General features: G+C 70.0%; 204 protein-coding genes, 5 tRNA genes, 1 other RNA gene and 2 riboswitches (2 of these 212 running past the window's edge). Of the genes, 108 read left to right on the forward strand and 102 right to left on the reverse strand.

Translation table 11 applies throughout. From position 1 onward, the window contains the following. Nucleotides 1-145: the 5' end (the start) of a chitinase gene (locus ACX80L_RS08465; RefSeq protein ID WP_459289003.1), read on the reverse strand. The gene continues 1,418 nt to the left of window position 1, outside the view; the window shows 145 of its 1,563 coding nt (coding positions 1-145); its start codon is at nt 143-145; its stop codon lies beyond the left edge, outside the window. A gap of 200 nt (nt 146-345) precedes the next feature. On the opposite strand from ACX80L_RS08465, the gene ACX80L_RS08470 reads away from it, so the two are divergent. Then, nucleotides 346-2,802: a glycosyltransferase family 2 protein gene (locus tag ACX80L_RS08470; protein ID WP_459289005.1), complete on the forward strand. Its 2,457-nt coding sequence runs from the start codon at nt 346-348 to the stop codon at nt 2,800-2,802. A gap of 119 nt (nt 2,803-2,921) precedes the next feature. Here the strand turns inward: ACX80L_RS08470 and ACX80L_RS08475 are convergent, their stop codons facing one another. From ACX80L_RS08475 to ACX80L_RS08495, 5 genes are all read right to left on the reverse strand, one after another. Then, complete coding sequence (locus ACX80L_RS08475; RefSeq protein ID WP_208741655.1) at nt 2,922-4,190, reverse strand: enolase C-terminal domain-like protein; 1,269 nt, start codon at nt 4,188-4,190, stop codon at nt 2,922-2,924. A 66-nt stretch (nt 4,191-4,256) separates the two neighbouring features. Then, complete coding sequence (locus ACX80L_RS08480; protein WP_459289007.1) at nt 4,257-5,858, reverse strand: aldehyde dehydrogenase (NADP(+)); 1,602 nt, start codon at nt 5,856-5,858, stop codon at nt 4,257-4,259. Between the two features lie 10 nt (nt 5,859-5,868). Continuing rightward, a complete protein-coding gene (gene kdgD, locus ACX80L_RS08485; RefSeq protein WP_133080191.1) occupies nt 5,869-6,783 on the reverse strand; it encodes a 5-dehydro-4-deoxyglucarate dehydratase in 915 nt (304 codons plus the stop codon). 156 nt (nt 6,784-6,939) lie between these two features. Continuing rightward, on the reverse strand, nt 6,940-7,338 hold the full coding sequence (locus ACX80L_RS08490) for a universal stress protein (RefSeq protein WP_133080192.1): 399 nt from the start codon (nt 7,336-7,338) through the stop codon (nt 6,940-6,942). A gap of 27 nt (nt 7,339-7,365) precedes the next feature. After that, on the reverse strand, nt 7,366-8,313 hold the full coding sequence (locus ACX80L_RS08495) for a 2-hydroxyacid dehydrogenase (RefSeq protein WP_459289009.1): 948 nt from the start codon (nt 8,311-8,313) through the stop codon (nt 7,366-7,368). A 292-nt stretch (nt 8,314-8,605) separates the two neighbouring features. On the opposite strand from ACX80L_RS08495, the gene ACX80L_RS08500 reads away from it, so the two are divergent. The 6 genes from ACX80L_RS08500 to ACX80L_RS08525 are packed head-to-tail and all read left to right on the forward strand — an operon-like array spanning nt 8,606 to nt 14,994. Beyond that, nucleotides 8,606-10,180 carry an ABC transporter substrate-binding protein gene (locus tag ACX80L_RS08500; RefSeq protein ID WP_459289011.1) on the forward strand — a complete coding sequence of 525 codons (1,575 nt, stop codon included), beginning with the start codon at nt 8,606-8,608 and terminating at the stop codon, nt 10,178-10,180. Between the two features lie 31 nt (nt 10,181-10,211). Then, nucleotides 10,212-11,138: an ABC transporter permease gene (locus ACX80L_RS08505; protein ID WP_133080195.1), complete on the forward strand. Its 927-nt coding sequence runs from the start codon at nt 10,212-10,214 to the stop codon at nt 11,136-11,138. Between the two features lie 8 nt (nt 11,139-11,146). Then, nucleotides 11,147-12,187, forward strand: a complete 1,041-nt coding sequence (locus ACX80L_RS08510; protein ID WP_459289013.1) for an ABC transporter permease — start codon at nt 11,147-11,149, stop codon at nt 12,185-12,187. Continuing rightward, entirely contained in the window at nt 12,184-13,233 is a 1,050-nt protein-coding gene (locus tag ACX80L_RS08515; RefSeq protein ID WP_459289015.1) for an ABC transporter ATP-binding protein, read from the forward strand. Before ACX80L_RS08510 ends, ACX80L_RS08515 begins: the two co-directional genes overlap by 4 nt. Next, nucleotides 13,226-14,278: an ABC transporter ATP-binding protein gene (locus ACX80L_RS08520; protein ID WP_459289017.1), complete on the forward strand. Its 1,053-nt coding sequence runs from the start codon at nt 13,226-13,228 to the stop codon at nt 14,276-14,278. Before ACX80L_RS08515 ends, ACX80L_RS08520 begins: the two co-directional genes overlap by 8 nt. Next, on the forward strand, nt 14,275-14,994 hold the full coding sequence (locus tag ACX80L_RS08525) for a sulfite exporter TauE/SafE family protein (protein WP_459268761.1): 720 nt from the start codon (nt 14,275-14,277) through the stop codon (nt 14,992-14,994). Before ACX80L_RS08520 ends, ACX80L_RS08525 begins: the two co-directional genes overlap by 4 nt. 1 nt (nt 14,995) lies before the next feature. On the opposite strand, the gene ACX80L_RS08530 is transcribed toward ACX80L_RS08525, so the two are convergent. Continuing rightward, nucleotides 14,996-15,961: a 2-hydroxyacid dehydrogenase gene (locus ACX80L_RS08530; RefSeq protein ID WP_459289019.1), complete on the reverse strand. Its 966-nt coding sequence runs from the start codon at nt 15,959-15,961 to the stop codon at nt 14,996-14,998. A 29-nt stretch (nt 15,962-15,990) separates the two neighbouring features. Beyond that, complete coding sequence (locus ACX80L_RS08535; protein ID WP_459289021.1) at nt 15,991-17,292, reverse strand: glucarate dehydratase family protein; 1,302 nt, start codon at nt 17,290-17,292, stop codon at nt 15,991-15,993. A 113-nt stretch (nt 17,293-17,405) separates the two neighbouring features. Between ACX80L_RS08535 and ACX80L_RS08540 the strand changes: the two genes are divergently transcribed. Next, nucleotides 17,406-18,296, forward strand: coding sequence for a LysR substrate-binding domain-containing protein (locus ACX80L_RS08540; protein ID WP_133080200.1), 891 nt, complete (start codon nt 17,406-17,408; stop codon nt 18,294-18,296). 23 nt (nt 18,297-18,319) lie between these two features. Here ACX80L_RS08540 and ACX80L_RS08545 read toward each other — a convergent pair whose 3' ends face one another. Further along, the gene (locus ACX80L_RS08545) at nt 18,320-19,783 is read right to left on the reverse strand and encodes a protein adenylyltransferase SelO (protein ID WP_459289023.1); all 1,464 of its coding nucleotides are present in this window, start codon (nt 19,781-19,783) and stop codon (nt 18,320-18,322) included. A gap of 106 nt (nt 19,784-19,889) precedes the next feature. Between ACX80L_RS08545 and ACX80L_RS08550 the strand changes: the two genes are divergently transcribed. Next, the gene (locus ACX80L_RS08550; protein WP_133080202.1) at nt 19,890-20,594 is read left to right on the forward strand and encodes an HAD family phosphatase; all 705 of its coding nucleotides are present in this window, start codon (nt 19,890-19,892) and stop codon (nt 20,592-20,594) included. Between the two features lie 17 nt (nt 20,595-20,611). Here ACX80L_RS08550 and ACX80L_RS08555 read toward each other — a convergent pair whose 3' ends face one another. Continuing rightward, nucleotides 20,612-21,526: a LysR family transcriptional regulator gene (locus ACX80L_RS08555; protein WP_133080203.1), complete on the reverse strand. Its 915-nt coding sequence runs from the start codon at nt 21,524-21,526 to the stop codon at nt 20,612-20,614. A 71-nt stretch (nt 21,527-21,597) separates the two neighbouring features. Here ACX80L_RS08555 and hisD point away from each other — a divergent pair, with 71 nt between their 5' ends. From hisD to ACX80L_RS08585, 6 genes are all read left to right on the forward strand, one after another. Next, entirely contained in the window at nt 21,598-22,944 is a 1,347-nt protein-coding gene (gene hisD / locus ACX80L_RS08560; RefSeq protein WP_459289025.1) for a histidinol dehydrogenase, read from the forward strand. Next, nucleotides 22,941-23,750: an ABC transporter substrate-binding protein gene (locus tag ACX80L_RS08565; RefSeq protein ID WP_459289027.1), complete on the forward strand. Its 810-nt coding sequence runs from the start codon at nt 22,941-22,943 to the stop codon at nt 23,748-23,750. The genes hisD and ACX80L_RS08565 overlap by 4 nt, the downstream gene beginning before the upstream one ends. 85 nt (nt 23,751-23,835) lie before the next feature. Beyond that, a complete protein-coding gene (locus ACX80L_RS08570) occupies nt 23,836-24,447 on the forward strand; it encodes an amino acid ABC transporter permease (RefSeq protein WP_459268803.1) in 612 nt (203 codons plus the stop codon). Beyond that, entirely contained in the window at nt 24,440-25,291 is an 852-nt protein-coding gene (locus ACX80L_RS08575; protein ID WP_133080207.1) for an amino acid ABC transporter ATP-binding protein, read from the forward strand. The genes ACX80L_RS08570 and ACX80L_RS08575 overlap by 8 nt, the downstream gene beginning before the upstream one ends. A 111-nt stretch (nt 25,292-25,402) precedes the next feature. Further along, nucleotides 25,403-25,582: a hypothetical protein gene (locus ACX80L_RS08580; protein WP_133080208.1), complete on the forward strand. Its 180-nt coding sequence runs from the start codon at nt 25,403-25,405 to the stop codon at nt 25,580-25,582. Between the two features lie 61 nt (nt 25,583-25,643). Further along, on the forward strand, nt 25,644-26,339 hold the full coding sequence (locus tag ACX80L_RS08585) for a DsbA family oxidoreductase (RefSeq protein ID WP_459268767.1): 696 nt from the start codon (nt 25,644-25,646) through the stop codon (nt 26,337-26,339). A 47-nt stretch (nt 26,340-26,386) separates the two neighbouring features. Here ACX80L_RS08585 and ACX80L_RS08590 read toward each other — a convergent pair whose 3' ends face one another. The 3 genes from ACX80L_RS08590 to ACX80L_RS08600 form a co-directional block, all read right to left on the reverse strand. Beyond that, nucleotides 26,387-26,572, reverse strand: coding sequence for a hypothetical protein (locus ACX80L_RS08590; RefSeq protein ID WP_459268768.1), 186 nt, complete (start codon nt 26,570-26,572; stop codon nt 26,387-26,389). A 79-nt stretch (nt 26,573-26,651) separates the two neighbouring features. Continuing rightward, a complete protein-coding gene (locus ACX80L_RS08595) occupies nt 26,652-27,497 on the reverse strand; it encodes a metal-dependent hydrolase (RefSeq protein WP_133080211.1) in 846 nt (281 codons plus the stop codon). 108 nt (nt 27,498-27,605) lie between these two features. Further along, nucleotides 27,606-27,971 (reverse strand): hypothetical protein, encoded by a 366-nt coding sequence (locus tag ACX80L_RS08600; protein ID WP_208739674.1) that lies wholly within the window; start codon nt 27,969-27,971, stop codon nt 27,606-27,608. Nucleotides 27,972-28,061: 90 nt separating this feature from the next. Between ACX80L_RS08600 and ACX80L_RS08605 the strand changes: the two genes are divergently transcribed. The 4 genes from ACX80L_RS08605 (at nt 28,062) to ACX80L_RS08620 (ending at nt 33,616) form a co-directional block, all read left to right on the forward strand. Beyond that, entirely contained in the window at nt 28,062-29,039 is a 978-nt protein-coding gene (locus tag ACX80L_RS08605; RefSeq protein ID WP_459289029.1) for an MsnO8 family LLM class oxidoreductase, read from the forward strand. A gap of 201 nt (nt 29,040-29,240) precedes the next feature. Further along, a complete protein-coding gene (locus tag ACX80L_RS08610; protein WP_459289031.1) occupies nt 29,241-30,350 on the forward strand; it encodes a PRC and DUF2382 domain-containing protein in 1,110 nt (369 codons plus the stop codon). A 40-nt stretch (nt 30,351-30,390) separates the two neighbouring features. Beyond that, the gene (locus tag ACX80L_RS08615) at nt 30,391-31,524 is read left to right on the forward strand and encodes an aminotransferase class V-fold PLP-dependent enzyme (RefSeq protein ID WP_459289033.1); all 1,134 of its coding nucleotides are present in this window, start codon (nt 30,391-30,393) and stop codon (nt 31,522-31,524) included. Between the two features lie 262 nt (nt 31,525-31,786). Next, nucleotides 31,787-33,616, forward strand: coding sequence for an immune inhibitor A domain-containing protein (locus ACX80L_RS08620; protein ID WP_459289035.1), 1,830 nt, complete (start codon nt 31,787-31,789; stop codon nt 33,614-33,616). Between the two features lie 58 nt (nt 33,617-33,674). On the opposite strand, the gene ACX80L_RS08625 is transcribed toward ACX80L_RS08620, so the two are convergent. Then, nucleotides 33,675-34,319, reverse strand: coding sequence for a hypothetical protein (locus ACX80L_RS08625; protein WP_459289037.1), 645 nt, complete (start codon nt 34,317-34,319; stop codon nt 33,675-33,677). Nucleotides 34,320-34,567: 248 nt separating this feature from the next. Further along, nucleotides 34,568-35,011, reverse strand: a complete 444-nt coding sequence (locus tag ACX80L_RS08630; protein WP_133080217.1) for a GtrA family protein — start codon at nt 35,009-35,011, stop codon at nt 34,568-34,570. Between the two features lie 173 nt (nt 35,012-35,184). On the opposite strand from ACX80L_RS08630, the gene ACX80L_RS08635 reads away from it, so the two are divergent. After that, nucleotides 35,185-36,198 carry a zinc-binding dehydrogenase gene (locus ACX80L_RS08635; RefSeq protein ID WP_244185955.1) on the forward strand — a complete coding sequence of 338 codons (1,014 nt, stop codon included), beginning with the start codon at nt 35,185-35,187 and terminating at the stop codon, nt 36,196-36,198. A gap of 35 nt (nt 36,199-36,233) precedes the next feature. Here the strand turns inward: ACX80L_RS08635 and ACX80L_RS08640 are convergent, their stop codons facing one another. From ACX80L_RS08640 to ACX80L_RS08650, 3 genes are all read right to left on the reverse strand, one after another. Further along, nucleotides 36,234-36,755, reverse strand: a complete 522-nt coding sequence (locus tag ACX80L_RS08640; RefSeq protein ID WP_459289040.1) for a flavin reductase family protein — start codon at nt 36,753-36,755, stop codon at nt 36,234-36,236. A 47-nt stretch (nt 36,756-36,802) separates the two neighbouring features. Continuing rightward, nucleotides 36,803-37,240, reverse strand: a complete 438-nt coding sequence (gene soxR, locus ACX80L_RS08645) for a redox-sensitive transcriptional activator SoxR (RefSeq protein ID WP_208739516.1) — start codon at nt 37,238-37,240, stop codon at nt 36,803-36,805. A 202-nt stretch (nt 37,241-37,442) separates the two neighbouring features. After that, a complete protein-coding gene (locus ACX80L_RS08650) occupies nt 37,443-38,300 on the reverse strand; it encodes an SDR family oxidoreductase (RefSeq protein WP_459289042.1) in 858 nt (285 codons plus the stop codon). 222 nt (nt 38,301-38,522) lie between these two features. Between ACX80L_RS08650 and ACX80L_RS08655 the strand changes: the two genes are divergently transcribed. Next, nucleotides 38,523-39,641, forward strand: coding sequence for a Gfo/Idh/MocA family protein (locus tag ACX80L_RS08655; RefSeq protein ID WP_459289044.1), 1,119 nt, complete (start codon nt 38,523-38,525; stop codon nt 39,639-39,641). Between the two features lie 35 nt (nt 39,642-39,676). After that, nucleotides 39,677-40,441 carry a ThuA domain-containing protein gene (locus ACX80L_RS08660; RefSeq protein WP_459289345.1) on the forward strand — a complete coding sequence of 255 codons (765 nt, stop codon included), beginning with the start codon at nt 39,677-39,679 and terminating at the stop codon, nt 40,439-40,441. A 40-nt stretch (nt 40,442-40,481) separates the two neighbouring features. Here the strand turns inward: ACX80L_RS08660 and ACX80L_RS08665 are convergent, their stop codons facing one another. Further along, nucleotides 40,482-41,129, reverse strand: coding sequence for a nucleoside/nucleotide kinase family protein (locus tag ACX80L_RS08665; RefSeq protein ID WP_459289046.1), 648 nt, complete (start codon nt 41,127-41,129; stop codon nt 40,482-40,484). A gap of 124 nt (nt 41,130-41,253) precedes the next feature. Between ACX80L_RS08665 and ACX80L_RS08670 the strand changes: the two genes are divergently transcribed. After that, nucleotides 41,254-41,916 (forward strand): SGNH/GDSL hydrolase family protein, encoded by a 663-nt coding sequence (locus tag ACX80L_RS08670; protein ID WP_459289048.1) that lies wholly within the window; start codon nt 41,254-41,256, stop codon nt 41,914-41,916. On the opposite strand, the gene ACX80L_RS08675 is transcribed toward ACX80L_RS08670, so the two are convergent. After that, entirely contained in the window at nt 41,891-42,655 is a 765-nt protein-coding gene (locus tag ACX80L_RS08675; RefSeq protein ID WP_459289050.1) for a hypothetical protein, read from the reverse strand. The two genes, ACX80L_RS08670 and ACX80L_RS08675, sit on opposite strands and share 26 nt — an antisense overlap. A 380-nt stretch (nt 42,656-43,035) precedes the next feature. On the opposite strand from ACX80L_RS08675, the gene ACX80L_RS08680 reads away from it, so the two are divergent. From ACX80L_RS08680 to ACX80L_RS08705, 6 genes are all read left to right on the forward strand, one after another. Further along, entirely contained in the window at nt 43,036-44,097 is a 1,062-nt protein-coding gene (locus tag ACX80L_RS08680; RefSeq protein WP_459289052.1) for an amidohydrolase, read from the forward strand. A 49-nt stretch (nt 44,098-44,146) separates the two neighbouring features. After that, the gene (locus ACX80L_RS08685) at nt 44,147-44,485 is read left to right on the forward strand and encodes an MmcQ/YjbR family DNA-binding protein (protein WP_133080229.1); all 339 of its coding nucleotides are present in this window, start codon (nt 44,147-44,149) and stop codon (nt 44,483-44,485) included. Nucleotides 44,486-44,847: 362 nt separating this feature from the next. Continuing rightward, the gene (locus tag ACX80L_RS08690) at nt 44,848-46,311 is read left to right on the forward strand and encodes a hypothetical protein (RefSeq protein WP_459289054.1); all 1,464 of its coding nucleotides are present in this window, start codon (nt 44,848-44,850) and stop codon (nt 46,309-46,311) included. Between the two features lie 49 nt (nt 46,312-46,360). Next, nucleotides 46,361-48,055, forward strand: a complete 1,695-nt coding sequence (gene pelF / locus ACX80L_RS08695) for a GT4 family glycosyltransferase PelF (protein ID WP_459289056.1) — start codon at nt 46,361-46,363, stop codon at nt 48,053-48,055. Beyond that, nucleotides 48,052-49,128: a putative glycoside hydrolase gene (locus ACX80L_RS08700; RefSeq protein WP_459289058.1), complete on the forward strand. Its 1,077-nt coding sequence runs from the start codon at nt 48,052-48,054 to the stop codon at nt 49,126-49,128. The genes pelF and ACX80L_RS08700 overlap by 4 nt, the downstream gene beginning before the upstream one ends. 111 nt (nt 49,129-49,239) lie before the next feature. Further along, on the forward strand, nt 49,240-50,694 hold the full coding sequence (locus ACX80L_RS08705; RefSeq protein WP_459289060.1) for a hypothetical protein: 1,455 nt from the start codon (nt 49,240-49,242) through the stop codon (nt 50,692-50,694). On the opposite strand, the gene ACX80L_RS08710 is transcribed toward ACX80L_RS08705, so the two are convergent. Next, complete coding sequence (locus tag ACX80L_RS08710) at nt 50,660-51,673, reverse strand: acyl-CoA thioesterase (RefSeq protein ID WP_459289062.1); 1,014 nt, start codon at nt 51,671-51,673, stop codon at nt 50,660-50,662. The two genes, ACX80L_RS08705 and ACX80L_RS08710, sit on opposite strands and share 35 nt — an antisense overlap. A 167-nt stretch (nt 51,674-51,840) precedes the next feature. Further along, the gene (locus tag ACX80L_RS08715) at nt 51,841-52,416 is read right to left on the reverse strand and encodes a TetR family transcriptional regulator (RefSeq protein ID WP_208739384.1); all 576 of its coding nucleotides are present in this window, start codon (nt 52,414-52,416) and stop codon (nt 51,841-51,843) included. Nucleotides 52,417-52,514: 98 nt separating this feature from the next. On the opposite strand from ACX80L_RS08715, the gene ACX80L_RS08720 reads away from it, so the two are divergent. After that, entirely contained in the window at nt 52,515-53,558 is a 1,044-nt protein-coding gene (locus ACX80L_RS08720) for an NAD(P)-dependent alcohol dehydrogenase (RefSeq protein WP_459289064.1), read from the forward strand. Here ACX80L_RS08720 and ACX80L_RS08725 read toward each other — a convergent pair. The 5 genes from ACX80L_RS08725 to ACX80L_RS08745 form a co-directional block, all read right to left on the reverse strand. Then, nucleotides 53,553-54,599 (reverse strand): alcohol dehydrogenase catalytic domain-containing protein, encoded by a 1,047-nt coding sequence (locus ACX80L_RS08725; RefSeq protein ID WP_459289066.1) that lies wholly within the window; start codon nt 54,597-54,599, stop codon nt 53,553-53,555. The two genes, ACX80L_RS08720 and ACX80L_RS08725, sit on opposite strands and share 6 nt — an antisense overlap. Before the next feature lie 53 nt (nt 54,600-54,652). Continuing rightward, nucleotides 54,653-56,278: a BCCT family transporter gene (locus tag ACX80L_RS08730; RefSeq protein WP_459289068.1), complete on the reverse strand. Its 1,626-nt coding sequence runs from the start codon at nt 56,276-56,278 to the stop codon at nt 54,653-54,655. 321 nt (nt 56,279-56,599) lie between these two features. Continuing rightward, nucleotides 56,600-57,802, reverse strand: coding sequence for an MFS transporter (locus ACX80L_RS08735; protein WP_459289070.1), 1,203 nt, complete (start codon nt 57,800-57,802; stop codon nt 56,600-56,602). Nucleotides 57,803-57,960: 158 nt separating this feature from the next. Beyond that, a complete protein-coding gene (locus ACX80L_RS08740) occupies nt 57,961-58,308 on the reverse strand; it encodes a hypothetical protein (RefSeq protein ID WP_459289072.1) in 348 nt (115 codons plus the stop codon). 120 nt (nt 58,309-58,428) lie between these two features. Next, on the reverse strand, nt 58,429-59,349 hold the full coding sequence (locus ACX80L_RS08745; RefSeq protein ID WP_459289074.1) for an AEC family transporter: 921 nt from the start codon (nt 59,347-59,349) through the stop codon (nt 58,429-58,431). A gap of 278 nt (nt 59,350-59,627) precedes the next feature. On the opposite strand from ACX80L_RS08745, the gene ACX80L_RS08750 reads away from it, so the two are divergent. The 4 genes from ACX80L_RS08750 to ACX80L_RS08765 all read left to right on the forward strand — a co-directional run bounded on the left by ACX80L_RS08750 (nt 59,628) and on the right by ACX80L_RS08765 (nt 64,903). Further along, entirely contained in the window at nt 59,628-60,902 is a 1,275-nt protein-coding gene (locus tag ACX80L_RS08750) for an Nramp family divalent metal transporter (protein WP_244185959.1), read from the forward strand. A 32-nt stretch (nt 60,903-60,934) separates the two neighbouring features. Continuing rightward, on the forward strand, nt 60,935-61,276 hold the full coding sequence (locus ACX80L_RS08755) for a thiamine-binding protein (protein WP_208739535.1): 342 nt from the start codon (nt 60,935-60,937) through the stop codon (nt 61,274-61,276). A gap of 301 nt (nt 61,277-61,577) precedes the next feature. Then, on the forward strand, nt 61,578-63,866 hold the full coding sequence (locus tag ACX80L_RS08760) for a C1 family peptidase (RefSeq protein ID WP_459289076.1): 2,289 nt from the start codon (nt 61,578-61,580) through the stop codon (nt 63,864-63,866). Continuing rightward, a complete protein-coding gene (locus ACX80L_RS08765; RefSeq protein WP_459289078.1) occupies nt 63,863-64,903 on the forward strand; it encodes a hypothetical protein in 1,041 nt (346 codons plus the stop codon). Before ACX80L_RS08760 ends, ACX80L_RS08765 begins: the two co-directional genes overlap by 4 nt. Nucleotides 64,904-64,909: 6 nt before the next feature. Here the strand turns inward: ACX80L_RS08765 and ACX80L_RS08770 are convergent, their stop codons facing one another. From ACX80L_RS08770 to ACX80L_RS08780, 3 genes are all read right to left on the reverse strand, one after another. After that, the gene (locus ACX80L_RS08770) at nt 64,910-65,140 is read right to left on the reverse strand and encodes a hypothetical protein (RefSeq protein WP_459268798.1); all 231 of its coding nucleotides are present in this window, start codon (nt 65,138-65,140) and stop codon (nt 64,910-64,912) included. Nucleotides 65,141-65,144: 4 nt separating this feature from the next. Next, the gene (locus ACX80L_RS08775) at nt 65,145-66,368 is read right to left on the reverse strand and encodes a S8 family serine peptidase (protein WP_459289080.1); all 1,224 of its coding nucleotides are present in this window, start codon (nt 66,366-66,368) and stop codon (nt 65,145-65,147) included. A 120-nt stretch (nt 66,369-66,488) separates the two neighbouring features. Then, nucleotides 66,489-67,592 carry a trypsin-like serine peptidase gene (locus ACX80L_RS08780; protein WP_459289082.1) on the reverse strand — a complete coding sequence of 368 codons (1,104 nt, stop codon included), beginning with the start codon at nt 67,590-67,592 and terminating at the stop codon, nt 66,489-66,491. A 252-nt stretch (nt 67,593-67,844) separates the two neighbouring features. Here ACX80L_RS08780 and ACX80L_RS08785 point away from each other — a divergent pair, with 252 nt between their 5' ends. The 3 genes from ACX80L_RS08785 (at nt 67,845) to ACX80L_RS08795 (ending at nt 71,159) form a co-directional block, all read left to right on the forward strand. Next, complete coding sequence (locus ACX80L_RS08785) at nt 67,845-68,381, forward strand: GNAT family N-acetyltransferase (RefSeq protein ID WP_244186064.1); 537 nt, start codon at nt 67,845-67,847, stop codon at nt 68,379-68,381. Nucleotides 68,382-68,394: 13 nt separating this feature from the next. After that, entirely contained in the window at nt 68,395-69,207 is an 813-nt protein-coding gene (locus ACX80L_RS08790; protein ID WP_133080246.1) for a fused MFS/spermidine synthase, read from the forward strand. A 221-nt stretch (nt 69,208-69,428) separates the two neighbouring features. Beyond that, nucleotides 69,429-71,159, forward strand: a complete 1,731-nt coding sequence (locus ACX80L_RS08795; protein WP_459289083.1) for a cation:proton antiporter — start codon at nt 69,429-69,431, stop codon at nt 71,157-71,159. Between the two features lie 73 nt (nt 71,160-71,232). On the opposite strand, the gene ACX80L_RS08800 is transcribed toward ACX80L_RS08795, so the two are convergent. Next, nucleotides 71,233-72,135 (reverse strand): LysR family transcriptional regulator, encoded by a 903-nt coding sequence (locus ACX80L_RS08800; RefSeq protein WP_133080248.1) that lies wholly within the window; start codon nt 72,133-72,135, stop codon nt 71,233-71,235. Between the two features lie 141 nt (nt 72,136-72,276). Between ACX80L_RS08800 and ACX80L_RS08805 the strand changes: the two genes are divergently transcribed. Beyond that, nucleotides 72,277-73,077 (forward strand): 3-hydroxybutyrate dehydrogenase, encoded by an 801-nt coding sequence (locus ACX80L_RS08805; RefSeq protein WP_459289347.1) that lies wholly within the window; start codon nt 72,277-72,279, stop codon nt 73,075-73,077. 204 nt (nt 73,078-73,281) lie between these two features. Here ACX80L_RS08805 and ACX80L_RS08810 read toward each other — a convergent pair whose 3' ends face one another. Beyond that, nucleotides 73,282-74,733 (reverse strand): NCS2 family permease, encoded by a 1,452-nt coding sequence (locus ACX80L_RS08810; RefSeq protein ID WP_133080250.1) that lies wholly within the window; start codon nt 74,731-74,733, stop codon nt 73,282-73,284. 148 nt (nt 74,734-74,881) lie between these two features. Between ACX80L_RS08810 and ACX80L_RS08815 the strand changes: the two genes are divergently transcribed. Continuing rightward, nucleotides 74,882-75,505 carry a copper resistance CopC family protein gene (locus ACX80L_RS08815; RefSeq protein WP_459289085.1) on the forward strand — a complete coding sequence of 208 codons (624 nt, stop codon included), beginning with the start codon at nt 74,882-74,884 and terminating at the stop codon, nt 75,503-75,505. A gap of 30 nt (nt 75,506-75,535) precedes the next feature. Here the strand turns inward: ACX80L_RS08815 and ACX80L_RS08820 are convergent, their stop codons facing one another. Beyond that, nucleotides 75,536-76,189, reverse strand: coding sequence for an FAD-dependent monooxygenase (locus ACX80L_RS08820; RefSeq protein WP_244186150.1), 654 nt, complete (start codon nt 76,187-76,189; stop codon nt 75,536-75,538). Between the two features lie 256 nt (nt 76,190-76,445). Between ACX80L_RS08820 and ACX80L_RS08825 the strand changes: the two genes are divergently transcribed. Beyond that, nucleotides 76,446-77,459 (forward strand): universal stress protein, encoded by a 1,014-nt coding sequence (locus ACX80L_RS08825; RefSeq protein ID WP_208740465.1) that lies wholly within the window; start codon nt 76,446-76,448, stop codon nt 77,457-77,459. A 39-nt stretch (nt 77,460-77,498) separates the two neighbouring features. Here the strand turns inward: ACX80L_RS08825 and ACX80L_RS08830 are convergent, their stop codons facing one another. After that, nucleotides 77,499-77,870 (reverse strand): metallopeptidase family protein, encoded by a 372-nt coding sequence (locus ACX80L_RS08830; protein WP_244186151.1) that lies wholly within the window; start codon nt 77,868-77,870, stop codon nt 77,499-77,501. 186 nt (nt 77,871-78,056) lie between these two features. Here ACX80L_RS08830 and ACX80L_RS08835 point away from each other — a divergent pair. The 13 genes from ACX80L_RS08835 to ACX80L_RS08895 all read left to right on the forward strand — a co-directional run bounded on the left by ACX80L_RS08835 (nt 78,057) and on the right by ACX80L_RS08895 (nt 86,213). Then, nucleotides 78,057-78,129: transfer RNA gene (locus ACX80L_RS08835), tRNA-Glu, on the forward strand. A gap of 87 nt (nt 78,130-78,216) precedes the next feature. Further along, nucleotides 78,217-78,290: transfer RNA gene (locus ACX80L_RS08840), tRNA-Asp, on the forward strand. 71 nt (nt 78,291-78,361) lie between these two features. Next, nucleotides 78,362-78,434: transfer RNA gene (locus ACX80L_RS08845), tRNA-Phe, on the forward strand. 256 nt (nt 78,435-78,690) lie between these two features. Next, complete coding sequence (locus tag ACX80L_RS08850) at nt 78,691-79,191, forward strand: hypothetical protein (protein WP_459289088.1); 501 nt, start codon at nt 78,691-78,693, stop codon at nt 79,189-79,191. Nucleotides 79,192-79,290: 99 nt separating this feature from the next. Beyond that, complete coding sequence (locus ACX80L_RS08855) at nt 79,291-79,746, forward strand: Asp23/Gls24 family envelope stress response protein (protein ID WP_133080255.1); 456 nt, start codon at nt 79,291-79,293, stop codon at nt 79,744-79,746. Between the two features lie 7 nt (nt 79,747-79,753). Next, a complete protein-coding gene (locus ACX80L_RS08860) occupies nt 79,754-79,945 on the forward strand; it encodes a DUF2273 domain-containing protein (protein ID WP_133080256.1) in 192 nt (63 codons plus the stop codon). Further along, entirely contained in the window at nt 79,942-80,361 is a 420-nt protein-coding gene (locus ACX80L_RS08865) for a hypothetical protein (protein WP_459289090.1), read from the forward strand. Before ACX80L_RS08860 ends, ACX80L_RS08865 begins: the two co-directional genes overlap by 4 nt. Next, the gene (locus tag ACX80L_RS08870) at nt 80,358-80,960 is read left to right on the forward strand and encodes a DUF6286 domain-containing protein (RefSeq protein WP_459289092.1); all 603 of its coding nucleotides are present in this window, start codon (nt 80,358-80,360) and stop codon (nt 80,958-80,960) included. Before ACX80L_RS08865 ends, ACX80L_RS08870 begins: the two co-directional genes overlap by 4 nt. Further along, nucleotides 80,957-81,595 carry a hypothetical protein gene (locus tag ACX80L_RS08875; RefSeq protein ID WP_208740320.1) on the forward strand — a complete coding sequence of 213 codons (639 nt, stop codon included), beginning with the start codon at nt 80,957-80,959 and terminating at the stop codon, nt 81,593-81,595. Before ACX80L_RS08870 ends, ACX80L_RS08875 begins: the two co-directional genes overlap by 4 nt. Before the next feature lie 182 nt (nt 81,596-81,777). Next, complete coding sequence (locus ACX80L_RS08880) at nt 81,778-83,124, forward strand: ABC transporter substrate-binding protein (protein WP_208740321.1); 1,347 nt, start codon at nt 81,778-81,780, stop codon at nt 83,122-83,124. A gap of 146 nt (nt 83,125-83,270) precedes the next feature. Then, nucleotides 83,271-84,236: a carbohydrate ABC transporter permease gene (locus ACX80L_RS08885; protein WP_133080259.1), complete on the forward strand. Its 966-nt coding sequence runs from the start codon at nt 83,271-83,273 to the stop codon at nt 84,234-84,236. A 74-nt stretch (nt 84,237-84,310) separates the two neighbouring features. Beyond that, on the forward strand, nt 84,311-85,198 hold the full coding sequence (locus ACX80L_RS08890) for a carbohydrate ABC transporter permease (RefSeq protein ID WP_244186274.1): 888 nt from the start codon (nt 84,311-84,313) through the stop codon (nt 85,196-85,198). Between the two features lie 4 nt (nt 85,199-85,202). Next, nucleotides 85,203-86,213, forward strand: a complete 1,011-nt coding sequence (locus ACX80L_RS08895; protein ID WP_133080261.1) for a substrate-binding domain-containing protein — start codon at nt 85,203-85,205, stop codon at nt 86,211-86,213. Between the two features lie 13 nt (nt 86,214-86,226). Here the strand turns inward: ACX80L_RS08895 and ACX80L_RS08900 are convergent, their stop codons facing one another. The 16 genes from ACX80L_RS08900 to ACX80L_RS08975 form a co-directional block, all read right to left on the reverse strand. Continuing rightward, a complete protein-coding gene (locus ACX80L_RS08900; protein WP_133080262.1) occupies nt 86,227-87,063 on the reverse strand; it encodes a hypothetical protein in 837 nt (278 codons plus the stop codon). A gap of 5 nt (nt 87,064-87,068) precedes the next feature. Further along, complete coding sequence (locus ACX80L_RS08905) at nt 87,069-87,878, reverse strand: exodeoxyribonuclease III (protein ID WP_133080263.1); 810 nt, start codon at nt 87,876-87,878, stop codon at nt 87,069-87,071. A 26-nt stretch (nt 87,879-87,904) separates the two neighbouring features. After that, nucleotides 87,905-88,729 carry an ammonia-dependent NAD(+) synthetase gene (gene nadE / locus ACX80L_RS08910; RefSeq protein ID WP_459289095.1) on the reverse strand — a complete coding sequence of 275 codons (825 nt, stop codon included), beginning with the start codon at nt 88,727-88,729 and terminating at the stop codon, nt 87,905-87,907. A 94-nt stretch (nt 88,730-88,823) separates the two neighbouring features. Further along, nucleotides 88,824-89,894 (reverse strand): Gfo/Idh/MocA family protein, encoded by a 1,071-nt coding sequence (locus ACX80L_RS08915; protein ID WP_459289097.1) that lies wholly within the window; start codon nt 89,892-89,894, stop codon nt 88,824-88,826. A 121-nt stretch (nt 89,895-90,015) separates the two neighbouring features. Beyond that, complete coding sequence (locus ACX80L_RS08920; RefSeq protein WP_208740326.1) at nt 90,016-91,035, reverse strand: LacI family DNA-binding transcriptional regulator; 1,020 nt, start codon at nt 91,033-91,035, stop codon at nt 90,016-90,018. Nucleotides 91,036-91,075: 40 nt separating this feature from the next. Then, nucleotides 91,076-92,542, reverse strand: coding sequence for a GH1 family beta-glucosidase (locus ACX80L_RS08925; RefSeq protein WP_459289099.1), 1,467 nt, complete (start codon nt 92,540-92,542; stop codon nt 91,076-91,078). Continuing rightward, nucleotides 92,542-93,441, reverse strand: coding sequence for a carbohydrate ABC transporter permease (locus ACX80L_RS08930; RefSeq protein ID WP_133080268.1), 900 nt, complete (start codon nt 93,439-93,441; stop codon nt 92,542-92,544). The genes ACX80L_RS08925 and ACX80L_RS08930 overlap by 1 nt, the downstream gene beginning before the upstream one ends. Continuing rightward, the gene (locus tag ACX80L_RS08935) at nt 93,438-94,568 is read right to left on the reverse strand and encodes a carbohydrate ABC transporter permease (RefSeq protein WP_459289101.1); all 1,131 of its coding nucleotides are present in this window, start codon (nt 94,566-94,568) and stop codon (nt 93,438-93,440) included. The genes ACX80L_RS08930 and ACX80L_RS08935 overlap by 4 nt, the downstream gene beginning before the upstream one ends. Nucleotides 94,569-94,626: 58 nt before the next feature. Beyond that, nucleotides 94,627-95,946, reverse strand: coding sequence for an ABC transporter substrate-binding protein (locus ACX80L_RS08940; RefSeq protein ID WP_459289103.1), 1,320 nt, complete (start codon nt 95,944-95,946; stop codon nt 94,627-94,629). Nucleotides 95,947-96,193: 247 nt separating this feature from the next. After that, nucleotides 96,194-97,192 (reverse strand): TIM barrel protein, encoded by a 999-nt coding sequence (locus tag ACX80L_RS08945; protein WP_133080271.1) that lies wholly within the window; start codon nt 97,190-97,192, stop codon nt 96,194-96,196. 118 nt (nt 97,193-97,310) lie between these two features. Further along, on the reverse strand, nt 97,311-98,480 hold the full coding sequence (locus ACX80L_RS08950) for a Gfo/Idh/MocA family protein (protein WP_459289105.1): 1,170 nt from the start codon (nt 98,478-98,480) through the stop codon (nt 97,311-97,313). After that, the gene (locus ACX80L_RS08955) at nt 98,477-99,385 is read right to left on the reverse strand and encodes a sugar phosphate isomerase/epimerase family protein (protein WP_459289107.1); all 909 of its coding nucleotides are present in this window, start codon (nt 99,383-99,385) and stop codon (nt 98,477-98,479) included. Before ACX80L_RS08955 ends, ACX80L_RS08950 begins: the two co-directional genes overlap by 4 nt. Before the next feature lie 44 nt (nt 99,386-99,429). Then, entirely contained in the window at nt 99,430-100,668 is a 1,239-nt protein-coding gene (locus tag ACX80L_RS08960; protein ID WP_133080488.1) for a substrate-binding domain-containing protein, read from the reverse strand. Next, nucleotides 100,668-101,762, reverse strand: coding sequence for an ABC transporter permease subunit (locus ACX80L_RS08965; RefSeq protein ID WP_133080273.1), 1,095 nt, complete (start codon nt 101,760-101,762; stop codon nt 100,668-100,670). Before ACX80L_RS08965 ends, ACX80L_RS08960 begins: the two co-directional genes overlap by 1 nt. Beyond that, nucleotides 101,759-102,847, reverse strand: coding sequence for an ABC transporter permease subunit (locus ACX80L_RS08970; RefSeq protein WP_133080274.1), 1,089 nt, complete (start codon nt 102,845-102,847; stop codon nt 101,759-101,761). Before ACX80L_RS08970 ends, ACX80L_RS08965 begins: the two co-directional genes overlap by 4 nt. After that, nucleotides 102,844-104,361: a sugar ABC transporter ATP-binding protein gene (locus ACX80L_RS08975; protein WP_459289110.1), complete on the reverse strand. Its 1,518-nt coding sequence runs from the start codon at nt 104,359-104,361 to the stop codon at nt 102,844-102,846. Before ACX80L_RS08975 ends, ACX80L_RS08970 begins: the two co-directional genes overlap by 4 nt. Nucleotides 104,362-104,544: 183 nt before the next feature. Here ACX80L_RS08975 and ACX80L_RS08980 point away from each other — a divergent pair, with 183 nt between their 5' ends. From ACX80L_RS08980 to ACX80L_RS08990, 3 genes are all read left to right on the forward strand, one after another. After that, nucleotides 104,545-105,693 carry an ROK family transcriptional regulator gene (locus tag ACX80L_RS08980; RefSeq protein ID WP_459289349.1) on the forward strand — a complete coding sequence of 383 codons (1,149 nt, stop codon included), beginning with the start codon at nt 104,545-104,547 and terminating at the stop codon, nt 105,691-105,693. Between the two features lie 150 nt (nt 105,694-105,843). Further along, nucleotides 105,844-106,419 carry an orotate phosphoribosyltransferase gene (pyrE, locus tag ACX80L_RS08985; protein ID WP_133080276.1) on the forward strand — a complete coding sequence of 192 codons (576 nt, stop codon included), beginning with the start codon at nt 105,844-105,846 and terminating at the stop codon, nt 106,417-106,419. 31 nt (nt 106,420-106,450) lie between these two features. After that, nucleotides 106,451-107,455, forward strand: coding sequence for a thioesterase domain-containing protein (locus ACX80L_RS08990; protein WP_459289113.1), 1,005 nt, complete (start codon nt 106,451-106,453; stop codon nt 107,453-107,455). Between the two features lie 7 nt (nt 107,456-107,462). Here the strand turns inward: ACX80L_RS08990 and ACX80L_RS08995 are convergent, their stop codons facing one another. Then, a complete protein-coding gene (locus ACX80L_RS08995) occupies nt 107,463-108,242 on the reverse strand; it encodes an HAD-IIA family hydrolase (protein ID WP_133080278.1) in 780 nt (259 codons plus the stop codon). Between the two features lie 161 nt (nt 108,243-108,403). On the opposite strand from ACX80L_RS08995, the gene ACX80L_RS09000 reads away from it, so the two are divergent. The 7 genes from ACX80L_RS09000 (at nt 108,404) to ACX80L_RS09030 (ending at nt 112,873) form a co-directional block, all read left to right on the forward strand. Next, the gene (locus ACX80L_RS09000; RefSeq protein ID WP_459289351.1) at nt 108,404-108,988 is read left to right on the forward strand and encodes a TrmH family RNA methyltransferase; all 585 of its coding nucleotides are present in this window, start codon (nt 108,404-108,406) and stop codon (nt 108,986-108,988) included. A 211-nt stretch (nt 108,989-109,199) separates the two neighbouring features. Beyond that, entirely contained in the window at nt 109,200-110,219 is a 1,020-nt protein-coding gene (gene fbaA, locus ACX80L_RS09005) for a class II fructose-bisphosphate aldolase (RefSeq protein ID WP_133080280.1), read from the forward strand. Continuing rightward, the gene (locus tag ACX80L_RS09010; protein WP_133080281.1) at nt 110,219-110,638 is read left to right on the forward strand and encodes a DUF3151 domain-containing protein; all 420 of its coding nucleotides are present in this window, start codon (nt 110,219-110,221) and stop codon (nt 110,636-110,638) included. Before fbaA ends, ACX80L_RS09010 begins: the two co-directional genes overlap by 1 nt. A gap of 217 nt (nt 110,639-110,855) precedes the next feature. Next, on the forward strand, nt 110,856-111,059 hold the full coding sequence (locus tag ACX80L_RS09015) for a helix-turn-helix domain-containing protein (RefSeq protein ID WP_133080282.1): 204 nt from the start codon (nt 110,856-110,858) through the stop codon (nt 111,057-111,059). Nucleotides 111,060-111,213: 154 nt separating this feature from the next. Next, nucleotides 111,214-111,711 carry a DUF2975 domain-containing protein gene (locus tag ACX80L_RS09020; RefSeq protein ID WP_208740474.1) on the forward strand — a complete coding sequence of 166 codons (498 nt, stop codon included), beginning with the start codon at nt 111,214-111,216 and terminating at the stop codon, nt 111,709-111,711. After that, the gene (locus tag ACX80L_RS09025; RefSeq protein ID WP_133080284.1) at nt 111,711-111,971 is read left to right on the forward strand and encodes a helix-turn-helix domain-containing protein; all 261 of its coding nucleotides are present in this window, start codon (nt 111,711-111,713) and stop codon (nt 111,969-111,971) included. Before ACX80L_RS09020 ends, ACX80L_RS09025 begins: the two co-directional genes overlap by 1 nt. Continuing rightward, a complete protein-coding gene (locus tag ACX80L_RS09030) occupies nt 111,968-112,873 on the forward strand; it encodes an oxygenase MpaB family protein (protein WP_459289115.1) in 906 nt (301 codons plus the stop codon). The genes ACX80L_RS09025 and ACX80L_RS09030 overlap by 4 nt, the downstream gene beginning before the upstream one ends. Nucleotides 112,874-112,934: 61 nt before the next feature. On the opposite strand, the gene ACX80L_RS09035 is transcribed toward ACX80L_RS09030, so the two are convergent. Then, the gene (locus ACX80L_RS09035) at nt 112,935-113,537 is read right to left on the reverse strand and encodes a hypothetical protein (protein WP_459289117.1); all 603 of its coding nucleotides are present in this window, start codon (nt 113,535-113,537) and stop codon (nt 112,935-112,937) included. Nucleotides 113,538-113,759: 222 nt separating this feature from the next. Between ACX80L_RS09035 and ACX80L_RS09040 the strand changes: the two genes are divergently transcribed. Then, complete coding sequence (locus tag ACX80L_RS09040; RefSeq protein ID WP_208740477.1) at nt 113,760-115,049, forward strand: adenylosuccinate synthase; 1,290 nt, start codon at nt 113,760-113,762, stop codon at nt 115,047-115,049. Between the two features lie 35 nt (nt 115,050-115,084). Here ACX80L_RS09040 and ACX80L_RS09045 read toward each other — a convergent pair whose 3' ends face one another. Both ACX80L_RS09045 and ACX80L_RS09050 read right to left on the reverse strand, forming a co-directional pair. Next, nucleotides 115,085-115,882 carry a SurA N-terminal domain-containing protein gene (locus tag ACX80L_RS09045; protein WP_459289119.1) on the reverse strand — a complete coding sequence of 266 codons (798 nt, stop codon included), beginning with the start codon at nt 115,880-115,882 and terminating at the stop codon, nt 115,085-115,087. 106 nt (nt 115,883-115,988) lie between these two features. Continuing rightward, nucleotides 115,989-116,495: a DUF427 domain-containing protein gene (locus ACX80L_RS09050; protein WP_459268824.1), complete on the reverse strand. Its 507-nt coding sequence runs from the start codon at nt 116,493-116,495 to the stop codon at nt 115,989-115,991. A gap of 78 nt (nt 116,496-116,573) precedes the next feature. On the opposite strand from ACX80L_RS09050, the gene ACX80L_RS09055 reads away from it, so the two are divergent. From ACX80L_RS09055 to ACX80L_RS09100, 10 genes are all read left to right on the forward strand, one after another. After that, on the forward strand, nt 116,574-117,380 hold the full coding sequence (locus tag ACX80L_RS09055) for a carbon-nitrogen hydrolase family protein (protein ID WP_208740378.1): 807 nt from the start codon (nt 116,574-116,576) through the stop codon (nt 117,378-117,380). Between the two features lie 67 nt (nt 117,381-117,447). Then, the gene (locus ACX80L_RS09060) at nt 117,448-118,449 is read left to right on the forward strand and encodes a LacI family DNA-binding transcriptional regulator (protein WP_244186277.1); all 1,002 of its coding nucleotides are present in this window, start codon (nt 117,448-117,450) and stop codon (nt 118,447-118,449) included. A 151-nt stretch (nt 118,450-118,600) separates the two neighbouring features. Continuing rightward, nucleotides 118,601-120,319, forward strand: a complete 1,719-nt coding sequence (araB, locus tag ACX80L_RS09065) for a ribulokinase (protein WP_459289121.1) — start codon at nt 118,601-118,603, stop codon at nt 120,317-120,319. Then, a complete protein-coding gene (locus tag ACX80L_RS09070) occupies nt 120,316-121,044 on the forward strand; it encodes an L-ribulose-5-phosphate 4-epimerase (RefSeq protein ID WP_459289123.1) in 729 nt (242 codons plus the stop codon). Before araB ends, ACX80L_RS09070 begins: the two co-directional genes overlap by 4 nt. Beyond that, nucleotides 121,041-122,555: an L-arabinose isomerase gene (gene araA / locus ACX80L_RS09075; RefSeq protein ID WP_459289124.1), complete on the forward strand. Its 1,515-nt coding sequence runs from the start codon at nt 121,041-121,043 to the stop codon at nt 122,553-122,555. The genes ACX80L_RS09070 and araA overlap by 4 nt, the downstream gene beginning before the upstream one ends. Nucleotides 122,556-122,613: 58 nt before the next feature. After that, nucleotides 122,614-123,732 (forward strand): multiple monosaccharide ABC transporter substrate-binding protein, encoded by a 1,119-nt coding sequence (chvE, locus tag ACX80L_RS09080; protein WP_459289126.1) that lies wholly within the window; start codon nt 122,614-122,616, stop codon nt 123,730-123,732. Between the two features lie 124 nt (nt 123,733-123,856). Then, the gene (mmsA, locus tag ACX80L_RS09085) at nt 123,857-125,386 is read left to right on the forward strand and encodes a multiple monosaccharide ABC transporter ATP-binding protein (protein WP_459268827.1); all 1,530 of its coding nucleotides are present in this window, start codon (nt 123,857-123,859) and stop codon (nt 125,384-125,386) included. Nucleotides 125,387-125,390: 4 nt separating this feature from the next. Beyond that, the gene (gene mmsB, locus ACX80L_RS09090; RefSeq protein ID WP_133080297.1) at nt 125,391-126,626 is read left to right on the forward strand and encodes a multiple monosaccharide ABC transporter permease; all 1,236 of its coding nucleotides are present in this window, start codon (nt 125,391-125,393) and stop codon (nt 126,624-126,626) included. Nucleotides 126,627-126,828: 202 nt separating this feature from the next. Continuing rightward, nucleotides 126,829-127,383: an RNA polymerase sigma factor gene (locus ACX80L_RS09095; protein ID WP_459289128.1), complete on the forward strand. Its 555-nt coding sequence runs from the start codon at nt 126,829-126,831 to the stop codon at nt 127,381-127,383. Next, entirely contained in the window at nt 127,380-128,681 is a 1,302-nt protein-coding gene (locus ACX80L_RS09100; RefSeq protein WP_459289130.1) for a hypothetical protein, read from the forward strand. Before ACX80L_RS09095 ends, ACX80L_RS09100 begins: the two co-directional genes overlap by 4 nt. A 31-nt stretch (nt 128,682-128,712) precedes the next feature. Here ACX80L_RS09100 and ACX80L_RS09105 read toward each other — a convergent pair whose 3' ends face one another. The 3 genes from ACX80L_RS09105 to sfnG all read right to left on the reverse strand — a co-directional run bounded on the left by ACX80L_RS09105 (nt 128,713) and on the right by sfnG (nt 131,764). Continuing rightward, nucleotides 128,713-129,216 carry a CoA-binding protein gene (locus ACX80L_RS09105; protein ID WP_459289132.1) on the reverse strand — a complete coding sequence of 168 codons (504 nt, stop codon included), beginning with the start codon at nt 129,214-129,216 and terminating at the stop codon, nt 128,713-128,715. Beyond that, nucleotides 129,213-130,592, reverse strand: coding sequence for an O-acetylhomoserine aminocarboxypropyltransferase/cysteine synthase family protein (locus ACX80L_RS09110; protein ID WP_459289134.1), 1,380 nt, complete (start codon nt 130,590-130,592; stop codon nt 129,213-129,215). Before ACX80L_RS09110 ends, ACX80L_RS09105 begins: the two co-directional genes overlap by 4 nt. Then, a complete protein-coding gene (gene sfnG / locus ACX80L_RS09115) occupies nt 130,592-131,764 on the reverse strand; it encodes a dimethylsulfone monooxygenase SfnG (RefSeq protein ID WP_459289136.1) in 1,173 nt (390 codons plus the stop codon). Before sfnG ends, ACX80L_RS09110 begins: the two co-directional genes overlap by 1 nt. Then, a riboswitch (SAM riboswitch) is annotated at nt 131,758-131,862 on the reverse strand. It overlaps the preceding gene by 7 nt. A gap of 230 nt (nt 131,863-132,092) precedes the next feature. Here sfnG and ACX80L_RS09120 point away from each other — a divergent pair. From ACX80L_RS09120 to ACX80L_RS09130, 3 genes are all read left to right on the forward strand, one after another. Continuing rightward, entirely contained in the window at nt 132,093-133,352 is a 1,260-nt protein-coding gene (locus tag ACX80L_RS09120; RefSeq protein ID WP_459289138.1) for a glycoside hydrolase family 6 protein, read from the forward strand. Nucleotides 133,353-133,415: 63 nt separating this feature from the next. Beyond that, a complete protein-coding gene (locus tag ACX80L_RS09125; protein WP_459289140.1) occupies nt 133,416-133,652 on the forward strand; it encodes a hypothetical protein in 237 nt (78 codons plus the stop codon). 113 nt (nt 133,653-133,765) lie between these two features. Next, nucleotides 133,766-133,947, forward strand: a riboswitch (cyclic di-AMP (ydaO/yuaA leader). A 3-nt stretch (nt 133,948-133,950) separates the two neighbouring features. Beyond that, the gene (locus ACX80L_RS09130; protein ID WP_459289142.1) at nt 133,951-134,889 is read left to right on the forward strand and encodes a LysM peptidoglycan-binding domain-containing protein; all 939 of its coding nucleotides are present in this window, start codon (nt 133,951-133,953) and stop codon (nt 134,887-134,889) included. Nucleotides 134,890-134,989: 100 nt separating this feature from the next. Here ACX80L_RS09130 and acs read toward each other — a convergent pair whose 3' ends face one another. The 4 genes from acs to ACX80L_RS09150 all read right to left on the reverse strand — a co-directional run bounded on the left by acs (nt 134,990) and on the right by ACX80L_RS09150 (nt 139,726). Continuing rightward, a complete protein-coding gene (acs, locus tag ACX80L_RS09135) occupies nt 134,990-136,927 on the reverse strand; it encodes an acetate--CoA ligase (protein WP_459289144.1) in 1,938 nt (645 codons plus the stop codon). Further along, nucleotides 136,918-137,793 carry an ABC transporter permease gene (locus tag ACX80L_RS09140; RefSeq protein ID WP_459289146.1) on the reverse strand — a complete coding sequence of 292 codons (876 nt, stop codon included), beginning with the start codon at nt 137,791-137,793 and terminating at the stop codon, nt 136,918-136,920. Before ACX80L_RS09140 ends, acs begins: the two co-directional genes overlap by 10 nt. Then, complete coding sequence (locus tag ACX80L_RS09145) at nt 137,790-138,830, reverse strand: aliphatic sulfonate ABC transporter substrate-binding protein (RefSeq protein WP_459289148.1); 1,041 nt, start codon at nt 138,828-138,830, stop codon at nt 137,790-137,792. Before ACX80L_RS09145 ends, ACX80L_RS09140 begins: the two co-directional genes overlap by 4 nt. An 83-nt stretch (nt 138,831-138,913) precedes the next feature. Then, entirely contained in the window at nt 138,914-139,726 is an 813-nt protein-coding gene (locus tag ACX80L_RS09150; protein WP_133080306.1) for an ATP-binding cassette domain-containing protein, read from the reverse strand. Between the two features lie 255 nt (nt 139,727-139,981). Between ACX80L_RS09150 and ACX80L_RS09155 the strand changes: the two genes are divergently transcribed. Beyond that, the gene (locus ACX80L_RS09155; RefSeq protein WP_208740213.1) at nt 139,982-140,398 is read left to right on the forward strand and encodes a CoA-binding protein; all 417 of its coding nucleotides are present in this window, start codon (nt 139,982-139,984) and stop codon (nt 140,396-140,398) included. A gap of 3 nt (nt 140,399-140,401) precedes the next feature. Here the strand turns inward: ACX80L_RS09155 and ACX80L_RS09160 are convergent, their stop codons facing one another. Then, nucleotides 140,402-141,271, reverse strand: coding sequence for a DUF1206 domain-containing protein (locus ACX80L_RS09160; protein WP_133080308.1), 870 nt, complete (start codon nt 141,269-141,271; stop codon nt 140,402-140,404). 184 nt (nt 141,272-141,455) lie between these two features. Between ACX80L_RS09160 and ACX80L_RS09165 the strand changes: the two genes are divergently transcribed. The 4 genes from ACX80L_RS09165 to ACX80L_RS09180 all read left to right on the forward strand — a co-directional run bounded on the left by ACX80L_RS09165 (nt 141,456) and on the right by ACX80L_RS09180 (nt 145,577). Further along, nucleotides 141,456-142,022, forward strand: a complete 567-nt coding sequence (locus ACX80L_RS09165) for a DUF1990 family protein (protein WP_459289150.1) — start codon at nt 141,456-141,458, stop codon at nt 142,020-142,022. A 129-nt stretch (nt 142,023-142,151) separates the two neighbouring features. Next, complete coding sequence (locus ACX80L_RS09170) at nt 142,152-143,558, forward strand: acetamidase/formamidase family protein (protein WP_459289152.1); 1,407 nt, start codon at nt 142,152-142,154, stop codon at nt 143,556-143,558. 263 nt (nt 143,559-143,821) lie between these two features. Continuing rightward, the gene (locus ACX80L_RS09175; RefSeq protein ID WP_459289154.1) at nt 143,822-144,760 is read left to right on the forward strand and encodes a hypothetical protein; all 939 of its coding nucleotides are present in this window, start codon (nt 143,822-143,824) and stop codon (nt 144,758-144,760) included. Between the two features lie 97 nt (nt 144,761-144,857). Beyond that, nucleotides 144,858-145,577, forward strand: a complete 720-nt coding sequence (locus tag ACX80L_RS09180) for a class F sortase (RefSeq protein WP_459289156.1) — start codon at nt 144,858-144,860, stop codon at nt 145,575-145,577. 118 nt (nt 145,578-145,695) lie between these two features. Here the strand turns inward: ACX80L_RS09180 and purL are convergent, their stop codons facing one another. From purL to ACX80L_RS09200, 4 genes are all read right to left on the reverse strand, one after another. Further along, complete coding sequence (purL, locus tag ACX80L_RS09185) at nt 145,696-147,969, reverse strand: phosphoribosylformylglycinamidine synthase subunit PurL (protein ID WP_459289353.1); 2,274 nt, start codon at nt 147,967-147,969, stop codon at nt 145,696-145,698. A gap of 14 nt (nt 147,970-147,983) precedes the next feature. After that, nucleotides 147,984-148,766: a phosphoribosylformylglycinamidine synthase subunit PurQ gene (gene purQ / locus ACX80L_RS09190; RefSeq protein ID WP_459289355.1), complete on the reverse strand. Its 783-nt coding sequence runs from the start codon at nt 148,764-148,766 to the stop codon at nt 147,984-147,986. A gap of 11 nt (nt 148,767-148,777) precedes the next feature. Continuing rightward, entirely contained in the window at nt 148,778-149,038 is a 261-nt protein-coding gene (purS, locus tag ACX80L_RS09195; RefSeq protein WP_133080315.1) for a phosphoribosylformylglycinamidine synthase subunit PurS, read from the reverse strand. Between the two features lie 277 nt (nt 149,039-149,315). Further along, complete coding sequence (locus ACX80L_RS09200; protein WP_459289158.1) at nt 149,316-149,906, reverse strand: SSI family serine proteinase inhibitor; 591 nt, start codon at nt 149,904-149,906, stop codon at nt 149,316-149,318. 168 nt (nt 149,907-150,074) lie between these two features. On the opposite strand from ACX80L_RS09200, the gene ACX80L_RS09205 reads away from it, so the two are divergent. Then, nucleotides 150,075-150,827 carry a DUF7793 family protein gene (locus ACX80L_RS09205; protein ID WP_459289357.1) on the forward strand — a complete coding sequence of 251 codons (753 nt, stop codon included), beginning with the start codon at nt 150,075-150,077 and terminating at the stop codon, nt 150,825-150,827. Nucleotides 150,828-150,872: 45 nt separating this feature from the next. On the opposite strand, the gene ACX80L_RS09210 is transcribed toward ACX80L_RS09205, so the two are convergent. After that, the gene (locus tag ACX80L_RS09210; protein WP_459268842.1) at nt 150,873-151,760 is read right to left on the reverse strand and encodes a 3-methyladenine DNA glycosylase; all 888 of its coding nucleotides are present in this window, start codon (nt 151,758-151,760) and stop codon (nt 150,873-150,875) included. A 220-nt stretch (nt 151,761-151,980) separates the two neighbouring features. Here ACX80L_RS09210 and ACX80L_RS09215 point away from each other — a divergent pair, with 220 nt between their 5' ends. After that, a complete protein-coding gene (locus tag ACX80L_RS09215) occupies nt 151,981-155,118 on the forward strand; it encodes a S8 family serine peptidase (RefSeq protein ID WP_459268843.1) in 3,138 nt (1,045 codons plus the stop codon). A gap of 139 nt (nt 155,119-155,257) precedes the next feature. On the opposite strand, the gene ACX80L_RS09220 is transcribed toward ACX80L_RS09215, so the two are convergent. After that, the gene (locus ACX80L_RS09220) at nt 155,258-156,547 is read right to left on the reverse strand and encodes an aspartate kinase (protein WP_133080319.1); all 1,290 of its coding nucleotides are present in this window, start codon (nt 156,545-156,547) and stop codon (nt 155,258-155,260) included. Between the two features lie 229 nt (nt 156,548-156,776). On the opposite strand from ACX80L_RS09220, the gene ACX80L_RS09225 reads away from it, so the two are divergent. Both ACX80L_RS09225 and ACX80L_RS09230 read left to right on the forward strand, forming a co-directional pair. Beyond that, entirely contained in the window at nt 156,777-157,709 is a 933-nt protein-coding gene (locus tag ACX80L_RS09225; RefSeq protein ID WP_133080320.1) for an ABC transporter ATP-binding protein, read from the forward strand. Then, nucleotides 157,706-158,851 (forward strand): ABC transporter permease, encoded by a 1,146-nt coding sequence (locus ACX80L_RS09230; protein WP_459289161.1) that lies wholly within the window; start codon nt 157,706-157,708, stop codon nt 158,849-158,851. Before ACX80L_RS09225 ends, ACX80L_RS09230 begins: the two co-directional genes overlap by 4 nt. Here the strand turns inward: ACX80L_RS09230 and recR are convergent. The 4 genes from recR to ffs form a co-directional block, all read right to left on the reverse strand. Beyond that, nucleotides 158,848-159,444, reverse strand: coding sequence for a recombination mediator RecR (recR, locus tag ACX80L_RS09235; RefSeq protein WP_133080322.1), 597 nt, complete (start codon nt 159,442-159,444; stop codon nt 158,848-158,850). The two genes, ACX80L_RS09230 and recR, sit on opposite strands and share 4 nt — an antisense overlap. Before the next feature lie 187 nt (nt 159,445-159,631). After that, nucleotides 159,632-163,366 (reverse strand): DNA polymerase III subunit gamma and tau, encoded by a 3,735-nt coding sequence (locus tag ACX80L_RS09240; protein WP_459289163.1) that lies wholly within the window; start codon nt 163,364-163,366, stop codon nt 159,632-159,634. Beyond that, on the reverse strand, nt 163,363-164,316 hold the full coding sequence (gene gluQRS, locus ACX80L_RS09245) for a tRNA glutamyl-Q(34) synthetase GluQRS (RefSeq protein ID WP_459289165.1): 954 nt from the start codon (nt 164,314-164,316) through the stop codon (nt 163,363-163,365). Before gluQRS ends, ACX80L_RS09240 begins: the two co-directional genes overlap by 4 nt. A 31-nt stretch (nt 164,317-164,347) precedes the next feature. After that, nucleotides 164,348-164,443: signal recognition particle sRNA small type (gene ffs / locus ACX80L_RS09250), an RNA gene on the reverse strand. Between the two features lie 112 nt (nt 164,444-164,555). On the opposite strand from ffs, the gene ACX80L_RS09255 reads away from it, so the two are divergent. After that, nucleotides 164,556-164,640: transfer RNA gene (locus ACX80L_RS09255), tRNA-Ser, on the forward strand. A gap of 49 nt (nt 164,641-164,689) precedes the next feature. Here the strand turns inward: ACX80L_RS09255 and ACX80L_RS09260 are convergent. Further along, entirely contained in the window at nt 164,690-165,607 is a 918-nt protein-coding gene (locus tag ACX80L_RS09260) for an oxygenase MpaB family protein (RefSeq protein ID WP_459289167.1), read from the reverse strand. A gap of 185 nt (nt 165,608-165,792) precedes the next feature. On the opposite strand from ACX80L_RS09260, the gene ACX80L_RS09265 reads away from it, so the two are divergent. Beyond that, nucleotides 165,793-166,296: a glutathione peroxidase gene (locus ACX80L_RS09265; protein ID WP_459289169.1), complete on the forward strand. Its 504-nt coding sequence runs from the start codon at nt 165,793-165,795 to the stop codon at nt 166,294-166,296. Nucleotides 166,297-166,320: 24 nt separating this feature from the next. Here the strand turns inward: ACX80L_RS09265 and ACX80L_RS09270 are convergent, their stop codons facing one another. Then, on the reverse strand, nt 166,321-167,241 hold the full coding sequence (locus ACX80L_RS09270) for a Cof-type HAD-IIB family hydrolase (protein WP_459268849.1): 921 nt from the start codon (nt 167,239-167,241) through the stop codon (nt 166,321-166,323). 86 nt (nt 167,242-167,327) lie between these two features. On the opposite strand from ACX80L_RS09270, the gene ACX80L_RS09275 reads away from it, so the two are divergent. The 3 genes from ACX80L_RS09275 (at nt 167,328) to ACX80L_RS09285 (ending at nt 169,321) form a co-directional block, all read left to right on the forward strand. After that, nucleotides 167,328-168,257, forward strand: coding sequence for a ribokinase (locus tag ACX80L_RS09275; RefSeq protein WP_459289171.1), 930 nt, complete (start codon nt 167,328-167,330; stop codon nt 168,255-168,257). Nucleotides 168,258-168,330: 73 nt separating this feature from the next. Next, entirely contained in the window at nt 168,331-168,630 is a 300-nt protein-coding gene (locus tag ACX80L_RS09280) for a type II toxin-antitoxin system VapB family antitoxin (protein ID WP_133080328.1), read from the forward strand. After that, entirely contained in the window at nt 168,623-169,321 is a 699-nt protein-coding gene (locus ACX80L_RS09285) for a LytR C-terminal domain-containing protein (RefSeq protein WP_459289173.1), read from the forward strand. Before ACX80L_RS09280 ends, ACX80L_RS09285 begins: the two co-directional genes overlap by 8 nt. An 18-nt stretch (nt 169,322-169,339) precedes the next feature. On the opposite strand, the gene ACX80L_RS09290 is transcribed toward ACX80L_RS09285, so the two are convergent. The 11 genes from ACX80L_RS09290 to ACX80L_RS09340 all read right to left on the reverse strand — a co-directional run bounded on the left by ACX80L_RS09290 (nt 169,340) and on the right by ACX80L_RS09340 (nt 179,534). After that, entirely contained in the window at nt 169,340-169,930 is a 591-nt protein-coding gene (locus ACX80L_RS09290; RefSeq protein WP_459289175.1) for a DUF6328 family protein, read from the reverse strand. 16 nt (nt 169,931-169,946) lie between these two features. Continuing rightward, a complete protein-coding gene (gene thiD, locus ACX80L_RS09295) occupies nt 169,947-170,774 on the reverse strand; it encodes a bifunctional hydroxymethylpyrimidine kinase/phosphomethylpyrimidine kinase (protein WP_459289177.1) in 828 nt (275 codons plus the stop codon). A gap of 4 nt (nt 170,775-170,778) precedes the next feature. Next, on the reverse strand, nt 170,779-171,714 hold the full coding sequence (locus tag ACX80L_RS09300) for a TIGR01777 family oxidoreductase (protein WP_459289179.1): 936 nt from the start codon (nt 171,712-171,714) through the stop codon (nt 170,779-170,781). Continuing rightward, a complete protein-coding gene (locus tag ACX80L_RS09305) occupies nt 171,711-172,220 on the reverse strand; it encodes a hypothetical protein (RefSeq protein WP_459289181.1) in 510 nt (169 codons plus the stop codon). Before ACX80L_RS09305 ends, ACX80L_RS09300 begins: the two co-directional genes overlap by 4 nt. Next, complete coding sequence (locus tag ACX80L_RS09310) at nt 172,217-172,882, reverse strand: TetR/AcrR family transcriptional regulator (protein ID WP_133080333.1); 666 nt, start codon at nt 172,880-172,882, stop codon at nt 172,217-172,219. The genes ACX80L_RS09305 and ACX80L_RS09310 overlap by 4 nt, the downstream gene beginning before the upstream one ends. A 103-nt stretch (nt 172,883-172,985) precedes the next feature. Then, nucleotides 172,986-175,274, reverse strand: a complete 2,289-nt coding sequence (locus ACX80L_RS09315) for a L,D-transpeptidase family protein (protein ID WP_459289183.1) — start codon at nt 175,272-175,274, stop codon at nt 172,986-172,988. Then, a complete protein-coding gene (locus ACX80L_RS09320) occupies nt 175,219-175,668 on the reverse strand; it encodes a hypothetical protein (RefSeq protein ID WP_459289185.1) in 450 nt (149 codons plus the stop codon). The genes ACX80L_RS09315 and ACX80L_RS09320 overlap by 56 nt, the downstream gene beginning before the upstream one ends. A gap of 236 nt (nt 175,669-175,904) precedes the next feature. Next, nucleotides 175,905-177,167 carry a tRNA guanosine(34) transglycosylase Tgt gene (gene tgt / locus ACX80L_RS09325; RefSeq protein WP_459268857.1) on the reverse strand — a complete coding sequence of 421 codons (1,263 nt, stop codon included), beginning with the start codon at nt 177,165-177,167 and terminating at the stop codon, nt 175,905-175,907. A 55-nt stretch (nt 177,168-177,222) separates the two neighbouring features. Beyond that, on the reverse strand, nt 177,223-178,092 hold the full coding sequence (locus ACX80L_RS09330) for a DUF6707 family protein (RefSeq protein WP_459289187.1): 870 nt from the start codon (nt 178,090-178,092) through the stop codon (nt 177,223-177,225). A 105-nt stretch (nt 178,093-178,197) separates the two neighbouring features. Beyond that, a complete protein-coding gene (locus ACX80L_RS09335; protein WP_133080337.1) occupies nt 178,198-178,737 on the reverse strand; it encodes an NUDIX hydrolase family protein in 540 nt (179 codons plus the stop codon). Nucleotides 178,738-178,832: 95 nt separating this feature from the next. Then, the gene (locus ACX80L_RS09340; RefSeq protein ID WP_459289189.1) at nt 178,833-179,534 is read right to left on the reverse strand and encodes a VOC family protein; all 702 of its coding nucleotides are present in this window, start codon (nt 179,532-179,534) and stop codon (nt 178,833-178,835) included. A 77-nt stretch (nt 179,535-179,611) separates the two neighbouring features. On the opposite strand from ACX80L_RS09340, the gene ACX80L_RS09345 reads away from it, so the two are divergent. Then, nucleotides 179,612-180,208: a YdeI/OmpD-associated family protein gene (locus tag ACX80L_RS09345; protein WP_133080339.1), complete on the forward strand. Its 597-nt coding sequence runs from the start codon at nt 179,612-179,614 to the stop codon at nt 180,206-180,208. Here ACX80L_RS09345 and ACX80L_RS09350 read toward each other — a convergent pair. Next, nucleotides 180,205-181,200: a glycoside hydrolase family 76 protein gene (locus tag ACX80L_RS09350; protein WP_459289192.1), complete on the reverse strand. Its 996-nt coding sequence runs from the start codon at nt 181,198-181,200 to the stop codon at nt 180,205-180,207. The two genes, ACX80L_RS09345 and ACX80L_RS09350, sit on opposite strands and share 4 nt — an antisense overlap. A 141-nt stretch (nt 181,201-181,341) precedes the next feature. Here ACX80L_RS09350 and ACX80L_RS09355 point away from each other — a divergent pair, with 141 nt between their 5' ends. The 4 genes from ACX80L_RS09355 (at nt 181,342) to ACX80L_RS09370 (ending at nt 187,551) form a co-directional block, all read left to right on the forward strand. Continuing rightward, nucleotides 181,342-182,127, forward strand: coding sequence for an SDR family NAD(P)-dependent oxidoreductase (locus tag ACX80L_RS09355; RefSeq protein ID WP_208740498.1), 786 nt, complete (start codon nt 181,342-181,344; stop codon nt 182,125-182,127). A gap of 47 nt (nt 182,128-182,174) precedes the next feature. Next, entirely contained in the window at nt 182,175-183,338 is a 1,164-nt protein-coding gene (locus tag ACX80L_RS09360; RefSeq protein ID WP_459289194.1) for an acyl-CoA dehydrogenase family protein, read from the forward strand. A gap of 298 nt (nt 183,339-183,636) precedes the next feature. Then, entirely contained in the window at nt 183,637-186,468 is a 2,832-nt protein-coding gene (gene ppc / locus ACX80L_RS09365; protein WP_459289359.1) for a phosphoenolpyruvate carboxylase, read from the forward strand. A 129-nt stretch (nt 186,469-186,597) separates the two neighbouring features. Further along, nucleotides 186,598-187,551: an NADP-dependent oxidoreductase gene (locus ACX80L_RS09370; RefSeq protein WP_208740500.1), complete on the forward strand. Its 954-nt coding sequence runs from the start codon at nt 186,598-186,600 to the stop codon at nt 187,549-187,551. Here ACX80L_RS09370 and ACX80L_RS09375 read toward each other — a convergent pair. The 7 genes from ACX80L_RS09375 to ACX80L_RS09405 form a co-directional block, all read right to left on the reverse strand. Continuing rightward, complete coding sequence (locus tag ACX80L_RS09375; protein WP_459289196.1) at nt 187,548-188,912, reverse strand: tryptophan-rich sensory protein; 1,365 nt, start codon at nt 188,910-188,912, stop codon at nt 187,548-187,550. The two genes, ACX80L_RS09370 and ACX80L_RS09375, sit on opposite strands and share 4 nt — an antisense overlap. Nucleotides 188,913-188,931: 19 nt before the next feature. Beyond that, the gene (locus ACX80L_RS09380) at nt 188,932-189,567 is read right to left on the reverse strand and encodes a DedA family protein (protein ID WP_459289198.1); all 636 of its coding nucleotides are present in this window, start codon (nt 189,565-189,567) and stop codon (nt 188,932-188,934) included. 62 nt (nt 189,568-189,629) lie between these two features. Then, nucleotides 189,630-190,538 (reverse strand): RluA family pseudouridine synthase, encoded by a 909-nt coding sequence (locus tag ACX80L_RS09385; RefSeq protein WP_459289200.1) that lies wholly within the window; start codon nt 190,536-190,538, stop codon nt 189,630-189,632. A gap of 39 nt (nt 190,539-190,577) precedes the next feature. Further along, nucleotides 190,578-191,396, reverse strand: coding sequence for an Fpg/Nei family DNA glycosylase (locus tag ACX80L_RS09390; protein WP_133080345.1), 819 nt, complete (start codon nt 191,394-191,396; stop codon nt 190,578-190,580). After that, a complete protein-coding gene (locus ACX80L_RS09395) occupies nt 191,389-196,416 on the reverse strand; it encodes an Lhr family ATP-dependent helicase (protein WP_459289202.1) in 5,028 nt (1,675 codons plus the stop codon). Before ACX80L_RS09395 ends, ACX80L_RS09390 begins: the two co-directional genes overlap by 8 nt. 712 nt (nt 196,417-197,128) lie before the next feature. Next, nucleotides 197,129-197,845 (reverse strand): DUF4232 domain-containing protein, encoded by a 717-nt coding sequence (locus tag ACX80L_RS09400; RefSeq protein ID WP_459289204.1) that lies wholly within the window; start codon nt 197,843-197,845, stop codon nt 197,129-197,131. A 70-nt stretch (nt 197,846-197,915) separates the two neighbouring features. Continuing rightward, nucleotides 197,916-198,371: a 23S rRNA (pseudouridine(1915)-N(3))-methyltransferase RlmH gene (locus ACX80L_RS09405; protein WP_459268875.1), complete on the reverse strand. Its 456-nt coding sequence runs from the start codon at nt 198,369-198,371 to the stop codon at nt 197,916-197,918. Nucleotides 198,372-198,564: 193 nt separating this feature from the next. Between ACX80L_RS09405 and ACX80L_RS09410 the strand changes: the two genes are divergently transcribed. The 6 genes from ACX80L_RS09410 to ACX80L_RS09435 are packed head-to-tail and all read left to right on the forward strand — an operon-like array spanning nt 198,565 to nt 205,146. Then, nucleotides 198,565-200,028 (forward strand): SDR family NAD(P)-dependent oxidoreductase, encoded by a 1,464-nt coding sequence (locus ACX80L_RS09410; protein WP_459289206.1) that lies wholly within the window; start codon nt 198,565-198,567, stop codon nt 200,026-200,028. A gap of 35 nt (nt 200,029-200,063) precedes the next feature. Then, nucleotides 200,064-201,557, forward strand: a complete 1,494-nt coding sequence (locus ACX80L_RS09415) for a class I SAM-dependent methyltransferase (RefSeq protein WP_459289208.1) — start codon at nt 200,064-200,066, stop codon at nt 201,555-201,557. Further along, nucleotides 201,554-201,784: a hypothetical protein gene (locus tag ACX80L_RS09420; protein WP_459289210.1), complete on the forward strand. Its 231-nt coding sequence runs from the start codon at nt 201,554-201,556 to the stop codon at nt 201,782-201,784. The genes ACX80L_RS09415 and ACX80L_RS09420 overlap by 4 nt, the downstream gene beginning before the upstream one ends. Then, nucleotides 201,781-203,112, forward strand: coding sequence for a family 1 glycosylhydrolase (locus ACX80L_RS09425; protein WP_459289212.1), 1,332 nt, complete (start codon nt 201,781-201,783; stop codon nt 203,110-203,112). The genes ACX80L_RS09420 and ACX80L_RS09425 overlap by 4 nt, the downstream gene beginning before the upstream one ends. Then, nucleotides 203,102-204,235, forward strand: a complete 1,134-nt coding sequence (locus ACX80L_RS09430) for a glycosyltransferase (protein WP_459289214.1) — start codon at nt 203,102-203,104, stop codon at nt 204,233-204,235. Before ACX80L_RS09425 ends, ACX80L_RS09430 begins: the two co-directional genes overlap by 11 nt. A gap of 5 nt (nt 204,236-204,240) precedes the next feature. Continuing rightward, nucleotides 204,241-205,146: a phosphodiesterase gene (locus ACX80L_RS09435; RefSeq protein ID WP_459289216.1), complete on the forward strand. Its 906-nt coding sequence runs from the start codon at nt 204,241-204,243 to the stop codon at nt 205,144-205,146. 25 nt (nt 205,147-205,171) lie between these two features. On the opposite strand, the gene ACX80L_RS09440 is transcribed toward ACX80L_RS09435, so the two are convergent. From ACX80L_RS09440 to ACX80L_RS09455, 4 genes are all read right to left on the reverse strand, one after another. After that, nucleotides 205,172-207,154: a serine/threonine-protein kinase gene (locus tag ACX80L_RS09440; RefSeq protein ID WP_459289218.1), complete on the reverse strand. Its 1,983-nt coding sequence runs from the start codon at nt 207,152-207,154 to the stop codon at nt 205,172-205,174. Nucleotides 207,155-207,239: 85 nt separating this feature from the next. Then, nucleotides 207,240-211,538, reverse strand: coding sequence for an FtsK/SpoIIIE domain-containing protein (locus ACX80L_RS09445; RefSeq protein WP_459289219.1), 4,299 nt, complete (start codon nt 211,536-211,538; stop codon nt 207,240-207,242). Between the two features lie 61 nt (nt 211,539-211,599). Then, nucleotides 211,600-212,946 carry a type 1 periplasmic-binding domain-containing protein gene (locus ACX80L_RS09450; protein WP_459289220.1) on the reverse strand — a complete coding sequence of 449 codons (1,347 nt, stop codon included), beginning with the start codon at nt 212,944-212,946 and terminating at the stop codon, nt 211,600-211,602. After that, on the reverse strand, nt 212,943-216,029 hold the full coding sequence (locus ACX80L_RS09455) for a hypothetical protein (RefSeq protein ID WP_459289221.1): 3,087 nt from the start codon (nt 216,027-216,029) through the stop codon (nt 212,943-212,945). Before ACX80L_RS09455 ends, ACX80L_RS09450 begins: the two co-directional genes overlap by 4 nt. A gap of 212 nt (nt 216,030-216,241) precedes the next feature. Here ACX80L_RS09455 and ACX80L_RS09460 point away from each other — a divergent pair, with 212 nt between their 5' ends. The 4 genes from ACX80L_RS09460 (at nt 216,242) to ACX80L_RS09475 (ending at nt 225,222) form a co-directional block, all read left to right on the forward strand. After that, complete coding sequence (locus ACX80L_RS09460; protein WP_133080355.1) at nt 216,242-216,523, forward strand: pyrophosphorylase; 282 nt, start codon at nt 216,242-216,244, stop codon at nt 216,521-216,523. A 257-nt stretch (nt 216,524-216,780) separates the two neighbouring features. Beyond that, complete coding sequence (locus ACX80L_RS09465; protein WP_459289222.1) at nt 216,781-222,681, forward strand: DUF6531 domain-containing protein; 5,901 nt, start codon at nt 216,781-216,783, stop codon at nt 222,679-222,681. Nucleotides 222,682-223,566: 885 nt separating this feature from the next. Continuing rightward, nucleotides 223,567-224,343 (forward strand): hypothetical protein, encoded by a 777-nt coding sequence (locus ACX80L_RS09470; RefSeq protein WP_459289224.1) that lies wholly within the window; start codon nt 223,567-223,569, stop codon nt 224,341-224,343. 111 nt (nt 224,344-224,454) lie between these two features. Beyond that, a complete protein-coding gene (locus ACX80L_RS09475) occupies nt 224,455-225,222 on the forward strand; it encodes a type 1 glutamine amidotransferase domain-containing protein (protein WP_459289226.1) in 768 nt (255 codons plus the stop codon). Between the two features lie 98 nt (nt 225,223-225,320). Here ACX80L_RS09475 and ACX80L_RS09480 read toward each other — a convergent pair whose 3' ends face one another. From ACX80L_RS09480 to tadA, 5 genes are all read right to left on the reverse strand, one after another. Continuing rightward, entirely contained in the window at nt 225,321-226,076 is a 756-nt protein-coding gene (locus ACX80L_RS09480; protein ID WP_459289228.1) for a MerR family transcriptional regulator, read from the reverse strand. 111 nt (nt 226,077-226,187) lie between these two features. After that, nucleotides 226,188-226,712: a small multidrug efflux protein gene (locus ACX80L_RS09485; RefSeq protein ID WP_133080360.1), complete on the reverse strand. Its 525-nt coding sequence runs from the start codon at nt 226,710-226,712 to the stop codon at nt 226,188-226,190. Nucleotides 226,713-227,098: 386 nt separating this feature from the next. Then, a tRNA-Ser gene (locus ACX80L_RS09490) sits at nt 227,099-227,185 on the reverse strand. Nucleotides 227,186-227,255: 70 nt separating this feature from the next. Then, nucleotides 227,256-227,744 (reverse strand): pyridoxamine 5'-phosphate oxidase family protein, encoded by a 489-nt coding sequence (locus tag ACX80L_RS09495; RefSeq protein ID WP_459289230.1) that lies wholly within the window; start codon nt 227,742-227,744, stop codon nt 227,256-227,258. Nucleotides 227,745-227,783: 39 nt separating this feature from the next. After that, nucleotides 227,784-228,281, reverse strand: coding sequence for a tRNA adenosine(34) deaminase TadA (gene tadA, locus ACX80L_RS09500; RefSeq protein WP_459289232.1), 498 nt, complete (start codon nt 228,279-228,281; stop codon nt 227,784-227,786). 23 nt (nt 228,282-228,304) lie between these two features. On the opposite strand from tadA, the gene upp reads away from it, so the two are divergent. Continuing rightward, nucleotides 228,305-228,940 (forward strand): uracil phosphoribosyltransferase, encoded by a 636-nt coding sequence (gene upp, locus ACX80L_RS09505; protein WP_133080363.1) that lies wholly within the window; start codon nt 228,305-228,307, stop codon nt 228,938-228,940. Nucleotides 228,941-229,051: 111 nt separating this feature from the next. Beyond that, nucleotides 229,052-229,299: the 5' portion of an APC family permease gene (locus ACX80L_RS09510; protein ID WP_208740511.1), read on the forward strand. It continues 1,090 nt past the right edge of the window; only the first 248 of its 1,338 coding nucleotides appear in the window; it begins with the start codon at nt 229,052-229,054; its stop codon lies off the right edge, out of view.

A 229,299-nucleotide genomic window follows, 5' to 3' on the forward strand; every position in this document is an offset into this window, starting at 1 on the left:
AGAAGGCGCCGGTGCTCTCGGCGGACTTGGCGTCCTCCCAGCGGTTGAAGCCGGTGAGGCCGCCGACGGCGACACCGCCGAGCACGACGGACAGGACAGCGAGGCGGACGACGGACAGCTTCCGGCCAGGAAAACGAGCAGACACAGGAACCCCAGATGACAGCCTCGAAAGAGGCGGGAGAGCGCACTTCGGATGCGCGAGACGCTTGAAGCGTAGGGGAAAAAAGGGCCGCCGTCACCCCTGTCGCTAACGCCGAACCGATGCGGTCCGATGGTGGAGAGTGACGCTGTCTGCCGCCGGGGCGATGGAAGGCGTTCACCCGTCCCACGACCGCCGAGGAAGCAATGTCCAGATCCCGCGATGCCGCCGAGTACCGAGCCTCCAGACGACAGGCACGTGCGCAGTCCGACGCAGCGCCGGCCGATGCGGCCGGCGCGTCCGCGATGCCGTCGTCGCCCGCCGCCCAGACCGCCATCCTCGAGCTGGCGGCCGCGGCCGCCCCCGATACGGCACCGCCGCGCCGACGCCAGTGGGGTGCCGAGCGGCGTTCGGAGCCGCTGTCGATCGTGCACCCGACGCCGTCCTCGCGGAAGATCGCCCTGGGCCGGCTCGGCATCGTCATCACGGTGCTCGCCTGGCTCACCTACATCGTCACGACGATCCTGCGCCAGTTCGCCAACAACCCGAACGCGGGCTTCCGGTTCCAGGTGGAGGCGACGTCGTACCTGATCGTGGTCACGTTCCTTACGTTCTCCGCGCTCATGTACCTGCTGGCGCGCCAGGGTGCGCTGTACCGGTTCCGGGACCACAAGCGCGTGCCACGCGGTGAGCTGGACCGCCACTTCGCCGACCACCACGAGGGCATCACCGTGCTGGTCCCCTCGTACGCGGAGGAGCCCGCGGTGGTGCGCGCGACGCTGTGGTCCGCCGCGCTGCAGGAGTTCCCCAACATCCGCGTGGTGCTGCTCCTCGACGATCCGCCGCATCCCACCGACCCCGCGGTCCGCCAGCGCCTGGACGCCACCCGGGCGCTGAGCTTCGAGATCGAATCGAGCCTGCTCGAGCCCTCCACCCGCGCGACCGCGGCACTGGCCGCGTTCGAGGCGCGACTGGCCGCCCACGACGGCGACGACGCGTCGTGCTCCGAACTGCCGGCGGTCATCGCCGCCTACGAGGACGCCGCGGCGTGGCTCGAGGACATGGCCGACGCCGAGCGCGTGGAGGACCACGTGGACGAGTTCTTCGTGGACCTCGTGATCATGGGTCTGGCGCGCGAGCTGCGGCTCACCATCTACGCGCTCAACGCCGCCCACGCGCAGTCCCAGGCGCCCGAGCCGGCACGCGTCCGCGAGCTGTACGTGCGGCTGGTGCGGATCTTCAACACGCGGCTCGAGACGTTCGAGCGGAAGGCGTACGCGTCCCTGTCCCACGAGGCGAACAAGGCCATGAACCTCAATGCCTACATCTCCCTCATGGGGCAGCGGTGGCAGAAGGAGCACACCGCCGCGGGGACGGTGCTGCGGCCGATGGGCGCGGCGGACGGCGGTGACGTGGCCGACGACGTCCTCGACGTGCCCGACTCGACCTACCTCCTGACCCTCGACGCCGACTCGCTGCTGCTGCGCGACTACTGCCTGCGGCTCGTGCACCTGCTCGAATCCCCTGGCAACGAGCGCATCGCCGTCACGCAGACGCCGTACTCGTCCTTCCGCGGAGCGCCCACGCGCATCGAGCGGGTAGCCGGCGCGACGACGGACATCCAGCACATCCTGCACCAGGGCATGTCCTACTACGGGGCCACCTTCTGGGTGGGTGCGAATGCCGTGATCCGTAAGCGCGCGGTGGAGGACATCGTCGAGGTCGACAATGTGGGCGGCTTCGAGATCAAGACGTACATCCAGGACCGCACGGTCATCGAGGACACCGAGTCCAGCGTGGACCTCGGCACGCACGGCTGGACGCTCATGAACTACCCCGAGCGCCTCAGCTACAGCGCCACGCCGCCGGACTTCGGCTCCCTCGTGGTGCAGCGGCGGCGCTGGGCCAACGGTGGCCTGCTGATCCTGCCGAAGCTGTGGAACCAGCTACGACGGCGCCGCCACCTCCGCGAGCAGGTCCTCGCCCGCGAGGTGCTGCTGCGCGTCAACTACATGGCGTCGATCGCCTGGGCGAGCTTCGGGCTGCTGTTCCTGCTCGCGTACCCCTACGACAGCAGGCTCCTGAGCCCGGTCGTCTTCCTGGCCGCTGCCCCGTACTTCCTGGCCATGGGCAGCGACCTCCGCGACTGCGGGCACCGCTTCTCGGACATCTTCCGGATCTACGGCTTCAACCTCGTGCTGCTGCCCGTCAACCTCGCGGGCGTGCTGAAGTCCATCCAGCAGGCGTTCACGGGGGAGAAGATCCCGTTCGTCCGCACGCCCAAGGTCAAGGACCGCACCGCGGCGCCGGGCCTCTACGTGGTGATCCCCTACGCGATCGTGGCGTTCTCGCTGCTCACCCTGGCCCGCGACGTGATGGAGCAGAACTGGGGCAACGCCGTCTTCGCGGGGCTCAATGCGCTGCTCGCGGCCGGCGCCATCCGCGCGTACATCGGCATCAAGAACTCGATGGTCGACATGGGGCTCGGCGTCCTGAACTGGCTGTACGTGTCGCCGCGGAAGAAGAAGGTCGAGGAGTCGAAGGTCATCGCGAAGACGGCCGAGGAAGCCGACTGGGAGTCGATCCTGTACCACGGCGACCGCCGCCTCAACCGGGACCTGCGGTCCGGCAACGACCGCCGTCGTCGTGCGGGGGTGCGGTAGGGCACCTGTCGGCCCCGCGGCTCCACCTCGGGAGCCGCGAGATCGTATCGTCCGCGCATGAAGACGCCCCGGGAGTCCATCCCGGGGCGTCTTCGTTCTCCTGCCGGTGGACCGGCCGCTCAGCGCTGCAGTGCCGGCCGCTTCGGGTTGAAGGCCCAGCCCGGGAGGAGGAACTGCATGCCCACCGAATCGTCCCGGGCGTCGAGCCCGTGCTGCAGATACAGTTCGTGGGCGGACTGCAGCGCATCCCGGTCGAGCTCCACGCCCAGGCCGGAGCGGGCCGGCACCTCGATGTAGCCGCCTTGGATCTGCAGCGGCTGCTTCGTGAGGGGCTGGCCGTCCTGCCAGATCCAGTGCGTGTCCAGAGCCGTCACCCGCCCCGGTGCTGCCGCACCGACCTGGGTGAACATGGCCAGGGAGATGTCGAAGTGGTTGTTCGAGTGGGAGCCCCAGGTCAGCCCGAAGTCGTCGCACAGTTGCGCCACCCGCACGGACCCCTGCATCGTCCAGAAGTGGGGATCGGCCAGGGGGATGTCCACGGCGTTCGAGCGGATGGCGTGGGCCATCTGCCGCCAGTCGGTGGCCACCATGTTCGTTGCCGTCTGCAGTCCCGTGGCCCGCTTGAACTCCGCCATGACCTCACGACCGGAGAATCCGTTCTCCGCGCCGCACGGGTCCTCCGCGTAGGCGAGGACGTCCTCCAGGCCCGAGCACAGCCGCACGGCTTCGGCCAGCGACCACGCACCGTTGGGATCGAGGGTGATGCGAGCGTCGGGGAAGCGGGCGGCGAGCGCCGTGACCGCAGCGATCTCCTCGTCGCCGGCGAGGACGCCGCCCTTGAGCTTGAAGTCCTGGAACCCGTACCGCTCCTGTGCGGCTTCCGCCAGTGCCACGACGGCGTCGGGCGTCATCGCTTCGCTGCGCCGGAGCCGACCCCACCGGTCCGACGGGTCGTCGCCGTCGAGATAGGGCAGGTCCGTCGCTCCCGCATCACCGATGAAGAAGAGGTAGCCGAGCATCTGGACGCGGTCGCGCTGCTGGCCGTCGCCGAGGAGTTCAGCGACGGGAACGTCCAGATGCTGTCCGAGCAGATCGAGCAGGCAGGACTCCAGGGCGGTCACGGCATGGATGGTGGTGCGGAGGTCGAAGGTCTGGAGTCCCCGCCCTCCGGCGTCCCGATCGGCGAAGGTCCGGGCGACGGTCCGCAGCAGGCTGCGGTACGCCGCGACCGGTCGGCCCGCGAGGAGTGCCGCAGAATCCTCGATCGTGGCGCGGATCGCTTCACCGCCCGGCACCTCGCCGAGGCCCGTGCGTCCGTTGCTGTCCGTCATGATCGCGATGTTGCGGGTGAAGAACGGGCCGTGCGCGCCACTGAGGTTCAGCAGCATGCTGTCGTAGCCGGCGACCGGCACGACCTCGACCGATGTGATGACGGGTGCCTGATCGGACACGGTTCAGCCCTCTGCCCGGACCGTGCCGTCGATCCGACGGTTCAGCGACCACGGGTTCGCATCCTGCAGCGCTGCCGGAAGGACGGCGTCGGGAAGATTCTGGTAGCTCACCGGACGCTGGAAGCGGGCGATGGCGAGCGTCCCCACCGAGGTGGAGCGTGAATCCGAGGTCGCAGGGAAGGGGCCGCCATGCACCATGGCGTGGCCCACCTCCACCCCGGTGGGCCAGCCGTTGAAGAGGATGCGCCCGACCTTGCGCTCGAGCACGGGCAGGAGGTCCGCTGCGGTCGGATGGTCGCTGTCCGCCGCATGGACCGTCGCCGTCAGCTGGCCCTGCAATGCTTCCAGGCCCATGCGCAGCTCCTGCTCGCTCGCGTAGCGGACGAGGACTCCCGCTGATCCGAAGACCTCCTCCTGGAGCGTCGGGTCGGCGATGAAGGTGCTGGCCGAGGTACTGAACAGGGCAGGTGCGGGGGCGTTCTCGGTATCGCCCGGCCGACCTTCCGTGACCAGGTCCACGCCGTTCCTCGTCCGGAGACCGTCGATCCCGGCCTGGCAGGACGCGGCGATCCCAGCGGTGAGCATGGTGGCACCCTGTGCGTCGCCGAGCAGGGAAGCGGCCGCGGAGACGAAGGCGTCCCCGTCGGCCCCGACAGGCACGAAGACCAGTCCGGGATTCGTGCAGAACTGGCCGGCCCCCATGGTGAGGGAGGCGACGAAACCGGCAGCGAGCCCCTGCGGGTCGGCGAGGAGTGCTCCCGGCAGGGCGATCACGGGATTGATGGAGGACATCTCGGCGTAGACCGGAATGGGCTCGGGCCGCGCTGCCGCTGTCGTCATCAGGGCGATGCCTGCGGCGCGCGAACCCGTGAAGCCGATGGCCTTGATGCGCGGATCGGCGGCCAGCGCCTGCCCGACCGAGGCCCCGGCGCCGAAGACGAGGGAGAAGACGCCTGCCGGCAGGCCGCTCTCGGCAACCGCCTGGCTGATGGCCTGACCGACGAGCTCGGCGGTCCCGGGGTGAGCGTTGTGGGCTTTCACGACGACGGGGCACCCGGCGGCGAGAGCCGAGGCGGTGTCGCCGCCTCCTGTGGAGAAGGCCAGGGGGAAGTTGCTGGCTCCGAAGACGGCCACCGGACCGAGCGCGATGTGCCGCTGGCGGATGTCGACCCGCGGCACGGGCGAGCGGTCCGGTTGTGCGGGATCGATCCGGGCCTGCAGGTGGTCGCCGTTGCGGACGACGCCCGCGAAGAGGCGCAGCTGGCCCACGGTGCGGCCGCGCTCACCGGACAGGCGGGCGGCAGGGAGTCCCGTTTCCAGGACGCCGCGTTCGGTCAGTTCGTCCCCCAGCGCGTCGATGGTGTCCGCGATGCGCTCGAGGAGGGCGGCCCGCACCTCCGGGCTGGTGGCGCGATACACGTCGAAGGCCTCGGCTGCCGCCGTCGTCGCTGCCTCGAGCTCGCTTCCGGTCACCAGGCCGAAGGCCGGCTCGAGGTCCTGCCCGGTGGCCGGATCGACGGCACGGATGGTGCCGGCGGATCCGGTGACGGGGGTTCCCGCGATGATGGATCGGCCGGTGACGGCGGGGCGGGTCGTGGTGTCCATGGTCGTGCTCCTAGCTGATTCGCTTGATCAGGCCGGCGAGTTCCGCGCGGTCGGCCTCGGTGAGATTTTGCAGGGGCGGCCGGACGGGCCCGCCGTCGCGCCCTGCGCAATCGAGGCCGGCCTTGATGATCGACACCCCGTAACCCTTCACCCGATCGCGGATGTCGAGATAGGGGATGACGAAGTCGTTCAGCTTCTCGTAGACCGCGGTGCGATCCTGGGCGATGACCGCCTTGTAGAAGGACAGCGCGAATTCGGGGACGAAGTTGAACATGGCGGAGGAGTAGGTGCTGACGCCGAGCTGGAGCAGCGGGAGCGCGAAGGTCTCCGCCGTCGGCAGGCCCCCGATGTAGATGAGACGATCCCCGACGCGGGCGTAGATACGGGACATCTGTTCGATGTTGCCGATTCCGTCCTTGAAGCCGATGAGGTTCGGATTGCGGCTCGCCAGGATGTCGACGGACACGTCGGTGAGCACCGCGTTGGCCCGGCTGTAGACGATGACGCCGAGGGACGTCGAGGCACAGACGGCGCTGACGTGTTCGATCAGGCCGGCCTGGTCCGCTTCGGTGAGGTAGGGCGGCATGAGCAGGATGCCGTCGGCTCCAGCTGCTTCGGCAGCCCGGGCGTGCTCGATGGCCGAGAACGTGCCGCCCGTCGCGGGAGCGATGACGGGGACCTTGCCGGCGACCTCGTCCACCGCGACCCGGACGACGGTGTCGAGTTCCTGTGTGGTGAGCGAGAACCCTTCGCCGGTGCCGCCCGCAGCGAAGAGCCCGGCGACGTCGAAGCCGGACTGCCAGGCCAGGTGCTCCCGGTAGCGCGTCTCGTCGAATTCGAGGGTCGGCGTGAAGTGCGTGACCGGGAAGGAGAGCAGACCGGACTTCACGGTCGTCGCGAGTTCAGCCGGATTCAGTGGAGCCACGGGGATGTCCTTTGGGATGCGGCGCTGCAGTGCGCCGGGAGTGGGGGGTGGAATGGGTTCAGCGTAGGGATGGCCGGACGAGGGTGTCCAAGACCGGCTTCGCATCCGCGGATACCTGACGGGTATCGATGGAGGGCAGGGACCTGTTTCGGTGCATCACTGTTTGTCGTCGCGCAGCCGCGGTTTGACCGAATGCACGGCGCACCCGGCCTCGAGGATGACGCGCTGCGCGGTACTCCCCAGGAACAGCTTTCCCACCCGGGAGCGCCGCCGCACCCCGATGACGACCAGCTCGACGTCGTCCTCGTAGGACAGATCGATCAGGGCGTCCGCGGGATCCTCGTCGGCCCGGAGCGGATGCAGGCGGGCTGTCGGGCCGGCGGCAGAGGCCTGGGCCAGCAACTGGCGGATCTCCGCGTCGGCCTCCGGCGTCTGCTGATCGGCTGCCGGTCCCACGACGAGCAGGTCGCAGCTGCGCAGGAGCGCTTCGCTGATGGCGGCGAGGGCGGCGGTTCTGCCCTCGTCCGTTGGTACATAGCCGACAAGAATGCGCATGCGGTGCTCCTGGGATAGCGGATCGGTCTAGGTCACGGGTGTCAGCAGGGTGCCGTCCGCGAGGTATTGCCGCAGGTTCTTCAGGGTCAGGTCGGCCATGGCGGCACGGGTCTCGTGCGTGCCGCTGCCCAGGTGCGGAAGGAGGACGACGGACTCGAGGGCCATGAGTTCCGGCGGCACCGCGGGTTCGTCCTCGAAGACGTCGAGTCCCGCTCCTGCCAGGGCGCCGGTGGTGAGGGCCTTGACGAGCGCACTCTGGTCGACCACGCTTCCGCGCGCGACGTTGATCAGGTAGCCACGTGACCCGAGGGCGCTGAGTTCGGGAGCCCCGATCAGATGGTGCGTCGAGGCGCCCCCTGCGGCGGCGACGATCAGGACGTCGGAGGTGTGGGCGAGCTGCAGCAGGGACGGTACGTATTCGTAGGGACTGCCGGTCACCTCCGACCGATTGTGGTACCTGATCGTGCAGTCGAAGCCTTCGAGGCGTCGGGCGATGACCGACCCGATTCTTCCGAGGCCCACGATGCCGACCTGGCGGTGGCTTGCCTGGGTCGCGAGGGGGAAGTTGCCCTTCGTCTGCCAGTCGCCCCGGCGGACGAAGCGGTCAGCGGCGCTGATTCCCCTCAGCACGTCGAGGTAGAGTGCCAGCGCCGTGTCGGCCACGCAGTCGTTGAGGACCTCCGGTGTGTTGCTGACGGCGATACCCCGTTCGACGGCCTGCTGGACGTCGGTGGTGTCGTAGCCGACGCCGAAGTTGATCACTGCGCGGAGGTTCGGCAGGGCCTGCATCAGGTCCGTGCCCACGCCGGTGCGGCCTGACGTGACAGCGACGGTGATGCTGCTCGCGTGGTCGGCCAGGAAGGCGCTCCTGCCCGCGCCGGCGGGCAACTCCAGGGCGTCGTGGTCGCGGGTGATCGCGGTCTGCACCATCGGCATGAGTGGACCCACTTGCAGCACTGCATTCTGGACTGTCATGAAACGAGACTAGATTTTGTATCGATGCACTAACAACACGAAAGTAGCATCATCTGATACCTCGGAGGCATGGATGGTGAGATCGATGGCGGAATCCGCGGAATGGCGGCGATGAGTGGCGCCGATCACAGCCCGAGGGGGCATTTCCGGCTGGAATCGGCGCATTTCGGGCGTCTTGACGGGTCTGGGGCCTCTCGCCATGCTTCTAGGACCAGCACGGCCGTCGTCCATTCGGGCGGATCCCGCAGCACAGGCACCCAGACACCAGCCTGCTACACACCCGAGGAAACCAATGAAGTCTTCTTCTGCATCGCACGCCCTGCGATCGAATCCCGTCATCCTTTCGACCGTCGCGGTGGGTAGCGCGCTCCTCCTGAGCAGCTGCTCCGTCGCGAACTCGGAACAAGCCGAAGGTGACGGTGCAGCAGCATCGGACACCATCCGCGTCGTCCTCTCCCAGGAGCCACCGACCCTGGAGGCCTGCGAGGCGAACCTCACCTCCACGGGGGTCGTCGTCCGGTCCAACGTGACCCAGCCACTGGTCGAACGGAATCCGACGACCGGCGACCTCGAGCCCCTGCTCGCCACGGAGTGGGAGGCGACCTCGGACACCGAGTGGACCTTCAAGCTCCGCGACGACGTCACCTTCCATGACGGCACGCCCTTCACCGCGGAAGCCGCCGCCTTCACGATCGACCGGGCGGTGAACTCGGATCTCGGGTGCAACGTGGAGGGTTACGTCTTCGGTGACGACGACCTCGTCGTCGAAGCCGTCGACGACACCACGCTCACCGTGACGACGGCCACGCCGGACCCCATCCTCCCCCTGCGCCTGTCCTTCGTGGAGATCGTCCCGACATCGACCAGCACCTCGGAGAAGGTCCGCGAGCCGATCGGGACGGGCCCGTACGCGATCGAGCAGTGGGATGCCGGCCAGCGCATCACGCTCGCCGCGTACGAGGACTTCTGGGGAGACGCCCCGGCCTACTCGAAGGCCGAGTACCAGTGGCGCTCGGAAGGAACCGTTCGCGCCGCGATGATCACCAGCGGCGAGGCGGACGTCGCCATGGGCATCGGGCCCGACGACGGTGTCGGCGATCTCGGGGTCAGCTACCCCAACAACGAGACGATCGCACTGCGCCTGACCGGCGACATCGCCCCGCTCGACGACATCCGCGTCCGGGAGGCCATCAACTACGCCATCGACAAGGAGACCATCGTCGGCAGCCTGTACGAAGGCACCGACAAGGTCGCCGCACAGCTCGTCCCCGCGGGCATCGTGGGTCACGACGAGGACCTCGAACCCTGGCCGTTCGACCTCGACCGCGCCAAGGAGCTGGTGGCGGAGGCCAAGGCCGACGGTGTCCCCGTGGACACGAAGATCACCCTCGTCGTGCGGAGCGCGCAGTTCCCCAAGGTCACGGAGCTCTCCCAGGTCCTCCAGGAACAGCTCAGCCAGGCCGGCCTCAACGTCGAGCTCAAGACGGTCGAGACCTCCCAGCACCTCCAGTACCAGCTGCGGCCCTTCGTCACGAACGAAGGCCCGATCGCACTCCTGGTCCAGCACGGCAACCAGGCAGGAGACGCGGCGTTCACCGTCGAGCAGTACATGCTCAGCACCGGAGCCCAGAGCACGTTCGGGACCCCGGAATTCGACGCTCTCATCGCGGACGCCGGGCTGACCGAGGGAGAGGACCGCCAGGCGGCCTACGAGGAGGTCTTCGGCTACCAGAACGAGAACGTCGTGCAGTTCGCCACGATCGCCCACCAGACCGGCATCATCGGGAAATCCGCGAACGTGGACTACGAGCCGAACTCCTCATCCGGGGACGAGCTGCGCCTGTCCGAGATGACCCCGGCCAACTGATCACACCCTTCACCGGACCGAGGACGGAATCATGCTCGTCTACCTGAGAAAACGCATCATCTCCAGCCTGTTGCCGCTCGTCGTCGTCGTTGTCGGGGTCTTCGCGCTCGCAAGGCTCACCGGCAATCCCGCGAGCCTCTACCTGCCGCTGAATGCGACCGACCAGATGCGAGCGGACTTCACGGCCCGGCAGGGCCTGGACCAGCCATTGCTGGTCCAGATGGCGGACTACTTCGGGGGCGTCCTCCGGCTCGATTTCGGTGAATCGCTGCGCACGGGGGAGCCCGCCGCCGCGATGGCGCTCCGGGCGTTCCCCGCGACCCTGCAGCTCGCCGCGACCACGATGGTGATCGCCATCGTGGCCGCGGTGCTGGTGGGATGCTGGGCTGCGCTCAAGCCCAACGGGATCGCCGACCGCATCTCCAGTTTCGTGTCCATGGCTGCCGCGTCCATCCCGGACTTCTGGCTGGCCATCGTCGGGATCTGGATCTTCGCGATCACCCTCGGGTGGCTCCCGACATCGGGGGTCAGCGGTGGGGAGGCGTGGATACTGCCGATCGCAACGCTCATGCTGCGGCCCTTCGGCGTGCTCGTCCAGATCGTCCGCGGCGCCATGGTGTCGGCCCTCTCCGAGCCCTACATCAAGCTCGCCCGCAGCAAGGGGGCCAGTGACGCGCGGGTCGTGAGCCACCACGCCCTCCGCAACGCCGCAGCCCCCGCCCTGACGGTGGCCGGCGACCTGACCGTGGGCCTGGTCAACGGCGCCGTCGTCGTGGAGACCATCTTCGGGTGGCCCGGCATCGGCAAGCTCATGATCGACTCCATCCTCCAGCGGGACTTCGCCGTCCTGCAGGCAGCGGTCCTCATCACGGCGATTGCCATCTTCGTCCTGAACATCCTCATCGATCTCGGCTACGCCCTGCTCGACGCGCGCGTCCGACCCACCGTCAAGGCCTAGGAGGAACCATGGCTACGCCTCTGCTGCAACCCGAAGGCCACCAGCATCCCGAGACCGACCCGCCCGCGCCGGCCACCGCTCCGGCCGCGGACATCCGCCCGGTCCCCGCGCCTCCGGCACAGGACCTGGGGGACAAGAAGCTGTCCCTCTTCCGGCTGCTGCTGCGCGACAAGTTCGCGACCGTCGCCGCGCTGGTCCTGGTGTTCGTGGGACTCGTTGCGGTCTTCGGGCCGATGCTCGTCGGGGATCTCGCCACCCGGCAGGACCTGCTGGCCGCCAACAAGCCGCCGTTCTCCCTCGAGAACGGCTGGGGGTATGTCCTGGGCAGCGACTCGCTCGGCCGGAGCATGCTCGGCCGCCTGGTCATCGCGACGCGGACCACCATCTCCGTCGCGCTTCCCGCCGTCGGGATCGCCCTGGTCATCGGTTCACTGTGGGGAGTCTGGGCCGGCTACCACCGCGGCCTGCGGGAGACCATCTCGATGCGGATCGCCGACGTCATCATGAGCTTCCCGTCGCTGCTGCTCGCCGTCGTGGTGCTGTACGTCTTCAACCCCAGCCTCGGCAACATCATCCTCATCCTGGCGATCACCCGGATCCCGATCTACCTCCGGACGGCGCGCGCCGAATCGGCGGAGCTGCAGAGCCGCACCTTCGTCGATGCGGCCCGGACCTTCGGTTCCAGACCGACCGCCATCATCGGCCGGCACGTGATCCCGATCGTGCTGCCCACCCTGCTGACCCTGGCGACGCTCGAGTTCTGCTACGTCATGCTCGCCGAATCGTCCCTGAGCTTCCTGGGCATCGGTATCCAGTCGCCCGACGTCAGCTGGGGCCTGATGGTGTCCCAGGGCCGCCAGTACCTCCAGACGGCGTGGTGGCTCTCGATCTTCCCCGGTCTGGCGATCGTCATCACCACGATCGCTGCGAACATCCTCGCGGCCTGGCTGCGCATCGCCACGGACCCCGCCCAGCGCTGGCGCCTGTCGCTACCCCGCACACGTGGAGGCCGCCGCTTCGGTACGGCCCTGAAGGGAGCTACCAAGTGAGCACCATCGATACGGCATCCACCCCGAGCCCCGTCCTGGACGTGAAGGGGCTGTCCGTCACGCTCCGCACACCGCGCGGAACCGTCCGGGCGGTCAACAATGTCAGCTTCCAGGCCCAGGCGGGGAAGACCCTGGCGCTGCTGGGCGAGTCCGGATGCGGGAAGTCCATGACCGCGAAGGCCATCGCCGGTCTCCTCGACCCGGTGGCCGAGGTCGAGGAGGGCCAGATGATCCTCGACGGCCAGGACCTCGCCACCATGACGGCGCGGCAGCGCCGGAAAGTCGCCGGCCCCCAGCTCGGCATCGTCTTCCAGGACGCCCTCACGGCCCTGAACCCCGTCTACAAGGTGGGGACCCAGCTGGGTGAGGCTTTCCGCATCCACCAGAAACTCTCCGCCCGGCAGGCACGCAGCAAGGCCGTCGAGCTGATGCAGAGAGTCGGCATCCCGGAACCGGAGTCCCGGGTCGACGCGTACCCGCACCAGTTCTCGGGCGGCATGCGCCAGCGCATCCTCATCGCCATGGCAGTGGCCCTGAACCCGAGCCTGCTGATCGCGGACGAACCCACGACAGCCCTGGATGTCACCATCCAGGCCCAGATCATGGCGTTGCTCAGGAGCCTGCGGGAGGAGAACAACCTCGCGGTCGTCCTCATCACCCACGATCTCGCCGTCGTTGCCGAGGAAGCGGACACGGTCGCCGTGATGTACGCCGGGAACGTCGTCGAGACGGGGACCGTGGCCGAGGTCTTCGCGAATCCCCGCCATCCCTACACCAGGGGCCTGCTCGAGTCCGTGCCGGTGGACGCCGTCCGCGGGTCGACCCTGTCCTCCATTCCCGGGAACCCCCCGGAACTGCACAACGTCCCCTCGGGGTGCGTCTACCAGTCCCGTTGCCCGCTGGTGCAGGAGGTCTGCAGGATCACCCGGCCCGAATTGCTGCCGGTCCGTCCGGCGTCCGCCACTGCCGCACCGGGCGTGCACCTTCCCGGCACCGTCGCGCAGGCGGCAGCCTGCCATTTCAGCGAGGAGCTCGCGCATGTCTGAAACACTCGTCGGAGCCGTCCGCGACCAGCAGCCGCCGTTGCTGGACGTCAGGGACGTGACGAAGACCTTCCACGTCGCCAAGAGTCCCTCGGGCAACAACCGCCTCCGTGCCCTGGACGGCATCAGTCTCACGCTCGGCCGTGGCGAGACCCTCGGACTCGTGGGGGAGTCCGGGTGCGGCAAGTCGACGCTGGCGCGGACGCTGATGATGCTCGAACGACCCGATGCCGGCACGGTCCTGTTCGACGGCACCGATCCTTTCGTGATGCATGGCAAGGAACTGCTGGCCTGGCGGCGCCGCGTCCAGATGGTGTTCCAGGATCCCTTCGCGTCACTGAATGCACGCATGACCGCCGGTGAGATCATCTCCGAGCCGTGGCGGGCGCACCGGGACATGTACCGTTCGTCGAAGGATCGTGAGGCCCGGGTCCACGAACTGCTCCACCTGGTGGGCATGCGCCCCTCGGACGCGCGGAAATCCCCGCAGGAATTCTCCGGTGGCCAGCGCCAGCGCATCGGCATCGCCCGCGCACTGGCGCTCGACCCGGACGTCATCATCCTCGACGAGCCCGTCTCCGCCCTGGACCTCTCCGTCCAGGCGCAGGTCCTGAACCTGCTCAACGAACTCCAGGAACGACTGGGCGTGTCCTACATCTTCATCTCGCACGACCTCTCGGTGGTCCGCTTCGTCGCCGACCGCGTGGCGGTGATGTACCTCGGCCGCATCATCGAGACCGGAACCGCCGAGGAGGTGTTCGACAGCCCCCGCCACCCCTATGCCGCGGCCCTCACCTCCGCCTCGCCCCGGCTGGACCGCTCGACCGCGGGACGGGAGAAGATCATCCTCCGCGGTGAGATACCCTCCCCGCTCGATCCGCCATCGGGCTGCCGCTTCCGCACGCGGTGCTGGCAGGCACAGGACATCTGCGCCGAACAGGCACCCCCTGCGGCCCAGTCACCGGGCAGCCCCCTACACCTGTCGGAATGCCATTTCCCGCTCGACACCATCCGGGTGCGGAGTGGGGAGCTCACCCCGACCCCTTGAGCCCCGCCGACTACGCCCTCATCGGCGCGGTGATCTTCGCGGCGACCGCGCTCCAGGCCTCCATCGGGTTCGGCATGGGCATGCTGGCCGCCCCGGTGATCGCCCTCGTCGATCCGCACCTGCTGCCCGGCACGGTGATCCTGCTCGCGCTCATCGTCACCGTGCTGGTCACCATCCGGGAGCGCGTGGACCTCGATCTCCACGGGGCGGGGTGGGCGCTGGTGGGACGCATCCCGGGCAGCGTCGCCGGGGTCCTCCTCGTCGTCGCGCTCCCCGGCCCGGGTCTGTCGCTGCTGGTGGCCCTGGCTGTCCTGTCAGGGGTCGCGTTCGCCGTGCTGGGGTGGACACCGGCGCCCAGGCGGAGGAACCTCATCGCGGCGGGAGCGGCGTCCGGGGTGATGGGAACCGCCACGTCCATCGGTGGTGCCCCCATGGCACTGATCTGGCAGAAGCTCGACGGCGCCCGGCTCCGCGGCACCATGAGCGCCTTCTTCATGGTCGGCAGCGCCGTGTCGCTGGGCGGCCTCGCGATCGCCGGCGCGATCACCCGGGAGATCCTGCTCCTCGCCCTGTGGATGGTCCCGGTCGTCCTGGCCGGGTATGTGGCCTCGCGCTACCTCAACCGGTTCCTGGACCAGGCCCGGCTCCGACTCCTCGCGCTGACCGTGTCGGCCCTGGGAGCCGTCCTCCTGCTGGGCCAACTCGTGCTCGGCTGAATCAGCGGCCCGCGCGGACCACATTCACCAGGGGCACCCCGTCGGCCAGGCGGGCGACATTCGCTGCGATGTCCGCCGCCCGCCGCTCGAACGTCACCGACGCGTGTCCGGAGTAGTGCGGCGTGAGGACGACGTTGTCCAGGGAGGTGAACGGATGCCGGGCGGGTGGCATGCCGCCTCCTGGAGGCGCCTCCCACCACACGTCGATCCCCGCGCCCGCGATGGATCGGTCGCGCAGGGCGGCGAAGAGGGCGCCTTCGTCCACGATCGAGCCCCGTGCCACGTTGATCAGCAGCGCCGAGTCCTTCATGGCGGAGAGCTCGGGGCTGCCGATCAGGCCTCGCGTGGCCTCGTTCAGGGGTGCCGAGATGACGACGACGTCGGATGTCGCCAGCAGCCGGGTCAACTCCGCCGTCGATCCCACCCAGTCGAGGACCAGGTCGGCAGGCGTCGGTCCCTCGGGATGACTCCGCACCGCGTGTACCCGCATGCCCAGCGCGGACGCGAGACGCCCCACCTCGGTGCCGATGGAGCCGAGTCCCACGAGGCCCAGCACCCTTCCCTCCAGCGTGGGATGGAACGGCACGTCCGGGGACGTCGCGATCGTCCTCCACACGCCCGAGCGCATCTCCCGGTCCACCGGTAGTACCCGACGTGTCAGCATGAGTGTCACCATGAGCACGTGCTCCGCGATCGGACGCGCATGGTGGAAGGTGTTCACCACCGATGCCTCCGGCCGGAGAGCGTCGAGCGCGATCTTCTCGAAGCCGGCACCGGTGACGTGCACCATCCTGACGCTGTGGGCGGCGGACGCCAGCTCCTCCGGGAGGCGGGAGCAGACGACGACGTCGGCGTCGCCCAGTGCCTCGAGCTGCTGCGTCGGATCCGAGTCGGCGGCCATGACCCACTCGTGGTCCCCGGTGGACCGCAGGACGGATTCGAACCGGCTGATGATCGGATCGGTCACGACCACCTTCAACGGGGAGCGGTCGCGGTTCACCACCGGGGGCTCGCCGGCTCGAACTCCGGGTGGAGGCTCTGCATGTACCCGGTGTCGTCGCGGCTCCGCAACCCGCACTCGAGGTACTGCTGGTGCAGGGACTGCAACGCGTCCTCGTCGAGTTCGACGCCGAGTCCCGGCAGGGTGGGCACGGCGATGGAGCCGTCGACGATCTCGAGCGCGCCGGGACGGATCACGTCCTCGCCCGGTTCCTTCCACGGCCAGTGCGTATCGCACGCGTAGTCGAGGTTGGGTGTCGCGGCGGCGAGGTGGACCATCGCCGCGAGACTGATGCCCAGGTGCGAGTTCGAGTGCATCGACAGGCCGAGACCGAAGGTGTCGGTGATCGAGGACAGCCCCTGGGAGCGCCGCAGGCCTCCCCAGAAATGATGGTCGGACAGGATCACGTCCACCGATCCTGCCGCCACGGCCGGTGCCACATCGGCGAAACTCACGACGCACATGTTCGTCGCCAGCGGCATGGGGACACGCTGTCGGACCTCGGCCATGCCCGGGATCCCCGGCGTCGGATCCTCCAGGTACTCGAGGATCCCGGCGAGTTCCGTCCCCACTTCCACCGAGGTCTCCACGGACCATGCGGCGTTGGGATCGAGCCGGAGCGGTAGCTCGGGGAACTCGGCGCGCAGGGCCCTGATCGCCGCAATCTCCTGGTCGGGAGCGAACACGCCACCCTTGAGCTTCAGGGCCCTGAACCCGTAGGTGTCGACCATGGTGCGTGCCTGCCGGACGATGCCCTCAGGATCCAGCGCCTCCCCCCAGGAATCCGGGGCGGCGCCGGGGTGGTTGGCCCATTTGTAGAACAGGTAGCCGCTGAAATCGACGGCGGTCCGGATGGCTCCGCCCAGCAGGTCGCTGACGGGACGGCCGAGGAGTTTGCCCTGGATGTCGAGGGTTGCGACGTCGAAGGGGGACAGGACGCGGTCGGCGGTGCTCGACCCCGTGACCATCCCGCTCATGCCGTGGCCGCCCTGGGTCGTGTCGGCGGCCAGGGCCGCTGCGACGCGGGCCCTCAGCTCGTTGATGTTGAAGACGTCGCAGCCGAGGACGGCATCCGCAGCACGGTGGAGCCGGGCAAGATGCGCCTGATCGCCGTACGTCTCGCCGAGACCGGAGACCCCTGCATCGGTGGTGACCTGCAGGATGGCACGCAGGGCGAAGGGCTCGTGGACTCCTACCGTGTTGAGCAGGGGTGGGTCCCTGAACGCCACGGGCGTGATCTCCACGCGGGTGATGGACACGAGTCCGAGCGAGGTTTCCCGGGCGATGTGCTGACTCACTGTGTCTCCTACGGATGGAAGCGTCGACGCTGCTGCTCTGAGTCGACGGTAGGCCAGGATATTGATACGCGTCCAAGCTAATGTGGACACCACCCGATGCAGGAAGGGTATCGATGTTCACTCTCATTCAGCTCCAGTCCTTCGTCGCGGTCGCCGAGGAGCTGCACTTCGGAGCAGCCGCCGAGCGCCTCAACATGACGCAACCTCCGCTGAGCCGCCAGATCCAGATCCTCGAGAGGGAGGTGGGGTCGCAGCTCTTCGACCGCAGCAGCCGGCGGGTGGAGCTGACCGCTGCCGGCACCGTGCTGCTCCCGAGTGCGCGTCAGATCCTCGATCTCGCCGCCAAGACCGAACTGGACGTCCGCCGGGTCGCCAACGGCAGCGCCGGATCGGTGACCATCTCGTACACGGCGATCGCGGGCCAGACCGCACTGCCGCAACTCCTGCGCCGGACCGCCGAGGAGCAGGCCGGAGTGTCCCTGGTGCTCCGCGAACTGGTGTCGACCGACCAGATGGACGGGCTGGTGAACGGCAGCGTGGACATCGGACTCCTGCGCCCCATCGTCGTCCGGCCCGGCGTCCTGACCCGCCCGATCATGCAGGACCGCCTGGTCATCGCGACACCCGCGGACAGCGACATCGCGGTGGACGGCGACTCCCTGCCGTTGAGCGCCCTCAGGGACAGCCCGCTCATGATGTACTCGACGGCCGAGGCGCGCTACTTCCACGACCTCGTGCTGCGGCTGTTCTCCAGCGCCGACGTCCACCCCCGGATCACCCAGTACGCGAGCCAGGTGCCCGCCCTGCTCGCCTTCGTGCAGGCGGGCCTGGGGGTGAGCCTCGTTCCGGCGTCGGCCCGATCCTTCGCCCCGGCGGACGTCCGGTTCTACGAGATCGAGGACTCACGCACCGTCCGGAAGCTCAACCGCGTCGAACTGGACGTCGCGTGGAACGAGAACACCACGAACCCGGCCGTCCTCAAGCTCCTGGACCTCCTGCCCTGAGCTGCGGGGTGCGGGTGACGGCCTCAGGTCCCGCAATAGGTCGTGTATCGCCCGAAGTCCCCCGGTGCCCCGGCGGCGTAGCGCTCCAGGCCGGGGCGCTCGTCGAAGGGTGCACGGACGACGTCGACGAGCCGGTCGAGCGGCTCGAGGTTCCCCGCGGTCGCGGCCTCGAGGGCCTCCTCGACGAGGTGGTTCCGCGGGATGTACACGGGGTTCGCGCGGTCCATCGCGTCCGCGTCGGGGCCGAGCGCGAGCCAGCGCGCGGCCCACGCGTCGAAGGCCGCGACGTCGAGCACGGTGTCCCGTGCAGGCCGGGCGTCGCCGCGGACCACGGAACCGAGCCCCCGGAAGAAGGACGTGTAGTCCACGTGGTTGTCCTGCAGGAGGGTCAGCACGTCATTGGCCAGCGGGGAGGCGACCTCGTCGGCGATGTCGTCGGGCAGTCCCAGCTTGGTCCTCATGCCGGCGAGCCATGCGCCGCTGTAGCGGGGGCGGAAGGTCTCGAGCGCACCGATGGCGAGCTTCACCGCCTGCTCCTGGTCGTCGTCGAGCAGCGGCACCAGCGCCTCGGCGAGCCGGGCGAGGTTCCACTCGGCGACGATCGGCTGGTTGGCGTAGGCGTACCGGCCGCCGTGGTCGATGGAACTGTAGACCGTGGAGTAGTCGAAGACGTCCATGAACGCGCAGGGCCCGTAGTCGATGGTCTCGCCCGAGATGGTCATGTTGTCCGTGTTCATCACACCGTGGATGAAGCCGGCGAGCATCCACTGCGCCACGAGGGACGCCTGCACGGCCACGACCGACTCGAACAGGGCCAGGTACGGGCGGTCCGCGGACGCGGCCCCCGGGTGGTGCCGGCTGATGGCGTGGTCGGCGAGGCGCTGCAGGAGGTCCTGGTTACCGGTCGCCGCCGCGTACTGGAAGCTGCCCACGCGGAGGTGGCTGCTCGCGATGCGCGCCAGGACGGCGCCGGGGAGCATGGTCTCGCGGCGCACCGCCCGCCCGGTGGCGACGACGGCGAGCGAGCGGGTCGTCGGGATGCCGAGCGCCTGCATCGCCTCGCTGACGATGTACTCGCGCAGCATGGGGCCGACGGCGGCGAGGCCGTCACCGCCACGGGCGAACGGGGTGCGCCCGGACCCCTTGAGGTGGAGGTCGCGCAGGCGGCCCTCGGTGTCGGTGAGCTCGCCCAGCAGCAGCGCCCGCCCATCACCGAGGCGCGGGTTGAAACTGCCGAACTGGTGCCCGGAGTAGGCCTGGGCCACCGGCGTGGCGCCCTCCGGCACCGAGGTGCCGAGCAGCAGGGCCAGGCCCTCGCGGGTGCGGAGGAACCCCGGGTCGACGCCGAGTTCCACGGCGAGCTGGTCGTTGAGGGCAAGCAGCTGCGGCTCGGGGGCCTCCTCCGCCTGCCAGGCCACTGCCATCTCGGGCAGTTCCCGCGCGAAGCGACCGTCGAAGGTGACCCTGGAATCTGTAGGCACGCTCATCTCTCCACCGTACGCCCGGCTCCTCGGGGTCTGTCACGCCCCGCAGCCGGTGCAGCACGTACTTGTGTCCGACCCGGGTGGCCCTCCCGCTACCGGGAACCCTACGATGGCCGACATCAGGCGCGGCCCCTCGACGGCCGGCACCGACAGTTCCAGGGAGGGTTCGCGGATGCCGAACGGCGACGACGCAGCACGGCGGCTTGCGGAGCGGATCCTGCGGGAAGCCGTGGGCGCACGCGTCATCTGGGACTTCGACGGCGTCGTCGGGCACACCGAACCGCTGCACGAGGCGAGCTACCGGGACCTGGCGGAACGGCGCCATTACGAGTTCGCCGACGGTTTCTTCGGGGATCTCGTCGGGCACACCGAGCAGTGGATCTGGGAGCGTGTGATCTCCGAGGGTTTCCCGGCGTCCGAGCAGGAGATTCCCACGCTGCACAGCGAACGCGGCGAGGTGGTCGCCGCGTCCGCGCTGCATGGGCTGGACCCGTCCTGGCTCGCTGCCTCCCTCATGCCGGCCCTCGACGGCACGGCCTCCGAGCAGGTGGTGATCTCCAACGGGGACCCGGACCTGATCGCGGCGCTGCTCGGGCAGTGGGGGCTCGCCCGGTTCGTCCGGATCGCCCGCCGCGAGCACGGGCGCGACAAGGAGGCGATCTTCCGCGACCTGTGCGTTCCACCCTGCGTCGTGCTGGAGGACAGCGACACCTACCTGGCGCTCGCGCGGACCGCGGGGGCCGTCACCGTCGGTGTCCGGCACTCCCACAATCCGCGCGCGGTCCTCGATGCGGACCTCGTCACCCACCTCTGAGGACCGGGGCGGGCTGGTCACACGAGGCTGGTCAGCCCGACCTGGGCGGCGACGGCCCGCTCTGCGAACTCGGAGAACCGGCGCGTCGCCGGCGAGAGGTAGCCGTGCTTCCGCTGGACGAGGGCGATCGTGTCGTAGAGGGGATCGGCGAAGGGGAAACTCCTCACAGTGTCCTCGCGCCGCAGGGACTCGAGGATGCCGCGGGCCATGAACGAGTCCCCTGCCCCGGCGGCCACGAGGCTGTAGGCCGTCTCCGCGTGCTCGACCTCCATGTCCGCCTCGATCGAGAGGCCCGCCAGGTTCGCCCGGTCCTGCAGTTGCCGCCGGGTGGGATCCTTCCACCCGGCATGCGCGTCGTAGAGGACGAGTTTCGCGGACGCCAGTTCGTGGATGCTCACCGGCCCGGCCTCGGCGGGCCGGGTGGAGGAGATGAAGCGCACCTCGTCCTGCGCCAGCTGGCGCACCTCGAGATGCTCGGTGTCCACGGGCAGCACGACGAGACCGCACTCGATCTCCCCGCTGGCCACCGAGGCCGCGACGACGTGCGAGTTCAGCCCGATCATCCGGACCCGGACGCCCGGGTACTTCTGGTGGAACTGCACGACGAGGTCCGCGAGGTCGTAGTTGGCGGCGTATCGCAGCACCCCGAACGTCGAGACCCCACCGTTGAGTGTCCTCAGTGCCTGCACGGCCTCGGACCCGCGTCGCGCCGAATTGACGCAGTCCAGTGCATGGGGATGCAGTTCCTCGGCCGCAGGAGCGGGGGAGAGGCCCTTGGAGTTGCGGGTGAACAGCGGCACACCCAGCTCCTGCTCGAGACGTGAGATCAACTCGGAGGCCGATGCCTGGCTGATCCCCAGCTCCCGGGCGGCAGCGCTCAGCGAGCGGCAGCTGTAGGCGGCGAGGAATGCGCGGAGCTGGTTCAGCGTCATAGGGGAAGGCTATATCCTGCATCGGCGAAGGGTGGGTTCCCCTATGCATCTTCCCGCCCTAGGCTCTGCGCATGGAACTAGACGCACACCACGCCTCCTTCATCGGAGGTTCCTACGAGTGCCTGAAGACCGCCGCGATCGGTGGAGTGCCGGCGCAGCGGCTGCCGAAGGTCGTCGAGACGGTATCGGAGATGCTGTCGGTCATCGAGAAGGGCGGGCGCGACGCCGTCACGGAGTACTCGCGGGTCCTCGACGGGTGGGGCGGAGGCGACGTCGAGATGGACGCGGACTCGCTGCGCCGGACCGGCGACGCCCTGACGCCGGAACTGCGCGCAGCCCTCGAGGCCGGTGCCGAGCGGACGCGGACGTTCGCCGGCCTGCAGCGCCGGCACCTGCAGGACTTCGAGGCGGACATGATGCCCGGGGTGGTGGTCGGGCACAGGTACATCCCGGTCCAGCGCGTCGGCGCCTACCTGCCGGCCGGGCGGTTCCCCATCCTCGCCAGCGCCTTCATGACCGTCGGCGTCGCGAAGACGGCGGGCGTGCCCACGGTGATCGCCTGCTCCCCGCCCACCTCCCCGACGGCCGGCAATCCCGCGGTGTTCTACTCCGCCTATCTCTCGGGCGTCGACCGCGCCTTCGTGGTCGGGGGTGTCCAGGCCCTGGCGGCCATGGCCTTCGGGCTGCTGGGCGAGCAGCCGATGGACATGCTCGTGGGCGCCGGCAACGCCTACGTGACCGAGGCGAAGCGGCAGCTCTTCGGGCGGGTCGGCATGGACCTGCTGGCGGGTCCCTCCGAGGTGGCCGTCATCGCCGACGACACGGCCGACCCCGTGATCGTGGCGGCGGACCTCCTCGGCCAGGCGGAGCACGGCCCCCAGTCACCGGCAGCCCTCGTCACGACGTCACGGGACCTCGCCCTGGCCGTGATCGCCGAGGTGGACCGCCAGCTCGTGGACCTCAGCACGCGTGACATCGCCGGGGCCGCCTGGCGGGACTACGGGACCGTCTACGTCGCCGAGGACAACGCGACCGCCGTCGAACTCATGGACGTGCTCGCCCCCGAGCACCTGGAGGTCATCACCGCTGACGACGACTACTTCCAGCAGAACCTGACGAACTACGGCTCGCTCTTCCTGGGGCCCTGGTCCACCGTCGCCTACTCCGACAAGGGCATCACCGGGACCAACCACGTCCTGCCCACCGGTGGTGGCGCGCGATCCTCGGCGGGACTGTCCGTGTCGAGGTTCCTGAAGCCCCTCACCTTCCAGCGCATCGATCGTTCCGCGACGATGCAGCTGGCCCCCCTGGTGTCCGAGATCTCCGCCTACGAGGAGATGGAAGCGCATCAGCGCACGGCCGACCTCCGCATCACCCGATTCGGGAACGACTCAGCATCGACCAAGGAGCAACCATGAACAGCAGGCGCGCCTTCACGTCCTTCGCAGCCGGTGCACTGGGGATCGCACTCACCCTGACCGCATGCGGCGGTGGGGACTCCGGCGGCAGCGAGGGTGGCGGAGGCGACGGCGAAGCCATCGAGTCGATCACCATCGCCACCTCCAACGACGCTCCCTTCTCCTTCACGGACGACGCCGGCGACCTGCAGGGCATCGACGGCGAGATGATCAACTGGATCGCGGACAAGAAGGGCTGGGAGGTCGAGGTCTTCGTGTCCGAGTTCGCCACCCTGATCCCGGCCATCAAGGCGGGGAAGGCCGACGCCGTCGTCGACGCCATGTACATCACCGATGTCCGCAAGGAAGAGGTGAACTTCACGGACACCTGGTACCAGCAGGGCGAAGGCATGATCGTCCCGGGAGACTCCACCATGACCAATCGCGACGACGCCAAGGGCACCGTGATCGGTGTCCAGACCGGCACCACCTTCATCGAGCTGGCGGAGTCGCTGGAGCCGGAGGAGATCAAGTACTTCGACTCCCAGGCCGCCCTGCTGACGGCGGTCGAGAACAAGCAGGTCGACGTCGTCTTCACCGATGCCGCCGTCGTCGCCTACAGCCTGGTGCAGAACCCCAACGACGCCATCAAGATCGTCGACCCCTACGAGCCCTACTTCCCCGGCCTGATCGGTGCCGCGGTGCCGAAGGAGAACACGCAGCTGCTGGAGGAACTCAACTCCGGCCTCGCCGAGCTGAAGGCGTCCCCGGACTACATGGAGATCCTGACGAAGTACGGTCTGACCGAGAGCAACGCCGTCGACTGACCGTCCCGTCCCGTTCCACCGAGGTTGAGAGGAAGGTCCGGTCATCGAGTTCATCCAGAGCACGCTCAGCTACTTCCCGCGCCTGCTGGCAGCCGCACCGATCGTCATCCAGCTCGCCCTGGGGGCGATGGCCCTGGCGCTCGTCCTCGGGCTGCTGCTGGCACTCGCGCGGATCTCGAAGTCGAAGATCCTGCGCGGCATCGGCCTGGTGTACATCGAGGTTATGAGGGGCACGCCCCTCCTGGTCCAGCTCGTCTACATCTTCTTCGTCCTGCCCGCCATCGGGGTGAACATCGATCCGGTCCCGGCGGGGATCCTCGGCCTGGGCCTGAACTATGCGGCCTACCTGTCGGAGGTCTTCCGTTCGGCGATCCTCTCCGTCGAGGCCGGCCAGACGGAAGCCGCCCTGTCCCTCGGCTACACGCCCGGCCAGGCGCTGTGGAAGGTCGTCCTGCCGCAGTCCTTCATCGTGTCGCTGGGGCCGATCGGCAACTACTTCATCGCGATGGTGAAGGACACGGCCCTGACGTCGGTCATCGCCGTGACCGAGATCCTGAAGACCGCGAACGTCATCAACGCGCAGACGTTCGAGACGACGCAGGTCTACACGGCGGCCGCCTTGCTGTACCTGCTGATCAGCCTCCCGCTGTCCCGCATCGTGAGTGCCCTGGAGAAGAGAGCGAGGGTCCATGTCTGACGAAGTGATCGTGAGTGCGCGGGACGTCCACAAGACGTTCGTGGTGACCAAGACCCCGAGCCTGCTGCAGCGCCTCCGGGGGCAGCGGCGGGAGGTCAATCGGATCGAGGTCCTGAAGGGCGTGGACCTGGACGTCCACAAGGGCGAGACCGTCGTCATCCTCGGCTCCAGCGGGTCCGGCAAGAGCACCCTGCTCCGCTGCATGAACAAGCTCGAGACGATCGACGACGGCCGGATCCTGGTCAACGGCCACCTCGTGGGATACGAGGAGCGGGACGGGAAGCTCGTCGACGAGAAGGCGTCCATCACCGCGCGGAAGCGGACCGACCTCGGCATGGTCTTCCAGCAGTTCAACCTGTTCCTGAACAAGACCGCCCTCGGCAACGTGATGGCACCCCTGCAGGACGTCAAGAAGATGTCCCGGGACGAGGCGCAGCAGCACGCGCTCGAGAACCTGAAGAGGGTGGGGCTGCTGGACCGGAAGGACAACTACCCCTCGAGGCTGTCCGGAGGGCAGAAGCAGCGCGTCGCGATCGCCCGCGCCCTCGCCATGGATCCGAGCGTCATGCTGTTCGACGAGCCGACGTCGGCCCTGGACCCGGAACTCGTGGAGGAGGTGCTGGCGGTGATCAAGGCGATCGCCGCCCAGGGCACCACGATGGTGATCGTGACCCACGAGATGCAGTTCGCGCGGGACATCGCGGACATCATCGTGGTCATGGACCAGGGTGTCATCGTCGAGAAGGGGACGCCCGACGAGGTCTTCTTCCGGCCGAAGCATCCGAAGACCTACGCGCTGCTCCGGCGGTCGGGGCTGACCGTGGAACCTCCCGGGACGGCCTAGTACCCGGGTTCCGGAGTTCCCTCCCGCTGTCTGGCCGCGATCGGGCGGGCGGCGTAAACTCGTAAGCCACCTGATGTTTCGGGTGCAGAGGCGGAATCGAAGGAGATCGGCATGGGCATCAGCAACATGGTCAAGAACGCAGCGGGCCGCTACCTGGGCAGGTCGGGAACCGGCACCACACCCACCACCGGTCGGACGCGAGGCGGCGGGATGAACGCCGGACGGCGCGGCACGCCGATGCCGTCGGGCAAGGTGGGCGGCATCCTCCGCAACCTGCTGAACCGGAGGTAGTAGCCGGGCCCGGGGGCTTCCCCAGGGAATAGCGCCCGGGCCCGCCGCCGTTCTACCGGACATGCAGATAGAGATCTGGTCCGATGTGAAGTGCCCGTGGTGCTACGTGGGCAAGCGCCGTTTCGAGAAGGCCCTCGCGACTTTCCCGCACAGGGACAGCGTCGAGGTGACCTGGAAGAGCTACCAGCTCGACCCGGACCTGCCCGACCACTACGAGGGCACCGAGCAGCAGTACCTCGCCGAGCGCAAGGGCATCGCCCCCGAGCAGGTCACGCAGATGTGGCAGCACCTGGCGCAGCAGGCGTCGGGTGAGGGCCTGGACTTCGACTTCGACCGCATCGTGGTGGGCAACAGTTTCACCGCGCACCGCTTCCTGCACCTCGCCACGTCCCGGAGTCGGGGTGACGCCGCCAAGGAAGCCGTGATGTCCGCCCACTTCGAGAAGGGGCTGGACACGTCCGACGTCGATGTCCTCGTCTCCCTCGGCACGGGCATTGGCCTCGACGAGGCCGAGATCCGCGACACCGTCGCCGGTGACCACTTCGCCGACGACGTGCGCCGGGACATCGAGGAGGCCCGCACCCTCGGCGTGCAGGGCGTGCCGTTCTTCGTCGTCGACCGCAAGTACGGGATCTCCGGCGCCCAGCCGACCGCACTGTTCCGCCAGGCTCTCGACCAGGCCTGGCAGGAGTCGCACCCGCTGGTGTCCCTCACGCCGTCGGCCGACGGACCGGCGTGCGGTCCCGACGGCTGCTAGCGGTCCACCGGACGGCGGCGGCCCCGCGGCCACCGTCGCAGCGGCCGTCAGCGCCGCGAGGAGCCCCGGGCCATCCTCTTCAGGTCGTCCTGCACGCGCGCTAGTTCCCGCTGACGCTGGAGTTGCAGTTCGTCGGCGCTCGGCTGATGGGGCCGAGCCGGCTCGGGCTCGGGCAGGGTCGGCGCATCCGCCTCGTCCTGCAGGGGGTCGAAGAACAAACCGTCGCGGTGCATGAAACCTCTTCCAGCTGTCGGTAGCTGTCCCCGACACTAGCGTGGCCGTGTTTCCGGCTTTTTTCGTACCGCTCGGAGGTCAACCGGCTCCGGAGAGGCGCGCGACCACCGCTCCGCCGTCGTCGAACCGGGTGATGGCCCATCCGATGCCGCCCACCGCGTAGAGCGAGACGGGCACCAGCAGGCACCACTCCCGGACCGACCCCGCATTGCCGAGGAGCGGTACCGCGATATTGCCGTTCGGCCGCCACACCTGCGCGATGACCGGCAGGCCCGCCAGGCTGCGCGGCCGCCGGATGCGGAACGGGTACACGGGATTGCAGCCGCCGGTGGTCAGCATGTCGCCGAGGATATGGACCACGACGCCGATGCCGACCGCGAGCGGGAACCAGAACTGCTCCTCGGGGGCGAACGCGGTGACGAACGCACCCGCGGTCAGCCCGACGGCCCACGGCGAGCGACGCATGCTGTCGGGGATGATCTTCAGGGCCTTCGCCGCGAAGGACACGAGCAGGACCGTGAGCAGCCCCGCACCGGGATAGATGGTGCCGAAGTCGGTGGTCCCGACCGTCCAGAGTCCGGCGACGAACGCCACGGCGACGAACGCGGCCACGCCGAGCAGGGAGTGGGTGCCGCGGCGATGGCCGCCGGAGATCGCGCCGACACCGGCGCAGAACAGGTTCGACAGCGGCGGCAGGGAATGGGCGATCGTGGCGCTGTGGTGATCGGCGTCGGGCAGCAGTGCCGCGCCCGCGGTGACCAGTGCGCCGGTGACGACGCCGACCGGGCTGACATCGAGCAGGCCGAACCCGAGGGTGACCGACTCGGGCAGCGCCGACAGCAGGAGGCCCGGATGCACGTCGATCCGGGTGGTGGCGGCAACCCAGGCGGCGGCGCCGCAGGCAGCATGGTGGGCGCCCATCATGGCGGGGAGTCCTTTCGGTGAGACCACGCCGGGCCGCGGGGAGCGGCCGGCGGTGAAATCCCATCCTGACGCGTGCCACCGTCATTCCTGGAACCACTGCGGGAAGCGCTAGTGCGGGCGGTCCTGCCGCGTCCGCGCGCCGCGCGTTGTGCCGGCCGACCGCAACCAGGCCTCGGCGTCGTCGCCCGTGCCGGTGGGTAGGTCGATCTTCTCGAGGCGCTTCTGGTAGCTCGCCGTGATGTCCCGTTGGATCCGCAGGCGGGCCTCGTCGCCCGGGAGGGCACGGCCTCCCGCGATCCGGTCGGTGATCTCGATCCGCCGCGCATAGGAATCGGCGATGCGCGCCGCGAGATCGTCGAGCTGCGCCGACTGCGGCTGGTGCGTGGTGGGCGCGGGTGAGCCGAGCACCCGACGGCGGATCCTGGTGACGATCTTCATGGTGCTGACCCCGCTGCTGATCCGGGTCTGCCGCACCCCGTTGTCCGGCGGACCCAGGCGCCGTCGCCGACGCCTGTCCGGCAACACTATCGGAATGACGCCGGACCGTCATCGGTTCCACGAAGTATGTCCCTTCCCTTCACCGGCCTGTCCGTCCTCGACCGCGCACAATCCCGGCTCGGTACTCCCGAGCCGGAGACCCTCCAGCGGGTCGTCGAGCGCGCGCGGCAGGCCGAACGGCTCGGCTACCGTCGGTTCTGGGTGGCGGAGCACCACGGTGTGCCCGGCATCGCCGGCTCGGTGCCCGCGGTGCTGGCGGCGGCCGTCGCGTCCCGCACGACGGCGATCCGCATCGGTACGGGCGGCATCATGCTCCCGAACCACCAGCCCCTGGTCGTCGCCGAACAGGCCGCAACGCTGAACGCGTTGTCCGGCGGCCGCTTCGACCTCGGCATCGGGCGCTCGCTCGGCTTCACCCAGGCCGTGCGGACGGCGCTGCGGGCAGGCAGGGAGGATGCGGACCGGTTCGAGCAGGACATCGCCGAACTGCTCGCCTTCCTCGGCGGCGCGGCGCCGGTCACCGCGCGCCCACAGGATGGCGGGCGTACGCCCGTGTTCGTCCTGGCCACCGGCCAGGGCCTGGACATCGCGGCACGGGCCGGCCTCGCCGTGGTGCTCGGCGGGCCCGCCCTGTTCCGGAACGGCGATTCGGCGCTCGAGCGGTACCGGACCGCCTTCCGCCCGTCACCGTGGTGGGAGGAACCCCACGTGACGGTGTCCGTCAACGTCGCGGTGGCGGCCACGACGGCGCAGGCGCGGCAGTTGCTCCTGCCCGAGGCCCGTGCGCTCGCCGTCTCGCGGACCCGGGGCTACTTCCCGCCGCTCGAGGCCGCCGGCGACGAGCCCCTCTCCGCGCGGGAGGAGGGGTACGTCGCCGAATCGCTCGCGACCGCCGTGTACGGGACGCCCGGCGAGGTGTCGCGGCAGCTCATCGACCTGCAGGCGCGGACGGGCGCCGCCGAGCTGCTCGTCGCCGGTGGCGCGTTCGACCTCGAGGGGCAGGCGGCGTCGGACGAGCTGCTGGTGGAGCTGGCAGCGGCCTAGGCCGTGCCGGATCCCGCGACAATGGCGCTGTCCGGGAGTCGAGCTGATGCGCTGCTCCGCTCCAGCGACGCCCTTGCCCGTCCCCCGGAGGGGATGTCCGCCGCCACGCCGATTAGTAAGCATGCTTGCTATAACGTGGGCGCCGCTCCTACCCTGAGGTTCACCCGCTCCTCGCGGCCGATACCGACGACAGGACTCCGCATGCTCACGATGAACGACCTCGACCCGCTGCTCAGACACCGCAGCACGGTGGTCACCGGCGAGGGGGACAAGGTGGGCACGGTGGGCGTGGTGTACCTCGACGATGCCGATGACCGGCCGTCATGGGTGACCGTCCACACGGGCCTCTTCGGGACCCGGGAGTCATTCGTGCCCCTCGAGGGTGCATCCGTGCACGGGCGCGACCTCGTGGTGGCCTACCCGCGCGACCTCATCAGGCACGCGCCGTCCGTCGACCGCGACGGCCACCTCAGCCCCGAGGACGAGGCTGCGCTGTACCGGCACTACGGGCTGCGCGGAGCGGCTCCGGTCCCTCGGTTCGCCGCCGCTGAGCCGGTAACCGAACACGCTGCCGTGCGTACGACGACGCCGGTAACCGAATCCGCCGTCGCCGGGCCGGCAACTGAACATGCCGCCGCCGAGCCGGCGATCGAACCCGCCGCTGCGCGCACGACGACGCCGTCGGCCGCTGCCCCGGACGCGGCGACGGGGGAGACCGCAGCACGCGCGATGCACACGGCAGGAACGTCCGACGCGACACCGGCGCCCACGACCGCGCGGACGCAGGGTGGGACGCACACGCGTGACGAGGGCGGCACCCCCTGGGTGGTCCGCTCGGAGGAACGACTGCGCGTCGGGACCGAGCAGTACGAGGCCGCACGCGTGCGTCTCCGGAAGTACGTCGTGACCGAGGAGGCCACGATGACCGTCCCGCTGAAGCGGGAGGAGATCCGGATCGAGGTGGAACCCATCTCGTCGCCCGTGCGCCTGGAGGCCGAGGGCGTACCGTTCCAGGAGCAGTCCGTGGAACTCGTGGCACACGAGGAACTCGCCGTCCTGAGCAAGGAGACGGTGCCCGTCGAGCGCGTGAGCATGAAGACGGTCGAAGTGGCCGGCAGGACCACCGTGCGGGAGGAGGTGCGCAAGGAGCGCATCGCCAGCAGCGCGGACGGGGCTGCGTCGGTCGGCAGGGGCCGGGGGCTCGGTTCCTCCAACCGTGGAACCACCGCCGGTGCGGATGCCGACGCGTCGACGAGGATCGCGACGAACAGCACGAACGCGCTCCTGAAGGGAAGGAAGAAGCGGCGCTGACGCGGGTCTTCCGGTCGTCCCGGACCGTAGGGTGGACTGCATGGGAGCCACGCAGGACGACGCCGCACTCTTCGCCGCCTATCAGGGCACCTTCTCGGAGGCTCCCGGGTATCTGAACTTCGCGAGCTTCGGCCCGCCGTCGACCGCCGTCCGCGACCACGTGGCGCACCTCGTGCAGACGGCCGGAGAGGCAGCCGTCGGCGCGAGCAGCACGCTCGAGGGCGAGGACAAGCGGGCGCGGGAAGCCTTCTCACGGCTCAGCGGATTCCCGCTAGAACAGGTGGGGCTGACCGGCAGTACCTCGCTCGGCCTGTTCCAGGTGGCCTTCGGCCTGGCCTCCGGCACGGTGCTCGTCGGCGCCGGTGAGTTCCCGTCCAACACCTATCCCTGGCTGCGCACCTGGGCAGCGGGCCGTGCACGCGTCGACCTGATGGGGGAGCCCGGCACCCGGGTGACCCCCGACGTCGTCGCCCACCGGCTGACGGGCGACACCGTTGCCGTGAGCGTCAGCGCCGTCGACTTCCGCACCGGCTACCGGGCCGATCTCGCCGGGATCCGCGACGCGATCGGCCCCGACCGCCTCCTCGTGGTCGACGGCATCCAGGGGTTCGGTATCGCCGATCTGGAATGGACACTCGCCGACGTGCTGATCGCCGGCGCGCAGAAGTGGGTGCGGGCCGGCTGGGGCGTGGCCGGGATCGCGATGTCGCCACAGGGCCTCGAGCGCATCGAGCCCCTGCTCACCGGCTGGACGGGGGTCGCCCACGCTCGACGGTACGACGGCGAGGAGCACGCGCCGCTGCCGGGGGCCGGGCGCTTCTCCATCTCGAACCTGTCCCCGTACGCGACCGGGGCGTTCGCGGAGGCCCTCGAACTGATCGAGCCGGTGGGCGTGCCGGCCATCGAGGGCATCATCGCGACGCACGCGGGTGCCCTGATCGACCAGCTCGACGCCGCAGGGGTGCCGGTCCTCTCGCCCCGGGAGCGGGAGGACCGGGCGGGGATCGTGGTCGCGGGCCTTCCGGGGCGGGCGGCCGAAGCGCACGCGGCGCTCGCCGCCGCCGACATCTCGGTGACGCTGCACGGGCCGGACCGCATCCGCCTCTCCGTGCACGCGACGACCCGCTCCGAGGTCCTCGGCGCGGCGGCGGGGGTACTCGCGGATTTCGTCTGAGGGCGGGGGCGCTGCGGGTGCCCGGGCTCGTCCGCGGGTGCGCGCTCACGGTCCGCCCGGCCCTGCACTATAGGGCGTGCCGTCCCGGTACGCCAGAGCACACCAGAGAGATGGTTCATAGAACGCAACCGACCTCCGAAGTGTCCCCGGGCGGTGCTAGCGTCCCTGCCAGAACATGTGACCTAGGCAACATGTTCGTAACCTCGGGCACCTAACCTGAGGGTGTTCTGCATCAGCTGGGATATTTCACTAAGGAGAACCCTTGAATCTCACACCTCGTACCCGGGGGCTGCGGTGCGCGATGGCGCTCGCCGTGACCAGCGCCGTCGTGCTCGCTCCCGTGAGCGCACAGGCCACCACCGGCACCGCGGCGGACGCACCGACCGCGACGTCGTCCTTCACCTCCTCGCCCAGCGCCGACGGCGCGGCCGCGAAGCTCGACGACCGTTCCGACCCTGCAGCGGAGGAGCGCCGCGACCTCAACCAGCAGGGCCTGGCGAAGGTCCTCTCCGGAGAGGCCAAGGTCGAGGACCGCGGCGGCTCGAAGGCCGTCAAGGTCGCTCCCGGCCAGTGGGCACAGTACGGCCTGCAGGACAGCGACCAGATCCTGTCCTTCCTCGTCGATTTCGGCGACAAGATCGACCCGCGCTTCCCGACCTCGACGGCAGGCCCGACGCACAACGCCATCAAGGAGCCGAACCGGGCGGTGGACAACTCCACCTACTGGTCCGACACCTTCGACCGCGAGCACTACCTCGACATGTTCTTCAGCGAGGAGGGCGAGTCGCTGAAGGGCGTCTACGAGGAGATGTCCAGCGGCCGGTACACGGTCGACGGCGACGTCAGCGACTGGGTGACCGTGCCCTACAACTCGGCGAGCTACGGCGAGACCGAGAGCCAGGCGGACATGACCCGCTTCGTGCAGGACACCGCGAACGCCTGGTACGACTCGCAGGTCGCGGCCGGCAAGACCGCAGCCGAAATCGACGCCTACCTCGCGACGTTCGACCAGTGGGACCGCTACGACTTCGACAAGGACGGCGACTTCGACGAGGCCGACGGCTACATCGACCACTTCCAGGCCATCCACGCGGGCGAGGGCGAGGAGGCAGGCGCGGCGTCGTCCGCCATCTGGTCCCACCGCTGGGCCGTCGGCCAGGCGGGCCGCGGCACCTCCGGCCCCGCGGCCAACCCCTTCGGCGGCATCAAGATCGGCGATTCCGACATCTGGATCCGCGACTACACCACGGAGCCCGAAAACGGCGGCCTCGGCGTCTTCGCGCACGAGTACGGTCACGACCTCGGCCTGCCCGACCTGTACGACACGAGCGGCGGCGAGAACGGCACCGGCTTCTGGACGCTCATGAGCTCCGGTTCGTGGCTCGGCCACGGGGACGGCTCCATCGGCACCACCCCGAACCACATGGGTGCCTGGGAGAAGCTGCAGCTCGGCTGGCTGGACTACGACGTCGCCACGGCGGGCGTGAAGTCCACCCACAAGATCGGCCCCTCGTTCCACGCCACGAAGGCCCCGCAGGCCGTCGTCGTGAACCTGCCCAAGGACGCGGCCGGCAAGAACCGCTTCTACATCGCCGAGAACCGCGTGTACGCGGGCTACGACGCGACGCTCGCCACCGGCCCGTACAACTTCGGCTGGGGCGTCACCGCGCCGGACACCGTGGAGCACTACGCGTACCAGGACGGCCTGAGCGTGACCTACTGGAACACCGCGCAGACCAACAACAACACGCGCCAGCACCCGGGCGCCGGCCTGGCCCTGCCGGTCGACGCCCACCCCAAGGCGCTCACCTGGTCGGACGGCACCGTCGTGCGCAACCGCATCCAGAGCTTCGATGCCACCTTCGGCAAGCAGGCGACGGATGCGCTGAACCTGCACCGCGAGACGGCGGCGGGCATGACCACGCTCACGGCGCCCTCGCAGCCGGGCGTCGCTGTCTTCGATGACACCAACCCCAACGCCTACTACGACGCCGCGAACCCGCAGGGCTCCGTCGTCGTCGCCGGCACCGGGACGAAGATCGAGGTCGTCCAGTCCAACTCGACGGGCATGCTGACCCTCCAGGTCCGCTAGCCCCGCGAGCCGCACACAGAAGGAGCCGGGAGATCCTCCCGGCTCCTTCTGCGTGTTCCTAGTGCGTGTGCCGCTTCCGGCGCGGCTGCGAGACGACGGCGATCCCCAGGGCCAGGGCGACCGCCACCAGGCTCAGGATGCCTGCTGCCACATAACGTGCAGACAGTGCGTCCCCGGTCCGGGCCTCGGCTTCGGCCACCGCGTCCTCGGTCTGCGGCTGGCCCGAGGAGACGTCCGGTCCCGTCACGACCGGGCCGGTGACCGGATCGATCCGTGTCGGCGACAGTGCGGGCGCTTCCATCCCGCCGACTCCGCCGGCGTTGTCGCCGGGGACCACGACCGGTGCGGGCGACGACTCCGTGGACGATTCCGGCGGTGCCGTACTGCTGCCCGACGCCGACGCGCGCGGGGACGGCGAAGCAGGGGTCGCACCCGGCTCGGGCTCGGTGCTCGCCACCGTCGGCTCCGGCTCGGGCGGGGCGACGGGAGACTCGGACGGCGCGGGTTCTGCGGCCGGAGGATCGACCGTCGGCGTGGGCTCCCCCGCGGGTTCCGTTCCGGGGAGTGTGCCCGGATCGGCCGGCGGCGGAGCCGGGTCCGTCACCACCGGTTGTCCGGGTACGACCGTCGGCGGTGCGATGGCCTCCTCCGGACCCGGAGTGGCCGGGACCAGCGGGTCCACCTGCGCTGCGAACAGGGTCATCGGCATCGCGGACTGCGCGGGAGCCGGTCCGGCCGCGGCGAGCAGGAGTCCGCCGCCGAGGGCCAGGGCTGTGAGTGCGGTGGGGGCGCGGATGGCGGAGTCTTTCAGGAGGTGGGGGAACGACGGCGGGAAGGGCAGGGGCCTTCCGAAGCATGCTGACTGTCAGTTTCTACCCTACGCCGGGGCGCGAGTCGTGCCCATCCCGGTCGGCGTTCCGTTCATCGCTTGCCAGGGTTCGACGGGATCGTTCAGGAACCCGCGGCGCAGAGCGTCGCGGTCGCGGCCGGCAGCGCGGGGCGGAAGACGAAGAACCGGTAGGCCACGTAGCGGAAGACGTTGCCGAGGAGGACCCCGACGACGTTCGCCGAGATGTTGTTCGCCAGGGGGCTCGTCAGCCCGAGGAGGTAGTGGGATACGACGAGGCAGGCGGCGGCGATGCCGAGCCCGACGAGGTTGGTGAGGGCGAAGAGGATCGCCTCCTCGCGCTTCGGCCGTCCCGCGAACGCGCGGAAGGTCACGTAGTGGCTCCCGAGCCACGAGACGCCGGTGGCCAGCGCCACCGAGACGACCTTGGAGGTGATGGGCCCGACGCCGAAGCCGAGGGCGAGGATGTTGAACACCGAGATGTCGACGAGGAAGGCCACCGTTCCCACGGCGGCGAAGGATCCGAGCCTCTGCAGGGCTTCGCGCACGGTCTGTGTCCTTTCCTCGACAGCACTCCATTCTACTCTTAGGTTGCCTAAGTAACTGACGATCGGTGGAGAGACATGGCGCACAGCGGCGGGTCAAGGCGTTCCTCCACCCCGGGGCCCCTCGCCCACGCTGGCTAGCATGAAAGCGCCCCATCACCCATCACGGAGGACCCATGAACGAGACCATGCTCGCCGGAAGGCTCAACGTCAGCACCGGGACCTTCGAGGTCAGGGAGGTGCCGGTACCCGTCCCCGGGCCGGGGTTCGTCCGGGTCCGGGTGCAGGCCGCCGGCGTGTGCCTGTCCGACGTCCACCTCATCGAGGGACTGCTCAAACCGCTGCACCTGCGGGGCGACGAGGTCACCCTGGGGCACGAGGTCGCCGGCAGCGTCGACCTGCCGGGCGACGGGGTCGAGGGCTGGGCCGAGGGTGACCGCGTGGTGCTGCAGGCGGGGTACGAGTACAAGGGCGTCACCCTCACCATGGGCGTCGACTACGACGGCGGCTGGGCCGAATACGTGGTGGTGCCCGCCGGAGTGCTGGTGCCGTTGAGCGCGGACTTCTCCTACGAGCAGGCCTCGATCATCCCCGATGCCGTCTCGACGCCCTGGGCCTCGATCGTGTCCACCGGCAAGGTCCGTGCCGCGGAGGCCGTGGGGGTGTGGGGTGTCGGCGGGCTCGGTGCCCACGGCGTGCAGTTGCTGCGCATGGTGGGTGCCGCCCCGATCATCGCCGTCGACCCGCTGCCCGAGGCACGCGAGCGGGCGCTCGCCTTCGGCGCCGATGTGGCGCTCGATCCGCGCGCCGACGACTTCTCGGCGGCCATGGCCGCCGCGACCGCCGGGCGCGGTCTCGACGTCGCCTTCGACTTCGCAGGCGTGGACGCCGTGCGCGCCCAGGCCCTCGCCAGCCTGGGACTGCAGGGCCGGCTCGTGCTGGTGGGACTGAGCGGCAACCCGATCACCGTCTCCGACAGCACCGCCTTCTCCTACACGCGCAAGCAGGTCCGCGGCCACTACGGGTCGGAGGCCCACCACGTACCGCAGCTCGTGGCGCTCACCGAGCTCGGGCGCCTCGACTTCGCCCGGTCCATCAGTGACACCCTTCCGCTGCGTGATGCCGCAGCCGCCGTTGCGCGCCTCGAGCGCAAGGAGGGGAACCCGATCCGCCTGGTGCTGGTGCCCTGAGCCGACCGCATCTGCGGTCGCTGCCGGTCGTGGCCTCAGCCCAGCAGCGACCGGTCGTCCAGGCGATGGTAGGACCGGTTGTGGTAGACGAGCGGCGCGATGTCGTCGTCCGCGCCCTGTTCGATGGACAGGACCTCGGCGGCCAGGATCATGGAGCCGCCCACCGGTAGCCGATGCAGGATGCGGCAGCGCAGGGCCCACGGCGCGTCGGTCAGGAGCGGCTCGCCCGAGGGGAGGGGATGCCAGTCCACGGCTCCGCCGAAGCGGTCGGCGCCCCGGGCCGCGAAGAGGCGGGCGATACCGAGTTGGTCGGCGCCGAGCAGGTGCACCACGAGGGTGTCCGCCTGGACCAGGGCTGCGGCCGACGACGACGCCGTCGAGACCGAGAAGGCGAGCACGGGCGGTTCCGCCGAGACGGACGACACCGAGGATGCCGTCAGGCCGACCGGGCCCTCGGGGCCCTGCGCGGTGAGGACGGCGATGCCCGCAGGGTGGGCCCGGAACGCGTCCTTGAAGAGCTCGGCGGTGGGGTGGGCGTGACCGGTGGGGGCTGTCATGCCTTTCACGCTAGGACCTCAACAATGGTTGAGGTCAAATCCGCGGTTCAGGGGTCGAGGAGGGTCGAGCGGATGCCCTTCGAGCCGGCCGCGTCGTCCGGATTGACGAATCCGCAGGTCGCGAGCGAGAGGCAACCGCAGCCGATGCAGCCTCCGAGCCTGTCCCGGAGGTGCTCGAGCTGGGCGATGCGCTTGTCGATCTCCTGCTGCCATGCGGCGGATAGCCGCTGCCAGTCCGCCTGGTCCGGCACCCCGTCCCTGGGCAGTTCCGCGAACGCCGTGGCCACGGTGGAGAGCGGGATCCCGGCACGGTGGGCTGCCGCGATGACGGCGACCCGGCGGAGGACGGAGCGGTCATACCGGCGCTGGTTGCCCGAGGTCCGGCGGCTGTGGATGAGGCCCTGGCGTTCGTAGAAGTGCAGAGCGGAGACGCTCATGCCGCTGCGCGCAGCCAGTTGTCCTACGGAGAGGTCCTGGTCGGGCACGGAACCTTCCTTCCTGCTCGGGCGGAGACGTTACTGCGCGGCGTCGTGCACGGCGTTCGGACCGCGATGAGTGGATCCGGCGGCGTGTCGCCCCGCGACACGCACTTCGTTCTCAAAACCCGTGCACGACGCCGCGGCGACAGTCCGGCACGACGCCGCAGCGACAGTCCGGCACGACGCCGCGGCGGCGGCGGTCGACGCGCTACGCGCTCAGCAGCTCCCCGACGTACTGCTTCAGCGGCGTGGTCGGGCGGCCGATGATGCGCGACAGGGTGCCGTCGCTCTCGGCGAGCAGCCCGGCGGCGATGTTCGCGTCGAGTGCCGCGGCGAAGCCGGCCGAGCCCTCGTCGACCCCCAGGCCCGTGAGGGCGGCGACGTGCTCGTCGGTGGACACGTTGTTCACGGTGACGGGAGTGCCGGCGAGCTCCGAGACGGTGGCGGCGAGTTCGTCGGCGTTCCAGGGCTCGTCACCGCCGAGTTCGAGGATCTCACCGGTGTACTGATCGGACAGCAGCACGACGGCGGCCGCCTCCGCGTAGTCCCCCCGCGTCGCGCTGGCGATCCTGCCGCTCCCGGCGCTCGTGAGGATGGTCCCGGTCGAGGCGGCCTGGCGGATCGTGTCGTCGTAGTTCTCGGTGTACCAGTTGTTGCGCAGCACGGTGTAGGTCAGCCCGGAGCCTTCGAGCAGCCCCTCGGTGGCCTTGTGTTCGGGCGCCAGGACGAGGTCCGACGTCGAGGCCTTCGGTGCGCTCGTGTAGACCAGTTCGGCATTTACCTTGCGGGCGGCGTCGATCACGGCCTTGTGCTGCACGGAGCGCCGGCCCACCTCGTTGCCGGAGATGAGGAGGATCTTCTCCGCGCCCGCGAAGGCGGCGTCGAGCGTCGACGGGTCGGCGTAGTCCACGCGCGCCGTGCGGACGCCGTGCGTGGCGAGCTCGGCCAGGGCTGCCTCGTTGCGGCCGCCCGCGACGACGGTGGACGGGTCCACCCCGCGTGCCAGCAGCTGCTCGACGACTCGGCGGCCCAGGTGTCCCGTGGCTCCGGTGATGACGATGGTCATGTGTCCTCCTGTTCGTGCACCTTTTCGGTGCGTCTACAGGCGGTAACGAGGCGGATGGGCAAAGACTTCCCGGGCGCGCTGCGCCGGGTTACCCCACTGCAGCCTTCGTGCTCCTGGCGGACCGGATCCGGAAGCACGTGGACAGGAGCCTCGGCGAGGCGGTAGGACTGCTGGAGGGGCTCGTACCGCAGCCGCCGGACCCGACAGCGAAGGATCGCATCCTTGGACGAGCACGCGAGCCACGAGAAGGCGGGCGACGCGCCCACGACGACCGGCCGGCCCCGCCTGAGGGTCGGCGTGGTGGGCATCGGCTGGGCCGGACGCCAGCACCTCCGGGCCTACGCGAACAGCGAGGACGTCGAGATCCTCGGCCTGGCCGGCATGGAGCCGGATCTCCTCGCCGAACTGGCGGACGAGTACGGGATCCCGCACGCCGTCGCCCGGTGGGAGGACCTGCTCGCCCTCGACGGGCTCGACGCCGTGAGCGTCGCCGTGCCCACGTTCCTCCACGCGCCGATCACCGTCGCCGCCCTGGACCGCGGACTCCACGTCCTGAGCGAGAAGCCGATCGCCCGCAACGGCGACGAGGGCCAGCTGATGGTCGACGCCGCGCGGAAGGCCGGGCGCGTGCTCGACGTCGCCTTCAACCACCGCCGCCGCGGTGACATCACGGCGCTCAAGCGCATCATCGACGACGGCGAGCTCGGCCGGCCCTACTACGCCAATGCGTCGTGGCTGCGCCGCTCCGGCATCCCCTCGCTCGGCAGCTGGTTCACCAACCGGGAGATGGCGGGCGGGGGGCCGCTCGCGGACATCGGCGTCCATGTGCTCGACTACGCACTGCACCTGCTGGGCGAACCGGCGGTCCTCTCCGTCTCGGCCTCGACCTACTCGGAGCTCGGGCCGCAGGGCCGGGGCGGCGGGGCCTACGGCGCGCAGGGAGCGGGATCGGCCTTCGAGGTGGAGGACTTCGCCTCGGCCTTCCTCCGGCTCGACGGCGGTGCGACGCTCCTCGTCGAGGCCGGCTGGGCGGCCTACCGCCACGCGGACGACCTCCTGGACTTCCGGCTCTACGGGACCGACGGAGGCGCCGAGCTGAGCCGGGTCGGGGGACCGGAGGACGCCGTCGAGTCCCTCCACGTCTATTCCGAGCGCGGCGACTACGAGCCCGACGTCGGACCGTCGCTGGGCCACCAGGGCGTGATCGACGATTTCCTCGCCGCAATCCGCGCGGGCGAGTCCGAGTGGGGCCGGCACGACGGCTCCCTGGCCCTCAGCCGCGCCCGGGTCATCGACGCCTGCTACGTCTCCGCAACCCAGCACCGGGAGGTTCAGCTCTGATGGCGAACGACACGGCGAACGGTATGGCGCCCGATATGGCGCCCGACGTGACCTTCGACGGCAAACCCACGATCGTCGTCTGGAACGAGGGCGTCCACGAGGCTCGGAACGAACCCGCGACCATCGGCGAGATGTATCCCCGGGGCATCCACGGAGCGATTGCAGACTCCCTCGCCCGCTACTTCCCGGGTTCGGACATCACGACGGCGACCCTCGCCGAGCCCGACCACGGCCTCACCGAGGAGCGCCTCGCGGGCACCGACGTGCTGCTGTGGTGGGGGCACATCGCCCACGGCGACGTGTCCGACGACGTCGTCGAGCGGGTGCACCACCACGTGCTGGGCGGCATGGGACTGGTGGTGCTGCACTCGGGACACTTCTCGAAGATCCTCACGCGCCTGCTCGGCACCACCTGCTCGCTCAAGTGGCGCAACGACGGCGAACGCGAGCTGGTGTGGACGGTCAAGCCATCGCATCCCATCGCCGCGGGCGTCGACAGCCCCATCGTCATCCCGGAGCAGGAGATGTACGGCGAGCTCTTCGACATCCCCGAACCCGACGACCTGATCTTCATCAGCTCCTTCGAGGGCGGTGAGGTGTTCCGCTCGGGCGTCACGTTCTCGCGGGGCAAGGGCCGGATCTTCTATTTCAGCCCCGGCGACCAGGAGTACCCCGTCTACCACCATCCGCAGATCCAGCGGGTGCTCGCCAACGGCGTCGACTGGGTGGCGCAGCAGGGCGTGCACCGCACCCCTCCGGACGTGGAGAACCCGGCGCGCGACTGGTTCCTGGCGGACTAGGGGCGGACTAGGGGCGGACGAGGGGCGGACGAGGGGCGGACTAGGGGCGCCGCCAGTCCGAGCAGTCGAGGACCCGGTCCGCACGCGGTCCGGAGGCGTCGACGAGGACCGCGTTCGGCTCGTCCACGTGCCGCACCCACTCCTCGGCGGCACGGGGTGATTTGCCGAACCGGACGTGGCGTTCGACGAGCCGGCGACGGCGGACGTCCGGATCGACGCCGACGAACCAGACCGCGTCCAGGAGGTCCCGTGCCTCGCGCCAGCCGGGCTCGTCGAGCAGCAGGTAGTTGCCCTCCGTGATCACGAGCGACGCGGAGGGTGCGACGGGCAGGGCGTTGGCCAGTGGCTGCTCGAGATCGCGTTCGAAGGACGGTGCGTAGACCGCATGACCCGGGTGGGCACGCAGCCTCGCCAGCAGCGCCGCGTAGCCGTGGGCGTCGAAGGTCTCCGGAGCACCTTTCCGGTCCAGCAGCCCGAGGCGCGACAGTTCCTGATCGGCGAGATGGAACCCGTCCATGGGCACCTGTGCCGAGCGTGCCGGATCGAGGGCCGCGAGCGCCGTCGCGACCGTCGATTTGCCCGCTCCGGGCGGGCCGGCGATCCCCAGCAGCACGCGCCCGCCGTCCTGCCGGCGGGGCAGGAGCGGCACGAGGTCCTGCGGTCCGGTGACGACGACCGTCGATCCCATGCCTGCCCTGCCTTCCTGACGAACCTGCCTACTCCATCTTGCCCTTCGATGCCACCGACGCGCGCAGTGGTGGCACCGGAGGCCCGAGGGCGACGATGAAGCAACCGATCTATCAGGAGGCCGCATGGCACACGTGGTGCTGCTCGGGGATTCGATCTTCGACAACGGGCGGTACGTCGATGGTGGCCCCGACGTCGTCGAGCAGGTGCGGGCCGTCCTGCCGGAGGACTGGAGGGCCACCCTGCTGGCGGTCGACGGCGAAGTCACCTCCGGCGTCCCGCGCCAGCTGCGTTCGCTACCGCCGGACGCCACCCATCTGGTGGTCAGCGTGGGTGGCAACGACGCCCTCGGCTACCAGCATCTGCTGCAGCGGCCCGTGCGCGGTGTCGCCGATGCGCTGCTCGCCTTCTCCGGGGCGCAGGATGACTTCGCACGGGACTACGAGGCGATGATCGACGCCGTCGCATCGGTGGGCCTGCCCCTGGCCGTGTGCACGATCTACGACACGCCGTCCTCCGAACCCGGCCACGCGGTGATCCGCACCGCCCTGGCGTTCTTCAACGACTGCATCACGAGGTCGGCCTTCGCCCGGGGTGTGTCCGTCGTGGACCTCCGGCTGGTGTGCGACGACGACGGCGACTACGCCAACCCGATCGAGCCCTCCGTCCAGGGCGGCGGGAAGATCGCGGCGGCCATCTCCGCGTTCCTCCTGCCCGACCCCGGCGTGCGGCGTTCGGCGGTCATCGCCCGGGGTGGCCTGGCTACCCGGCAGGGCGCAGCGATGTGATCATGGCCCGGATGTCCTGGTACTCCTCCGTCTCCATGTAGGCGTGCGGGGTGTCGACGTGCTGGGGCTGCCCGGGGTGCACCTCGAAGGGGTCGTAGACACCGCCGAACGCTGCTCCCGACGGAGGCCACGTGAAGAAGTGCGAGATCGGGCACGCCGTCGGACCGGTCGGCTCCGGCGCTGCTGTGATGCCGTAGGCCAGCACGGAGGCGGCCATCGGGTCGGGAACGGCGGGATCGGTGCGCCCCTCGAACACGAACCGCGGCGCCCCCGAGCCCGCGTCGAGGGCAGGGAGCACCTCCGCATCGAGCAGCGCGTAGGGCAGTTCCGCCGGGCACACGGCACCCGTGAGGAGGTTCGTCTGCAGGGTCGCGAGATGCCGCCCGCCGGCATCGCCGACGACGACCGCCACGCCCTCGGGCGGGGCTTCCGGAACGGCGGCAACGGTCCAGTCCGCCGGGTGGTCGAAGGACAGGCTCCCGTCCGTCGTCGTGTACGTGGTCCAGTCCCCGTCGAGGGCGGGCTCGGTCGGTTCGACGGAGGGGGAGGCGGACGGTTCGGCGGACGGTTCGGCGGACGGTGTGGGATCGGGGGACCCGGTGTCGGACGCCGGCTGCGCCTCCTGGGTGTCCGGGGCTGCGGCGTCGGAGCCGGCCTCGGGGGTGCCGCAGGAGGAGAGGACGAACGCGAGGCACAGCGCCCCTGCGGACAGTAGTGCCGGAGTTGCTGAGCGACCCATGATTACTCCTTCGTAGGTGGGTGGATCGCTCTATCCTGAGCCCGGCGCCCGTACCGGAACAGGGGTGCAACCGAACCGTGGCCGGGGACGGGCGATCGTGTCCGAACCGTGTGCGCGTCGTGATGCCGCAGTGACCGTCGGGCCCGGTGCCGGGTCGTCGACGCCGCGGACAGTGCGTAGGGTCGGACCATGCAGCCCGAGAAGATCACAGCGCTCCGCCGCCGGTTCCATGCCCACGCCGAGCCCGGTTTCCTCGAGTACCGGACGGCGTCCGTGATCCTGGCGGAGCTCGCGGCGAGGGGCGTGCCGGCCACCACGGGGGCCGGGGCGATCGACGTCGGGCGCATCGCCGTGCCACCCACCCCGACCGAGAAGGACGAGTGGGGACGGCGCGCGGTCGCTGCCGGGGCTCCGGCCGCCGACGTCGCGTACTCCAGGAACATGGCACGGCGATCATCGCGGAGCTCGAGGGGAACCGCGACGGCCCCACCTGGGGTCTGCGGGTGGACATCGATGCCCTGCCGGTGGACGAGGAGACGGCCGCCGACCACGCGCCCGTCGCCGGCGGCTACCGCTCCACGACCCCCTTCATGCACGCGTGCGGCCACGACGGCCATGCCGCCATCGGGATCGCACTCGCCGACCGCCTGCGCGACGGGAACTTCCCCGGACGGGTCCGGATCCTCTTCCAGCCCGCCGAGGAGGGCGTCCGCGGCGCCCAGCCGATGATCGACGCCGGCGTCACCCGCGGGGTGGACCGCATGCTCGCCGTGCACCTCGGTGGAGATCTGCCCACGGGGACGGTGGTCGGCGGCGTCACGGACGCGATGGCGACCACCAAGTGGCGGGCCACGTTCGAGGGTGAGGCGGCACATGCGGCAGCCTCGCCGGAGAAGGGGCGGCACGCGCTCGCCGCCGCGGCGCAGGCCACCCTCGCGATCCTCGGTCTTCCTCGCTTCGCGGAAGCCGACACGCGCGTCAACGTCGGCACCTTCCACGCGGACGGGAGCGCCAACATCATCCCCGCCCTCGCGACGATCACCTACGAGACCCGCTCGACGTCGAACGCCGTCCTCGACGACCTCGACCGCCGCGCCGAAGCCGCCGTGCAGGGCGCGGCCGGCATGTACGGCGTGACCGCGACCACGAAGGCCTACGGCAGGGCAGCGGTGTCGCTGCCGGACGACGCACTGCTCGACGACGTCGGGCGTGCGGCCCGGGGTGTTCCCGCCATCCCGGCCTACACGCCCAGCGGCGCCTCCGGAGGCGGCAGCGACGACGCCCACCTGCTCATCCGCGAGGTGCAGGAGTCCGGCGGACTCGGCACCTACATCTTCGTCGGCGCGTCCAATCCCGCCCCGCACCACCACCGCCGGTTCGACATCGACGAGGACGCCCTCGTGATCGCCGTCGACCTGCTCGAGGCCCTCTTCCGGGGCTGACGCCGCCGAGACTCTGGACCGCATGGGCCGGCAGTGCCAAGGTGGGTCCATGGTCAGCGAAGACGATGTGCGGTCCGTGTGCCTCGCCCTGCCCGGGACCTCGGAGAGGCTGAGCTGGAGCCGGCCGGCCTGGTTCGCCCGCGCCCTCTTCGCCCGCATGTGGGACGACACGGTGCTGACGGTGAAGACGGAGGAACGCCCGGCGCTGCTCGCCACCGCGCCGGAGATCTTCTTCCTCCATCCGCACCACGAACGGTACGAGGGACTCGTCCTCGTCCGCCTCGATCCCCTCGATCCCGGCGAACTGTCGGAGCTGCTCGCCGAGTCGTACCGGATCGCGAACGGACGCCGAGCCGGCCAGAACGAGCCCGATCCGGTGCGGAAGTGAAATAAGTCACCTTCCGGTAGAGGTGTTCCTTCGCAGCCCCCGCGCCATCACGGGCGAGCAGGTGTTTTCCGTCGTGATCTGCGAGTACTTCGGACCCTTTTCCACGTAGCCGGGTGCCCGAACGGCCACGGCCTGCGTAGGGAGTCACGTGGGTCGTACTCGTGAAGCAGTCGCGGTCCGGCCGATAGCTTGACAACGGTGCTCGCTGGTGATGCCGGCGACGACGCATCCATCCCGTCCGGATGGGCGTACGACCGGGACTGCTCCACGCAGGCGCCCCGCATCCGTCTCACACCTGTCTCACTCACGTCTCACACGAGGCCGTCATCCCGTCCTGCGCGGCGGGCGGCCCAGGGGAAACCATGACCTCTCTGCAGTCCCTCCTTCAGGACTCCTTTGCCCGACGCCGCACGATGGTCATCATCGTCGCGCTCCTCCTGACGGCCCTCGTGCCGATGGCCGACACCATCCTCCCTGCGGGCTGGTCCTACGCCCTGCTGGCCGCCGGCGTCCTGCTGGTCATGGTCACCCTGCTCCTGCTCGCGCGACCCGGCGCCGCCGGCTCCGGCAGCGACCGGGTGGCGGCCGACAGCGGGGCACGGCCGGGCGCCGGCCTCCTGCTGTACCTGGCTCCGGTCATCCTCCTGAACCTGGTGTACCCGCTCGTCAGCCCGGCGATGGCCGCGGTCGAGGTGGGCGGCGTGCAGCTCACCCTCGTGGTGCTGGCCTCCTCCATCACCGTCCCGTGGCTCGCGCAGGCCGCCTGCCTTCCCGCCTACCGCGCGATCGGCGACCTGATGGCGGAACGCGACATGGCGGCCATCACCCGCCGCTTCTGCACCACCTGGCCGGCGATGTTCGTCCAGGCCGTGCCGCTCGTGGTGGTCTTCGCCGTCCCGCTCTGGCTCGCGACGCGCTGGTCCTTCTCGGCCCTGGCCACCTACGCGGCCCTCTGCGCCCTCCACCTCCTCTTCGTCCAGTCCCTCATCCTCGCCAACGTCGGCGACCGGCGCGGACTCTGGGCCATCGCCTGGCTCGCCTACGCCGCGGCACTCTTCGCGGCGCCCACCGTCTGGTGGCTGCCGCCGCTGCTCGGAGCGCTCACGCAGATCGCCGCCATGGGACGGGGACTCGCGTCCATCAGCCTCACCCAGCGCCTCGGTGCCCGCGACTTCTCGACGGACCTCGTCCGCGGACTCCTGCTCGGCGCCGTCCTGTGGGCCGACAAGTTCGTCCTGTTCCTCGTCACGGGCGGGGATTTCCAGGTGGTGATCGTCTTCCTCGCGATGCTGCCCGCCGTCATCGCCTACAACTACTACTTCGTGAACCTCGCTCCACGTGTGGACGAGGCCGTCGCGACCCTCCACCGGACCATCGCCGAGGAACCGCTCACCGTCCTCGCCCTGAGGTCCAAGCGGCTGAGCCGCACGGTGGACCGCGCCATCCTGAGCACGGGCGCCGTCGGCATGGTGCTCACACTCGTCATCTCGCTGCTCCTCGAGGGCATCCAGCCCGTGAGCGTGCTCCTGGCCGTCACCGTCGGAGTCGCATCCTGGGCGTTCATGATCCTGACGCTCCTCAGCTACGAACTGGACTACATCGGCGAGAAGGCCCTTCCGCAGGTCCTGGGCGGCATCCACCTGGCACTCTGCGTGGGAGCCTTCCTGCTGGTCGGGGCGACGCAGAGCTCCGCCGGCGCGGCCCTCGCATACGGTGCGCTCGTGGTGGCGGACCTCGCGCTCGTCGCCGTCGCCTGGGTGCTGTACAAGCGGCACTGGGCCCAGCCCGAGTACACGCTGTTCTGGCGCCACGCCACGTCCTGGTAACCGTCCCCGCCACGCCTCCCTCCACCAGCCCAGCCCACAAGGAAGAGCCATGTACGTGTTCAAGACCCCGAAGGCCCGTCGCGCAGCACTCGAGCAGTCCCCGGCCGTGATCCCTCCGGCCCTGGCTGCAGGGCAGGTCCACTACGAGGACGTGGACGTGGCGATCGTCATGGAGTCCACCTACCCCTACCTCAAGGGTGGTGTCTCGGCCGTGGTCCACGACATCGTCACGCACAACCCGGACCTCACGTACGGCATCATCCACATCACGTGGGACTCGGCTTCGCCCCAGGACGATCTCTACGGAATGCCGGACAACGTGGCCTGGGTGCGCCCCGTCTACCTGAGCATGCAGGAGCACCGGCACGACTTCATGGCGGTGTCCTCCAAGGATCTCGGGATGGGGCCGGCTGAGCGCGCGGAGCTCGCGGACCGCCTGTTCGACGCCCTGTACGCGCTGTCCGAGGGGCGCGAGGTGGAGCCGCTCTGGCAGCTGATCGACGAGGGCTTCAACCCTCGCACCCGCACCTATCCGCTGTGGGCCCTGCTGGGGACGAGGGAGTTCATGGAGGCGCTCTCCGTGCGGATGCCGCAGCTGGACCTGTCCCTCGCCGACTCGTTCTGGACCCTGCGGAACTTCCTCTCGCTCGCCTTCGCCATCCTCGGCGAGACCATGCCGAAGGCGCGCGTCTACCACGCACACACCACGGGCTACGCCTCCCTCCTGGGGGCGGCGGCCGCCCGGGACCACGGGACGTCGTTCCTGCTGACGGAACACAACCTCTACGTGCGCGACACCGTGAACACCCTGCTGGACCGCAACATGGCGCTGTCCATCACCTCGGAGGACTACCGGACCTTCGACGTCACCCCGGAGCAGCGCGCATGGATGGCGTGGTGGACCGAGATGGGGCACTTCTGCTACCCGAGTGCCAGCCTCATCACCTACCTCTACCCCACGGCCATCACGGAGGCGGCACGTCTCGGGACCGACATCGACAAGTCCGTCGTGGTGCCCAACGCCATGGTCATCGAGGAGTTCGAGCAGAAGTACCGGGCACGGCTCGCCGCCCAGCAGCACCTGGTCCAGAATGCAGCCACCCACACCTGGAAGCTCGTCTACATCGCCCGCGTGGTGCCGATCAAGGGCCTCCTCGACCTCCTCTCGAGCATGGACATCCTGCGCCGCGGCGGCTTCCCGAACCTCCACCTGGACGTCCTGGGCCCCACGGAACACGTGCCCGAGTACTATGAGGCCTGCCTCGCGAAGATCAAGAGCCTCGGCCTCGAGGACCACGTCACCGTCCACGGGACCGTCAACGTGCGGGACATGCTCGACCAGTTCGACCTCCTCGTGCTGCCGAGCTACAACGAGGGCCAGCCCATCGTGGTGCTCGAGGCCATGGCCGCGGGGATCCCCACGGTGGGCACGGACGTCGGCGGGATGCGGCAGCTCATCGGCGAGCAGCTCCGGACCGGGGACGGCCGGTCCGTCGGTGCCTGCGGTGAACTGGTGAACGCCGGTGACGTGCAGCAGATGGCGGACAGCATCCGGACGGTGATCGGCGACACCGCGCTCTACGGCGAGTACGCGGACAACGCGCGCATCCGCGTCCAGGAGTTCTTTCAGATGCACGAGATCATGTCCTCCTACAACGAGATCTACCGGACCGTCGGGGACATCACGGACATGCGCAACCTGACGCCGGCGGATCTCGCGGACCTCAGCAGGGCAGGCTCATGACCGGGGTCGGTGCGTGGATCCGGTACGGCGAGCCGATCCTGCCCGGGCAACTCGAGTTCGCGGCGGAGCACTACAGGGTGGCGATCCTCCAGCCGTGGGAGAGGACGGCGGCCGAGGAGCTCAAACGGCTCCGCCCCGACATGACGGTGCTCTGCTACAAGTGCCTGTCCTCGGTGCGCAGTTACGAGCCCGGCCCGGTCTACACCTCGGGCGTCTCCTTCGCCGAGGCGGAGGAGGACGGCGGCTGGTTCGCCACGCGGCTCGACGGCTCCCGCATCGAGTGGGAGCGGTATCCGGGCCACTGGCAGATGCGTGTGTGGGACTCCGCGTACCAGCGCCGATGGGTGGACAACGTGGTCGAGGAGCTCCGCGATTCACCGTTCGACGGCGTGATGGCGGACAACGACGTGTTCGAGGACTACTACGGCCTCCAGCTGCCGATCGAGGGCGCTGCGGACATGCTCGCGATCCGGTCCGCGCTGGGTGAGCTCGTGAGCGCCGCGGGGACGGCGTTGAACGGGGTGGGGAAGATCCTCGTGCCGAACATCGCCGAGTCGCGCCGCGAGGCCGGGCGCTGGGCCTCCCATGCCGCGTACGGCGGAGGCTTCGAGGAGGTCTGGCTCGGCTACAGTCCCGTGCACCTGTTCGATCCGGTCACCGCCGAGGCGCAGCTTCCACAGGCGGCCGGACCGGGGCTGTCCATCCTCCGGGTCCCCACCGACGGCGACGACCGCCACCCCAATTTCACCTACGGCCTCTCCGCGTTCTGGATCTTCGGGGAGGGCCGCGGAGCCTACTCCGCCACGGCCCACGACGACTACAGCCGCACCCAGCACGCTCCCGAACTCGACTGGCAGCTCGGCGCCCCACGGACCGGACCGCAGGGCAGGAACCACGCCTGGTGGCGTGAGTTCGAGGGGGGCTTCGCAGCGGTGAACTTCAACCGGGACGGCAGGCGGCGCCGCAAGGTGCGGATACCGGCGGGTCTCGTCGACTCCGAGGGCCGACCCGCGCCACGTTCGGTCGTGCTCCAGCCGCACCGAGGGGTCCTCTTCCGGCGTCCCGCACGATGACGGGCAGCCCCGCGCACTGAGGGGCGGTCCTTTCGGCAGGTTCTCCTCAGGATTGCGTCCAGTAGGGCTTTCCGCCTGTCCGGCGGTCGCCGGCTCGCCCATCATGTGGGTATGAAACTGAATGCCGCTGGGGCAACCTTCGTTTCCGCGGCACTCGCTGCCGTCTTCGCCGTCTGCTCGCTCGCCACGCCCGCGAGTGCCGGCAGCCTGACCACGAGTTCCGGGCAGCAGCTGCCCGCGTACCTGCAGGGCTACCGGCAGGGCCAGCTGCTCTGCCCCGGGGCCGCACTCACGGGCAAGGTCTCCGTGGCGATCGTCGATCCCATGATGGCCACGACGGACGCCCCCGGGGATTGCACCCTCTCCGACATGAAGGCCGCCAACCCGGGAACCACCTTCCTCGCCTACCTGAACATCGGCGCCATGAGGGACTTCGAGTCCTGGAACGGTGTCTTCCAGAACTCGTGCGCGGACACCGCGACGGCGGCGGGCCGCCAGTTCGCCGTCACCACCTCCAACACGAAGGTGGCACGGAGCGAGGACGGCTTCGCCGGCTACCCGGACTTCCCGTACCTGACGGTGGCGAACCTGTCGCCGACCTACGCCGACGCCTGCGCGGCCACGGCGCGCAGGATCCTGAACACCGACGCCCAGCGCGGGACGACGAATGCCGCTCCCGCCCGGTTCGACGGCTTCTTCCTCGACGACGCCTCGATGTCCCCCTCCCACGGCCAGGACATGGTCGATGTCGGGCAATGGGGCCCCTGGGCCGACGACGACGCCTACGGCCGCGCGCTGATCGCCGCGGTCAAACGGTTCGACGCCACCCTGACCCGCACGATGGGCCGCGACATCCCCGTCGCCGTGAACCTCGGCGTCTACCCGGCATGGAGCAACCAGGTGAACCTCGCCAAGGAACTGGCCGCCACGCGCACCGTCGACTTCGCGCTCCGGGAGCATGTGGTGGCCAACGGCACGGGCCGTCCGCTGCCGCTGGTCGACCTCGAGCAGGCGAGCACGGCGTACCAGGCCATCACCGCGGCCGGCATGCCGGTGGTGGAGCACGACTACTCGGTGCCGCTGCGCGAACTGCCCACGACCGCGTACGGCCAGGGCAAGGACATCGGCAGCTCGGCCCCGTGCCTGCGCGACGGTTTCGGGACGAGGGCGGCCGTGGTCTCGGCAGGGAAGACCCGGCGGACGCTCGACCACCGCATGACGCTCGGGCACCTGCTCCAGACCCGCACCGCGGCCGCCCGCCCGATGACCGTGACCCTCTCGCAGGCAGAGTCCACCTGCCAGGACAACGCCTGGGACGACGACGCGAACTTCGAGACGGTCACCACGGCGTCGGTCACCGCGGGCGACACACAGGTCACGGCCCTCACGAAGGCCGTCACATCGGGCGCCTACGCCACCGCCGCACCGCTGAAGTACTCCGGCGTCACCGTGGTACGGCTGTCCAGCGGCAGCGTCGTCGCAGTGAACACCACGACCGTCACGCGCTCCGTGACGGCCTACGGCAAGACGCTCAGCGTCCCGGCGCGGTCCGCGACGATCGGCTGACACCGGGCTCGGCGCCCGGATCCTGCCGCAGGTGCGTGGGCAGGATGCTCCCGGGCGCCCGGCTGCGGATCAGCAGCAGGTTCCGGGCGTGCTCGTGCAGCCGGCGGTCCTCGTCCGAACGCGGCACCCAGACAGGCACGGGCACGGCCGTGCCCTCGTCGTCGCGCGCCACCATGACCGTGAGGCAGGTGGTGGTGAGCGCCATCTCCCGCGACCTCGGGCTGCCGGACCGCACGTGGACCGCGACGTGCATGCCCTTGTGCCCGGTGTAGACCAGGCGCGCCTCCACCTCGACGACGTCGCCGATCCGCAGGGGCTTGAGGAACCGCACACCGCCGGAGAAGACGGCCACCGTGTCCAGTCCGCAGTACCGCGTGGAGCAGACGTAGGCGGCCTCGTCGATCCAGTCCATGACGGTGCCGCCGTGGACCTTCCCGCCCCAGTTGACGTCGGTGGGTGCTGCGAGGAACCGGAGGACCGTACGTTCCGCGGTGCCGGCATCCGTGTACTCCTGGCGGCGCATCTCCTCGACGATCGCCTTCCGTACCTCGATGCGCGCGACGGCATGGTCGCTGTCCAGCCGCTCGGCGTCCGTGCGGGGCTCGAAAGCGGGGACGGGCACGGGCTTGCCGTCGGGCCCGACCGCGACGAAGATCACGAGGCACTCGCTGCGCTGCCCGCCGTCGTCGCCCGACACGGAACCGGACGAGACCACCGTGCGGATGTGCATCGAGGACGTCCCGGTGTGCACGATCGTGGCCTCGACCTCCACCAGGTCGCCGACCGCCACCGGGTCGGCGAAGTGGATGTTCCCCACGTACGCGGTGACGCAGTAGGTCTTCGCCCAGCCGACGGCGGCGGCGTAGGCGGCTTTGTCCACCCATTCGAGGACGGTGCCGGCGTCCACCGAGCCGCTGTGTCCGAGGTCGGTGGGGGAGGCGAGGAACCGGAGGGTGACGGAATTCGCCGCGGTCTCCATGCCGGCCACCTACGCCCGCTGCCAGGCGGGTACGAGCTCCTCGAAGCGGCCCCGCTTCCGGTGGGCGGGCGGGTGGTCGGGCTGCCCGAGGACGGCGTCCACGGCGGGGGAGGGAGCATTCATGACCCAGTATCACCACGCGCGACCTCCAACCGGAAGCCCGGGCGCTATGCGTCGGGCGTGATGAGGCGTCGGACGGCGAGCGAGATCAGGTGCCGGCGGCGCTCGTGCTGTTCCTCGTCGTCGTCGGGAGAGGCGGCGACCGTGGTGCTCACCGGCGACCACGCCATGGACAGCGCGATCACCAGGGAGAACAGCTCGGCGGGTGGGATCCCCGGGTCCACGAGACCCTTCGCCTGGGCCGCGGCGATCGATGCGAACTTCGCCTGGTCGAGCGTGCCGATCTCGGGTCCGAGCCCGCCGAAGGGGGCGCGCTCGAGCCGGGTCCAGACGGCGAGCTTCACGACGAGGGGATGCGCCAGGTAGTCGTCGTACAGGCGCACCGCATAGCCGGGCAGGTCCTCGCCGTCGATGGGGACGGCGTCCACGATCGCACGGAGGCGCTCGCTCAGCACCGCGCTGAACAGCTGCTCCTTGTTGCCGAAGTAGGCGTACAGCTGCGCCTTGTTGGCCTGTGCCAGGCGGGCGATGCGGTCGATGCGCGCTCCGGCTATGCCGTAGTGCGCGAATTCCTCGGTGGCCGCTTCGAGGATCCGCTTCTTGGTCGCGTCGCTGTTTCCCATCCCTCCAGCATATTCCAACCAGTTGGTTTCTTTTTCTTCCGCACGGGAGTAGTCTGGGCCGAAAGTAACCAGGCAGTTGGAAAAGTGGAGGAGCACCCATGCGGCAGGTCAGTGGTTTCGCATCGCACCAGGGGTCGGACGGCGTCACTCCGTGGGACTTCGAGCGGAGGGACCTGCGTCCGGACGACATCCGCGTGGCGATCGACTACTGCGGTGTCTGCCACAGCGACCTCGACGCGATCGCGTCGGCGGCGCAGGGTGAGGACCGGCTCGTCCCCGGCCACGAGTTCACCGGCAGGGTGGCGGCCGTGGGCTCCGCCGCCACGCGCTTCGCCGTCGGTGACCGCGTCGCCGTCGGCAACATCGTCGATTCCTGCGGTCACTGTGCAGCCTGCCGGGCGCACCAGGAGAACTACTGCCACGACTTCCCGACCCTCACCTACGGTGGTCGCGACCGGCACGACGGCAGCCGGACGCAGGGCGGGTGGTCAGGGGAGTACGTGGTCCGCGAGGACTTCGCCTATTCCGTGCCACCGGGGCTCGATGCCGCGGCCGTCGCCCCGCTCATGTGCGCGGGGATCACGGTGTGGGAACCACTGCGGCGCTGGCAGGTGGGCCCGGGCAGCACCGTGGGCGTCGTGGGCGTCGGCGGCCTCGGGCACCTCGCGGTCAAGCTCGCCAAGGCGCTCGGCGCGCACGTCGCCGTCTTCACCACGTCCCCCGCCAAGGCCGACGCCGCCTACGCGCTCGGAGCCGATGACGTCGTGCTCTCCACCGACGCCGCTGCGATGGCTGCGCGGACCGACTCCTACGACCTCGTGCTGGACACGGCGTCGGCGCCCCACGACCTGACGCCCTACCTCCGTGTGCTGTCCATGGACGGCACGCTGTGCGTCCTGGGGATCGCCGAGCGCCTGGACTTCGATCCGATGGCCCTGCTGATCGGGCGGAAGAGCCTTGCATCGGCGGGCAGCGGCGGCACCGCGGCCACGCAGGACCTGCTCGACTTCTGCGGCGAGCACGGCATCACCGCCGACGTCGAGGTGCTTCCGGTGGGCAGGATCGACGAGGCGCTGGACCGGCTGCGCCGCAACGACGTGCGCTACCGCTTCGTGCTCGATCTCGGCGCCGCGGCATCATGAGCCCGTGTCGATGACGGTGATCCCGCCCGCCGAGCGGTCACCGGCCATGGCCACGAGGGCGTCCGGCACCTCCGCGAGGGAGATGGTCCGCTCGATGAGGTCCTGCGGACGGAGGCGCCCGGTGGTCACGAGGTCCAGCAGCCCGGGGTAGTCCCGGGCCGGCATGCCGTGACTGCCCAGGACGGAGAGCTCCCCGCCGATGACCGCGGCCATGGGCACCACCGGGTCCGAGGGGAACAGGCCGATCTGCACATGCCGTCCGCGGGGCCGCAGGGAGAGGATCCCCAGGGCGGCGGTCTCCTCGCGTCCCAGCGCATCCACGGACACGTCGATGCCCGAGGACGGTGCGGCCTCGCGGACGGCCGCGAGGGCCTCCGTCCGTGACAGCGCGCTCGAGTCGAGCGTCCGGGCCGCACCGAACCGCGCTGCGCGCGCCAGCGCCGCGTCGTCGACGTCCACGGCGATCACCTGCGCGCCGAGTGCCGCGCCGATCATCACGGCGCTCAGTCCCACGCCGCCGCAGCCCACCACGAGGAGCGTCTCCCCGGCCTGGAGGTGCGCCTGGTGCACGAGTCCGCGGTAGGACGTCGCGAACCGGCAGCCGAGCAGGGCTGCCGCCCCTGCGTCGAGGGACGCCGGCACGGCGATGAGGTTGGTGTCGGCGTCGTGCAGGGCCACGAGGTCCGCGAACGACCCCCAGTGCGTGAAGCCCGGCTGCGTCTGGTTGCGGCACACCTGGCCGTCGCCGGACAGGCACTCGGGGCAGGCGCCGCACGCGCACACGAAGGGCGTCGTCACGCGGTCCCCGACGGAGAACCGGCGCACATCCCCGCCCACTGCCGTGATGGTGCCCACCAGTTCGTGGCCGGGGACGTGCGGGAGGGTGATACCGGCGTCGTGCCCGAGCCAGCCGTGCACGTCGCTGCGGCACAGGCCGGTCGCCTCGACGCGGACGACGACGCCGCGTGGGGACGGAGCGGGTTCGGGGACGTCCCGGAGGACGGGACGGGCGGAGAACCCGTCGAAGCAGACAGCGCGCATCGCACCATTCTGCCCCGGGAGTTCCCCGCCCGGCACATCACCCTGAGGGCGCGTCAGGAGTTCGGCTGGACCGCCCTGCGCGCGGCGCGCGATCCGGTGCGCCGCGCGCCGGTCACGAGCGGGTCCTTCGACAGGTCCATCATGAGCGCCACGCAGAGCCCGATCATCACGAGGAGGAACGGGGCGGCGGCGATGATGGTCAGCGTCTGCAGGGCCTCGAGGCTGCCCACGGACAGCAGGACGGCGGCCACTCCTCCGGTCAGTGCGCCCCACAGGATGGTGAGCCATTTGCGCGGGACGGCTGCGCCGAACGAGGACAGCGAGCCGAGCACGATCGAGGAGGCGTCGGCACCCGAGATGAAGAACACGGCCACGAGGACCACCACGAGGATGGACGTCACCGACGCCAGCGGATACTCCGCGAGGAGCGCGAACATCGCCGATTCCTGGCTCTCCGCGTTCGCCGCGGCGATGTCCACGCCGTTGTCCTGCAGGTTGAGGGCCGATCCGCCCCACACGCCGAACCAGAGGACGCTGATGACGCTGGGGACGGCGACGACGCCGATGATGAACTCTCGGATGGTGCGACCCCTCGAGATCTTCGCGAGGAACGAACCGACGAAGGGCGTCCAGGACACCCACCACGCCCAGTAGAAGATGGTCCATGCCGCCAGCCATGCGTGGCCGCCGAAAGCGCCGGTACGGGACGCCATCTGCGGCAGGCCGATGAGGTAGTTGCCGCCCGACGCCGGGATGAGTTCGAGGATGAAGACCGTGGGGCCGACGACGAACAGGAAGAACAGCAGCGCCAGCGCCAGGACCATGTTGCCGTTCGAGAGCCACTTGATGCCGCGGCTGACGCCGCTGACCGCGGAGATGATGAAGCAGACGGTGAGAACCGCGATGAGGGTGATCTGCAGGGGCAGGCTGCTGCCCACACCGAAGACCTCCGTGAGGCCGCCGTTGATCTGCAGCACGCCGAGCCCGAGGGACGTGGCCGAGCCGAAGAGGGTCGCGAAGATCGCGAAGACGTCGATGGCGCGCAGGGCCTTGGGCGTGGGACGGCCGCGGAAGAGGGCCGTGAAGGCGCCGCTGAAACCGGTTCCCCGGCCCTTGCGGAAGGCCGAGTAGGCGAGCGCCAGACCGACCACGGCGTAGATGGCCCACGGGTGGATGGCCCAGTGGAACAGGGTGTAGTTCATGGCCTGCCGGGCCGCTTCCGGCGTTCCCGGCGCGATGCCGTCGACAGGAGGGGTGAGGTAGTGGGAGATGGGCTCGGTGACGCCGTAGAACATGAGGCCGATGCCCATGCCGGCGCTGAACATCATCGCGATCCAGGACGCCCTGGAGTACTCCGGCTTCTCGCCGTCCTTGCCGAGGGGGATGCGCCCGTACTTGCTGAAGGCGAGGAAGAGCGCGAAGACCACGAAGCCGGTGGCCGTGAGCACGAAGGCCCAGCCGAAGTTCGCCACGAGTCCGTTCAGCACGGAGGTGGTGATGTCCGAGAACGCCGTGGGGAAGAGCACGGCCACGAGCATCAGCAGGATGACGATCGAGAGCGAGACGAAGAGGACCGGCCTGTCCAGCGCAGCCTTCGCGGGGGCCTCTCCGGGAGGAGCCTCGAAGGGCGTGTCCTCACTGGGCGGTGATCCGTGGATGGGCTCGGTGGAATTAGACATACGGCTTAGGGTACGCGGGTGGCGGCGGCGGGGTCCGGTGGGGAGCGGGCCCGAATGGTCCTTGCACAGACGCCTCGCGGAGGGCCGGGCCGTCGGCGGTGCGCGCCGGGGGAGGAGCGCGGCCGGCCACCCCGGGTGCCGCTGCTTCGCCGTCATTCCGCCGATCGAAGCCCGGCGGGCGGACGGCCGGGGCATCGGCCGCGGCTCACCCCCGGGGCGCGGAGCCACGGCCCGCGGCGAGTCCCGAGGAGGCCCTGCCGGAGCCGCCCGGATGTGACGAAGCACCCATCGACGGGAGCCGTCCGATGCCGTAGGACGGGCTCAGGCGGCGCGCAGGCGGTGCCGTTCCCTGCGGTCCTTCACGGTGTCCGTCGCGAGGCTGAGTCCCAGCCCCACGGCGACCAGGGCGATCAGCACGAACGGGAGGACCTCCAGGCCCGCTCCGTCGAGCAGGAGTCCGCCGAGGAGCGCACCGCCGCCGATGCCCACGTTGAACGCCGTCGTCTGCAGGGCGGCCGCGAGGTCGCGTGTCCGGAAGGATGCCGTACGCAGCATACGGGTCTGCAGCATGGCAGGGATGGCGCCGAAGGCCGCGCCCCAGACGATCACGGCCACCAGCACCACCACGGTGTTGGTGGTGGCGAGGGCCAGCGCGAGGACGGCGGCCATGACCACCAGGACGACGCCGACGAAGGCCTTCCGGGGGAAACGGTCGGCGGCGTAGCCGGCGCCGACGAGTCCGATGATGCCCGCTCCGCCGTACAGGAAGAGGACGAGCGCGACCGAGCCGGGCTCGAAGGACGAGACATCGGTCAGCCAGGGCGCGATGTACGTGTAGAACGTGTTCTGCCCGGTCAGCAGGATCAGGATGACGGTGCACAGCAGGATCACCGCGCGGAAACTGGGGTCCCGGCGCAGCGGCACTCGCTCCTCGCCGGGTGTGCGCTCGCCGTGGTGGTCCACCGGTGGCAGGAATTTCACGATCACGAGGGCCAGGACGGCGACGACCACCCCGATGATCGTGAAGGCGGTGCGCCAGCCGAGGGCGTTGCCGATCGCCGTTCCCACCGGAACACCGAGCACGAAGGCCGCGGTTCCGCCGCCCGCGGTGATGGCCACGGCCTTGCCGAGCTGGTGGGCCGGGACGAGGTGCGCGGAGTACGCGGCGACCACGGCCCAGAAGAGCCCGTGGGCCAGGCCGCCGAGGATGCGCGCCGCGACCAGGACACCGTAGGTCGGCGCGACCGCGGCGAGGACGTTCGCGAGGGCGATTACGAGGAGGACGACGACGATCAGCGACTTGCGCGAGTACCGCTGGGTGATGGCGGCGAGGGGGGTGGTGGCGACCACGACGGTCCCCGCGAAGATCGTGACGAGGAATCCGGCGGTGGAGAGGCTGACATCGAGGTCCCGCGCCATGGCGGGCAGCAGGCCCGTGGGCAGGAATTCACTGGTCACGGACACGAAGATCGCGCCCGCGAGGGAGAGCAGTCCGACATAGGGGAACGGCGCGGTGGTCTTCACCGGCGGGGAGGAAACAGACAAGGGGAACCAATCATGGGAGATCCGGAGGTCGGGCCCCGGCTGCTCCGTTGAAAACCGAAGGGCTTACTTCAGTCAAGACGAGAATGATCCTTGACCCCTGTCGCAACGCCGATGGCGCGCGCGGCATTCCTTCGGCGTCACTGCCGTTCGGCGTCGTACCAGGACCGGCCGGGGGCGGCGCCGGCGGAGATACCGCCTTCCTGCCGGGCGGCGGTATCCGATCCGGTGTGCCCGTCGCCCGACGGTGCCTCGTCCCCCTCGGCCTGGTGCGGCACGAGCGTCAGGCGGGGACCGGCCTCGCGGTCGTCGAGTTCCTCGGTGAGCTCGTCCTTGCGGGACGCCGTCTCGGCGTCGATCTCGCCGTCCGCGGCGAACTCGTGCTCGATCTCCCGGTGGACCTTGCTGTTCAGGATCTCGACGTCCTCGGTCCGGAGCCGGCCGAGGTCGGGCGGAAAGGGCTCGTCCGGTGAGATCCTGCTGTCCATGCCCATCCCGTCCGTCGGCCGGAGGGGGAACGGCGACCTTTGAATGGTAGGGCCGGGACGTGCGCCGGACAAGCTCCGGTACCGGGTTCCCGCTCCGCACCCGACCCCGGAGCCCGTCGTTCAGGCGAGGAGGGCGGCGACGACGACGAGGGCCGGGATCGCGAGCACCGAGGACAGCAGCACGGAATCGCGGGCCAGTGTCATGCCGCGGTCGTAGCGGCTCGCGAACATGAACACGTTCTGTGCCGTGGGCAGTGCGGCCACGACGACGGCGCCGAGCAGCCTCTCGCCGTCGAGCCCGAAGAGGAAGTGGGCGATCAGGTAGGTGGCGGCCGGCATGACGGCGCTCTTCAACGCCGTGGCCGTGAGGACCTGCAGTCGGTCCGGGCTGGGCCGGAGCGGTCGGCTGCCGGGCAGTGACATGCCGAACGAGATCAGCACCATCGGGACGGCCGCCCCGCCGATCAGGGCGAGGGAGTCCCAGACGGGAGCGGGCGGCCCCCAGCCGGTCGCGGACACCGCGACGCCCAGCAGCGACGCGATGATCATGGGATTCCGGAACGGCTGAGTCAGCACCGCGCGCACCGAGGGCTTCCGGCTCGAGGTGAGGTCGAGGATCGTCAGGTAGAGGGGAGCCAGCACCAGGAGCTGGACGAGGAGCACCGGGGCGATCAGCGTCGCGTCGCCGAGGGCGTAGACGGTGATGGGGATGCCGATGTTGTTCGCGTTCACGTACGAGCTCGCCATGGCGCCGATCGCCGTCTCGGCAGCGGGCCGGCGGAAGAGGAACCTGCTGATCAGGACGTAGAGGACGGCGATCGCGAGCGAGGAGACGAGCGCGATCGGCATGTACTCGGAGAACACCGATCCGAGATCCGCGTCGGCCAGGACGGTGAAGAGCAGGGCCGGGTTGGTCACGAAGAACGCCACCTGGTTCAGGGCGAAACCGGCCTGGGGCCCGCCGAGGACCAGCCGTGCGGCGATGTAGCCGACGAGGATCACGGCACCCACGACGGCGAATCCGCCCAGCACTCCCAGCATGCGTCCTCCTCCCGCGCCGTCGGCATTCCCGCACGGCGCCCCTTAAGAACCTAGTGCGTCCACCGTCGGACAGCGGACGCACGAGGCCCTGCGAGCCGCAGGTTACGGCGTCCGGCGGGGTTCCGGGTCGGGAGCGAACCCGGTCAGGGCCGGCTCCTGGAGCAGCCGTCGACGCTCGACGCCGTCCGGCCGTCGCGCTGTCCGGCACCGGGCCCGGAACTGCTCAGGGCCCTTGCTAAGCTTCCGACGGGATCATTCCGACTTCGAGGGAGCAGGCAGTGGCTGAGAGTGCACGGGCGGACGTCGACGGTCTCGAGAAACCGAAATGGCGGATCGTCGGGCCCGGACTGCTGGCAGCGGCGACCGGCGTCGGCGCGGGCGACCTCGTCGCCACGCTGATCGCGGGCAGCCAGTACGGGTACGCGCTCCTGTGGGCGGCGGTGATCGGCTGCGTTCTCAAGATCATCCTCGTCGAGGGCGTCGGCCGCTGGTACCTCGCCACGGGCAAGACCATCTTCCAGGGGTGGCGGACCCTCGGCGTCTGGACCAGCTGGTACTTCGGCCCGTACATCGTCATTTGGGGCTTCGTGTACGGCGCGACGGCGATGAGCTCCACCGCGTTGCCCCTGCAGGCACTCTTCCCTGCGGTCCCGCTGAACGTCTTCGCGGTGGCGTCGGGCCTGATCGGCCTGGCCCTGGTGTGGTTCGGCCGGTACGGGCTCTTCGAGAAGATCATGACGGTGATGATCGCCATCATGTTCATCTCGGTGGTCGGTTCCGCCGTCCTCGCCCTGCCGAACATCCCGGCGATGCTCACCGGACTGGTGCCCACCCTGCCCGCGGGCTCCGTCTTCTACGTCCTGGGGCTGGCCGGCGGCGTCGGAGGCACCATCACCCTTGCCGCCTACGGCTACTGGCTGCGGGAGAAAGGGTGGAACCGGCCCAGGTGGATGAACGTCATGCGGGTGGACAACACCGTGGCCTACACGGTGACCGGGATCTTCGTGGTCTGCATGCTCATCCTGGGCGCCGAGCTCCTCTACACCGCCAACATCTCGCTCCAGACCGGCGACCGCGGCCTGCTCGACATGGGCGAGGTACTCGAGGACCGCTACGGCGTCGTCTGGGCGAAGGTCTTCCTCATCGGTTTCTGGGCGTCGTCGTTCTCCTCGCTGCTGGGCGTCTGGCACGGCGTCAGCCTCATGTTCGCCGACTTCTGGGCCAACTTCCGCAAGAAGGCCGACGACCTCTCCGACGACGACGCTCCCGGCGCCACCAGCAAGCCGGCCCGTGCCTACATGCTGTGGCTGACGGTCCCGCCGATGCTGCTGCTGCTCATCGGACGCCCCTTCTTCCTGATCCTGCTCTACGGGGTCCTCGGCTCCCTCTTCATGCCGTTCCTCGCCATCACGCTGCTCGTCCTGCTGAACAGCACCCGTCTCGCCAAGCAGTGGCGGAACAAGTGGCTGTCGAACGTGTTCCTCGCCATCACGACCGTCGTGTTCCTCGTCCTCGGCGCGAACGAACTCGTCAAGGCGGTCGCCGGAGGCTGACCTCCGGCGGGGGCGCGTGCCAGACTGGGACCATGCTCGTAGCCTTCAGCGTCGCCCCGTCCGGTTCCTCCGACCTCTCCCGCGAGAACCCCGACGGGTCGGTGCACGACGCCGTGGCCGCCGCTGTCGCCGTCGTCCGCGAATCGGGTCTGCCGAACTCCACCGACTCCATGTTCACCACCATCGAGGGCGAGTGGGACGAGGTGATGGCCGTGGTGAAGAACGCCACCGAGGCCGTGGGCCGCTACGGCAGCCGCGTATCGCTCGTCCTGAAGGCGGACATCCGGCCGGGGTGGACGGGCGAGCTGACGGGGAAGGTCGAGCGCCTCGAGGCGGCACTCGCCGAGCAGGAGCAGTTCGAGGGCCATTCCTGACGCCTGGCGGGTCCCGCCACCGATCCCCGCGCAGAACCGAACCGGGACCCCGGCGTCCTCACCTCCGGGACCTTCGTCGCGACTCACCCGCGTGAAGTCGCGGCTCACCCGCGTGTAGGGGGCTCGTCCAGGCCGTGCTGCAGAGTCCGCTGGACTGGCATCCCCGGTCCACCGCGTGCACCGACCCCGCAGGCACCGCCTCCGGTCGGACGGCCGGTAACGGGGTAGTAACAGAGGTGGTGATACTCCTTCGTCATGCGGTGGCCCGCAGGCAGGCCGCCCGAGGAGATGGAGGCCCGCGGTGCTGAAAACGCTGCCAGCCGGAGTGGTCGAGTTCAACGGGGCCACCTTCCGGGCGAACGTCATGCCCGATGTCTTCGATGCGAGGGACCTCGAGTACCGGCCACGGCTTGCTCCGTTGCCCGCCGTGCTCGACCGGCGACCCCCGGGCACGCTCGTCCTGAAGCAGGAGGGTAATTCCTGCACGGGGCACGCCCTCGCAGCGATGATCAACACGGTGGTGACGGCGAAGGACGCCCCCGACGGGGTGAGCCCCTACATGCTCTACCGGATGGCGCGGCGCTATGACGAGTTCGACGGCGAATCAGACGAGGGATCCTCACTCAGGGGAGCCTTGAAGGGCTGGTTCTACCACGGGGTGCTGCCCGCCGCGGACTGGCCGGGGCTCCTGGACGACCCCGATCTGGACGGCGATCCCGTCCTCAGCGACAAGGCGTTCGCCCGTCCGCTCGGCGCCTTCTACCGCGTCCACGCCCACCGGCTCGACGACATGCAGTCCGCGATCAACGAACTGAACGTCATCGTCGCCTCGGCGCTGATCCATACCGGCTGGATCCAGCCGACCGGGGTGGCGAAGCCGGGGAGGTCGGACGTGCACCTGATCGAGCGGACACCGGGGGCCGGCCAGCTCGGCGGCCACGCCTTCGTGATCGTCGGTTACAACGACATCGGGTTCCTCGTGCAGAACAGCTGGGGGACCGAGTGGGGCTCCGGTGGCTTCGCGACGCTGCCCTACGACGACTGGCTGGACTCCGCCTACGATGCCTGGGTCGCCCGGCCCGGGGTACCCGCCGTCATCCGGACCAGGGACCGCACGAAGACGGTCGAGGGGACCTCCGGCGCACTCGTCCGCGGAGCCGGACCGGACCTCGTGCGGCTCTCCCGCCACGTGGTGAACCTCGGGAACGACGGGAAGCTCTCTGATACGGGTCGTTTCACCAGCAGCCCCCGGCAGCTCGACCGGATCATGCAGCGCATGGACGAGTACCACCGCTTCTGGCAGGAGAGCGATCCGGCGGGAGGACGGCCCGTGCGGCGCGTGGTCCTGTACGCACACGGCGGTCTCGTCGACGAGCGCTCGGGACTGGCGGGTGCGCAGGCCCAGCTGAACTGGTGGCTGAACAACCAGGTGTACCCCATCAGCTTCGCGTGGCAGAGCGGCCCCGTGGAGACCATGATCAACCGGCTGGACGACCTCATCCGCGGCAAACTCCCGTTCGGCAGTATCGGGTTCGACCTCATCGAGCAGGCCGATCGTTTCGTCGAGAAGTTCACCCGCGCGAACCTGCGGTGGATGTGGGCCAAGATGAAGGAGAACGCGGCAGCCGCGTCGCGCCCCCTGCCACCGGAGGGGGCCGAACGCGGAGCGGCCGGCGACGAACAGGCAGGGCTCCCCGGTGCCTCCCTCCTGGTCCGGCGCCTCGCCGACTACGCCAGGGCGACCGGTGGCGACGACCTCGAGGTCCACCTCGTGGGGCACAGTGCGGGTTCCATCTTCACCGCGAACCTGCTGCCCAGGCTCCAGGACGAGGGCGTGCCCGTCGCGTCCCTGACCTGGCTCGCTCCGGCGATCCGCCTCGACGAGTTCGACCGGGCGGTACTGCCGCACCTGGTGTCGGGACACGTCCGCAGACTCGCCTCCTTCGGCCTGGGCGACCACCAGGAGATGAACGACGTCGTCGGCACGGGGAGTGTCAGCATCTACCAGAAGTCGCTGCTCGTGCTCGTCTCGCACGCCCTGGAGAGCGGCGCAGACAGCCGGAGCGGTGGGGAGGTGCCGCTGTTCGGCATGGAGCGTTTCCTGACCAGCCCCCTCCAGGGCTCCACCCTGGCCGACATCCTGCCGACGCTGCCCGCGGAGCTGGTGTTCTCTCCCAGCGAGGGACCGGCGGCCGCCCATTGCGCGGCGACGACCCACGGAGGATTCGACAACGACGCCGCGACGATGACGTCGGTCCTGCTCCGGATCCTCGGTCGTCAGGACGTGGCCGAGCGCACCCGGTTCGAACCGCACACGCCGTTGCTCGATCCCGCCCCCGCGATGGGCCGGCGGCCGGAAGCATCCCTCTCCGCACCTGCTCGCGTTGTCGTCGTCGAGCACGCGGGAACGGTCCCGGTCACGCGAATGGCCGCACCCCAGCCCGACCACGTGAGCGTACCTGCCTCGAACGGTGTACTGCCCGAGGAGCACTTGGCGCCGATGACCAGCAGCCCCGTCATGGATGCCCTCACCCGCGACGGGTGGGCTGCAGCACCCGCTCACCCGCGAAACGATGCGCCACCACGATGAGCTCGCGCCAGGCACCTGCACAGCTTCCGTTCGGCCGGCCGACCAACTCCACGTGGCGTGAGCACACGGTCGCCAGTGCGGCCCAGGTCCGCACCCTCGCTGCCTGGCTGACGAAGATCGACCCGCCGACTGCAGGCAATCCCGCATCGGGCGCCGGGAACGCCGTCCTGGATGCTGCGATCGCCGGTCACCTCGACGAGGCGATCAGGATCGCCGCGAACCGATCACCGATACTTCAGGTCTCCTACAACGGCGCCAGGGTCGAGCGCGCGCTGAGCCACCTCGAAGCCGCGCAGGTCGCCCTCCTGCGACGGGCACCCGTCTGGTTCGTGCAGTCCGAACTGCCGAACCTCCAGGCGCACGCACGCCAGCACCTGCCGCCCACCGATCCCCAACGGGCGGTCATCGAGCGGGCCGCCAGGACATCACCCCAGGCGGCGGCCCTGGACGAGGCCACCCGCATGGCGGTGGTGTCCGCCTACCGGGCGGCGTGCTTCGAGGCGCGCCAGGAGTTCTCCCGTGTACGGAGCTTCCGGAACATCCTCCTGATGAGTGCCCTCGTCCTCACCGTCCTGGCTGTGGTGCTCGCGGCTGCGGGCTGGTTCCGCCCGGAGGAATTGCGCCTGTGTTTCGGGGCGCCCGACCAGGTGGCCTGCCCCACCGGATCCGAGGCGCGTCCCTGGGACATGCTGTTCATCGAGTCCTTCGGCCTCATCGCTGCGGCGGTATCAAGCTCCGCGGCACTACGCCACGTACGGGGGACCTCGACGCCCTACGGGCTGCCCCTCGCGCTCGCGGTCCTGAAGCTGCCGGCCGGAGCACTGACAGCGGTGCTCGGCCTGCAGCTGATGCGCGGCGGGTTCGTGCCGGGCCTGAGCGCGCTCGACACCCCCGCTCAGATCGTCGCCTGGGCGATCGTGTTCGGAGCTGCTCAGCAACTCTTCACGGGCCTGGTGGATCGCCAGGCCCAGACCGTCCTCGACGACGTCGGTGGGAAGGACGGCGCGAAGGACGGTGGGAAGGCGGCGGGTGCGTGAGGTGGGCTACTGGACGGCGTCGCCCGGGGAGGGCAGCCGATAGGTCAGCTCCTCGTCCACCGCGGCCACCCCGTCGATCGTGCCGAGCCCGGCCAGGAGAGCGGCCGTCACCGAACCGGTGATCATGCCGAGTCCGGGCAGCACCCGGTCGACCACCATGCCGCGGAGGCCGAGCTGCTCTGCGACATGGTGGATCGATGGGCGGTGCTCGTCGTCGACCGTCACGGTGACCTTCATGCGGCTATTCCTGCGGCGCCATCGCAAGCCCCGAACCGACGTCCACCGACGGTGCCTGCAGTCGGGAACTCTCCTGCACCAGCACGGACCACAGCTCCCGCCCCCGGTATCCGGTGGCTTCGGCCCACAGTGCCGCGATACCCGCGACGTGCGGCGTCGCCATGCTGGTCCCGCTGATCGTGTTGTAGCGGTCGGGCATCAGCCAGGAGGAGTGCACCCGGTAGCCGGGACCGGCGATGTCTACCTGCCCGCCGCGCACGGGTAGTGTCCGCGCCGAGAAGTACGCCAGATCCAGTTGCTCGTCGAGTGCGCCCACCGCGAGGATGAACGGACTGTTGGCGGGTGCGCCGACGAAACCGAAGTCGTTCTGGCGCCGGTCCGCGTTGTTCCCGGCCGCCGCGATGATCAGCGAACCCTGGTCGAGCACCCGCCGCCCGATGGCGGTGTACGGCGGATGAACCTGCGCGATATCGGCTCCGAGGGACATCGAGATCACGGCGCAGCCGTTCACCAGCGCCCACTCGATGCCGGCGATGATTCCACCGTCACTGCCGGACCCGGAGTTGCTGAGCACCTTTCCGGCGTAGATGTCGGCTTCGGAGGCCACGCCGTAGCCCGGTCCTTCGCGGGAGGAGCGCGGCCCGCAGGAGGTGCCGATGCAGTGCGTTCCGTGCCCGTGCCCGTCCTGCGGGTCCTCGCCGGGGATGAAGGACTCGACCGTGACCTGACGGCCCGCGAAGTCCGGATGCGACGAATCGAAGCCGGTGTCGAGCACCGCCAGCCTGATGCCCTTGCCGGTGCGGGGGGACGTTGCGGCGCCGGTCGCCTGGAGGCCCCACGTGAAGTGCTCGGTGTCCTGGAACAGTGCCGAGGGTGGGCTCAGGGTCCCCTGCGACAGCGCGTGGTGCACGAGTTCCGGCGAGATGGACTCGATGTTCGACTGGTCCGACGACATGCGCAGCGCCCCGGCTTGCTGGGGATCCGCGGTGACGACGGCGACGCCGAGGGAGGCGAACACCGTGGCATCGGCATCGGCATCGCCGGCCGTCGCCGGGTCGACCGGCCCATGGCCGAAGTCGCGGGAGTCCGCCACGTTGGACAGGCCGGCAGCCGACCTCAGGAAGGCAGGCGGATCGGCTTCGGTCTCGGCGAAGACCACGATGAAGCGTCCGGTGGTTTCCGGTGCCGAGCCGGAGGGCCGGTCGCCGGAGGAATCTGGTTCGATCATGTCACTCAACCTCAGGGGTGTCGGGGTGGATCCTTCAGGGGCAGGAGGAAGTCCTGCGGTTCGGGGCGAGCCCGGAGTCGGCCCGGCTCCCCGATGGCGGGAAACAGGGCTCGCGCGTGCCTACGGCCAGGTGTTGCGCGCCCAGTGCAGCAGGTTCGTCAGCGCATTGCCCCCGGCGGCGACGTTCTGTCGTGGTTCACCGAAGTTGTCCTCGCCGCCCGAGTGGGTGCCGACGATATCGGGAGACCCCCCGAACCACCCGAAGACGGGTGCGCCGCTCTGGCCGCCCTCGGTGTCGGCGCGGTATTCGAGCTCCACGCCGGCGCCGTCGTTGTCGTCGTCGATGATCGGGAAATTGAGGAAGAGCCACGGCCGGTTGCCGCCGTCCTTGTCCCAGGGGTAACCGGGCAGAGTCCACACACTCTGGTCCTCCCAGCCCGGGTTGTAGGTCCGGAAACCGAACCACCCGAGGCTGCTGCCCAGCGCGACATCGAGCCGCATGACGGCCATGTCGTCGCCCTGTGCGTGGCTGCTGTACCCGTGGGCGCCGGTCACCCAGGACGCGGCCCACGCGCCGTGGATGGATGCGCCGTCGTAGAAGGCCGGCACGAAGAGCGCCTTCCAGTTCGCGGAGCCCCAGGGGACCACGTGGCTCGCGGTCAGGATGCTGCGGGCTCCGATCAAGGACGCCGTACCCCACCATGTCCAGTTCGGGGCAGCGGCATCGGTCCAGACGAAGATACGGCCGACGACGGAGAAGGGGTAGGCGTTGGGGTAGTACGCCGACCTGCCGTCGCCCTCGATGACCCATTCCGGGCGCACTTTCGCCCCGTTCCTGCGGACGAGGCGGGTCGGTTCGACCACGGGGGCGAGGACCGGCGTCGGCGCGACGGCGACCCAGTCCGGGATGTAGGAGGAGCCGGCGCTGCCCGCCGGATCCTCCTGGCCCTGCAGATCCGTGACGGCGGCCTCGACATCCGACAGGGTCGACGGTTCCACCGCCTTCACCACGATGCCGAGGACCGTCCCGGGATCGCTGACCGTCATACGCCCTTCCGCGTCGGTGCGGAAAGCGCTGGACGCATCGCCGAGCACAGCCGCGGAGGGCAGGCGGTCGAAGACGAGGTAGTTCCGGGGGTCGTGCAGTTCGGAGGGCGAGTCGCCCTGTTGCGGGCGGGTGCGGGACATGATGCGGTCCAGCGGTTCCGGCGAATCGTTCGTCATGGTCTCTCCTCGAGCGGCGGTGCGTGGGTGCCGGCCATCAGCCGGTCCGTCGTCGCCTGGCGCGACCCGTGGCCTGCACGGGACAGTGAACCAGCCGGAGTTCACCCGGCTCCTCAGCCGGTCGGCGCCGGAGCGTGCGATCACCCTAGGCCCGACGGCGTTACCGCCGCGTTATGGTCGCGTTACCGGCCGGGCGGGCGCCATGAGGAGCACCACCGCACCTCGGTGGCCTGGGGCCACTAAACTGGGGCAGTGACACAGCCCCTGCTGACGCTTCCCTACCTGATCCGGCCGGCCACGGTGGACGACGCCGAGGCGTACGCGCGTACCCACGTGGCAGGGCTGCACGAGACGTACGAGCAGATCATGCCGCGGGAGTACCACGAGTTCTACGACGCCGAGCTGCCCGCGATGATCGAGCGGCAGCGCGAGGCGTTCCAGCACGCGGAACGCACCCGCGGCAGCGCGCGGAGCTGGCTGGCGTTCGACGACGACGGCGCGCCGGTCGCGATCGCGACCTCCGGTCCTGGACGCGACGAGGACCGCCCCGACTTCGAACTGCACCACATCTACACCCTCCGCTCCACGCACGGGACGGGGCTCGGGCAGCGCCTGATGGACATCGCGATCGGCACACGGGCGGCCTACCTGTGGATCCTGAACGGCAACCCGCGGGCCGAGCGCTTCTACCGCCGCAACGGCTTCGAACCCGACGGCACCTCGATGCTGTGCGGGCCCACCTGGCACCATCGGCCCATGTTCCGCATGCACCGTCCGGACCAGCGATGAGAGGGTGCACCTGATGGCGAAGCCCTCGGGGGCACGACCCGAGATCGGCGAGTTCCCCATCGACACCGGGACCTGCGAGCTCGAACCCGATCCGTACAACCCGAACGGCTGGGTGCTGCGCATCAACGGCGTACCCAGCTCCCACATCGACCTGGCCGATCCGCTGCAGCTCGACTTCGAGTACATGCGTTGGATCGCATCGCTCGTCGATTCGCGCTGGGCGTCCACGGACAGGCTCCGCGTGCTCCACCTCGGCGGGGGAGCGTGCTCGCTCGCACGCCGTTTCGCCGCCTCCCACCCGCAGGCGCGCCAGGTCGTCGTCGAACTCGACGGGCGGCTGGCCGAACTGGTGCGCCAGTGGTTCGACCTGCCCCGGGCACCGCTCGTGCGCATCCGCGTCGGTGAGGCCCGCGCCGTGACGGAGTCGCTCAGCGAGGACAGCCGCGACCTCGTCATCCGGGATGTCTTCGCGGGCGCCGTGACCCCGGTGCCCCTGACGACCCAGGAATTCACGCGGGCCGCCAAGCGCGTCCTCGCAGCCGACGGGGTCTATGTGGTGAACTGCGGCGACAGCCCGAACCTCGCGATGGCCAAGCGGGAGGCCGCGACGATCGGCGCCGAGTTCGCGCACACCGTGATCATCGCCGATCCGGCCATGCTGAAGGGCAGGCGCTACGGCAACGTGATCATCGCGGGGAGCGATGCGCCCCTCGGCGAGGATCCGGGGCTGGCCCGGGAACTGCTGGGCGGGGGAGTGCCCGCCCACCTCTGGCAGGACGCGCGGGTGCGGACGTTCTCGGCCGGCGCGCAGCTCCTCGCGGACTGACCGCCCGCGGAGGCGTGCGCGGCCGGCTGCGCGGACCGCGACCGCCATATCGCAGCGATGCCGACCTCACGGGCGGTCCGTCGGGCGCGCTGTCCGGCCCGCCGCTCGACCGGCCGCGCTGCCGGATCGAGCGCCGTAACGCCCCCGGCCCCTCCCGTGAAGGGGCGCCCCCGTCGCGCGTACGGCCGCCGGACGCGGTCCGTCCACACTAGGCTGGCAGCGTGGAACTGGGTCTGCTGGGCATCATCGGGATCGCCGTCCTCGTGGCGGTCGCGGTGCTCTCCAGGCGCGTGGGCGTCGCGGCTCCCCTCATCCTCGTCGTCGTCGGCATCGCGCTCTCCTTCGTGCCCGGTGTCCCGAGCTTCAGCATCCCCGACGAGTGGATCCTGGCGGGCATCCTGCCGCCCCTGCTCTATGCCGCGGCGATCAAGACGCCCGTCACGGACTTCCGCCGGAACGTCACGCCGATCGCCAGCCTGTCCGTCGCGCTCGTCGTGATCTCCGCCTTCGCCACCGGACTCCTCCTCCACACGCTGCTGCCCGGCCTGGGTCTCGCCGCCGCGGTCGCGCTCGGCGCGGTGATCAGCCCGCCCGACGCCGTCGCCGCAACCTCGATCGGCCGCCGGCTGGGCCTCCCGCCCCGGCTGCTCACGGTGCTGGAGGGCGAGGGCCTCGTCAACGACGCGACCGCGCTGGTGCTCCTCCGCAGCGCCATCGCGGCGTCCGCCGGGGCACTGAGCGGCTTCGGTGCGGCCGTCGGTGACTTCGTGTACGCCGTCGTCGTCGCCGTCGTGGTCGGCTACGCCGTGGGCGTGGTCACGGTCTTCCTCCGGTCCAAGCTCGACGATCCGGTGCTCGACACGGCGCTGTCCCTCGCCGTCCCGTTCGTCGCCTTCCTCCCCGCCGAGGAGCTCGGTGCGTCCGGGGTGCTGGCCGTGGTGGTCGCCGGGATCTACACCGGTCACCGCAGCGCGAGCCAGTTCGACGCCCGGGCCCGCATCAGCGACAACGTGAACTGGCGGACCGTGCAGTTCCTGCTGGAGAACGGCGTGTTCCTCCTCATCGGGCTCGAGGTCAGGACCCTGCTGCAGAACATCGACGAGTCCCTGCTGACGGTGCAGCAGACGGTGCTGATCGGTCTCCTCGCGACGCTCGCCCTGATTCTCCTGCGGTTCCTCTGGGTGTTCCCGCTCGTGCTGCTGATGCGGAGACTGCCGAGCCGGGCGGAACGGCGGACGCTGCAGCTGCGCCGCGGTCTCGGGCGCCTCAAGAAACAGCCGACGCTCGACGCCCGGCAGGAACGCCGCAAGCGTGCCCTCACGAGGCTGTACGAGCGACGCCGGGCCGACCTCGAGCTCGAACGGCGGGAGGGGTTCGGCTGGAGGGGCGCCACCGTGCTCGGCTGGTCGGGAATGCGCGGGGTGGTCACCCTGGCGGCCGCCCAGTCCCTGCCGGAGTCGTTCGCCTACCGGGAGCAGCTCGTGCTGATCGCGTTCACCGTCGCCGTCACCACTCTCCTGGTGCAGGGCAGCACCCTGCCCGCACTCATCCGCGTCCTGAGGATCGAGGGCATCGACGCGGACACCGACCGTGAGGAATCCGCCACCCTCTTCGACGAGCTGCGCACCGAGGGGCTGCGGATCCTGGACGACCCGCAGCAGATCGTCGGTGGGGACGTGCAGGTGGACGAGGACGTGCTGGAACGGGTGCGGACCGACACCGGCATGCGCTCGGAATTCGAGTGGGAGAAGGCGCGCCTGCCGGAGCAGAAGCTGGTGCGCTCACCGCACCGCCAGTACCGGGACCTCCGGCTGGCCGTGCTCGAGGCGGAACGGCAGGCGCTTTTGGCAGCGCGGGCACGCGGCACCTACTCGTCCCGCGTGCTGGCGAAGGCGCAGCGCATCCTGGACGTCGAGGAGACCCGGCTGCGTCCGCGGGGCGGATCGTCCTAGCGCCGTCCGGGCGCTGCCCCGACGCGTGCACGATCGCCGACATCCGGGAAGAGCATGCCGGCCGCGACGACGATCACACCCCGCCCGACCGGCCCAGCAACTGCGGCTCCAGCGCCTGCGTCCCCTCCCGCAGCGCCTCCACCACGGCGGCGACAGCGGGTTGCCGCAACGCGTCGGGACGCACCACCAGCCAGTAGTCCAGCTGCTCGGCGACCAGTCCGGGCAGGAGCCGCACGAGGTCCGGATGCCGGTCCGCCATGAAGCACGGCAGGAGGCCGAGGCCCGCACCCGTCCGCGTCGCCTCGACGTGGACGAACACGTTCGTGGAACTCAGTGCATCTCGCATCGCGGGCAGCAGGCGCCGTGGCGCGTCGAGGCTGTCCACCTGGAGCATCGAGTCGATGAAGTACACGAGCGGATGGGTGACCACCTCCGCCAGGTCCGACGGCGTGCCGTGCTCCTCCAGGTAGTCCCGGGACGCGTAGAGCCCGAGCACGTAGGCCCCGAGCCGCGTGGCCTCGGCCCGGTGCACCTGCGGTTCGCCCACCACCACCTCGAAGTCGAGGCCCGTCCGCGTCTGGGAGGCCCTGCGGGTGGCGGCGACGATCTCGATGCTCAGCCGCGGGTTGCGGGCCCGGAGCCGCGCGAAGGCCGGGGCGGCGATGAACGCGCTGAAGCCGTCCGTGGCACTCATGCGGACGACGCCGGTGAGCGCGCCGCCGTCGTCACCGGCCAGCTGCGCGACGGCCGCGGCGACTCCCGCCGCGGCATCCGCTGCCCGCCTGCCCAGGTCCGTGAGCTCCCAGCCGCCCGTGCCACGGGACAGGACGTGCCCGCCGAGGGCCTTCTCGAGGGCCGCGATCCGTCGGGAGACGGTGGTGTGGTTGAGACCGAGGCTGTCCGCCGCCGTGGTGAAGCGACCGGTCTGCGCGACGGCCCGGAGGACGAGGAGATCCTGTGCGTTCGGGGCGGCCATGTGTGCAGTATCGCAGGGTAGGCGTGCCGAAGTGGTCATTGGTCCCACTCCGTCGTGCAGGAATACTCAGGTGGTGTGCGGGGAGCGGCCCCGCCGAGCATGCGCGGAAGGAAAGCCATGAGCCTCGACGAAGCGGCGGCGATGTCCTACATCGGACCCGGGGGCAGGGCCGGCACGCAGCCCGCCGGTCGTTCCGAGGGGAGTCTCGGCGGTCGGAGGGCCGTCATCACCGGCGGCGCCAGCGGCATCGGCGCGGCCTGCGCGCGCAGCCTCGCCGCCCGCGGCGCTTCCGTGGTCGTCGCCGACCGCGACGGGCAGGGCGCCGCGGCCCTGGCGCGGGATCTGGAGGGGGAGGCCTGGGCCGTCGACCTGCTCGACACCGCGGCCCTCGAAGACCTGACCCTCGACGCGGACATCCTGGTCAACAACGCCGGCATCCAGACGGTCAGCGCCATCCAGGACTTCCGCCCCGACGATTTCCGCCGGATCCAGAAGCTCATGGTCGAGGTTCCGTTCCTGCTGATCCGCGCGGCGCTGCCGGGGATGTACGAGCGGGGTTTCGGGCGGATCATCAACATCTCCTCCGTCCACGGCCTGCGCGCCTCGCCGTTCAAATCGGCCTACGTCACGGCGAAGCACGGGCTGGAGGGTCTGTCCAAGGTCACGGCCCTCGAGGGTGGGGAGCGCGGGGTCACGAGCAACTGCGTGAATCCCGGCTACGTGCGGACGCCCCTGGTCGAGAACCAGCTCGCGGACCAGGCACGCCTGCACGGCATCAGCGAGGACGAGGTGCTCTCGAAGATCCTGCTCACGGAATCGGCGATCAAGCGCCTCGTCGAACCCGAGGAGGTGGCGTCGCTGGTCGCATGGCTCGCGGGCGACGACGCCGGGATGGTCACGGGCTCGTCCTACGTCATGGACGGCGGCTGGTCCGCGCGCTGAACCGCGCACCGACCTGCAGGACCGTCCCCCGGACAGCGACGACGGCGGTCCCCCATCCGCCGTCGTCGCCAGCCGTCGACGTGCGGTCCGTCGTCGCTCCTCCCACCCGGAGCGCTCGATGCGCGGGCTGGTTCGGACCTGCCCACTGATCGGCCCCGATCACCGGGCGGATCCGACGCCGGAGCGACCGCCCGCCCACTGGGATCAGATGCCGAGGAGTTCCTCGATGGGGCCGATGCCGAAGAAGACCACGAAGGCCGCGGCCACGGCCCACATCAGCGGATGCACCTCGCGGCCGCGGCCCTGGATGGCGCGGATCAGCACGAAGGCGATGAAGCCGGCGCCGAGGCCGTTCGCGATCGAGTAGGTGAACGGCATGAGCGTGAAGGTCAGGAACGCCGGGATCGCGACGCCCCAGTCCTCGAAGTCGATGCGGCCCACCTGCGCCACCATCATGAAGCCGACCACCACGAGCGCGGGTGCCACGGCTTCGAACGGCACGAGGCTGATGAGGGGCGTGAAGAACATCGCGAGGAGGAAGAGCAGTCCCGTGACCACGTTCGCGAGGCCCGTGCGGGCACCCTCGCCGATACCCGCACCCGATTCCACGTAGATCTGGTTGGACGAGACCGAACCGGCACCACCGGCCACCGCGCCGAGCGCGTCGATCACGAGCACGCGATCGACCCCCGGGATGTTGCCCTTGGCGTCGACGAGCTTGGCCTCGTTGGCGAGCCCCACCATGGTGCCCATCGCGTCGAAGAAGATGCTGAGCAGGATCGTGAAGGTCAGCAGGATGGCGGCGGTGCCGCCGAGGTGCCCGAACGCCCCGAACAGGCTCACGTTGCCCACGAGGCTGAGGTCGGGCACGCCGATCCACGTACCGGAGGGCAGTTCCGGGACCACGAGGGACCAGCCCGCGGGGTTCGGCTCCTGTCCGGGGGAGACGCTGGCGCCGACGTCGAACAGGGCTTCGAGGATCACCGCGAGCACCGTCGCGGCGAGGACGCCGATCAGGATCGCGCCGCGCACCTTCCGCACCACGAGGGCGATGGTCAGGATGAGGCCGAAGACGAAGACGAGGGTGGGCCAGCCGATCAGTACTCCACCGAAACCGAGGCCCACCGGCACCGTGGTGTTGGCGACGTCGGGGACGCGGCGCACGAAGCCGGCATTGACCAGGCCGATCAGCGCGATGAACAGGCCGATTCCCACGACGATCGCGGTCTTGAGGCTCTCCGGGACGGCGTTGAAGACGGCCGTCCGGAATCCGGTCAGCACCAGGACGAGCATCGTGAGGCCGGCGAGCATGACGAGTCCCATGATGTCCGGCCAGGTGAGGCCCGGGTTGGTGGCGACGGTGATCGCCACGAACGCGTTGACGCCGAGCCCGGTGGCCAGCGCGAACGGGTACTTGGCCCAGGCGCCCATCAGGATGGTCAGGATGCCGGCGACGAGGGCGGTCACGGCGGCGACGCGTTCGAAACCGAGCTCGCCGCCCGAGGAGTCGGCGCCGGCGAGGATGAGCGGATTCAGCACCACGATGTAGCTCATGGCGAAGAAGGTGGCGAGGCCGCCGCGGATCTCACGGGAGAACGTCGACCCCCGCTGCGTGATGTCGAAGTAGCGATCCAGCGCGGAACCAGTTTTGAGCATGGGGGATCCTAGGGCGGAAGGGTCGGGGAGCAATCGCGATACATTCTATCGCGGGCATGCCTGAAGGCTGCGTCCGTTACGCGCCCCTCCGGCCGGCGCGCTGCCGGGTCCCCAGCGCCCCCTCAGGGTCTCCGCGTAGGGTTGGAGCATGGTTGCCTCCCTCCTCCCGCCCGCCCAGCACCCGGCCACCCCGCGGCCGGGGCGTCGTCCCCTCCCTGCGGTCGCCGGGCTCGTCTCCGCCGTCCTGCTGGCACTCGCCATGCTGCTCGGTGCCGGCGGCGCAGCGAACGCGCACGACGAACTGACCGGTACCGACCCGGCGGAGGGCACGACCCTCGACGTCCTGCCCCCCAGCCTGGAACTCACCTTCTCGAACGTGCCCTCGGGGATCGGCGCCCAGGTGCAGGTCCTCGACGAGTCCGGCGTGGACTGGGCGGACGGGCCCGTGCAGATCGTCGACCGGACCGCGACCCAGCCCCTGCGCACCGGCGCACCGGCCGGGAGCTACACGGTCAACTGGCGCGTGGTGAGCTCGGACTCGCATCCCATCGAGGGTACGTTCGGCTTCAGCGCGCTGCAGGGTTCGACGACGGTACCGGACTCGGTGAGCACCGCCGGCCCGGTGGACACGGAGGAGGCCGAGGCCGGCGAGACGCAGACGGCCGGCGTCAGCGACTTCCCCTGGAGCATCATCCTGATGCTCGCGGCGCTCGTGGCGATCGCCGTCGCGCTCGCGGTCACGGCACGCAAGCGGCTCGGCGCCGGCAAATAGGGCCGGCCGGCAGACCGCAGCAGGGAAGGGCTATGCCCCCAGCGGCGAGATGGCCGCGAGGGGCGGCGCGATCCGGTTGAGGGCGGCCGGTCCCTGGGCCACGATGGCGTCGCTGACGAGTTTCGCCTGGCGGACGATCTCCCGGGTGGTGGGCGTCAGCAGTTCGCCGACGCCGACGAGGTGCAGGCCGATCGCGCGCAGGGCCGCCTTGAAGTCCCTGCCGATCGCGATACCCATGGAGCGGAGGAACTTCCGCAGTTCGTTCTGGGGGTACTTGGTGAGCACCACGTGGTCGGCGAGGAGCACGCCGTCGGCGGTCTGCACCGCCCATTTCTTGTGCCCCACGGGGCCCTTGATGAGCTTCGGATGCCCGATGATGCTGAGGTTCTCCGCCACGGTGGTCTGCCGGACATCGAGCTGGTGGGCCGTCGCGTAGCCGCGGAGGAGCCGCATGAGTTCGGTCCGTTCCGACAGGGAGACGGAGTCCGTCATGACCGTCCGCATGGCGCCGGAGTCGAAGCATTCGAGGCTCTCGACGACGATCGAATCGATGCCGCGGCGGCTCAGCTCGCTCGCGACGGCGAGTCCCGACAGCCCCGAGCCGATGACCACGGTGCTCGTATGCTCCGCGGGCGTGGGCATCGCGGACGCAGACCGGACCGGGTCGAGCGGCAAGGAATCCACCGGGTTACCTCCACTGGAAAGCATTGGTCCCGTACGGCCCGGCGCCTCTTCCGGGCCGTACGGACTCTTGGCTGCGAACGGGTCATCCAAGAGCACTTCGCGCGGGGGGAAAAGGGCTCGGAAGCCTACCTCCGCGACGGGTCTTCGAAGCCTATATAACTTTTCAGACCGTGGATAGACCGATGATCTGCGGTGCGCTACAAATGGTTGACCGGCCGCTTCGGGCGGCGGAACACGCGACCGAAGGAGGCCTGCCGTGGGCAGCGAGCACACAGAGGGTTTGTCGCAGGGGCTGGCGCAGCACGGGATAGTCGTCGGCGTCGATGGTTCCGACCAGAGCACGTGCGCCCTGCTCTGGGCCGCCCAGGAGGCCGAGCGCCGCAGGGCTCCGCTCTACGTGGTGACCGCCTACACCGTCCCGGTCTTCGCGGCCTCCAGCATGGACGCCGGCTACGCCACTGTGGACGACGACGTGATCCGGGCCAGCGCGCAGTCCGTGCTCGACGACTCGCTCGGGCACCTCGATGGGATCACGGTGGATGTGCATCCGCGGATCGAGACGGGTGATGCCGCCGGCGTCCTGCTCGACCTCTCCGAGGAAGCGGAACTGATGGTCGTGGGATCCCGCGGGCGCGGTGGCTTCGTGGGCCGCCTCCTCGGGTCCGTCAGCAGCGCGCTGCCTGCCCATGCGAAATGTCCGACGGCGGTGATCCCGGTCTGCACCGGAGCCCGCCTCGGGCATCCGGAACTGGGCCGGAAGTCCGTCAAGGACAAGCCGCCCGCCGTGGTGGAACCCGTGGTCGTAGTCGGCGTCGACGGTTCCGAACAGGCTCGCATGGCGTCTCTCGCCGCGGCCGAGGAAGCGCGGTCGCGGGGGCTCGCCCTCCGGGTCGTCTGCTCCGTCGCGCCCTTCAACGGCTCCCTCGCCTGGGTGCCCGCGCCCGTCGACCGGGAAGCGCTCCATGCCGACCTCGCCGTCCAGCTCGCTGCCGGACGCGACTGGCTCCAGAGCCACTACCCCGACCTGGACATCCGGGTGGACCTCGTGGACGGGCCGCCAGCCGAGGTGCTCATCGAGGCCTCGGCCACGTCGGAGCTGCTCGTGGTCGGCACGCGGGGCCGCGGCGGCTTCGCGGGCATGCTCATGGGGTCCACGAGCCAGGGCGTCCTGCACCATGCCCGGGGTCCGGTGCTGATCGTCCCCGACAAGGCGGACCCGCGACTCGAGGACCGGAGCTCGTTCGGGCCGATGATCGCGCCGACCCGGTAGCGCACGGGCCGTCACCGCCGACCGCGGCAGGGCCGGGCCTCAGCCCCAGCCCAGTTCGTGGAGCCGGTCGTCGTCGATGCCGAAGTGGTGCGCCACCTCGTGCACCACCGTCACCAGGATCTCCTCCACCAGTTCCTCGCGGGATTCGCACAGTCGCATGAGGGGTCCGCGGAAGATGCTGATGCGGTCCGGCAGCGACCCCGCCTCCCACCACGCATCGCGCTCGGTGAGCGGGGTTCCCTCGTAGAGTCCCAGCAGTTGCGTGTCGGCAGGTTCCCCGGGCCCGGGCTCGTACTCCTCGACGACGAGGATGGCCACGTTGTCCATGGCGCGGGCGAGGTCGTCGGGGATCCGGTCGATGGCGTCGTCGACGGCTTCCTCGAACTCTGTGAGTGGGATCTCGAACGGCACGACCCGATCGTACAGAACGCACACCCGCGCCTCGGACGGGCACCCAGGAGCCGGGTGACGCCGCCGAGGCGCCGATTTTGTGTAATCGAGAATCTGCCCCTATAGTTTTATAGGTCCACGACAGGGAATGATCCGCCGGAAAAGCTAGCCCTCCGGAAGGTCGCAGGAACCCGAACTGTGGTTCTGGCCCCCATCGTCTAGTGGCCTAGGACACCGCCCTTTCACGGCGGCGACACGGGTTCGAATCCCGTTGGGGGTACGCACGAGATGCCCTCACGGGCGGTCAACCGCACTGCAAAGTGCTGGTAGGCTGGAACTCTTGCAAAACGGCAAGGAAAGATAGCAAGGCCCTGTAGCGCAGTTGGTTAGCGCGCCGCCCTGTCACGGCGGAGGTCGCGGGTTCAAGTCCCGTCAGGGTCGCTCAGGCGGCCGGATCCCCTCGGGGATTCCGGTCGGGCTGGATACGGTGATCATCGCGAAGATGGTCGCAAGGCTCTGTAGCTCAGTTGGTAGAGCGTTCGACTGAAAATCGAAAGGTCACCGGATCGACGCCGGTCGGAGCCACCGCCGAAAACCCCGCAGTTCCCCACGGAACGCGGGGTTTTTTTCTGCGCCCGATGTTCCCAGCCAACGCCGGGGTTCGAGCCGTAGCATCACGGCGGATGCCGGCAGCGGAAACGGTGGGCCGGCATGCCCGGTCCGTCCGGACCGGTCGGTACCCCCCTGGGCACCCTGCGGTTGCCCAGGGGAACCACCTGGGATATTTGTGGAGCTTTCAAGCGTTGAACCCCCGGCAACCCCTCGAGACGAAAGGGCCTTCGTGAGACTCCTGCATGCGGTGCCCGGGCTGGCACTCGCCATGGCCCTGGCCGGGTGCAGCCAGGGTGCGACGGCCCCTGCCGAGACCATGCTCACCATGCCGGCCAGCCCGTCTCCCGGGCCCACTCTCCTCTCCGCGCCCCCGCAGGAGCCGGCTCCGGCCGGTTCCGGGGAGGGAGCGGCGGGCGGCGAGGAGACGGGGTCGGCGGTGGGCCCGGACCCGTCGGACCACTGCGTCATCGTGGCGGGCGGGGTCACCACGGCCATGCTCGCGCCGTTGAGCCTCCGCTCCAACTCGGACCCGGAGGAACTCGTCGCCCTCGAGCAGCAGATCCTCGACCTGCGGGAGAAGGTGCCGGCGGACCTGCACGACGACTTCACCACCCTCGCCTCTTCCGTCGAGGCCCCGCCGGAGGGGTCGGGCACGTTCGACGAGAAGGCCTTCCGCCGTGCCATGGTCCCCGTGCAGGACTGGCTCGGCCGGCACTGCACCCACTCCTGACCGCGTCCCGCCGGCGGCGCCGGTCCTTCTGACAGGGCGCCCTGCCCCGCAGGCCGTACCGTGGCTTAGGCTGGGCACAAGCGAAAGGGGTCGACGTCGATGATCGAGCAACCTCCAGGGCGGCCGCTGCCGGCCCTGCCGGACGCACCCGCCGGGCGGACCGTGATCGGTGACGCTGCTGCGGTGAAGATCGCAGCCATCGCCGCGCGGGCCGTACCGGGAGTCCACGCCCTGGGGCCCGGCGCCGGACGGGCCCTCGGAGCCATCCGGGACGCCGTCGGCGCGAACGATCCGGCGCACGGCGTGAAAGTGGAGGTGGGGCAGACCCAGCTCGCCGCGGACATCAGCCTCGTCGCCGTCTACGGCTACGCCCTCAATGCCCTGGCGGACTCCGTCCGGGTCGCCGTCTACGAGGCGCTGACCGATCTGGTGGGACTCGAGGTCATCGAGGTCAACGTCGAAGTCCTCGACGTGCACCTGCCGCCTCCGGCCGAGACGACCGGCGAACGCGTCCGCACGACGGGTTCCACCCAGCTGAAGCAACCGGTCGAGTGAGGCAGCCGTGACACCCACCATCATCGGCATGGCCACCGGAGCCGTCCTGGCTTTCGCCGCCCTCATCTTCGGGTTCTGGGGTTTCGTGCTGACCCTCGTGCTGGTCCTCGCCGGTGCCGTCCTCGGGCGCATCATCGAGGGCAGGCTCGACCTGCGCGGTGTCCTCGACGCCCTGTCCGGCCGACGCTCGTCCTCGTGACCACCGAGCCACTCCACGCCGCGACCACCCGTTCCATGGCTCCTCTCTCCGTGCCGCGGCACCGCGCGTCACCCGGTGGGCACAACCGCATCACCACCCAGGCCCTGACGAGCACCGCGCAGGCCGCCGCTGCGGAAGTGCTCGGCGTGCAGCCCGCGCAGGTCCGGGCGACGTTCACCGACGACCGCGGCCTGCTCGCCCTCCTCCTGGCCCTACCACTGCCCGTCCCGCCCCTGGCCCGCGTGCTGGACGATCCCGGCGTCGTGGAGTCGTTCGGCGACCCCCTGTGGGCGCGGGTGGAGGCGGCCCGCACACCGATCCTGGAGCGCGTCGAGTCGCTCACCGGCGCACGCCTGAGCCGCGTCGACATCCGTGTCATCGGCAGCACCGTCGCCAAGGGGGCGAGGGTGCTGTGACTGCGGATCCGCTGGACCGCTCGACACCTGCATCCACCGCCCGGCTCGTGCGCAGGGAACTCCACTCCTCGCGGGCCATCGCCTCGGTGGGAACGGCGGTCCTGCTGATCGTGGCGCTCCTCGTCCTGCTGTTCGAGGCGCTGCTGAAGGCGGTGGGGGACGAGCCGTTCCTCGTGGACCTCGAGGCCGCAGCAGCATGGGTCGGGACGCTGCCCGGTGCAGCACCCGCCTCCCTGCTCGGCGCCGGATCCGCCCTGCTGCTCGTGCTCGGAGCACTCCTCCTCCTGCTCGCCGTGCTGCCCGGCCGGAGACTCCGCTACACCATCCCGAACGAGCGGGCCGCGGTGGTCGTCGACGCCGAGGTGGTGGCGTCCTCGCTCGCCCGCAGGGCACGGATGGCGGCAGGGGTGGCTCCCGAGCAGGTGCTCGTGACCGTGGGCCGGACGACCGTCACCGTGCAGGTCCGTCCGACATCGGGTGTCCCCGTGGACGCCGATGCCGTGCGGGTGGCCGTCGCCGACGACCTCCGTCGTTCGAGCGTGGTGCCCGAACCCCGCATCACCGTCATCGTCGCCGAGTCGGGGGTGATCGGGCAGTGAACACCACCCCGCGCGTGCTCAACCGGCTCGTGCTCGCCGTCGTCGGACTCCTCGCCCTCGCCGCCGGAGCCTTCGGTCTCGCGCTCCTCGCCGTTCCCGCCGTCGCCTCCTGGTGGCGCGTCACCGCTCCGCGCATCGGGGAGGGCATCGACGGCGTCCGCGGCCGGACCACGCTCGAGGGGCAGGAGGACACCTGGCTGTGGGCCGCGCTCGCAGCCGTGCTCCTCGCGCTGGTCGTCCTGCTCGCGCTGTGGATCGCCGCACAGGGGAGGGGGCGGACCGGGGTGTTCGCCGCCGTCGGGGGGCCGGGCGGTTCCCCACCGCGTCCGGACGACGGCGGGACCGCGGGATCGGTGACGATCACCGCGGCGGCCGCCGAGCAGGCGCTCAAGGCCGCGCTGCTCGAGCGTCCGGACCTCGCCGGCGCCTCGGTGAGCACCTGGGAGCTCCGGGGAGTCCCGGGTCTGCGCGTCCGGGTGTTCCCGAGGAAGGGGGTCCCGCCCTACACCGTCGCGGTCGAGGTCTCCCGCCTGGTCGAGGCCCTGGATGCGGTCACGGGGTACCGGACCCCCGTGCTCATCAGCATCAGTTCAGGGGCGCGCGTCCGCTTCACCAGGGCCGAGCGCGTCAGCTGACCCTGTGGACCAGGTCACGATTCCGTATCAAAGCCGCGTGGGGTCCCCGCCGGGTTGTCGGGCGCTTTGCAAGCGCTTACGCTGACTCTCATCATTCAGTGAGGCGGCACAACCCCGGCGCTCGGCTTTCGTGGCCGTCAGCCAGGTTCACGGAGTACCGCAAGACAAAGGAGTCTGTTTCCATGGCGAATATTCGCTCACGCAAGTATCTGCTGCCCACGGCAGCACTCAGCGTCTCCCTCTTCGCACTCGCGGGGTGCGGTTCCGGAGGATCCGACAGTGCCGGTTCGGGCGACGCGGACTGCGCCGCCTACGAGTCCTACGGGACGTTCGAGGACGCCGAGGTCAGCGTCTACTCGACGATCGTCGACGTCGAGGCTGAAAGGCTCGAGAACTCCTGGGCCGACTTCTCCGAATGCACCGGCATCGAGGTCGCGTACGAAGGCTCGAAGGAGTTCGAGACCCAGATCGGCGTCCGCGCGCAGGGCGGGACGGCTCCCGACCTCGCGATCTTCCCGCAGCCGGGCCTGCTCGCCTCGCAGGCGGAGAACCTGAAGCCCGCCCCGCAGGCCGTCTCGGACCTCGTCGACGAGGGCTGGTCCCCCGACTGGAAGAAGTACGGCACCGTGGACGGCACCTTCTACGCCGCGCCGATGCTCGCGAACGTCAAGGGCTACGTCTGGTACGTCCCCGCGACCTTCGAGGAGAAGGGTTGGGAAGTCCCGACCACGTGGGACGAGATGACCGAGCTGACGGAGAAGATCGCCGGCGAGGAAGAGGAGATGAAGGCCTGGTGCGCAGGCTTCGAGTCCGGCGAGGCGACCGGCTGGCCGGGAACCGACTGGATCGAGGACGCGGTGCTCCGGGACCACGGCCCCGAGGTCTACGACCAGTGGGTGACCCACGAGATCCCGTTCGACGATCCCCGGATCGTCGAGTCCTTCGACCGCGTCGGTGACATCCTCAAGAACGACGACTACGTCAACGGTGGCTTCGGCGACTCGCGCTCCATCCTCTCGACCGCGTTCGCCGAGGCCGGCCAGCCCGTCCTCGACGGCCAGTGCGCCATGCACCACCAGGCCTCCTTCCAGGCGGCCAACTGGCCCGAGGACACCGAGGTCGCCGAAGACGGTGACGTCTGGGCCTTCATGACCCCTCCCGTCGATCCTGCCGCGGGTACGGCGATCACCGGTGGTGGCGAGATGGTGGGCGCCTACGCGGATCGCCCCGAGGTCGTCGCCCTGCAGTCCTTCATGGCGAGCGCCGAGTTCGCCAACGCCCGGGTATCCCAGGGCGGAGCGATCAGTGCCAACAAGGGGCTCGACCCCGAGCTCGCAGGATCGGACCTCGACCGCCAGTCGATCGAACTGCTGCAGGACCCCAACACGGTGTTCCGCTTCGACGCCTCCGACATCATGCCCGGCGCCGTCGGATCCAACTCCTTCTGGAGCGGCATCGTGAACTGGATCAACGGTTCCTCCACGGAGGAAGTGACGCAGTCCGTCGAGGACAGCTGGCCGGCGTCCTGATGCGCTGACGGCCGGCGTCGGCACCCGAGAAGGTGCCGGTGCCGGCCGTCGCCGGTTGCTCAGGCTCCACCGCTCCGGGCGGTGGAGCCTGCCCGGCCGCACTTTCCCAAGATCACTTTCATCACGCGCACCAAGGAGGCTGGGCTGTGGAAGATTTCGCTGACAAAGGTTTACAGGTGGTGGTGGGACTCGCCATCTTCGCGGCCATCATCGGCCTCATCATGCTGGTCGTGGACCGGGCTCCGAAGTCCGGACGGGAGAAGCTCCAGGTCGCAGGGTTCCTGGCACCGGCCCTGATCCTGCTGGCCGTCGGGCTCGTCTTCCCGGCGCTCCAGACCTCGTACCTCTCCTTCACGGACCGCAACGGGGAGTTCGTCGGACTGGACAACTTCGTGTGGATGTTCACGCAGCCCGAGGCCCTGGTGACCCTGAGGAACACCCTGATCTGGGTGGTCCTCGTCCCGTTGCTCGCGTCCTCGATCGGCCTGGCCTACGCGGTGTTCATCGACCGCGCCCGGGGCGAGAAGGCGCTGAAGGCCCTGGTCTTCATGCCCATGGCCATCTCCTTCGTCGGAGCCGGCGTGATCTGGCGCTTCGTCTACGCCTACAAGGGCGCCGAGCAGGACCAGATCGGGCTCCTGAACCAGATCCTCGTATGGCTGGGACAGGAACCCAAGCAGTTCCTGCTCGACGCCCCGGAGAACACGTTCTTCCTGATCGCCGTCATGATCTGGATCCAGACCGGTTTCGCGATGGTGGTCCTGTCCGCCGCCATCAAGGGCATCCCCACGGAGATCGTCGAGGCGGCGAGGCTCGACGGCGCCAGTGCGTGGCAGCAGTTCCGCAACGTCACCATCCCCACGATCCGTGGCTCCCTGATCGTCGTGATCACGACGATCACGATCGGGACGCTCAAGGTCTTCGACATCGTCCGGACCATGACCGCAGGCCAGTACGAGACGTCGGTGGTCGCCAACGAGATGTACACCCAGGCGTTCAGGGCGGGTGAGCCCGGACGGGGCGCCGCACTGGCACTGGTCCTGTTCCTGATGGTGCTGCCCGTGGTGGTCTACAACGCCCGGCTGCTCCGCAAGCAGAAGGAGATCCGATGAGCACCGTGCCCCTGCACAACGACAAAGAGCTCCTGCCGGACGTCAAGGACGACGCCACCGCCGGCACACCGACCATGCAGAAGCGCGTCCGGCAGCGGCTGACGTCGCGCGGGGCGACCGCTGCCGCGATCATCATCGCCGTGATCTGGACCGTCCCCACCTTCGGGCTCCTGATCTCGTCCTTCCGCCCCGAGGACAACATCAAGGGCAACGGCTGGTGGAACGCCATCCTCGACCGCCAGTTCACCCTGGAGAACTACGCCGACGTCCTCAGCCCCGGGGGCAGCCAGTCGCCGAACCTGCTCTCCTACTTCGTGAACTCCCTGGCGATCGTGATCCCCGGTACCGTCTTCACGCTGGTCCTGGGCGCCATGGCGGCCTACATGTTCGCCTGGGGCCGGTTCAGGGGGAAGGACGGCCTGTTCATCTTCGTCTTCGCCCTGCAGATCGTCCCCCTCCAGATGGCGCTGATCCCGCTGCTCCAGCTCTTCACGCAGGTCCTGAAGTTCGGCGAGTTCCAGCTGCTGCCGAGCGGCACCTACGCACAGCTCTGGGTGGCCCACACCATCTTCGGGCTGCCGCTGGCCATCTTCCTCCTGCACAACTTCATCGCGGAGATCCCCGGTGAGGTCATCGAGGCGGCGCGCGTGGACGGGGCCGGTCACAGCACCATCTTCTGGCGCATCATCGTCCCGCTGGCCACGCCGGCGCTGGCCTCCTTCGGGATCTTCCAGTTCCTCTGGCTGTGGAACGACCTCCTCGTCGCGCTCGTCTTCTCCGGCGGCGGGGCGGACGTCGCACCGATCACCCAGCGCCTGGCCGAGATCCAGGGCTCCCGCGGCGGTGAGTGGCAGCGGCTGACGGCGGGCGCCTTCGTGTCCATCATCGTCCCGCTCGCGGTGTTCTTCGGGCTCCAGCGCTACTTCGTGCGCGGCCTCCTCGCCGGCGGCCTCAAGGGCTGAGCTCATGACCAGCATCGACGACGTCGCGGCGTCCCTCGGCGTCTCCACGGCCACGGTGTCCCGCGCACTGCGCGGGCTGCCGGGAGTGGCCGAGGAGACGCGCGCGCGGGTCAACTCCACGGCGAAGGAGCTGGGGTACGTGCCGTCGTCGTCGGCGTCCGGACTCGCGTCCGGACGCACGATGGCGATGGGCGTCCTGGTCCCGGTGATCGACCGCTGGTTCTTCTCGGCCGTCCTCGAGGGCATCGACCGACGGTTGCGCGCGGCCGGCTACGACCTCGTGCTGTTCAGCCTCGGCGGGGACGGGGTGAACCGCGACCGCGTGTTCCACCGCTCCATCCTGCGACGGCGCATCGACGCCCTGCTCGTCATGTCCATGCACCTGACGCCGGAGGAGCGGAAGGCGGTCCAGCAGCTGGAGTACCCGAACCTCGTGATCGGCGGTGCGGTCGAGGGCGTACGCCACGTCGGGATCGACGACGCACAGGCTGCCCGCGACGCCGTGGAGCACCTGATCGGGCTCGGCCACACGCGGATCGCCCACATGCGCGGCGGCGGGTCATTCGACATCGACTTCGAGGTGCCGCGACTCAGGGAGCAGGCCTTCCGGGACGCCATGACCGACCACGGGCTGACGGTGCGGGAGGACTGGACGGCCTTCGGTGACTTCCGGTTCGTCACCTCGCGCGCGTCGGCCCTGGCGATGCTCGCCGATCCCCGGGACCGCCCGACGGCGGTGTTCTGCTCCTCCGACGAGATGGCGTTCGGCGTGCTGACGGCGGCTGCCGAGCTGGGCATCGACGTGCCCCGCGACCTGTCGGTCATCGGCATCGACGACCACGAGTTCGCCGAGCCGATGGGCCTGACCACCATCCGGCAGGACCCCGCGGGACAGGGCGCCTACGCAGCCGATCTCCTGCTCGGGGAGCTGATGCGCAACGAACCGGCGGACGACCCGCCGTCCCGGCCGCACGCACTGGTCGTCCGGCAGTCGACGGGGCCGGCCCCGTCCTGAGCGCCCCGCGTCCTCAGGACGCGCGGGCGAGCTGCCGGATCGGGATCCAGCGGGACGCGAGCCGCCGGTAGGACGCAGCGGCACCCATCATGTCCGCCTCGGCGAGGCTCTCGATGCCCAGGCGGACATCCATCGGCGAATCGTCCGGGAACACGCGGTCGGCCACGGGTCCGTAGTCCACCTCCACCACGGCGTCGCGCCGGAACACCTCGAGCCACTCGACGATCTCCGTGAGTTCATCGAGCAGGTCCATCTCCGGAGCCCCGATGGCGAGCTGCGCCACCGAACGGCGTCCGCGGTCGATGCAGTCGCCGATCCTCGCCGTGATCCGCACCGTCGTGACGCGGCCGTCGTCCTCGACGACCTCCGTGAGGTCGTCCTCGTGGATCAGCGCGAACCAGGCGAAGGGCACGCCCCACGTCGCCGAGCGGGTATGGAGCTTCGCCACGGAATCGGCGAACGTGTCGGGGTCCAGCCTCGCCTGGTGGGCTTCGCGTGCGACGTCGGGAACGAGGACGTCGATCAGCGGGCCGCGCAGGCTCTGGTCGAGTGACTCCGCGGCGAGTGTGGTCCGGACGGCGAGCTGGTTGGGGCAGTAGTAGGGGGCCGTCGTGCCGTTCAGGCTCGGGAAGTGGGTCACCCGGACGAGGTCCGCCTCGTGGTGCGGGAACGGGTCCGACACGCTGCGCATGATGCGCCGCAGGGACTGCTCGTGCTCGATCGACTCGGTGAGGTCCCGCTCGCGCGCCCGCTGTTCCAGGATGGCCAGCTGCTGGGCGTCGGAGAAGGCGTCGAGCGGTTCGTAGACGCGGAGGTAGGAGACGTACGGGAACGGTCGGGCACCGCCCATGGGGCTCACGCTCCGTCGAGTTCCACGATGACGGGAGCATGGTCGGAGGCGCCCTTGCCCTTGCGCTCCTCGCGGTCCACGAAGGCATTGGAGGCGCGCGCTGCCAGGGCGGGGGAGCCGAGGACGAAGTCGATGCGCATGCCTTCCTTCTTGGGGAACCGCAGCTGCTTGTAGTCCCAGTAGGTGTAGAGACCGGGCCCGGGCGTGTACGGGCGGGCGAGGTCGGCGAAGCCGGAGTCGAGGAAGGACTGGAAGGCAGCGCGCTCGGGTGGGCTGACATGGGTGTAGCCGCCGTCGACGAAGAGGTCGATGTCCCAGACGTCCTCGTCCCGCGGGGCGATGTTCCAGTCACCCATCAGGGCGATCTGGGCCTGCGGGTCCTCGGTGATCCAGCGCTGCGCATGGTTCCGGAGGGTGTCCAGCCAGTCGATCTTGTAGGGCATGTGCGGGTCGTCCAGCGCCCGTCCGTTCGGCACGTACAGGCTCCACACGCGTACTCCGCCACACGTCGCGGCGATGGCGCGTGCCTCCTGGACCGCCTCGGTGCCCGGCTTGCCGAAGGTCGGCTGGTCGGGGAAGGTGCGCTCGACGTCGTCGAGTCCCACGCGCGAGGCGATGGCGACGCCGTTCCACTGGCTGAGGCCGAAGTGCGCCACCTCGAAGCCGCTGTTCTCGAACAGCTCCCAGGGGAAGTTGTCGTCCTTGCACTTGGTCTCCTGGATGGCCAGGACGTCGACGTCGGACCTGTTCAGCCAGGCTTCGACGCGGTCTGCGCGGGCACGGAGGGAATTGACGTTCCAGGTGGCGATCTTCACGGACCCTACGTTACCAACGGCGGTGTTTACTCCCGCCACCACGAATCGAAGATGGTCACGGGCACCGTGCGCTTGTGCCGTGTGATCCAGTAGCGGTGCTCGATCGACTTCGCGGCGTCGGGATCGACCTCGCGCCCCTCGAGGTAGTCGTCGATCTGCTCGTAGGTGAGGCCGAGTTCGTGCTCGTCGGCCCGCCCGGGGAGGTCGTCGAGGAGATCCGCCGTCGGGATCTTGTCGTACAGTGCCGCAGGCGCGCCGAGCTCCTTGAGGAGGGCGCGGTTCTGGCGCTTGTTGAGGCCGAAGAGAGGCAGGATGTCCGCGCCGCCGTCACCGAACTTCGTGAAGAACCCGGTGACGGATTCCGCGCCGTGGTCCGTGCCGACCACGAGCAGGTTGTGCTGGCCGGCCATCGCGTACTGGGCGACCATGCGGGCGCGGGCCTTCGTGTTGCCCTTGGTGAAGTCCGAGATGCGCTCGCCGGTGGTCTGCGCGTACTCCTGCTGGATGCCGTCGACGGCGGGGGCCACGTTGAACACCCGGGACGTGCGGGGCTGGATGAAGTCGAGGGCCGCCTGGGCGTCGGCCTCGTCCTGCTGGACGTTGTAGGGCAGGCGCACCGCGAGGAAATCGGCGTCGACGCCCTCGGACCGCAGCTCGTCGACGGCGAGCTGGGCCAGCTTGCCGGCGAGGGTCGAATCGAGTCCGCCGCTGATGCCGAGGACGAACCCGCGGGTGCCGGTGGACCTGACGTAGTCCTTCAGGAAGGCGACCCGGCTGCGGATCTCCGCGGCCGGGTCGATGGTGGGCCTGACGCCCATTTCCTCGATGATCTGTGCCTGGAGTTCGCGCATGCCCCCAAGGCTACTCCCGTCGGGTTTCGGCAGCGTTACGGCGTGTACCGGTCCGGACCCGGGCCGGTGCACGCCGCCGGTCGGGAGCCGGTCCTCAGGCGGGTACTCCCGCTGCCAGGTCGGCATCGCTGGGATAGCGCAGCCCGATCTGGCGGCGTGCCTCGTCGAGTACCTCCATCATCCGCACGGACTCGGCGGTCGTCATGAAGGGGCTCTCGGTCAGCCCGGCCTGCAGGCAGCGCGTCACCTCGCGCAGCTCGTAGACGAAACCGCTGCCGAAGACCTCGAAGCGCTCCGTGCGGAGGGTGCCCCGGCGGGGCTGGACGACGAGCTCTGCCGGGTTGAACAGGGGGGTGGACGAGCGCAGCCAGCCTTCCGTCCCGCTGATCGTGACCACGCTGGGGCTCTCGGCCCCGATCGACGTCGTCAGCTGGGCGTGCGCACCGTCGTCGTACGTCAGGGTCAGTGCGTTCTGGAGGTCCACGCCCTCGGGGGTGAGGGTGCCGCGGGCGGCGACGGCACCGGGTTCGCCGAGCACCCCGAGCGCCCAGGTGAGCGGGTACACGGCGAGGTCGAGCAGGGCACCGCCGCCGGCCGCCGGGTCCCAGAGCCGGGACGCCGGATCGACCGGCGCGGTGAAGCAGAGGTCCGCCTGGAGCCAGCGCACCGTGCCGATCTCGCCGGACCGCACGATCTGCAGGGCGCGACGGAAGCTGGGCAGGAAGCGGGTCCAGACCGCCTCCATGAGGAACAGGCCGCGCTCCCGCGCGAGGTCGGCGAGTTCGCGGGCCTGCTCCGCGTCCATGGTGATGGGCTTCTCGCACAGCACGTTCTTGCCGGCGTGGAGCGCGGCGAGGGCGACGGCGTGGTGCTGGGTGTGCGGTGTGGCGATGTAGACCACGTCGACGGCGGGGTCCGCGAGGAGCCGATCGTAGCCGGCGGCGCCGGCCGCGTCCCAGTAGGAGGTGGTGAAGCCGAAGCGCAGCGCGAAGGCCCGGGCGGAGGCCTCGCTGCGGGAACTCACGGCGTGCAGGACGGCGTCGTCGAGCAGGGCGAGGTCCTGCACCACGCGGGCGGCGATGGAGCCGGTGGCGACGACGCCCCACCGGATCGGGCGGCCCGTCGCGGTGGACGGGGCGATGGTGCTGACGGGAGCTGGAAGCATCGGGTGGGCCTTTCGGAAACAGGGCGGCGTGCAGGAGGGCACGCTGACGCGAGGGGTGCGGTCGGAGAACCGGGCGCGAGGATCCGGGACGGGGTCCGGGACGTGGGTCGGGGAGGTGGGGTCAGACGGAATCGCGGAGGACGAGCGAGGTGGGCATCCTCGTCACGCGTTCCGTCGGTTTCCCCTCGATGAGGTTCACCAGCGTCTCGGCCATCTTCTTGCCGAGCTCGATGATCGGGTGGTGCACGGTGGTCAGCGCCGGCGTCACCGAGGTGGCGAAGGAGTCGTCGTCGAACCCGACGACGGCGACGTCCTCCGGGATGCGAAGCCCCCTGCCCTGGATGGCCGTGTAGGCGCCGGCCGCCATCTGGTCGTTGCCGACGAAGACGGCGTCGATCGGCGTGCCACGGTCGAGGAGGCGGTGCATGGCACGGGCCCCGGAGGCGAGGGTGAAGTCCCCCACCTCCACGAGCCCCTCGGCCAGGCCCGCCTCCCGGACCGCGGTCCGCCAGCCTGCGAGGCGGTCGATGCCCGGGGGCATGTCCTGCGGTCCGGCGATCGTGGCCACGTGCCGCCGGCCGCTGTCGGTCAGCTGCCGGGTGGCGCTGTAGGCGGCCTGCTCGTTGTCGACCTCCACGTAGTAGCTCTCCCTGCCGCCCACCAGGGGGCGCCCGGCGAAGACCATGGGAAGCGACCCGGAAAGGTGCGTCCAGGAGTGGTCACCGCTGTGGTGCGAGACCACGAGGACGCCGTCCACGTTCCCGCCGAGGAGGAAGCTGCGCGTCTTCTCGGGCTTCGACTCCGAGGAGATCACCATGTTGAGCGTGTACTCCGTGTCGGTGAGGAAGAGTGCGATCCCCTGCACCACCGAGGCGAAGAACGGGTCCGCGAACACCTTCGACGTCGACTCCGGGACGATCAGCGTGACGGCGTTCGCCCGGCGCTTGGCCAGCGAACGCGCCGCGCGGTTCGGCGTGTAGTCGAGCGCGAGGATGGCCTTCTTCACGGACTGCGCGAGCTCCGGGTCGACGCTCGGCGAATCGTTGACGACACGGGACACGGTCGCGCGCGACACCCCGGCCAGGGCGGCCACCATCTCCAGGGTGGGGACCGGCCGGGGCCCGCCTGTGTCCTGTGTCATCGTCATCTCCGAAGCCTCGACAGTATGGCTGAAGCCTACGTCAGGCGCTCGCCCTGGTGAGGCGCGGGGCGGTGGCAGCGGAGATCACGCCGGCATAGGCCACGCCGCTGTCCTTCACCGTCCGCTCGAACGAGTCGTAGTCCACCCGGACGATCCCGAAGCGCTTCCCGTAGCCCCAGGACCACTCGAAGTTGTCGAGGAGGGACCAGACGAAGTAGCCGCGCACGTCCGCCCCCTGGTCGATGGCCTGCCCGACGGACGCGATGTGGTCGAGGATGAACGTCGTGCGTTCGGCGTCGTGCACCGCGCCGTCCGGGCTCACGACGTCGTCGTACGCCGCGCCGTTCTCCGTGATGTAGAGCGGGGGCAGCGTGTCGTACTCCTCGCCGAGGCGGACCAGGAGCTTCCGCAGGCCGTCCGGGTTGACCTCCCAGTTCATGGCGGTGCGCGGCAGCCCGCGGCTCGGGAAGGCGATGTCCTCCGAGCCGATCCAGCACGACGACGTCGGGCGGGTGGCGCCGCCCGAGTGGCCGTCGCTGCCCTCGTCGTCCCGGTGTCCGCTGATGAGGTCGTCGTGGTAGTGGTTCACGCCGAGGAAATCGATCGGTGCCCCGATGATGTCGAGGTCCCCGGGCCGGATGACGTCCCGGATGCCGAACTGCTCGAGGTCGGCGAGCGTGTCCTCGGGGTACGCCCCGCGGAGGATCGGATCGAGGAAGATCCGGTTCTGCAGCGAGTCGAACCGGCGCGCTGCGTCGAGGTCGATCGGATCCGCCGGGTCGCGGGGGATCGAGTTGCTGAGGTTGAGGGTGATCCCGAGGTGCTGGGCACCCCGGCTCCGGAGCTCGCCGACCACCAGTCCGTGGGCGAGGTGCTGGTGGTGGATCGCGGCGACGGCCGCCGCCGGGTCCTGCCGGCCGGGGGCGTGGACGCCCGCCGCGTAGCCCAGCAACGACGAGCAGAACGGCTCGTTGAACGTCGTCCAGTGCTCCACGCGGTCCCCGAGGGCCGAGTAGACGTCGTCGGCGTAGTCCACGAAGCGGTAGGCGGTGTCGCGGTTCGCCCAGCCGCCCTTCTCCTCCAGGGCCTGTGGCAGGTCCCAGTGGTACAGGGTCAGCCAGGGCAGGATCCCGGCCTCGAGGAGTTCGTCCACGAGGCGGGAGTAGAAGTCCAGGCCCTCCGCATTGGCTGCCCGGTCGCCGGGCCGGACCCGGGACCAGCTCGTCGAGAAACGGTAGGAGCCGAGGCCGAGTTCCTTCATGATCCGGACGTCCTCGGGCATGCGGTGGTAGTGCTGCACGGCGTCGGTCAGGGTGTCGCCGTGCGCGATCGCGCCGGGTACCCGGGCGAAGGCGTCCCAGACGGAGTCCTCCTTGCCGCCCTCGTGGCTGGCGCCCTCGACCTGCGCCGCCGCGGTGGCGGAGCCCCAGAGGAAGCCCTCGGGCCAGGTCCTGGCGGCGGCCGGGTGGGAGGACGGGTGGGACGGGGTTGTTGCGTCGAGTGGCATTAGCCCTTCACTGCTCCTTGCATGATTCCGGAAATGAGTTGACGGCCCGCGACGACGAAGAGCACCAGCAGCGGGAGGGTGGCCAGGACGGCGCCGGCGAGGACGATCGAGTAGTCCACGTACCGCGCCGACTGCAGCTGGCTGAGCGCCGTCTGCAGGGTGGGGTTGCCGGGACCGAGCACCAGCAGCGGCCAGAGGAAGTCGGTCCAGGCGGTCATGAACGTGAACAGACCCAGGATCGCCATGGCGGGACGGGCGGCGGGAAGAGCGACGTGCCAGAAGGTGGAGATCATGGATGCTCCGTCCATGCGGGCCGACTCGATGAGCTCGTCGGGGATGACGTCCACGAGGTACTGGCGCATGAAGAACACACCGAACGCCGTCACGAGCGTGGGGATGACGACGGCGCCGATCTCACCGGTCCAGCCGAGCGTGCGCATCATCATGAACAGCGGGATGATGCCGAGCTGGGTCGGGATGGCCATGGTGGCGATCACCGCGACCATGAGGCCGGTGCGCCCCCGGAAGCGGAGCTTCGCGAACGAGTAGCCGGCCAGGGTCGAGAATGCGACGACCGACAGCGTGATGATGCCCGAGATCAGCACACTGTTGCCGAGGGCGAGCCAGAACGGGATGGTGTCGAAGACCTCGCCGACGTTCGTCCAGAAATTGCCGCCCGGGAACAGGGGCGGCCAGGTCTGGCCGAGGGCCTCGTTGGACCGGCTGCCGATGATGAGCGACCACCAGAGCGGATAGGCGGAGGCGAGGAAGAAGGCGAACAGCAGGCCGTAGGTGAGGAACCCCGGCCGCCGTCCGTTGCCGAGCAAGCCCTGTCGGAGGGAACGGCTCCGGTCGTTCGAGGCGCGCGGTCGCTGCGGCCTCGTCTCGGTGACGGTCATTGCCCACTCCTCGGTGTCGTGTCTGCTGGGGTGCCGGCCGGGTCCGCGGCCGGGTCGGGTGCCGGTCCGGCAGCGGGTGCCGGCGGCTGGGGGCCCGCTGCGGGGAGGACGACGGCGGGTGCCGGGGAGCGTCGGCGGCTGCCGGCACCCCTGCCCGGTCCGCGCCCGTCGCCGGTGGTGGCGATCCTCTGTGAGATCAGGTAGTTCACGAGGCCGAACAGCACGATGATGAGGAACAGGAGCCACGCGATGGTGGACGCCTTGCCGAAGTTCTGCCGCTGGAAGGCCATCTCGTAGAGGTAGAGCACGGTGGTCTGGAACTGCGCCGCGGTTCCCCCGTAGGTCCGCGGATCGAAGAGACGGGGCTCGGTGAAGATCTGCAGTCCGCCGATCGTCGCGGTGATGACCACGAAGATCATGGTGGGCCGGATGCTCGGCAGCGTGATGCTGAAGAAGCGGCGGAACACTCCGGCACCGTCGATGGCAGCGGACTCGTAGATGTCGCGGGGGACGGACTGCATGGCTGCCAGCAGGATCAGGGCGTTGTAGCCGGTCCAGCGCCAGTTCACCATGGTGGCGATCGCGATGTGGCTCGGCAGGGTCTCGTTCGTCCACAGGATGCGGTCGAACCCGAAGCTCTCCAGGATGTTGTTGATCAGCCCGTACTGCTCACCGAAGAGGTTCGAGAAGATCAGGGCGACGGCGACGGGGGTCACGATGTAGGGGAGCAGGATGCTCATGCGCCAGAACGTCCTGGCGCGGAGGTTCTGGTCCAGCACGGCCGCGATGGCCGTGGCGACGATCAGCTGCGGGATGGTCGAGAGCAGGAAGATGCTCATCGTGTTGAACAGCGAGTTCCAGAAGAAGCGGTCCTGGAGGACTTCCTGGAAGTTGCGCAGGCCCACGAACTCGCCCTGCCCCTTGAGCAGGTGCCAGTCGAAGAGCGAGACGAAGAAGGTGTAGCCGAGGGGGAACAGGCCCACCAGGGCGAAGAGGAGGAAGAACGGGGAGATGTAGAGGTAGGGCGAAACCTTCATGTCGAAGACGTTCAGTCGCTGGCGGAAGGTGAGCGTGGGTTTCGCAGGGGCAGGGCTGCTGGCTGCCGGGCGGTTCAGTGTCGTGGTCATGGGATTCCAGACTCCAGGGGGGCCTCCGGTGCTGCCGGAGGCCCCGCGGCCGGTGCTGCTAGTTGTTCACGACGCGGTCGTTGAGGAGCTGGACGGCTTCGTTCCAGGCCTCGTCGGCTGTGCCCTCACCGGAGTCGAGGATCTTCAGGGCCGGCGCGAAGACGTTCTCCTGGATCTCCGAGTCCTGCGGGCCCTTGAACTGGGCCACGACGCCTTCGGCGCGCGAGGCGAAGATCTCGCCGTACGGTGCGTCGTTGAAGAGCTCGTTCGGGACGGCTGCCTCGACGATCTCCGCCTGGGCGTCCAGGGTGCTCGGGAAGTTGTTCGCGGCTGCGGACTGCTTGACCATCTGTTCGGGGGCGGTCAGCCACTGGGCGAGCTTGGCGGCCTCGGCGGGGTGCTCGGAGCTCTCGGGGACGGAGAGGAAGGCTCCTCCCCAGTTGGAGGCTCCGCCCGGGAAGATGTCGGCGACGTCCCACCCGGTCTCGGGGCCGCCACCGGCTGCTTCGAGCTGCTCCTTGATGGTGCCGAGCATCCAGGCGGGGCAGACGTGGACAGCGAAGGAGCCATCCACGAAGGCCTTGCCCTTGCCCCAGTCGAACTGCTTCTGATTGGCGGAGAGGCCGTCGGCGGTGCCGGCAGCGAGGAGGCCGAACTGGGCGCGCATCGCCTCGTTGCCCTCGATGTTCAGCTCGCCGTCGGCCGTGTAGTAGCCCTCGTCCATCTGGTTCACCATGGAGTTCCAGACGAACGCCGACTGGTCGTACCAGGCCTTGCCCGTGGTCTCGTGGTACTGGCGACCGAGGTCGAAGTAGGTCTCCCAGGTGGCGTCGTCGCCGCCGAAGAGTTCGGCGACCTCTCCACGGTCGGTGGGCAGTCCCGCTGCCTCGAAGAGCTCCCGGTTGTAGCACAGCGCCTGGGGCCCGATGTCCGTGCCGAGTCCGATCACGCGGCCCTCGGGGTCGGTGCCCTGCTCGAACTTCCAGTCCACCCAGTTGTCCTTGATGTCCGCGGCACCGTACTCGTTGAGGTCCACGAACTGGTCGGACACCTCCATGATGGAGCCGAGCCAGCCCTCCTCGACGGCGACGACGTCGCTGAGTCCGGAACCGGCCGCGAGCTTGGTGAATGCGTCGACGCGGGCGTTGGCGCTGCCGTCGATGTTGGTCGCCTCGATGGTCACGCCGGGGTTCTGCTCTTCGTATTCGGCGTACAGATCGTCGTAGCCGAACTGTCCGAAGGTGGTGACGGTCAGGTTGACGGGGTTGTCGGCACTGGCCGGTTCGTCGCTCCCTCCTCCGCTGCAGCCCGAGGCCACGATGGCCAGGGAGGCGACGCCGGCGAGGGCTGTGATTTTCCTGAGTCGCGAGAATTCCACGATCACTCCTTTGTGTGTGTGAGCGACATACGCCGACGGGCGAGAGAGCGCTCTCTGGGATGTGAAACCACTGTATGTGCGGGAAGTCACACCGTCAAGAGAGCGCTCTCTCACGTCTCATCCACTGAGACTTACCGAGGACGACAGGGTTTTCGGGGTGCGATGAAGGCCCCGGACGACTCTGCCCACCCCGGCATGCGTCGGGGTGGGCAGAGGAGGGAGGACCGCGGCGAAGGGCGGGAGGTCCCTACTGGCTGAAGGCGGCGTCGAAGGAGGTCTCCGACGGCGCGAAGTCGAAGCGCTTCAGGAAGGCGAGGGCTTCCGGCGCCCCCTGCAGCCGGTCCATGCCGGCGTCCTCCCATTCCACGGAGATGGGCCCGGTGTAGCCGATGGCCGTCAGGGCGCGGAAGCTGTCCTCCCAGGGCACGTCGCCGCGCCCGGTCGAGACGAAGTCCCAGCCGCGGCGCGGGTCGCCCCAGGCGAGGTGGGAGGAGAGGATGCCGTTGCGCCCCCCGCCCATGCGCATCTTCGTGTCCTTGCAGTCCACGTGGTAGATCCGGTCCTTGAAGTCGGAGATGAAGGCCACCGGATCGATCTGCTGCCACAGGAAGTGGCTCGGATCCCAGTTCAGGCCGAAGGCGGGGCGGTGCCCGATGGCCTCGAGGGTTCGCTGGGTGGACCAGTAGTCGTAGGCGATCTCGGAGGGGTGGACCTCGTGGGCGAAGCGGACCCCGCACTCGTCGAAGACGTCGAGGATCGGGTTCCAGCGGTCCGCGAAGTCCTGGTAGCCGGCGTCGATCGTGGCCGCGGGGACCGGTGGGAACATGGCCACGTACTGCCAGATCGAGGAGCCGGTGAAACCGACGACGGTGTCCACGCCGAGCTTCCTGGCGAGCCGCGCCGTCAGCTTCATCTCCTCCGCGGCCCGCCCGCGCACGCCCTCCGGGTCGCCGTCGCCCCAGACCTTCGGGCCGACGATCGCCTGGTGGCGGAAGTCGATGGGGTTGTCGCAGACGGCCTGGCCCTTGAGGTGGTTCGAGATGGCCCAGACCTTCAGCCCGTTGCGCTCGAGGATGTCGAGCCGGTCCTGGATGTAGGCGTCGTCGTCCCAGCGCCAGGCGTCGAGGTGGTCACCGGAGACGGCGATCTCCAGTCCGTCGTAGCCCCACCGGCCGGCGAGCTCGGCGACCTTCTCGAAGGGGAGATCGGCCCATTGGCCGGTGAACAGGGTGAAGTTGCGGGTCATGCGGGCTCCTTGGCTGGGTGGTCCGGTGGGTGGTCCGGTGGGTGGTCCGGTGGGTGTGGCGGTTCGGGCGGCGGGACTGCGGCGGGACTGCGGTGGGACCGCGGTGGGGTCGGCGCGGTCAGGGCCGGACGACCGCGCTCGCGTTCGCCGCGCTCGCCTCGAGCGCACCGAGGACCTGCTGCACCCTCAGGCCGTCCTCGAACGATGGCGAGGGGGCGCGGTTGCTGCGGATGGCGTCGAGGAAGTCGGCGGCCTGGCTGGTGAACGAGGAGTCCCAGCCAAGGGTGTGCCCCGCCGGCCACCAGGCGTCGAGGTAGGGGTGCTGCGGCTCGGTGACGAGGATGCGGGCGAAGCCCTGCTCCGTGCCGGGGGCGTCGGAGGCGAAGTACTCGAGCTCGTTGAGCCGTTCGAGGTCGAACCGGAGCGCACCACGGGAGCCGTACACCTCGATCTGCAGGGCGTTCTTGCGCCCGGTGGCGAAGCGGGAGACCTCAAGGCTGACGACGGCACCCGATGCCGTGTGCAGGGTGGCCCAGGCGGCGTCGTCGACCGTGACGGGTTCCGGCCCGTCCGGCCCCGGCCGCTCCGTCACGAAGGTGTTCACGGTGCCGGAGACGCCGACCACCTGCGCGTCGAGGAGGAAGTGGACCTGGTCGACGGCGTGGGACGCGAGGTCGCCGAGCGCGCCCGAGCCGGCGGTCTCCCTGCGGAGGCGCCAGGTCATCGGTGCCCGTTCGTCCGCGAGCCAGTCCTGCAGGTAGCTGATGCGGACCTGCCGCACGTCGCCCACGCGGCCGTCGGCGATCATCGCCCGTGCCTGTGCGAGGGCGGGCAGCCTGCGGTAGTTGAAGGCGACCATCGAGTGGACGCCGCGGTCGCGGGCGGCCGCCGCGACGGCCGCGAGTTCCTCCGCCTCCGCGACGGTGTTGGCCAGGGGTTTCTCGAGCAGCACGTGCTTGCCGGCCTGCAGCGCGGCGATGGCCTGCTCGGCGTGGAGGTGGCCCGGCGTGCAGATGTCGACGATGTGGATGTCGTCCCGCTCCAGGACGGAACGCCAGTCCGTCGTGCTCTCCTGCCACCCGTACCGGCGTGCGGCATCCTCCACCTGCGCCGCGTCCCGCCCCACAATGACCTTCTGCTCGATCGCGGGCGAGTCGTAGAAGGAGCCGACATTACGCCAGGCGTTCGAGTGGGCCTTCCCCATGAAGGAGTAGCCGAGGACGGCGACGCCCAGGGTAGCGGTGCGGGAACCTGCGGCGTCGGCGGGAGCCGGCACGGTGGTCGTCATGGTGTATCTCCTTGAAGGGCCAGGGCGGCCCGGGACTGGGATGGATCGGTGCGGCGGAGGAAGGCCAGGCCGTCCTCCGCCAGCCGGTCCTGGGACGGCGCCAGGGGGCGCCAGACGGCTGCGGCCGTGGCGATGCTCGCGTTGTGCGCGGTGAAGCTCTCGATGTTCAGCGGTCCGCGGTACTGCACATCGTCGAGGGCGGCGAACACGCCGTGCCAGTCCGTCTGGTCCCCGCCAGGCGCACCGCGGTCGTTGCCGCAGACCTGGAGGTGGACCAGGTGCGGTCCGGCTGCCCGGATGGCATCGGCGGACGATCTCTCCTCGATATTCAGATGATAGGTGTCGAGCGCGAGTCCCACGCCCCGCCCGAGCAGCGGCTGCAGTATCTCGAGGGCCTGCTCCACCGTATTGACGAGCGAGGTCTCGTACCGGTTCAGCGGCTCGATCCCGAGGACCACGCCGGCCTCGACCGCCCGGTCGGCCACGGGAGCGAGGTTGTCCCGCAGCTCGGCGCAGGCGGCCGCGCGTCCGTCGTCGTCCATCCGCCAGAGCCGGCCCGTGTGCGCGTAGAAGGGGCCGCACACGCTCGCGGCACCGACGGCGGCGGCGAGGTCGATGCAGTCCTGGAGATAGCGCTGGGTCGACCGGATGGTGGCCTCCGGGGCGCCCACCAGCTCCCGGCCGGGCGCCATCGCCCCGACGATCGTGGGTACCAGGCCGGTCTCGGCCAGGATCTCGCGCAGCGCCGGGGCGGTGAGGTCCCCGGCGTTCTCGAGGGGGAGCTCCACGCCGTCGAAACCCATCCCGGCGATCCTCCGCAGGAGGGGAGGCAGGTCCGCGTCGGTCAGCGGGGATGTCCAGACCCACGTGTTGATCCCGAGGGTGCGGGCGATGCCGTCGTTCACGGTCCTGCCTCCTTCCGTTCCGTTCCCTGGTGGTGCGGCGGGCGTCAGGGGATCTGGCGGTCCTGCCAGACCTGCGGGTAGCCGGGGAGGTCCTCTCCGCCGAACTTGGCGTAGTGGCCGTCCGGCATGCCCTCGTTGGCGGTCAGGAACTCACCGCGTTCGTCCTCGGTGATCGGCGACTGGGGCAGGACCCACTCCGCCGGGACCTCCTCGCCCGCGAAGATCTTCTCCAGGGCGAGCAGCGGGGTGCGCCACTGGAAGTTCGAGTACACCGGCGCCAGCGCGTCGATGCCCGTCTCGTCCCACTTGCGCAGGAAGCTCATCTCGTCCTCGCCCGTCATGACGGGGAGGTCCGCCCCGGCGTCCTCGAACGCCTCGATCGCGGCGACGGCGCCGTCACCGGCGTCCATCCAGACTCCCTGCACGTCCCCGGTGGCGAGTTCGTCCGAGATGATCGACTTGATCTCCACCGGATCGGCACCGGTGAAGTAGTCGACCGCCTCGATGCCGTTCTCCTCGAAGATGCGCTCGGCCGCGGCCCAGCGCTGTTCCAGGACGTCGACGCCGGGGAGGATCCGCAGGGCCACCACCTTGTCGCCCTCACCGAGGCGCTCGCTGAGGAACTCCGCGGTGTCGATTCCCCAGGCGAAGCCGCCGATCGGGTGGATGAAGGTGACGGCGCAGTCGGTCTGGACGCCACGGTCGAACACGATCACGGGCTTGCCGGTCTCGCACGCGCGCTCGACGGCGGGCGTCATGGCCGCCGTGGAGTTCGGGGAGATGATGAAGGCGTCGCAGTTCCCCTCGGCGATGAAGTAGTCGATGTCCGCGATCTGCGTGTTGTCGTCGTCCTGCGCGTCGCGCGTCTCCATCTCCGAGATGACGCCGGAGTCCTGCAGCACCTGCAGCTGCTGGTTCATGGTGATCCAGCCCGTCTGCCGCCACGGGTTCGAGATCGACGCGTTGGAGAAGCACGCCTTCTGCGGTCCCTCGGCCGCGAAGGCGGAGGTGTCCTTCATCTCGCCGTCGATGTACTGCAGGTACGGCTGCTCGGGGTCGCCCTCGAACGTGGCCGAGCGCTGCTGGTCCTGCTCGTCGTAGACGGCCTGGTCGAACCATTCCGTGCTGTCCTCGCTGGGTTGCGCGGCGGCGGTCTCCTCGGCGACCGCGCTCTCCTCCGCGGCCGGCGGATTCTCGATGGACGAGTCGGTGGTGCAGGCGGTCAGGGCGAGCAGCGACGTCGCTGCGATCACCGTGACCTTGCCCAGGATGCTTCCACGCATCATGTTCCTCCCTCATTGGTGCCCGGTGCGGGCTGCGGTGCTGTTATCGGACGGTGCTGGTCATGGGCCCGGGTGCTGGCGCCCCTGCGCTTGCGCTGCCAGTTCCGGGACGCCGCGGCGACGGCGACGATGATGATGGCGCCCTGCACGCTGTCGCGCCAGGTGGATTCGACGCCGAGGAAGTTCAGGAGCGTGAAGAGCAGTTCGAGGGCGAACGCGCCGGCGGCAGCGGACAGCACCCAGCCGCGACCGCCGCCCAGCACCACCCCGCCGAGGACGACGGCGGTGATCGCCGTGAATTCGTAGCCCTGGCCCACCGACGGGTGGACCCCCGCATAGCCCACGAGGATCACGCCTGCCACGGTCGCCGCGAGGGAGGACAGCATGAAGGCCCGGGTCCGGACCCACCACACCGGCGCGCCGGTCAGTGCGGCGGCGCGGTCGTTGTCGCCGACGGCCACGAGGGTCCGCCCGTAAGGCCGGCGCATGAGCCAGAAGGCGGCGGCCGCGGTGACGGCGAGGATGATCACGGGGTAGGGGAGGATCTCGAGGACGGGGATGTCCCGGATGCCGCCACGGCCGATCTGCCGGAAGCTGTCGGCCGGATTGCCGGTCGCGGCGCCGCCGGTCCAGTACAGCACCAGGCCGAGCAGCGCGAGCATGGTCCCGAGGGTCACGATGAAGCTCGGCACCTTCAGCAGGGTGGTAACGAGGCCGTTCACCAGCCCCACGAACGCCCCGAACGCGATCATCAGGAGCAGGACGGGGAGGGTGCGCGACTCGTCCTCGCCGACCAGGTTGCCGGCGATGATGACCTGGGCGGTGACCACCGATCCCATGGAGAGGTCGAACTCGCCGGAGACGATGACGAAGTACTGCCCGATCGCCGCGATGGCGATGGGGGCCGTGCGGCCGATGAAGCGGATCAGCGAGCCCGGCTCGCCGAACGAGGGATTCGCCGCCAGGACGGCGGCCAGGAGGACGGCGACGAGGACGAAGATCGCCCCGCTCGGTGTGCGCAGCGCGCGCAGGACGCGCTCGCCGCGGGGGGAGCGGTTCTGCTGGAGGACGGCGCGTCCTGTGGCCACGCTCATGCCGGTACCTCGTTCCGCGTGCCCGGTCCTTCGCCCGCCGACGAGCCGTCCGGGCCGCCGGGCCTGCGCCGCGGTGTCCCGGGGCCCGCCGGCGGGCGGTCCTCGCCCTGCCGGGCCGGGCCGCGGCCGAACCGGGCCGGACGGTGGACGGTCCGGCGCCGCGCGTACACGGCCACGGACACGACGATCACGATGCCGCGGACCACGTCCTTGAGGAAGGGGTTGATCTGCAGCACGCTCATGATGTTGTCCAGCATGGCGAAGATGAGGACGCCGCCCAGCGTGCCGATGAGGGAGCCCTTGCCGCCCGCGAGCAGTGTCCCGCCGAGGACGACGGCTGCGATCGACAGCAGGTCGTAGCCGCCCTGCGAGCCGATGGTGGGGCTGCCGACGCCGAGGCGTGCGGCCAGCAGCAGGCCGGCGAGCCCCGCCAGGGTGGAGCAGATGACGTGCGCCGCGAGCACCGGCGTCCGGGTCCTGACGCCGGACATCCTCGCGACGGAGGCATCACCCCCGACGGCGTAGATGGCGTGCCCGAGCCGCGTGCTGTTGAGCATGACCAGTACGACGGCGGCACAGGCGAGCATGATGAGCGTGGAGACGGGGACGGGACCGATGCCCGTGGCCCCGATGAGGCGGAACGCGAGGGGCGCCTGGCCCGAGCTGCCCTGGTAGGTGGACCCGAGGTAGCCGCTGACGATCAGGCCCATGCCGAGGGTGGCGATGAAGCCGTGCACCTTCAGCCCGGCCACCACGGCTCCGTTGGCCAGGCCGATCAGGGCGGAGACGAGGAGCGCCACGATCACGGCGGGGAGGATGTTCGCCGGCTGATCGGCCATGATGCCGGCTCCGATGAGGCTCGACAGGCTGATCACGTAGGGGACGGAGAGGTCGAGGCTTCCCACGAGGATGACGAGTGTCTGCCCGATGGCGATGAACCCGAGGATGCTCGTCCCGGTCAGGATGTCGGAGATGTTGCCGGTGCTGAAAAAGCTCCGGCCGGTGGAACCCACGAGGACGATTCCCGCGACGACGGTCACCAGCGCCACGAGGTAGACGATGTTCGTCGAGCTCAGGCGCCTCATGACCGCACCTCGCGGGCGCCGGTGGCGAGGCGCAGCACCTGTTCCTCCGACGCTTCGGGCGGTAGTTCCCCGGCGATGCGCCCGTCCCGCAGCACGATCACGCGGTCGGACATCCCGAGTACCTCGGGCAGTTCGCTCGAGACCATGAGGATGGCCCTGCCTTCCCGCGCCAGCTGGCGCATCAGGGAGTAGACGGCGACCTTCGCCCCGACGTCGATCCCGCGCGTCGGCTCGTCGAGCAGGACGACCAGGGGATCGATCGCCAGCCATTTGGCGAGGACGACTTTCTGCTGGTTGCCGCCGGAGAGGAACTGCACTTCCTGGTCGAGGTCGCGGGCGACGACCTCCAGCGACGAGAACACCCCCGGTGCATCCCGACGGGCTGCAGCGGTGCGCCGGGGATGGACCGAGCGCACCACGCTGAGCGCGTTGTCGAGGATGGACTGGTTGAGGCTGAGCCCCTGCGCCTTGCGGTCCTCCGTGATGAGCGCGACGCGGTGGCGGATGGCGTCCCTCGGCGAGCGCGGCCGATAGGTCCTGCCGTCGACCGTCATCGCGCCGCGCGTGAAGCCCTCCGCACCGAAGATCGCCTCGACCAGCTCCGTCCGACCCGATCCCTGGAGACCCGCGACCCCGACGATCTCCCCCGCGCGGAGGGACAGGCCGACGTCGTCGAGCTGGTCGTTGCCGCCGCCGCTGATCTCCAGCAGCGGTTCCCCGACGGCGGTGCCCGGCAGCGCCTCGGGGAAGTAGGCCGAGATGGGCCGGCCCACCATGGCGCGGACCAGTGAGGCGTCGTCGAGCTCGGCCGCGGGGGACGAGGTGACGATCCGCCCGTCCTTGAGCACCGTGATGGTGTCACACAGGTCGAAGATCTCCTTCAACCGGTGGGACACGTAGAGGATGGCCGTGCCCCGCTTCCGCAGGCGGTCGATGATGCCGTAGAGGAGCTCGACCTCCGGTCCGGCGAGAGCCGCGGTGGGCTCGTCCATCGAGATGATCCTGGCGTCGTAGCTCACGGCCTTCGCGATCTCGACGATCTGCTGCTGCGCCACCGAGAGCGAGCTGACCGACGCCGTCGGCCGGATGGTCGTGATGCCGAGGTCCTCCAGCAGTTCCGCGGTGCGCTGGTTCATGGCCCGGCGGTCGACGAGGAGTCCCTTCCGCGGTTCCCGGCCGAGGTAGATGTTCTGTGCGACATTCCGCTCGGGCAGCAGGTTGAACTCCTGGAAGACCGTGGACAGCCCGGCGCGGTGCGCCTGCACGGGGTGCGTGAAGTCCACCGGTTGCCCGTCGAGTTCGATGCGTCCCGAGTCGCGGACGTACACGCCTGCGAGCAGCTTCATGAGCGTCGATTTCCCGGCGCCGTTCTCGCCCACGAGTCCGTGGACCTCGCCGGGGAAGAGCTCGAGGGCTGCGTCCTGGAGGACGGGTACCCCGAAGAAACTCTTCGAGAGTCCCGAGACATGCAGGATCGGAGCCGGTGCCCCGCTGGTGCTGACGTCGTCGTCCACGCGCCTACTGTGACACGGCGTCCCCACTTCTGTCGAGCAACATGCAAAAGACGGCTACAGACTCGGGAAAGGGGTGCGTGCTTTACTGGAAAGGTGTCCCTTCCCCTGCCCCACGCGGCGCCGACGAGCCATGGCGGGCCCCGCCAGCGGCTCCTCGGCCCTCCGCCCACGGGAGCCAGTGAGATCTTCCAGGTGCTCAGGGACGGCAGGCCGCGGACCCGGGCCGAACTCGCGCAGATCACCGGGCTGGCGCGCTCCACGGTCGCGGCACGGGTGGACACCCTCATGGCGCTGGGCCTCGTGTCGCCGACCGGCGGAGCGGTGTCCACGGGAGGCCGGCCGCCCTCGCTGTTCGCACTCAACCCGGCCGTCCGTGTCGTCGTCGGGGCGGACCTCGGAGCGACCCACGCCATCGTCATCCTCACGGATCTCGCGGGCACGGAACTGGGCCGGGAACGCCAGGACCTCAGCATCGCCGACGGACCGGTCGCCGTCCTGGGCTGGCTGATCTCGGCCGTCGACCGGCTCCTCCGGGGGGCGGACCGCGCGCCCGCGGAGCTCGCAGCCATCGGGATCGGCCTGCCCGGTCCGGTGGAACACGACACGGGCCGGCCCATCAATCCCCCGATCATGCCGGGCTGGGACCGGTTCGACGTGCCCGGGCTGGTCCAGGGCAGCTTCGACGTCCCGGTGCTCGTGGACAACGACGTCAACATCATGGCGCTGGGCGAGCAGAGCGCCAACTGGCCCGACACCACCGACCTGATGTTCATCAAGGTGGCCACCGGCATCGGCGCAGGGATCATCTCCGGCGGTGTCCTCCAGCGCGGAGCGCAGGGCACCGCGGGCGACCTCGGCCACGTCCGCGTCCCGAGGGCGAGCGACCGGCTCTGCAGGTGCGGCAACACCGGGTGCCTCGAGGCGCTGGCCGGCGGGCCCGCGCTCGCCGCGGCCCTCAACGAGTCGGCGCAGGTCCCCCTCACGGGCAGCCGGGACGTCATCGAGCTGGTCCGCTCCGGTGACGCCACCGCACTGCAGGCGATCCGGCAGGCCGGACGGGACATCGGGGACGTTTTGGCGACCTGCGTCAACCTGATCAATCCATCGGTGGTCGTCATCGGCGGGTCCCTCGCCCAGGCCGGCGAACACCTGCTGGCGGGCGTCCGCGAGATCGTCTACAAGCGCTCGCTGCCGCTGGCGACGGAGCACCTGCGGATCGTCCCCTCGGTGTCCGGGCAGAGCGCGGGCGTGGCGGGCGCCGCGGTGCTGGCGATCTCCCATGTGCTCTCCCCGGAGGCGATCGACGCCGCCGGCGCACGCCTGGCGGGCTGACCCGATCCGGGTACCCCGGTCCGCAGCGTACCCCACCGGCCGGAACCGGACGGTGGGGGGGCTCCGACGCGGGTCGCGGGAGGCCGCAGTGTCGCGGTGGGGCGCGGCGGGGTGACGGGGACGCCCCCGGCCTCTCGATAGACTGGCCGCATGACCGCCGAGACCTCCGCGCAGACCACCGACCGCACCAGGCTCCTCGAGCTCATCCGGGAACTCGCCGTCGTGCACGAGCGTGTCACGCTCTCCAGCGGCGTCGAGGCCGACTACTACATCGACCTCCGCCGGATCACGCTGCACCATGAGGCATCCGCCCTCGTGGGCCGCGTCATGCTCCAGCTGCTCGACGACGCCGGCATCGCCTTCGAGGCCGCCGGCGGCCTCACGATGGGCGCGGACCCGGTCGGCACCGCCGTGATGCATGCGGCAGGGCAGGCGGGCCGGCCGATCGACGCGTTCGTGGTGCGCAAGACCCAGAAGACGCACGGCATGGGCCGCCAGGTGGAGGGACCCGACGTGTCCGGGCGTCCCGTCGTCGTCCTGGAGGACACCTCCACCACCGGCGGCTCCGCGCTGACCGCCGTCGAAGGCGTCCGGCGGGCCGGCGGCGACGTCCGGGCCGTCGCCGTCATCGTGGACCGCAGCACGGGATCGAAGGAGCGCATCGAGTCCGAGGCGGGCGTGCCCTACCTCTTCGCGTTCGGCAAGGACGAACTGGGCCTCGCCTGACGGGGACCGCGACCACGGCACGGAGCGGCGCATGGAGCACGACGGCGTCCGGGCGGCCCTGCGCGGTGCGCGGGACTTCCGCGAGTCCTCCCGCCGGTCCTTCCTCATCGGGTCGGCCGCTGCGGCGGTAGCGACGGCGGATCTCGCCTTCACCCGCGTCATCCAGTCCCAGCGCGAGCTGACCCGCATCCTGCCGCTCGACGACGACGACGCACGCGCGCGCTTCCCGGACGACCGCTGGGTCCTCTTCCCCGGGTACAAGACGAGCTGGGAGGAAGGGCTCTGGATCCTCAACTCGCTGCGTCCGGCCCTGTCCCGGCGCGCGCAGATGGCCGTGATGGGCTACTCCAACCGCGGGCTCGACATCAACAACATCGTCGCCACGATGAACCGCTACGTGGAGAACTTCCGGCTCGAGAGGCTCTACTTCTACGGCCACAGCTTCGGCGGCATGGTGGCGGTCGAGGTGGCCGCCCGGCTGCGCGACCGCGGCATCCCGGTGGAGCTCGTGCTGCTGGACTCCTCGCCGTCAAGCCGCTTCGACGTCCAGGACCAGCACATGTTCGACGGCGTGGTGCTGCTGTACGAGGCGGGGGTGCGTGTGCCGATCAGCGTGCGGGGCACCTACGAGCTCGGCGAGCGGATCGTCCACAAGAACGAGCGCACGTGGAGCCAGATCGTGGACCAGACGCTCGAGCAGCTCTCGCCCCTGGCACCCAGCAGCGAGCTCATCCAGTCCGAGTCCTCGTACATCTACCACTTCGACGTCTCGCGGTTCCGGCTCTCCCTCGGGGAGACGAAGGTGGTGTTCACCGGGAACCCGAACGACGGCGTCGTCGACTACGCGCGTGCTCGGACCGGGTGGGCGCGCGGGCTGCCCGACAACCTGGTCTCCGCGGACCACGTGACCGAGGGGGCGCTGCCGGCACACGCGAGCCCGCAGTGGAACCCGGGCATCTACCAGGGCATCGTCTCCGCCGTGCAGCGCGACTACGTCCCCGTGCCGCGGGGCGGCGGCCTGAAACGGCTCTTCTAGGCCGCTTCTACACCTGGTCGATCAGGTCCGCCACCGACTCGCAGATCTGCGCCGGGCGGAACGGGAACGCCTCGATGTCCTCCGGCTGCGTGATACCGCTGAGCACCAGGACCGTGTGCAGGCCCGCTTCCATGCCGGCGATGATGTCGGTGTCCATGCGGTCGCCGATCATCGCCGTCGTCTCCGAGTGCGCGTCGATCTGGTTCATCGCCGAGCGGAACATCATGGGGTTCGGCTTGCCCACGATGTAGGGGTCCCGGCTCGTCGCCGCCGTGATCATGGCCGCGATGGCGCCCGTCGCCGGCAGTGGGCCCTCCTTCGAGGGCCCGGTCACGTCCGGGTTCGTGGCGATGAAGCGGGCGCCGTCGAGGATCAGGCGCACAGCTTTGGTGATCGCCTCGAACGAGTAGGTGCGGGTCTCGCCGAGCACCACGTAGTCGGGGTTCGTGTCGGTGAGCACGAAGCCCGCCTCGTGCAGGGCCGTCGTCAGTCCCGCCTCGCCGATCACGTACGCCCGTCCGCCCGGCAGTTGGTCGCGCAGGAACTGCGCGGTGGCCAGCGCCGAGGTCCAGAGGTTCTCCTCGGGGATCTCGAGCCCGGAGGCCTTCAGCCGCGCGGCCAGATCGCGCGGCGTGTAGATCGAGTTGTTGGTCAGGACGAGGAACCGCTTCGAGGTGGCCACCCATCGCTCGATCAGCTCGGCCGCACCGGGGATGGCCTGGTTCTCGTGCACCAGCACACCGTCCATGTCGGTGAGCCAGCACTCGATGTGTTCGTTCTCGCGCATGGGCGTCCTTCCAGAGGGGGCGTTCGGGGACCTGCCGGTGCCAGTCTTCCACCTTTCGCGCCGACTACGCTGGGAGGGTGACAGAACCCGTGCCCGAGCCCGCCGTCGACGCCGAGACCGCGGACGGAGCCCCGGGCGGTCCCGTCGGCGTCGGTCCGTGGATGGGTGAGTGGCCCGACGGCGACCACTGGGACCGTGACCTGCTGGCGGGCGGGGACACCCGCAACGTCGTCGACGCGTACCGGTACTGGAAGCACGAGGCGATCGTGGCGGACCTCGACGAGCGCCGCCACGGCTTCCACGTCGCGATCGAGAACTGGCAGCACGACCTCAACATCGGCTCCGTCGTGCGCACCGCCAACGCGTTCCTCGCCAGGGAGGTCCACATCATCGGGCGACGGCGGTGGAACCGGCGCGGCGCCATGGTCACCGACCGCTACCAGCACGTGCGCCACCACCCCACGGTGGCCGACTTCACGGAGTGGGCCGCGGCGGAGGGACTGGCGGTGATCGGGATCGACAACTTCCCCGACTCGGTGCCGCTCGAGACCTACGACCTGCCCGAGAACTGCGTGCTCGTGTTCGGCCAGGAGGGGCCGGGCCTCACGCCGGAGGTGCACGAGGCCGCCGAGGCGACGCTCTCCATCGCCCAGTTCGGGTCCACGCGCTCCATCAACGCCTCGGCGGCCGCCGCGATCGCCATGCACGGCTGGGTGCGGCGGCACGTGTTCGGGCAGCACGCCTGACCCGGCGGCCACCACCGCCAGTACCCGCCGGGTCCGGGCCCACCCCGTAGCACGCCCGGCCCGCGACGCCCTGGCACCGCGGGCCGCGGCCCTGGTTCCCGGCGTCGCGACCGGTCCGGGCCGTCGTCATCCGGCGTCGGGATCCCCTGCGCCCGGCAGGTCCGCTCGCTAGGATGAAGCAAGCACTTCCCACCACTAAGGAGTCCTCAGCATGCCTATTGCCACACCTGATGTTTACGCCGAGATGATCGACCGCGCGAAGGCGGGCGGTTTCGCATTCCCGGCTGTGAACGTGACCTCCTCCCAGACGCTCAACGCGGCCATGCGCGGCTTCGCGGAGGCAGGGTCCGACGGCATCGTGCAGGTCTCCACGGGCGGCGCCGCCTACTGGTCCGGCGCGAGCGTCAAGGACATGGTCGCCGGTTCGCTCGGTTTCGCGGCCTTCGCGAAGGAAGTGGCGAAGAAGTACGACGTCAACATCGCGCTCCACACGGACCACTGCCCCAAGGACAAGCTGGACGACTTCGTGCTGCCCCTCCTCGCCGCGTCCGAGGACGCCGTGAAGAACGGTCGCGACCCGATCTTCAACTCGCACATGTGGGACGGCTCGGCCGAGACCCTCGAGGAGAACCTGCGGATCGCCCGCGAGATCCTGCCGCGCGCGGCTGCGGCGAAGATCATCCTCGAAGTGGAGATCGGCACCGTGGGTGGCGAGGAGGACGGCGTCGAGAACGCCATCAACGACAAGCTCTACACCACGGTCGAGGACGCCCTGGCCACCATCGACGCCCTCGGCGCCGGGGAGCACGGCCGCTACATCACGGCGCTCACCTTCGGCAATGTGCACGGGGTGTACAAGCCCGGTGGCGTGAAGCTGCGGCCCGAGATCCTCAAGGACATCCAGGACCAGGTGGGCCGGAAGATCGGCAAGGACAAGCCCTTCGACCTCGTCTTCCACGGCGGTTCGGGATCCTCCGACCAGGAGATCGCCGACGCCGTCTCCTACGGCGTCATCAAGATGAACATCGATACCGACACCCAGTACGCGTTCACCCGCCCGGTCGCCGACCACATGCTCCGCAACTACGACGGCGTCCTGAAGGTCGACGGCGAGGTCGGCAACAAGAAGACCTACGACCCCCGCGTCTGGGGCGCCTCGGCCGAGGCCGGCCTCGCGGCCCGCGTCGTCGAGGCCGCCGCGTCGCTCGGGTCGGCCGGGAAGAAGCTCTAGTGTCCGACGAGTTCCGGAAGAACCTGATGGGCCCCGAGCCCACGCTCCTGCCGGAGGAGCCCGCCGTCGTCGGGCGCCTCGCGGCCGGTGACGAGGCCGTGGACCTGGCGGCCAAGCATCCGACATCGTCGCTCGTCTGGGCGATCCTCGCGGACGAGGCGTACGCGGAGGGCCGGACCATCGAGTCCTACGCCTACGCCCGCACCGGGTACCACCGCGGCCTCGACGCGCTGCGACGCAGCGGCTGGCGTGGCGCCGGCCCCATCCCGTACTCGCACGAGCCGAACCGTGGCTTCCTCCGCGCCCTCTACGCGCTGGGCCGTGCTGCCGCGTCCATCGGCGAGATCGAGGAAGCCGAGCGGATCGCGGTGTTCCTCAGGGAGTCGGACCCGGAGGCCAGCGCGCAGCTCGCGAACTGACGTCCGGCCCGGAACGGGAAGAACGGGGTCCGCCATGGCGGACCCCGTTCTTCCTTTTTCCGCCAGGAGGGCCTCGGTCCGGGTGCCTCCTAGACCCGACTACTCGTTAATCGGGTCCGGTTAACAAGTAGTCCAATTCCTTGTGCAGAAGTGGCGCACGCGACCAGAGTTAAAAGCTCCACATACCGTGGTGAGGCGATTGGAAGTGGGGGCTGGAATGTCCACAAGCGTAAGTACGGGTCAGTTGTACACGGTCGCGGAGGTCGCGGCCATGATGCGGGTCTCGAAGATGACGGTCTACCGCCTGGTGCAGTCCGGAACGATCAACAGCATCCGGTTCGGCCGGTCCTATCGCGTGCCGCAGAATGCGGTGCGGGACTACCTCGACGCGACGAATCCGGGCTCGGACTACTCGATCTGACGGCAGGTCCGCGGACGGACCCCGGCCCGCCGTGGCCGGGGGTGCGTCATGACCTCGGACGTCACAGCGAGACGTGTACCGATCGATCGTACGCCTTGTGCTATCTATCGGTTAACGATAGCTTTGTGCTTACAAACAGTACAAGGGAGTCGTCATGGGAAGAATCACCGTCCTCGCTCTGCGGGTCGTGCTGTGCATGATGTTCGCGGGTTCCGTCTTCATCCAGGTGGTGATGCTCTCGCTCCTGGGCATCGACCTCGACGGAGCCGATCCCGACGTCGCCCTGATCCGGACCCCGCTCGTGGTCCTGACGGTGCTCGGGATCCTCGCACTCCAGGTGGCCGTGGTCTGCGTCTGGGGGCTGCTGACGATGGTGCGGCGGGGAACGGTGTTCTCCTCGGACGCCTTCCGGCTCGTGAACATCGTCATCGGTGCCTTCGCCGCCGCGAGCCTGCTCACGGTGGGGCTCGGGATCGCGCTCGCGCCCGGTGAGGCCGTGGCGCCCGGCGTCGTGCTGCTCATCGGGGGAGTGGCCGTCATGATCGCTGCCGTGGCGCTGATCGTGCTCGTGCTGCGGGCACTGCTCGCGCAGGCGGTGGCACGCGACACCGAGGCACGGCAGCTGCGCACCGAACTCGACGAGGTCATCTGATGCCCATCGTGGTGCGGATCGACGTCGAACTCGCCCGGCGGAAGATGAGCGTGGGCGAGTTCGCGGAGCGGATCGGACTGACACCCGCCAATGTGGCGGTGCTCAAGAACGGACGGGCCAAGGCCGTCCGCTTCAGCACACTCGAGGCGATGTGCAGGGTCCTGCAGTGCCAGCCCGGGGACCTGCTCGAGTGGGTCGAGGACGAGCCCGGGGCGGACGCCGGGGCCGCGATGTCCGTGCCCGGAGAGGACGATGCATGAGGGGACGCGGCAGGTTCCTGCCCGCCGCGCCCGGGCCGGGCGCACCGGGGGACGCCGGTCTGTACGGCCCGGGGTCGACCGCGTGGCGGATCGCGCGGGAGCGGACCGTCCTGGCCGGTGGACCGGCTGCGCTCCTGCTGCAGGTGGCGCACCCCCTCGTCGCGGAGGGCGTCCGCGCCCACAGCGGCTTCGCGACCGATCCCCTCCAGCGGCTCCGCGGCACCCTCGACGCCGTCCTGACCGTCACGTTCGGCGACGACGCGCAGGTCCGCGCCGCCGCCGCCCACGTGGCCAGGAGGCACGAGACCGTCCAGGGCACGCTGCCCACCGCCAGTTCCTCGCTGCCCGCGGGGACCCGGTACAGCGCGAACGACCCGGACCTGGCCCTCTGGGTGTTCGCCACCCTGGCATGGACCGCCATCGAGGTCACGGAGGTCTTCCTCCGGCCCGTCGGGCCCGAGGAGCGGGATGCGTACTACCGGGACATGACCCGGCTCGGGCACGTGTTCGGTGTCCCGGACGCGCTCCTGCCCGCCGACTACCGCGGCCTCCGGAGCTACTTCGACCACCAGGTCCGTACCACCCTCGACGTCGGCGGTGCCGCCCGCTCGATCGCGCAGCAGATCCTCGCTCCGGATCCGCCGATCGTGCCGCCTCCACTCCGCCCGGTGCCCGCCCTGCTCGCCGCCGGGATCCTCCCTCCCGCGCTGCGCGAGGCCTACGGACTGCCGTGGCGGCGTCGGGACCGGATCGCCTTCGCGGTGATCCGCCGGGCCGTCCGGCATGCGGCCCCCCTGCTTCCGGCCGGGCTCCGCTACTGGCCCCACTACGGTGTGGCATGCCGCCGCCTGGCAGCTGACGGCGGCCGGCCGCAGCGGGCGGTTCGCCGCCGGAACCGGTGAGGTGCCCCCGGCTACCGGCGGACGGACACCGCCGGGGCTCAGGACCGGCCCGTCCCGGTGATCAGTGCTCCGGGTGGCGGATCGTCGTCGTGACCGACACCACCTGCGGGCGCGGCGGGGCGGAGCTGAAGCCGAACCGCACCGGGGGGCTCACGGGTGCGAGGGTGCCGAGATCCGCGTCCCGCCAGGTGGCCGTCGCCCCGGAGACGGCCCGCGCGGAGGTCACGCCGTAGTACTCGGTGCGCCCGTGTCCTGCCGAGCCGGCCGTGGCGATGCCCTTCACCAGGAGCGACGCCACGGGATTGATGAGCGCGAGCCAGCGGGGATGAGTGGCCAGGCGCCGCGGGACGATCCCCAGCAGGCGCCCGAGGAGCGTGACCGCGCCGATTCCGGCGACCACCCGCAGACCGCCGCCCTCGACGACGAGCCGGTCGGCCGTCAGGGTCGAGGTGACCGGCGAGAGCACGACGTCGTCGAACGTGTAGGTCGATCCGACGTAGTCCGCGATCTCCTGTGTGGGCGCGATCAGCGTGCGGTGTCCCGCGGCGTCCTCCAGCATGACGTCGGTGAACGCCCCGAAGGGGGAGGTGTCCCACCGGCCGATCACCAGCCGGGTACCCGAGGCGGTGCCGATGCCGGCGATGTGTCCTTCGAAGCGGTCCATGGCCCTATTCTGCACGCGCCCACCTCCGGACCGGACGGGCCTCGCGGAGCTCCCGCTCGCGTCACGCCCGGCATTTTTCGGCGCCCCCGGAGCCGCTCGGCTAAACTCGGACGGTAAGAGCCCCAGTGGCCGCATGTCGTGCGGCCGGTTGGGGCGTTCTGATGCACGGCGTGCTTGCCGCGGTTGCGCGGGGAGGGCCCGTACCGAATGGGGGAGGATCCCATGCCAGCAATCGTCATTGTCGGAGCCCAGTGGGGCGACGAGGGTAAGGGTAAGGCCACTGACCTGCTGGGCGGTCGGGTCGACTACGTCGTGAAGCCGAACGGTGGCAACAACGCCGGGCACACCGTCGTCGTCGGCGGCGAGAAGTACGAGCTGAAGCTCCTTCCCGCCGGCATCCTCAGCCCCAACGCCATCCCGATCATCGGCAACGGCTGCGTCATCAACCTCGAGGCCCTCTTCCAGGAGATCGACGGGCTCCAGGCCCGCGGCGCCGACACCTCCAAGCTGCGGGTGTCCGCCAACGCCCACCTCGTGGCGCCCTACCACCAGGTGCTGGACAAGGTGACCGAACGCTTCCTCGGCAAGCGTGCCATCGGCACCACCGGGCGCGGCATCGGTCCCGCGTACATGGACAAGGTGGCCCGGCTCGGCCTGCGCGTGCAGGACGTGTTCGACGAGTCGATCCTGCGCCAGAAGGTGGAGGGCTCCCTCAAGCAGAAGAACGAACTCCTCGTGAAGGTCTACAACCGGCGCGACGTCGAGGTCGAGGAGGTCGTGGAGTACTTCCTGTCCTTCGCCGAGCGGCTCAAGCCCCTCGTCATCGACTCCACCTTCGTGCTCAACGAGGCGCTCGACGCCGGCAAGGTGGTCCTCATGGAGGGCGGCCAGGCGACCTTCCTCGACGTCGACCACGGCACCTACCCGTTCGTGACGTCCTCGAATCCCACGGCCGGCGGTGCGTCCGTCGGCTCCGGCATCGGTCCCACGCGCATCTCCCGCTCGATCGGCATCATCAAGGCCTACACCACGCGTGTCGGCGCCGGCCCGTTCCCCACGGAGCTCTTCGACGAGATGGGCCTGTACCTGCAGAAGACCGGCGGCGAGTTCGGCGTGAACACCGGTCGTCCGCGCCGGTGCGGCTGGTACGACGCCGTGCTGGCGCGCCACGCGTCGCGCGTCAACGGCTTCACCGACTACTTCGTCACCAAGCTCGACGTCCTCACGGGCATCGAGAGCATCCCGGTCTGCGTCGCGTACGACGTCGACGGCGTCCGCCACGACGAGATGCCCATGACCCAGACCGAGTTCCACCACGCGAAGCCGATCTTCGAGTACTTCGACGGCTGGACCGAGGACATCACGGGCGCTCGGACCATCGAGGACCTGCCGGACAATGCGCAGACCTACGTGCGGGCGCTCGAGAAGCTCTCCGGCACCCGGTTCTCCGCGATCGGCGTCGGTCCGGACCGCGATCAGACCATCGTGGTCAACGACCTGATCGGCGCCTGATCGGTACCTGATCGGGACCGCCCGGAGGTCGACGCCTAGAGGTTGACGGTGATGTCGGCGTCGTCGCGCAGTCGCGCGATCAGTGCCTGTGCGGCCTCGGAGGTCCTGCCACCCGACAGCTGCTGGATGATCTGTTCGCGGACGTCCTCGAGCGGGGGAATCGGTGTCGCGGTATCGCCCCCGGCCTCCTGCTGCGCCTTCGCCGCGTCGTAGGCCTCCTGGATCTCCTGGTCGGTCGGCGTCGTGTCGCCGGCTTCCTCCGCCAGGAGCGTGTCGAGCTTCACCTGGTCCGTCAGCTGCGCGTCGAACTCGGCGTCGTCGATCCCCTGGTCGGCGAAAGCGGCCTTCAGCTCCTCCTCGGAGGCGAGCCCGCTCGCCTGCAGCAGCTCGTCGACGGCCGCGGCCCGTCCTTCGGGCGTCGCCGTGATGCCCCGCCGGTCGGCCTCCTGGCGCAGCAGCTCGGAGCTGACGAGGTTGTCCGCGACCGTCGTCTTCAGCAGGTCCTGATCGACCTCCTGGCCCGCGGCCTGCGCCTGGGCGGACGCCTGCGCGAACTGGCCCTCGTACGTGTCGGTGAAGAGGTCCCGGCCGATCTCGGTGCCGTTGACGACGGCGACGACCTCGGGGATGCCCTCGAGATCCGGTGCGGGCCGTGCCTCGCCCGGCGCTGCCGATACGGAAGCCGACGCCGATCCGGAAGCCGACGCCGATGCGTCTGCGCCCTCAGGCTCGCCCTCCGAACCGGTGCAGCCGCCGAGCACCAGGATCGAGGTGATGAAGGCGGCGGCCAGCAGCAGCCGCCTGCCCGCACCGGTCCTCCGGGCAGTGCTCATGACCGTTCCTTCCCTGCCGAGTCGTCAGGACCAGCATGCGACCCCGACCGCACCATCGTCCTACGGCGGGCGGCGTCCGACGGCAGCCAGGACGGGATGCCCGGCGCTACCATCCCCAGGTCCCCGTGCCGCCCTTGAACGGTCCCACGATGGCGGCGGTGATCCAGCCGCCGTAGAAGTCACCCTCCTGGGCCCGCACCTCCTCGCCGTCCACCGTGCAGGCGTCCATCCGCGACGGGTAGATGGCGACCCGCGTGGCGAGGTCCTCGTAGCCACGGACCGGCGTCGGGTAGGTCCACGCGCCGCGCGGGCTGCGCGCGCTGCCGGCGACGACGTCGAAATAGCGGGCCGCGCCCTTGAACTCGCAGTGGGTGGTGCCCTCCACGGGGACCAGCACGCCGGGCGCGAAGTCCGCGATCGGCAGGTAGTAGACAGGCGGGTGGCTCGTCTCGAGGACCCGCACCGCGTCGACCGTGGTGACGATCAGCTGCCCACCGAAGCGCACCTCGATGCCCGCCGGTGTCCGTTCCACCCGCGGAGGCCGCGGATAGTCCCAGACGGACTCCTGTCCTGGCCCGGGTGGCACACGCCTGCTCTTCAAGGGGATACTCATGCCGAAAGGGTACTCCGGCCCGCCGGGCCGGAGTCTGTACGCTGGGTGGACGTCGGCACACACGGTTAGGGCGGCAACATGAAGGTCAGCGTCGGTCAGTTCCGGCCGGGTGGGGACGCCCCGGCGAATCTCGCCGTGATGCGGGAACTCGCGGCGGAGGCCCGGGGCGAAGGCGCGGAGCTGATCGTCTTCCCCGAGGAGTCGATGTTCGCCATCGGCAAGCTCGACGGCGACCTCCACCAAGCCGTCGAGGCGAACTGGACCACCTTCGTGCAGCAGCTGTCCTTCCTCGCCGCCGACCACGGCATCGCGGTGGTGGCCGGCGGGTACGAGCCCAGCGGCGAGGAGCGGCCCTTCAACACCCTCGTCCTGATCGACGCGACCGGCCGCATCGTGGACACCTACCGCAAGCTGCACCTGTACGACGCCTTCAGCTACTCCGAGTCCACGGCCATCAAACCGGGTGACGGCGGCATCAAGATCGCCGAGGTCGGCGACCTCCGGGTGGGACTCATGACCTGCTACGACGTCCGGTTCCCCGAACTGGCACGCGCGCTCGCCGATGCCGGGGCCGACCTCATCTGCGTGCCGGCCGCGTGGTTCAAGGGCGAGCACAAGATCGAGCACTGGGAGACGCTGCTGAAGGCGCGGGCCATCGAGAACACCCTGTGGGTGGCGGCGGCCGGCACCTCGAGCAGCCACACCATCGGCCACTCGGCCATCATCGACCCGATGGGCGTCCCGCAGGCGCACCTCGAGGACGAGGAGCGGGGCATCGTGACCACGGACGTCACGCGCCGCAGGGTCGACGACGTCCGGGAGTTCCTGCCGGTGCTCCGGAACCGGCGCTTCGCCCGGAACGACGCCATTGTCGACCCCCACTGACGCAGCGGATCCCGGTACCGAGGCGGACCGCCGGGTCCGACCCGGCGAGCCTGCGCGTGCCGCGAACATCAGGGACGTTGCCCGCCGCGCGGGGGTCTCGCACCAGACGGTCTCCCGCGTCCTCAACGGCCACCCGAGCCTGCGGGCCGAGACGCGGGACCGCGTGCTGGCCGCGATGGCAGAGCTCAGCTTCCGTCCCAACCGTGCCGCCCGGGCGCTCGTGACCAGCAGGTCCACCACCATCGGCGTGCTCGTGGGCAAGGGCTTCGAGTACGGGCCGGCGGCGAGCCTGCAGGCCATCGACAGCGCCGCGCGCGAGGCCGGGTACGCCGTCGATATCGCGCACCTCGACGACCTCGACGGCGGCTCCATCCGGTCGGCCCTGGACCGGCTGCTGGCGCACGGCGTGGACGGGCTCGTCATCCTGGCCCCGCAGACACAGACCCTCGGCGAGATCGAGCGCCTGTCCATCACGCTGCCGTTCGTGACGGTCCATTCGGCGCAGGCGCAGGACGATCACCGCTTGTCGGTGGACCAGTCGGGAGGCGCCGCGCTCGCGACGCGCCACCTGCTCGAGCTGGGACACCGGCGGATCGCGCACATCGCGGGACCGGAGGGCTGGTTCGAGACGGAGGCGCGGGTGCGGGGGTATCGCGGTGAGATGGAGGCCTGGGGCCGCTCACCGGAGGTGCTGCGCTCCGGCGACTGGACCGCCGAGTCGGGGTACCGGGCAGGGCGCTCCCTCGCGGCGGACAGGGAAATCACCGCGGTCTTCTCGTCCAACGACCAGATGGCGCTCGGACTGCTCCATGCCTTCCGTGAAGGTGGACGTCGGGTGCCCGAGGACGTCAGCGTCGTGGGGTTCGACGACGTCCCCGAGGCGGCGCACTACTGCCCGCCCCTGACGACGGTGCGGCAGGACTTCCCCGAGCTGGGGCGGCGTTGCATGGCGAGGCTGCTGGCGCTCATCGGCTCGGTGGGGACGGATGCGGCCGGCGAGGCGGGCGCGGCCCCGGACGTGGTACCGGAACTCGTGGTCCGGGCGTCGACGGCCGCGCCGGCCGCCTGACGGCCCTCCTCCTCCGCCATTGACACGCCCCACCGATCGGGCCCTACACTGGGAACCGCAATGTGAACGGTCACATGAACGGCGCATCGCATCGACGATCCATCAGGGCACTGCATCGCGGTCTCCCGAGAAGAACAAAGAGGTCCTTCCCTTGAGTGACTCCATCCCGGGCGCAGACCCGGCCACAGGGGCGGCCGGCAGGCCCACCTACGTCATCGGTGTCGACTACGGCACCCTCTCCGGCCGCGCCGTCGTGGTCCGTGTCTCCGACGGTGCGGAACTCGGTGCCTCGACGCTCGAGTACCCGCACGCCGTCATGGACTCGACGCTCGCAGCCACGGGCGAGCAGCTCCCGCCCGAATGGGCCCTGCAGGTGCCGTCCGACTACGTCGACGTCCTCCGCACCGCCGTGCCGGCAGCCGTGCAGGAGGCGGGTATCGATCCGCAGGACGTCATCGGCATCGCCACCGACTTCACCGCCTGCACCATGGTGCCCACCCTCGCCGACGGGACGCCCCTCAACGAGGTGCCCGGCTACGAGGGCCGGCCCCACGCCTACGTGAAGCTGTGGAAGCACCACGCGGCGCAGGGCCAGGCGAACCGCATCAACGACCTGGCCGCCGAGCGCGGCGAGGCGTGGCTGCCCCGCTACGGCGGACTGATCTCGAGCGAATGGGAGTTCGCCAAGGGCCTCCAGCTGCTCGAGGAGGACCCCGAGCTGTACGACCGCATGGACCACTGGGTCGAGGCCGCCGACTGGATCGTCTGGCAGCTCACGGGGGAGTACGTGCGCAACGCGTGCACCGCCGGCTACAAGGGCATCTACCAGGACGGCGCCTACCCGTCCGAGGAGTTCCTCGCCGCACTCAACCCCGGGTTCGCGGGCTTCGCCCGCGAGAAGGTGGAGCACACGATCGGCGCACTCGCCTCGAGGGCGGGCTCGCTCTCCGAGGAGGCCGCCGGCTGGACCGGCCTGCCGGTAGGGATCGCGGTGGCCGTCGGGAACGTCGACGCCCACGTCACGGCCCCGGCGGCGCAGGCCACGGATCCCGGCCAGATGGTGGCCATCATGGGCACCTCGACCTGCCACGTCATGAACTCGGACCGGCTCAGCGAGGTGCCGGGCATGTGCGGCGTCGTGGACGGCGGGATCGTCGAGGGCTTCTACGGCTATGAAGCCGGCCAGTCCGGCGTCGGCGACATCTTCGCGTGGTTCGTGGCCAACCAGGTGCCCGGCGAGATCCGGGATGCTGCCGCTGCGCAGGGCCTGAGCGTGCACGAGTACCTGACGGAACAGGCGCAGTCCGAGCCCGTCGGGGCGCACGGCCTGGTGGCCCTCGACTGGCATTCCGGCAACCGTTCCGTCCTCGTGGACCATGAGCTCTCCGGCACCGTCGTGGGCCTGACCCTCGCCACCAAGCCGCACGAGGTCTACCGCGCCCTGCTGGAGTCCACGGCGTTCGGCACGCGGAAGATCGTCGAGACCTTCAACGCCTCCGGCGTGCCCGTCACCGAGTTCGTGGCCGCCGGCGGCCTCATCCGGAACCCGTTCCTCATGCAGGTCTACGCCGACGTGCTGAACATGCCGCTCTCGGTCATCGGCAGCTCCCAGGGGCCGGCCCTCGGTTCGGCGATCCATGCCGCCGTCGCCGCCGGCGCCTACCCGGACATCCACGCCGCAGCCGCTGCGATGGGCCATCTGGACCGTGCCGCCTACACGCCCGACCCGGAGCGTGCCGCCGCCTACGACGCGCTGTACCGCGAGTACACCGAACTGCACGACTACTTCGGGCGCGGTACCAACGACGTCATGCACCGGCTGAAGGCCCTGCGCCGCGCGGCCCGCACCCCGCAGGCGGTGTCGGCATGAGCGCCGTGTCCACGGGCTCCTTCAGCCCCGAGGTCGAGGCCGCGATCGATGCCGTCCGGAAGGACGTCGCCGCCCTGCACACCGAACTCGTGCGCTACGGACTCGTCGTCTGGACCGGCGGGAACGTCTCCGGCCGCGTCCCGGGCGCCGACCTGTTCGTCATCAAGCCCTCCGGCGTCAGTTACGACGAGCTGACGCCGGAGAACCAGATCCTGTGCGACCTCGACGGGAACGTCATCGAGGGCACCCCCGGATCGGAACGGTCGCCGTCCAGCGACACCGCGGCGCACGCCTACGTGTACCGCAACATGCCCGACGTCGGCGGTGTGGTGCACACGCACTCCACCTACGCCGTCGCGTGGGCCGCACGCGGCGAACCGATCCCCTGCGTCATCACCGCCATGGCCGACGAGTTCGGCGGCGAGATCCCCGTGGGCCCGTTCGCGATCATCGGTGACGACTCGATCGGCCGCGGCATCGTCGAGACGCTCACCGGCCACCGCTCCCGCGGGGTCCTCATGAAGAGCCACGGACCCTTCACGATCGGCAAGGACGCGAAGGACGCCGTCAAGGCGGCCGTGATGCTCGAGGACGTCGCCCGCACCGTCCACATCTCCCGGCAGCTCGGCGCCCCGGCGGGCATCCAGCCCGAGCATGTCGACTCCCTCTTCGACCGCTACCAGAACGTGTACGGTCAGCCCTCGATCCCAGGAGCCCCCGCATGAGCCCCCTCAGCACGACCCTCGACACCTACGAAGTCTGGTTCCTGACCGGCAGCCAGGACCTGTACGGGGAGGAGACCCTGCAGCAGGTCGCGGAGCAGTCGCAGGAGATCGTCCGGATCCTCGGGGACGCGGGCCTGCCCGTGAAGGTCGTCTGGAAGCCGACCCTCAAGGACTCCGCGTCGATCCGCCGGATGGCACTGGAGGTCAACGCGGCCGACAACGCCATCGGGGTCATCACCTGGATGCACACGTTCAGCCCGGCGAAGATGTGGATCGCGGGCCTCGACGCACTCCGGAAGCCGCTGCTGCACCTGCACACGCAGATCAACGTCGCGCTCCCCTGGGACGAGATCGACTTCGACTTCATGAACCTGAACCAGGCCGCCCACGGCGACCGCGAGTTCGGGTACATCCAGTCCCGCCTCGGTGTGCCGCGCAAGACCGTCGTCGGGCACGTGTCCAACCCCGGCGTCTGCGCCAGGATCTCCTCCTGGCAGCGCGCCGCCGCCGGCTGGGCCGCCGTCCACGAGCTCAAGGTGGCCCGCTTCGGTGACAACATGCGCAATGTCGCCGTCACCGAGGGTGACAAGACCGAGGCCGAGCTGCGCTTCGGCGTCTCGATCAACACGTGGGGCGTGAACGACCTCGTCGCCGCCGTGGACGCCCAGGCGGAGGCCGACGTCGACGCCCTCGTGGCCGAGTACGAGGAGACGTACGACGTCGTCCCCGAGCTCCGCCGCGGCGGCGAGCGGCACGAGTCGCTGCGCTACGGCGCCCGGCAGGAGCTCGGGCTGCTGTCCTTCCTCGAGGAGGGCGGATTCGGGGCCTTCACCACGAACTTCGAGGACCTCGGGGCCCTCCGCCAGCTGCCCGGTCTTGCCGTCCAGCGGCTCATGGCCCGCGGCTACGGGTTCGGCGCCGAGGGTGACTGGAAGACCGCCGTCCTCGTGCGGGCCGCCAAGGTCATGGGGGCGGGGCTGCCCGGCGGCGCGTCCCTCATGGAGGACTACACGTACCACCTGGTGCCGGGGGAGGAGAAGATCCTCGGGGCGCACATGCTCGAGATCTGCCCCACCCTGACCACGTCGAAGCCCACGCTGGAGGTCCATCCGCTGGGCATCGGCGGCAAGGAGGACCCGGTGCGCCTCGTGTTCGACACCGACGCCGGGTCCGGCGTGGTCGTCGCGATGTCCGACATGCGGGACCGCTTCCGCCTGACGGCCAACGCCGTCGAGGTGGTCCCGCCCGACGCCCCGCTCCCCAACCTGCCGGTCGCGCGCGCAGTGTGGAAGCCGGAGCCGAGCCTCGAGACCTCCGCAGCGGCCTGGCTGAGCGCCGGCGCCGCCCACCACACCGTCCTCACCACCGCGGTGGGCCTCGAGGTCTTCGAGGACTTCGCGGACATCGCCGAGGTCGAACTGCTGCGCATCGACGCCGACACCAAGCTGCGGGACTTCCAGCGTGAGCTGCGCTGGAACGCCGCGTACTATCGCCTGGCGCAGAAACTCTAGAAGCCACTCCCCGAAAGCCGGCACTGTCGCCGGAAACTCCACACAAGAAAGTTCCACCATGAATCGGAAATACCTGGCCGGCATCGCGGCCGCCAGCATCCTGACCCTCAGCCTCACCGCATGCGGCGGAAGCCGGGGCGGCGGGGACGAGGCCGCAGCAGAAGGCGGCTCCAACGAGGGCGCCAAGATCGGCGTCGCCATGCCGACGCAGCAGTCCGAGCGCTGGATCGCCGACGGCGAGAACGTCAAGAGCCAGCTGGAGGACCTCGGCTACGAGGTGGACCTCCAGTACGCGAACGACGACATCCCCACGCAGGTCAGCCAGATCGAGAACATGATCAACGGCGGAGTGAAGGCCCTCGTCATCGCCTCGATCGACGGCACCACGCTCACGAGCGTGCTGGACCAGGCCGAGTCGCAGGACATCCCCGTCATCGCCTACGACCGCCTGATCAACGGGTCCGACACCGTGGACTACTACACGACCTTCGACAACGAGGAGGTCGGCGTGCAGCAGGCCACCTCGCTGCTCACCGGTCTCGGGATCCTCGACGCCGAGGGCAAGGAGACGGGCGAGGAAGGGCCGTTCGACGTCGAGCTCTTCGCCGGCAGCCCGGACGACAACAACGCCACGTTCTTCTGGGACGGCGCCATGAAGACGCTGCAGCCCTACCTGGACAGCGGTGTGCTCCGCGTCCCCAGTGGCCAGACCGAGTTCGAGCAGGCGGCGATCCTCCGCTGGCTCCCCGACACCGCGCAGGACCGCATGGAGGACCTCCTCACCGTCGGTGGCGGCGAGCAGCTCGAGGGTGTCCTCTCGCCCTACGACGGCCTGTCCATCGGCATCATCTCGGCCCTGACCTCCGGTGGCTACTCCGCTGACGACCTCCCCGTCGTCACCGGCCAGGACGCCGAGGTGGGCTCCGTGAAGTCGATCATCGCCGGCGAGCAGTACTCCACGATCTTCAAGGACGTCCGCGAGCTCGGCAAGCAGGCCGTCACCATGGTGGACGACCTCATGAAGGGCGAGGAGCCCGAGGTCAACGACACCGAGACGTACGACAACGGCGAGAAGATCGTGCCGTCCTACCTGCTCGAGTCGCAGATCGTCACGGTCGACAACTACGAGGCCGCGCTCGTGGAGACCGACTACTACACCGAGGACGAGCTCAAGTAGCCGTCCCGCAGCACCCGTAGCACCCCCTCAGCCTGTGGCTCCGTACCCTCCCGGTCCGGAGCCACAGGTGCTGTACCTCGCCCGGCCGATGCCGGGACTCCACTCAAGTAAGCGAGGCTCGACCATGGCGGAGAACATCCTCCGGATGCGCCGCATCACCAAGACCTTCCCTGGCGTGAAGGCACTGCAGGACGTCAACCTCGACGTCGCGCGTGGAGAAGTCCATGCGATCTGCGGAGAGAACGGGGCCGGGAAATCGACCCTCATGAAAGTGCTGTCCGGCGTCTATCCGCACGGGACGTACGACGGCGACATCGAGTTCGAGGGCTCCGTCGCGGAGTTCAAGGACATCCGCGACAGCGAGCGCGACGGCATCGTCATCATCCACCAGGAGCTCGCCCTCTCCCCCTTCCTGTCCGTCGCGGAGAACATCTTCCTCGGGAACGAGCGCGAGAAGCGCGGTTTCATCGACTGGAACGAGACCAACGTGGAGGCGGCCAAGCTCCTCCGCCGCGTGGGGCTGGACCTCAACCCGGTGGTCCGGGCCGGTGACATCGGCGTGGGCAAGCAGCAACTGGTCGAGATCGCGAAGGCGCTGTCGAAGAACGTGAAGCTGCTGATCCTCGACGAGCCCACCGCCGCCCTGAACGACGAGGACTCCGCGCACCTCCTCGGGCTCGTGAAGGGCCTCCGCGGCGAGGGCATCACCTGCATCATCATCAGCCACAAGCTCAACGAGATCCGCGAGATCGCCGATTCGGTGACGATCCTCCGGGACGGGCGCACCATCGAGACTCTCAGCCTCCACGACGGCTCCGTCACGGAGGAGCGCATCATCAAGGGCATGGTGGGACGCGACATGGAGAGCCGCTACCCCGAGCGCACGCCGGCCATCGGCGAGGAGGTCCTCCGCGTCGAGGACTGGACGGTGCACCACCCCCAGGAGAGCGGACGGGTGATCGTCGACGCGGCGAACCTCGCCGTCCGTGCCGGCGAGGTGGTCGGTATCGCCGGCCTCATGGGAGCCGGGCGGACCGAACTGGCCATGAGCATCTTCGGCCGCAGCTACGGCTCCAACATCACCGGCACCCTCTACAAGAACGGTGCCCCGATCACGGCGCGCACCGTGGGCGAAGCGATCCGGCACGGTATCGCGTACGCCACGGAGGACCGCAAGAAGTACGGGCTCAACCTCATCGACGACATCAAGCGCAACGTCTCCGGTGCCGCCCTCGGCAAGCTGGCGAAGCGCGGCTGGGTCGACAGCGGCCGCGAGGCCGTCGTCGCGGGCGAGTACCGGCGGTCCATGAACATCAAGGCCCCGACCGTCACCGCCATCACCGGCAAGCTCTCCGGCGGGAACCAGCAGAAGGTGGTGCTCTCCAAGTGGATGTTCTCGGACCCCGACGTCCTGATCCTCGACGAGCCCACCCGCGGGATCGACGTCGGCGCCAAGTACGAGATCTACACGATCATCAACCGCCTGGCAGCCGAGGGGAAGGCCGTCATCGTCATCTCCTCGGAACTCCCCGAACTGCTCGGCATCTGCGACCGCATCTACACGCTCGCGGAAGGCCGTATCACGGCCGAAGTGCCGATCGACCAGGCGACCCCCGAACTCCTCATGCAGTACATGACCAAGGAAAAGGACTGATTCCATGGCTACCACCGTCAAAGACCCCGCGGTCACCGCACCGCCACCTCCCGTGAAGCACGGGCTCGCCTTCCTCACGAGCAGGCTGCGCCAGATCGGTATCTTCGTGGCGCTCATCGTCATCGTCGCCCTGTTCCAGGTGCTGACCGGCGGCGCTCTGCTGATGCCGGACAACGTCTCCAACATCATCGTCCAGAACAGCTACATCCTGCTCCTGGCCATCGGCATGGTCATGATCATCGTCGCCGGGCACATCGACCTCTCCGTCGGGTCCGTGGCGGCCTTCGTGGGGGCCATGTCCGGCATCATGATCCAGGACTGGGGGTTCACCTGGTGGGTGGCCTTCCTCGCCTCACTGATCATCGGCGGACTGGTAGGGGCCTGGCAGGGCTTCTGGGTGGCCTACGTGGGCATCCCCGCGTTCATCGTCACACTCGCCGGCATGCTCGTGTTCCGTGGACTCACCCAGATCGTGCTCGAGAACCAGCGCATCACCGGCTTCCCCGAGGAGTACCGCCAGCTCGGCGGCGGCTTCCTCTTCCCCGGGCTGTTCCCGGCGGAGACCAACCTTCTGGACTGGACCACGGTGGTCCTCGGCCTGGTGGCCGTCGCCCTCCTCACCATCACCCAGCTCCGCGGACGCGCCACCCGCGCACGCCTGAAGCTCGAGGACGAGCCGGCGGCCTGGTTCTTCACCAAGCTCGCCTTCATCGTCGTGATCATCCTCGGCCTCACCTACCTTCTGGCGAGCTCGCGCAGCGGCACGCCGATCGTGCTCGTGGTCCTCGGCATCCTGATCGTGGGCTACAGCGCCGTGATGGGCAACAGCGTCTTCGGGCGCCACATCTACGCCGTCGGAGGCAACCTCCAGGCAGCACAGCTCTCCGGCATCAACACGAAGCGTATCGACTTCATGCTCTTCGTCAACATGGGTGTGCTCGCGGCCCTGGCAGGGCTCATCTTCACCGGTCGCCTCAACTCCGCCGGTCCGGGAGCGGGAAACCTCTTCGAGCTCGACGCGATCGCCGCGGCGTTCATCGGCGGCGCGGCCGTGACCGGTGGCGTCGGAACGGTCATCGGAGCCATCACGGGCGGCCTCATCATGGGCGTGCTCAACAACGGCATGTCCCTGCTCGGCGTCGGCATCGATGTCCAGCAGTTCATCAAGGGCATGGTGCTCCTGCTCGCCGTCGGCTTCGACGTCTTCAACAAGCGCCGGGCCTCCAACGCCCTGAAGTAGGCCGGAGAAGAAAAATCGGAGGGGGCGTAACTTTCCCGCCCCGCCCATCGATTACCCCTGTGTAAGCGCCGCACCGAGACCTTTCCCCCAACAGGTCTCGGTGCGGCCTTCTCTTTGCCGCAGGCCCGGGAGGGCCGGCGTCCACGGGCGGAGGGCGATGGTTACGATGGTGTCGCCGTCCCGCTCGAACAAGGAACAGTCCGTGGCCACACCCCTGCCAGATGATGCGCTCCTCCGCGCTCGAGCAGGCGATCCGGCGGCCTTCTCCAGCATCTACCGATCATTGAGCCCGGGAGTGCTGGGGTACTTCGCGGGGCGCGGCTCGGACGACCCGGAGGCCCTCACGCAGGAGGTGTTCCTCACGGTCTTCTCGAAGCTGGATTCCGTCTCCGGCGGACTCCAGGGGCTCCGCACCTTCGCCTACTCCGTGGCACATGCCCGGTACGTGGACGAGGTGAGGAAGCGGACGAGGGCGCCGGCGCTCGTGGGCTACGAGGCCGACGTCGACACCCGGCTCACCGACTCCGCCGAGAGGGTGGCGCTGGGGAACCTCGGTGTGGGAGGTGCACGGGGCATGCTGGACCAGCTCAACGCCGAGCAGCGCGACGTCCTCCTGCTGCGCATCGTCGCGGAGCTGCCGATCGAACAGGTCGCGGAGATCCTGGGCAGGTCCGCAGGATCGGTGAAGCAGCTGCAACGGCGGGGACTGCTCAAGCTGAAGGAAATCGTTCGACCTGAGGAATCGGAAACGCCATGACTGGACGTGACACCCCGCCGCCGGACCCCGTGCAGCGACTCCTCGACGAGGCCGGCATTCCCGCGGAACCGACACTCGTCCGCGCCGTCCGGGAGATCGGCGACCTCGGCGCCGGGCCCGCACCCGATGCGTCCGCGGAACTCGCCCGGCTGATGGCTGACGGCGGCAGGGCGCCGCAGGGGCGCCGGAACAAGCGCCGCATCACGTTCCTCGGTGGGGCGCTCGCCGTCTCCATGGGCGCGGGCATGTCCGGTGTTGCGGCGGGGACGCTCCACCTCCGGGAGGGGTTCGACGACGCCGTCGTCTCGATCACCCGCTTCACCGTCCGCAACGACGTCGACCGGGCCGAACCCGCTCCTGAACCGCTCGCCGACGCGGGGCATGGTTCCGCCGTCGTCCCGGCGGTGCCCGCTCCCGCTCCCGCTCACGTCCCGGCGCCGTCCGCCTCCGGCCCGGCGGCGTCCGCCCCTGCGGACGCCGGTGGTGCCCTCATGCCGGCTCCCGCTCCTGCGTCGCCCGAGGTGGATGAAGCCGCCGCTGCTTTACCGGCGCCGGCCGTCGTACCGGCAGCCCGGCCACCGGCCGGCACGGTACGCCCTGCGGACTCTGCGTCCCGGAGGCCGGACGGTCCGCGGCAGCCCGCGGCCCCGGTGACGCGGCCCGCGACCGGAACGGTACCCGGCACGACCGGCCGACCCGATCCGGAGAAGCCCGGCCATGCAGCACCGGGCAGGGCCACGCCCGGCCAGCGCACGACCCCGCTCCGGCCGGTCCGGGAGAAACCCGGTCTGGCACCGGGCCGGGTCACACCCGGTCAGGTGCAGGACAGGAGCCTGACGAAGGAGACCACGGTCACGGCTCCGGAGACGATCAGCGGTGACACCCCGGCTCCTGCCGGCCACCGCAGGTCGTGGCTCCGCGCACCGGCCGGTCCTGCCGACACGACGTTCCTCCTCGACGCGCCGATCACCCTGGACCCCGATCGGTCCGCCCTGTTCCCGGCCGATGCGCTCCTCGATCCCGACGACCCGGTACCGGGGCTCCCGGTCGGCCCTGAGATGGGGGAGCTCCCCGCCGATCCGGTCCCGGAGGACCTCCCGGTCGGACCGGCTCCGGAGGACGTCCTGCCGGTGGACCTCCCGGTCGGACCGGCTCCGGAGGACGTGCTGCCGGTGGACCCCGTCGGGCCGGCGGACGCTGCAGCGCCGGACAGCTCCGGTGCCGAGGTCGCGGTGCCTGAGGCGGCCGTTCCCGAGGTCGGATCCCGATCAGAGGCGATGTCCAACAGTTCCCGTTGACCGGGATCGAGGCCTGGGAGGGGGCGGCGCCCTACGAGGTGATCTGCCGCTTCGAGGAGATGACGCCGGTGTTGAAGCCCGCCAGGTTGAGCCCGCCGTGGAAGCGTGCGTGCTCGATCTTGATGCAGCGGTCCATCACGACGTTCAGGCCGGCGCCCTGCGCCTCCCGGGCCACGTCCTCGTGCCACGAGCCCAGCTGCAGCCACAGGGTCTTCGCTCCGACGGCGAGCGTCTCCTGCAGCACGGAGGGCAGGTCGTCGTGCTTGCGGAACACGTCGACGACGTCGGGCACCTCCGGGAGGTCCGCGAGCGACGCGTAGGCGGACTGCCCGAGAATCTCCTTGGCCACAGGGTTCACGAAGTACAGGCGGTACGGCGAGGAGGACTGCAGGTAGGTCGCCACGAAGTAGGAGGCCCGGGAGGGCTTGTCCGATGCGCCGACGATCGCCACCGACCGCGCATTCCTCAGCAGACTGAGGCGCTCAGGGGCCGATGGTCCCTCCCAGGTCCGTGCCGGTGCGTCCGTGCCGCTCATGCTCCCACTCCTACTGCCCGCGTTGCCGACGGGTCGTCGTCGTTCTCCCCGGCGGATTCCTGCGGGAGCTCGTCGAACTCCGCGTCGGAGGAATCCACGGCGATGTCGAGGGCCTGGTCCAGGTCCCACAGGATGTCGTCGAGGTCCTCCAGGCCCACAGAGATGCGCACGAGGTCCTCGGGGACGCCCGCCGCCACCAGCTGCTCGGCGGAGAGCTGCTGGTGGGTCGTCGAGCCCGGATGGATCACGAGGGTGCGCGCGTCGCCCACGTTCGCGAGGTGCGAGGCGAGCTGCAGCGACTCGATGAACTTCTGGCCCGCCTTGCGGCCGCCCTTGATGCCGAAGCTGAACACGGAGCCGGGGCCCTGCGGCAGGTACGTCTTCGCACGCTCGTGGTGGACATGGGTGGGAAGACCGGCGTAGTTGACGTACTCGACGCGCGGATCGGCCTGCAGCCATTCCGCGACGGCCTGCGCGTTCTCGAGGTGTTCGTCGAGCCGCTGCGCGAGGGTCTCCACGCCCTGCAGGAGCTGGAACGCCGACGACGGCGACAGCGACGGCCCGATGTCGCGCAACTGCTCCGTGCGGAGCTTCGTCAGGAAGCCGTACTCGCCGAAGTTCGCCCACCACTGGATGTTGCCGTAGGAGGGGACCGGTTCGGTCATCATGGGGAACTTGCCGTTGCCCCAGTCGAACCGGCCGCTCTCCACGATGACGCCGCCCAGGGTGGTGCCGTGCCCGCCGATGAACTTGGTGGCCGAGTGGATCACGATGTCCGCTCCGTGCTCGATGGGCCGCACGAGGTAGGGCGTGCTGAGCGTCGAGTCGACAATGAAGGGGATCCCGGCGTCGTGGGCCACCTTCGCCAGGCCTGCGAGGTCGGCGATCTCACCCGAGGGATTCGCGATGACCTCGGCGTAGACGGCCTTGGTGTTCTCGCGGATGGCGGCCGCGTAGTCCGCGGGGTCGGTCCCGGGGACGAAGGTGGTCTCGATGCCGAAGCGGCGCAGCGTGACGTCGAGTTGGGTGACCGTTCCGCCGTACAGCTGCGATGCGGCCACGACGTGGTCGCCCGCCTGGCAGAGCGCGGCGAAGGTGATGAACTCGGCGCTCATGCCCGACGCCGTCGCCACCGCCCCGATGCCGCCCTCGAGGGAGGCGATGCGCTCCTCGAACGCCGCGACCGTGGGATTGCCGATGCGCGAGTAGATGTTGCCGTACTTCTGCAGCGCGAACAGGTTGGCGGCGTCGTTGGTGTCCTTGAAGACGAAGGACGTCGTCTGGTAGATCGGGACGGCGCGCGCGCCGTGGGTGGCATCGGGAGTGCCGCCGGCGTGGAGTGCGCGCGTACGGAAACCGAAGGAACGTTCTGCCATCAGACACCTGCCTTGCTGGGGACGGCGAGTGTGCCGTCCGGATCGAATTCCACTCCCGCGGCACGGGCGGCGTCGGCCTCGAGTTCACGCACGATGGGGAGGATGTCCGTGCCGAACGCCGCCACCTCCTCCTGGAAGTGGAGGTAGCAGGTGAGCAGGAGGTTCACGCCGATCTTCTTGTACTCCACGATGCGCTCGGCGATCTGCTCGGGCGTGCCGATGAGCTGGGTCTTGAAGCCGTCGTTGTACTGCACGAGGTCCTCGAACGTCGAGTCGGCCCACATGCCCTTGCCGTCCTTCGTGGACGGTCCGGCTTCCTGGACGGCGTTGCGGAATCCCTCGACGGCGGGGCGGTGGGCCTTCTCGACGATCTCGCGGAGCGTGTCGCGGGCCTCCTTCTCGGAGTCGCGGGCGATCACGAAGCCGTTCAGCCCGAAGCGGGGACGGCGGCCGGCCTGCTCGGCGGAGGCCCGGACGCCGGCGATGTTGTCCTTGAAGCCTTCGAGGTCCTTCCCGTTCGAGAAGTACCAGTCCGCCACGCGGCCGGCCGTCGCCTGGGCCGCCGTCGAGTTCCCGCCGAAGAAGATCTCGGGGTGGGGGCGGCCCGGCACGGCAACCGGGGCCGGGCTCAGCGTGAAGTCCTTGATGGTGTAGTACTTGCCGTCCTGGCTGTAGCCCTCCTCCGTCCACAGTCCGCGCAGCACGCGGATGAACTCCTCGGTGCGGACGTAGCGCTCGTCGTGCTCGAGCCAGTCGAGGCCGAAGTTGATGAACTCGTCCTTCAGCCAGCCGGAGACGATGTTGACGGCTGCGCGGCCGTTCGAGATGTGGTCGGCGGTGATGATGTACTTCGCGAGCACCCCGGGGTGCCACATGCCCGGGTGGACGGCGGCGATGACCTTCAGCTTCTCGGTCGCGGCCAGCAGGGCGAGGGAGAAGCTCGTCGCCTCGTGCTGCTTGTCGGCACCGTAGGACGCTGCGTAGCGGGTCTGCGACAGTGCGTATTCGAACCCGGCGTCCTCGGCGATCCGCGCGAGCTTCTTGTTGTAGTCGAAGTCCCAGCTGGTCCGCTGCTCGATGGTCGAGACGACCAGGCCACCGCTGACGTTGGGGACCCAGTAGGCGAATTTCAGAGGGGTGGAAAGGTCGGCGACGCTCATGGTTTCCTCCATCGGTCTGGCAGTAGCACCCTAATGTCGCCGCGGGGACGCGGAGGCCAGGGTTGCTGCGGCGTCAGTGAGCCAGATCTCTCAGCCGCTCGGGATGGTCACGACGAGTGTGACACCAGAGGCGCCGCAGTTCCAAACAATGTGTCTCCGCGTGGAGAAGCCCACCGCAGCAATCAGTGTGCTGGGTACCTTGACAAAGTTCCGGGATCCACCGAAGACTGACCGTGGGAGCGCTTCCATGGGGATGAGCGGCGTCTCCCGCTCGGGCTACTCCGCCCGATACCCATCGACATGAGGAGCAATGATGCTCAGCATTTCCAGAACGTGCGCCATGACCCTGGCCCTGGCCGGGGTCCTCGCGTCCACCGCATTCTCCGCATTGCCCGCCGTGGCCCAGGGCCAGAAGAGTGGGCCGGACCGTCCGGACGGAACGACGGCCACCGGGTTCTACATCCCGGAGAAGAGCCACTACCACGAGGCCCACCGGCAGATCGCCGACCTGCGAGCCTCGGGTGATCGTGCCACCGCCGACCGCCTTGGTGCCATGGTCTCGACGCCGCAGGCCGTCTGGGTCACCGGGAGCGATCCGAAGGCCGTCACCCAGCAGGTGCGCAACACGACGCACCGCGCCGCGGGCAAGGGGCAGGTCCCCGTGCTGGCGGCCTACAACCTGCCGTTCCGCGACTGCTCGCAGTACTCCGCCGGTGGCGCGACCGACGTCGCCGGCTACAAGGCCTGGATCGACGCGCTCGCCGCCGGGATCCAGGACAGGGCGGCGATGGTGATCCTCGAACCGGACGGCCTCGGCATCATCCCCTGGTACCGCGGGCTCGACGGCGCCCTCGAGTGGTGCCAGCCGGCAGAGGCGGACGCCGCGAGCGCTGCAGCGGAACGCTTCGAGATGCTCAACTACGCGGTGGACCGCCTCAAGGCACTGCCCGACACCAAGGTCTACCTCGACGGCACCCACAGCGCCTGGCTCGGTACGGGCGAGATCTCGAGCCGGCTCGTGAAGGCCGGCGTACAGAAGGCCGACGGCTTCTTCCTCAACGTCTCCAACTACGAGCTCACCGAGCGGCAGCTGAAGTTCGGCAGCTGGGTGTCGCAGTGCATCCACTACGCCACCGAGATCGACCCCGGGGCCTACGGATCCTGCGCCAGCCAGTACTACCCGGCCTCGCCGGCCGATTTCTCCACCTGGGGGCTGACGGACGCGTGGTACGCGCAGCATGTCGCCGGTGCTCCGAACGCACCGTCGTCGGACGAGCTCGCACACTTCGTGATCGACACGAGCCGCAACGGACGGGGCCCCTGGGTCCCGTCGGGCGCCTACCCGGATCCCCAGGTCTGGTGCAATCCTCCGGGCCGCGGACTCGGCTACCTCCCGACCTCCGACACGGGCAACGAACTCGCCGACGCCTTCCTCTGGATCAAGGTCCCGGGAGAGTCCGACGGGGAGTGCAGCCGCGGCCTGACGGACAACGGGGGCGTGGACCCGGAGTGGGGCCGCGTGGATCCTGCGGCCGGTGCCTGGTTCCCCGAGCAGGCGCTGGACCTGATCGCGAACGCCAGCGCGCGCGTACGGCCGTAGCGGACCGGAGAGCGTGCGCGGTCCGTGGGCCGCGCATGCTCTCCGGACGCCTACGCTGAGGGGATGGACAGCTGGAAATCTGCGGGCCGCCTGCGGGAACGGATGCTCTGGAGCACGCTCTCCTGGGTGGGTCTCGTGCTGACCGTCACCCTAGCCACCAGCATCGCGCTGGGCGCGGGCGGCACAGGTGCGGTCGAGAGCCGCTGGTTCTACCTGCAGCAGATCGTCCTGCTCGCGTTCAGCGCGGGTGGCACGCTCGCCGCCGTGCGTCGCTGGTGGTCGTTCCGTAACGGCGCGTAGGGTACGCGCCGTTACGGAAATGTGACAAACCGGAGGAGCACTGGGTATCGTCATCGGGTGCCTCCGCCGGAGTGAGGCGCTCCCGGACGGATTGCCGAGCCCTGCCGCCGATCGGGATTCGTTCGCAAACACCGAGGCGGGGACGGGGGAACCACAGTTCCACCGGGCGTGCGGCCCTCCTGCCGGCGTCCTCGGGGTTAAGTCGCTGAACATCGCCGAATACGGCGCTGGCCGCGGCCGGGTGACTCCCATCCGAACCCGACAGCTCACCCCGCAGGCATGGGAGAGGTATTCATCCATGTTCCGAAAGATTTCCCCTGCGCGCCACCGTGCCGCAGTCGACGGCAACCTCGCGATGCAGGGACTGTCGCAGGCAGCCAAGGCGCACGCCACCACCGTCGGCCGCCCCGTCGCCGTCGTCGCCATCACCTCGGGCCTCGCGCTCAGCGCTGTCGGCACCGCGCACGCCGGCTCCTACACCGAGCAGGGTTCGACCGCCCCCGCAGCCGTCGCAGCACCCGCAGCGGCGCCCGCCGCAGCAGTCGCTCCCGCAGCGGTCGCTCCCGCAGCCGATGCGACCCACACCGTCGTCGCCGGTGACACCCTCGGTGGCATCGCAGCGACCTACGGCGCCGACCTGACTGCCGTCCTCGCCGCCAACGGGCTCTCCCTCGCCTCGATCATCTTCCCCGGCGACACCGTGGTGATCCCCGCGAGCGGTGCGGCGCAGGCTCCGGCCCAGGCCGTGTCGGTCCCCGTGGCCGTCGCTCCCGCCGCCGAGGTCCAGCAGGCAGCCGTCGTCGCTCCCGCGGCGGAGGTCCAGCCGGCAGCCGTCGTCGCCCCGGCGCCGGCTGTGTCGACCGCCCCCGGCTCGGGCATGTACCTCGCCTCGGCAGACATCACGCCGGTGGCATCCAGCGGCGTCGCCGGCACCCTTGTGGCGTCCGCCCAGGCGCAGCTGCAGGCCGGCGCGATCCAGGACTGCACCGTACTGGTCGAGAACGCCCTGCGGGCAGCGGGTATCTCCGTGGGAGACCTCGGTCCCTCGCAGTTCTTCCAGTTCGGTTCCACGGTGGCCACCCCTGCTGCCGGCGACATCGTCATCACGGCGGGCCACGTGGCCATCTATGTCGGCGGCGGCCAGGTCATCAGCAGCGGCATGAACGGGTCGAACCTCACCATGCAGCACCCCCTCTCGGACCTGCCGGGAGCATCCTTCGTCCGGGTTGCCGGCTAGCAACCCGACGGACCACACGCGGGAAGCGGCAGGTGCTTGGACGGGGCCCTGCCGCTTCCTTTCTTTAACGCCCGACAGAGGCGCCGACCGGCGTGGGGACTCAGCCCCGCGCCGCCAGGGCGGCCTGGATGCCGGGGATGCAGCCCTCGTTCTGCAGGGACGTCGTATCCCCGAGGGCCGTGCCTTCATGGAGCTGGGTGAGCAGGCGCCGCATGATCTTCCCGGAGCGTGTCTTGGGCACGTCGGGGACGACGACGACGGACGAGGGACGGGCGATGGGTCCGATGGCGCCCGCCACGTGCGAGCGCAGGGCCGCGGTGACGTCGCCGGATGCGTCCGCCCCTGCCGAGAGCACCACGAACGCGGCGATCGCGTGGCCCGTCAGCGGATCCGTCACGGGGCAGACGCCGGCCTCCGTCACCAGGGGGTGGGCCACCAGCGCCGACTCGATCTCGATGGTGGACAGCCGGTGGCCCGACACGTTGATGACGTCGTCCACGCGCCCGAGGATCCAGGTGTCGCCGTCGTCGTCGTACCGCGCGCCGTCGCCCGCCAGGAACCAGCCCTGCGCGGCGAACTTCCGCCAGTAGGAATCGAGGTAGCGCTGGGGATCTCCCCAGACGGTGCGTGCCATGGCCGGGCCGTGGCGATCCACCACGATCAGGCCCTGCACGCCGGGAGGCACCGGTCGGCCCTCGTCGTCGACGATGCGCGTGCTGACCCCGGGAAGGGCGCGAGCGGCGCATCCGGGCTTGAAGTCGGTGTCCCCGGGGCTGGGGGAGAGGACGGTGGCTCCGGTCTCGGACTGCCACCAGGTGTCGACGACGGGAACCTCGTCGCGGCCGAGGTTCCTCCGGAACCAGCGCCACGCCTCGGGATTGACCGCCTCGCCGACGGTGCCCAGCACGCGGATGCTCGAGAGGTCGTAGCCGGCCGGGACGCCGTCGGGGAACCAGCCCATCAGTGACCGGACCAGCGTCGGCGCCGTGTAGTAGCTCGTGACGCCGTAGCGTTCGATGATCTCGAAGTGGCGGCCCGGGTGCGGCGTGTTCGGTGTGCCTTCGAAGAGGACCTGCGTGGCCCCGTTGGAGAGCGGCCCGTACAGCTCGTAGGTGTGCGCGGTGACCCAGGCCAGGTCAGCGGTGCACCAGTGGACGTCACGGTCCCGTGCCGAGGGATCGGGATTGCTGAAGAGGTGCTCGAAGCTCCACGACGCCTGCGTGAGGTAGCCGCCGGACGTATGCACGAGGCCCTTCGGCTTCCCGGTGGTCCCCGAGGTGTACATGATGAACAGGGGCGTCTCCGCGTCGAAGGCCTCCGGTTCGTGGTGGGGCGAGGCCGTGTCCACGACGTCGTGCCACCAGACGTCCCGCCCGTCGGTCCACTCGACCTCCGACCCGGTCCGGCGGACCACGAGGACGTGCTCGATGCTGTTCCGACCGGACACCGCGGCGTCCGCATTGTCCTTCACGCCGACGGCGGCACCACGGCGGAACTGCCCGTCGGTGGTGACGAGCAGCTTCGCGCCCGTGTCCTCGACGCGGAAGCGCAGTGCCTCCGCCGAGAACCCGCCGAACACGAGGGAGTGCACGGCGCCGATCCGGGCGCACGCGAGGGTGACCACGACCGTCTCGACGAGGACCGGGAGATAGATCACCACGCGGTCGCCCTTGCCGATCCCGAGGGCCAGCAGTGCGTTCGCGGCCCGTGAGACCTCGTCCTGCAACTGCGCGTAGGTGACGGTGCGGCGGTCACCCGGTTCGCCCTCGAAGTGCAGGGCAGCGCGGTCACCCCGACCGGCCCGCACATGGCGGTCGACGCAGTTGGCGGCGACGTTGAGCGTGCCACCGGAGAACCACTCGAGAACGGGGACGCTGAGCGTCCCGTCCTCCTGCGGGGTCGCCTTCTCGAAGGTGTGCAGGGTGTCCCAGGGGTCCTGCCACTCGAGCCGGGCGGCCTGCTCGGCCCAGAACGCGAGCCGTTCGGCCTCGTCCTGCAGCGCGGCCTGTCCTTTCGGCGTCGTCGTCCCTACGCCCACTTGCGCACCGCCCAGCGCTCGGCGATGCCCAGGAGGGCGTCGGTGGTCTTGCCGATCACGGCCAGCAGGATGATGGCGAGGATGATGCGGTCCACGCGGCCGTTCTGCTGCGAGTCCGTCAGCAGGAAGCCGAGTCCCATCGACGACGCGATGAGTTCGGCCGCGACGAGGAACAGCCAGGACTGCGCGAGTGCGAGCCGCAGGCCGGAGAACAGGGCGGGAACGACGGCGGGGAGCTGCACCGTGGTGAGCAGTCGGATGCCGCCCAGCCCGAAGGCCCGCGCTGCCTCGACGAGGTTGCGGTCCACGTGGCGCAACCCGAGGTACAGCGTGGTGAAGACGGGGAAGAACGCACCGATGGTGATCAGCGTGACCTTCGAGTCCTCGTTGATGCCGATCCAGAGGACCAGCAGCGGGACCCACGCCAGGGACGGGACCGCGCGGAGCGCCCCGACGGTCGGGGTCAGGAGGACGTCCGCGATGCGGGAGAGGCCCAGCAGTGCGCCGGCCAGGACCCCGAGCAGGGATCCGAGGAGGAACCCGAGGAGGACCCGCTGTGTGGAGATCAGGATGTGGGTGGCGAGCTGGCCGCGCTCGATGAGGTCCACCGCGGCCGCGAGGACCGACGCCGGCGAGGGGAGCTGCGACGGCCGGAAGAAGCCCGAGGCGGTGCTGAGGTGCCAGGCGAGCAGAATCAGCGCCGGGACGATGAGCCCGAGCAGCACGATGACCACGCGCCGTCCGGCCGTGCCCGTCCTGCCCGGGTTCCTACCGGCCCCGCCCCCGGTGACCGGAGATCCGGTGGACGCGAGGCCCTCCTTGCTGATGGGAACGATGCTGCGTCCCGTCAGGTGCTCAGCACTCATGAATCGGAACCGATGGCGGCGGGGTCCGCCTTCTCCACGAGCGAGGCGTCGAAGAGGGTATCGAGGGCCTCGTCGATCTGCTCCTGGCTCTGCACGTCACCGGTCTCCACGAAGACGGGGCCGATCTTCTCGAGGACGCTGCGCTGGGCGTCGCCCGGCGCGGGATCGACGTCGAGGTTGGTGCGCTCGATGATCACGGAGTTGGCCACGGCCTGGTCGATGCCCGCGACGCCCGCGAGGATCGCGGCGGTCTCCTCCGGGTTCTCCTTGGCCCACTCCCGTGCCTTCTCGTAGGCGTCGACCACGGTCTGGGCGACGTCGGGCTTCTCGGTCAGGAAGTCCTCCGTCGCGTTGAGGAAGCCGTAGGAGTTGAAGTCAATGTCGCGGAAGAACAGCTGGGCGCCGTCCTGCTCGGCAGCGGCCATGATCGGATCGAGGCCGGACCAGGCGTCGACCGCACCGCTGGCCAGGGCCGCGCGGCCGTCTGCGTGCTGCAGGTTCTCGATGGTGACCTCGGACTGCTCCACGCCCGCGGCCTCGAGTGCCTGGAGGAGGAAGAAGTACGGGTCGGTGCCGCGGGTTGCCGCCACGGACTTGCCGCGCAGGTCCTCGACGCTCGTGATGCCGGACTCCGGAAGCGCCACGAGGGCTGCCCATTCGGGCTGCGAGTAGATGTCGATGGCCTTGATCGGGGAGCCGTTGGAGCGGGCGAGCAGGGCAGCGGATCCGGCGGTGGATCCGACGTCGATCGCCCCGGCGCGCAGGGCCTCGTTGGCCTTGTTCGACCCGGCGGACTGCACCCAGTTGACGGTGATGTCCTGGTCGGCGAGTTCGTCCTCGAGCCAGCCCTGCTCCTTGATGACGAGGCTCAGTGGGTTGTAGGTGGCGAAGTCGATGTTGAGCGTGCCGCCCTGCGTGGCGGTGCCTGCCGCGGCGGACTCCGTGTCGGAGGCGTTCTCGCCGGCGAGGCAGCCGCTGAGGCTGAGGGAGAGTGCGGTGGCGAGCGCGAGGGTGGGCAGGAGGGCGCGGCGGTTCATGGTGGTCCTTCGAGTGGATGGTGCGAAAAAGGGGAGACAGGAGGGCGGCGGGAGTGCTGCCGGGGAAAGCGCGGGAACGGGCTCTAGTGCCCGGTGACGCCGAGGAGGGAGAGCAGCGAACTGCGCAGCGCCCCGAGGTCGGCCGCATTGCGGTCCCTCGGGCGTGCCCCGGGCACGGCGATGAGTTCCGCGACGGTCGAACCCGCCGCCTCGTCGTCGCCGCGGCCGAGGACGAGGATCCGGTCGGCGAGCTGGAGGGCCTCGTCGACGTCGTGCGTGACGAGCAGCACGGTGGTGGGCTGGGCCCGGTGGATGTCCAGCAGGAGGTCCTGCATCTTGATGCGCGTGAGGGCGTCGAGAGCACCGAAGGGTTCGTCGAGCAGGAGCACCCCGGGATTCCGCGCGAGCGCGCGGGCGAGCGACGTGCGCTGGGCCATGCCGCCGGACACTTCGCGCGGCCTGTGCTTCGCGAAGCTGTCCAGGCCCACGAGCTTCAGCAGCTCGAGGACCTTGGCCTTGCCCGCGCTCGCACTGGAGGACCTGGGCAGGCCGATCGCCACGTTTGCCTGCAGGGAGTGCCAGGGCAGGAGCCGTGGTTCCTGGAACGCGACGGCGCACCGTTCGTCGATGCCCGTCACGGCGGTCCCGTCGATCAGGACCTCGCCGCGGTCGGGGATGTCGAGTCCGGCGGCGGCGCGCAGCAGCGTGGACTTGCCGCATCCGCTGGTGCCGAGGATGGCGAGGATCTCCCCGGGCTTCACCTCCACGGTGACGTCCCTGAGCACGACCCGCCGGTCGTTCGAGGAGCCGAAACTGCGCCCCAGCCCGGAGAATCGGACCCCGAGGGCCTGCTTGGTGGAGGTCTGGGTGCTGCCGGGTGCCAGAACTGTGGTCATGGTGTCTCCATCGGTCCTGGCGGTAGCACCCTACGGAGCGAGCCTTGGCCACCGCACGCGGTGGTTCCCGTGGCTCGAACCTCGTTATCGTCCGTCACCAGGGGGATGCGGACGACCAGGGTTGCTGCGGCTTCACTGATCCAGGTCTCTCGGCCGCTCGGGATGGTCACTCCTATGAAACGCCCGCCGTCCATCAGGAGCAAAATAGGGCGTGTAACAAAGGCTGTAACAATCGAGGGAGAAACAGGAGGCGGCGTGGCACACCAGAACGATCCGCGGGTGATCCGGAAACTGTTGAGCGAGCACGGCCGCTGGGCGGTGGTCGGGCTGTCCGACAACCCGCGGCGGGCCGCCGTGGGCGTCTCGCGCTTCCTCATGGATCGCCTCGGCATGGAGATCGTCCCGGTGAGTCTCAAGGGCGACGACGTCCACGGGCAGACGGGTTACCGACGCCTCGCGGACGTCCCGGGGACGATCGACGTCGTGGACTGCTTCGTCAACTCGTCCCGGGTGGGCGCGGTGGTCGACCAGGCCATCGCCGTCGGGGCAAGAGCGGTGTGGCTCCAGCTCGGCGTCATCGACGAGGATGCGGCCCGGCGCGCTGCCGACGCCGGGCTCGACGTCGTCATGGACACCTGCCCGGTCATGGAGGCTCCGGCGCTCGGGCTCTAGACCTCACATGCGCTGGTACTTGGAGCGCACCACCATGAACACGCCGTAGGCCATCAGCCCCAGCGCCACGGCACCGAGGAGCCAGACGCCGAAGGGCTGTTCCCGCAGGGCCTTGAGAGCGCCGTCGATCCCCGTGGACTGTTCCGGGTTGTTCGTCACGGTGGCGACGATCACGAGGATGCCGAGGACTCCGAGGGCGAACCCCTTGGCGATGTAGCCCACCGTCCCGAACAGGACGACGGCGCTGCCGGCCCGTCCCGGCGGGAGGCCGGAGAGCTTCTTCCGGAACCGCCGCGTGGCACCGCTGTAGATGAAGTAGCCGCCCACCACCAGGATGCCCACGCCGATCGCGAGGAGGAGTGCGGCCCCGGCCGGATGAGACATCAGGGAGGCGCTGAGGGAGCTGGTGGTGCTGCTGCTGTCACTGGAGCCGCCCATCGCGAAGCGCCCGAACGTGACACCGATCGCCGCGTAGGCGACCGCCTGGCCACCGCTCTTCAGCCGGAAACCGAGCTTCTCCTTGTCCGGGACGGCTTTCGCACCGAGGAACACCTCGCTGAGCTGGAACAGGGCGAGGGCGATGCAGCCGATGAAGCAGAACCAGAGGAGGAACGACCCGCCCGGGGAGCCGGCGAGCTGGCCGATGGCCCCGCTCTGGTCCGCGCTGCCGGAGCCGCCGCCCGCCAGGCGGAGGGCGATGAAGCCGATCAGGAGGTGCAGGATGCCCGCGGCGATATAGCCGGCGCGGGCCGCGAGTTCGAAGCCCTTCGAATTGACGGCCTCCTCGGCTGCATCGGACGCCCTGTCGGCCGCGTCCCTGCCCGAGTGCCCCGCCTTCTTGGAGTACTTGTTGGATGCCGTGCCTGGTGCCATGGGAATTCCGCCTCCTCGTCGGCTCGGCGGGCGTCGCTGCTGCGGTCCCGGACCGGCCCGGACCTCCATCCTGCCACTGCTCCGCCCGCCCTGGACAGTTCCTGGTCCACTAGGTTGGAGCGGAGGGATTTCGGGCAGCGCCGACGGGTGGTCGGGCTGCCCCACATCGACGGGGAGGGCACGGATGGAGCAGTTCACGTACGGGGAGCAGGGAGCCACAGATCGGCCCTTTCCCGAGCCGCTCGACGGCGGGTGGCCCAGCGGGTACACCGTGATGGTGGAGACCCATGAGCTCGCGACGGATGACCCGTCTGCCGCCTTCACGGCCCTGACCGAGGGAATCCTCACCTGGGAGATGCACCGCCGTGCCGGGCTCACCATGGAGTCCGGGGCGGATCGGGCGGCACCCGGCGTCCGCGTCGTCTCCGGTTTCGGCCTCGGCCCCGCGCGGATCAAGGCACCCTGCCGGGTCATCTGGTCGAGGGCACCACAGCTCGACGGTGCGGGCAGGGCGGTGCCCGGGCAGCGCGGCGGCTTCGGGTACGGCACGCTGCCCGGGCACCCCGTGCGGGGGGAGGAGGCCTTCTACGCCGAGCTGACCGCGGACAACCGCGTGCTGTTCAGCTGCGCCGCCTACAGCCTGCCGGCCGGCCCCCTGTTCCGGCTCGCGGCCCCGGTGACGCGGCTGACACAGCGGTACGTCCTGTCCCGGTACACGAAAGCGGCACGCGCCCTGGCGGGCGGCGCCTGACCTCCTGCACGCCATCAGCGGGCGCTCGCCGGCAGTTGCCGAAGGACTTCTTCCGGAATCGGGTCCGAAACCGCCCCGTAACCGACCGGTACTAGCTTGTGAATCTCGATGACCCGGAGAGGATCCAGCATGGACGACGTAGTAGGGCAGGAAGCTGCCGAGGTGCTGACGGACGGATTGGGCAGGCGGACATTCATGGGGGTCGTGGCCGCACTCGGCAATCTCTCGGCCGCATCGGTGGCCGCGGCACCGTCGGCGCTCGCCGCTCCGCCCGTCGCCGGGCGGATACCGGCCGCACCCGGCAAGCCTCCCGGTACGCCCGGTAACGGTCCCGGTGGGAGTACGTCGCGGGGTGGCATCCTGCAGCCCGGGCGCGGCAGCATCCGGGGCGACCACTACCTCTCCTCCACGCCGGACGAGGTCCTCTGGGGCTACGTCCCCACGGTCCACGCCGCGCCGGTGATGACCATGCGGTCCGGCCGCACCGTCACCATCGATGCGCTCTCGCACGAGGGCATCCTCGAGGACCAGGGCCGGAACCCGCTCGAGTACTTCGGTGCGCTCGGCGTGGGCAGCGACTCCGTGCTGCAGGACGCGGTGGACGTGGCGGGCGGCTACCGGCGCACGGAGCGACGGTTCGACGTCGACGGTCCGCACGTCGTCACCGGACCGATCGCCGTCGAGGGTGCCGAACCCGGCGACGTCCTGAAGATCGAGACGCTCGAGGTGCTCCCGCGCGTGCCCTACGGTGTCGTGTCGAGCCGGCATGGAAAGGGCGGCCTCGCCGTGCAGCCCGGATCCACGCCTCCTGCCGGGATCACGCTCGATGAGGTCATGCCCCCGGTCGCCACGGACAACCGGGCATCCGGCATCCCCTCGGACTACGGCAACGTCTCGGTGTTCACGAGGATCGACAAGGGCCAGGGCGTGATGACCAGCGGCGACATGAGCGTCCGGTTCCCGCTGCGGCCCTTCATGGGGATGATGGGCGTCGCCTTCGCGGACGCCGGCGGCCTCACCGCACCCGAGGCGAACTCCGTGCCTCCCACGCTCGGTGGCGGCAACATCGACATCCGCCATCTCGGCGCCGGCTCCACCTTCTACCTGCCCGTCACCGCGCCGGGCGCCCTCTTCTACGTGGGTGATCCGCACATGGGCATGGGTGACGGGGAGGTCGCCCTGACGGCGATGGAGGGTTCACTGCGCGGTACCTTCCGGCTGACCGTCTGCAAGCCCGGAACCGGGGATGCCCCGTCCGTGGCCTACTCCTATCCGTTCGGCGAGACGAAGGACGCCTGGATCCCGATCGGCCTCTCCGACCCGGACGGCCTCGCCGGTGGAGGAGTCTCCGGCGACCTGAACGTCGCCATGCGCCGCGCCATCATCAACGCGCTCGACTTCCTCGAGCACGACCGCGGCATGGAACGCGCCGTGGCGTACGCCTACCTCTCCGCGGCGGCGGATTTCGCGGTCTCGCAGGTCGTGGACCGGACCGTGGGCGTGCACGGGCTCATCGCGAAGGCGCATTTCGGCTGACGCCCGATGCCAAACCGTTACCGTTCCGGACTACTTGTTTTCATTGCCCGGGCAACACAACCGCCCTAGGTTGAGAAGTACAGCGGTTGCCCAGGGTAATCCCAGCTCGTTCTGGGACGACGCCCTGATCCGGGCGATCAGCGGAACACAATTGATTTGTTCGCGGCGCCCTCCGACCGAGGGCGCCGCTTGCGGATGGGGACGCAAGCTGCGCCGTCGGGGACCGCCCGCGGGATACTACGTGTTTCAGGAGAAGCGCACACATGATCGTTGCAAAGAAATGGGTTGCTGCCGGATCGACGGCCACCCTCCTCGCCGGTGGACTGTTCCTCGGAGCTCCGATGGCGTCCGCCGCACCGGGTGACGCCGCCTGCCTGCAGGCTTCGACGCAGTTCAACGCAGCACTGGGTGCTGCCGGTGTCGACCTCACCTTCGTCAGCCAGTTCGAGGCGGTGACGGCCGCCGTCGTCACCGCAGCTGCGAATGCTGAGGCTGCGTATGCCGCGGCAGTCGCATCCGAAGCAGCCGTGACGGCTCAGGCTGCAGTCGACAAGGCCGAAGCGGATTACGAGACCGCCACCGGACTCGTTGCGACGGAGGAGGGCGAGTACAAGATCGCCTTCGATGCCGCCGTTGCGGCGGATCAGCAGGGCGATGGCAATCCCCTGAACGACGAGGCGGTCGTTGCCGCGCAGGGCGAGCTGACGCTGGCCCTGGCCGCGCAGGCGACGGTTTCGAACAACGGAACCGCGGCCGCTGCCGCCCTCGAAGCGGCGCTGAACACTCAGCCCGTCATCGACGCCGAGAACGCACTGCTCACCGCGAGCCAGCAGGCCGATGCTCTGCTGCAGCAGCTCAGCGGAGACGCAGTGCTCGCACAGCAGCTCCTCGACCTGTTCAAGGCGTTCCTCGCCGCCTGTGATGCCGGCGCCATCGGCGTCGACCCCGTGACGCCCGTCGTGGTTCCCGCGGCGCCCGTAGCGCCGGTAGCACCCGTCGCAGCTCCCGCTGCTCCGGTCACTCCCGGAGCAGTCGTGAAGGCTCCTGCCGGCACGAACAAGGGCCTCAACGTGCAGACCGCCGTCGCCACCGAGGACAACAGCGCAGCCGTCGCCCTCATCGCGGCACTGCTCGCGGTCGGCGTCGCGGTCCCCGTGGCCACCGCCGCCCGCATGCGCCGCCTCGAGCGCGCACAGCGCTAGCCCCTCGGCTGCCGTCGCCCGGGGCCCTGGTTCGACCACCTCGGTTTCGGGGCGACGGCACGCATCCTCCACCCCCCGAACCAGGACAGCGCACCCCATGGAACAGCACGGCATCCCGGACGAAGCCCTCGACCAGGAGACGGGCACTGTCTCGCGCGGACCGGTGAGGGCACGCCCGAGGAAGCGCTGGCTCGCACTGCCGCTCGCCGCGGCCGCCGCCCTGGCCATCGCCGTATCTGTCCTCCCGCCCGACCCGGCGGGAGCGCCCGCGGACGCATCGTCCACCCTCTCCGCCGTCGCGACGCCGTCGTCCACCGCCGGCACCACCACTCCTGCTGCCGCACCGAGCCCGGCTCCCGCCGACCGCGGGCCCGCCGCCTCGCAGCCCACCGGGCTCTCCTTCCCCGCAGCGGACATGGACATGGCCGTCCTTCCGCTCACCCCCAGTGATGCGGACCTCGCGGCACAGACCCTCGTGCCGCCGCTCACCGTCGACGCCTACTGGCTCACGTCCTACGGCGTGCCGGGAGCCGGCTCGAACAACACCACGTACATCGCCGGGCACAGCTGGGACGGCAAGGACGCCCCCTTCAACCGGTTGAGCGACGAAGCCCTGGTGGGCAGCGAGTTCGTCCTCACCACCGGGACGGGGGACATCACCTACGTGGTCGACTCGGTGATCACCCACGACAAGGACACGCTGAAGGACAGCGACATCTGGAACATCGTGCCCAACCGCGTGGTGCTCATCAGCTGCTACACCGAGGACCCCTGGGGCAAGAACGTCGTGGTCACGGCGATGCCGAAGGCCGCCTGACCGGTCTTATCGGTCTGGTGGGCTCGAGTGAGCGACGGGCGGCAGCCGTGACCGTCGGGTAGACGCAGGAGGCCGCCACCCGGTGGGGTGGCGGCCTCCTGTCGGTCCGGGTCCGGTACTAGCCGAAGTGCCTGGGGAGCGTGCCCTCGTGCGCCTCGCGGAGCTGGTCGAGCGGCAGAGTGAAGTAGCCCTGCACGTCGAGCGCCTGGTTCTCCGTGTCCACCACGCCGATGCGGAGGGTAGGGAAGTTCCGTGCGGTGCACATGTCGTTGAAGCGCACCTCCTCCGAGCGGGGGACGCTGACGACGGCCCGCGCCTGGCTCTCGCTGAACAGTGCCGTGAACGCGTCGATGCCGTCGCGCTCGCACAGCTCGTCGATGCCGATGCGCGCGCCCACACCGAAGCGCAGCGCCATGTCGCTCAGACCGGCCGCAAGCCCGCCCTCGGAGAGGTCGTGCGCGGCGTCGATCATGCCGTCGCGCGAGCAGTTGACCAGGATCGCGGCGAGGGTCCGCTCCGCGGCGAGGTCCAGGGCCGGCGGCTGCCCGCCGAGGTGCCCGCGCAGGTTGGCCCATTCGGAACCGTCCAGCTCGTCCGCCGTCGTCCCCAGCAGGTAGATGGCCTGGCCGTCCTCACGCCAGCCGGACGGCGTGCGCCGTGCGACGTCGTCGAACACGCCCAGCACGCCGACCACCGGGGTGGGGTGGATCGCCACGCCTCCGGTCTGGTTGTACAGCGAGACGTTGCCGCCGGTCACGGGCACGCCGAGCTCCTGGCAGGCGTCCGCGAGACCGCGGACGGTCTCCGCGAACTGCCACATGACCTCGGGGTCCTCGGGGGAACCGAAGTTCAGGCAGTCGGTGACCGCGAGGGGCTGGGCGCCCGACGTCGCCACGTTGCGGTAGGCCTCGGCGAGGGCCAGGCGCGCGCCCTCGTAGGGGTTGAGGTAGGAGTAGCGGCCGTTGGCGTCCGTCGAGATCGCGATGCCGAGGCCCGTCTCCTCGTCGACCCGGACCACTCCGGCGTCGTCGGGCATGGCCAGCGCCGTGTTGCCCTGCACGTAGCGGTCGTACTGGTCGGTCACCCAGTTCTTCGCGCACATGTTCGGCGATGCCATGAGTTCGAGGACTGCCTCGCGCAGGTCGGCGGGCCGCTCGGCCGCGAAGGCGTCCGCCTGGACGCCGTCGAGCCACTCGGGACGGTGGTAGGGACGCTCGTAGACCGGTCCCTCGTGGGCCACGGTGCGGGGGTCGACGTCGACGATCTTCTCGCCGTCCCACTCGATGATGAGGCGCCCCGTGTCGGTGACCTCGCCGAGCCAGGAGTACTCCACGGACCACTTGTCCATGATGGCCTCGAAGGCCGCCATGTTCTCGGGCGTGACCACGGCCATCATGCGCTCCTGCGACTCCGACATGAGGATCTCGCCGGGCGTCAGGGACGGGTCGCGCAGCAGCACGTTGGTGAGCTCGACGTGCATGCCGCCGTCGCCGTTGGACGCCAGCTCCGACGTCGCACAGGAGATGCCGGCGGCACCGAGGTCCTGGATGCCCTCCACCACGGAGGCCTTGAACAGCTCGAGGCAGCACTCGATGAGGACCTTCTCGGCGAACGGATCACCCACCTGGACCGCGGGACGCTTGGACGGCTTGGCGTCGTCGAAGGACTCCGAGGCCAGCACGGACGCGCCGCCGATCCCGTCGCCGCCGGTGCGGGCGCCGAAGAGGACCACCTTGTTGCCGGCGCCGGATGCGTTGGCGAGGCGGATGTCCTCGTGCCGCAGGACACCGACCGCGAGGGCGTTGACCAGTGGGTTGCCCTGGTAGACGGAGTCGAAGACCACCTCGCCGCCGATGTTCGGCAGGCCGAGGGAGTTGCCGTAGCCGCCGATGCCTGCGACGATCCCGTGCACGAGGCGTGCGGTGTCGGGGTGGTCGATCGCACCGAAGCGCAGCGGGTCCATGACGGCGACCGGGCGGGCGCCCATCGAGATGATGTCGCGCACGATTCCGCCGACGCCGGTGGCCGCGCCCTGGTAGGGCTCCACGAAGGAGGGATGGTTGTGGCTCTCCACCTTGAACGTCACGGCCCAGCCGTCCCCGATGTCGACGACGCCGGCGTTCTCGCCGATCCCGACGAGCAGGTGCTCCTTCATGGCCTCGGTGACCTTCTCGCCGAACTGGCGCAGATGCACCTTCGAGGACTTGTAGGAGCAGTGCTCGCTCCACATCACGGAGTACATGGCGAGTTCGGCCCCGGTGGGGCGGCGGCCGAGGATCTCCTCGACGCGCTGGTACTCGTTCTCCTTGAGGCCGAGTTCGGCCCACGGCAGCGCCTGGCCGGGGGTCGCCTCGGCGTTCGCGACCGTGTCGATGTTGAACTTCTTGGACATTGTCTCTGCGGTCACTAGCCCACCAGTTTCTTGAGTACCGAGGTGAAGATGCCGAGTCCGTCGGTGCCGCCGCGGACATCGACGTTCCCGCGTGCCGAGGAGTCGGGGCCGAAGCCTGCCTCCACCGCGTGCTCGGGGTGCGGCATGAGCCCGACGACGTTACCCGCGGCATTCGAGATGCCGGCGATGTCGCGGCGTGAGCCGTTCGGGTTGCCGTCGACGTAGCGGAAGACCACGCGGCCCTCGCCCTCGAGCTCGTCGAGCGTGTAGTTGTCCGCGACGAACTGGCCGTCCTGGTTCTTGAGCGGGATGACGATCTCCTCGCCCTGCCCGTAGTCGGAGGTCCAGAAGGTGCCGTTGTTCTCGACGCGCAGGCGCTGGTCACGGCAGATGAAGTGCAGGTCGTTGTTCTTGATCATCGAGCCGGGCAGCAGGTGTGCTTCGGTGAGGACCTGGAAACCGTTGCAGATGCCGAGCACGGGGAGGGCGTTCTCCCCACCCGACGCTGCGGCCGTGATCTGCTCCATGAGCGGGGCGAAGCGCGAGATGGCGCCCGCCCGCAGGTAGTCGCCGTAGGAGAAGCCGCCGGGGATGATCACGGCGTCGACGTCCTGGAGGTCGTGGTCGCCGTGCCACAGGTGGATGGCACTGCCGCCGGCGAGGCGGACGGCACGGACGGCGTCGCGGTCGTCGAGCGACCCGGGGAACGTGACGACGCCGACCTTCACGCCGTTCAGGGGGCTGTCCTCGTTGTTCGAGGCGACCGGCTGGGGTCCGCCGATGAGGGGCGTCTCGATGTTCGGGGCGCTCACTGCGCGTCCTCCTCGAGGACCTCCACGCGCGTGACATCCTCGATGACGGGGTTGGACAGCAGCGTGGCGGCGGCGTGGCGGGCCTGCTCGAGGACCTCTTCCGTGACGTCACCGTCCACGGTCAGCTCGAAACGCTTGCCCTGGCGGACCCCGGCGAAACCGGTGAGGCCGATCCGGGGGAGCGCTCCGGCGATCGCCTTACCCTGCGGGTCGAGGATCTCGGGCTTGGGCATGACGTCGACAACGATCCGGGGCATCCGGCAACTCCTGTGCGTGAGCGGCGAGTGCTGGGGGTCCAGCATTGAATGCAGTAGCCCGGAAGTGCCGTCTCACGCCGTATCTGGGTTGACACCGGCGCTCCGCGAGCTTGCCCTGCAAGTCTACCGGGGATTCGGTGCGGGCCAGTCCGGCGTCGTGTCCGCTTCCGGCAGCGCTGTCGGCGTCCGTCCCACTGATCGGCTCCGGCCGGTGGGCAGGATCGAACATGCCCACCGGGCGCGGTCGATCAGTGGGAGGAGCGGCACCCGGTAGTCCTTACTGCGCCCCCGGTGCCCCGAGAATGTCCTGCGCCTTGTTCCATCGGGAGATCTCGCAGCCGTCGGTCAGGGAGAACGCCGCCAGAACAGGCGTGCCGTCGATCTCACCGCTGATGCTCGCCGTCTGCGGCCCGCCGTACTGCTGCGTGCAGATGATGTCCTTGCTGGGCCGGGCCGTGAAGAATGTCGAGCCGAGCCGGGCGAGGGCCGCGCAGGCGGCCTCGGCGCCAGGAAGCGTCGAGGCGGGCCCGGGAGCGCCGTCGACGCATTCGAGGACGTACTGCACGGGTTCGGCAGCGGCGTCCTGCTGGAGGGTGACGGTGAGCAGCGCGGCGACGGCCGACGACCCAGGGGCGGTACCCGTCGCGGTGGGAGCGGGGCCGCCCGACGTCGGTGCCGGGGTCCCGGACGGCGCCTCCGAGGGGTCGGGGGTGGAGGACTGCATGGTGCTCTCCTGCTCGGTGGGTTCGGTCGCCGGTCCGCCCTGCGCACAGGCGGAGACGGTGAGGACGAGGGCTGCGAGGGCAACCGCCAGGCGCACGACCGCCCGGTGCGGTCCTGCTGCCGGCAGCAGGGCGGGAGGTGTCATCGGTGTCCCCTTCGGCTGGTCTCCCAGCTTAACGGGTGGCGCAGCATTCGTTCCTGACGCTCCCGACGCCGCGCGGGGAGAACTTCGGTGCGGACGCGCTGTTGAAAGTGCACGGTCGGGAGGCGACGATGGCATTGATGCCGTGCCGACGAGGAAGCGGAGGTGCCGATGGCGGGCCCGGACGAGGTGTCCATTCCTCGCTACACCCTCAGTGACGACGGCGATCTCCTGTGCCTGCGCTGGGCGCCCGGCGTCACGATGCAGGCGGAGGACGTCCGCTCGACGATCGCCGCGGTCACCGCCGCTTCTCCCGGTGGCAAGCGGCCCCTGCTGGTGCACATCGGGCTGGTGGAGCGGATCACGGCGGAAGCGAAGCAGTTGCTGATGGATGACACCTGTTCCGCGCGCACCGCCGTCGTGGGTGTCGACGAGGTGGGCAGGGTGCTCACGGCGTTCAATTACCGGTCCGCGACGCCCAGCCGGTACTTCACGGACGAATCCGACGCGATCGCCTGGCTGACGGGGGACACGGGCGTGGGTGGCCTTGCCGCCCGGCCCGAGCCGTTCACGGCGGAGATGCGGGGGGAGGTGCTGTGGCTCGAATGTGAGGCCGACACGGATGTCGACGACACTGTCGCATCAGCCGTGGTCAGCCGGGTCACCCAGCTCAGTCCGTCCGTCTGCCCGCCGATGCTCATCCATCTCAACCACCTGATCTCGTTGACGGAGGATGCATTGCGCATCCTTGCCTCCGGGCTGGACATCGCGGCCCTGGCTGTCGTCGGAACGGAAGCCGGGGATCCCATCATCACCGCGTACTACAAACAGCAGCACGACCCGCCCTACCCGACCAGGCACTTCACGACGACCGGCGACGCAGAGACCTGGCTGAAGGACTGCTTCCGACGAGGAATTGAGTGATGCAGGACCCGGGCCAGGGGCGGCGGCCCGTGCCGTCGAACCGGCTCAGGCCCAGGAGTCGAGCGCCCGCTCCAGGCTTTCCGAGAGCCGTTCCCGGAGCGCTTGGGACTCGTGGGCGAAACCGCGCTGCAGGCGGACGTACTCGGCCTTGCCCTCGGTCGTCTCGATCGGGATCGGCCGGTAGCCCCAGTCCGAGAGGTCGTAGGGGGAAGCCTGCATGTCCATCGCCCGGATGCGCCAGGAAAGTTCGAAGCAATCCATCACGATCTCGCTCGGCAGCAGGGGGGTCAGCTTGTACGCCCACTTGTAGAGGTCCATGTTGGCGTGGAGGCAGCCCGGCTGCTCCAGGTCCCGCTGCGTCTCCCTCGTCGGCGCGTACTCGTTGAGGGGGACGGCCTGCGGCGTGTAGAAGCGGAAGGCGTCGAAGTGCGTGCAGCGGATACGCGCCGATTCGACGACATCGTCCGTCCCTGCCGCACCGAGGCGCAGGTCGAGGTACTCGTGGCGCACGCCGTTGACCCCCGAGCGGTAGGCCATCGCCCATTCGTGGAGCCCGAAGCAACCGAACTGCGCCGGCCGTGCGGCCGTCCGGGCAAGGATCAGCCGGGCGAACTCGACGGCGTCGCGCCGCTCCTCGATGAAGGTCCGGACGTCCACCCGGACGCCGTCGTCGTGCGCCGTGTAGTACTTCCAGCCGCCGCGCCCGGCGGCCTCCGCGCCTTCCAGCACGACGCCGGCCCCGGGATGCCAGCGTAGGAGCCGGCCCGGCTTCTGGTTGTAGTAGGTGAAGAGGAAGTCCTCGACGGGATGCTTGGCGCCGCGTGACCGCCGGTCCAGATAGGGCTCGGCGAAGCGTGTCACGCGTTGCCTGTGGCGCCTCTCGCGATCCTGCCAGTCGGCCTCGGCGAGGCGGGGCAGGAGATCGGCGTGCATCGATCCATTATCACCCCGACCGGAAATGGTAAATATCCTGTGTAAATTCTGGATGACGCGGGCTGAGTCGGCTGGTGGGGCTGTGTTGCCTGAGGTAAGTTTGTGCTCGCCGTGGCGGCTGTGACTGCTGTCACAACTCGGAAATCCTATCCAGGAGAGCCACGGCACAGGGGGAACGGCCATGGCCGGCCCGCACTTTCACGAGAGGCACTACCTTCCTATGACACAACGGAGAAAAGCCGGGCAGGGGCGCAGTACCCTGCGCGCTGCCACGGCTATCGTTCTGGGTCTGCCGCTGCTGGTGACGTCGACCGCCGTGGCGCCTGCCGCCTTCGCGGCTCCGGTGCCGGCCACCTCGGTGACGCCCCAGAAGGCACCGGCCAAGGAGCTGGACCCGGCGCAGTACCCGGACGGCAAGTACATCGTCGTGCTCGCCGACAAGCCGATCGCCACGTACGAGGGTGGTGTCGACGGGATCGCGCCGACCAAGCCCGAGAAGGGCAAGAAGCTGGACGCCGCCGCCGCGAACGTCCAGCAGTACTCGCAGTTCCTCGAGGGCAAGCAGCAGGAGATCGCCGCCGAGGAGAACGTCGAGATCAAGCGCACCTACACGGCTGCCATCAACGGCTTCGCCGCGGATCTCAGCGCCGACCAGGCGGTCGAGCTCGCCAAGAGCGACGACGTACTCCTCGTCGCGCCGGATGTCGAGAGCGCTCCCGACTACTCGAGCATCGACTTCCTCGGCCTGAGTGGGAAGAAGGGCACCTGGAAGGGCCAGTTCGGCGGCGAGAAGAACGCCGGCGCCGGCACCGTCGTCGGCGTGATCGACACCGGCTACGCCCCCGACAACCCCTTCTTCGCAGGCAGCACGGTGAAGCCGCTCAAGGGCAACTCGAAGCCCAAGGTCGGCGAACCCTACCTCAATGCCAAGGGCGAGATCGCCATGCTCAAGGCCGACGGCAGCACCTTCGTCGGCGACTGCCAGGTGGGCGAGGACTTCGACGGCAGCCTCTGCAACTCGAAGGTCCTCTCGGCCCGATACTTCGCCGATGCCTTCCTCGACAGCGTCGCCGAGGCCGACCGCGCACCGCAGGAAGTCATCTCCCCCGTGGACATCGACAACCACGGCACGCACACGGCGAGCACTGCTGCGGGCAACGCCGGCGTGACCCAGACCGTCGACGGACGGAACTTCGGAATCTCCTCGGGCGTCGCGCCGGCCGCGAAGGTCTCGGTCTACAAGGTCTGCTGGGAGGACACGGATCCCGACACGGGCGGTTGCTACAACTCCGCAGCGATCGCGGCCATCAACCAGGCCATCCTCGACGGCGTGGACGTCCTCAACTTCTCGATCTCGGGCAGCGCGACGACGACGACGGACCCCGTGTCCCTCGCCTTCCTCTCGGCGACCTCCGCGGGCATCTTCGTCGCGGCCTCGGCCGGCAACTCCGGTCCCACGGCGAGCACCGTCAACCACGGCGCTCCCTGGATGACCACGGTGGCCGCCAGCACGTTCAGCTACGAACTGCAGGGTACGGCGGAGTTCTCCGACGGCACCAAGTACCGCGGTGCGTCCATCATGCGCACGGGTGTTCCGGCCAGCCCGGTCGTCCTCGCGGCGAACGCCGCCGCTGCAGGCGCTGCGGCACCGAACCTGTGCGGACCCGGCACGCTCGACCCCGCGAAGGTCACCGGCAAGATCGTGGTCTGTGACCGCGGCGTCGTCGACCGGGCAGCCAAGAGCGCCGAGGTCGCACGTGCAGGCGGTGTGGGCATGATCCTCGTGAACCTCGTCGACTCGTCGACGGACACCGACCAGCACTCCGTCCCGACGGTGCACGTCAACGCTCCCGAGGCCCTCGAGCTCAAGGCGAAGGTCGCTGCGAACCCGTCCATCACCGTCGCCCTGAAGGCCACCGACACCACGGGCAAGCCGCTGCCGCCCGCACCCCAGGTCGCAGGCTTCTCCTCGCGCGGTCCGCTGCTCGCCACCGATTCCGACCTCCTGAAGCCGGATGTCACGGCTCCCGGCGTCGCCGTCCTCGCGGGCGTCTCCACCGTCGGCTCGAACGGCGCGCAGTTCGGCTTCCTCTCCGGCACGTCCATGGCGTCGCCGCACGTGGCAGGCCTCGCCGCGCTGGTCCTCGCGAAGAACCCCGCCTGGTCCCCGGCAACCGTGAAGTCCGCCATGATGACCACGGCGTACCCGCTGAAGACCGCCACCGGCGGCGTCGAGACCGACGTCCTCGCGGTCGGCGCGGGCCACATCGACCCCGCCACCGTCCTCAGCCCGGGTCTGGTCTACGACCAGGACGTCGAGGACTACCTCGGCTTCATCCAGGGCACGGGCGTGGACCTCAAGATCAAGGGCCTCGAACCCGTCGAGGCGAGGAACACCAACGTGCCGTCCTTCGCCCTCGGAAACCTGACCGGACGGATCGAGGTGACCCGGACCGTCACCGCCGTGACCCCCGGGCTCTACCGCGCAACCGCCGACGTGCCCGGAGTGAAGGTCACGGTCACGCCGTCGGTCCTGAACTTCAGCGCGCCGGGGGAGACCCGCACCTTCAAGGTCTCCTTCGAGAACCAGAGCGCTCCCTTCGGCCAGTTCGCCGCCGGCTCGCTGACCTGGTCCGGGCAGGGCAAGAACGTCACCTCCCCGGTGGCTGTCCGGCCCCAGGCCATCAACGCACCGGCCGAGGCGGCCTTCAACTCCGCCGGTCCCGACGGCAGCGGCTCCTTCGACGTCATCTCGGGAACCAACACCCCGATCCAGATGACGCTCGAGGGCCTGTCCAAGGCCGACACGACGGCGATCGAGCTCGAGGTCGGCGCGGACGCCATCAAGGACGTGACCGTCCCCGAGGGCGCTCCGGTCGCGAAGTTCTCGGTCCTCTCGGATGATCCGACCGCCGACTTCGACATGTTGATCCTCACTCCCGCCGGCACGGTCACGCAGGTCGCGACGGCCGATGCCAGTGAGACGATCACGATCGAGGACCCGGCACCCGGTACGTACCGCGTCCTCGCCAACCTCTACGCGAGCACCGACAACCGGCCGACCACCGGCAGCATCGATGCCGTCGTCCTGGGCGCGAACGAGAACAACGCGACGCTGACGCCCAACCCGCTCGCCCTGGCGAACGGCAGCACCGGCGCCGTTACCCTTGGCTGGACCGGCCTCACCCCCGGCTCCTACGTGGGACGCGTGAGCTACGCGGGCTCGTCGACCGTGACATACGTGACGGTCGTCGTCGACGGAGAGGGCGAGGCCCAGGCCCAGCTCCCGACCGTCAACCCGGCCGACAAGCTCCTGGAGGGCCCGCGCGAAGCCATCACCCCGACCGGGAACAAGTAGCAGCACCCGACGGATGAACAGAGAAGGCCGGTGGATCATCCACCGGCCTTCTCTGCGTCCTCGGACGGAATGCAGCGGATGGCGTCATCCGCCTCCTCCGGACAGCAACTGCGCGCAGCTGCTGTCCGGCGCGGGGAGACTAGCGCCCGGTGCCGGCGTAGACGGTCGCCGTGGCCTCGCCGTCGAGCTCGAAGGCCGCGTGCACGGCGCGGACCGCGGTGTCGAGCAGTTCCGCCCCCGTCACCACGGAGATCCGGATCTCCGACGTCGAGATCATGTCGATGTTCACCCCGGCGTCGGACAGTGCGCGGAAGAACCGGTAGGAGACTCCCGGGTTGGAACGCATGCCGGCGCCGATCAGGGAGAGCTTTCCGATCTTCTCGTTGTAGTCGACGGTCTCGAACCCCACACGCTCCTGGGCCTCGGCCAGCGCGGCGAGGGCCTCGGCGCCGTCGACGATCGGCAGGGTGAAGGAGATGTCCGTGTGTCCCGAGCCGTGGGTCGACACGTTCTGCACGATCATGTCGATATTGGTGTTGGCACCGGCGACGATCCCGAAGATCTCCGCAGCCTTGCCGGGGATGTCGGGCACACCGACCACGGTGACCTTCGCTTCGGAGCGGTCGTGGGCGACACCGGAGATGATGGGCTGTTCCAAGGGTTCTCCCTCTTGAATCTTGATCTGGTCGTCGGGGCTGGGCAGGACCCACGTGCCCTCGTTGTGGCTGAAGGAGGAGCGGACGTGGAGGGGGACGCCGAAGCGCCGGGCGTACTCGACGCAGCGCAGGTGCAGGATCTTGGCGCCGGACGCGGCCATCTCCAGCATCTCCTCGCTCGAGATGGTGTCGATCTTCTGCGCCGACGGGACGACGCGGGGATCGGCGGTGTAGACGCCGTCGACGTCCGTGTAGATCTCGCAGACATCGGCGTCGAGCGCTGCCGCGAGCGCGACGGCGGTGGTGTCGGAGCCGCCGCGGCCGAGGGTCGTGATGTCGTTGCTGTCGCGGCTCATCCCCTGGAACCCGGCAACGATCGCGATGTCACCCTTTTCGATGGCAGTCCGGATGCGGTGCGGGGAAACGTCGATGATGCGGGCCTTGCCGTGGATGGCGTCGGTGATCATGCCGGCCTGGCTGCCGGTGAAGGACTGGGCGGACGCTCCGATGCCATGGATGGCCATCGCGAGCAGTGCCATGGAGATGCGCTCGCCCGCGCTCAGGAGCATGTCCATCTCGCGCGCATCCGACGCCGTGGAACTCACCTGGCCGGCGAGGTCCAGCAACTCGTCCGTGCTGTCACCCATCGCGGACACGACGACCACCACGTGGTGGCCCGCCGCCTGCGTCTCGACGACGCGCCGCGCCACGCGTTTGATGCCCTCGGCGTCGGCAACCGACGACCCGCCGAATTTCTGCACTATGAGGCTCATGCACTCGCTCACTGATGAAGGGCGACGGCGGGGGGACCTGCCGCGCCGGCTGTTGACGGGCGGCGGCACCGGCGCCTCGAGGACGGGCGTCCATGACCCGACACCCGTGCAAGTGTAGCGGCGCGGCCGTTACCGGCTCAAAGTGTGGGTCCGAATAAGAACAGCGATCCGCGGAGGAATTCGTGCCCGTCGCGGGTCCCATCGGGCGGACGTCGCATACCCTCGGACCATGACCAACGAACGTGGGGGAATCGTTGTCGAGGGGGTCGCCCGGAGCTTCGGCTCGGTGCAGGCGGTCCGCGACATCGATTTCGAGGCTCCGCCCGGGGAAGTGACCGCACTGATCGGTCCGAACGGCTCCGGCAAGACGACCCTGATGCTGATGATGGCGAGCCTCCTGGCCCCGGATCGCGGGACGGTGCGGGTTGCGGGATTCGATCCGGTCACGCAGCCGGCGCAGGTGCGGAGCAGGGTCGGCTGGATGCCGGACACCCTCGGCGTCTGGGAGTCACTCACGGCACTCGAAGTGCTGACCACGATCGGGGCCCTGTACGGCATGGGTGCCGCCGACCGTTCGCGTCGCGCGGAGGAACTGCTGGTCGCGGTGAACCTCACCGAGTTCGGCCGCCGACCGGCCCGCGTGCTCTCCCGCGGCCAGCAACAGCGGCTCAGCCTGGCCCGTGCGCTGATCCACGATCCGGAGGTCCTGCTGCTGGACGAGCCCGCGTCCGGTCTGGATCCCGGATCCCGCGTGGAACTGAGGTCGCTCCTGCGCTCGCTCGCCGCCGGAGGCAAGACCGTCGTCGTCTCGAGCCATGTGCTGTCGGAGCTGGACGAGATCGCGGACCGTGCCGTCTTCGTCAGTCGCGGACAGTCGGTCAAGAGCCAGACGCTCGACGAGGCCGGCAGCCAGATGCGCCGCTACTACGTCCAGGCGGAACCGATGTCGGCGCTCGCCGCCGCCCTGCAGAGCTACGGGGTCCGGTACGAGACGCGCGGGGACTCACGGCGCGAGGAGTTCCTCGTCCAGCTCGGCAGCACCGCGGAGGCATCCTGGCTGCTGCGCACCCTGGTGCTGGGCGACGTCGTCGTCACCGCCTTCGCCCCCGCCGGCGGGGCGCTCGAGGAGACCTACATGAGCCTGGATACGGACAGACGATGAGCACAGCGACCGAACCATCGACCCCGCAACCCGTCCGGAGCACCACCGGCCTGACCTTCTGGTCCGCCGTCCGCACCGTGTTCTCCCTCGAGATGCGGCAACGCCTGCGCGGCAAGGGCTGGTACTGGATGCTCGGCATCTGGTTCGTGGTGATCGGCTTCATCTTCGTCCTGGCGACCGGCGTCCTCGGCACCACCGACAACGAGGGCGGCATCCTGTTCGACCTGGTCGTCGGGTTCGTCCTGCTGTTCGGCCTGCTCGTCGCCCCGGGATTGTCCGCCAACGCCGTCAACGGGGACCGGGCCGGCGGAACGCTGGCGATCCTGCAGGTGACCCTGCTGACGCCGGGTCAGCTGCTCACCGGGAAATGGCTCGCGTCGTGGGTGGGTTCGCTGGCTTTCCTCGTCCTGAGCTGCCCCTTCATCTTCTGGGCACTGGCCCTCGGCGGGGTGAACGCGCAGGAGGCCATCGTCTCGCTCCTGATGCTGGCCGTGGAACTGGGTGTCGTCTGCGCGATCGGGGTCGGGGTCTCCGCCCTGGCGAACCGTCCGCTGTTCTCGATCGTCAGCACGTACATGCTGGTGGCGCTGCTCGCGATCGGTACGGTGATCGTCTTCGGGCTGAGCACCACGCTGGTGATGGAGGAGCGGACCATGACGACGTCCTACTACACCTACCCGGAGAGCAGTCTCGACGCTACGGGCACTCCCGATCCGGGCGCCGAGATGGAGTGCGTCACGCAGACGAGCCAGGGCATGATCCCGCGCACCGAGTACATCGCGTGGCTGCTGGCCGCCAACCCCTTCGTGGTGGTTGCGGACGCCGTTCCCTACAGCGTCGAGGACCTTCCCGAACTCGATCCTGCGACCGACGCGGCCGGCCTGCCGCAGGGCGGCCCGTACTACACCCCGGGCATCATGGAGACGATCAGCCAGGGCGTGCGGGCCGCGCAGGCCGGACCCGATGTCGAGCAGTCGTGCGAGGAGCTGGCGGAGTCGCTCCGCCCGCTTCCCCAGGAGACGCCGATCTGGCCGCTGGGCCTCGGCCTCCAGCTCCTGCTCGCCGGGGCGCTGCTCCTCATCGGGCGGCGCAGGCTGACCATGCCCGCCAAGCGCCTCGCCCAGGGCACGCGCATCGCCTAGGACATGGCGCGGCGGCCCTCGAACGCCCGGCCGAGGGTCACTTCGTCGGCGTACTCGAGGTCCCCGCCGACGGGCAGGCCCGAGGCGAGTCGCGTCACAGGGATCCCGATCGTCTTGAGCATGCGCACCAGGTAGGTCGCCGTCGCCTCGCCTTCGAGATTGGGGTCGGTGGCGATGATGATCTCCTGGATCTGCTCGTCCGTGAGGCGTGCGAGGAGTTCGCGGATGCGCAGCTGATCGGGACCCACGCCGGCGATCGGGTTGATGGCTCCGCCGAGGACGTGGTACCTGCCGCGGAAGGAGCGCGTGCGCTCGACGGCGATCACGTCCTTCGACTCCTCGACGACGCAGATCATGGTCGGGTCGCGGCGCGGGTCGCGGCAGATGGCGCACTTCTCCTGCTCCGCGACGTTGCCGCAGATGGTGCAGAACTTCACCCGCTCCTTGACCGTGGTGATCGCCGTGACGAGGCGTTTCATGTCCTCGCCGTCGGCTTCCAGGATGTGGAACGCGAGGCGTTGCGCCGATTTCGGGCCGACGCCGGGCAGGCGTCCGAGCTCGTCGATCAGCTCCTGGACTGCGCCTTCGTACACGGTGTTTCCTCTTCTGAATCAGGTGGTGGTGCCGGTGTCTCCGACACCGGAGCCCGTCGCCGCAGGACCCGGAGGAGGGGCGGCAGGAGGGTGTCCCTCCATTGTCCGCCCTGCACGGGGCCGGTCCGTCCGGAAGGACGTTCCCGCGTTACGCCCTCAGCGTTCCCGGGTCGGCTCGGGCGGGATACTACTGGCCATCGACGCCGCGCTCCTCGATCAGGCGTCCGTTGAGGATGCGCTCGATCGCCGTCCGGCCGACGAGCCCTGATTCCTCGATGGTCTCGTCGTCCGCACTGGGCTCGTCGTCGACGAAGCGCAGGTCAGCGGCGCCCCTGGTGGCGGCGGCTTCCTCGGCGCGCTTCCGCTCGGCTTCGTCCAGCAGCTGCTGGTAGCGGCTGACGGGCTTCTGCCGGATGTTGTCCGCCGACGCCGGCCGATCCGGTGCCACTGCGGCGCCCGTCGTGCCGGCGGGTGCAGCGCCGACGGCGGACGGCGCGGTGTGCCCGGACGCAGTTGCGGACGTGCCGGCAGCGGCGGCGGTACCGATGAAGCTCGGGACGGCAGCGATGCCGCCGGGGCGCGCGACGCCTGTCGCACGGCCTGCGGCGCCGGGCCCCTCCAGCGATGTAGGCGCGCCACCGGTGGCCTCCGGGTCACCCGTCGGTCGGGTCGTCGTGGACCCGCCCGCCGGCGGATTCGACTCCACCGACGGACTCCACACCACCGAGCGGGACGCCGCGGCCGCCGGCGCCCGGTCCGCAGTGGGGCGTTCAGGCGTGGGAACAGGGCCGCTCGCGGCACCGCCCGACGCCCCCGGTTGCGCCGGTGCGGGCGTCGCGCTGCCCCGCGTCCTCGTCGAGCCGGTCCGGGCCGGTTCGGCAGGACCGCCCGGCCGCGCCGGGCCCTGGCCGTTCGGCAACGGGCTCCTGCGCTCGGAGGGGTCCTCCGGCACCGAGCCCCAGTCCGGTCCAGGATCGAAGGCCTCCTCCGGTGGTTCGACGAGGGCCCACGAGTCGTCGGACATGGACGGATCCCACGCGCTGGTGGCTTCGGGTTCTGTCTCTGTTCGGTCGTCACGCGCACCTCGAGCGCCTCCTGTGGCGGCGGGGGTCGCGGGACCGTCGGGTCGACGGACGGGCGCCTGCCCTCCTGTGGCGGCGGGGGTCGCGGGACCGTCGGGTCGACGGACGGGCGCCTGCGCCGGTGCACGGGGCGGCGACTCCGGAGCCGCGCTGCCGGTCCGGGAATGCCCTGATGAGCTGTCGGACGTGCGGCGCGCTCCGGTGTCGGAGGTCCCACTCACGGCGGGCGCGGGCGCGGGAGCGGGAGCGGATGCGGTCGCAGGAGCCGCCGGCCCCCCGGGCATTCCGACGGCACCGGCGGGACCGGTTCGTGCCGGGCCGCCCTCGGCTACGGTGACGCCGACCGGCACGGACGCCGTGGGGGCATCGGGTCCTGCCGGACGAGTCGGTGCGGAAGCAGCGGGAGGAACGGAAACGGCGGGAGCAGCGGGAGCCTGCGGCGGAGTGCTACCGGTGCTGCCGCCGTCGTGGTGGACGTCCTGCGAACCGCCGGCGGTCGTCGTCGGTCCCTGCGAACGGTCGGGCGAGGGCGTGGCGGGACCGCGGCCCGGGTTACTGGCCGGGGCCGCCTGGCTGCTGGGTACTTTTGGGCCCGACTCACCCGACCCGCCGGCATCGTGCACCGCTTCGATGGAACAGGTCAGGCCGAGCACCTTGTGGATGGCCTGTTTCAGGTTGTCCATGTGCGGCCCGCGCTGGAATCCGATCGCATTGCCCTGGTTGGCGAACGCGAGGACCAGCTGGTTGCCCTCGAAGGACCGCGGTTTCGCGGAGACGTTGACGATGAGCCAGGTCGCGCGCTTGATCCGTGCGACTTCGTCCATGATCTCGGGCCATGCCCGCCTGACCATCTCGACGTTCCCGCCGGAGGCGGCAGGCTGTCCCTGCTGGGGTGGCTGGGCGCGACGAGCCTCCTGCGGCTGATCCGCCGAGGGTGTGGGCCGCTGCTGTGCAGGGCCTGCGGGCTGCCGGCCACCGGCGGCCGGAGGCTGCTGAGGCCCGGCTGCACCGTCCTGCTGTCCGCGGTCGGCGCCCGGCTGCCCCTGCCGGGGCATCGTGTGCTGCTCCCCGGTGGCCGGCCCGGGCTGCGTCGGTCGGGTAGCGGGGGGCGCAGCGGCAGCGGACTGCTGCGTCGACTGAGGGCCGGCGGGCGCAGAGTCGGCGGGTTGCTGCGTCGGGTGGGTGCCGGCGGGCGCAGCGGCCGCGGGCTGCTCGTTGACGGCGGGCTGGGTCGGGTCGCGTCGACCCGTCTCGACATCGGGCCCGGCAGGATCGTGGGTTCCGGTCGAGGGGGCCGGAGCCCCGGCGTCCTGCCCCGCCGATGGGTGGGGCTGTCCCGGCGTGCGCGCGGGTCCGGCTGCTGCGGGCTGCTGCGCAGGTGCGGGGTCGGCGAACGCGGTGTCGGTCGAGACGCCCCAGCTTCCGCCCCAGTCGGGTGACGGATCCTCGACGGCCGGGCGTGCCGGCTGGATGCGGGAGGCGGCGGGCACGGCCGGGGTGTGGGCTCCGGGAACGGCTGCCGGGGCAGCGGCGGCCGCGGCACCCGTGTCCATCGCGGGGAGGGACCAGCGGGCGGCGGCTTCCTCAGCGGTGCGGGGGACGCCCTCGAGCCGGGGGCGGGCGGGAGCCTTCGGTGCCTCGTCCACCTCGGGCGATTCGGCGGTGGGCGCACCTGCGGCGTACTCGAGGCGCCTCTCGATGCGGTCGACACGGGCGAGGGTACCCCGCGCGGTGGCGTCCGCTGCGGGCAGCAGGAGCCGCGCGCACAGGAGTTCGAGGTGCAGGCGCGGCGATGTGGCACCTGTCATCTCGGTCAGCGCGGTATTCGTGACGTCGGCCGCCCGGGAGAGTTCGCCCGCGCCGAGCTGGTTCGCCTGGGTGCGCATGCGGTTGAGCTGGTCATCGGGCACGCCCCGGAGGATCGAGGCGGCACCCTCGGGCACGGCGTTGATGACGATCAGGTCCCGGAACCGCTCGAGCAGGTCCTCGACGAAGCGGCGGGGGTCGTGCCCCGTCTGGATCACGCGGTCCACGGCGTTGAAGACCGTCCCGGCGTCGCCCGCCGCCACCGAGTCGACGACGTCGTCGAGGAGGGTCGCATGCGTGTAGCCGAGGAGGGAGACGGCCAGCTCGTAGTCGAGTCCACTCTCGCTTGCGCCCGCCATCAACTGGTCGAGGACGGAGAGGGAGTCACGGACGGAACCGCCACCGGCGCGGATGACCAGGGAGAGCACGCCGGGGGCCACGGGCACGTTCTCCTGGTGGCAGAGCTGCTCGAGGTAGGCCAGGAGCGGTTCGGGCGGTACCAGCCTGAACGGATAGTGGTGCGTCCGCGAGCGGATGGTGCCGATGACCTTGTCCGGCTCCGTGGTCGCGAAGATGAAGAGGATGTGCTCCGGCGGCTCCTCGACGATCTTGAGCAGCGCATTGAAGCCGGCCGAGGTGACCATGTGGGCCTCGTCGATGATGAAGATCTTGAACCGGTCGCGGACGGGGGCGAAGGTCGCGCGCTCGCGGAGATCCCGGGCGTCGTCCACGCCACCGTGGCTGGCGGCGTCGATCTCGATGACGTCGAGGCTGCCCGAGCCGTTACGGGCGAGTTCCACGCAGCTGTCGCAGGTGCCGCAGGGCGTGGAGGTGGGGCCCTGCGCGCAGTTCAGGCATCGGGCGAGGATGCGGGCGGAGGTGGTCTTGCCGCACCCGCGGGGGCCGGAGAAGAGGTAGGCGTGGTTGATGCGGTCCTTGTCGATGGCCGCCATCAGGGGTTCGGTGACATGCTCCTGGCCGATGACGTCCGCGAAGGTCTCGGGACGGTAGCGGCGGTAGAGGGCTGTACTCACGAAGAAACCTTATCGGTTGGTGCTGACGGTTTGCATGCCGGTGCGGCGGAGGCGGGAAACAGCGTGGCGGGGTCCACGATCCACGGCTCGTCGGGCAGCCGGTCGGGGTCGAAGGCGGCCAGGGCCGCCTCCAGCGATCGGCCGGGAAGGCCGAGGGACGCCAGGATCACGGCCAGGACCCTGGCGGGGGTCCAGCCCAGGCCGGCGAGGTCCTCCAGTGTCACGGCGCCGTCCCGTTTCGCCAACCGGCGCCCCGCCAGGGAGACTGCGAGGGGCACATGGGCGTACACGGGGACGGGCAGCCCGAGCAGGGAGGCGAGGTAGGCCTGGCGGGGCGCGGAATCGAGCAGGTCGTCCCCCCGCACCACCTGGTCGATGCCCTGCGCGGCGTCATCGACCACCACGGCGAGGTTGTAGGCGACGACGCCGTCGTTCCGTCGCAGCACGAAATCGTCCACCGGAGCGGTGACGTGGCCGGCCAGCAGGTCCTCGACGGTCCACGACCCGACGCCGGACCGCAGACGCAGCGCGGGTGGGCGCTGCGCACGCAGGACGCTCCGCTGGTCCTCGCTGAGGCTGCGGCACGTGCCGGGGTAGAAGCCCGGCCGGGCATGGGGGGCGCTCGCCGCCTCGGCGATGTCCCGCCGCGTACAGAAGCACTCGTAGACGAGGCCCTGCCCGGCCAGGAGGTCCAGCGCCGCCGCATAGCGGCCGGCCTGCCCACTCTGCCGGATGACCGGCGCGTCGGAGACGAGATTCAGTGCGGCCAGCTCGGCCAGCTGATGCTGCTCGGCTCCGGCACGGACACGGTCCAGGTCCTCGACGCGGACCAGGAAGTGCCGATCCGTGGAGCGGGCGAACAGCCAGGCGAGGACGGCGGTGCGGAGATTGCCGACATGCAACAGGCCGGAGGGGCTGGGAGCGAACCGTCCGGCGCCCTGGTGTGCCACCGCTCCGACCTCCCGCTGCCGCCGTGCTTAAAGTGAAGACCCCCCATGCACCTGCCAGAGCCCGCTTACCCTTGCTACCTTCCGGTCCTGGGGGAGTTCACAGGATGACACCACATGAGGGGCCGGGAAATAGTCTACACAGTCGGAAGGACGGCTTTCGACCCGACGACACAGCCCCGCGGACGGCACGATTCGGCAGGATCCACTTGTATGGGTATTCTGGTATCTGCTCCAAATGAGGAGGATTCGCCTAGCGGCCTATGGCGCACGCCTGGAACGCGTGTTGGGTTAACGCCCTCGGGGGTTCAAATCCCCCATCCTCCGCCTTGTTGCTCCACCAGCAGGACCCCGGCCCCGGCCGGGGTCCTGCTGTTTAATGCGCCGTTGTGCCGGCGGATCCGCCCAGCCGGCGGATCCGGGTCTTCGCGGCCTTCTCCGCGGGCCCTTCGGGTCCGAGCCCCAGCCGGATCACGCCGAGCACGAGGCGCACCGCCGTCCGGATCGGCAGGCGGACCGGTCCGAGCGAGGGGACCCGGAGGCCGAGCAGCTCGCGGTGCCTGGGGTCGAGGGTCGCGACGGCTCCCGCGAACAGCACCTGGTACCCGAGGCGTTGGGACCGGGGGAGCGGAGGACGGCGGATGTAGGTCAGGGCCTCCTGGACTTGTTCGCTGTCGGTGAGCTCGGCATCGAACGCGGCGAGTTGCGATGCGAGCTCCGCCTCGGACCGCGGCGGATCCTCGAGGCCCATCAGTTCGCCGGCCTGCGCCCACTCCGCGACGTACTGGTCCGCTCCGCCCGGGATGCGTCCGCCGTAGGCGGCATGGGAGGCCACGAAGGCATCCGTGAACGCGAGGTGCACCCACCGGATGAGGTCGGGATCGCCCGCCGAGTAGGGCCTCTCCTCGCCACGGCTGTCGAGATACGTGCCGTTCACCCTCGTATGCAGCCTCTGCACGAAGGCCGAGCCCTCCCGTGCCGCCTCCGTGGATCCGTACGTCACGGTGAAGATCCAGCGGATGGTGTTCGCGAGCCGGCCGAGCGGCTCCTCCCGGAAGCCGGAATGCGCATGCACACCCGCCATCGCCCCGGGGTGGAGCGTCTGCAGCAGGAGCGCGCGGATGCCGGCGACGGTCGGCGTCATCGAGCTGTGCACCGTCCAGACGGCCGAGTCCACCGGGAAGTACCCGACGTCGTCACCCTTCTCGAAGTCGAACTGCCACTGGGGGATCGCCGGATCGCCGTCGGTGAAGGTGGTCCGGAGCTGCAGCTTCCATGTGTCGATCAAACCCATGCGACGACCTATCCTGTTGGGAACCGCAGCCGATCCGGCGGGCGGTGTGCGCGGCCTCCTCGGCCGTCGTTGCTTCCAACGTCTCCCCGGGCGCATTTGCTCCTGCCTCCCGCATCATCGGGCAGGCAATCCACGCGGCTGAGCTGAACGAAGCAGGATCACGACCACCTACCAGGGAGCAGCCCATGTCCTCGTCCGGCCTGTACGGGATCGACCTCACCATGAACGACGGCAGCAGGAAGACCTTCGGCGATTTCCGTGGACAGCCCGTGCTGGTGGTGAACGTCGCCTCGAAGTGCGGCTTCACCCCCCAGTACGCGGCCCTCGAGGAGCTGTACTCCACCTACGCCGAGGCGGGGCTCGTGGTCCTCGGGATGCCCTGCAACCAGTTCCTGGGACAGGAACCGGGGAACGACGACGAGATCGCCGAGTTCTGCTCGACCACGTTCGGCGTGACGTTCCCGCTCCTGACCAAGGGCGATGTGCGGGGCAAGGAGCAGCACCCGCTGTACCGGCAGCTCACGGAGTTCAGGAACGGGGTCCTGCCCGGCCTCGTGAAATGGAACTTCGAGAAGTTCCTGGTGAACCGCGACGGCGCGGTCGTCGCCCGCTTCGCGCCGACGGTGGAGCCTGGCGCCCCCGAGGTCATCGCGGCGATCGAGGACGTCCTGGCGCGGCCCGCGGCCTGACAGGCTTCCGCCCGGGACGAGGCGTCAGCCGAGCGAGGCGACGCAGCGTGCGAGGAAGGCCGCCCCGGCCTCCTCGTGGACGAGCCGGCCCTCCGTCATGACCTCGTAGGGCTTCACGGGCACCCCGTCCGCAGGGCGGACATCCACGTGCGCGACGTCGAAGCCCTGTTCGTGCAGGTAGTCGGCCATGGCGTAATCAGTGCGGGAATCGCCGACCGTCCGCCAGGTGGATGGGACCTCCGTGAGCGGTGCGACGAGGGTCAGGGCACGCTCGGCACCGAGGTCCTTGCCCACACGCACCGACTCGATGTCGGTGGAGATGATCGTTGGGTCCACGCGGTAGTCGATGTCCCCGTGGCTGTTCGGCTCCTCGCGGTCCAGCCGGCACGCCCCCATGTCATGGCTGTGCAGGATGTCGAGGGCGTCGTCGTCGAACAGGCGCTGGCCCTCGAGGTAGGCGGCGTTCGTGGCGTCGAGGGACTGCTCGACGGACACCATGGACAGCTTGGTCTCGTCGAAGAACATCAGGTCCGCGTACTTCTCCTCGACGAGGTCCCGGACGTCGTCGGCGAAGCTGGTCGGCAGCGCGAGCTCCCGGTCGACGAAGACCTGGCCGGCGCCGTCGGCCGTGAAGGAGAACCAGGTGGCCCCCTTCTCGCAGACCGCGTGGAAGGTGACGCCGGACGGGATCCCCACGGCGAGCATCGGTTCCATGACCTGCTCCCGGATGAAGGCGTCGGAGCGGCCCGTGTTGAAGACGACCGGCCAGCCCGCCGAGGCGAGGGTGAGCAGGTCGGCGATGATCCCGGCAGGAACGGTGCGCGTGACGGGGCTCGCGACGGGGCCGTCGACGTCCAGCAGGAGGCCCTGGACGGGCACCCCGTCACGGGGACCGGGAACGGCGGGGGCGTCGGGCAGCAGATCGATCGGGGCGTCCGTAGGCATGACCCCATTATGTTCCCGGGCCGCATGCTCCTTCCATTCGTGTCCCTGCGCCCGCCCGGTGACCGGGGTCGTGGAAGACTGCGGGAATGATTCCAGGCAGCTCCCAGGGCATCACCGTCGTCGGGTCCATCAATGCGGACCTCGTGGTCGCCCTCGAACGGCACCCGCGGCCGGGCGAGACGGTCCTGGGCCGCTCCATGACGGTGCTGCCCGGCGGCAAGGGCGCCAACCAGGCGGTCGCAGCTGCGTTGCTCGGCGCCGAGGTGACCATGATCGGCGCCGTGGGCGGCGACGCGTATGCCGAGGTCGCACTCTCCGCCCTGGCCGATGCCGGCGTGGACCTGCAGTCTGTCCGGCGGACCGGCGGAGGCACGGGTGTCGCGGTCGTGGAGGTGGCCGACGACGGCGAGAACACGATCGTGGTGCTGCCCGGCGCCAACGCCGAGGTGACTCCCGAGCTCGTCGGCGCGTCCTCGGCTGCCATCCGCGAGGCGGCCGTCGTCGTGGTCCAGGGTGAGCTGCCCGCGGAGGCCACCGAGGCTGCGGTGAGGTCGGCCTCCGGTCGCGTGATCGTCAACCTGGCGCCCGTCATCGCCGTCGATCCCGAGGTGCTCCTCCGCGCCGATCCGCTCGTCGTCAACGAACACGAAGGAGCCCTGGTCCTCGCGCAGGCCGGGGGTGGGAGGGCGCCGGACCACGAGGGCGTCGTCACGGGCCTCCTCGCCCGGGGGTTCGCCTCGGTGGTGATGACGCTCGGCGCGGCCGGCGCCCTGGTGTCGGACGGCGGCGCCGTCCGGGCTGCCCGAGCCCCGCACGTGCGCGTGGTCGACACGACGGGCGCGGGCGACGCGTTCGTTGGAGCGCTCGCCGCTCGGCTCGCAGTCGGGGACCGGCTTGAGGAGGCCGTCCGGATCGCGGTCCGGGTGGGGTCCTTCGCCGTGCAGCGCCCCGGCGCACAGCCCTCCTACCCGTCGGCCGACGACCCGCTGCCGGCACTCCCGCATCCCGAGCCGTAACCTTTCGGCCACGAGTTGGCGCGGAGGATGGCCCCACATTCCATTGGCCGGAGCAATTACCTAGGCTGTAGCAGTGATCTTCAAAGCAGTAAGTGACGGCCGGCCGTACCCGGAGCACGGACACGTGACCCCGAAGGACTGGGCGGAGGTCCCTCCCCGGCAGGTGCGGCTCGACGAACTCGTGACCACCAAGACCACCCTCGACCTCGAGGCGCTCCTCGCCGAGGACTCGACCTTCTTCGGTGACCTCTTCCCCCACGTGGTGCAGTGGAACGACGTGATGTACCTCGAGGACGGCCTGCACCGCGCCGTCCGGACCGCCCTGCACCAGCGGACCATCCTGCACGCGAGAGTCCTCGTGCTGCATGACTGAGGAGGGTTCGCCGCGCGAGCGGCGGGCACAGGCCCGACGTGATCCGACCGAGTGGCACGGCCACCGGATCGTCACCGAGACGGACCTCGGAGCCGTCTTCGTCGAGGACGACGCCGCGCGGCGCCATCGCGCATCGGTGCGCAGGATCCGCCACGGGGTGGTCCTCGTGCTCCTCCTGGGACTCGTCACCGCCGCCGTCCTCGTGGCACTCGCCCTCGCGCGCGGCGACATCAGCATCGGTTCCTCGGCCCCCGCGCCGGTTCCGACGTCGACGTGCCCGACCGGGCCGTTCGACTACCAGGACCCGAGCGCCATCACGGTCAACGTCTACAACAGCACCACCATCGACGGACTGGCCGGTACCGCGGCGGGGCAGTTGCGGGAGCGCGCCTTCGCGGTCCGCGACATCGGCAACCGGGAGATCGGCCCCACGGGCATCACGGCGATCATCGTCTCGGGTGAGGGCGGCCGCGCGAATGCCTTCACCGTGCAGCGCACCATCCCGGACTCGACCTATGTGGCCGACGAGCGCGAGGACAGGTCGGTCGACGTCATCCTGGGTTCCTCCTTCGAGGGCCTGGTGCCGCCCGAAGGTGTGGACATCACTCCCGCGGGGCTGACCTGCGCACCCGAGGAGGGGGCCACGTCCACGCCCACTCCCGCGCCGGCCCAGGCGCCCGCCGGCGGGTAGGGAGCAGGCGCACGGCGGTCAGTCGCGGTTCCGCAGCGCACGACGGCGGACGGCCAGCGGGTACACGACCCACAGCAGCATCACCACGAGCAGGAGCGACGCTCCGACGACGAGACCCGCCGTACGATCCACCACGAGGTCGAAGATGAGCCAGGCGGTACCGGCGAGCACGAGCCCCACGAGGGCGATGGTCGTCCGGATGATCGCAGCGGTGTGCTGGACGAGGGTGGACTTCACGCGCAGGCCGAAGAGCACGCGGTGCAGGTTGACGGAGGACAGCACCAGGGCTGTGATCAGGGCGGACAGGCAGACCAGGCACAGGTAGACCGCCACCTGCACGTCGTCGAGTTCCTCGAAGCGGCTCTGGAACGGCAGGGTCAGCAGGAAACCGGTCAGGATCTGGATGCCGGTCTGCATGACGCGCAGCTCCTGCAGCATCTCCTGCCAGTTGCGGTCGAGGCGCTGGTTGAGGCTCTCCCCGCGTCCGTCGTCGTCCGCCGTCCCCTCCTGACGCTGCGTCGGCGAGCCGGTGGAGGCTACCCCGTCCGCGCTGTGCGGAGCACGCGCAGCCGAGGCGCCGTCGGACGCCCGTCCGGGCGTGGTACCCACGGTGTCCGCCCCTCCGCTAGCGGGACGACCGCGCGCCGCCCTGCCAGACGGCGTCGAACGGGGCATTCGATACGACCCGGTTGCGGATGCCCTCCGTGACGAACTCCTTGGCCGTGCGGGCAGCCTCGAGCGGGGCCGCGCCCTTCGCCAGTTCGGCGGCGATGGCTGCGGCGAGCGTGCAGCCGGCTCCGCTGACGGCGACCTCGCCGACCTTGGGAGCGGACAGGACCTCGAGGGTCTCGCCGTCGAAGTAGACGTCCACGGCGTCGGGTCCCTCGATCCGGACGCCACCCTTGGCGAGGACCACGGCACCGCTCTGGGCGTGGATGATGCGCGCCGCCTCCTCGAGGTCCGCCAGGTTCTCGATGGTGATGCCCGAGAGCGATTCCGCCTCGAAATGGTTCGGGGTGACGAAGGTGGCCAGCGGGAGGATGTTCGCCTTCAGTGCCTGGTCGGTGTCGAGCGCGGCCCCGGGCTCCTGCCCCTTGCAGATCAGCACCGGGTCGAGGACCACGTTGTCCCACGCCTGGCTCCTCAGCGCGGCCGCGACGGTGTCGATCGTCGCGGGGGTGCCGAGCATGCCGAGCTTGACGGTGGTGAGGGGGTAGCAGGACTGGATGGCCTCGAGCTGGTCGGCGATGACCTGCTGGTCCACGGGGACGAACCGGTGCTGCCACTCCTGCTTCGGGTCGAAGGACACGATGCAGGTCAGGGCTACGACGCCGTACACGCCCAGCTCCTGGAACGTCTTGAGGTCGGCCTGCGCACCGGCGCCGCCCGTGGCCTCGGAACCGGCGATGGTCAGGGTGACGGCTGGGGACGGGGAAGGCTGGGTCTCGGACATTTCCCTAGTGTGCCCGAACCGGCTCCGGCGCGGCCACCCGATCCCGCCGGAGGATGTCGTCGAGCGCCGGGCCGAGGGTGGGGTAGTCGAAGGTGAAGCCCGCGTCGAGCAGCTTGCGCGGGGACACCCACCGGCTCTTGAGGACCAGTTCCGCCTCCGTCCGGATCAGCACGCCGCCGAGGTCCAGGAGCCACGCCGGGGTCGGCAGGCCCGCGGGGACGCGCAGGCGCCTGCGGACGGCGGCCATCAGCTCGGCGTTGGTCACGACCCCGGGGGCCGCGACGTTGACGGGCCCGCTCAGCGAGGGCGTTTCGACGAGAAACGTGATGGCGCGGAACAGGTCGTCGAGGTGGACCCAGCTGAACTTCTGCGTCCCCGCGCCCATCCGTCCACCCAGGCCGAGCCTCGCCAGATTTCGGAGCGGCGTCATCACGCTGCCCGGACCGAGCACGATCGAGATGCGCAGCGCCACCTTCCGGACGTCCGGGACGTCGGCGTCGGCGAGTGCCTGTTCCCAGGCCCGTGCCACTGACACCGAGAAGCCCGAGCCGAGGTCGCCGTCGTCCTCCGCCTGCGGCCGGTCCGTCGCGTGCCGGTAGATGGTGCCCGTGCTCGCGTTGATCCAGACCGGCGGCGGCGTGCCGCCCTCCGCCCGGCACAGCGCGAGGGCGCGGCCGAGTTCCTCGGTGGTGCCGACGCGGGAGGAGAAGATGGCGTCCGCATTCCGCCTGTTGTAGCGGCAGTTCACGCTGCGCCCGGCGAGGTTGACGAGGGCGTCCGCGCCGTGGAGGGCATGGGCGATGGCGGCCGTGTCGCCCCAGACCGCCGGGCCGGACCGGCCGACCGTCCGTACCTCCACCCCCGCCTCGGTGAAGCGGCGGACCAGGTGGCTGCCGATGAATCCCGATGCTCCGGCGAGGACTACTGTGGTGATGCTCATTGAACGCGGACCAGCTTCCAGACACTCGCGCGGGCGAAAGCGCCCACGCCTCCGATGATGAGGGCGACCGGGAGGTTCTCCAGCACCGACCTCGAGGGCGACAGCAGGGCGATCAGGGCCAGGGGGACGAGGGTGAAGGCGGCGAAGAAGACGCCGATGTGCACCCACTGGTTCGTCACCGGGCGCAGCAGGAGCCCGACGAGGATGCCGAGCGGCAGCCCCGTGACCAGGCCGATGCCGAGCCCGTACCAGAGGGCCAGCACGAAGACGCCGGGTGCGTCCGCGCCCCAGGGGAGCGCGAAGACCAGGGCGAGCGTGACCAGGCCCACGAGGAACCCGACCGCCACGGCTCCCGCGCCGAACGTCACGCGGCGAGGCGGAAGCCCGGCCCCGTCGTCGGGCCTCCCCTCGTCGAGTGTCCCGTCCGGTGCCCCGTCGTCGGGCGTCCCCTCGTCGGGTGTCCCGTCCGGTGTCCGGTCGTCGGGTGTCCCGTCGTCCGTGCTCACTGCCGTGTCCCACGGATCAGCTGGACGATGTCCTCGACGATCTTCCGGACGACGGGAAGCCGCGAGAGGATCACGAGCTTGGACAGGAGCGGCGCGGCCTGGTCGATGAGGCGGCGGGTGCGGACCTGGCGGGGCGAGGAGTCGTACACCCAGAAGAGGGTGATCGCCATGTAGGCGTACCAGAGGAGCTCCGGGAGGTCGTCGCGGATGGCGAGCGGTGGCTGGGGCCTCGACAGTGAGACGGCGTGCCGGAAGAGGGAGATGGCACGGGCACGGGCGACGGCGGATTCACTGCCGAAGGGACTCGTGGTGGCCGAGGGCTTGATGGCGATGCTAATGAAGTTGGAACCGAAGTCGTGGTACGGCGCCAGGACGTCGACGCCGGTGTTGAGGACCACCCGCAGGAGCTCCCCGAGGTTCTGCCCCTCGCGGAGCAGCGGCAGCGCGAGCGCCCGGTGCTCCTCCTGCAGGCTGCGGTAGAGCTCGTGGACGAGATCGTCCTTGGAGGCGAAGTAGTAGTACGCGCTTCCGGTGGAGACCTCGGCCGCGGAGGCGATCGCCCGCATGGTGGTCTTCTCGTACCCGTTCTCGCGGAACAGCCGAAGCGCCGTCGACACCAGCAGCTCCCGGGTCGCTTCACTCTTGGCTGTCGGCGTCGGCATTCTGCTCCCTTTCGAACATGTTCAATTCGGAGTCTAGCCCGAAACTGAACATGTTCAAACACGAGGGTGAGGCGCCGTGCCGGCCCGTTTCAGGGAGCCGCTGCTACCGGAACAGGTCCGAAGCGACGCCCATGATGATGCGGTCCCCCGGCGTGGACTTCCTGAGGTAGTCCTCGACCGCCCAGTCGTCGAGCGCGATGCACCCGGCGGTCGGAGCCTTGTTCTCGTGCAGGAAGATGGCGAAGCCCGCGTCCTGGACGATCGCCGAGTCCGGCGGCCGGTTGTAGTTGATCACGGCGCCCTGCCGGTAATCGTGCGTGGCCCGTGTAGCGAAATACCACATGTCCTCGTCGTACCCCGTCCACGCGGAGGACTCGAAGTACTTGTTGTAGGTGGCCGTGTAGGGGTTGCCGCCCCAGCGTGAGCGGGGGTTCAGCGTGCGGTAGGGCAGCGCGGTGCCGGGGTTGCCCAGGCCGAAGGCCTCGGTCACGGAGTAGGACCCTGTGGGGGAATAGTTGAAGCGGGTGGGCCCGGACGGGACTCCCGGCCTCCTGAAGCCGCTGGATCCCACCCTGGCATCGGTCGTCCAGTCGGTGACATACGTTCCCGCCACCTTCTGGCAGTACACGGCGCTGGCGGAACTCTGGCCGTACCCGCCGGCGATGGTGAGGAGGACCCTCTTCGCCCCGCCCGTCGGGTACCTGGAGCGTCCGTCGTTCAGCGTGGTGCATGCGGTGTGCCGGTGATCCCGGCCGCCGGAGCTCTTCCAGGAGATGTACCCGCCCTGGAAGGGCTGGACACATTCACCGCCCTCGCAGCGCTCCGGCGTCTGGGGGTAGCCGAGGTAGCTCAGGTGCCAGCCCATCGATTCGTACTGAGCTCTCATCCCTCCGCGGACGGGTTGGGACCCGGTTGCGGGGGACCAGAAGATCACGCCTCCCTGGAACCACTGGTAGCAGCCACCGTTGCGCTGTCCGCAGACCTCGGCTTCCAGCGGGTAGCCCAGGTAACCGGTATGGGCGCCCAGATTCTCGTGACGGGCGCGGATATCGCCGTTCGTCGAGTGTCCGCCGGTCGCCGGGGACCAGTAGGTCGATCCGCCCTGGTACTTCTGGACGCAGCCACCGTTCAGCTGCCCGCACACCTCGTTGTCGAGGGGATACCCGAGTACACCGTTCTCCGCTCCGCGGGCCGCCCAGGCGGCGAGCATCCCGCCGCGGCTGACGTGGGCGCCTGTTGCTGCCGACCAGGAGATCACCCCGTGCTGGAAGGTCTGCTTGCAGCCGGCCGATCGCAACCCGCAGGTCTCCCTGGACGTCGGGTAACCGAGCCAGCCGTTCTCCGCCCCGGTCCGTGCATATGCGCCGCCGATGGCTCCGGGGGTCCATACCCCGAAGGCGCCGGACGACGCGGACCACAGGATCCGGAGTCCGCCGAACTCCTGGGCGCAGCCGTTGTCCCGCGTGCCGCATACCTCGGCCGAGGACGGGTAGCCGGCCGCAGCGTAGCCGCCGTACCGGTTGTACAGCGCGCCACCGACGGCGCCCCGGGTCCATACCTGCTGGTGCCCGCCCACCCTGCTCCAGGTGAGGTCGATCCCGCTGGAGAACCGCTGGGAGCAGCCGCCCGCGGTGCACCGCTCGTCGGTCACCGGATAGCCGACGGCGGCCAGGCCTCCGGTGGCCGCCCACCGGGGGCCGGTCCTGCCGGAGGTGAACAGTACTGCGTGCGCTCCGGTGGAGGGGGTGTAGTGGATCTCTCCGCCGACGAAGGTCTCCACGCAGCGTCCTGCTGCGGTGCAGGACTCATTGGAGGTCGGTTCGCCCAGCGGCCCGGCAGCACCGCCGAGTTCCCGCCACTTGGCGGCGATGCCTCCGATGGGAGTGAAAGGACCCGAGGCGGCGGCGCTGACCCCGGGGTCCGGTATTGCCGTCGGGGTAGGTGGTTCCTGCAGGTCAGGCACCGCCGGTGCGGCACTCTCCGGTGGGATTTCAGGTCCGGGGCCGGGTTCCTCATCACCGGGCTCGGCCGTGGCGGTCGGGACGGAGCTCGTCGCCACTCCGGCCGGGGAGGCTCGGGCGGAGCCGATCCCGCGGTCGACGGCTCCGGAACCGCGTCCGGGCCTGCAGGCGCAGGTGTCCGCAGCGCGCCAGCAGGGGGAGTCGTGTCCGGATCCGCTGGAGCCTGCGCCGGGGGAGTCGGTGCGGGGGTCTGCTCCGCGACCGGAGGGGGAGGGGCGGGCGCTGCGACCGCGCCCGGAGCGAGCCCGGAGAGAAGGAGAGCGGCCAGCGAGACGACACCGAGTGCGCGCGCCGGAAGGGACGTGGATGAAGTGTTCACCGGAAGACGACCGCCTGACATGTGGAGGGTGCCGGGGCCTCGGCGAAGGCATCAGCGCGGACTTCGACCGTGCCGCCGGCTGGTACTGCTTGCTGGATCCTCGTGCGGCCGGCCACGCTGCTGGTGCTCCCGACTGCGACGACGACAGAGAACGTCACTACGGTGTCGGCCGTATTGGTCAGCGTCCCGGAGAAGGACCAGACGCCGGCTGCATCCGCCGTGCACACCACGTCGCTCAGGGAATCGTTGGCGATGGCGGTCGGATTCGCCGGCACCGACTCCCTGCTGGTCTCCAGGGTCGCCTCGACGCTCGGTCCGGGATCGGGGGACGCAGGGGCCGGCAGGTCCGTCCCCGTGGCGTCGGCAACCGACGTCGTCGCCGCGTCCGGCGATGCGGGCATCGTCCCGGGCGACGTCGAGGCCGCCGACGGTCCTGAGGCCGGCATATCGGGCGCATCGGCAGGTGGCGGCGTGCAGCCGGAAAGGGCGATGACGCCCAGTGCCACCCCCCAGAGAAGCCTCCCGACACTCCGCATTCTTCCCCTATTTCCCGCGGTGAACTTCTCGTTCGGGAACCAGGGGCTTCTGACCGGGAAGGTTGTACAGCCGGAGATTATCAGCGATCGTCCGCGGTGCGGTCCAGATTCGGTAACGATCCCGCACGATCTGCGGGGAAGGAGGGTCAGGCGTAGTACCGCCCCAGCACGTCGGCCTTCAGGTCGTAGAACGTGCCGTCCTCGATGGCGGCCCGGGCGTCGTCGACCATGCGCACCACGAACCGCTCGTTGTGGATGGAGATCAGGGTCGCGGACACCATCTCCTTCGCCTTGAACAGGTGGTGGATGTAGGCGCGGGTGTAGTGCGTGCAGGTGTAGCAGTCGCAGCCCTCGACGAGCGGCGTGAAGTCCCGCTTGAAGCGCGCGTTCGAGAGGTTCCACCGGCCGTCCGGCGTGTAGAACGCGGAGTTGCGGGCCACACGGGTGGGGGAGACGCAGTCGAACGTGTCGGCGCCGTTCTCGATGCCGGTGAAGAGGTCGTCGGGCTCGGAGATGCCCAGCAGGTGGCGGGGCTTGTCCTCGGGCAGCTCGTCGCTGCACCAGCCGAGGATCGTCCCGAGGTTCTCCTTCTCCAGCGCCCCGCCGATCCCGAAGCCGTCGAAGTCCATGGCGCCGAGGTCCGCCGACGCCTTCCTCCGGAGGTCCTCGTACTGTGCGCCCTGGATGACGCCGAACAGGGCCTGGTAGGGGCGGTGACTGCGTGCCGCGGTGAGGCGCTCGTGCTCCGCGATGCAGCGCAGCGCCCAGAGCCGCGTCCGTTCCAGGGATTCCTCCTGGTAGCCGCGCGAGTTCATCAGGGTGGTGAGCTCGTCGAACGCGAACATGATGTCGGCGCCCAGCTGGTGCTGCACCTGCATGGAGATCTCGGGGGTGAAGCGGTGGCGGTCGCCGTTGAGGTGGGACTTGAACCAGACGCCGTCGTCGTCGATGGAGGCGAGGCGCTCCTTGCCGACGGCGACGCGGTCATCGGCGCCGGCCTTGTCGGCGTCGACGGGGACGTCCATGGTGATGACCTTCTTGAACCCCGAACCGAGGCTCATCACCTGGAAGCCCCCGGAATCGGTGAAGGTGGGGCCGGGCCAGTTCATGAAGGCGCCGAGCCCGCCCGCCTCGTCGAGGATGTCCGCCCCGGGCTGCAGGTAGAGGTGGTAGGCGTTCGCGAGCAGGGCCTGCGCGCCGAGGTCCGCCATGGCTCCGGGGAGGACGGCCTTGACCGAGGCCTTGGTCCCGACGGGGATGAACGCCGGCGTGCGGATCTCGCCGTGCGGGGTGGTGATGGTCCCGGTGCGTCCGTGCCGCCGCCCGCCGGTCCCGGCCCCCGGCGTCGTCTCCTCGAGGCGGCTGCTGACGGAGAAGGAGAACGAGGACTGCTGGGACTGTGGATGCACCACCCTATTTTGCCAGTCCTTTTGCCAGTCCGCGGCGCTGCTCGTGTCCGGGTGCCTACCGGTCGGCGAGCTGTGCGTTGAGGGAACCGACGGCGGCGAGTTCGGCGGCGATCCGCCGCTCGAGCACGTCGCGGCCCAGGGTCTCCGACCCGCCGTGCGCGCGCAGGTAGAGCAGCACGCCGATGCGGAGGACCCGCCAGTCCCGCTCGACGTCGATCGTGCCGGCCGAGGACGCCCGGAGGATCTCCGGGTCGTAGACGTTGGGCTCGTTGAGCTGGCGCTGCCGGTACATGGCGGCGGTCTTCGCGCGCAGCGGGTCCGTCTCGGCGTCGTCCGCAGCACGGATGGCCGCTGAGTACCGGGCGGAGCGCGCCTGGTCGTGCCGGGTGAGGTAGGCGGCGATCGCGAGGCCGCCCTCGATCCACTTCCACCGCCCGAAGTTGCCGTCGAACGGCAGCTCGGCCAGCAGGTCGGCGACGGTCAGCGCCGCGGCGGTGTCGCCCTCGTCGACGAACAGCGCGAGCGCGAGCTGGTGCAGGTCCTGGAGGTTGCTCCCCGACTTGAGGTTGATGCCGCGGGCGAGGCGCCCGGCGATCTCCTGGACGGCGCCGCTGCCGGCATGCGCCTGGGCGATCTGCGCGACGAGCGCTTCGGGCGAGCCGTGGTCGGCGGCGACCGCCGAGGCGCCGAGCTCGGCGTCGGCCGGTTCGAGGTAGACCATCGAGCCGGTGGCGATGGACACCCGGCGTCCTCCCGCCACGGTCGCGAGAACGAGTGCGGGCACGCCGAAGTCGTCGTTCTCCACCTCGACGGCGGTGACCTCCGCCGTCTCCTCGCCGTCGGGGAGCGCCAGGACGTCCCCCGCCGCGAGCACCTCTGCCGGAACCGCGCGCAGCCCGGTCCTGTCCACCCTGTTCACCATCATGTACGTCGTGCCAACCTCTGCCAGTAACCCCGTGGATGTCCTCCGGCGCCCCAGCGCGCCCGTTTCACGATACGGTAACGCGGACCCCGGCGGGTTCCTCCGTGACTAGCGGCCCCACCCGGCATGGGCCAGGGCCTGACGCAGCAGGTCGGCACGGCCACCGGAGAATTCCGCCTGGATGGACGGGCTGAGCGCCTCGGACGGGGTGAGCCAGGACAGCTCCAGGGCGTCCTGGCGCGGGTTGCACTCGCCCGTCACGGGGATGAGGTACGCGAGGGCGACGGCGTGCTGGCGGTCGTCGGTCAGCCCGGTCTCCGAGGGGGAGGGGAAGTACTCGGCGATCGTGAAGGGCAGGGGCGACGGCGGCAGCTGCGGGAGGGCGAGGGGCCCGAGGTCCTTCTCGAGATGGCGCAGGAGCGCCGCCCGGATGGTCTCCCGGTACATCACACGACCGGAGACGAAGGTCCGCACCATCTCGCCCTGCTCGTTGGCCTGCAGCAGCAGTCCCACCTCGTTGACGTACCCGAGGGCGTCGCACCGGACGGGGATCGCCTCCACGTAGACCATCGGCAGGCGGCGGCGGGCCTCGTACAGATCGTCTTCGGAGAGCCAGCCCGGATTGGGGTCAGGGGTGCGTACGTTCATACACCAGTTCTATAGCAGACCCCCACCCGGCGACAGGCGGCGCGCTGTTCTTCGGCCCGTGGCTGAATCCGCCGGCCCGGTGCCGCCCCGACGATTCAGTCGTGGACGTCCTGCTGCCGGCCGTCGATCCGCACCACGGCGCCCCACGGAGCACGGAGGCGGAGCGACGACCTCCGGCCCCCGCCGACGACTCCGGCGTCGACGCCGGCAGCCGTCAGGCCCGCGACGAGGTCCCGCACGTCGCCGTCGTGCTCGATGGCCAGCTCCACCCCGGGGCGCTCCCCCAGCTCCACGGTCACGAGCCCGCCGTTCTTGGCACGGAAAGCGTGCCCGGCGCCGGCGTCCGAACCGGCCCGGGGCCGGGCTCCGATGTCCTTCAGCACCCGGACGGCGGATCCCACGTCGGGCGTCTGCCAGCGGGCGAGGACCGAGAGGGACGACGCCGGCGCGGTCGTCTCGCGGGGGCCCGCGGCGGCGAGGAGGGGAGTCCCGTCCGGGGCGATGATCCGGGCGGTGGTGCCGTGGTGTCCCTCCACCAGGTCCACGGGCGTGCCGGCGGCGATGGTCCGTCGCGCGAACTCCCGGACGTCCGAGACGTCGAAGGCGAGGCTCACGCTGCCGTCCTCGGGGCTGCCGGAGGCGCAGGGGTGCAGGGCCACGCGACCGCTGCCGGCGTCGAACACCTCCTGCGCACCGTCCGGGAGTGGTCCCCGGGAGGAAGCCAGTCCGAGCGCGCGGAGGAAGTCCCGCGCGGCCGTCGGGTCGGAGGTGTGGACGAGGGGTCGGACGCGGAGCATCAGGTTTCCTTCGGAGCGGTGCGGGGAATGGCGGGGGCACGGTTCCCGAACGGCCCGGGTAGCCCTAGGGTGGTCGCATGAAGGCCGAACTGCCGGAACTCCTGCTGCCCGACGCGCTCGCCTGGCGCGGCTGGCTGGAGGCGAACCACGAGTCCTCGCCCGGTGTCTGGCTCATCGAGCACAAGAAGGGCGGGGACACCACGCTGCTGACCTATGCGCAGGCGCTCGATGAAGCGCTGTGCTACGGCTGGATCGACGGCCAGGCCCGCTCGCGCGACGGGGGCAGCTACTTCCAGCGGTTCACGCCGCGCGGCCCGCGCAGCATCTGGTCGGTGCGCAATCGGACCTACGTGGACAGACTGCGTGCGGAGGGCCGCATGTGCGCAGCGGGCGAGAGGGCCGTCGCGGCAGCGCAGGCGGACGGCAGGTGGGAGCGCGCCTACGCCGGACCCGCGACGGCCGAGGTGCCGCCGGAGCTGATGGCGGCCATCGAGGCCGACGACGCCGCGCTCGCCACCTTCCGCACCCTGTCCTCCCAGAACCGCTACGCCCTCATCTTCCGCCTGACCCAGCTCAGGACGGACGCCGCGAAGGAGCGGAACATCGCGAAGTTCGTCGCCATGCTGTCCCGCGGGGAGACCTTCTATCCCCAGGGCAGGAAGCAGGTCGGCTAGCGGCACCGCGTCCCGGCTTCCAGCACCATCCACGCCTGGAGCTGCGAGGACAGGCTGACCGGCCCGTCCTGCCGGGGCGGGAAGACGAGCATCGACCGGTCGACGGCCAGCCGGTCGGCCCAGATCCGGTCCGCCGTCGCCCCGAGGAGCGCGCGCGCCGTCGCCGCGGCCGTCCCCCCGATGTCCGCCGACGCCGCCTGCGCCAGATAGCGCGCGAGGATCCCCGTGAAGAGCCCGCCATCACCCCCGGAGCCGAGCGGCAGCACGCCGTCGTCGTCCGCGACGCCCCGGGCGACCGCCTCCACCAGGTCCGCCGCGTGCCGCAGGTTCTCCGGACCGCCGACCGCGACGAGCGCGCCCAGCACGGTCCCCTGGTTGTAGGTGTGCAGGGACCGCTCCACCCGGCCGTCGGCCTTCACGCCGTCGAGGTAGAGCCCGGTGCCGGGATCGAACAGCCGGTCCCTCAGCCAGTCGAGCAGTTCCTGCGCCCGGGCGCCCTCCCCGCCGCGTGCGAAGAAGAGGGCGGCGGGCGCCGTGGTGGGGGTGTTCTTGTAGTCGCGGGTGGTGTTCCAGTAGACCCCGCCGCCCAGGTCCTCCGTATGGGCCGACCGGAGTGCAGCCCCGAGGACGCGCACGCGGCGCCGGGGCCGCCGTCGACCCTCCATCGCATCGAGGCGCTGGAGGGCCAGCGCGAGCCAGGCCATGTCGTCGTAGTAGGAGTTGCGCCATCGTCCGCCGTTGCGCAGCCACACGCCGCGGGCCAGCTTCCGCGCCTCGGAGAGGGCATCCCCGGTGGGATCCCGGAGGTGCTCGTCGAGGAGGCAGTCGAGGAAGTGCGCCTGCCACCAGTAGTGCCAGTGGTTCCGGGCGCCGGCCGGTGGCGGGAAGGCGATGGCGCCGAGCCGCGTCCCGGGGACGCGGAGGCTCCGCCGGGCGAACAGGTGCCGGACGCTCTGCGCGGCCTGCGCGGCCGCCTCGTCAGGGATGGGCATGTGACCACCCTAGCCACACCGGGAGGGGTCCTGGTTGGGCAGGATGCGCAACCGATCGCCGTCCGGGTGCGCAGTGGGCCACGTCACAGTACGCTGGGCCGGAGGACCGACGGCGGTCCTCGCCGGGCGGAAGGATCAGGCATGGACATCAGCGGAGCGGTCGCCCTCGTCACGGGCGGGGCCTCGGGACTCGGTCTCGCCACCGCCCGCAGACTGTTCGACGACGGCGCGTCGGTGCTGCTGGTCGACCTCCCGCAGTCCGCCGGGACCGACGCCGCCGCGGAACTCGACCCCTCGGGGGACCGGGTCCGCTTCGTCGCCGCCGACGTCGCCGATCCTGCCCAGGTCCAGGCGGCAGTCGCCGCGGCCACGGAACTCGGCCCGCTGCGGATCGTCGTCAACTGCGCCGGCATCGCCACGCCGGGCAAGGTCCTGGGACGGGACGGGGTCCTGCCGCTCGAACAGTTCGCCCGCGTCATCACCGTCAACCTGGTCGGCACCTTCAACGTGATCCGGCTCGCAGCCGAGGCGATGGCGGCCACCGCCACGGTCAGCGGTCTCGGAGGATCCGAGGAGCGCGGCGTCATCATCAACACCGCCTCCGTCGCCGCCTTCGACGGCCAGATCGGACAGCCTGCGTACTCGGCCTCCAAGGGCGGCGTGGCTGCCATGACCCTGCCCATCGCCCGGGAACTCGCCCGCTCCCTGATCCGCGTCGTGACGATCGCCCCGGGCATCTTCGAGACACCCATGATGGCGGGCCTGCCCCAGGAGGCCCAGGATTCCCTCGGCGCCCAGGTCCCGCACCCGTCCCGCCTCGGCAAGCCCGTCGAATACGCCGCGCTCGCCGCTCACATCGTCGAGAACCAGATGCTCAACGGCGAGACGATCCGCCTCGACGGCGCCATCCGCATGGCGCCGAAGTAGCTCCAGCGCACCACCCCCGGTCTCAGCTCGATCGAAAGGACGGCTCGATGGAGAGCCCGCTGCCCACCGCCGATTTCCTCGGCTTCGAGTCCCTCCTGGCGACCTCCGAACGGGAGAAACTCCAGGACGTCCGGGACTTCCTCGCCAAGGACGTCTCGCCGCGCGCCGTCGAATGGTGGAACCGGGCCGAATTCCCGCACGAACTCCTGCCCGGGCTGGCGGCGCTGAACCTCAGCACGCCCGTGCAGCAGGGGTACAGCCACCTGTTCAGCGGACTGGTGATCGCCGAGCTCACCCGCGCCGACACCTCGATCGCGACGTTCTTCATGGTCCACCACGACCTCTTCGTCGAGGCCCTGCACACCTTCGGCAGCGACGACCAGAAGGCGCGGCTCCTGCAGGACGCGATGGACCTGAGGATCACCGGCGCCTTCGCCCTGACCGAACCGGAGCACGGGTCCGACGTCGCCGGTGGCATGACGACCACCGCCACGCGCGACGGCGACACCTGGGTCGTCAACGGCGCGAAGCGCTGGATCGGCAACGGGACGTTCTGCGACTACATGCTGCTCTGGGCGCGCGATACCGAGACCGGCGGAGTGCGCGGCTTCATCCTCGACGCCACGCTGCCCGGTGTGACCCGGACGGCGATCGCCAACAAGACGGCGCTGCGGACGGTCCAGAACGCCGACGTCACACTGACCGACGTGCGCATCCCGGAGGCGGACCGCTTCGCCGGCATCGAGTCCTTCAACGACACCCGGCAGCTCCTGCTGGGCTCACGGATCCTCGTCGGCTGGCAGGCCGTCGGCCAGCAGCTGGCCGCGTTCGACGTCGCCCGGCAGTACGCCCTCGAGCGACACCAGTTCGGCCGACCGATCGCAGGGTTCCAGCTCATCCAGGACCAGCTCGTCACCATGATGGGCAACACGACGGCGAGCCTCGGCGTCATGGCGCGCATCGCCCAGCTGCAGGGGCAGGGTGCCTCCGACATGGCGCAGGCCGCCTTCGCCAAGTCCTTCACCACGGCCCGGATGCGGGAGACCGTCGCGCTGGGACGGGGGATCCTCGGCGGCAACGGCATCGTGACCGATTACGGGATGGCCAAGATCTTCGCGGACGCCGAGGCGGTCTACACCTACGAGGGGTCCTACGAGATCAACAGCCTGATCGTGGGCAGGGCACTGACGGGCATCTCGGCGTTCGCCTGACCCGGTGCGGCGACGGCGGACGCGAGCTGCCGCTTCCTGCACGCGTTTTGGGCGGGAAGTGCGTGTCGGGCGGCGACACGCCGTCGTCCGCGCCGTTCGGCTGATCAATGCCGTGCACGAACCCGCGGTGGTTGCGGGGCCGGGCCGTCCCAGGCCGCAGCAGGGCGGCGCCGGCGTTCACATGACGGACGTGGTGAGGCCCACGCCACATCACTGGGTAGTATCCCAACAGCAATCCGTCGTATCCAGTGCCGCATACGCCCCGTTTTCCGTGCCCTGAAAGCAGGCTGTTGTGACAGTGCCCCTCGAAGTGTCCCCCGCGCGTGCCGCCGACCAGTTCAGCGAGACGGTGGGCGACATCAGTTCCGACCTGCGCGCCGATGTCCGGCGCGTCAGCACCCTCCTCGGCGAGTCCCTCGTGCGGCAGCACGGACAGGAGCTCCTCGACCTCGTGGAGCGGGTACGCCTCCTCACGAAGCAGTCCAAGGAGTCGGGCAGCGGGGACGACGCCGCCGGGCGCGCGGCACTTGCCGAGCAGGTCCGCGAACTCCTCGCGGCCCTGCCCATCGGTCAGGCCACCGAACTGGTCCGGGCCTTCGCCGCGTACTTCCACCTCGCCAACGCGGCCGAGCAGGTGCACCGCGTGCGCGGCCTGCGGACGCGGTCCGAGGAGGACGGCTGGCTCGCCCAGACCGTCTCCCGCATCGCGTCCGACGCCGGTCCGGATGCTCTCGCCGACGTCGTCCGGGAGCTCGACGTCCGCCCCGTGTTCACGGCCCATCCCACCGAGGCGTCGCGCCGCTCCGTGCTGGACAAGCTGCGCCGGCTGTCCGACATCCTCGCGGAGTCGACGGCGGAGGGATCCCAGCAGCGCCGCCGGCAGGACCGCCGGCTCGCCGAGGTGATCGACCTCATCTGGCAGACCGACGAGCTGCGGCAGGTGCGGCCCACGCCGATCGACGAGGCCCGCAACGCCATCTACTACCTGGGGAACATCCTCACCACCTCGATGCCGGAACTGCTGGAGGACCTCTCGGACCTCCTCGCGGACCACGGCGTCGCCCTTCCCGCGGGTGGTGCGCCGCTGAGGTTCGGGTCGTGGATCGGCGGCGACCGGGACGGCAACCCCAATGTCACGGCTTCCGTGACCCGCGAGATCCTGCAGATCCAGAACCAGCAGGCCGTCCGCATCGCCATCCACTTTCTCGACCGGCTGATCTCGTCGCTCTCGTCGTCGACCACGATCGTGGGTGCCTCACCCGAGCTGACGGCGTCGATCGAGAAGGATCTCGCCAACCTGCCACGCCTCGACAGGCGCGTGCTGGAACTGAACGCCCAGGAGCCGTACCGGCTCAAGCTGACCTGCGTGAAGGCGAAGCTGCTCAACACGGCGGCGCGTGTCCAGCAGCAGACGGCGCACGAGCCAGGTCGCGACTACAACGACACCGCCCAGGTCCTGGCCGACCTCGAGCTCGTGGGGGACTCGCTGCGGCGGAACGCGGGGGGCCTGGCTGCCGACGGAGCCCTCGCCACGGCGTCGCGCGTCATCTCCTCCTTCGGCCTGCACCTGGCGACCCTCGACATCCGTGAGCACGCCGACATGCACCACGACGTCGTCGCGCAGCTCGCCGACCGGCTCGGCGAGCTGGAGGTCCCCTACCTCGACCTGGACCGGGAGGGGCGCCGCCGGGCGCTGTCCCGCGAGCTGGCCTCGCGGCGACCGCTGGCGGCGGTCAACCCGCCGCTCGACGACGGCGCGCGACGTACCTTCGACGTCTTCCGCGAGATCGCCTCGGCGCTGGAGACCTACGGGCCGGACGTCATCGAGACCTACATCGTCTCCATGACCCGCGGCGCCGACGACGTCCTCGCCCCCGTGGTGCTGGCGCGCGAAGCGGGCCTTCTCGACGTGGTCGGCGACGGCTCGGGCAGCCCGGACTCCGGTGCCTTCGCGAAGATCGGCTTCGCCCCGCTGCTCGAGACGGTGGACGAGCTCCGCGTCTCGGCGGAGATCGTGGACACCCTCCTGTCCGATCCGACGTACCGCGAGGTGGTGCGGCTCCGCGGCGACCTGCAGGAGGTCATGCTGGGGTACTCCGACTCCAACAAGGAGTCCGGCGTGCTCACGAGCCTCTGGGAGATCCACAAGACCCAGCGGCGCCTGCGCGACGTCGCCGCGAAGCACGGTGTCCGCCTCCGCCTGTTCCACGGGCGTGGGGGGTCGGTGGGCCGCGGTGGCGGCCCGACGTACGACGCCATCCTCGCCCAGCCGAACGGCGTCCTCGAGGGCGAGATCAAGTTCACCGAGCAGGGCGAGGTCATCAGCGACAAGTACTCGCTTCCGGCCCTGGCCCGCGAGAACCTCGAGCTGTCCCTGGCCGCGGTCATGCAGGGCTCCGCCCTGCACCGCACGCCGCGTACGTCCGACGACGAGCGCGGCCGCTGGGCCGAGGTGATGGAGACGGTCTCCGATGCGGCGTTCGCGCGGTACCGCTCGCTCATCGACCACGAGGACCTGCCGGCGTACTTCCTCGCGTCGACGCCCGTGGAGCAGCTCGGCTCGCTCAACATCGGCTCGCGCCCGTCCAAGCGGCCCGACTCCGGCAGCGGGCTCGGCGGACTCCGCGCCATCCCGTGGGTGTTCGGGTGGACGCAGTCCCGGCAGATCGTCCCGGGCTGGTTCGGCGTCGGCTCCGGCCTGCGCGCGGCGCGGGAGGCGGGGCACGAAGGGCTGCTCGCCGAGATGCTCGGCCGATGGCACTTCTTCCGTACCGTCGTCTCGAACGTGGAGATGACGCTCGCCAAGACCGATCTCGAGATCGCCGCGCATTACGTCGAGGCCCTCGTGCCGGGCGACCTGCAGCACCTCTTCGGCGTGATCCGGGAGGAGTACGAGCTGACCCTGGCCGAGATCCGGCTGCTCACGGGGGAGCACGAGCTGCTCGACGACCAGCCCGTGCTCAAGCGCTCCCTCGCGGTGCGCGACCAGTACCTCGACCCCATCTCCTACCTGCAGGTGGAGCTGCTGCGCCGCGTGCGGGCAGAGGCCGGCGAGCCCGACGGGCAGCTGCAGCGGGCCATGCTGATCACCATCAACGGCGTCGCCGCGGGGATGCGGAACACGGGCTGACACGCGGCCCGGACGCCGCGAGTCGTGGCGCCCGGTGATGCCCCGCGGGAATACCCGCCGGAGGGTGCCGGTTGCCGCCTCTGGAAGCGGAGAAGCAGGCCTCAGGGCCGGTTCAACCAGAGGAGCACCATGAAGGCAGTGTTTTACGAGCGGTACGGCGATCCTGACGTCCTCCAGTACGGCGAACAGCCCGACCCGAAGGTCGGACCGGACTCCGTGCTCGTCGAGGTCCGTGCGGCCTCGGTCAACCCGGTCGACTGGAAGATCACGGGCGGTCACCTCGATGGCGCCCTGCCCACCTACTTCCCGGTGGTCCCGGGCTGGGACGTCGCCGGCGTCGTCGTCCAGCCCGGCCCGTCCGTCACCGAGTTCCAGGCCGGCGACGAGGTGATCGGCTACGTCCGGATGGACACCGTCGGGCTGGGGACCTTCGCGGAGCAGGTGGCTGCTCCGGTCCGGACGCTCGCCCGCAAGCCGCGCAACGTGTCATGGGCCGAGGCCGCCACCATGCCGCTCGCCGGGCTCACCGCCTACCAGGCCCTCCGGGCCGTCGGTGCAGGGGAGGGCGATACCGTGCTCGTGCACAACGGTGCCGGCGGCGTGGGGACCTACGCCATTCAGATCGCGACCGCCTGGGGCGCGCGCGTGCTGGCCACGGCGTCCGAGAAGAACCACGACTTCCTGCGTTCTCTCGGTGCCGAGCCGCTGACCTACGGCGAGGGACTCGCGGACCGCATCACCGTCGCGGCTCCCGAGGGGCTCGACGCCGTCGTCGACTTCGTGGGCGGGGACGACCTGCCGGTCTCCCTCGAGCACCTGAGGACTCCGGGGCGGGTAGCCTCCGTGGTCGATGCAGGGATCAAGGACGAGGGCGGGCGCTACATCTTCGTGCGGCCCGACCCGGAGGACCTGCTGGCCCTGACTGAACTCGTGGAGGCCGGCAGCGTGAAGCCCGTCCTCGCGGAGACCTTCCCGCTGGAGCGCGCGGCAGACGCCTTCCGCAGCAGCATCGAGGGACACGTGCGCGGCAAGATCGCCGTGACCGTCGGCGACGAGGGCCAGGCGGGCCTGCCGGCCGCCTAGTAGCGCGTGTCCTCGTAGTCGTCGCCGAGGAGGTCGAGGGGTTCGCGCTGTGCGTCCTCCTCGGCACGGAGCCAGCGGCGGTACGCGTGGTCCACGCGGTGCCGGCGGGAGCCCGCGGTGATCAGCAGCAGGAAGATCGCCATGGCGGACACGAAGGCGACGTCGACCGCGAAAGGCTCGCCGAGCATGCGTTCGACGGCGATCCACAGCAGCCCCCAGCACGTCGCGGCGGCTACCGAGAGCCGGCCCCGGTCCGTCGAGCACACCACGGCCGCTGTCATGAGGACCGTGATGATGCCGAGGATCGCCCAGGTGGTGCCCTTCCACCCGAACAGGTCGATCCCGGTGGCCGTGAAGAACGCCGCCGCGTTGGCCGCCGTCGCGACGAGCACCCAGCCGAGATAGAGACCGATCGGCGTGTCGACGGCGGCTCCTTCGAACCGCGTCTCGCCGGGGTGGTCGTTCAGGGTCTGGATGGCCACCAGCAGCGCGAAGAACAGCAGCAGGATGACCACGAGGCTCAGCACCGGCTGGTCGGCCTGTGCGCTGAGGATCCAGGCGAGGTTGAGGAGCATCGAGGCCGCGACGGTCCAGCCGAGCCTCCGGTGCCGCTCACGCCGACGCTGTGCCGGCAGCCACTGGAACACCGTGTACGCCACGAGGCCCGCGTAGATGACGCTCCAGATGGAGAAGGCCGCCGACGACGGCGCGAGCAGTGTCGCGTCCGGGGCGAACGCTCCGCCGGCGGCGTCGCGGATGGACGGACCGCCGAAGGCGCCGACGCCCGACGCGGAGCCCAGGATGCAGGCCACGGCGCACAGCGTCACCGCGGACTGCCGGACGAGATCCGGGTCCCAGGTACCGACGTGACGGACGGCGGCACCCCCGTGGCGGCCGAGCGCCTTGCCCGTCACGCCCGCGGCGACCCGCGCCCTGCCGGCGGCGACGCGGAGACGCTCCGCGGAGGCACCGGCCCTGTCGCGGTCCCCGCCGGTCGACCCCGTCACGGAGCGGAGCGCCTCGCGGGCAGCTCCCGTGGCCGATCCCACGATCCCGGGTAGCGACCGCCGTCCCGAGGGCGGACCGTCGACCGGCGCCCGATGCCCTGCTCCCTGGTGCGCCGTCGCCCGGTTCGCCGTTGTCCGGTTCGCCGTCGCCTGGTTCGCCATCGTCCGGTTCGCCGTCGCCTGGTTCGCCGTCGCTCGGGCGGCGGTGCCCGATGCGGCTTCGCCCGATGCTGCTTCGGCAGGACCGTCGTCGTCTGTGGTCGCCGTGGTGCGCGGCTGAGCGGCCTTCAGCCGCTCGAGGACACCTGCCGTGCCCGGCCGCGGCTCCTCGACCGGGGCGTCGGAGGCTGCCATCGGGGGCCGAACCGGCCTCTCAGGGAGCCTGGGTCCCGGGTTCGTCGGGGTGCTCATGCGCTTTTTTGGCCTTCCGGTGTTTCTTCAGGGCGAGGACTGCCGCCGTGATCGCTCCCACCAGCGTACCGACAGCCATTCCCAGCAGCGCACTGACCCCTGCCGGCAGCCCCGTGGACGCGCCCGCGACGAAGCCGAGGCCGACCAGCCATGCCGTCCACAGCACACCTCCCGCAGCCGCCGCGAGCATGAACGGCCGGAGTGGGAGCTCCGCGATCCCGGCGGCGGCCATGCTCGCCGTCCGACCGCCGGGGAGGAAACGCACGGCGACGACGGCTGCGTAGGTGGGCGAGGTGCCGGCCTTGTCGATGGCCCTGCGCAGACCGCGATGGACGGAACGGCCCCATCGGAAACGGTCGAGGAAATGCGTGAGCTTGCGCCGGAACAGCAGGAAGACGGCGACGTCCCCGAGCCAGCTGCCCGCGAAGGCGGCGACGAGCGCGAACGGGAGGAGGAGCATGCCGTGGGCCGACATGGTCCCGGCGCCGATGACCATCAGTTCCGAGGGCACCACCGGAAGCACCACGTCGACGAAGATGACGGCCACCATGACGAGGAGGTAGAGCGGTGCAGGAATGTCGGTACCGGGCAGGTCCACGCTGCAAATCTACCGTCCGCGCCTCGGATCCGGACCGGGATCTCCGAGGGTGCGAGGGGACGTCAGGCGAATTCGGCGAGGGTGAGTCCGGAGGTGAACCGCCGGTCCGAGCCATCCAGGGGGTCGGTGAACGCGATGCTGTGCGCCAGGAGCTGCAGCGGCCTGCCGTAGTCGTCGGGTGCCTGCGGATGCAGGACGGGGTAGAACGGGTCGTTGATGATGCCGAGTCCGAGCGACGCCATGTGGAGCCGGAGCTGGTGCGTCTTCCCGGTGTGCGGTTGCAGCCGGTACAGCCCCAGGTCGCCGCGCCGGTCGATCAGGCTGACCGTGGTGAGCGTGTTCGGGGGGCCCTCGACCTCCTGGGCCAGGAGGTAGGTGCGGGATTTCACGATCCGGCTCCGGACGTCGAGTGGTTCGACGTCGAGGCGCAGCTCGGGCCGCACGGGCGCCACCGCGCGGTACTCCTTGGTGATGCGTCGGTTCTCGAAGAGGAGCTGGTAGGCGCCGCGGGTCCCGGGATCGATGGAGAACATGAGGATCCCGGCCGTCATGCGGTCCAGCCGGTGCATGGGGATGAGGTCCGGCAGGCCGAGTTCCACGCGCAGCCGCACGAGCGCCGACTCGGCGACGTACATGCCGCCGGGCGTGGTGGGCAGGAAGTGCGGCTTGTCGACGACGAGCAGGTGGTTGTCCCGGTGCAGGATGGACAGCTCCACCGGGAGGCGTTCCTCGACGGGCAGCTCGCGGTAGTACCAGACGAAGGTGTGCTCACCGAGGGGGGTGGAACGGGTCAGGACCTCGCCGCCGAGCGCCATCACCTCGCCGCGGTCGAAGCGCTCGCCGATGCCCTCGGGGTCGACGTGGTCGAACCGGTCGAGGATGTACTCCAGCGCCGTCTCCCACGGGCCCTCGGAGGGCAGGCGGAGCCGGGTGGCATTGACGCCGTTGCGCACGGGCAGGGGTGACGCCATGGCCATCAGCGCGCCGGCCGTTCCGTTGCATCCACTCCGTCAGGGTAGTGCCCGTGCATCTGCCGTCTCCAATCGGGGCTGGCAGTGCGGGCAGTAGTACAGCTCGCGCAGCTCGGTGTCCGAGTCGCCGAGCTGCTCCAGCGCCACGGGGGTGCCGCAGCGCAGGCAGCCCCGCCGGGAACGCCCGTAGACCCACAGGGTATTGCCCCGCAGCTGCCCGGTGGTGGCACGGGTACTGCGTTCCTTGTTCGCCTCGAGGAGCTTCTTGGAGAGCTCGACCATGCGCGGGAGGTTGGGCACCTCGGCCACCGGGGTCAGCGGGTGGACGCCGGCGAGGAAGCACAGCTCGCAGCGGTAGACGTTGCCGATGCCCGCGAGGTTGCGCTGGTCGAGCAGCGCCAGGCCGATGGGCCGGTCCGGCTGTTCCCGCAGGCGGCGCAGCGCTTCATCGGGGTCCCAGTCGGGCCCGAGGAGGTCCGGTCCGAGGAACCCGACGGCGTCCTCCTCCTCGGCGCGCGCGATGACACGCAGGAAGCCGAGTTCGAACCCGACGACGACGGCGTCCTCCGTCCCGAGGATGCACCGTGCCTTGAACGCGGGTCTCCGCCACTTCTCCCCTCGGGCGTAGACGTGCCAGAGGCCCTCCATCTTGAGATGCGAATGGATGTCCCAGCCGTCGTCGCCCCCGCCGCGGATCAGCAGGTGCTTCCCGCGGGCGACGACCTCCTGCACCGTGGAGCCGGTGAAGTCGACCGTGGCGAAGCGCGGAACCCGGATGTCGCAGCGGGTCAGGACCTTCCCGGCCAGCGCCCGGTGCAGCTCACGCGCCGCCCGCCAGACGGTATCCCCCTCAGGCACGGATCCTCAACCCCCTCGGCGTCGTGTAGAAGCCGGCATCCGCGAGTGCCCTGCCGATGTCGGTGTCGAGGATCTCGCCGCCGTTGACCTTCTCGAGGGCCATCTTGTCCGCTGCACCCCGTCGGATGACCGTCACCAGCGCCAGCGCGGCCGAGCGCAGCACGTCGACGTCCTCGGTGAAGGTCAGGAGGGTCTTTCCGCCCCGTTCGACGTACAGCGCGAGGGCGCCGTCGACGAGCACCACGAGGGCGCCGGCCTTCCGGCCTGCCCGGTGGCCGCCGTCGGCCTGCGGCCAGCCGAGGGCCGCACCGTAGGGGTTGGCGGGGTCCGTGGCGGCGAGTGCGACGGCCTTCCTCGGAGGGGCCTCCCCGCCGAGCACGTCCTGCGCCGTGGGCAGCTGGTTGTCCGCACTGAAGGAGCGCAGGCGGTCCACCGTGGCGGGCACGGCGAACTGGGCGGCGCCGAGCTGCTCGATGAAGTAGCCCCTCCTGCACCGGCCCATCTCCTCGAGCCGCGCCAGCACCTTGTACATGAGCCCGAAGCCACCGGGGATACCTTCGTTCCCCACGGCGCCGCGCGTCACCACGCCATACCGGTCCAGCAGCAGCTCGGCCTGGGCGTGCGCGTGCAGTGTGGTCTCGGACTCCGTGGCGGGCAGCATGTTCCAGCGTCCGGCCGCCAGGGGAGGGGTGGGTCGCTGGTAGCCGTCGCCGGCACCGTCCGCTGCGTTCAGCCGCATCGAAGCGCCCGTGAGCGACTTCCCGGGAGCCCGGCCCAGCCTGCCCGCGCGGGAGGTGCGGGCGCGCGCCGGTACGGCTTTCTGCTTGTGTGCGGTCTTGCCGTTGGCGAGGAGCGAGCGCACCGGGGTGAAGGTGTCGTTACTGATGCGGCCGGCCCACACGAGGTCCCAGAGGGCGGTGACCACGGCGGTGTCCGCGACGGGCTCCTGCACGTCCAGCAGGTTGGTGAGCTGCCGGAGGAAGTATCCGCCACCCCCGGAGAGGGAGTCGAGCAGCGCCGTGTGCAGGGCGGACGGTTCGAAGGTGGGGTCGGGGCGCAGCGTGAGGGACGCGTTCTCGGCCAGGTGCAGGGCGATCCAGCCGTCGTTCCCGGCGAGCGAGCCCGCCCCGGACCACAGCACCTCGCCCGTGGCCGTCAGCTCGTCCAGCATCGCGGGCGTGTAGTTGGCCACGCGCTGCGCCAGGATCAGTGGCTCCCAGGCGGAGGCCGGGATCGGCACGCCGGAGAGCTGGTCGATCACCGTGATCACGCCGTCGAGCCCACGGAGGTTCGATCCGATGTGCTGCCACGCCGGGAGGAACCTGCCGTACGCGGACGGGTCCACCGGTTCCACCTCCTGGCGCAGCGCTGCGAGGGATCGGCGGCGGAGGCGGCGGAGCACCTCGGCGTCACACCATTCGCTCGAGGCGGGGGTGTGCACGGTGATGGTGCCCGGTGCCGCCCCGGATTCGGCGGAGATGTCGAGCACCGGTGTCGCCTCGGCGGGCCGGAACTCGCCCTCCACCACGCGGCCGGCGCCGGCGAGCCGCTGCAGGGCTCCGGCGACGACGGCGACGCCGAGGCCCAACCGGGCGGCGGCCTCCGCTGCGGTGAACGGACCGTGGGTGCGGGCGTAGCGGCCCACGAGGTCCCCGAGGGGATCGGCGACGGGTTCGATGAATGCGAGCGGGATACCCATGGGAAGCGGTACACCGATCGCGTCGCGCAGGCGGGCGGCATCCTCGACGGCGGAGATGCGTTCCGCCCCGGCGATGTTGACGGTCAGCGCTCGGTTCGCCTTCACCAGGGCGGCGACGTGCCCGCGCACCACCTCGGGGGAGGCCCGGCCCGGAGTCGGCGCGGGCTGCGTGGTGGTGGCGAGCAACTCCTCGTCCGTGGGCTCCCCTCCACCGGCACTGATGTGATCGGTGCCGTCGGCGCCGTTGCCGTGGGCACCAGCCCCATGATCGGCCATCTGCAGGGCAGCACTCGGTGCGGCGGGGTCCTGCCCTGCGGACCGACCCGCAGCGGGTCGGTCCTCCCCGGGAGCCTCCAGCCGCTGGCTGATCTCCTCCACCGTCAACGGGCCGAGGAGCCGCAGCAGATCCGCGACACCCTCCAGCCCACGCGCCAGCCGGTCCGGCTTCAACCGCTGGAGCTCCAGCTCCGTCTCGGCGATCACCCGGGCGTCCAGCAGCTCACGGAGCTCGGCGCGCCCCAGCAGCTCGTTGAGGAGGGTGGGATCGAGGGAGAGAGCAGCGGCACGCCGCTCGGCGAGCGGGGAATCGCCCTCGTAGAGGAAGGACGCCACGTAGCCGAAGAGCATGGACCGGGCGAAGGGGGAGGGCTGCTGCGTGGTCACCTCCACGATGCGCAGTTCCCGGCGTTCGAGGGACGCCGCGAGCTCCTTCAGGGCAGGGAGATCGTAGACGTCCTGCAGGACCTCGCGGACGGTTTCGAGCACGATGGGGAAGGTGGGGTACTTCTTCGCGACGTCCAGCAGCTGCGCGGAACGTTGACGTTGCTGCCATAGCGGTGATCGTTTTCCGGGATTCTGGCGCGGCAGCAGGAGGGCGCGCGCTGCGCATTCCCGAAAGCGTGACGCGAACAGGGCCGAGCCGCCCACCTCTGCGGTGACGATGCCGTCGAGTTCCTCGGCGTCGAAGAGGAAGAGGTCCGCTCCGGGGGGTTCGTCGTCCATGAGCGGTACCCGCAGCACGATGCCGTCATCGGACGCCATCGCGGAGCCGTCCATGCCGTAGCGCTGCTCGAGCCGCGCGCCGACCGCCAGGGCCCAGGGGGCATGCACGGGCATGCCGAAGGGGCTGTGCAGCACCACGCGCCAGTCGCCGAGCTCGTCGTGGAATCGCTCCACCACCAGGGTCCGGTCACTCGGGACCACTTCGGTGGCCTCGCGCTGCTCCGTCAGGTAGGTGATGAGGTTGCCGGAAGCCCAGTCGTCCAGTCCGATCCTCGCGCAACGCTCTTGCGCCTGCTCCACGGTGCCACCGGACATCTCCCGGTTGAAGGCGCCCAGCGCCCGGCCGAGTTCCACGGGCCGTCCTAGAGAATCACCCTTCCAGAACGGCAGCTTGCCGGGTTGCCCGAAGGCGGGGGAGACCAGCACACGATCGTGCGTGATCTCCTCGATGCGCCAGCTCGTGGCGCCGAGTGCGAAGACGTCGCCCACGCGCGACTCGTAGACCATCTCCTCGTCGAGCTCGCCGACGCGGCGGCCGCCGGCACGCGGACCCTCGCCCTCCGAGCCGACGAGGAACACCCCGAAGAGGCCCCGGTCCGGGATGGTGCCGCCCGAGGTGACGGCCAGGCGCTGCGCACCGGGCCGGCCGGTGATGGTGCCCTCCACGCGGTCCCAGATGATGCGGGGGCGCAGCTCGGCGAACTCGTCCGAGGGGTACAGGCCCGCGAGCAGGTCGAGCGTGGCATCGAACGCGGATCGCGGCAGCGTGGCGAACGGGGCCGATGCGCGGACGACGTCGAACCATTCCTCGACGTCGATGGTGCCCAGCGCCGCGGCGGCCACGGTCTGCTGGGCGAGGATGTCCAGCGGGTTGGTGGGGATGTAGAGGGGCTCGATCTTCCCCGCGAGCATGCGCTCCACCGTGACCGTGGTGTTGACGAGGTCCCCCCGGTGCTTGGGGAACAGGACTCCCTGCGAGACCTCGCCCACCTGGTGTCCGGCGCGGCCCACGCGCTGCAGGCCACTGGCCACGGAGTGCGGTGACTCGACCTGCACCACGAGGTCCACGGCGCCCATGTCGATCCCGAGCTCCAGGGAGCTGGTCGCCACGACGCAGCGCAGGCGTCCCGACTTGAGATCGTCCTCGATGAGTGCGCGCTGGTCCTTGGACACCGAGCCGTGGTGGGCCCGGGCCAGGAGCGCCTCGGCGCCGGCGCTCTGGCCCGCCTGCGCCATCATCTGCGCCGGGGTTGCAGTGGTGTGCGCGAACGACGGCGAGCTCGCGGCTGGTTCGGCGGCGTCCGGCATGCCACCGGCGGCCCAGGCGGCGTCGCGTTCCAGGCGTTCGGCGTGGATCTCGTTGAGCCGGGCAGTGAGGCGCTCGGCGAGCCGCCGCGAGTTCGCGAACACGATCGTGGACTGGTTCGCCTCGATGAGGTCCACGATCTTCTCCTCCACATGCGGCCAGATGCTCGCCTGCGGTACGGCGTCGCCGTCGTCGTCGGTGTTGGCCGCAGCTCCGCCGAGCTCCGTCATGTCCTCGACCGGTACGGTGACGGTGAGATCCCACTGCTTCTTCGACGGCGGCGCGACGATCTCCACCGGGGCGTTGCCGGAGAGGAAGCGGGCCACGGTCTCCTTCGGCTCCACCGTGGCCGAGAGACCGATGCGCTGCACCGGCTTCTCCAGCAGTGCGTCGAGCCGCGCGAGGGAGACGGCGAGGTGGGCGCCGCGCTTGGTCCCGGCGACGGCGTGCACCTCGTCGATGATGACGGTGTCCACCTCCATCAGCGTCTCGCGCGCCTTCGAGGTGAGCATGAGGAACAGCGATTCGGGGGTGGTGATGAGGATGTCCGGGGGACGCGTGAGCATCGCGCGGCGCTCGGCCTGTGGGGTGTCGCCCGAGCGGACGCCCACGGTGATGCTCGGCGCGGGCAGTCCGAGGCGCTTCGCCGTCTGCGTGATGCCGATCAGGGGCGCCCGCAGGTTCCGCTCGACGTCGACGCCGAGGGCCTTCAGCGGCGAGATGTAGAGCACCCGGGTGCTGCGCTTCGGCTTCTTCGGCGATGCCTTGCCGCCCTTCGCCGCAGGGTCGAGGACGTCGGGATCGCCGCTGCCCTCACCGGAGGCGATCAGCCGGTCCAGCGCCCAGAGGAAGGCGGCGAGGGTCTTGCCGGATCCGGTGGGCGCGACGACGAGGGCGTTCGACCCGGCGGAGATCGCGGACCAGGCGCCCTCCTGAGCCGGGGTGGGCTCGGCGAAGGCTCCCGCGAACCACTCGTGGGTTGCGGGGGTGAACCTCGTCAGTACCTGCGTCACTTCTTCATTCTGCCCCAGCGCACCGACACTCCATCCGGTGCCGCCGCACCGGACCACGTCCTGCGACAGGCCGGCGGAGAGGGAGTACGTTGCGTAGGACGGCGTACGGAACGAACGACGGAACGAACGACGGAACGAACGACGGAACCACCGACGGAGAGGCGACGCATGGGAGCCGGGACCGGGGAGGCCCAGCCTGCCGCGCCCCGCGGGGACGTGGCCAACAACTGGGTCCCGGTCGCAGGGATCGGGGCTCTCTTCCTCGGCGGAGCCGTGACGGCGCTCGTGGTCGACGGCGACACGCGGCGGACGGCGGCCTATTTCGTGGTGAGCACCCTGGTGCTGATCCTGGTGGCTGCTCCCTGGCTCGTCTCCCACCCTCCGGCGCTTGCCGCTCCTCCGGGCGGCTATCTGGTGCTCGGCGTCGCCGTCGAACTGGGCGCACTCGTCGGCGGTGCCGTGGAGGCCTTCCACGGACTCGGGGCCTGGGTGGTGCTCGGGGTCGGTCTTGCGGTGTACGGGCAGTTGGAACGGGCCCACGTCATGGTCACCGCGGGTGGAGTCGCGGCCGTCCTCGGTGTCGTCGCCATCGCGGCGGCTCTGCCGTGGCTGACGCTGGGGCTCGCGCTGGCCACCTCGGCGTTTCTCGTCCTCGCAGCGTGGCGGCTACGGCGGCTCGGGCCGCGCGCGCAGTACCGGGCGGTTCGCGCGGCTAGGCGGCGGGCTGGAGCGTTCCGACGGTCATCAGGACGATCGACGACGCCGAGCATGCCGGGATCTCCTGCGCCAGGACGAGCGAGTCGGTGGCGCCCGGCGGGTAGACGCGGACTCCGGCCGCCGGCGTGATGCCGCACCCGTCGCCGTAGTTCTGGGCGTTGGTCTGCTGCAGCGTGGCCGTCGCCGATGCCCCGGGAGCCAGGACCACAGGGGTCGTGGCGGAGCCGTCGCGGTCCGCGGGGGCGCCGATCTGGGTGCCGGACGCATCGACGAAGGACACACCGGGGAACCCGTCGACGACGCACTCCTGGTCGGATGCGTTGGTAAGCACGATCGTCCGGTAGACGCTCCCGGCTGCTGCTCCGCCGGCCTGGTCCTCGACGGCGCCGCTGAGTTGCGCCGCGGTGCAGACGCCGGCGGCTGCCGGCGTCGACGCGGATGCACTGGGGGAGGGCGACGGCGTCGCGCTCTCCGTCGTGGCGGTCGGAGCGGGGGTCGCCGGGGTGGTCGGCTCAGCCGAGGACTCCGCTGTGGCCGACGGCGAAGCCGACGGTGCCGATGCCGATGCAGAGGTTGATGACGAGGACGGTGACGAGGTCGCCGTCACCCCGGCGTCCTCCGATCCCGACGACGCGCAGCCGCTCACGACGGCGATCACTCCCACGGCCGTGACGGCCGACATCCAACGCTTGCTCCCCAGCAGACTAGTCATGCCCTCACCCTACGTCCGGGAATCGGGGTGTCCCGCAGGCGGCGCGTGGTGTGGCGGGATCGTTACACGCCTACTCGTGGTGGTAGGACCGGCCGCCGGCGATCTCCTGGGCGCGGTACACCTGCTCCGCGAGGATGAGGCGGACGAGCTGGTGCGGGAACACCAGCGGGGAGAGGGACCAGATGAAGTCGGCGCGCCGGTGCACGTGATCATCGACGCCGTACGCGCCGCCGATGATCACTGTGACATTGCGGGAGGACTCGAGCGGGCGCAGGAGGGTCCGCGAGAGCGTGGGGGAATCGATGGCCTTGCCGCGCTCGTCGAGCAGCACCACGTAGTCGTCACCGAGCCTGGCGAGGAGCCGCTCGGACTCCTCCCGGCGCGCGGCGTCGTGCTCCCTCGCCGAGTGGGCGATCAGCTGCCACGACAGGTCGAACGGTTTCTTGAGGCGTTTCACGTAGCGCTCGATTCCCTCGGCCACCCAGCTCTCGTGCTTGCGGCCCACTGCGAGCACCCGGATTCCCATGTGATCAGGCTATCGCCAGGGGAAGGACTCCGGCCCCGCAGTGGCCCCGGGATGAACTGCGGGCGAACGCTAGGCAAAGGACAAGCGCTTGCACAAGACATTCGTCCGCGGAAGTTTTCCTGCCCGGCGACCGGCGCCGTAAGTACGCTTACTAAATTCTGTGAGGACCACGAAGTGAACGAAGGGGGCGGCAATGTCGACCATCACCGGCGGAATGGACGCACCAGGCACAGCGGGCAACGAGGCACGCTCCCGACGACGAACGATCGGAGTGGTCCTCGCCGGCGGTATCGGTACGCGCATGGGCCTCGAGATCCCCAAGCAGCTGGTGCCCGTGGCGGGCCGCACGAGCCTCGAGCACACGGTCGACATCTTCCAGCAGTGCCCGTTCATCGACGAGGTCATCGTCATGATGGACCCGGGCAGCATGGACCGGGCGGAGAAACTCGTGACGAAGGAGCGCTTCCCGAAGCTCTCCGGCCTGCTGCCCGGCGGGCGCGACCGCAACGAGACCTCGTACCTGGCGCTGCGCGAGATCGCGACCCCGGGCTCGAAGGTGGTCTTCCATGACGCCGTGCGCCCCCTCGTCGACCCGTCCATCATCCGTGCCTGCGTCGACGCCCTGGACACCTATGACGCCGTCGACACCGGGATCCCCTCCGCGGACACCATCATCGAGGTCGACGAGCACGACATCATCCGCGCGGTACCCCCGCGTGCATCACTCCGCCGCGGGCAGACGCCCCAGGCGTTCCGGTGGGACACCCTCATGGAGGCCTACGGCCGTGCCCACGAGGATCCGGCCTTCGCCGCGACGGACGACTGCTCCGTCGTCCTGAAGTACAGCCCGGACGTCCCGATCATCGTGGTGCCGGGCCACGAGGCCAACATCAAGATCACGCACCCCATCGACATCCACCTGGCGGACAAGCTGTTCCAGCTCAAGCACCAGCACGTGGACCCCGTGCCGCTTCCCGCCGCCTCGCTGCGGAATGCCGTCGTGGTCGTGTTCGGCGGCAGCTCGGGCATCGGCAGCGAGCTCGGCCGCCAGCTGCGGGACGAGGGCGCGCACGTGGTCTGCCACAGCAGGACCGGCAGCGGCACGTTCGTGGAGGACCGCACCTCGGTGTCGCGTGCCCTGGCGGACGCCGCCGCGCAGTTCGGGCGCATCGACCACGTGGTCCTCACCGCCGGCGTCCTCACGATCGGCGACCTCGTGGACCTGTCCGACGAACAGCTCCAGCACGACGTCGGCGTCAACCTCATGGCCGCGTTCGTCGTCGCCCAGGAAGCCCACTCCTACCTCGCCGAGTCCTCCGGTTCGCTGCTGCTGTTCTCGTCGAGCTCCTACACGCGCGGCCGCGCCAAGTACACGGTGTACTCGGCCACGAAGGCCGCCCTCGTCAACCTGACGCAGGCGCTGGCGGACGAGTGGGGCCCTGACTCCATCCGGGTCAACTGCATCAGCCCCAGCCGCACGGCCACCCCGATGCGGGAGAAGGCCTTCGGCCACGAGGACGAACACACCCTCGTGCAGGCGGCCGACGTCGCGCGCGTCAGCGCCCAGGTGCTCGCCTCCGACATCACGGGACAGGTGTTCGACGTCCGCCTGCCGCAGGTCGATCCGCTGCCGACCCAGTTCGAAAGTGTCCGGTGAGGGCGGCCGCCCTGACAGCCGACACCCATCGGCTGGTGATCACCGACGCCCGCATCCCCTCGGGTGATGCCCTCTCCGTCCTGCTGGGTGGACGGCGGATCTGGACCGTGCGCGCACCGGCGCCGGGCGACGCCGGCGAACTCGCGATCCCGTGGCCGCCGTCCCTGTCCGAGCGCCTCACAGGCGGCGCCCGCCTCGCCGTGGAGCACGCGGGCATCGAGGTAGCCGCGTCCACGGTGACGTTCGACGACGCCGCATCCGAGTTCGAGCTGACTGAACCCGGCACGGGCATCCCGCAGGTCGTCAACAAGTGGGGTCGTATCGCCCGCTCCTTCGAGGGCCGTGACGCGGCCCTGATCGAGGAGGTCCTCGACGAGGCGGAACACCTCATCCAAGTGCTCCGCCGGGCGCTCGGCATCGAGCTGTTCGTCACGGGCGGCACGCTGCTCGGCCCCGTCCGCAACGGCCGCATCATGGCGCACGACGACGACGCCGACCTCGCCTACCTGAGCGCGCACACCAACCCGTCCGACGTCGTGCTGGAGAGCTTCCGCATCGAGCGGATGCTCCTGGAGCAGGGCTACGAGGTGGTGCGGCACTCCAGCGGCCACCTGCAGCTGATGTTCCCCGGCGGGACCGTGACGGACCGCTTCTACCTCGACATCTTCACGTACTTCGAGTGCAACGGCTGGTTCTACGGCACGTTCCACGCGCGGGAGCGCGCCGAGACCGTCACGATCCACCCGCTGAAGCTCCTTCCCGTGAACGGGCGGCTGCTGCCAGGTCCCGCGGAGCCGGCGCAACTGCTCGCCGCGATCTACGGACCGTCCTGGGAGGTGCCCGATCCGACGTTCAGCTTCATCACCCCGCCCGCCGCGTTCCGCCGGTACTACTGGTGGCTCAACCACTTCGACGTCGACCGTGAGAACTGGGAGGACCACCACCGCGCCGAGATCGAGGGCGGACCGTCCCTGGCGCCGTCGGGCCTCGCCGTCGCTGCGGCGGACCGGCTGCCGCCGTCCTCCACCGTGCTGGACCTCGGGTGCGGGCTCGGCGCGGACGCCCGCTACCTGGCCGACCACGGCCACCGGGTCCTCGCCGTCGACTACAGCCGGCCGGCGCTCGCCTGGGCGCAGGAGAACCTCGGGCACGACGGCGCGGTCCGGTTCGAACGCGCCAACCTGACGATGGCCCGCTCCGTGCTGCACCTGCGGAAGCGGTGCGCCGAGCTCGGCGGGCCGGTCCACGTGCATGCCAACCACCTGTTCAACGCGCTCAGTCCGCTCGGCTGGGACACCACGCTGATGCTCATCAAGCACCTGCTGGCGTCACCCGGGAGCCGGGCGTTCCTCGAGGTGGGGATGGGCGGCACGGGGGGGTCGGCGAGCTGGTCGGAGTACCGGCCCGTCGACCGGACGAGGTTCCAGGACCAGTTGCGCCGGTACTCGCTGAGCGCCGAGGAGCAGGACGACGACCCAGCAGGCGCGGCGACGGTCCGGCGCGTGCTCGTGAGAAGGGAGACGACATGACGGAGATGACGGCGGAGGACATGGCGGTGCGACGTGAGGAACCGGGAGATCTCGCGGACCAGCTCGGCGCGCTCCGGGCCGAGGTGGATCAGCTGAGAGCCGACGTGGTCCGGCTCGACGCGGACCTCGACGAGTCACGGCGGCTCAACCTGAGGGCGGCCGAGCTGCTCGATGTCGTGTACGAGGAACTGGGCGCACGGCGCGCCGCAGTGGAGGAGGCACCGTGACCCGGCAGGGCCCGCCGCTGGAGATCATCGGCGGTTTCGAGAGCACCTTCATGCCCGCGCACGACCGGGACATCTTCGAGACCACCGAGCACGACCTCCGGTGGCGCGAGGACCTCGCCCTGCTGTCCCGATCCGGCATCACGAGGTTGCGCTACCCCGTCCGGTGGCACCGTATCGAGGAGACCGAGGGCAGCTACGACTGGTCCTCCACGGACGAGGTGATGAACCATCTGCGGGAGCACGGCTTCAGGCCCATCGTCGACCTCGTGCACCACACGAGCTACCCGGCGTGGCTGACCGACGGCTTCGCCGACGCCCGCTTCGGCCCGGCCTACCTCCGGTACGCGGAGGCCTTCGCCCGCCGCTACCCCTGGGTGGAGGAGTACACGCTCTTCAACGAGCCGTTCTCCACGCTGTTCCTCTGCGGGCACGAGGCCATCTGGCCGCCGTACCACTCCGGGCTGGAGAGCTTCGTCGACCTGCTCGTCAACGTGCTGCCGGCGGTCGCCGAGGCGAGCCGGCTCTACCGCGAGCTGCTCCCGGGCGCCCGGCACGTCTGGGTGGACACCTGCGAGTTCCACACGGGCTCCGACGAATCGGGCCGGCGGTACGCGGACATGGCCAACGACCGCCGCTTCCTCGCCATCGATGCGTTCCTGGGCAGGGGGTACGACGTCGACAGCCAGCTCGGACGGGACCTCGCCCCCGCGGGCGGCGAGCGCCTGCTCACACTTCCGGCGGGAACCATCGACGTGCTCGGGCTGGACTACTACGCGCACTGCCAGTGGAACTTCTCGGAGGCGGGCGGGGCCGCCCCCACGCCCACCCCGCTGCCGCTGGCCGACCAGATCCAGCAGTACTGGGAGCGCTACGGGCTGCCGTGCATGCTGACCGAGACCAACGTGCGCGGCTCCACCTCGGACCGCGCCACCTGGCTGAAGTACGTGCTCGAGCAGTGCGAGGAGGCCTCCGCCCGCGGCGTCACCATGGACGGCGTCTGCTGGTTCCCGGTCGTCGACTCCACCGACTGGAACTCGCTGCTCTTCCGCTGCGAGGGCCACGTGGATCCCGTCGGTGTGTACTGGCTCGACGAGGACCTCGAGCGGCGCTCGTCGGTGATGTCGACGTCGTACGCGCTCGCCGCCGGCGGAGCCCGCTCGGCCGATCTCCCCGCCTACCTGCTCGCTGAACCCGTGGCCACCTGGCTGCAGGGCTACCGACCCCAGATGGCCCACTGGGACTGGCAACCGCCTCCCGGAACCGATCTCGGTTCGCGTCTTCCCCGTACAACCACCCGAATGGAATTGAGGATCGTCGATGCAAAGTGAACTCATAGTTTTGTCGCACCTGCGGTGGGATTGGGTCTGGCAGCGGCCTCAACAGCTCGTGTCGCGCCTCAACAGGGCGCCCGGACGGAAAACCTGGTTCATCGAGGAACCCCTCACGCCGCAGGGCGGGGTGACGGAGAACCGCCTGGGCACCGCCGAGGCGGACGGCCTGACGCGCGTCTGGCTGGAGATCCCGGAGCAGGGCCGCCATGTCGGCTTCTTCGACGAGGTCATGCCGGACTACGTCGCGCAGCTGCCCGAACTCGTCGGTCCCCCGTCGGGTGACCGCGTCGTGTGGATCTACACGCCGCTGGCCCTCGAGGCGGCCCTCGCGCTCGAGCCGAGCACGCTCGTGTACGACGTCATGGACGACCTCGCCGCGTTCAAGGACGCGGCGCCGGAGCTGATCGTGCGCCAGCGCCAGGCGCTGCGCCGGGCCGACGTCGTCTTCGCGGGCGGGCGCTCGCTCCACCGCTCCGTGGTGAAGCAGGGCCGGGAGGACGCCCACCTCGTCCCGAGCGGCGTGTCCGTGGGCCACTACGCTGCGGCCGCCCGGAACGCCGACCCCGACCGCAGCAGGCCCGTGGCCGGCTACGTCGGTGTGCTCGACGAGCGGCTCGACCTCGAGCTCGTCGCGGGCCTCGCGGAGCGCCTGCCCGAGTGGGAGATCCGCATGGTCGGTCCCATCTGCAAGATCGAGGAGTCGGACCTGCCGCAGGCGCCGAACATCACCTACCTCGGCCAGCAGGCGTACGAGGACCTGCCGGGCCACATGGCGCAGTTCGACGTCGCCCTGATGCCGTTCGCGCTCAATGAGGCGACGAAGTCGATCAGCCCCACCAAGACGCTCGAGTACCTGGCGTCCCGGCTGCCCGTGGTCTCCACGCGGGTGGCCGACGTCGTCGCGGACTTCCCCGGCGTCGTCGACTTGCAGGACGACGCCGAGGGCTTCGCCGCGGCCTGCGAGGCGCTGCGCGGCCGGGCCGGTGAGATGCCGTCGCCGGAACTGCGCCGGCTGCTCAAGCGCCACGACTGGAGCAGGATCGCCGAGCTGATGGACAAGCTGGTCTTCGACCAGGAGCGGTCGACGCCGGAGCGCGCCACGGCCGAGGCGACCGCCTAGCGCCCATGCCGACTCCCAGCAGGCGGGGGGATGCGCACCACTCCCGGGAGCATCCCCCCGCCGACCACCTCCTCCTCCACTTCAGCGACACCCACTTCGTGGCCGACGGCCTGCTCTACGGCGGGGTGGACGGACGCGGACGGCTCGCCCAGCTCCTCGCGGAGATCCTGCGGTCCGGCGTCCGGCCGGACGCGCTCGTCTTCACGGGCGACCTCACGGACACGGGCGACCCCGAGGCCTACGGGGCCCTGCGCGACGTCGTCGAACCCTTCGCGCAGCAGCTGGACGCTCCGGTGATCTGGCTCATGGGCAACCACGACAAGAGAGCGGCCCTGCGCAGGGAACTGCTCGGGGAGCCGCCGGAGGAGACCCCGCTGTACCGCAGCCACCGCCTGGGCGGCCTGCGCGTCATCACCCTCGACACGTCGGTACCGGGGCACCATCACGGGGAGCTCGACGACGGCCAGCTCGCGTGGCTCGAGGCCGAGCTGTCACGGCCCGCGCCCGAGGGCAGCATCCTGGCCCTCCACCACCCGCCGATCCCCATGGTGCAGGATCTCGCCGTGCTGACCGAGCTGCGCCGGCAGGACCGGCTGGCGGAGATCGTGGCGGGGAAGGACATCCGGCTGATCCTGGCCGGGCACGTGCACTTCCCGTCGTCGTCGCTCTTCGCAGGGATCCCCGTGTCGGTCGCGTCGTCGACCTGCTACACGCAGGACCTCAACGTCCCCGTGGGCGGGATCCGCGGCCGGGACGGGGCGCAGGCCTTCAATCTCGTGCACGTCTATCCGCACACGATCGTCACGTCGGTGGCCACGCTCGGGTCCTATCCGACCGTCGGGGAGTACATCCCTCCGGAGGAGGCACGACGACGCCTGACGGCGGGGATCGGGACTCCCGTCCGGCGCTGAGCGGACGGGAGCACCCGGGCCGGGGTCAGCCGTTCGCGTCCTCGCGGGACGTGATCCCGAAGCCCGGGGACTGCAGTTCGGTGAAGTTCCCGACGGTCGCGCGCACCGTGCACTCCGGCGTGATCTGCAGGGCGGTGACGGTGAGCCCCGAGCTGTCGACGGCGAGCGCCCCACCGCAGCCGTCGGAGAACCGCACCCCGTCCTCGCCGCCTGCGACTGCTGTGAACATCTGCGACGGCTTGCCCGACGCCGGACTGACGTAGAGCGGGTTCAGCTCGTCCGGACCGCCGGCCCACACGGGGATGAGCGTGATCTTCAGGGGGCTCGGCGTCACCACACGCGCCGGGGTGCGGACCTCCACCCCGGTCAGACGCTGAACGGGGTAGGCGGTGCCCGGAACGGCCGGGTCCTGCGTCGCGGCCGACGTCGCCTCGGACCCGCCACGGATCCACGCATCGAGCGCCTGCTGGTCGGTGGGCTGCGCCGACACCGAGGCGGTCACCTGGACCGACCCTCCCGCCGGGACCTGCAGGTCCGACAGCGTCCAGCCGCACGCGACATCGAGCCCGGTGATGGAGGCCTGGTTGCGCTTGGCGGGGGCACCCTCCCAGCTCACGGCAGGGCACGCCTCACCCTCGGCCATCCCCGGGACCACCTCGAGGAACTCCCCGGACAGCGGCGCCTTCTGTGCTGCGTAGGTGAGCGTCAGGCGGATCCGGCCGGAGGAGGGCTCGTAGGCGGCGGCCCGCGAGATCGTCAGGCCGGTGGGCAGGGCGGTGTCCTGCGTCTGGGCCGACAGCGGAGCGCCGGCACCGGCGGACGCCGCCGGCCGCTCGGCAGGGCTGAGGACCACGAACCCGACGACCATCCCCACCAGGAGGAGCACAGCCGTTCCCGCGAGGAGGAGGGCCTTGCGGGTGCGCCAGAACGGGCGCGCGCCCGCGGGTTCGAGTCGGGTCCCGGCCACCGGCCGCACGTCGCGTCGCGGCAGAGGGCGGACGATGGTCGTGTTGCCCGCCTCCCCGAGCCGCGGGACCTCCGTGCTGTCGTCGGCGGGCGGGGCTGACGCCAGGGCTGCGAGCTCCGCGTCCGTGAAGGCGCCGCGGACCACCGTGGCGGGGCGATCGACGTCGTCGAAGTCCGCCGGGGCTTCCCCGGGCGCGAGGGGCGCGCTCGCGGCGAGGCGCAGCGCGAGGCGTCGGAGCGTCGCTGCCGCCTCGGCGGCGGTGGGGCGCTCCGCGGGGTCCTTGGACAGGAGCCCGGCCAGGACGTCCCAGAGGCCGTCGTCCACGGGGATCCTCGGCGGATGGGCGGAGACGTGGCGGTAGGCGACGCTGAAGTCCGTGCCCGGGCCGGCGAAGGGGGTGCGTCCGGCGAGCAGCTCGTAGAGCAGGACCCCCGTGGAGTAGACATCACCGGGAGGGCCCGAGCGGCCCTGGCTGATGAGTTCCGGCGGCATGTACTGCGGAGTGCCGATGAGGCCCGTCGTCTGGCGGACCCTCTCGCCCACGACGTCGGAGATGCCGAAGTCGGAGACCCGGACGTCGCCCGGGGTCCACCCGGTCCAGGGCCGGGCGAGGAGCACGTTGTCCGGCTTGATGTCGCGGTGCGTCACGCCCCGGGTGTGGGCGAACGCCAGTGCGTCGAGCACCTCGGCGGTGACGCCCAGCGCGTCCGCGGGACGCAGCGTGCCGGCTTCCCGTACGACGTCCCGCAGGGAGCCGCCGGCGACGTAGTCCATGACGATGGCCAGCCTCGCGCCCTCCACCACCATGTCGCGCACCGTGACGATGGAGGAGTCCTGCAGCCCGAGCAGCACGGACCGCTCACGGACGAACCGCTCCACCAGCGAGGCATCATCGGCGTGCTCGGGACGCAGCACCTTCGCGGCGAGGATCCGGTCGTCGCTCGCGGTGACGGTCCACACCTCACCGACGGCTCCGGAGCCGACCCGCTCACCGAAGCGGTAGGACGCGCCGAGCGCCTGGCCCGTCTGTGCGAGTTGCATACCGTTCCCTCTCCCTCTCTCCGACGCCGTCGGTCTGATCTGCCGTGCGCACCCGTGTCTGGGCCCCTGTCATCGTAGGTGCCGGTCAGCCTCCGGGACTGATCGACTGGACGAGCGACACCTGTCCGCCCACCCCGAGGTATCCGCGTCCGGTGGTCAACGCCACCGGCGCCTTCCGTGGCAGCGCCGCACCCAGCAGCTCGCCGTCGTAGTCCACATCCGGCTGCAGCAGCACGCCGAGGCGTGACTTGCGGACCGTCTTGGTCCAGTGTCCGTACAGTCCGCGGAGATCCGCGGCCCGGCCCGCCGCGATGACGCACAATCCCGACGTCCCGGAGGCCACGATGCCGGCGATGGACTGGTCGGGGTCCTCGAACCGCTCCGCGTCGTCGACCAGGAGGAACACCGGGCCGCGCTCGAGCCGCAGGGACGCCAGCAGGGCCGGGACCTCGTCCGCGCCGACGGCCGTACGGTCGAGGGCAGCGGAGGCCAGGGGGGAGCGACGGTCGCAGATGCCCCAGACCTGGGCTGCTCCCTGGGGTGTGGCCGCTCCCCGCAGGGCCGCGGCGAGTGCCATGAGCAGCGTGGACTTCCCGGAGCGGGCGGGCCCGGCGATGAGCGCATGCTCACCCTCGTAGACCTCCAGGAACGCGGGGGAGAGGTCCGACTCCTGGAGTCCGATCGGGATGCGCCACGGCTCGGCGTCCAGGTGCGGTTCCACCCCCAGGTCCTGCAGGGTGACGTCCGCAGGCAGGCGCCGGATGGCCCGGGACTTCGTGGGGGCGTCGGCCCAGCCCTGCCGTACCCGGTCCACGGCGGCGGCGACCCCGATGCGGGGCGTGGCCACATGCATCTGGAGCGCGGTGCGGGGGTCCACGCAGCGGCCCGGGAGTGCGGCCGGGATCTGCTTGCCGCGGACGCCGAGCGAGGAGTAGTCGTAGGTGTCCGCCAACCGGAACAGCCACCGCTGGAGGGTCACCTCGTTCATGGCCGAGGGCACCGCCTTGGCACGTGTGGTGGAGACCGCGAAGGAGAGTCCGAGCGCCGGGCCGTCCGCGTACGCACGGTACAGCAGGTCCAGCAGCTGCTGCCCCTCGTAGTCCTGGAGCTCGTCCCGCAGGGAGGCCAGGCCGTCCAGCAGCACCACGGTGCGGCGGTGCGTGCCAGGCTCCGCGCGGCGCCGTTCCAGCTCGCCGTGCAGATGTCGCAGGAAGCGGGCCTGCTGCTCCTTGGCGCCGGCCCCGGAACCCACGTAGGCGACGGTGTGCGGCAGCCCTTCCAGGGCCGCGAGCGCCCGCGAACCCAGGTCGAGGACCATCAGGTCGAGGTCGGCCGGATCCGTGTCCCGGGCGAGGGACAGCGCGATGGACGCCAGTGCGGTCGTCGTACCGGAACCGGCCACGCCCATCAGCATCAGGTTGCCCGCAGACAGGTCCCAGCCCGCCGCGGACTGGCGCTGCAACTCCGGCTCGTCCATGAGCGTCACCAGCACCGAGGAGCCCCGCACCCCGCCCACCCTCGGCAGGTGGTGCGGGTCGGGTTCGTCCGCGCCGTCGTCGTGCCCCTCGGGGAGGAACCCGTCCAGCTCCACGCGCTCGCCGAGGGCCTCGGGCCAGACCTGCCGCGGCGGTGCGTAGCCGGCGTCGGCGTTGGCCCCCACCACGGCATCGATGAGGAGGTCGAGGTCGTTCTCGTCCGACGCCGCGGCTGCGGACGCCGCCGCCGGGGGCACGGGGACGCCGAACCGGCGCACCTCGCGGACATCCACCGCCGCGCCCCCGCCGGCCTGCACGCGTCCCGTGACGAGGGCCGTCTGCACGGGTGTGATCTCGTCCTGGCCGAGCTTCACGTAGGCCCGGCCCATCTGTGCCCGGCCGATCGCCGAGGCCGCCGGGACGCCGATGACGTTGCTGGAGTCCTCGCGGCTCTGCACCCGCAGCGCCACCCGGAGGTTGGTGTTCGCGAGGATGTCCTCGCTGACGACGCCGGCGGGGCGCTGCGTCGCCAGGATCATGTGCACGCCCAGGGTCCGGCCCACGGCCCCCACGCTGACGAGCGCCTTGAGCACGTCCGGGAAGTCCTTCGCCAGCATCGCGAACTCGTCGATCACGAGGAGCAGCCTCGGCATGGGCTCGGCAGGGTTCGTGGCGAGGTAGGCGTTCAGGTTGTCGATACCCTCGCCGGCCGCCGCGAAGACCCGCTGGCGGCGCTCCATCTCCGCTTCCAGGGCCAGGAGGGCGCGGTCGGCCAGTTGCTCGTCCAGGTTGGAGATGGTGCCGATAGTGTGCGGGAGACGTTCGCAGGCCTTGAACGCCGCCCCGCCCTTGAAGTCCACGAGGATGAAGTTCAGGCGGGTGGGATCGTTGCGTGCCGCGAGGCCCGCCACGAGGGAGCGCAGGAACTCGGACTTGCCGGAGCCGGTGGTGCCGCCCACCAGGCCGTGCGGGCCGTCCTTGACGAGGTCCAGCGTCAGGGTCCCGTTCTCGTCCGTGCCGATCGGCGTCGACACCCCCGGGGAGGTCTCCCACATGCGGCGGATCGTGGCCGGGTCGGGGTGCTCGTAGCCCAGGAGTCGGGGCAGCCGCACGAGGGCGGGAAGGGAAGCCCCGGGGACGCTGAGCTCCGGGTCGTCGAAGTGTGCCAGGCGCATGGCGCAGCGCAGCGCCTCCTCCTCGTCGAGGCCAGCGAGGATGACGTCGTCCACGCGGACCAGGTCCTCCGGTTGCTCGACGGTGGCCGCTGCATCCGACCCCACCCTGATGATGGTGGTGCAGGCCGCCGGCAGTTGCTCCTCGGACGTGGCGATGACGATGCCCGCCACCCGGGACGTGCGCTGGTGCGCCGTCAGGGAGGCCCCCGGAACGGAGCGGCCCATGCCGAGCAGTGCGCGAGCCGGGGCATCCCGGCCCTCGGTGAGGACCTCGGAGTCCAGGACCACCAGCAGGGCCGGCGTGGGCAGTTCGGCGACCGTGTCCTTGAGCGAGCGGAGCATGGCAAGACTCGTCTCACGATGATCGGACATCCACCGCCGGCCCGTGCTGCTGCCGGCCTGGCGGGTATGCGGGAGCCAGGAAGCCCACTCCCACTCGTCGGCGCGTCCGGCGTCGCAGAAGACGCCGACGGTCAGGTCTGCGGGTCCGACGTGCACCGCGGCCTGGGCGAGGAGGGACCGCGCGAGCGCCAGGGTGCCGTCCCGCGGTCCCACGATGCCCACCACTCCGGCGTCGGTGAGGTCCACCAGCACGGGTGCGGCCAGCAGGCGCGCCGCCGCGAGGGAGTCCCTGACCTTCTCCTGCATGCGGGGGCCGGCCGACCGATCCACCGGGGGCTTCCACGGGACGTCGCCCGTGCCGGCGTGCAGGGCCAGGAAGTCGTCGGCGTCGGCGCGGCGCTGCCACAGGGAGGTGGCGGGGAGAGCCGCGCGCCGTACGACGGTCGCGGGGTCGGGGATCAGCCGGTGGCGCAGGGCGGTCTCGGTCTCCGCTGCCGCACGGATCTGCTGCTCGAAATCCTCGATCGCTGCGGTGAAGCGGGCGTCCTCGTCCTTGAGTCCGCGGGCGTGACGGCGTTTCTGCTCGAACCACATGCCCACGGCCATGACCGGGCTGAGCATGGCGAACATCGCGAAGCGGAGGTCCCGCAGGATGATGACCATGGCCACGGCCATCACGAGGGGCGCGAGCACGCTGATGTAGCTGAACTTGCCGGCGGGCGGGACGTCCTTGGGGCTCGGGGGGATGAGCGCGTCGGCCGCCGGGGCCTTTCCGGGACGGGGCGGCCGGTTGAAGGGCGCCGTCGCCGCGGGGGTCAGGTTGTGCAGGCTGCCCGGCGCGGGGGCCGGGGTCTCGTCGAGGGACCGGCGCAGCAGGAGCACTGTCCCGCCCGCCGTGATCGTGGCGATCTCGCGGACCAGGACGCCGTCGTCCCCCACCCTCTCGCCGTCCACGAGGGTCCCGTTCGTGGAGCCGCTGTCCAGGACCCGCACGCCGTCGTCCTCCCGGCGAAGGCGGCAGTGCTCCCAGGATGCGCTCTCGGCGGGCAGGGTGAGATCGGCGTGGGGTGACCGGCCGATGAGCATCTCGCGACCGCGAGGGACGTCGGTCACCGCGCCGGTGTGCTGGCCGCCGGCGAGTGTCACGCTCCAGTCGCGCACGCGCTGGGGAGCCGGCCACGGTGCCCGGGCGATGCGGCTGCCCTCCAGGAGGACGAGCTCCGACACAGGGGTGGACCCGCGGACCTCGGCCTCGTCCACGAACACGGACTCGTCGGGCCCGAGGCGTGGCCCGCCGGCGATCTCCACCAGGTCCGCCAGCGTGGTGGCCGGCGCTGCGTGCGCCACCTCGCACTCGAAGCGACGCTCGTCCAGGTCTATCAGCACGCGCACCGGGCGATCCTTCTGTCAGTGGAGTGGACCCGTCCACGGAGCGTGGGCCGGGGACGTTCGGTCAGGGGCCGGGCGTGGGGGCCGGCGCCGGCACCCAGACGAGGCGCGGGGCGTCCTCGTCCGCCGGGCGCAGGCCCAGGTCCTGGGGGGACGCGTAGACCGGCATGGCTTCGGCGGTGAGCGCCTCGGGGCGCGAGAAGTCCAGCGGCGGTCCTGCGAGCCCTTCACCGGGACCCAGCGAGACGGAGCGAAGCGCCTCGCCGACCTCTGACGGATCGCCGCTGCCGGCCAGGGCGACCGCCCGCACCAGGGCGACGACGGCGTCGTGGCTGGCCGCGTCGGCTGCCCAGGCATCAGCGGAGAACGGGGCGTCACCGGTCAGGTTCTTGACGTCGGCGTCGCCCGCCGCCAGGCGCACGGCGGACAGGAAGGCGGACATCCCGCGCCCCTGGGCGTCCTGCTGCAGGGCGGCGCTGTCGCCGGCGGACGGCGCGATGCCGACCAGCTGCCCTGAGGCGGTCCCGTCGAGATCGGAGAGCGCGGAGGCGAAGTCCGGGGCGGTCGCGCCGTCGGGCAGGATCAGGGGTACGGAGACGTTCCGGGACTGCAGGGCCTGGACCAGACGGGCCAGCCGCTGCGGAGTGGCGGCGGAGACGACCACGGCGTCCGCGGAACCGGTGGCTCCCGTGGACCCGTTGCCCGCGGGGGCGTCCGGCGCGCGCTGCTGGTCGCCGGTGAGGATGGCGGCTTCCTGTGCCATGCCCGTCACGTCGTCGAAGTCCTGGAGGTCGAGGGTCTGCGCGATCGGTACCGACGCAGGGGTGGGGCCGCCGTCGGTGACGAGCAGGACGCTGGTCCTGCCGTTCACCGCCGTCCGGAGGGCCACGTCGACGGAGCTGCGGGACGGCATCGTGGTCCAGAGGGACGGCGCTGCCTCCGCCGGCTGCGCGTACGGCAGGATCGCCGGGAGTCCGAGCTTCGAAGCGGCCTGGGCCGCCGCCCGGGCCTGCGTGCCCGAACTCGCGATGACGACGCCGGACACGCCCTGCTCGGCGAGTGCCTGGACGGCGGCGCGTGCGCCGTCCTCGGTCCCGCGGTCGTTCGCGGTGGGGAGGGTGAGGGCGGCGCCGCCCTGGGCGAAGCGCTGTGCGGCGACGACTGCGCCCTGAGCCGCCCGGTTGTACTCGGAGCCGGGCTCGCCGGACTGGCCGAACGTCAGGACGACGCCGATGGTCAGGTCCTCGGGCAGGCCTTCGGCCTGCAGCGCCACGGGAACGGTTGCGGCCACGGGGTCGGGCCGGATGGCCTCGGCGGGGCGATTCACCACCGCGGTCAGGGCGATCACGGCCGCGACGACGAGGGCAGCCCCGACGACGAGCAGCGTCATGAGTCTGGTGCGCGGGCTCATACGCCGGCGTCGATCGTCAGGGTGTACAGGGTCTGCGACGCCGCGCCCTCCGGCACCTCGAGGTGGAAGGGCGGCAGTTCCTCGACGGCCGCGAGGGAGGCCTTGAACTGTGCCTGGCGCAGCAGCAGCCCGTCCACGTCCCGTGAGCGGATGTTGGTGTACCCCTCGGCGTTCTGGGAGGCGAGGGCCAGCTGGAAGTCGGCGGTGTCGGCCTTGGCTGCGCTGGTGGCCATGGAGCCGAGGAGGCCGGAGCCGTTCACCGTGCGGTCGCCGAGATCGAGCATCACGTTGTTGAGGCTCGACGCCAGCAGTGCGCTCGCGCCCTCGACATCGCGGGTGGAACCGGACGTGCTGGAGGCGATGTTCGCGAGCGAGGACCGGGTGCTCCTGTCGAGGCTCGCGGCCAGGGCGTCGCCGCGCTCGTTCAGTTCGTTGCGCTGCTTGTCCACCGTCCCGCCGGCCTCGGTCACGACGTCGTCCGAGGTCGCTTTCAGGCCGGTGATGGAGCGGTCGAACGCCGTGATGACGGAGGCGGAGCCAGCGTCGCCGATCTCGGCGACCTCCCGCACCTGGTCGTCGACGAGCTTCGAGATCTCGGTGGAGGTCTCCTTCGAGACGTCGCGGAGGGACTCCCTGATCTCGACGCCGAGTTCGTCCTGCTGCTCCTGCAGCCCCTCGAGGCTCTGGGCCACCAGGTCGGAGGAGCCGATCGCTTCGACGAGCACCACCTTGAGGGCTTCGAGTTCGTTGCGGGTGCTACTGACGTCTTCCGTCGCGGCCTCGTCCAGCTTCTTCACGGCCTCGTCGATCGCGTCCAGCCCGGAGTCGTTGCCGGTGATGGCTTCGTCCAGGTCGTCGAAGGCCCTGGAGATCTTCTGATCCGGGTCCGTGGTGTCGACGGCGTCGAGGACCGAGTCCCAGGCGGTGGCCTGCTCACGGAGCCGGACGTCCAGCGGGTCCGCGAAGTCGCGGGGCGGGATCAGGTCCAGCACGGGAAGCGCCTCGACCGTCGTCCGGAGGTGCACAGCGCTGTCCATCGTGGCGCCCGTCGTGGACCCGTCCGTTGCGAATCCGTCCGTTGCCGGTTCGTCCGTTGCCGGTACGTCCGTCGTGGATCCGCCTGGCGACGGCTTGTCTGCGGAGGGATCGCCCGGCGTCACCGTGGGCGTCGGCGTTGGGATGATCGTGGGGGAGGGCGTCGGCTCGGATTCGGTGGGCTCTGGCTCTGGCTCGGAGTCGGACGGCTCGCAGGGCATGGACGTCAGGTAGGAGCGCAGCTCCTCCACCTCGCCCGTGGAGAGCCGGCCCCTCCGGGGAGAATCGCCGTCGGCCAGCTCGCACAGCTCGTCGGCGAGCTGCTGGGTCTGTTGCGTCATCGAGCCGTCCCGCCGTGAGCCGTCGACCAGTTCGCCTCTGGCTTCCTCCGCTGTCTCGCCGATGGCCCTCAGCTTGTCCCGGAGACCGTCGACGCTGTCGCGGGCCATCTCCGAGGCATCCCGGGTCGTTCCGACGGACTTCCGGGCGGACGTGATCGCGTCCCTCACCGCTGCGAGGGCCGTCACGTAGTCCTCATCGTCCGCGGCACCGGCGAGCAGCGTCTCGAGGTCCGCATCCACCTGTTCCAGCGCTTTTGTGGAACTCTCCTGGTCGGCGATCGCGTTCTCGATCATCTGCGGCTGCAGGCCCGCGACGAGCGCGTCGCCCTTCGCCTTGAGGCCCAGTAGGGCAGCCGTGACGGTCGTTGCTGAACTGCGCAGCGAACATGTCACCGAGCCCTGTTCGGCGCACTCCTCCGGTGTCGGGTTCTCCGGGCCCACCGTGATCCTGAGGGAGTCGGCGACGGAGTCGCGGCAGTCTGCGCTGACCTTCGCGTAGGCATCGAGCTGCGCCGCCATCGTCAGGATGCTGGAGTAGACCGTGGCCGTCTGGCCCGGCTTCGGCACCTCGGCGGAACAGCCGTCGCCGGAGATCGGGACCGTGGTGGGCGCGGCCGACGTGTCGCCCAGCATCGCGTCCACCGCGGACACGGTCTGCTGCAGCTGGGACATCGTCGTGGACTGCGTCGCGTTCGTCGCAGCTTCCAGGTCCCCACCGAGGACCTGCAGCTGCTCCTTCAGGTCCAGCATCGTCCGGGCCAGGGCCTGGGAGTTGTCGCGCAGTTCACCGGCAGTCTCGACGCCCAGGGTCTCGGCGGTGGTTTCGAGGTTCTGCCGGACGTCCGTGATGGTGGATCCTGCCTTGGTCAGCACGATGTTCACGTCGGAGACCAGGGAGATGGTGCGCCGCTGCAGATCGAGTTCGGACCCCGTACCCGAGGAGAATGCGCTGGTGACCACGCCGTCGGCGCTCAGATCGTTGTTCAGGCCCGGCTGCACCGCCAGATCGAATGCGGGCACCTGGAAGTCCTCGACGTCGGCCACGAGGCGCAGCGTGGTACTGGCTCCGGAACGTGGCGGGGCCAGGACCGTGGCCCACTGCACGACCGCCGAGCCGTCCTTCGTGCTGCTCAGAACCCCGTTGGTGCCCGTCGAACCGTCCGCGGAGCCCGGGGTGACGTCGTCCGCCCGTACGCCCTCCAGCTTCGTCGATGCGGCGATCGTCAGCGGAGCACCGACGAGGGCGGTGTCGGAGCGGGTCTGGCCCGCCGCGTCGTACTCGATGGTCTGTGGCTTGACGGTGAGGTTCTCGAGTGTCAGGTCTATCTCGACCGGGCCGGTGTGGCCCTGGAGATCCGTGAGATCGGACCCGGACCTGTTCCCGGCCCGGTACTGGAGGCTCACCCGCACCGGCAGCTCGCCCACCGTGTCGGCGGTGTTGTACTCCGTGTCCTTCGCAGAGGACTCGCCGGTCGCGGTCACCGCGATGGTGGTTCCCTCGATCGTCTCCACGCCTGCGGCAGGGGAGAGGTTCACACGCACGGTCTGCAGGAGCTTGACCGGGTCCGACACCGGCTCCGGGTTGCGGGTGGGTGTGCACGACGTCGTCGCGATCAGTCCCACGGCAACGAGGACGGCACTCAGCCCCCGTCCGGGCGCGCCGAGGCGCCTCGGGTTGTGCTGGTGCATGCGAGACCGTGTGGCCATGATCGTCCCCAATTCCGTTCGGTGCCTTGAGCATCATACGTGCGGGCGAACGCATTCTTCGTCCGGCACTCCTGCAGTTGTTGCGGACGTTTCACGCAACGTTTACTCCGGTAGTGGCTTTTGCGAATTGGTATTGGTAGCGTCACGAGCGTCCGCTCGCCGGTCGTTCAGCCCGGCATTGAAGCGGTTGTCTCTTGGGGAGGATATTTTTCATGTCGCGTGTGTTGTCTACCGAGCAAGCGAAGGCTGCTATCGGCCAGGTCCAGTCGATCATCAATGGTGGTTTCACCGATCAGATCTCGGCGCTGGATGCGCAGGGCAGGATCCTGTCGGACCCGAATATCTGGGACGGGCCGCTGGCCTCGCAGTTCCGGGGTTCGACGTGGCCGGAGACGAAGGCCGCCCTGGATAAGGCCAAGCAGGAACTGGAAGAGCTGCGGACGCAGCTGCAGAAGATCTCGCAGGACATTTTCTCCGCCGGCGGCGGCGCCTAAGTACGCATTCGCCGATATGAGGTGAGGTGATCGCGCCGCCGGATCGAGGGGCGCGATCACCTCATCGGTGCGGATCAGTTCTACCGGCCCGTATTTCTCCCGGCCCGGGTTCTTTGCGTTTTCCACCGGCCTGAGGTGATTTCCGGGCCGGCAGGGTTCTACGGTCTCTTGCGGGTGTGGGATGCCGTCCGGCAATGTCGGCGGCTGGTCGTTTTTCGGTTCTTTCTGCTGTTTGTTGCTTCTGGGGGGCGTTGGTTGTGACCGATTTCGTTGAGGTGCCGTTGTTGCCGGTATCGGATGCGTCCGATGGTGGGCGGTTCGATTACGGGGTGGCGGGAACGGTGAAGTCGGCGTTCGAGTCCGCGGCGTCCCGGCTCGAGGAGCAGTCGGCGACCCGGGCTTCCTATGTCTCGACGGCGAAAGAGGATTTCAGTGGTCGTTTCTCGGAGATCTTCCAGGCGAATGCGACAACGGCGGCCAGTGATGCAACAGCGTTGGCGGCGGCGTTGCGGACGGTCGCCGGGTATGTAGGGCAGATGATCGACGCCGGTCATGAGGAGGACACCCGGCGGAAGAAGAACAACGAGTGGGTGCGCGAGCACAACGACCGCAACGGTTTCGAGCAGTTCGGCGACTGGTTGTTCGGCGAGGAGGCTCGCCCGAACATGGATCCCGGCAGCGCTCCCTCGTTCGCGCCGGCGTCTGCCTCGACGGGTTCCCGCCAGACACCTGCGCCCGGTGGCGGTGGGTACGGGGGCGGGACGTCCTCGGCCCGGCCGGAGCATCTGCGTACATTCGCGACCAACGCCCGTGGACTGGACGAGGGTTTGTCCTCGGCGCCGGGCGCCCTGTCCGGGCACCTGTCCTCGTTCGCGTCGAGCTGCTACTGGGGGACCATCGAGGCCTCCGGTGTGATCAGTGCCTACCGCGAGTATCTGCGGGCGAATGAGAACGATGCGGTGTGGGCGGTCACGGTTGCTGACGCGTTCGCCGCGGCCGGTGGCGAGGGTGCCGTCTCGACGGTGTCGGATGCTGGCCTGGCCGAGGCCCTGGCCGCGGCCGGGGTCAGCGCGTCCCGGTCGGCGTTGAGCATTGACCCGCCGACGGCGGCGGGCGCGATGCCGACCAGCGGGTATGCGAATGATCCTGTGAACACCGCGACCGGGAACTTCATCGAACCCGAAACCGACCTCGGCTTCACGGGCCTGGCGTCGGGTCTGGTGCTCTCACGGATGTACAACTCGCTGGGCTCGGGCCTGGTGGTGCCGGGGGTGTTCGGTCCAGGCTGGGCTTCAGTGCTGGACCAGCACCTGAGCCTCTCAGACGAGGGTGCCCGCTGGGTGCTGGCCGACGGCCGCGCCATCGACTTCCCCCGCGAGGGCACCGGCTGGGGCCGGGCCGTGGGCGAGAACTACTGGCTCACCTGCGAACCCGCCACCTCTGCGGACCTGACGGAACTCGATCCCGTGTCTGACGGCGTGCATGCATCCTCCGAGTTGCTGGTGGTCCGCAACAACCAGGGTGGATGGTGGGCCTACTCCCTCGCCGGTTTCTGGTTGGGGACCGGGTCCGGACCGGGCCGGACTGTCTCGGTGATCCGCGAAGAACCGGCTGACCTTCGCCTGCCCGACGGCGGGAGCGTGACTGTGGGTGCTGCACCTGCCGGCGGTGCTGCCGATGACGGGGTGTCGGCTGGCGGGCCCGCCGGTGGTGTGCCGCTGGTGGCCCGGTTGTCGCATGGGCGGGGGCGTTTCCTGGAGATCGGCTACGTGGAGGGGCGTGCCACCGTGGTGCGGTCCTCGGACGGGCGTCGGGTGGAGTACGGGTACGACGACGCCGGCCGGCTGGTGACTGCCACCACGGAGACGGGGACCCGTTCCTACCGGTGGAACGAGGCCGGCCTGATCGACGCCGTGGTCTCGGCCGCCGGAGTCCTGGAGGCGGAGAACACGTATGACGAGCAGGGCCGGGTGATCCTGCAGTTCACGCAGCACGGGCGGCGGGTCCGGTTCGCGTACCTGCCGGGCCGGGTCACCGTCGTCTCGGACGAGGACGGCACTCGGTCCAACTCGTGGGTGGCGGATGCGAAGGGCCGCCTGGTCGGGGTCCTGGATTCCGAGGACAGGCGCCAGTCCATGGCCTACGACAGGCACGGGAACCTGGTGTCCCTCACCGAGCGCGACGGCTCCGTCACGGTGCACGCATACGACGAGCGGGGCCGCAGGATCCGGACAGTGACCCCTGAGGGCGCGGACCTGACCTACGGGTGGGACGAGCACGACCGGATCACCACCCTGGTCACCGCCACCGGATCGGTAGTCAGCTACGACTATCCCGATGGGATCACCCGGGACCCGTGCGTGGTGCACGACCCCCTGGGCGGCCGGACGATGCTGGAGTGGGATGACGGCCAGCTGGTGCGGGTCACGGACCCGGTCGGCGTGAGCGTCGGCTTCGAGTACGACGGGTTCGGGGACCTGGTCGCCACCCGCAACGCTGTCGGGGATGTTGCCCGGATCGTCCGGGACCGGGCGGGCCGCCCGGTTGCCGCTGTCAGCCCGTCCGGGGCCGAGACCCGGTTCGGTTACGACGCCAGGGGGCTCTTGGTCCGCCGTGAGGATCCGGATGGGGCGGTGTGGTCCTTCGAGTACGACCCGGCCGGACGGATGACGGCGTCGGTCGCCCCGGACGGGGGCCGGACCGAGCTGGAGTACGGGCCGACGGGGGACCTGGTCCGCACCGTCGACCCCCTCGGGCGAGTGATCGAGCGGGTGGTGGATGAGCTCGGCAACGTGACCGCGGCCATCCTGCCCGACGGCGGCTCCTGGGGGTTCTCCCATGACGCGATGTCGCGGCTGGTCGGGATCACGGATCCGGCCGGCCATGACTGGGTCCGCGAATACGACAGGGTCGGTGCGTTGACCGCGGTCGTGGATCCGACCGGAGTCCGCACCGACACCACCACCGACCGGAGGAACGGGACGGCGACGATCACGGACGCCTTCGCATCCGCGACCTACACCTTCGACCAGTACGGGCGGCCCACGAAGGTGGCCGGCGCGGACGGGTCGGCGGAGCTCATCACGTATGACGCGGCCGGGAACCCGGTGGAACTGCTCGACGGGGAGGGCGGCCTCACCATCCTGGGCCGGGATGCGGCGGGGAAGATCACCTCCATCACCTCGCCCGTCGGCGCGGTGACCCGGTACGAGTACGACGCGTGCGGGCGCCCCTGGAAGACCACCGACCCGACCGGCGCGACCACCGTGCTGGCGTATGACGCCGATCAGAGAGTTGCTTCCCGGACCCTGCCCACGGGTGAGGTCGAGTCCTTCACCTATGACGCGTGCGGCAGGTTGATCCTGCGCCGCACCCCCGGCAACGGGACCGCCCGGTACGGGTACGACGCGTGCGGGCGCCTGACGTACTCGCAGGACACCTGGTACGGGACCCGCCGCTTCACCTACAACACCGCCGGAGAGCTCACCTCCACCATCAGCGGGGTCGGTGGAAAGACGTACTTCGCCTACGACGCCCGGGGGCGCCTGGTCCGGATCACCGACCCCCTCGGCGGGGTCACCACCCGCACCTACACCGCCACCGACCAGGTCGATTCGGTGACGGATCCGCTGGGGCGGGTCACAACCGCGACCTACGACCCGGCCGGGCGGCAGCTGTCCCAGACCGACCCCGAGGGCCACACCACCACCTGGACCTATGACACCGCCGGTCAGGAAGCCACCACAAGCATCGACGGACGTCTGGTGGCCGCGATCGACCGCGATGCCCTGAACCGGCGCATCGTCATCACCGACCACACCGGGAACGTCGGCGCCGGTGCAGGTGCTGACGGGCTGGTCGTGGATCACGAACTCGGCTTCAATCGGTGCGGGCAGCTCACCTCCCGCACCCGGGGAGGGCAGGGCTTGTCGTGGGCGTACGACGCCGACGGCCACCGGACCAGCTTCACCGACGCCCGCGGCACGACCACCACCTACACCCACGACCCCGCCGGACGGCTCACCACCGTCACCAACCCGTTGTTGGGCGACGCGGTGTTCACCCACGACGCGTCCGGCCGCCTGACCCGCGTCACCGCCGGGAACCTCGCCCAGGAATGGACCTACCGCAACGGCACCCTGACCGAGCACACCCGCACAACTTCCTCCACCCGCGAGGGACGCGCCGATTACGTGGGCCGCTCTGACAGTGCCTCGAGCAATGCCGCGGGCACGGATGTGACGCTGATCGGTCGGGACGACGACGGACGGATCACCGCCCTGACCCGCGCCGGGGCCATCACCCGCTACGGGTACGACGGAGCCGGGCAGATGATCATCGCCACTACCACGCCCGTCAGGAGCGTGGGTGCGTCCGCATCAGATCCGGCGCCTGACGCCTCATCGGCAGCGGCGCGGGAGCAGCTGCCGGCAGTGGCCTCGGAGTGGGAGTACGACGCCGGTGGACGCCTGATCCGCGAGAGCACCACCCCCGCGGGGACACGGGTGTTCGATTACGACGCCGCGGGTCAGCTCCTCGCCATCACCGGCCCCGACGGGTCCCGGACGGAATTCGTCCACGACGGCCTTGGCCGGCGCACCCGCCTCATCGGCGTCGACGGATCCTGGACCGAGTACGCGTGGGGCCCCACCGGACACCTGAGCGGCACCTGCAACCGCACCCCCGACGGGGGTGTCACGTCCCGACACGAGCTGTGGGTCGACGCGCTCGGCGAGCTCGCCGGCATCGACGGCACGCGCCTCTGGTGGGACACAGCCAACCCCATCCCCACCCTCACCGACATCACCCCATTCAGTGACCGCATCGCGGGGGCAGGGACCACCGGCATCGCTGGTGTTGGTGGTGGGCAGGTGCTGTCCCTGCCCGGCGGCGTCACCGGGATCGGCGACGCCTGGACCGCGCCAAGCTGGCGGGCCGCCCGCCCGACCGACGAGACCGACCCTTGGGCAGCTCTCGGCACCCCCATCATCCCGACTCCCGTTGGGATGACCGGGGCCGGCACTGCCGGACTCGATGCCAGCGCGGGGCCGGCCGGGGTGCTGCCGGCGGGTGTCGGCCTCACCGGTCACGGTGGTGTGGACATCGCAGGCCTAGAATGGCTCGGCGCACGCGCTTACGACCCGGCGACCAGGGGCTTCCTCTCCACGGACCCTCTGGCTCCCGTCCTGGGCGCGGGCTGGGACGGCAACCCCTACGCCTACGCCGGCAACAACCCCCTGAACACCACCGACCCCACCGGGTTGAGGCCTCTCACCGACGATGAACTGAAGGCCTACGACGGTTCCACCGGCGGTGCCATCGCCGCCGCCGGGGACTGGCTCGGAGACAACTGGGAATACGTCGTCGGAGGTGCGGCCATCGTGGGCGGAGCGGCGTTGCTGTTCGTCCCGGGTGGGCAGGTCGTCGGAGCGGGACTGATCAGTTTCGGCGCCGACGTCGTGATCCAGAAAGCCACCACCGGTGACGTGAACTGGGGGCAAGCCGCCATCTCCGGTGGTCTTGGCATGGTCGGTGGCGGAGTAGGTATGGCGGCCGGCAGGATGGTCAGCAACCCCGTGGCCCGGGTGGCGGTCGCGAACGGTGTCGAGGGGGCGATCAGTGGAGCGGGCGCGTACGTTGCCGGGCCCGGGCCTCACACTCCAGCGGGTCTCGCGCGGGCCACCGCTATAGGCGGCGGCACTGGAGCCATTCCGTTGGGTGGTGCCGCCCAGAAGGTCCGACTACCAGCCCCGCCAGTGACGAGACTCGCCGATCTTGCGCCCAACCCCTATGCGGGAGTGCAGGACGCGTCTGCGTGGCTGCAGAAGCTTGGAGTTCCTCGCGAATACAGGAAAGAGGCTCTGCAGTCATTCCAGCCGGGAACGGTATCGTTGGAGGTTGCTGGCTCCGCGCAGTACGGACTGCGATTCTTCGGTGGCGGGTCTGAGGCACTCGGCCGATATATAACGCCTAACCTCCCTGCCACCAGGAGTGATCTGGCTCTGCCGTCTGTGAACACGATGGAACGGTTGGCGCAATTCAGGATTACCGAAGGTTCCGAGTACATATCCGGGAGGGTTGGTCCCAACTTCGGATATCCAGGCGGCGGCATTCAGTATTATGTCCCCGACCCCAACGTCTTGGTGAGAGTGGAGTGATGACCGTGGACTTGAGTAGTCTGCTGGCCTCTTTGAGGGAAGAATTGGCGCTCGACACTGGAAAACGCGCAACCAGCGCGTCTGACGCGTCTCTTGAATCCGTCATAAGTCTACTTCGAAGAGCTGAAATCTCGGCAGGAGCGGGCCAATCCGAACGAGTTCGAGAACTGTTGGACTCAGCCGCGCGTCAGGTATCGGATTCCTGGTCGTTCAATTCGAGCTTAGGCAAAGATATCCTTAGATGTAGTCAAAGGGCTGCTCGCTAGTCTTCGAGCCGGTTCGGGCCGTTCTCGCCATGCTGAACCCGAGATGTCCCGGCCAGCCCACTTCAGCATCCACTGGAATGCAGCTCGGGGAATGCTGCTACCCAAGTGAACCGCACAGAGTCCCAGTGGAAACGTGCTCCTAAGGGCTGCGGCGCCGCAGCCCTTAGGAGGGGCGAGCGGGGATCGGTGGGAAGGGGCATCTGGATTTCCGCCAGGGGTGGCAGCCAGGCAGGGAATTGACCTGTTTATCGCAACGAAGGCCCTGTCGTTTTCGTCTTGATGTAAGTTGCGAAGCCACCGACAGGTACCGCTGATGGGGGCTTATCTCATGAACTCTCCGGCCGGTCTCATACTGGGCTGTTGTTGAGTGCGCGGAATTCGTTGCCGAAAAGACAGGAGTAGCGCCATGGTGAGCGATAGCGTGAGTCCTGGCGCCGGGGATGAGGCCGTACCTGAGGGTTCTCGGGACTGTCATCATCGCTGCATGCGTCTTCTTCCGAGGGGCGTTCGCGCAAGCGATCCTTATCGAGGGCGGTTTCTTCGCCGGATAGATCGTCCTGAGCCCACTCATCACTTGTGGGACGGTCGGGTTGGCTGATCAGAGACGATGAAGAGGTTTATGAAACGCACTGCGCATAAAAGCGAGTCGGGGTTGGGATACCTGATCCTCGGCATTGCCATCGCCTGCGGCACTGCTGCGCTGATCGTCCTTGGACAACTCGAGGCGTCGTGGCCCGCATTCACAGCCCTCGCTGCGAGTGTCCTGCTGGGCGCGTGTCTGTTCAGATTCGGGGTGCGTCACGCTTGGTTGGCGCTGCTGTGCTTACTCGGCGCTCTGGCGGTCGGCCTGGTGCTTTTCGTCCGCATCGACGTGGCTGGTTCCGCGGGCATCGCCTGGATAGGAGGGTTCGTGGCCGGGACGCATCTGGGCGTTGCGTGGCGGATCGCAGCGAAGAACAGGAAGCCGGCTCCCGAGCGTGCTGCTTGGACAGTTGGCGGTCGAGGTATGCGCACTGTCGCGGAGGCAAGGGAGGCGGCTGCCGGTGCGTTGCGTGCTCTGGACGGCACGAAGGGCGGGCGGGTGTCCGTCGAGCGGGGTGGCGCGCGGTTCGAGGTGGCCGGTGCCTCGCACCCGGGCTTCATCTGCCATCGCACCACCGACGCCTCCGACGAAGGATCATGGGCGGTCCTGGTGCGCACAGGGCCGGTGCCGGATCAGTCGGTGGAGATACCGATGGGAGGCCCGAAGGGCTTCATGCCTCTGCGGCTCGTTCACGATGTCGAGTCGGTCGAGGAGGCGCTGGGCGACTTCTTCGCGGATCCGGGAGCGTCCTCGTTCGGATCAGAGTGGGAGAAAGGCAATCAGGCCGAGGGCACCCGCCTGCAGGCCCGCTAGTGTCTTTTCGTTGCTGAAAGCTGAAGTACGGGGAATTGATGGACACCCGTAGACGACGGCCGAGTGCCGATACCCGGGCGTAGGGTGGGGAGCTGACGAAAGGAGCACCCCATGAAGAAGATCCTCATGGTTCTGACCAGCGTTTCCGAGATCGGCGACACGGGGGAGAAGACGGGCTACAACGTGGCCGAGGCTGCACATCCCTGGAAGGTCTTCAAGGACTCCGGGCACTTCGTCGACTTCGCATCGATCAAGGGCGGGCAACCCCCGCGCGACGAGGTGGACACCTCCGATCCCGTGCAGGTGGCCTTCACGGAGGATGAGACCACGCGCGCCGGTCTGTACAACACGGCCCGCGTCGACGTCGTGGATCCCGCCCAGTACGACGCCGTCTACCTCGTGGGAGGGCACGGCACCATGTGGGATTTCCCGGACAGCGAGGGCCTTCAGAAGCTCGTGGCTGCCGTGTACAACGGGGGCGGCCTGGTCGGCGCGGTGTGCCACGGGCCTGCCGGACTGGTGAATGTGGAACTGGACAACGGGTTCCGCCTCGTCGAGGGCCGCACGGTGGCCGCCTTCACCAATGACGAGGAGGTCGCCGCGGGCAAGGACAAGGTCATTCCCTTCTTCCTGGCGGACCGTCTCGAGGAACAGGGTGCAACCCACGTCTTCGCGGACGTCTTCAAGGAGAAGGTCGTGGTCGACGACCGGCTCGTGACCGGCCAGAACCCTGCGTCGGCAGCGGGCGTGGCCAAGGAGATGGAGAAGCTCTTCGCGGTGGTCATCCGCGAGGAGAAAGCCGAGGAACAGCACGAGTCGGAGGCCCTGCGCGCCGAGAAGGATGCGGTCAAGGCCGCGGCGGCCGGCGACGAGGACTGACGTCGGATGGTCTCGTCGGGGGACCCGCGGCGTCCGTTCCGCGGGTCCCCCGACGAGAGTGCGTAGGTCCGGCTACGCCGAAGTGACGGGGCCCGGCCTCAGGGCGTCTGCTCGTCCGTCGTGCCCCGTTCCCTCTCGAGGATGGTTCCGGCGATGACGCTTGCTCGCGCAAGGACGTCGAGCTGTGCCGGGTTGTACAGCGCCGCGATCGATTCGACGACGGTGTTCCGGGTGACCTCCAGACTTTTCGACAGGTGCTTCCCGGGCTCCGTGAGCCACGGGTAGTTCCTGATCGCATCGACGATGGTTGGTGCGTAGCGCTCGGCGAGTTCGGCACGTGCTGGTTCGTCGGCGTCAGGGGCCAGCTCGTCGAATTCCCTGCCCGGCGACTCCGGATCCTGCCGGATCATGGACCGCAGATCCTGCATCGCGTCGTCGTCGTACAGCTGGGAGTAGATCAGCATCAGGGACTGGTCCTGCTCGGACAGCCTGGGCGCCACATCCTCGAATCCTGCCGGGACGCCCGTCACGGAGGAGCCCTGGAGGATCGCCTGGATCTCCGCCCTGGCGCGCTGCAGCCTCTCGATGCTCACGGCGAGGTCCGCGTCGATCGCCCTCAACGCCTCGAACGATGAATCGCCATCGAAGGTCACGTCGTCGATCTGGTCGAGCGGGACGTCGAGATCCCGCAGGCGGCGGATCTTCAGGAGACGGACCAGGTGCCTGACCTGGTACTGCTTGTAGCCATTGGACGTCCTGTCCGGCTGCTCGAGGAGACCGACCTGGTGATAGTGACGCACCGTATTCACCGTCGTCCCTGCCAGCTCGGCGATCTCGCGGGTGCTCCACGCCACTGTCGCCACTCCTTCCGCGTCCTCGTTCGCCGGGTCAGTCGCTGCGTCCGCTGTCCGTCAGCCGGCCCGTGGGGAACCCATCGTCCCACCCGCGGTGGTCGCAGGCTTCGGTCACCACCCGAGGAATCCGACGAGCCCGGCCGCGAGAGCCGCGATGACGCCGGTCCACAGGACGATGGCGATCGCCTGCCAGAACAGGACCCGCTCCTTCCGGACCCCCGATGCTGCGAAGAACGCGGCGGTGAGCTGCGTGGGCAGAGCAAGCGGGGCGAGGAGGCTCGCGCCCGGCACGCCGAATCGGGAGAGCCAGCCTTGCAGGCGGCGCTGCCCCTTCACACGCCGGGCCGATGGAGCAGTGGATGCGGGATCTGCCGGCCCGTCCCCGCCTCCTCGACCGGCGACGACCTTCTCCCGGACACGGGAACTGATCACGACGACGGCGAGCACGCTCAGGAAGTTGCCGATCATGGCAGCGAGCGCCGCCACGACCGGGTTGATCCCGAGGACGATGCCGATTCCGGCAGCACCCTCGCCTTCGATGTAGGGGACCGTTGCGGCGACGGCGACGCCCAGCGGCTGCACGATCTCCGGTAGCTGCTGTACCCACTCCTGCATGCCCTCGTACGGGTTGGCCATGACATTCTCCTTCGTCTCTTCCGGCAGCCGGCGTAGGTTGTCCCACCGCGAGTCAGCGCGTTCTGGTTGTGAAGTCACGAGCGTTGTGCCGGGCTGGATTGCTCCATGTGCTCACCATTGAAGAGGCTGTGCCAGGAACAGGGTCAAGGCGTCGGGACGAGGCGTGCGCCACACCGGGGCGTCCACCGCAGCGGATCGGGGCAGGGGCACTCCGCGCTGCGCAATGTCGCAACGGGCGTGAGGGGAGCAGGCGGTGACGTCGAGGACATCACTCGATCGACGTTCTACATCGTCGACTGGACGCAGGAGCCGCAAATCGCTTCCCGGGGCGAAGCGAAAGGCCCCCATTCCCTCGTGAAGACGGGGAATGGGGGCCTTTCAAAGGGCGGTGACGGTGGGATTTGAACCCACGTTGGCTTTTACACCAAACAACATTTCGAGTGTTGCACCTTCGGCCGCTCGGACACGTCACCAACGCCGCTACTTTACCGGGTTGAAGGCGTCAGACCCAAAACGAGGTGCCCCGGCCGCCGGAAGGAGGCGCTAGGGCAGCTCGATGACCTCGTTCTTGCCGGAGTCCGGCTTGCTGCCCGTCACCAGACCCTTGACCATCTTCACGGCCGAGACGACGCGCGGCGCATTTATGGACCAGTATTCGGCGGTGTCGGCGTCGACGTGGATGAGGGCGACGGCGGGATCGTCGCGGCCGTTCTCGAACCATGCGGACACCGAGGGACCCCACAGCTCGTCGATCTTGGCCTGGTCCTTGGTCAGGGTCGCCGTGCCGGCGATGGACACGTAGCCCTTGCCCGTGTTCGCTGTGACATTGACCTGCGGGTTCGCGCGGATCTCGTCGGCCTTCGGGGACGGATCCTCGGTGAAGAACCAGAGATCGCCGTCGAAGTCCCTGGCCTGCAGGGCCAGTGGCCTGCTGACGAGCTTGCCGTCCAGGCTCACCGTCGTGAGATTGGCGATGTCGGCCTTGCCGAGGATGTCCTGCACTTCCTTCAAACCGTCCTGCTGGTCTGCCACGTCTGCTCCTTCGTGAGGTCTGCTGCGTATTTACTAAGCCTACGCACTATTCGTTCGGGGGGCCCGCTGAGTGACGAAGAACTCCCTGAGCAAGCGCGCGCACTCGTCCTCGCGGACGCCCGGGAACACCTCGGTCCAATGGTTCAGGCGGCGCTCTCGCAGCACGTCGAACACCGATCCCGAGGCGCCCGCCTTCTCGTCCCAGGCCCCGAACACGACGCGCGGGATGCGGGCCAGGACGGATGCCCCGGCGCACATCGCGCACGGCTCGAGGGTGACCACCAGCGTGCAGCCTTCGAGCCGCCAGGCGCCGAGCCGTGCAGCGGCCGCGCGGATGGCCTGTACCTCCGCGTGCGCGGTCGGGTCGCCGAGTTCCTCGCGCTGGTTCCACCCGGTGCCCAGCACGACACCGCCAGGGCCGACGACGACGGCGCCGATCGGGACATCGGAGCTCGCGTGCGTCCGCACGGCCGCATCCAGCGCCAGCCCCATCCACGCCCGGTGCTCGGCGTCCATGGCACGGGGGGAGGGGGTCATGGGCTCAATGGTACTTTTGACGCATGCGCGTACTGGTAGTCGACCACCCCCTGGTAGCCCACAAACTGACGGTTCTCCGGGACAAGGACACGTCGTCGCCGGTGTTCCGCCTCCTCACCGAGGAGCTCGTCACCCTGCTGGCCTACGAGGCCACACGCGACGTCCGCGTCGAGACCGTGTCCATCGAGACACCCGTCACGAAGACGGAGGGAACGGGGCTGGTGAAGCCCACGCCGCTCGTCGTCCCCATCCTGCGTGCCGGCCTCGGGATGCTCGAAGGCATGACGCGCCTCGTGCCGACGGCGGAGGTCGGCTTCCTCGGCATGGCCCGCAACGAGGAGACCCTCGAGGCCATCACCTACGCCGAGCGACTGCCGGACGATCTCACCGGGCGCCAGGTCTTCGTCCTCGATCCCATGCTCGCGACCGGCGGCACGCTCCGTGAGGCCATCAAGTTCCTCTTCGCGCGGGGTGCAGCGGACATCACCTGCATCTGCCTGCTCGCCGCTCCCGAGGGCCTCGCGACCCTGCAGGAGGAGCTGGACGGCCGCAATGTCACCATCGTGCTGGCCTCGATCGATGAGAAGCTCAACGAGAAGTCGTACATCGTGCCGGGCCTCGGCGACGCGGGAGACCGCCTCTACGGCGTCGTCGGCTAGCCGGACCCCGGAGCGTCCGGGCAGGTCCGGCCCACGGCAGGAGCCGGACAAGTTCCGTCGGAAGATCGCTGAAGGGTTGCGCCGGCGCGGTCGACGGGGTCGAATAGGGCGATGACCAAGGACATCAGCGCGACCGAGTCGAGTACCGAGGGCGGTCTGAAGCGGGCGATCGGTACGCCGCTGTTGTTCGCATTCATCGTCGGAGACACCCTCGGAGCCGGCATCTACACCCTCGTCGGCACCATGGCCGACGACGTCGGGGGCGTGATCTGGCTCCCGCTGCTCATCGCGCTGGTCCTGGCGCTCCTCACCGCGGGGACCTATGCGGAACTGATCACCAAGTATCCGCACGCCGGCGG

Source organism: Arthrobacter sp. MDT1-48-3 (assembly GCF_054511015.1).

Bases quoted from the DNA above. Each gene is read 5' to 3' on its own strand.
- ACX80L_RS08470 (WP_459289005.1), top strand. From the start codon at position 346: ATGTCCAGATCCCGCGATGCCGCCGAGTACCGAGCCTCCAGACGACAG.
- ACX80L_RS08475 (WP_208741655.1), bottom strand. From the start codon at position 4,190: ATGCTGCTGAACCTCAGTGGCGCGCACGGCCCGTTCTTCACCCGCAAC.
- ACX80L_RS08480 (WP_459289007.1), bottom strand. From the start codon at position 5,858: ATGGACACCACGACCCGCCCCGCCGTCACCGGCCGATCCATCATCGCG.
- ACX80L_RS08490 (WP_133080192.1), bottom strand. From the start codon at position 7,338: ATGCGCATTCTTGTCGGCTATGTACCAACGGACGAGGGCAGAACCGCC.
- ACX80L_RS08495 (WP_459289009.1), bottom strand. From the start codon at position 8,313: ATGACAGTCCAGAATGCAGTGCTGCAAGTGGGTCCACTCATGCCGATG.
- ACX80L_RS08500 (WP_459289011.1), top strand. From the start codon at position 8,606: ATGAAGTCTTCTTCTGCATCGCACGCCCTGCGATCGAATCCCGTCATC.
- ACX80L_RS08505 (WP_133080195.1), top strand. From the start codon at position 10,212: ATGCTCGTCTACCTGAGAAAACGCATCATCTCCAGCCTGTTGCCGCTC.
- ACX80L_RS08510 (WP_459289013.1), top strand. From the start codon at position 11,147: ATGGCTACGCCTCTGCTGCAACCCGAAGGCCACCAGCATCCCGAGACC.
- ACX80L_RS08520 (WP_459289017.1), top strand. From the start codon at position 13,226: ATGTCTGAAACACTCGTCGGAGCCGTCCGCGACCAGCAGCCGCCGTTG.
- ACX80L_RS08540 (WP_133080200.1), top strand. From the start codon at position 17,406: ATGTTCACTCTCATTCAGCTCCAGTCCTTCGTCGCGGTCGCCGAGGAG.
- ACX80L_RS08545 (WP_459289023.1), bottom strand. From the start codon at position 19,783: ATGAGCGTGCCTACAGATTCCAGGGTCACCTTCGACGGTCGCTTCGCG.
- ACX80L_RS08550 (WP_133080202.1), top strand. From the start codon at position 19,890: ATGGCCGACATCAGGCGCGGCCCCTCGACGGCCGGCACCGACAGTTCC.
- ACX80L_RS08555 (WP_133080203.1), bottom strand. From the start codon at position 21,526: ATGACGCTGAACCAGCTCCGCGCATTCCTCGCCGCCTACAGCTGCCGC.
- hisD (WP_459289025.1), top strand. From the start codon at position 21,598: ATGGAACTAGACGCACACCACGCCTCCTTCATCGGAGGTTCCTACGAG.
- ACX80L_RS08565 (WP_459289027.1), top strand. From the start codon at position 22,941: ATGAACAGCAGGCGCGCCTTCACGTCCTTCGCAGCCGGTGCACTGGGG.
- ACX80L_RS08575 (WP_133080207.1), top strand. From the start codon at position 24,440: ATGTCTGACGAAGTGATCGTGAGTGCGCGGGACGTCCACAAGACGTTC.
- ACX80L_RS08580 (WP_133080208.1), top strand. From the start codon at position 25,403: ATGGGCATCAGCAACATGGTCAAGAACGCAGCGGGCCGCTACCTGGGC.
- ACX80L_RS08585 (WP_459268767.1), top strand. From the start codon at position 25,644: ATGCAGATAGAGATCTGGTCCGATGTGAAGTGCCCGTGGTGCTACGTG.
- ACX80L_RS08590 (WP_459268768.1), bottom strand. From the start codon at position 26,572: ATGCACCGCGACGGTTTGTTCTTCGACCCCCTGCAGGACGAGGCGGAT.
- ACX80L_RS08595 (WP_133080211.1), bottom strand. From the start codon at position 27,497: ATGATGGGCGCCCACCATGCTGCCTGCGGCGCCGCCGCCTGGGTTGCC.
- ACX80L_RS08605 (WP_459289029.1), top strand. From the start codon at position 28,062: ATGTCCCTTCCCTTCACCGGCCTGTCCGTCCTCGACCGCGCACAATCC.
- ACX80L_RS08610 (WP_459289031.1), top strand. From the start codon at position 29,241: ATGCTCACGATGAACGACCTCGACCCGCTGCTCAGACACCGCAGCACG.
- ACX80L_RS08615 (WP_459289033.1), top strand. From the start codon at position 30,391: ATGGGAGCCACGCAGGACGACGCCGCACTCTTCGCCGCCTATCAGGGC.
- ACX80L_RS08625 (WP_459289037.1), bottom strand. From the start codon at position 34,319: ATGACCCTGTTCGCAGCGCAGGTGGACCCGCTGGTCCCGGCCACTCCG.
- ACX80L_RS08635 (WP_244185955.1), top strand. From the start codon at position 35,185: ATGAACGAGACCATGCTCGCCGGAAGGCTCAACGTCAGCACCGGGACC.
- ACX80L_RS08640 (WP_459289040.1), bottom strand. From the start codon at position 36,755: ATGACAGCCCCCACCGGTCACGCCCACCCCACCGCCGAGCTCTTCAAG.
- ACX80L_RS08650 (WP_459289042.1), bottom strand. From the start codon at position 38,300: ATGACCATCGTCATCACCGGAGCCACGGGACACCTGGGCCGCCGAGTC.
- ACX80L_RS08660 (WP_459289345.1), top strand. From the start codon at position 39,677: ATGGCGCCCGACGTGACCTTCGACGGCAAACCCACGATCGTCGTCTGG.
- ACX80L_RS08665 (WP_459289046.1), bottom strand. From the start codon at position 41,129: ATGGGATCGACGGTCGTCGTCACCGGACCGCAGGACCTCGTGCCGCTC.
- ACX80L_RS08670 (WP_459289048.1), top strand. From the start codon at position 41,254: ATGGCACACGTGGTGCTGCTCGGGGATTCGATCTTCGACAACGGGCGG.
- ACX80L_RS08675 (WP_459289050.1), bottom strand. From the start codon at position 42,655: ATGGGTCGCTCAGCAACTCCGGCACTACTGTCCGCAGGGGCGCTGTGC.
- ACX80L_RS08685 (WP_133080229.1), top strand. From the start codon at position 44,147: ATGGTCAGCGAAGACGATGTGCGGTCCGTGTGCCTCGCCCTGCCCGGG.
- ACX80L_RS08690 (WP_459289054.1), top strand. From the start codon at position 44,848: ATGACCTCTCTGCAGTCCCTCCTTCAGGACTCCTTTGCCCGACGCCGC.
- pelF (WP_459289056.1), top strand. From the start codon at position 46,361: ATGTACGTGTTCAAGACCCCGAAGGCCCGTCGCGCAGCACTCGAGCAG.
- ACX80L_RS08700 (WP_459289058.1), top strand. From the start codon at position 48,052: ATGACCGGGGTCGGTGCGTGGATCCGGTACGGCGAGCCGATCCTGCCC.
- ACX80L_RS08705 (WP_459289060.1), top strand. From the start codon at position 49,240: ATGAAACTGAATGCCGCTGGGGCAACCTTCGTTTCCGCGGCACTCGCT.
- ACX80L_RS08710 (WP_459289062.1), bottom strand. From the start codon at position 51,673: ATGGAGACCGCGGCGAATTCCGTCACCCTCCGGTTCCTCGCCTCCCCC.
- ACX80L_RS08715 (WP_208739384.1), bottom strand. From the start codon at position 52,416: ATGGGAAACAGCGACGCGACCAAGAAGCGGATCCTCGAAGCGGCCACC.
- ACX80L_RS08720 (WP_459289064.1), top strand. From the start codon at position 52,515: ATGCGGCAGGTCAGTGGTTTCGCATCGCACCAGGGGTCGGACGGCGTC.
- ACX80L_RS08725 (WP_459289066.1), bottom strand. From the start codon at position 54,599: ATGCGCGCTGTCTGCTTCGACGGGTTCTCCGCCCGTCCCGTCCTCCGG.
- ACX80L_RS08730 (WP_459289068.1), bottom strand. From the start codon at position 56,278: ATGTCTAATTCCACCGAGCCCATCCACGGATCACCGCCCAGTGAGGAC.
- ACX80L_RS08740 (WP_459289072.1), bottom strand. From the start codon at position 58,308: ATGGACAGCAGGATCTCACCGGACGAGCCCTTTCCGCCCGACCTCGGC.
- ACX80L_RS08745 (WP_459289074.1), bottom strand. From the start codon at position 59,349: ATGCTGGGAGTGCTGGGCGGATTCGCCGTCGTGGGTGCCGTGATCCTC.
- ACX80L_RS08755 (WP_208739535.1), top strand. From the start codon at position 60,935: ATGCTCGTAGCCTTCAGCGTCGCCCCGTCCGGTTCCTCCGACCTCTCC.
- ACX80L_RS08765 (WP_459289078.1), top strand. From the start codon at position 63,863: ATGAGCTCGCGCCAGGCACCTGCACAGCTTCCGTTCGGCCGGCCGACC.
- ACX80L_RS08770 (WP_459268798.1), bottom strand. From the start codon at position 65,140: ATGAAGGTCACCGTGACGGTCGACGACGAGCACCGCCCATCGATCCAC.
- ACX80L_RS08775 (WP_459289080.1), bottom strand. From the start codon at position 66,368: ATGATCGAACCAGATTCCTCCGGCGACCGGCCCTCCGGCTCGGCACCG.
- ACX80L_RS08780 (WP_459289082.1), bottom strand. From the start codon at position 67,592: ATGACGAACGATTCGCCGGAACCGCTGGACCGCATCATGTCCCGCACC.
- ACX80L_RS08790 (WP_133080246.1), top strand. From the start codon at position 68,395: ATGGCGAAGCCCTCGGGGGCACGACCCGAGATCGGCGAGTTCCCCATC.
- ACX80L_RS08800 (WP_133080248.1), bottom strand. From the start codon at position 72,135: ATGGCCGCCCCGAACGCACAGGATCTCCTCGTCCTCCGGGCCGTCGCG.
- ACX80L_RS08805 (WP_459289347.1), top strand. From the start codon at position 72,277: ATGTCCTACATCGGACCCGGGGGCAGGGCCGGCACGCAGCCCGCCGGT.
- ACX80L_RS08810 (WP_133080250.1), bottom strand. From the start codon at position 74,733: ATGCTCAAAACTGGTTCCGCGCTGGATCGCTACTTCGACATCACGCAG.
- ACX80L_RS08815 (WP_459289085.1), top strand. From the start codon at position 74,882: ATGGTTGCCTCCCTCCTCCCGCCCGCCCAGCACCCGGCCACCCCGCGG.
- ACX80L_RS08855 (WP_133080255.1), top strand. From the start codon at position 79,291: ATGATCGAGCAACCTCCAGGGCGGCCGCTGCCGGCCCTGCCGGACGCA.
- ACX80L_RS08880 (WP_208740321.1), top strand. From the start codon at position 81,778: ATGGCGAATATTCGCTCACGCAAGTATCTGCTGCCCACGGCAGCACTC.
- ACX80L_RS08890 (WP_244186274.1), top strand. From the start codon at position 84,311: ATGCAGAAGCGCGTCCGGCAGCGGCTGACGTCGCGCGGGGCGACCGCT.
- ACX80L_RS08895 (WP_133080261.1), top strand. From the start codon at position 85,203: ATGACCAGCATCGACGACGTCGCGGCGTCCCTCGGCGTCTCCACGGCC.
- ACX80L_RS08900 (WP_133080262.1), bottom strand. From the start codon at position 87,063: ATGGGCGGTGCCCGACCGTTCCCGTACGTCTCCTACCTCCGCGTCTAC.
- nadE (WP_459289095.1), bottom strand. From the start codon at position 88,729: ATGCGCGAACTCCAGGCACAGATCATCGAGGAAATGGGCGTCAGGCCC.
- ACX80L_RS08915 (WP_459289097.1), bottom strand. From the start codon at position 89,894: ATGCTTCCAGCTCCCGTCAGCACCATCGCCCCGTCCACCGCGACGGGC.
- ACX80L_RS08920 (WP_208740326.1), bottom strand. From the start codon at position 91,035: ATGACACAGGACACAGGCGGGCCCCGGCCGGTCCCCACCCTGGAGATG.
- ACX80L_RS08925 (WP_459289099.1), bottom strand. From the start codon at position 92,542: ATGCCACTCGACGCAACAACCCCGTCCCACCCGTCCTCCCACCCGGCC.
- ACX80L_RS08930 (WP_133080268.1), bottom strand. From the start codon at position 93,441: ATGACCGTCACCGAGACGAGGCCGCAGCGACCGCGCGCCTCGAACGAC.
- ACX80L_RS08935 (WP_459289101.1), bottom strand. From the start codon at position 94,568: ATGACCACGACACTGAACCGCCCGGCAGCCAGCAGCCCTGCCCCTGCG.
- ACX80L_RS08945 (WP_133080271.1), bottom strand. From the start codon at position 97,192: ATGACCCGCAACTTCACCCTGTTCACCGGCCAATGGGCCGATCTCCCC.
- ACX80L_RS08950 (WP_459289105.1), bottom strand. From the start codon at position 98,480: ATGACGACCACCGTGCCGGCTCCCGCCGACGCCGCAGGTTCCCGCACC.
- ACX80L_RS08960 (WP_133080488.1), bottom strand. From the start codon at position 100,668: ATGCGTGGAAGCATCCTGGGCAAGGTCACGGTGATCGCAGCGACGTCG.
- ACX80L_RS08965 (WP_133080273.1), bottom strand. From the start codon at position 101,762: ATGAGCGTGGCCACAGGACGCGCCGTCCTCCAGCAGAACCGCTCCCCC.
- ACX80L_RS08970 (WP_133080274.1), bottom strand. From the start codon at position 102,847: ATGAGGCGCCTGAGCTCGACGAACATCGTCTACCTCGTGGCGCTGGTG.
- pyrE (WP_133080276.1), top strand. From the start codon at position 105,844: ATGACCGCCGAGACCTCCGCGCAGACCACCGACCGCACCAGGCTCCTC.
- ACX80L_RS08990 (WP_459289113.1), top strand. From the start codon at position 106,451: ATGGAGCACGACGGCGTCCGGGCGGCCCTGCGCGGTGCGCGGGACTTC.
- ACX80L_RS08995 (WP_133080278.1), bottom strand. From the start codon at position 108,242: ATGCGCGAGAACGAACACATCGAGTGCTGGCTCACCGACATGGACGGT.
- ACX80L_RS09000 (WP_459289351.1), top strand. From the start codon at position 108,404: ATGGGTGAGTGGCCCGACGGCGACCACTGGGACCGTGACCTGCTGGCG.
- fbaA (WP_133080280.1), top strand. From the start codon at position 109,200: ATGCCTATTGCCACACCTGATGTTTACGCCGAGATGATCGACCGCGCG.
- ACX80L_RS09015 (WP_133080282.1), top strand. From the start codon at position 110,856: ATGTCCACAAGCGTAAGTACGGGTCAGTTGTACACGGTCGCGGAGGTC.
- ACX80L_RS09020 (WP_208740474.1), top strand. From the start codon at position 111,214: ATGGGAAGAATCACCGTCCTCGCTCTGCGGGTCGTGCTGTGCATGATG.
- ACX80L_RS09025 (WP_133080284.1), top strand. From the start codon at position 111,711: ATGCCCATCGTGGTGCGGATCGACGTCGAACTCGCCCGGCGGAAGATG.
- ACX80L_RS09030 (WP_459289115.1), top strand. From the start codon at position 111,968: ATGAGGGGACGCGGCAGGTTCCTGCCCGCCGCGCCCGGGCCGGGCGCA.
- ACX80L_RS09035 (WP_459289117.1), bottom strand. From the start codon at position 113,537: ATGGACCGCTTCGAAGGACACATCGCCGGCATCGGCACCGCCTCGGGT.
- ACX80L_RS09040 (WP_208740477.1), top strand. From the start codon at position 113,760: ATGCCAGCAATCGTCATTGTCGGAGCCCAGTGGGGCGACGAGGGTAAG.
- ACX80L_RS09045 (WP_459289119.1), bottom strand. From the start codon at position 115,882: ATGAGCACTGCCCGGAGGACCGGTGCGGGCAGGCGGCTGCTGCTGGCC.
- ACX80L_RS09050 (WP_459268824.1), bottom strand. From the start codon at position 116,495: ATGAGTATCCCCTTGAAGAGCAGGCGTGTGCCACCCGGGCCAGGACAG.
- ACX80L_RS09055 (WP_208740378.1), top strand. From the start codon at position 116,574: ATGAAGGTCAGCGTCGGTCAGTTCCGGCCGGGTGGGGACGCCCCGGCG.
- ACX80L_RS09070 (WP_459289123.1), top strand. From the start codon at position 120,316: ATGAGCGCCGTGTCCACGGGCTCCTTCAGCCCCGAGGTCGAGGCCGCG.
- araA (WP_459289124.1), top strand. From the start codon at position 121,041: ATGAGCCCCCTCAGCACGACCCTCGACACCTACGAAGTCTGGTTCCTG.
- chvE (WP_459289126.1), top strand. From the start codon at position 122,614: ATGAATCGGAAATACCTGGCCGGCATCGCGGCCGCCAGCATCCTGACC.
- mmsA (WP_459268827.1), top strand. From the start codon at position 123,857: ATGGCGGAGAACATCCTCCGGATGCGCCGCATCACCAAGACCTTCCCT.
- mmsB (WP_133080297.1), top strand. From the start codon at position 125,391: ATGGCTACCACCGTCAAAGACCCCGCGGTCACCGCACCGCCACCTCCC.
- ACX80L_RS09100 (WP_459289130.1), top strand. From the start codon at position 127,380: ATGACTGGACGTGACACCCCGCCGCCGGACCCCGTGCAGCGACTCCTC.
- ACX80L_RS09105 (WP_459289132.1), bottom strand. From the start codon at position 129,216: ATGAGCGGCACGGACGCACCGGCACGGACCTGGGAGGGACCATCGGCC.
- ACX80L_RS09110 (WP_459289134.1), bottom strand. From the start codon at position 130,592: ATGGCAGAACGTTCCTTCGGTTTCCGTACGCGCGCACTCCACGCCGGC.
- sfnG (WP_459289136.1), bottom strand. From the start codon at position 131,764: ATGGAGGAAACCATGAGCGTCGCCGACCTTTCCACCCCTCTGAAATTC.
- ACX80L_RS09120 (WP_459289138.1), top strand. From the start codon at position 132,093: ATGACCCTGGCCCTGGCCGGGGTCCTCGCGTCCACCGCATTCTCCGCA.
- ACX80L_RS09125 (WP_459289140.1), top strand. From the start codon at position 133,416: ATGGACAGCTGGAAATCTGCGGGCCGCCTGCGGGAACGGATGCTCTGG.
- ACX80L_RS09130 (WP_459289142.1), top strand. From the start codon at position 133,951: ATGTTCCGAAAGATTTCCCCTGCGCGCCACCGTGCCGCAGTCGACGGC.
- ACX80L_RS09140 (WP_459289146.1), bottom strand. From the start codon at position 137,793: ATGAGTGCTGAGCACCTGACGGGACGCAGCATCGTTCCCATCAGCAAG.
- ACX80L_RS09145 (WP_459289148.1), bottom strand. From the start codon at position 138,830: ATGAACCGCCGCGCCCTCCTGCCCACCCTCGCGCTCGCCACCGCACTC.
- ACX80L_RS09150 (WP_133080306.1), bottom strand. From the start codon at position 139,726: ATGACCACAGTTCTGGCACCCGGCAGCACCCAGACCTCCACCAAGCAG.
- ACX80L_RS09160 (WP_133080308.1), bottom strand. From the start codon at position 141,271: ATGGCACCAGGCACGGCATCCAACAAGTACTCCAAGAAGGCGGGGCAC.
- ACX80L_RS09165 (WP_459289150.1), top strand. From the start codon at position 141,456: ATGGAGCAGTTCACGTACGGGGAGCAGGGAGCCACAGATCGGCCCTTT.
- ACX80L_RS09170 (WP_459289152.1), top strand. From the start codon at position 142,152: ATGGACGACGTAGTAGGGCAGGAAGCTGCCGAGGTGCTGACGGACGGA.
- ACX80L_RS09175 (WP_459289154.1), top strand. From the start codon at position 143,822: ATGATCGTTGCAAAGAAATGGGTTGCTGCCGGATCGACGGCCACCCTC.
- ACX80L_RS09180 (WP_459289156.1), top strand. From the start codon at position 144,858: ATGGAACAGCACGGCATCCCGGACGAAGCCCTCGACCAGGAGACGGGC.
- purL (WP_459289353.1), bottom strand. From the start codon at position 147,969: ATGTCCAAGAAGTTCAACATCGACACGGTCGCGAACGCCGAGGCGACC.
- purS (WP_133080315.1), bottom strand. From the start codon at position 149,038: ATGCCCCGGATCGTTGTCGACGTCATGCCCAAGCCCGAGATCCTCGAC.
- ACX80L_RS09200 (WP_459289158.1), bottom strand. From the start codon at position 149,906: ATGACACCTCCCGCCCTGCTGCCGGCAGCAGGACCGCACCGGGCGGTC.
- ACX80L_RS09205 (WP_459289357.1), top strand. From the start codon at position 150,075: ATGGCGGGCCCGGACGAGGTGTCCATTCCTCGCTACACCCTCAGTGAC.
- ACX80L_RS09210 (WP_459268842.1), bottom strand. From the start codon at position 151,760: ATGCACGCCGATCTCCTGCCCCGCCTCGCCGAGGCCGACTGGCAGGAT.
- ACX80L_RS09215 (WP_459268843.1), top strand. From the start codon at position 151,981: ATGACACAACGGAGAAAAGCCGGGCAGGGGCGCAGTACCCTGCGCGCT.
- ACX80L_RS09220 (WP_133080319.1), bottom strand. From the start codon at position 156,547: ATGAGCCTCATAGTGCAGAAATTCGGCGGGTCGTCGGTTGCCGACGCC.
- ACX80L_RS09225 (WP_133080320.1), top strand. From the start codon at position 156,777: ATGACCAACGAACGTGGGGGAATCGTTGTCGAGGGGGTCGCCCGGAGC.
- ACX80L_RS09230 (WP_459289161.1), top strand. From the start codon at position 157,706: ATGAGCACAGCGACCGAACCATCGACCCCGCAACCCGTCCGGAGCACC.
- ACX80L_RS09260 (WP_459289167.1), bottom strand. From the start codon at position 165,607: ATGGGTTTGATCGACACATGGAAGCTGCAGCTCCGGACCACCTTCACC.
- ACX80L_RS09265 (WP_459289169.1), top strand. From the start codon at position 165,793: ATGTCCTCGTCCGGCCTGTACGGGATCGACCTCACCATGAACGACGGC.
- ACX80L_RS09270 (WP_459268849.1), bottom strand. From the start codon at position 167,241: ATGCCTACGGACGCCCCGATCGATCTGCTGCCCGACGCCCCCGCCGTT.
- ACX80L_RS09275 (WP_459289171.1), top strand. From the start codon at position 167,328: ATGATTCCAGGCAGCTCCCAGGGCATCACCGTCGTCGGGTCCATCAAT.
- ACX80L_RS09285 (WP_459289173.1), top strand. From the start codon at position 168,623: ATGACTGAGGAGGGTTCGCCGCGCGAGCGGCGGGCACAGGCCCGACGT.
- thiD (WP_459289177.1), bottom strand. From the start codon at position 170,774: ATGTCCGAGACCCAGCCTTCCCCGTCCCCAGCCGTCACCCTGACCATC.
- ACX80L_RS09300 (WP_459289179.1), bottom strand. From the start codon at position 171,714: ATGAGCATCACCACAGTAGTCCTCGCCGGAGCATCGGGATTCATCGGC.
- ACX80L_RS09310 (WP_133080333.1), bottom strand. From the start codon at position 172,882: ATGCCGACGCCGACAGCCAAGAGTGAAGCGACCCGGGAGCTGCTGGTG.
- ACX80L_RS09315 (WP_459289183.1), bottom strand. From the start codon at position 175,274: ATGCCTTCGCCGAGGCCCCGGCACCCTCCACATGTCAGGCGGTCGTCT.
- ACX80L_RS09320 (WP_459289185.1), bottom strand. From the start codon at position 175,668: ATGCCGGCCTCAGGACCGTCGGCGGCCTCGACGTCGCCCGGGACGATG.
- ACX80L_RS09330 (WP_459289187.1), bottom strand. From the start codon at position 178,092: ATGATGGTGAACAGGGTGGACAGGACCGGGCTGCGCGCGGTTCCGGCA.
- ACX80L_RS09335 (WP_133080337.1), bottom strand. From the start codon at position 178,737: ATGAACGTACGCACCCCTGACCCCAATCCGGGCTGGCTCTCCGAAGAC.
- ACX80L_RS09340 (WP_459289189.1), bottom strand. From the start codon at position 179,534: ATGCTCCGCGTCCGACCCCTCGTCCACACCTCCGACCCGACGGCCGCG.
- ACX80L_RS09345 (WP_133080339.1), top strand. From the start codon at position 179,612: ATGAAGGCCGAACTGCCGGAACTCCTGCTGCCCGACGCGCTCGCCTGG.
- ACX80L_RS09350 (WP_459289192.1), bottom strand. From the start codon at position 181,200: ATGCCCATCCCTGACGAGGCGGCCGCGCAGGCCGCGCAGAGCGTCCGG.
- ACX80L_RS09355 (WP_208740498.1), top strand. From the start codon at position 181,342: ATGGACATCAGCGGAGCGGTCGCCCTCGTCACGGGCGGGGCCTCGGGA.
- ACX80L_RS09360 (WP_459289194.1), top strand. From the start codon at position 182,175: ATGGAGAGCCCGCTGCCCACCGCCGATTTCCTCGGCTTCGAGTCCCTC.
- ACX80L_RS09370 (WP_208740500.1), top strand. From the start codon at position 186,598: ATGAAGGCAGTGTTTTACGAGCGGTACGGCGATCCTGACGTCCTCCAG.
- ACX80L_RS09375 (WP_459289196.1), bottom strand. From the start codon at position 188,912: ATGGCAGCCTCCGACGCCCCGGTCGAGGAGCCGCGGCCGGGCACGGCA.
- ACX80L_RS09385 (WP_459289200.1), bottom strand. From the start codon at position 190,538: ATGGCGTCACCCCTGCCCGTGCGCAACGGCGTCAATGCCACCCGGCTC.
- ACX80L_RS09400 (WP_459289204.1), bottom strand. From the start codon at position 197,845: ATGACTAGTCTGCTGGGGAGCAAGCGTTGGATGTCGGCCGTCACGGCC.
- ACX80L_RS09405 (WP_459268875.1), bottom strand. From the start codon at position 198,371: ATGGGAATCCGGGTGCTCGCAGTGGGCCGCAAGCACGAGAGCTGGGTG.
- ACX80L_RS09410 (WP_459289206.1), top strand. From the start codon at position 198,565: ATGTCGACCATCACCGGCGGAATGGACGCACCAGGCACAGCGGGCAAC.
- ACX80L_RS09420 (WP_459289210.1), top strand. From the start codon at position 201,554: ATGACGGAGATGACGGCGGAGGACATGGCGGTGCGACGTGAGGAACCG.
- ACX80L_RS09430 (WP_459289214.1), top strand. From the start codon at position 203,102: ATGCAAAGTGAACTCATAGTTTTGTCGCACCTGCGGTGGGATTGGGTC.
- ACX80L_RS09435 (WP_459289216.1), top strand. From the start codon at position 204,241: ATGCCGACTCCCAGCAGGCGGGGGGATGCGCACCACTCCCGGGAGCAT.
- ACX80L_RS09440 (WP_459289218.1), bottom strand. From the start codon at position 207,154: ATGCAACTCGCACAGACGGGCCAGGCGCTCGGCGCGTCCTACCGCTTC.
- ACX80L_RS09450 (WP_459289220.1), bottom strand. From the start codon at position 212,946: ATGAGCCCGCGCACCAGACTCATGACGCTGCTCGTCGTCGGGGCTGCC.
- ACX80L_RS09455 (WP_459289221.1), bottom strand. From the start codon at position 216,029: ATGGCCACACGGTCTCGCATGCACCAGCACAACCCGAGGCGCCTCGGC.
- ACX80L_RS09460 (WP_133080355.1), top strand. From the start codon at position 216,242: ATGTCGCGTGTGTTGTCTACCGAGCAAGCGAAGGCTGCTATCGGCCAG.
- ACX80L_RS09470 (WP_459289224.1), top strand. From the start codon at position 223,567: ATGAAACGCACTGCGCATAAAAGCGAGTCGGGGTTGGGATACCTGATC.
- ACX80L_RS09475 (WP_459289226.1), top strand. From the start codon at position 224,455: ATGAAGAAGATCCTCATGGTTCTGACCAGCGTTTCCGAGATCGGCGAC.
- ACX80L_RS09485 (WP_133080360.1), bottom strand. From the start codon at position 226,712: ATGGCCAACCCGTACGAGGGCATGCAGGAGTGGGTACAGCAGCTACCG.
- tadA (WP_459289232.1), bottom strand. From the start codon at position 228,281: ATGACCCCCTCCCCCCGTGCCATGGACGCCGAGCACCGGGCGTGGATG.
- upp (WP_133080363.1), top strand. From the start codon at position 228,305: ATGCGCGTACTGGTAGTCGACCACCCCCTGGTAGCCCACAAACTGACG.